Source organism: Pseudoalteromonas sp. Cn5-37 (genome assembly GCF_021532495.1).
Lineage (GTDB): Bacteria > Pseudomonadota > Gammaproteobacteria > Enterobacterales > Alteromonadaceae > Pseudoalteromonas > Pseudoalteromonas simplex.
The window spans coordinates 230,686-401,485 of record NZ_JAKGBA010000002.1 but is presented as its reverse complement, the minus strand read 5'-3'; the positions used below and the strand labels follow the sequence as shown (position 1 = coordinate 401,485).

The window sequence follows — 170,800 nt, the reverse complement described above, 5'->3', positions numbered from 1 at the left end:
CATGCTTTAGAAATTTCAGTAACGAACTGTTCTCTTTATGGCGTGTGCTAGGTAATTGCTTTAACCATTTATAATACCCAGCCGGCGACACAGATAACCAACTGCACAACTTCTTCACTGTGCGTTTAGCGTCTGTGACCTTGTGGATATATTCGAACCTTATTCTTTTAGGCTGTCGAAGTAGACCTTCGCCTTTTTTAAAACGTCATTCTCCAACTGAGCATCTTCGAGTTGCTTCTCAAGCTTACGAATTTGGCGTTCTAAATCTGCGTATGATTTGTCAGGGCCTTGGTTCTTTAGTGGCTTTGCCGTTTTCTTTTTCGAGGTCATGTGACTTCTCCAACTTGATAGCATGTCAGGATGAATACCGTACTTATTAGCGACCATCTTAACTGTATCTGTGGTGTCTAACGACTCTTGAACGACTTTTATTTTAAATTCGAGGGAATATCTACGCTGTGACTTTACTTTCATGATTACTGACTCCAAAAAGGTGTCTACTTTTATGGAGTCAGATCAATCTTCCCTGTAGTTTTTCTCTTGTACAAGAACTTATTATTCTTATTCACGCGAAATAAATTTCACGCCTACGGTACTAACTTTACTCTTTCACCTTGCTAACTCGCTAACTGACTACCTTATATGTTTTATCTGATAGCTGACGGCTGAAAGCTGATAGCTCCTGTGTGTTGGGTTTCGCTCTACTCTAACCAACCTACGAGCTAATGAGTCAAGCACTGTGGGTCGTCATTTATAGCGACACATAATCGTTTAATTGACGGGCTAAAGCCCGACCTACGACTTACCCGTTATTTAAGAAATACCGCGCGAAATAAATTTCACGCCTACGGCACCGGGTTTAGCCATAGCAATGTGCTGGCACAATCTAACTTTACTCTTTCCCCTTTCTAACTCGCTAACTTTTTTGTTCTGAAAGCTGATTGCTCCTGTGCGTTGGGTTTCACTTCACTCTACCCAACACACATGTTTTCAACCTATCGAACCCTACTTAAACCATCCCTGAAAGCGCTCCATTAGTAGGTAATTAACTGGCACTAATAGCAAGGTGATAAGCGTTGCGAAGATAATCCCAAATCCAAGGCTTACCGCCATTGGAATAAGGAATTGTGCTTGCGTTGCTTTTTCAAATAACAGCGGCATTAAACCAATAAAGGTGGTTAAACTGGTTAGCATTACTGGGCGAAAGCGTGCCGCACCGGCGAGCTTAACGGTTTCAAGTAAATCACCGCCCTCTTCACGCTTCTTATTAATAAAATCAACCAGTACCAATGAGTCATTCACTACAACGCCTATCAAGGCTAGCATGCCAAGTAGGCTCATAATGGTTAACTCCATGCCCATTACCCAGTGACCCATTACCGCACCTATCATACCAAACGGAATAACACTCATCACAATTAATGGCTGCATATATGATTTAAACGGTATCGCTAATAACGCATAAATAATAAAGAATACAAACACCAGGCCCCAAGCGAGTGAACCAAATGATTCACGCTGCTCTTTGGCTTCACCTTCGAGCGAGTAATCAACACCAGGGTATTGCACCATTAGCTCATCTAAGTAAGTTTTTAAGTCTGCTTGCAGTACTGTCATATTGGTATTTGATTTTTCAACATCAGCTGTCACATTCAACGTGCGATAGCGATCAATACGATAAATCGACGAAGGGCTTTGCCCCGGTACTAAGGTCGCCACATGCGACAATGGTACTGTGCCACCCGTTGGGGTTTTAATTAAAATATCTGTTAAATCAGCAACTGAGCGGCGCTCTTCAATTGGTAAACGCACCATTACACGCACATCATCGCGGCCACGTTGAATACGTTGAACTTGCGCACCAAAGAACGAATTACGCACTTGTTGCGATACATCAACACGGTTTAAACCAAGTGCCAAACCTTGCTCTGTTAGCTCAATTTGCAGCTCGTCTTTACCATCTGACATGCTATCGGCAATTTCGTAAACAGTTGGGTAAGTAGCTAAACGCTCTTTTACCTTTTCTGCTACAGCTTCAAGGGTGTCGATTGAACTGCCGCTTAGCTGCACATCAATAGGGTCTGAACTGCGACCAAACTCAGCACGGAAAGTTACACTCTCTGCGCCCGGTATAATACCGATAAGGTCACGCCATTCACTGGCAAGCTCTCGAGAGCCAATATCTGATTCACGTTTTTCGGCTGGTGTGATTTCAAAGCGCACACTACCTGTATTTGATGAACCACCACGGCCACCTGTGGTTGCCAAAATATTTAAAATCACGCTTTGACCATCTTCATCGCGATACTTGTCTTGTAGCTCTTTGGCCTTATCTGACATATCGATGATGTATTTGTTGGTCACTTCAAACGGTGTTCCTGCAGGGAATGTTAGCTCTGCGCGAACGGTTTCACTTGGAATACGCGGGAAGAATATAAACTTTGTCCAACCGCTGGTGATCAGGGTCAAAATGATAAAGAAAATACCTACGAACAAGCTGACCGTTGCTAATTTATTCTTTAGCGCAACATTTAGTAGCGGCTGATAGTACTTCATAATGGCGTGTTCAAAGCCATCGGCAAAACGCTGCTGAAACTGCTGCAGTTTTGACGGATTACTTTTTTCACTTCGTAGTTTTAAGTACTTTAAGTGAGCCGGCAGAACAAATTTTGACTCTATTAAAGAGAACAGTAATACCGGAATAACGACAACAGGAATTTGCGCAAATAAGGCACCACGGTTACCTTCGATAAAGGCTAATGGTAAAAATGCTGCAACCGTTGTAAGTACACCAAAGGTAACGGGTGTCGCAACTTCTTGCGTACCACGAATAGCAGCTTGCTCACCACTTTCGGCTGTTTTTAGGTGGGTGTAGACATTTTCACCGGTCACAATGGCATCATCAACAACAATACCAAGTACCAAAATAAAACCAAATAAACTCATTACATTAAGCGTAATACCAAAAATTGGCATCGCTAAAAACGCGCCCATGAATGACACAGGGATACCAATAAACACCCAAAACGCAATGGCAGGACGCAAGAACAAGGTAAGTAATGCAAGAACTAAAATGCCACCCTGAATAGCATTGGTTGTTAGCGTCGCAATACGGCTTTTCACGATTTCAGAGTCGTCATCCCAAAAGCTTAACTCAAACCCTTCAGGCAGCTGACTTTGATGCTCGGTAATGTAATTTTTTACCGCATCTGCAACTTCAATCGCACTTTGCGGACCAATACGATACACATCAATAAATGCCGCTTGCTTACCATTGAAGCGAGTACGGACTGGGGTTTCTTCGAAGTCATCGGTAATACGGGCAATATCACCTAGGCGAATAATGGTACCATCAGCTTGGTACTTCACCACAACTTGGGCAAACTCATCTTTACGATAGGCTTGGCCTTTTGAACGAATGAGTACATCTCCCCCTTCGGTTTTTAAGTTACCAGCAGAAACATCGGTACTTGAATTACTAATTGCTGAAGAAATGTCCGATAAGCGTAAATCATATTGGCGTAATGTATCTTGGCTTACTTCAATGGCAATTTCGTAATCTCGCACCCCACTTAGCTCTACCTGAGTGATTTCTGGCAAGCGTAATAAGTCATCACGTACATGTTCGGCATATTCTAAAGTTTCTTTTTCGCCGTATTCACTCGACACAGTAACCGCTATTACTTCACGAGTGCGCTGCGCGAGGGCTACAACTGGTTTTTCGGCATCAACCGGAAAAGTATTAATGGCATCAACCCGGCTTTTTATATCGGCTAATAGCTCCCGTGGGTCATAGCCGGTATCGACTTCAATTGATACCGAGGCAGAGCCTTCTGATGAGCGGCTAGTTATGCGCTTTACGCCTTCGAGATCTTGCACCGCTTCTTCAATACGGATAGCGACACCTTTTTCAACATCTTCAGGTGTCGAGCCACGTAGGGTCACGCTAACACTAATGCGGTCTGCTTCAAATGACGGGAACACTTCAAGTGGTATTTGCGTCGATACGCTAAATAGCCCCGCTAATAAAATGCTGATCAGCAATAAGTTTGCTGCAACATGATTCTTTGTAAACCAAGCTATCATTATTGCGCTCCTTGCTTACGAGCAGCGCGGCGTTGTTCAATTAATTTTTCAACTGTAATACCTTGCTCTTTTGCTTGCTTTTCAAGCTCTTCACGGCTTGGACGCTGTGCTTTACCACGCGTAGCTTGATACGCTTCGCTTCCCATTACCGTCACTTGGGTACCTGAGCTAACTTGACCAAGCGGCGTAATCACTAAGTGATCTCCTGCTGATAAGCCTTCGGCAACCATAGCTTGAGTCGCGTTTTGCCAAGCCAGTGAGATGTTTTTGCGACGCAACACACCTTGCTCTTCAACATAAACATAGGTGCCTTGGTAAATTGCACTGTTTGGGATCACTATGGCATTTTCAACCGCCTTGCCAGTAATTTGCGCTTTGATGTACTGACCAATTTTAATTGGATATTGATTAGCTGAAGTGGCTTTGTAAGGGTCATTAATTTGTGCAACCACATAAAGCTGCTGCGCGCTTTCATCAATGGCACCTTCGGTGCGAATAACTTGACCTTGCCATTGCTGTTTACCAACAAGATCTGAGCTAAATTTAACGAGTGAACCGGCACTATTTTTAGCACCATCACGAAATTGTTCTGGTAAGTTAATGAACGGCAGATCTTTATTTTTGATTGGTAAGCGAATTTCAACACGATCAATGGCATAAATACTGGCAAGTTCCATGTTATTACTCACCACCTGACCTAAGTCTACGCTGCGGCTTAAAACTCGCCCCGCGTATGGAGCAGTGATTTTTGTACGCTCTAAATCAAGTTTCGCTTTTTCAAGCGTCGCTTGGGCAGACAATACACTTGCTTCGGCAGCTGCAAGTTGTGGCTTACGCAGTACCAGGCTACTTGCTTGTTCACCCTTTCCTAAGCGCTCCCAATCGGTAATTGCTTGACGACCACGAGCTTGCTCTTCAAGTAGACTTTGCTCAGCGGTTAATAAAGCTGCTTGTGCTGATTTTACTTCGGCGCGGTGATCTCTATCATCTAATTGCAACAACACATCGCCTTTTTCGAAAAAGCCACCTTCACGAAATTGCTCACTAATTTCGATAATTTGCCCTGAAGCCTGCGCGACCAGCATACTTTGCGTACGTGGCTTTACGGTGCCAAAACTATCAATCATCACCTGATAGGTTTCTGGTGTCAGGGTCTTAACTGCCACATTTACTTTTGCTTTTGGCGGTGAAGAAAAGCGGTTTGCTTGAGGCGGGTTGCCTTTAATAAACATGACAAGCAGTACCGTCACAACGATCACTACCAATGGAATTAAAATTTTACGTGTCTTGCTATTCATGATTATTGCTCTGCTACTTCGCTGTTTGCTTCACTAAAATCACCACCAAGGGCAATATGTAAGTTGATTCTGTTGATAATTAATTGGTTTTTAAGTTCGATTACCGAACTTTGCGCATTGAACGAACGGTCTTGTGCATCGAGTACCGTGGTGTAGGTAACTAAACCACTTTGATATTGTTCAAACGCTAATGCCTCTGCGGTAATGGCATTTTCTTGCGCTTCTAAGGTTTTTTCGTAGCGTACTTTAAGCGCTTGCTCTTGGCTGATGGCTGTTTCAACATCGTTAAAGGCATCGTAAAGTGTGGCAAGATAAGCCTGCTCTTGGCGCTTAACGTTTAACCTTGCTTGTTCTTCATTGGCTTTTAAGCGACCACCTTCAAAAATTGGCATCGAAATACTACCAATCAACGACCACGCTAAGCTTGAAGGCGAAAATAAGTCGCTCACTCTATCTGTGCTATCACTCATTGATGCAGAAAGATTCAAGCTCGGAAAACGCTGTTTATGCGCATAAGCAAGCCCAGCATCGGTGCTAAGTAATTGATACCAGCTTGCCATTAACTCAGGTTTGCGAGTGATAAGCTCTGAAGGTAAACCAAGTGGAATGGCACTGTCGAGTAGAGGTAAATCTGCACTAACGCTTAACGCGCCAGTTGGGTATTGGCCTGTTAAACGCTCTAAATCACGAATTGATTTAGTTAACGTTGCTTGCTGTGCGGCAATGTTTGAGCGCTCAGTATTTAGCTCATTCCGAGCAAGATAAACATCAAGCGCTTCATTTAAACCTTGACGATAACCTGACTCAATAATATCTAAATTTTTTTCTGCGTTTTGCTCACGCTGCTTGTATAGTTCAAGTAATTTGTGATTCGTAATAACATCAAACCAACCCGCTACCACATCAGCAACTAACTGTTGTTTGCTTTGCTCAAATGTGGCTTTTTCAGCTAGGTATTCAAGATTTGCTTGTCGTTCTGAGGCTGATAATTTACCCCATAAATCAACTTCGTAGCTTAATTCTAATGATGCTGAGCTGGCGTTGTTATAACTAACAGGGCGGTTATCTTTACTACGGCTCGCACGTGTTGATAAATCAAGGCTTGGCCATAAATCAGCCCCAGCAGCAATAAGCTGCTGCTCTTTAATCGCGACATCATAGCCCGCTTGTAAAATCGCTTGGTTATGGGCTAATGCTTGCTCAACTAAAGTAAAAACTTGAGGGTCGTGTAATTGCTGCAACCAGTTATCTTCAACAGCAAGCGCTTTGTCGCTAGAAGGGAGTTGCTGCCATGCACTTGGTACTGTCTCAAGCTCAGCAACTCGTTCATTGTGAGTCGGCTGGCTCGCACATGCACTTAGCAAAATTACACTTAAGGCCAATAAACTCGGCTTATATTGCCAATTCATTCTAAAAACCTGAAAAACATCTATTTATGAGTGTAATTCAAGCACCACGTTAAGTTTTGCTCAACTGACTTTACATAACATTACACTGCCTGACATTTGACGACGATGAATGGTAGGAAAATGGAGGTAAGTTGCAAACTATCAGCTATCAGCTATCAGCTATCAGCTATCAGCTATCAGCTATCAGCTATCAGCTATCAGCTATCAGCTATCAGCTATCAGCTATCAGCTATCAGCTATCGATAATCTTCCATGTAGTTTTTCTTTTATACAAGTACTTATTATTCTTATTCGCGCGAAATAAATTTCACGCCTACGGCACCGGGTTTAGCCATAGTAATGTGCGGGCACAATCTAACTTTACTCTTTCCCCTTTCTAACTCGCTAACTTTTCAATCTGATAGCTGACGGCTGAAAGCTGATAGCTCTTTAAATTTCACGCCTACGGGAAGTAAAATCGTGCTTTGGAGGGGGTAAAACAAAAAAGCCTCGCGATTGCGAGGCTTTAAATTAATGGTGCCCAGAGGCGGAATCGAACCACCGACACGAGGATTTTCAATCCTCTGCTCTACCGACTGAGCTATCTGGGCAATATTTAGTTTTTTATGCAGAATATCCACAAGGATTTTCAATGCAATTCCCGATGGCTCTACCGACTGAGCTATCTGGGCATAACAAAAAGCTAGATGCTTGATGTTTAAATAAATGGTGCCGACTATCCGAGTTGAACGGATGACCTACTGATTACAAGTCAGTTGCTCTACCAACTGAGCTAAGTCGGCACACTGAATTTGTGTGCTATGCACTTAATCACGTTGTGATTATAAATAATGGTGCCCAGAGGCGGAATCGAACCACCGACACGAGGATTTTCAATCCTCTGCTCTACCGACTGAGCTATCTGGGCAATATTTAGTTTTATGCAGAATATCCATAAGGATTTTCAATGCAATTCCCGATGGCTCTACCGAGTGAGCTATCTGGGCAAAAAAATTAGCTAAATGCTAACTATTAAAATAAATGGTGCCGACTATCCGAGTTGAACGGATGACCTACTGATTACAAGTCAGTTGCTCTACCAACTGAGCTAAGTCGGCACACTAAAATTGTGTGCGTTGTGCACTATAATCACTTTAAAAGAGATTATCAAATAATGGTGCCAAGAGGCGGAATCGAACCACCGACACGAGGATTTTCAATCCTCTGCTCTACCGACTGAGCTATCTGGGCAAAATTTAGTTTTATGCAGAAAATCAACAAGGATTTTCAATGCAATTCCCAATGGCTCTACCGAGTGAGCTATCTGGGCATTTTAAACTTTCGTTTAAAAATAAATGGTGCCGACTATCCGAGTTGAACGGATGACCTACTGATTACAAGTCAGTTGCTCTACCAACTGAGCTAAGTCGGCACACTAAATCTGTGTGCTTGGCACGATATTGATGTTTAAATCATAAGTTAAACACCAATATACTAAATAATGGTGCCCAGAGGCGGAATCGAACCACCGACACGAGGATTTTCAATCCTCTGCTCTACCGACTGAGCTATCTGGGCGTGCGGCGTATTAAACGGGTTTTGCCTTCTCAAGTCAACTTTTTTTTGAGGATTCTAACTGTTTGCACAGTTTTCAATCAAGATTGCTGTTTTCAATAGTTTTTAGCTTATTTAACCAACAACTTTTATGCTTTTAAATTGACTCTCATCATAAAAGAGTTACCTCTGTTAAAAACGTGATGAATTTTTCTTCACAGATGGTAGGATTGTCTAAATATCAAGGAAATGTACCTAGCTGTAAAATTGTTGGATAAGAACCATGCCAAGTAAATCGAATTCACCTGTAAAAGGCTTACTACCGCTTTTTATAATTACGAATCTCGTCATCACCCTGTTAGCGGTCGTTGCTTTTTCGTTTTATCCAACTAATGATGAAGCACCAGTAAAAGAGTTGCAGCCAAATTTAACGGCCATTCAAGTTTCAAATCAATTGCGTGCCCCTCTTGTTAGTGCTTTAACAATGCCAGGGCAAGATAAAGTAAAAGAAGTACTGGATTTAAGCTTACTTCTTAATACTGGCTTTGATTACTATTTATATAGATACGAGTTTAACGGTGATGTTTCTTTAGTTTATGCAAACAACAAAGAGCTTATTCAACCCACTAAAGTCAATCAACAACTAGCTGAAAAAACACTAATACATACTGTTCTTGAATTTAATGACCAGCCTGTTGGCGAGTTAATTGTGAAACAACACCCTATTGAGCAGCCTATTACACAATCTTCTGTGCTTTCAATCGGTCTTGCTGGCTTAACGCTTCTAGCTTTAATTATATTATCTGTTGCGCTGAGTATTTTTATCAATAAGCGTTTTAGTAAAAGCAGTTCATCGTTAAATAAAGAGCTAAAAGCTATTACTGATAATGCGGACTACCAAGGGCAAGTAACTGAAACCCTTGACTTTGGCCTAGACTCTGTCGCAAAGCATGTAAATCAATTACTTAAAAAAGTTGAATCAGCAATTACCGAGAACAAAGCAGCACAAGCTGATTTACAAAAATTACAAAACAGCCTAGAGACAGAGGTACAAAATCGTACTCTCGCTCTTGAGCAAGCAACTCTAAAAGCTGAACAAGCAAACGAAACTAAAACCACTTTCTTGGCTACCATGAGCCATGAGATTCGCACACCAATGAACGGTGTTATTGGCACAATTGATTTACTTCGCCAAACAGAGCTTGATGGGGCGCAACATAGACTAAGTACAATTATTCGTGATTCTGCATTTTCGTTATTAGGGATATTAGATGACATTCTCGATTTCTCGAAAATCGAAGCGGGTAAATTAAATATCGATAACATTCCTTTTTCAGTATCTGACACGATTGAAGAAGTTGCCCGTGTTTTATCATCGGTTGCCAAAAAGCGTGACCTTGAGCTAGAGCTCGCTATTGCGCCCGATATCCCAACAAACCTAATTGGCGACACGGTACGAGTTCGCCAAGTACTTTACAATCTATGTAGTAATGCAATTAAGTTCACTAGCACAGACGACAAGCAAAAAGGTCATGTAAAAATTTCGGTGGAGGTTGCACAAAACACCACTGATCACTACACATTACGCTTTAGTGTATTAGATAACGGTAAAGGGATGACGCAAGCGCAGCTTCGCGAAATATTTAATCCATTTATTCAAGCTGAAGGGTCAATAACCCGCGAATACGGTGGCACAGGGTTAGGTTTATCGATTTGTAAAAGCTTAACCGAACTAATGTTGGGTACAATTTCTGTAACCAGTGACTTAGGTATTGGCAGTGAGTTTGTCGTTGAATTACCTTTTAGTACGCAAGGTAAAGTTGATTATGCTCACAAACAAGTCATGAAAGATCAAAGAGTTGTTGTGGTCTCTAATCATGACGGTCGAAAAAAATTACTGACACGTTATTTATCATTTATGGGGGCAACACCAGTTATCGCCCAAAACAATGAGCAAATTGAAGTTGAGCAGGACCGAAAAGAGCTGATTTGGATCCTTGATGGGATCGAAACCATGGAAGATATTAACTATATCTTACGTCGCTTACTTTACACTTTAGAAGATAATAATCAGCAAGTTATCGTCTTAAGTAGATTAGATGAAGCTGCCGTAAATCATAAGAATATTTTTTATCTAAATGCAGTACCATTATGTAAGTCAAACTTTATGATGTCACTTCTCGTGGCAGCTGGATTACATAAGCCTAAACAAATTTCTTCTACCAAATCATTTAACGACTACCTAAGTGTTGATAAGGCTCGTGAAGAAAACAAGTTAGTGCTTCTTGTTGAAGATAACGTGCTAAATCAGCAAGTGCTGACCGATCAGCTACATCTACTAGGCTATGGTGTTGAAATGGCTGAAAATGGTAAGAAAGGTTTAGAAGCATGGCGTGAAGGTAAGCACTCTATTATTTTAACTGATTTACACATGCCAAAAATGTCTGGTTACGATATGGTAGAAAAAATACGCCATGAAGCATCGCAACTTGAAGATATCAACGCCCAGCCTTATGTAATTGCTATAACAGCTAATGCGCTTAAAGGTGAAAAAGAGCGTTGTTTAAGCATAGGCATGAACGATTACATTACAAAACCTGTTGAGCTAAATGTGCTTGAAGGAACACTTCATAAATGTGCTTATAAAGCAAACCCAGAAGCTGCAAAATTGGAAAGTAAAAAACTTACAACACCAATTGATATGGATGTGCTAGGTAAATATGTCAATGATGAAGCGAAGAAGCTACGTTTCTTTAAGATGTATTTAGAACAGAGTAATCAACTCAGTAAAGAGGTAAACGCTGGGGTTATAGAATATGATTTAGATAAAATTATTACTTCTTGCCATCAGCTAAAGTCAATTTCGAAAACCATAGGAGCAATGAAGGTTGCTGAGCTTGCCGCTGGATTTGAACAAACCTGCAAAGAAGGCGAGCCTACAAGCGACGAATTAATTGCACTTAGAGATAGTTTCGAAATTGAATACTCTAAGGTGGCTCAGTTCTTAAAAGAACAAATTAACAAAGCCGAACAAGAAGCTGAATAATACAGATCAAAAAGGGCCATTACGGCCCTTTTTACTTTTGATTATGCGCTTATTTTTCTGGTGGACGGTAGCCTTCTATTTCTACGTCTTTACCTTCAAATAAGAAACCCACCATTTGCTCTTCTAAAAAAGCACGGTGCTCTGGGTCCATCATGTTCAGGTGTTTTTCGTTGATCAGCATTGTTTGCTTGTGTTGCCATTGGCCCCACGCTTCTTTACTGATGTTGTTGAAAATCTTTTCACCAAGCTCACCTGGGTATAGTTGGAAGCCTAAGCCTTCAGCTTCTTTTTGTAACTTTTGACAAAATACTGTACGTGCCATAATTGCTCTCTACTCTTATTGCGTGATGCTATTGTAATCTATTGCGCTTAATTGTTTAACCAGCTTTTTCGTTGGTGCAGCAAGACCAACCTCAACAGACTCATCAAGCGGATACCAAACCAGTTGTCGTTCATTAATGAGATCTGGAATGCTCGGCAAGGTTAAAACATGTGGATTGATGGTTAGCTCAAAATGCGAAAATACATGGGTAAAGGCTTCAAGTGCCTGCGTATTGCTTGATAGACCATGCTGAGCTAAAAATGATTCGAGCTCAGCTTGCTCGCTAAACTCAAAAAAGCCAAATAAACCACCCCATATTCCTGAGCTTGGGCGCTTTTCCATAAGCACTTTATTGTCGCAGGCTAGAATGAGCTGATGGCATGACTTTTTCGGTACAGCTTTCTTAGGCTTTGAATGCGGGAACTCTTTTACTTTACCTTCTTTAAAAGCAAGGCACTTACTATTCAAAGGACAAGGCTCACAATCAAACTTACTACGTGAACAAAGGCTTGCACCTAAATCCATCATTGCCTGATTAAACTCAGTAACCGACTCTTTAGGCGTTAATTGCGATGATAATGACCAAAGTTGATTTTCGACCTTTTTCACTCCGTACCAGCCTTCAACCATAAAAAAGCGTGCTAGCACTCGTTTAACATTGCCATCTAAAATTGGATGATGTTGACCAAGCGATAAAGACAAGATAGCCCCTGCCGTTGAACGACCAATACCCGGCAAGTCCATAACTTCTTCAAGCGTAGTTGGAAACTCACCTTGGTAGTTATCACGGACTATTTTTGCAGTTTTATGTAAGTTACGCGCTCGGGCGTAGTAGCCAAGGCCAGTCCAATGGTGTAACACCTGATCTTCATCGGCATTAGCAAGCGCAATAATGTCAGGAAAGCTTTGCATAAACTTTTCAAAGTATGGAATAACAGTCACCACTTGAGTCTGCTGTAGCATGACCTCAGAGATCCATACCTTATAAGGGGTTTTATTTAACTGCCAAGGGAGAGTTTTACGGCCGTGAAGGTGGTACCAGTCAACCACTTGGTTTGCAAACCAAGTTGACTCCTTATTGCTTAAATTCAAAATAACATCTTTACTTGCTGAAGCTCATTGCGGCCAAGTCTATTGCAGTTGGTTAGGCCAAGCAAGTCGAACTGCCCCTACTTTACCTAAATAGCTAGCATATGGCTGCAATATTAATCTCATAAGATAAACAAGCCCAGACTATTGTACTCAAGGCGCAGGTCAGGGATAATACGCACCCTTTTTCTATCGTCAGTATTTTTATCAGGCCAAAATATATGAGTGACTCAAGTAACCCAAACCTCGAGCAAGCAAAGCAAGAGGGTAAATACATCCGCACGATTCGTAGTTTCGTAAAGCGCGAAGGTCGCCTCACAAAAGGCCAAGCGGCAGCCATCGAGAAGTGTTGGCCAACGATGGGCCTTGAGCATAAAAATGGCATGCTAAACCTAAAAGAAGTGTTTGGTAACGATAACGATGTGGTACTAGAAATCGGTTTTGGTATGGGTAAATCGCTAGTCGAAATGGCTAAAAACGCACCAGAGCTTAACTTCATCGGTATTGAAGTTCACCGCCCAGGTGTAGGTGCCTGTTTAATGGATGCCGACGAAGCAGGTGTAACAAACTTACGCGTATTCGAACACGATGCAGTTGAAGTTCTAGCTGATTGTATTGCCGATGAAAGCTTATCTAAGCTGCAATTATTCTTCCCTGATCCATGGCATAAAAAACGTCACCATAAGCGTCGTATCGTACAACCAGAGTTTGCACAAAAGTTACGTAGCAAATTAAAAATTGGCGGTGTTTTCCATATGGCGACTGACTGGGAAAATTATGCTGAGCATATGCTTGAAGTAATGCAAGTTGCTGAAGGTTACAAAAACCAATCAGAAACTAACGATTACGTTCCTCGCCCAGATTCACGTCCACTGACAAAATTTGAGCAGCGCGGTCACCGTTTAGGTCACGGCGTATGGGATCTAATGTTTGAGCGTACTAAGTAACAAAAGGTAAAGCAGCATGAGTAAGTTAACCAACCCAAGTTTATTATTGCTTCGAAATGAAGACGAACTTGTTGGACAATCGATTTTAGTGGTTAACTTTGAGCAAGATGGCTTCTTACGCGAACTTAAAACGCTAAACCCTGAAGCAAAAATTACTGCGTTCAGTTATAACCACGCAAATGCCATGTATGCTAGCAAAATTGCCGGTGTACATGCTGTGGTTAGCCACACTATTCCAGATAATAACTACGATTTAGTTATCTATTATTACCCAAAAGCTAAGCCCGAAGCACAAATGTGCCTCGATAACATTCGTGCTGTTTGTCATCAAGACGCGCAACTATTTGTGGTAGGTGAAAATAAAAGCGGTGTTAAATCAGCAGAGAAACAACTAAAAGATCACTGTGGTTTTAGTAACAAAATCGATAGTGCCAAGCACTGTATTTTGTATTTATTCTCTGAGCTTACGCTAAACGATAACTTTGCTATCGGTCGTTATCATAAGCAATTTCAAGTGAAAGCCGGCGATATTGAATTTACGGCGATTAGTGTGCCGGGCGTATTTAACCACGGTGCGCTTGATGTAGGTACCGCGGTACTTCTAAATAATGCGCCAAGTATTAGCAAGGGTAAAGTGCTCGACTTTGCATGTGGCGCAGGCATTATTGCTACTTATTTAGGAAAAAAGCAGCCTGAGCTTGAGTTTGTATGTAGCGATGTAAGTGCTCTTGCTACTTACGCCACAGAGCAAACACTTGCATTAAATAACCTTAAAGGCCAAGCGGTATTAAGTGATGGCTTATCTGATATTAATGGTAAATTCGACTTAATCATCAGTAACCCTCCTTTCCACACCGGTATTGCCACTGATTACACCATTGCCGAGGCATTTCTTAGCTCTGCAAAGCAACACTTGAGTAAGCAAGGTAAACTGACCATAGTTGCAAACAGCTTCTTAAAATACCCACCTATTTTAGAAGCGCAATTTGGCCAATACAGTACCGATTTCAAAAATACAAAATTTGCAGTTTACTCAGCTAAATAAAAGTTGAGTAAATAGCTTATTCGTAGCAAAAATATTTTTTAAAATATTTAGTTACTTTTAAATGTCTTTGCTAGACTAAACTCTTACTAATAAAATAAAAATTTAGGCTTTCTATAGCGCATGTCAATTTTATCGGCACAAACGAGTATTCGTAAGGCATTAACTAATGCGGTTATGCTTGTTACTGCGTTGTGCTTGTCTTTGTCTATCTCTATTTCGACCTACCTAGATGTAAAAGAACAAAAAGCCTTAATTGTCGATAAAATAACTATTCTATCTGAAATTATTGCATATAACGCCCAGGTCACAGTGTTATTTGATGATAACGAAACTGAAACAGAGCGCCTAAAATCTTTCGAGACAGTGCCGCTCATTAAAAACATTCACATATACGCAATTGACGAATTATCGAATGAGCCTGTTTTTTTCAGCAGCTTTAACGCCAATAGAACTCCGCCAGTTCCTATCAAAGTAAACAGTATCAGCGAGCTGTCTGAGCCAAAGTTTAAAGATGATGTAATAGAATTAATAAAACCAATCAAATATGAAGGAGAAGTGATTGGCTATGCCTATGTTCGTGGTGGCTTAGATAGGCTCAATCAGTATATTAACCGTAAAATCTTTATTGATATTTTACTAACCCTATTTGTTTTAGTGTTGGTATATTTTGTTGCTCTGCGTATTCAAAAACGTATTGCGAACCCAATTGATGAACTGAGTAACTTGCTTCAAGATGTGTCAAAAAACCATAACTATGACACTCGCGCACAAAAAACTAATGTCGATGAAATTAATCAGCTTTCTAGCAGCTTAAATATCATGCTTGCCCGAACCCAAAAGCAAATCGAGCGCCACGAAAAAGACAAACAAGAAATAAAACAGCTTAACCAAAGCCTTGAAGAGAAAGTAAATCAACGTACTATTGCCTTGCGTGAGGCTAACCAAGAACTACTCAATACACTTGAGCGTATGCATCAATACCAAAATCAAATAGTAGAAAATGAAAAAATGGCCTCTTTAGGGCAAATGGTTGCAGGTGTTGCCCATGAGGTAAATACACCTATCGGCTTAGGTATTACGGGTTCAACTTTGCTCCGTGACAAGCTGGCAGAAATCAACGCGCAGTTTGAGCAAAAAACACTCACCTCAGCACATTTAAAACGCTTTATAACTGATGGCATTGAAAATCTAGATCTTATCTATCGCAACTTAAACCGAGCCGCAGAGCTAGTCTCAAGCTTTAAGAAAGTGGCAGTTAATCAAGATGTCGAAATAACCACTAACGTAAACTTATATAATTTATTAAATGATGTGATTATGTCGATGCGCTCAGAAATACAATATCGCAATCCTAAAATCACGATTAACTGCAATAATGACTTTAGTATTGAGACTAAATCGGGACCATTACAGCAGGTGTTACAGCAGTTATTGAGTAACTCTGTGATCCATGGTTTTAGCGACGAGCTTGATAACGAGATCACCTTTAACGTTGAGCGCAATGAAAGCAGCTTTATTATTCACTATTTCGATAATGGCGTTGGTGTTGAAAAGACGATTCGAAAACGTATTTTCGACCCATTTGTGACAACCAAACGAGGCGAAGGTGGAAGTGGACTAGGTATGCATTTAGTTTATAACCTGGTAACCCAAGCCTTAGGCGGTACAATAATTCACGATGAGTTAAATACCGAGGGTGCTCATTTTATTATTACTCTCCCCTTATCTGAAGGTAATGCATGATGAAAATCATATGTTGCCTTTTTGCTTTTGTTATTTACGCCACCCCGAGTTTTGCAAAATCACCAGAACAAGTAAAATCTGCGTTTTTATATCAAATTGCTAAGTTCACTAAGTTTACTGAAAGCATGGATCCTCCACCTATTTCTTTCTGTTTTTATAATGTAGAAACAGGGCCTGGGTCGTTCCTAAAGGACAAAAGTGAACTGCAAATTAACAAAAAACCTATCAACGTTATTTTAGTGAAAAAAACTCAGCAAATTTCTGAACTTTCTCAGATTTGTGATATCACATACATTGATGAAACATTAGAAAATGATATACTTCCACTTTGGACCGATACAATTTCATTAAATACTTTAACGATAGGTGAAAGTATTCGCTTTTTAGAGAAAGGCGGAATAGCCTCTCTGGTTCAAGAAGGAAATAAAATCCGACTGTATATCAATAAGCAGCACGTATTGCAGCATAACTTTAAAGTGCAATCTCGATTGTTAGCTATGGCTAAGTTTTATCCAAATTGATTTTACTTGTTAACAATTGGATCTAATCCTATAATCTCTAGTATTCGGTTTTGCTTGATAATACCGAATTTTTGTAAATAAAATTTCCGAAAAGGTTAATATACAATGCAAACGCCAGTCATTCTGATCGTAGAGGATGAAGACGTAACTCGACTAAACCTCGTTAGTTTATTTGAAGCCGAAGGTTACAAAGTTATTGAAGCCATTGATGGCGATGATATGCATGACAAGCTTACAAATAATGATGATGTGAACCTTGTAGTTATGGATATCAACCTACCAGGTAAAAACGGGCTTATTTTAGCGCGTGAATTACGTCAAAAACGTAATGTTGGTTTAATTTTCTTAACAGGTCGTGACAACGACGTTGATCGCATTTTAGGTCTTGAAATTGGTGCTGATGATTACATCACAAAACCATTCAACCCTCGCGAATTAACTATTCGTGCTCGTAACCTTATTTCGCGCACAGCATTAGGTGGCGAAGAAGCGAATATCGAAACAAATGGTGTTATTACATTTAACGGTTGGGAACTTGATGAAAACAGCCGTTGTTTAACATCTCCAAGTGGCGACGCTAAGCGTTTACCTAAAGGTGAATACCGCGCACTTCGTTTAATGCTCGATTCACCGGGCCGTATTTTCAGCCGTGAGCAATTAATTAAGCACATGACTGGCCGTGAGCTTCGCGCAAATGACCGCACTGTAGACGTAACCATTCGTCGTATCAGAAAACACTTTGAAAGCGATAACAGCACCTCTGAGCTGATCAGCACCATCCATGGTGAAGGCTATCGTTTCATTGGTAAAATCGACAGCTAATTAGAATTAATCTTCTAACTGTTGTAAGAATAATTGGAGGGCGTCACGCCCTTCATTTATTTTAACTGCAAGTTCATCAAGCCACTGTTGTAACTCTTCACTACTTTCTTCAAGCGCGCCGTGTTCCATCTTCTTAGCATGTAACTGCACATCGTTTAAGCCCACAGAGCCAGCTGCACCTTTCAATTTATGCGCCACCGATTTGTATTCTTCTCTATCATCTTCAGCTAACGCATCTGCTAGCTCAGTTTGATACTGAGGGTTTAACTTATTAAATAACTCACAGCTACGATTAAAAATAACCAGCCCCATTGAGCCTACAAAGTCTTCGATGGTTTCTATATCGAGAAGCTCAACACGTATACCCGATAAGTCTTTTTCCGTCACGGCTTTAATTGGCTCAGGCTGACAATTTTGTTGCTGTTTGATATCAAATAGCTCGCCGAGCATTTTATCGAGTTTTGTGGTGTTGATAGGCTTAGCGAGTGCACCTTGAATATTAATACCCGCAAGTTCTTCTTCGGCACTACGCACGTTGGCAGTCAAGGCAACGATTGGCAGCTTATCAAAGTGCTCATCATCACGAATTTGACGAGCAACTTCATCACCATTGATGTCTGGTAATTGCATATCAAGTAAAACGAGGTCTAAGTCATCTTCTGTGTAGACAAACGACAGCGCATCTTCACCTGTTTCAGCCCAAATAACTTCGTGGCCACGCTGCTCAAGTAGGTTGGTAGCAATCTCAGCATTTAGCGGCACATCTTCAACTAAAAGAATATTTAAGCTGCGTACCGCATAACTTTGCTCAGCTGGCGCAATACAAAGCTTAAGGGGAATTTCGACAACAAAAACACTGCCCTCACCTTCAGTACTGCTGACATTGATTTCACCTTTCATCGCAGTAACAAGTGCTTTAGTTACTGCAAGACCAATCCCTGAACCAATTGCATTGGTGCCTTTGATATCAGGTGCCTTATAGTACATGTCAAAAATACGGTGAAGCTGCTCTTGAGGAATGCCTTGACCGGTGTCGCTTACACGCATCACTAACCAAGGCCCATCAGCGCGATTCTCACGGCGACATTCAAGCTCAACATGACCCTGTTGGGTGAACTTAACCGCATTATTGATGAGATTCCAAACAACTTGACGTAAACGAGTCGGATCAAGTGACGCATAAACGTCTAACGTACCTTTGCGTTTAATATTGAACTCAAGCCCCTTTTGCTCAGCAATTAAGCCTGCAAAGTTCACCACATCATTTATAAAGTCGGCCACATTGACTGAGTCAGCAACAATATCAAGCTGCTCACGATCAATTTTATCCAAGTCGATAATATCGTTAAATATATTGCCAAGGGTTTCGGCACTTGAGAATACCGTGTTACACCAACTACGTTGTTGTTTATCAAGTTCTGTATCTAGCAACATGCGGGTTAAACCCACTATACCGTTAAGCGGTGTTCTTAGTTCATGACTTAGAGTCGCAATGAATTTACCTTTATCTTTGTAAGCCGCTTCAAGGGCCTGAGCCGCCTCTTTACGACTGGTGATATCACGGCCAAAGGCAAGTAAACCAATGTACTCACCTTTTTCATTAATAAAGGGTAACTTACGCATCTCAAACCAACGCTTTTCACCATTAACAGGGTATTCAACGTCAAGTGTAAGAGCTTGGTGAGTTTGAGATACTTTTTTGTCAGTGCGAAGTACCTCCGGTAAATAATCACTTGGATAGATTTCTTCGACACTCTTGCCGATTAACTCATCGCTGCTTTTACCAATCACTTGTTCGAACATTTTATTACAGCCAGCAAACACACCATTGTTGTCGCGGTAATAAAACAAATCGGGAGATGAGTCGACAATAGAGCGTAATAACATGCCTTGTTGAGCTAGTTCTTGTTGAGTTTTCTTACGCTCAGCAATTTCGCGTCTAAGTTCTTCTATTGCTCTGTGCTTAGCATGAAACGCCATTTTACGTTCATCAATCTCTTCGTTTAAGCGACTGATATTGTCTTTTAGCGTTTGATTGAGCAGTTTTTCTTGTTTGGTTGCGCTATCTAGATAACTATAAGATGCTTCTAACTGGCGAATAGAATTGAGCAGCACTGTTATTAATATCGGCGATACTACTGCGGTAAAAAACAACACAGCTAAAACATCAACTAAAGTTACCGTACCGACTGCTACATAATAAAACATGCACGATAAAATCAGCGACATGACCAGTAATAAGGCATAACAGGCAGCGGCAGTTTTAAACTCACCGTACTTAGAAATAAAGCTTGAGAGTGTGCGAGCCCAGGGACTCAAAGAAGAATCAATCATATATTAAAGCTTAGGCACATAATCGAAAAAAAACAGCATAGTTAATTTTATCACTATTCCTTTAGAAATATTCATATTGTGCGATAAACATAGAATTTTTTCATCAACGCCGCTTTTTTATATTTTTTCATGTAAAATACCGCGCTTTAATAATTGCAAAGAATGAGTATTACCATGCAAACCACAATGCCAGATATTGCTGATACGGCTCCCGCCTTACAAACAGGTAAATTAGACTGGGTTGGCATGGGCGAAATTGAACTTCCTTTCATTTTTGAAACTCGCAATATTGCCCCTGTAAACGTAATTGCCAAGGCACGCGCTTTTGTAAACTTGCATAAAGAAGACGCCAAAGGCATTCATATGTCGCGTTTATTTTTAGCCCTTGATACCTTATCAACCGAGCAGCAAGTTAATCCACAAACTCTCAAGCAAGCACTTGATACCTTTATTAGCAGCCATGATGATTTAAGTGACCAAGCACAAATCGAATTTAAGTTTGAGCTACCACTGCGCCGAAAATCTTTATTAAGTGGCAAAGTAGGTTGGAAAAACTACCCGATTCATCTGATCGCTAAGATCAACCAAGGCATTGTAAGCTTTGAGTTAATGGTTGATGTCACTTACTCGTCAACATGCCCATGTTCAGCGGCTCTTGCTCGTCAATTAATTCAAAATGCCTTTAGCGAAAAGTTTGCAGAGCAAAATGTTGATAAGCAAACTGTTTTAGAATGGCTAGGCACAACTGACGGGATTGTAGCTACACCACACTCACAGCGTTCAATCGCCAACGTGAAAGTAAAACTCGACAGCCAAATTGACAGCTTTGATGTGGTTGGCTTAATTGATGCTTTAGAAGCTGAGCTAAAAACGCCAGTACAAGCGGCGGTTAAACGTGAAGATGAGCAAGAGTTTGCCCGCTTAAATGGTCAAAACCTCATGTTCTGCGAAGATGCTGCACGTAAAATTAAAGGCTTACTTGAACAGCATAACTACGCAGATTACTGGCTACAAATAAACCACTACGAATCACTTCATGCCCATGACGCGGTAGCAATCGCAGTTAAAGGGGTTGCTGGCGGATACACGGCTTAAAAATTTCGGGTAGCTCCATACAGTTAGGCACGCTAATTGCTATTAGTTTTCAGTGTCAATTTGTTGTTGTGGAGTTACCGTATGGAATTCGCTTTATTATCAATTTTAGTATTAGTCGTCGTAGCCTCTGTTGTTGCGTCAAAGTTTACCGATGAAGGCGGAAACCCTTACCCTTTCACTCGTAAGCAAACTGTTTTTACGCAAGTTGAGAGTGCTTTTTTACACCTGCTAGAACGTGCGGTAGGTGACCAGTACAAAATCGTCAGCCGTGTTAAACTGATTGATTTAATCGACTGTAAGCAAGGCTTATCTGTCAAAGCTAAACGTGCTGCAATGGCTAAAGCCAAAAACAAACAGTTAGATTACGTGCTTATCGACAAGGACAAACTTAGCATTGTTGCCGCTGTTGATTTAGTAAATAACACCAACCGTGACGGCCATAAAGCACAACGTGACTGGTTTGTCAGTGGCGCGTTAGAAGCGGCAGGCATTCCGCATATTCGTATGAAAGTAAAATCAGGCTATCAACCAAGAGAAGTGCGTGACGCTATCATGTTTAAACTTGGTAAACCTGCAGCAGCACCGGCAAGACCTGCGCGCAATCGAGTAACTAAACCAGCAGTACTATCACCATCACAAGCAAAAGCACACTCAACGGCGCTTGCAGAAATATAGTCCGTCATAATATTGGCAAAAGCAGACTTTAAGGTCTGCTTTTTTGTTTGTTTTAGACATTTTTAGGTATAATCACCCTATTCAACCTAAGGAATCAAATATTATGCACGTTGGTATTATTGGCGCGATGGAGCCAGAAGTAAAAATCTTACGCGAAGCAATGGTAAACCCAAGCATCATGACTAAAGCTGGTTTTACCTTTTACACCGGTGAATTAGCGGGTAACACTGTTACTTTAGTTCAATCTGGTATTGGTAAAGTAGCTTCTGCAGTAGCAACGACACTACTAATCGACAACTTCAGCCCAGATTGTGTGATCAACACAGGTTCTGCAGGTGGTTTTGAGCCATCGCTAAATGTAGGTGATGTCGTTATTTCTTCAGAAGTTCGTCACCACGATGTAGACGTGACTGCATTCGGTTACGAAATCGGCCAAGTACCACAAATGCCAGCGGGCTTTGCTGCGCACCCTAAATTGATTGACGCGGCAGAGCAAAGCGTAAGCCAAATCAGCGATGTTAAAACCATGATTGGCCTAATTTGTACTGGTGATTCATTCATGTGTGACCCGGTAAGAATTGAAAAAACACGCGCAGAATTTCCAACTATGCTTGCAGTAGAAATGGAAGGTGCAGCAATTGCACAAGCTTGTCACGTGCTAGAAACACCATTTGTTGTTATTCGTTCAATGTCTGACATTGCTGGCAAAGAATCGCCGCAATCATTTGAAGAGTATATCGAAACTGCATCTATCAACTCATCTAAAATGGTTGTTGCTCTTTTAGAGAAGCTAACATCGGTGAGTTTATAAGGTGATTGCAAATATTGTTCAAAACCATTTGGACATTATTGTATTTTTTGTAGCGCTCTTAGCTGAGCGCTTCTTTCCTTTGGTTAGTTGGTATCATCCTAATACCTTTTTAAGCGTTATTTTCTCTGCCCTCAACGATCGTTTATACAACCCAACGAATCCTAAAAGCTATCAATATTTAGCCTCAACTTTGGCTTTTACACTCACTATTTTAGTGATAGTGACATTAGTTGTGCTGTTTTTAGAGTTTGCTTTTTATCCTGAGTTATTAAGCGGCTTAATTTTATATTTGTTACTCAGTAGCCGCGCGCAAGAGAAGAAATCATTACGTATTGCCAGATTACTCAAGCTCAACCAAAAAGCGACTGCTAGAGAGCTACTCTCGAGCTTTGTTGCCCGTGATGTATCACGTTTATCGGCTTCTGGAATTTGTAAAGCAACCATGGAGTCACTGGTGTTACAAAGTGCGCGGCATTATTTTGCCGTTATCTTCTTTTATCTACTTGGCGGCGCTATCCTTGCTTTAGTTTATCGCTTACTGACATTAATTCATCAAGCATGGCGAAAAAACCAAAAACCCAACAACCCGTTTTTGGCTCCCATTGCTAAGTTACTATTTGTATTGGAGTGGTTACCCACTCGATTAGTCGCATTAACCATTGCAGCAACCAATGCCAGTAGACAGAGCATTCATTACATTAAGCACTATGGCAGACACTTTTATCAAACCAATACGGGTTGGCTGTTAAGTGTTACATCGGCTGCTCTACAAGTGCAATTAGGTGGCCCTGCCCTTTACCAAGGTGAGCGCTTTAATAAAATGCGTGTTGGTACCGATCGCCTACCAGATGCCGATGATATTCCCGCTTTAGTGAATCGCTTAAATCAAGCGAAAGCATTTTGGTTACTACTTATCATCGCCATTGAAGTGGCTACGCTGTTTATTAACTAAAAAAAGGCACAAAAAAACCAGCCGCAGCTGGTTTTTATTCTGTTAGCTTATTTATTTAAGCTAAGGTGATTTTAGCAAACTTACGTTTACCTACTTGGTAAATCTGTGTAGTGCCTTTAGCAACTTCAAGCTTAGTATCCGTTACTTTTTCTTCACCATTAATCTTTACAGCGCCTTGTTTAATCATACGCATTGCTTCTGACGTACTTGCAACAAGGTTCGCTTCTTTTAATAGATTAGTGATAAACACAGTGTCTTCAGCAATTGTTACTGTTACTTCAGGGATCTCATCTGGTAACGCATTCTTTTGGAAACGCTTGATGAAATCTTGATGAGCACCTTCGGCTGCTTCTTCGCTGTGGAAACGTGCAATCATTTCTTTGGCAAGCTCAATCTTAATGTCGCGCGGGTTTGCACCATCTGCAACACATTGTTTAAGCGCTGCAATCTCTTCGATAGATAATGCACTTAATAAGTCATAGTAACGCCACATTAGCTCATCACTAATAGACATCACTTTACCAAACATGTCGTTAGGCTCATCAGTAATACCAATGTAATTACCTAATGACTTAGACATTTTTTGAACGCCGTCAGTACCTTCAAGCAGTGGCATCATCAATACTGTTTGTGGTTTTTGACCTTCGTCTTTTTGTAATTCACGACCCATTAATAGGTTAAAACGTTGGTCTGTACCGCCAAGTTCAACATCAGCTTCTAATGCAACTGAGTCCCAACCTTGTACCAGTGGATATAAAAATTCGTGGATAGCAATTGATTGACCGCTGGCATAACGCTTTTTAAAGTCATCACGTTCTAGCATACGTGCTACTGTTTGACGCGCAGCCAGTTTAATCATACCTGCTGCACCTAAGTTCTCCATCCAAGTAGAGTTGAATGCAACTGTAGTTTTAGCAGGATCAAGAATCTTAAATACTTGCTCTTTATAGGTTTCAGCATTAGCTAATACATCTTCACGGGTTAACGGTTTACGCGTTACGTTTTTACCCGTCGGATCACCAATCATACCGGTGAAGTCACCGATCAAGAAAATCACTTCATGACCTAGGTCTTGGAAGGTTTTCATTTTGTTGATAAGAACTGTGTGACCTAAATGCAGATCAGGCGCAGTTGGATCGAAACCCGCTTTGATCTTAAGTTTCTTACCAGACTTTAGCTTTTCGACTAATTCGTCTTCAATTAATATCTCTTCTGCACCGCGTTTTATCTCAGCTAGAGCGGTTTGTAAATCCACTGTGTATTACTCCAAAAATTCAGCTACCGGGGCGTGGTGGCCTGTCAGGGTTATAAATATAGAGCTAAAAACTTTAAAATTTAGCTAGTTAGCACCAAAAAGCGACACTAGAAAAAAGCCTAACTTAAATAGTTTAAGAAACAGCCCTGAAGGCAGCGCGCATGATTGTTCTTTATACCGCGTTATTGCAATTTAATGAAGGGACTATAGTTAACTAATGTAGATTTAGTTTAACCATAGACATCTGCTGCAATTTTAAACAAAAAAGTTTAACGCGCAGGCCAATTCTAGCGTAAAATAGCGCCAGTTTAAATCTACAAAACACTGGTATTTGCTCTATTTTAGGTATATCCTGCGATATTAGTATTTAAATTTCTTGACAGCAGAAAAGGCACGATATGGTTCACGTAGTGCACAAACTTCCCAAAAAACACAAACTGCTTATTCTCGGTTTGGTTTCTGCTATTGTCGGCTTGGCGTTATTGCCTTCTGAAAAAGCCACCGCATCAAAGGACAACAGTGCAAACGCACTTGAAATTGGCAAACGCTACGAATTACAAGTTAAAGTTGATGATAACGAAAAACTAACTGAGCTTAATTCGGAGCAAGCAGCAGCAAAACTTCCAGAATACGAGCTTATCGACCATGAAGTACGTAATGGCGATAATTTAGCACTTATCTTTAAACGTGCGGGTTTCTCAGCGCAAACATTACACAAACTAGTTAATACCAACGCTGAAACTCGTAAGTTAACAAAAATTCACCCAGGCGAAATCTTAAGCTTTGCAACCGCTGAAGATGGCTCTTTAGCGCAGCTTCGTTATGTGATCTCAAAAACAGATACCTTATACGTTACATTAAATGACGAAGGTAACTACGACACTTCTATCGATAGCAAAGAAATCGAAACGCTAAGTAAATCTGCTGGCGGCGAGATCTCTAATAGCTTTTGGACATCAGGCATTGCCGCTGGCTTAAGCGAGCGTCAAATTATGAATTTTGCTGACATCTTTGGTTGGGATGTCGACTTTGCTAATGACATTCGTAAAGGTGACCAATTTGGTCTTATTTACGAAGCTCACTATGTTGATGGTGAATACATTGGCGACGGTAAAATTATTGCCGCAGAGTTTATTAACCAAGGCGAGCGTTACACTGCTATTCGCCATACCGATGGTAACTTCTATACGCCTGAAGGCCGCAGCATGAAAAAGGCTTTCTTACGTGCGCCAGTTAACTTTAAGTATATTAGTTCGAGCTTTAACCCGCGTCGCTTACACCCAGTGACCAAAACGGTAAAACCACATAACGGTATCGATTACGCAGCGCGTACCGGTACGCCAGTTGTATCATCGGGTAATGGTAAAGTGATTAGAGCAGGCTACAGTAAATACAATGGTAACTATGTATTTATTAGCCATGGCACACAGTATGTAACTAAGTACTTACACTTAGACAAAAAGATGGTTAGAACTGGTCAGAAAGTGAAGCAAGGCCAAAAGATTGGTACGGTTGGTGCGACAGGTCGTGTAACGGGCCCACACTTACACTATGAATTCTTAGTAAACGGTGTACACCGTAATCCGAAAACGGTCAAACTACCTAAATCAGAGCCTTTACCGCGCGATGAGTTAGCTAAGTTTAAACCGATTGCTGATAACTTCTTAGCGCAATTACAACGTAACCGTGAGTTACAATTGGCGTTAAATAAGTAGTTAAGTAAACATAAAAAAGCCGCTTCAATTGAAGCGGCTTTTTTGTGCCAAATAAACCCGGCTAAAACTATTATAGACTTTACTAAAATGAGTACTGATAGCACTGCGGTTTAATACAACTATTACCTTAAAAGAACATAGATAAGTTGAATAATCAGCGAAATCATCACCAGTGGCCAAATGTACTTTGCATACTTTGTCGCGCCATCAAGCCCCATTCTAGACTGATACTTTTCAAGTAGCGGTATTAGAATAACCAAGGCAACAAAAAGGCATAATAAGATAATAAAAACATTCATGGCGGCTTCCTTACACAACTATCATTTAACTACAATTTCTTTAGGGTGACCCTAGTCTATAGGCAAAAAAAAGCGCAGTAAAATTACTGCGCCAGTCGGTTGGAAGTAAATCGACTTAGCCAACAATCGCTAACAGAATACCTGCTGCAACGGCACTTCCTAATACCCCTGCTACGTTTGGTCCCATGGCATGCATTAACAAGAAGTTATGCGGGTTGCTCTCAAGGCCTACCTTATTAACCACCCGTGCTGCCATTGGTACCGCTGACACACCTGCTGCGCCTACTAATGGGTTGATTGGCGATTTAGAGATCTTATTCAGACCTTTTGCCATAAACACGCCTGACGCTGTACCAATTGCAAAGGCCAATGCACCTAACACCAAAATACCGATTGTTTCTACGGTTAAGAACTTATCTGCAGCAAGCTTTGAGCCTACCGCTAAGCCTAAGAAAATGGTGGTAATGTTGATGATTTCGTTTTGTGCACTATTGCTTAAACGATCAACCACGCCCGATTCACGCATCAAGTTACCTAGGCAGAACATACCTACCAGCGGTGTTGCCGCAGGTAAAAACAAGATAGTTAAACTAAGCACCATTAACGGAAAAACAATTTTCTCTTTTTTCGATACTGTACGAAGTTGCGGCATTTGAATTTCACGTTCTTCTTGCGTTGTTAATGCACGCATAATTGGCGGCTGAATAATTGGCACAAGTGCCATATATGAATAAGCCGCTACTGCTATTGCACCAAGTAAATCAGGTGCCAGCTTAGATGCTAAGAAAATAGCTGTTGGACCATCTGCTCCACCAATAATGGCAATGGCCGATGCATCTTGAAGTGTAAACTCAAAACCAGGAATAAAGTTAAGTAGAATTGCACCAAATAAAGTAGCAAAAATACCAAACTGCGCAGCCGCGCCTAACAGCAACATACGCGGATTTGCTATCAAGGCACTAAAGTCTGTAAGCGCCCCCACGCCCATAAAGATCAAAAGTGGGAACACCCCAGAATCAATCCCGATATCGTACACGTAATAAAGCAAACCACCCGGTTCAGATAACCCGGCTACAGGAATATTAGTTAAAATAGCCCCAAAGCCGATAGGTAATAACAATAATGGCTCAAATTTACGGGCGATTGCGAGATATAATAACCCGCAACCTACCGCAATCATTATTAATGCAGGAAAGGTAAAGTTAGCAATACCTGTCGCATGCCAGAGGTTTAAAACACCATTCATCCTCTGTCTCCTATGCTAGCGCGATTAGCGCATCGCCAGTGGCAACAGAGTCGCCCTCTGCTACTAATACTTCAGCTATTGTACCTGAGTGTGCGGCGCGAACTTCTGTTTCCATTTTCATTGCTTCCATTATGATAACCACATCACCTTCATTTACTGTTTGGCCAGCTTTTACTTTCACTTTGAAAATATTGCCTGCTAACGGCGCGTTTAAGGTTTCGCTAACAGACGCTGAGGCAGATTGAGGAATTAACTCACTGTCTTTTAGAGTTACTTCTTTTAGTTCACCACCTTGCGCTACAACGACATCGTAAACTTTACCGTCAACTTTAACGCTGTATTGCTCTGCTTTTGCAGGACTTGAAGCGGCTGGTTTACTTTCTGACTTAGCAACTTCACCCGTTGGAATTGCTTCAAACGCATCAGGGTTGTTACGGTTTTTAATAAACTTAAGGCCAATTTGAGGGAATAATGCGTAAGTAAGCACATCATCAATCACGTCATCAGCAAGCTCTAAACCTTGCTCTTTAGCTTCACTTAATAACTCTGCTTCAAGCTTCTCAAGTTCAGGCTCAAGCTTATCAGCAGGACGGCAAGTGATTGCTTCAGCGCCATCTAGTACACGTTCTTGCAGCTCTTTATTCATTGGCGCTGGTGTTGCACCATACTCGCCTTTAAGCACACCCGCAGTTTCTTTCGTGATGGTTTTATATCGCTCGCCAGTCAACACATTAAGTACCGCTTGAGTACCAACAATTTGCGAGGTTGGTGTAACGAGTGGAATGTAACCTAAGTCTTCGCGAACACGCGGGATCTCAAGTAATACTTGATCAAGTTTATCAGCAGCACCTTGCTCTTTAAGCTGATTTTCCATATTAGTTAACATGCCGCCCGGCACTTGCGCTAATAAGATACGTCCATCAACGCCTTTAAGGCTGCCTTCAAATGCAGCATATTTCTTGCGTACGTCACGGAAGTAAGCAGCAATTTCTTCTAATTGGTTTAAATCAAGGCCTGTGTCTCGCTCAGTGCCTTCTACAATTGAAACGATGGTTTCTGTGGCGCTATGACCATAGGTCATACTCATTGACGAAATAGCCGTATCAAGCATATCGATACCTGCATCGATCGCTTTTTGGTAAGTTGCAGTGCTTAAACCTGTGGTTGCGTGGCATTGCATCGCAATAGGAATAGACACAGTTTCTTTTAAACCTTTGATCAACTGTTCACAATCATAAGGCTTTAATAAACCTGCCATATCTTTGATACAAATTGAATGACAACCAAGATCTTCTAGTTGTTTTGCAAGCTCAAGCCACATATCAAGCGTATGGACTGGGCTTACTGTGTACGAAATAGTACCTTGGGCATGAGCACCTACTTTAACAGCAGCTTTAATGGCAGTTTCAAGGTTACGCACATCGTTCATCGCATCGAAAATACGGAAAACATCAACACCGTTTTTGTGGGCACGCTCAACAAACTTTTCGACTACATCATCAGCATAATGACGGTAACCTAAAAGGTTTTGCCCACGCAGTAGCATTTGCTGCTTAGTGTTTGGCATTGCCGCTTTTAGCTCGCGAATACGTTGCCAAGGATCTTCACCTAAATAACGGATACACGAGTCAAACGTCGCACCACCCCATGATTCAATTGACCAATAACCCGCATTATCGAGTTTTTCTGCCATGGGTAGCATGTCGTCTAAGCGCATACGCGTTGCCAAAAGAGACTGGTGTGCGTCGCGCAATACTAGTTCGGTTAGTTTTAATTTAGCCATGTTTAAGCTGCCCCGTTATTTTTGTTTATTTCGAAATTGAGCAATTGCAGCGCTGATTGCTGCAATATGTGCCTGTGGCACACCCTGTTGAGGTTGAACTTTTGCTGTACGCGTAGGTTCTGCAGTTGCAGGATCATCAAATCGACCCACCAGCTTTGACATTAAAGTGACTGCTGAAATCAAAATAGTCAGAAAAACAAACACGCCTACCATGCCTGTCACCATCAAACTGGCCGCAGTGGTGAGTAATCCACCTATATCCATACGACTCCCCTCGCTTACTTAAAATAAAAAGTTATTTTTGTTAAATAATTATGCACCAATAATAACAAACAAAATTCATTTGTATAGCACCATTGTAAATTGGTAAAACCAATTAAATTTAAAATAACATGACGTACATATAATTAACACCCTACTATTAGCGCATTTAAAGCCCCGCTATAGATGATATAAATAATCAATATAGCCAGTCGTTATATGCTGAACTATTAATTAATAGCAACAAAATGGCTAAAAACCACACACAACAAGGTGTTATAGGTAGCCAACCCAAATAAAGTTAAATTGGTCTTACCATTTATTGGTGCATTATCTCTTTTTCTCATGCATCTCAATATGAAAAAATATCACTATGAATAAGTTACATGCTTACTCGTAAAAGTTACCAAATGATGAACCCTCTAAAGAACAATAAAAACACACAACCCATTGAAATATATAAAATAAAAGTTCTGGCACAGAACTCGCTTCAGTTACATCGAACTTAAGAAAATTTAAATAGCCAAGGAGACCACTATGTTACGCTGGACAATTACTTTTCTAGTTATCGCGTTAATCGCAGCAGTGTTAGGTTTTGGCGGTATCGCAGGAGCCGCTGCAGGCATCGCTAAGATTATCTTTTTTATATTTTTAGTATTACTTGTTATTTCGCTGGTATCAGGAGCACTTAGAGGCAACGTCCCTAAGTAGTTAAAAGCAGATAACCACTTACTTTATTTTTAAATTTACAAGGAATTTCATTATGAAAAATTCAACTTTAAAAGCCGCAACTATCGCCCTATTTTCAGGTCTTTTCATCATGGGTTGTGAAGACAACTCTGCTGAAGACGCAGGTGAGCGTATTGACGAAGCAATTACTGATACACAAAATGCAGTTGAAGATGCATGTGAAGAAGTAAAAGAAGGTGTTAACGCAGAAGAAACTAACTGCTAATCAGTCACCTTACTTAAGAAAAGCGGCCAAGTGCCGCTTTTTTTGTTTTGTATGCGAGTTAGCGAGTTAGCGAGTTAGCGAGTTAGCGAGTTAGCGAGTTAGCGAGTTAGCGAGTTAGCGAGTTAGCGAGTTAGCGAGTTAGCGAGTTAGCGACTTTAGGCTGCAAGCTGCTTGTGTCAAGAAGCTTGCTAACTTTACTCTTTCCCCTAGAAACTCATTAATTTGTTGGGTTTCGCTCCGCTCTAACCTACGTCACGTAGGTCGTCATTTATGGCGACACATGTTTTATCACTCATACCTGACGGGCTAAAGCCCGACCTACGACTTACACGTAGATTTAAGAAACATCGCGCGAAATAAATTTCACGCCTACGTGAGCCTCAAACTCGATAACTTTACTCTTTCCTCTAGAAATTCGCTAACTTGTTGGGTTTCACTCCGTTCTATCCTACATCATGTAGGTCGTCATTTATGGCGACACATGTTTTATTACTCATACCTGACGGGCTAAAGCCCGACCTACGACTTACACGTAGATTTAAGAAACATCGCGCGAAATAAATTTCACGCCTACGTGAGCCTCAAACTCGATAACTTTACTCTTTCCTCTAGAAATTCGCTAACTTGTTGGGTTTTAATCTGATAGCTGACGGCTCTGAGTGCGTCTCCGTTCTACCCAACGTTATCACTCACATACCTTAGTGAGGGGCACATTTGTCGTTATACTTGCTATATGCCATTGGCCGTCGATAAAACTTACTTTTGCGACATCGCTTACAGCAAAATCTCCGGGGACATTTAAACGCGTTAAGTTGCTCGCTAACTGCTGCTGGCAATATGGGCCGGTATCACCATGCATTACAAGCACAGGCTTCTTTGTGTGCTTTGCGAAGTCGCTGATGGCATCTCGGTATATTTTAAATGCATCACAATTAGAGCGCTGTGATTCACTGCAAGTGGGTTTACTGGTCGGGTGGTAAATATCAGCCTGAAAGCCAAACACATAGGCCTTAGCATCTTGCTGAACAAGCGCTTGTTTTAGCCAAATTAAGTTGTACTTATCACGCTTGTCGGCGGCATCTAGTGCCGCGTTTTTGTCACTTTTTAAAATTTGTGAGCGGCCGTTAAAAGTACCCGGTATATGCAAAGTACGAAATTCAATGTCATCATACTGCCAGCGGGCATTTTCTAGCATTTCAGCTTGGATTGCATAACCTTTTAGTTGCTGTGCTTTTTTTGTATAAGCATCGTCGAACATCAAGCTTTTAACAAAGCTTAGCCGTTCAAGTTCATCAAAACGCACCGATAGCTTTTCTCGGTCGCAATCGGTCCATTCATTATCACCTGGGGTGTAAATAAAAGGCTGTTTGGTCAACGACGTCAATAACGCTTTATTTGTTTGCAAAAGCTTGTTCGTGCAAGCAAGCGCCCCGGATTTCATATCACCAAGATGTATTAAAAAGCCATGAGGTGTTGCTTCGATTGCCTTGGTAATTTTTCCGCCTTTGGCGAGATTAATTTCATCAATCGGGGTGTATGGCATATCGCCCATAACTAAAAAAGTATTTGTGGTCATTGCAAGTGCTAATGACATTGAACTAACAAACATACAACTTACGCCTTTAAAATACACATACCTTAAGCTCTCACAATGACAACTAAATGAAAACCAACTACGGCAGATTTTTTCTATCAATGTTAAACTGCTGTCAGCAAATTAAGTGAGCCCACGAATGACACTAAGTACAACTTACACATTAGATAAACCGTATTATTACGAATGCTTTGATGAGTCTTTGCCTTATTCATCTCAAGCCAAGCCTAAATACCCGCTGTTGATATTGTTAATAACCTTAGGCTTATTGGCGTTTTATCAATTAGAGAATCATTACCTTGGTAGCTTTATGATTATGCTTGCCGTCGTTGAGTGCTTATCGTTTTATTACAAGCGCCCATGGTGGGTCGCAAGACAAATGATGAGCCGTGCATCAGGCAGCGAAGTGACTATCGTATTTGATGATGATGGGGTGAAAGCCGAAAACCCGCATAAAAGCTACCAATTAAGCTGGCAACAGATTAGTGAGATTATTGAAACTGAGCGAGGTTATATTTTAAAGGCACAGCGCGGTATGCAATATATTTCTAAACAAGCGCTAAATGATGAAATGACAGCCGAACTAAATAAAAGAGCCACTCAGTGAGTGGCTCTTAAAATATCTGTCGCTGATTAAACGTTGCCCGGATTTGGGTTAGATTTCTCTGCTTGAATTCGCATGTAGATTTCTTCACGATGTACTGATACATCTTTCGGTGCATTTACACCAATGCGAACTTGATTTCCTTTAACACCAAGAACAGTAACTGTTACTTCGTCACCGATCATTAGGGTTTCACCTACTCTACGAGTTAGTATTAGCATTCTCTTGCTCCCATGTTCCAAAAAATTAAAAGATTCCGCGTCAAAAACATTCTAATGAAATCTAGACTTAAAAGTAAGTAAAAACTCTAGATCTTATTCATTTTCGGTTAAAAAAACTTTGTGTAGCGCACGTACAGCCAGTTCTAAATACTTTTCGTCAATTAAAACTGATATCTTTATTTCTGATGTCGATACAAGCATCACTTTGATGTTTTCATCGGCAAGGGCATTAAAAAATAAACTTGCCACACCAGAGTGAGATTTCATCCCTACACCTACTGCAGACACCTTGGCAACATTGCTGATCCCTTTAATAGACTCTGCGCTGATACCATCTTGGTTACTGGTCAAAATTTCAAGGGCTTGCTCAAAATCATTCGTGTGCACAGTAAAAGCATAGTCTATTTTTTCAAAGTTATGATTAACTTGATTAATCATATCTATTTCGATGCCAAATTCTGCAAAAAGTTTCAAAATTTTTGCAAGGTTTTCCGTTCCTTGGTGTACGCCATTGACGTAAATCAAGCTTTCGTCACGATTAAAGGCGATACCCGACACAATGTTTGCTTGCACATCCGGCTCCTCAAAACTGATCAAGGTCCCTTGATCCGGGTTAAAACTCGATAACACTCTGAGCGGTATATTATATTTTCCTGCCGCTTCGACACTACGAATATGCAGTACCTTAGCCCCAAGACTAGCCATTTCGAGCATTTCTTCGAAGGTGACATGGCTCATACGTCGCGCATTAGGCTCAATACGTGGGTCGGTGGTGTATACCCCATCAACATCGGTGTAAATTTGACATTCATCGGCATTGATAGCGCCTGCAATCTCAACCGCAGAGGTATCAGTACCACCGCGACCAAGCGTGGTGATATTGCCTTCAATATCGCGGCCCTGAAAGCCCGCTATTATAGCAATCCGGTTATGTTCAAGTTCATGCTTTAGACGAGTCGCCGCAATCTCTTCAATCCGCGCTTTACCAAACATGTTATCGGTGCGAATGTTGACCTGATCAGCAAGTAAGCTTACCGCTGAGTGACCACGTTTAATAATAGCCATAGCGAGTAAAGAGACCGACACTTGCTCACCGGTGGTTAGCAATACATCAAGCTCACGAGCACTGGGTCGAGAATCGATTTGTTTAGCGAGTTCAATTAGACGGTTAGTTTCTCCCGACATCGCCGAGAGCACCACCACAACTTGATGGCCTTGTTGTTTGGTTTTTACAACAAGGTCGGCGACGGCCTCAATTCGCTCTATTGAGCCAACTGAGGTACCACCGAATTTTTGGACGATAAGTGCCACTAGTGATTAAGAACGCTCAGTTAACCAAGCCGTTACACTTTCTAAGGCTGCAGCTAGGTTCTCTGGCTGAGTACCACCTGCTTGCGCCATATCAGGACGACCACCGCCCTTACCGCCTACTTGTGCAGCCATGTGATTTACAAGTTCACCGGCTTTCACTTTACCAGTTAGGTCTTTAGTTACACCGGCAATTAGGCTTACTTTATCGCCATTAGCTACGCCAAGGGCAATAACACCTGAACCAATCTTCGTTTTCAGGTCATCAACCATGCCGCGTAGTGCTTTAGACTCAGTACCTGCAACATCAGCAACCAGTAGTTTAATACCGTTCACTTCAACAACAGAGTCAAGTAACGATGCACCTGCCGCACTTGCTAGCTTGTCGTTAAGCTGTGCAATTTGCTTCTCAAGGCCTTTTGATTTCTCAAGTAATGCAGTTACTTTTTCAAGTACTGTGCTGCTATCACCTTTTACTAGTGCTGCAACATCGTTTAGTTGTTGCTCTTGCTCACTTACATAAGCAACCGCTTCAGCACCTGTTACCGCTTCAATACGGCGGATACCGGCTGCGATACCGCTTTCTGATACGATTTTAAATAAACCGATATCACCAGCACGCTTAACGTGAGTACCACCACATAGCTCGATTGAGTAATCACCAATGGTTACTACGCGCACTTCGTCATCGTATTTTTCACCGAATAATGCCATCGCACCTTTTGCTTTTGCATCTTCGATAGCCATTAGCTCAGTTTCAAGCGCAAAGTTACGACGGATTTCATCGTTTACCGCGCGCTCGATTTGACGTAATTCGTCTTTTGTTACCGCTTCAAAGTGTGAGAAGTCAAAACGTAAACGTTCAGGGTCAACTAGTGAACCTTTTTGACTTACGTGCTCACCTAAAATTTGGCGTAATGTTTCATGCAAGATATGCGTTGCAGTGTGGTTTTTCTTGATGCTATCGCGACGTGCTGCATCAATGGTTGCCTCTGCTTTATCGTTTGTACCAATACGACCTTGTACACGACCATGGTGTGCAAATGCATTACCAAGTTTCGTGGTGTTAGTCACTACAAACTCACCGCCAGCAACTTTTAACACACCCGTGTCACCAACCTGACCACCTGATTCAGCGTAGAACGGTGTGCGGTCTAAGATTGCGATACCTTCTTGACCATCTTCAAGTACCGAAACCGATTGACCTTCAGAGAAAAGCTCAACCACAGTACCTGTGTAATGTTCTGCATCGTAACCTTTAAAGTCAGTATGTTTTTCAGACTTAAGTTGTTGGTTGTAATCTGCACCAAACTTACCCGCTTGCTGTGCTTGCTTACGCTGAACAGCCATACACTCTTGGAAGCCGTGCTCATCAATCGTCATAAAACGCTCACGCGCCACGTCTGCCGTTAAGTCTGCTGGGAAACCGTAAGTGTCGTACAGTTTGAATACCAAGTCACCTGGGATCACATCACCTTCGATGTCAGTTAGGCTTTCTTCTAAAATAGCCAGACCACGCTCAAGTGTTTTACCAAACTGCTCTTCTTCAATACGCAGTACTTTTTCAATAATTTCTTGTTGCTTAGCAAGCTCTGGGTACGCTTGACCCATTTGCTCAATTAGCGCAGCAACTAGCTTGTAGAAGAATGCACCTTTCGCACCTAGCTTGTTACCGTGACGAACAGCACGACGAATGATACGACGTAATACATAACCACGGCCTTCGTTTGACGGCATAACGCCGTCAGATACTAAGAACGCACACGAACGAATGTGGTCAGCCACAACGCGTAACGATTTATCATCTAAATCTTGTGCGTTTGTTACTTTAGCCGCTGCTGCAATAAGCGCTTGGAATAAATCGATTTCGTAGTTTGAGTGCACGCCTTGTAAAATTGCAGAGATACGCTCAAGACCCATACCTGTATCAACAGACTGCTTAGGAAGCGGCTCCATTGTACCGTCGGCATGGCGGTTATACTGCATAAATACTAGGTTCCAGATCTCGATGAAACGGTCACCGTCTTCTTCAGGTGAACCTGGAGGACCACCCCAAATTTCTTCACCGTGATCGTAAAAGATTTCAGAACATGGACCACAAGGACCTGTATCACCCATTGACCAGAAGTTATCGCTAGTTGCAATGCGAATAATACGGTCTTCACTTAGACCCACTTCTTTATGCCAAATGTTGAAGGCTTCTTCATCATCGTGATAAATAGTAACAAGGAGCTTTTCTTGCGGTAGTTTTACAACGTCAGTTAAAAACTCCCAAGCAAATTTGATTGCGTCTTGCTTGAAGTAATCGCCAAAGCTGAAGTTACCTAGCATTTCAAAGAATGTATGGTGGCGTGCAGTGTAGCCTACGTTTTCAAGGTCGTTATGTTTACCACCTGCGCGTACACAACGTTGTGAGCTGGTTGCACGTGAATAAGGGCGGCTTTCCGCACCTAAAAATACATCTTTAAATTGCACCATACCGGCGTTATTGAATAATAACGTGGCATCGTTACCCGGGATCAGCGAGCTTGAAGGAACAATTTGGTGTTGTTTAGAGGCAAAAAAGTCTAAGAACTGTTGCCTGATCTGTGCGGTAGTCATATGCTGCATGTGAAAATCTCACCCGTTTATTGCTGTGCTTGCATTGCAAAATCAATTTGTTCGTAATTAAAGCCTCGATACATCAAGTAGCGTACACGTTTCGCTCTTTCTTTCTGGTCGAGTTCTTTACCTGAATTTGAAAACTTCTTTAAATATGCGTCCTTTGCGAGTTCAAACCAATCGATTTCGAACTCCTCGAGCGTCTTGTCTAGTAGTGCTCGATCTATCCCTTTTGCCATTGCTTCGCTCTGAATGCGTTTTACACCATGATACTTAGCTAAATGGCGGCGTACAAACCCTTCGCAATAGCGCTGTTCGTTAATAAAGTTGTGTGATTCACACCAATCTAACAAGCGCTCTGTAAACTCAGGTGTCGCCTCTTTTTGCTGTAACTTTCGCGTTAAATCCCGACGCGAATAATCTTGTCGGGACAATAACCAAAGTACGTAATTCTTTAACTTTTGTTCTTTATCATCCATTACGCGTCAAAGCGTCCTGATTGTGACTGTGCTTCAGGTGCTTTTGTTTGGTCATCACCTTTTGGCACAACTGGCATAAAAATGGCCTGAAAAGACACGAAGAAGCTAATGTAACAAATTGGCATTAAAACCAATAGTGGAATAAACGATAAAGGAATACAGATCACCATTAAAACAGCGCAAATTAGGCCATAAACACCAAGTGGCGCCATATTATGGTAAAACACCATGAATGAGGTTTTTAAAACCTGAAACATATTGCTTTGCTTTTGAAAATAAACCAAAGGCACTGCATAGGCAAAAGCAGTTAAATACACACAGATCGCCAATAGAAATACCGCAACTTGCCCCATTGAAATGGTTGCTAATAAATCGGCAATATGTGTTTGGTTTTGTGGGTCGAAAGTTTGACTCGAAATAACTGCGTAGGCATCTGCAAAAATGAAATTAGACAGTAAGGCTAATAAAATACCTGCCGCCATCTGATACACAGCCACACGCACTAAACCTATACGGTTTCCTTTATTACTAAATGGCTTAAAAATATCAGCTTGGCTGATAGTCCCGCCTTGCTGCTTAGTTAACACAGCTTGATAAAAACCTGCCATCAAAAATGGCGTCACAAACGCACCAACAACTTGCAGTAAAGGTAGCAGCAATGCCAAAAAGCTAATTATCACGATTAGCAGATGCATTAAAATAAAAGTCAAAGGTTGCAGCTTAAAGATTTCCCACCCAGCTTTAAACCATTTAACGCCCGCATCAGCTTTAAAAATACGTACTTCGATCGACATAGTTTCTCATTCAATAACGACAAAACGCACCGAGTATAACTGGGTGCGCCGCTTGTTTATAGTCACCTGTTGTGAAATTTACTCAGGCTTTTTAATTTTTTTAATATCAAGCATGTGCGAGCCATGTTTGATTTTCGTTTCAAGGTAAGCTCGGTTACCTACCACACCCGCTTTAATGTGCGCATGAGTGCCAACCACTGAATCAACTTCAATACCCGCATCACGCAGTGCTTTGAGCTTATTTGGGTTGTTAGTCATTAACTTAACATGCTTTTGATTGAGTGCTTCGAGCATTAATACCGCGTCTGAAAAATCACGTAAATCATCAGCAAAACCCAAATGGTTATTTGCTTCGTACGTATTCATACCTTGCGACTGTAATACGTAAGCATCAATCTTATTGTATAAGCCAATACCACGGCCTTCTTGGCGTAAATACAGTAAAATACCACCCTGCTGGTGCATCATCTCGATACACTCATTTAATTGCTCACCACAATCACAACGTGAAGAGTGAAATACATCGCCCGTTAAACACTCTGAATGCATTCGAATTAAAGGAACATCTTGCTCTGTGTCTGCTTGATTAAACACTAAAGCAACATGTTCTTGGCCATCATTTAAGCCACTGAAAGATACGATTTCTGCAGGGATATCACTGTTTTTGCCAACATTCAGCTGGACTCTTGCTCTTACTTGCGCCACGACAAATCCAAATTAAAAAATAAATGCGATACTGCAAATGTGATTACAACAGCTTGAGGTTGTAAGGATGCAACATACGACGAGTGATAACTAATATTGAGGCAGTTACCAGCAATTCAAGTATTATACACTCAAACCACCCCAAGATACGAGCTTTGCGCCTCGCTTTAATGGCGCTCATCAAACACTTGAAAACTCGCCGTCATACAGCTACCTAATTGAATTGTAATGCGTTTTAAAAAATCACATTCAAAATATTCGAAAAAATAGATTAGTTTAATCTCGATAAACAGTCAGACCTTGTTCAAATTGTTAATAAAAACATACTATGTATCTTAATATTCAACAGTGACACAGCGAGTGTAACTTGCTACCTTGCACCTAATGATGATAATGATTATCATCAACTAGTATTAATTCCCTTCTCTATCTCAGGGCAAAATAATAAGGAATATTATGAAAAAGAGCTCGCTTGCCTTATGCATGGCACTTTTATTTAGCCAGCAAAGCATGGCTAATGAAATGACCACCCAAGAGTTTAACGACACCTACCGCGCTTATGTCGCCGCTGTAAAAAATCAGCAAGACAGTAGTGAGCTTGCAAAAAAAGCGTTTGAACTAGGCAAAAAAGTTTATGGCGAAAGCGCCGACAACACTGCGAACCTTGCTATTAACTATGCAAACAGCCTAGATAAAAGCGAGCAAGAGCAACGCTTTGAGTTATATCGCACAGCCTACGAAATACTCGAAAAAAACCACGGTAAACTCAGTGCACAAGTGTATGACTCATTAATCGGCATGGCAGAATCAACACCTTCAGCTAAGCGTGCAGATACGTATTTAGATGATGTCATTGCCATTGCTGAAAAACAAAACTCCGCCAAGCTTGTTGCAGATGCAAAAATGACCGCCGCTCGTATTCTTGCATATAAAGGCACTGGTGAGCGCTATTACACAGCAAAGAAATATCTTGAAGAAGCCGATGATTACTATCAAGAGAATTTACCCAATAACGCTGTCGATCGTATTAGCGCTGACTTTTTAGTTGCCGCATTTGCAGAAAATCAACGTAAATACAGCACCGCCATTGAGCGTTTAAATCACGTGGTAAGCGTATTTGATCAAGAGCTAGACTTTGATCATCAAACCGAATTAAACGCCCATTCAAAGCTAGTTCACCTATACGAAAAAACAGGTAAAAGTGACGAAGCAACTAAACATTGCTTAGCGATTGCGAAAATGGTGCCGTGGAAAGAAAGCCAAGAACAAGAGCCGTTATACCGCGTACATCCTAAATATCCAAAATCAAAAGTTCAACGTATGGAAGATGGCAGTGTCGTAATGGAGTTTGAAGTAACCCCGTCAGGCTTTGTAGACAACATAACTGTGGTTGGCTCTGAGGGTGGCTCTGCATTTGAAAGAGAAGCTGTTAAAGCAGTAAAACAGTGGCGTTATGCCCCTAAGTTTGAAAATGGGCAAGCTATTGCTGCGACTTCTCGGGTGCAATTAGATTTTAAAATCAACAACTAAATAACAGGGTCGCAGTGCGACCCTATCATATCTTGTTAAGTAGTTTATCTGCTGCGTCCTCAATTAAATCGAGTACTTTTTCGAAGCCTTGATCGCCACCATAGTAGGGATCAGGGATCTCGCTTTCCCCTGCGTCACCATGACTTAAAAATAGCGACAGCTTATATTGTAAGTGCTCTGGACACTGGGCTTTTAAATCAGCAAGATTTTGCTTGTCGGCTGCGAGGATTAAATCAAACTCATAAAAATCAGCTTGAGTCACAGGTCGCGAATAAATTCCTTTAAAACTATAGCCGCGCTTTTCGGCTGCTGCTTTTGAGCGAGGATCTGGTGGATTACCTTGGTGATATCCAATGGTGCCAGCAGAATCAACTTTGACATTGACACCCAGCGCCTTTGCTCGACTACGAAGCACCGCCTCAGCTGTGGGTGAGCGACAAATATTGCCCAAGCAAACAATCAAAATCTTCTTCATTAAAATGAACCACCTTTATTATTTGCTTCAAAAAATTGCTTAAAACTCATAACTCAAGTTGATACCACCATCAACACGTTTATTATCATCGCTTGAGGCTTCACCGTACCCTAATTCAAACCTCAATCGCCAACCGTCTTGGTTTAAGCCACTGAAATTATAGCTGTAACTAAGCCCAATACCATTAGTGGTTTCTTCATCAAACGCTTCAGCGAGAGCACAACCAATTGCGTTGGCAAATGCTGCTGTAAGTTCATCGCTATTTTGAGATTCATCGCACTGAGTATCTACTTCTCTGTTTCCTAATGCGCCAACCAGCAAGCCGATTGCATGTTTATTATTATCACTTATAGCTTGCTCAAAACCCGCAGAAAAACCATCATCAAGGCCTATCTTATAATTGCCATACCAACGCTGGCTTAAGTCAGCACTAGCAACAGATACTTCAGGTATTACAAAGTACGGATAGCCACCACCAATCGAAAAACTAATATCATTAGCGCTAGCAAAAGTGGGGCCTAGTAGCAGCAACGAGACAACTGTATGTGTTATTTTTTTCATTGTTCACAATCTTTAAAATTTTGATGCAACAAAAAATAAAGCAAAATAGGTACAAAGACAACTTTTTAGTATTGATTTAGTATCTTTTCGTCATACTTATCAACATCTAAAGTTAAATTGTACTGCTGCGCAACACTATCAAGCTCAGCCTGCTTAATTGCCAACTCATCCATGGTAATAGTGTTGTCATCAAGCTGCCATAACAAACGTGACCCCGCATAACTGTATTGAATTGCTAATAAAGCATCGGCATTGCCCTCACGCCCTGCTGCTTTTAACTTTGGCATTTTACGGGTGATTTTATTCAGCGCTTTTTTAAGCTCCCACACATAGACAATTTCAGTCATGTAATCATGATTGCGGTACTTATTAAGCACAAAGCCCACCAGCAAACTACACACAACAACCCCTAATAGGTTCCAATGAAAATGGCTACCGCTTGGATCAGGAAATAACGCAATTAATGTTTGTGAAATGGCTAAACTGCCAACGGCTAAAGCAATTACACAAGCAATAATTACTTGGTTTAAATGTTTACGGTAACGGGCTTTATCTATTTGAATAAGTTTCATAACAACCTAAAAAACTTGTGAAAAATAAAAAGTGAAAAAAATTTCACCCCTTTTTTATTTGCCAGCCGTTTTAGCTATGAAAGCAATTATCCAAAGAGGAACGGCTATGCATACTTTACCACTAAACTCAGCAAGCTTGAATAACAGCAATGCTGCTTTAAAGACAACCGCAGCAATTATTGGTGGTGGTGTCATGACCTTTGCAGCATTTGCATTTATGCAGTACTTAATTTCTGCTGAGCAAAGAGCCGATGTAAAAACAGGCCCAGACATCACAGTTGAAATTTATGAAGTACCGGAAGACTCAAAAGTACAAGTAAAGCAAACACTGCCGCCACCGCCAGTTGCAAAAATGCCACCAAAAGTGCCACCGCGGCCAACCATTGATACGACCGAAACAGTTGTGCTAGCTGATTTAACACCAACAATGACATTCGATAACATTGGCGACACACTGAGCAAAACTATTAATCAACCAACAGGAGATGCAACGCCAATTGTGCGTATTAACCCTAAGTACCCTCCGGTAGCAGCTCGCGACGGCATTGAAGGTTGGGTGCAAATTAGCTTTAGTATTTCACCGACTGGTGAAGTGATTGATCCTGTTATTATTGATGCTGAGCCAAAACGGGTATTTGACCGTGAAGCAATTCGCGCGATTAAACGTTGGAAATATCGCCCTAAAGTTGTTGAAGGTGTGGCACAATTGCAAACAAACCAAAGCGTTCAACTTGATTTTAAAATAGATGGATAACTGCCTATGCTAATGAGCATCAAGACATGGTTATTTGACAAGCCAAACACAGATTGTTTGGCGCTGTATGCCAAAACGGGCGACAACCGTTACCTTAACCAACTCGTTGCTCAATACGGGAATGATCTTTATCACTATCTAGTCACTCAAAGTGATAAAGATCTTGCCCTTGATATATGCCAGCAAACCTGGTTAAAAGTTATTGATAAACGCAACTTTTACAATGATCAAAACAACCCAAAAGCGTGGCTTTTTCGATTAGCTCGTAATTTATTAATTGATGAATTTCGTAAGCAGCAAAAGTTCGTTGAATTAGAAGACAACCAACTATTTTCTGAATCTCAGGATGCAAGTTATCACTATGACTACGAAGCCTTTGATAAAGCACTTATGGCGCTTAGCTTTGTACAACGTGAAGCGCTGACCTTACAACAAGAAGGCTTTAGTCTCGAAGACATTGTTGCAATCACACAAAATAACCCAGAGACCATTAAAACTCGGCTGCGATATGCCCGTCAAAACCTGAAACAACAACTAGGAGGCCATCATGAAGCGTAACGACGAGCAATTCGATGCTGATTTAAAAGCACATTTTCAAAAACGTAAGGCAGAGCACAGCTTAAGCAGCGACGAGCTTTCACATATGCAAAAGCCACAGTCGGCAACGCCAAGACCACAACGCTTTTTAGGCCTGCAAATGACCGGTGTTTTTGCTGCTTTAGCGATTCTTGGTTTTGTCATGCTGCAATACAACAACCGTGAATTAACCGATGTTTACGCCGTGGATTTATCGGATTATCAATGGCTTGAAGTACACGAACTCGACGCCAAAGGCAGCTATGTGAGTAATCTTAAACAACAAAAACAAAACCTAGATGCTAACTACCAACAAGCATTAGCCAATCACCAAGCCCGCACCAGCTTCACCGGCCGTCTAGTCAGTGTTGATAACGACTGGTATATCGCCGACTGCGAGCAAAATGTCATAGTACAAATTAAACAATCACTCCTTGAAGAACTACAAAAACACGGCACCCTAGATACTCATATTCACCAAGGTGACCTACTCGCCCTAGACCAGAACAAACAAGGCCAAATCATCGCACTCAAACAGTTAACCCATGAGGCGAAAAAGTGTACGAGTTAGCGAGCTCGTAGGTTGGGTAGAGCGTAGCGAAACCCAACACACTCAGAGCAGTCAGATTTAAAAAAGTTAGCGAGCTACAAGGGGAAAGAGTAAAGGAGTACCGTGGGCGTGAAATTTATTTCGCGCGATTCTCTCAATTTATGCGGCTGTAAGTCGGGCTTTAGCCCGCCACGTATGAGTGATAAAACATGTTTCGCCATAAATGACGACCTACGTGACGTTGGTTAGAACGGAGTGAAAACCAACACACTCAGAGCTTTCAGCTATCAGATTTAAAACAACCTAGCGAGTTACAAGAGTAAAGTCGCAAGTTTTTAGGTAGCAGCTGGTTTACCCCGCGTAGTTAGTCTTCAGATGTCAGATCATTCTTCTGACATCTGATCCCTAATATCAATATCAATCTCACTCCCCTACCTTCGGCAACATGCTTTTACTAATCACTTCAAATGTATCTAAGTCTACCAGCATAGAGTAAACTTCATCGTTGTTGATAAATACAACGAATAAATTGCCCTCAGCGTTGAGGTTAGACTCTACAATGCGGTTGTAACCTGAAATAACTTCACTGTAGTTTGAGCCATCAATCTTGCTTAGCGCGAAGGTGCGCTTATCTTTGCCATCGAGCAGTTTGTCGTTGTTGGTATCGTTTTTGATAACTTCGTAAGAAACGGCCTTAGGAGCATTGGCTTTTTGCTCATTGTAAACTCGAGTATCAAACTCTTCGTAATGGCTTAAAGCACCAAACTCTATGATCAACTGATCCGTTGTTTTAAATAGCCACTTGGCGTGATTGGTTTTGTCATTAAGAAACAAAATGTTCTTTGAGCGCGTAGGTCTGTATTTATAACCACCGCTAAAATTATTGTAAACTGTTACATCAGCTTTCACCTCGATATCCAGTTTTTCTGATTCCAACGGGATAAAGTAAAAATCACTCCCCTCGACCTTACGGGGGTAACCCAGTTTCCACTTTTCTTGCTGCTTTTCATCTTCAGCTAAGTTTAGTGTTTGTTGCTGAACATGGTTATCGGACTTTAGTAAGTAAGCAACAAAATTATACCCTATTGCTGCAGCTCCAATGATTAAGCCCATAAGTAAAATTAGGCCGTTAACATTCCACACCCATTTAAAAAACTTTTCTGACTTCATACGACTGGTTAAATCCTTTTAAGAATAAGAACTCGCTAAGCTAGCAGATTTAAAACAAGTTAGCGAGCTACAAAGGGAAAGAGTAAAGGAGTACCGTAGGCGTGAAATTTATTTCGCGCGATGGTTCAACGAGCCATCAGCTTTCAAACTGACGGCTAATACTCCACTCTTTACCTCGCTTTTCCTACCAATAATCGCACATTGCTCTAATGTTAATAACAATTTAATGCTGAACCAGCTAGGCTAGTAACATCGTGTTTAAATATTATGGAGTTACCATGAAAAGGTCTTTGTTTAACAGTTTAATCATTACCTCAATTAGCTTGTCGAGCTTGCAAGCGTGTGCTCAGCCGGAGCAAAAGATCCCTCTGGATGCTAGCGCTAATGACTACAAGCTAGAATTAGTAAGTGAAGGAATTCAAATTCCGTGGGGTATGGCTTGGCTTAACGAGCGTGACTTACTCGTCACCGACAGACGTGGCGAGCTTAGATTAATTCGTGATGGCAAACTCGTTGAGCAAATAGTTAAAGGCACACCTAAAGTACATGATGAAGGTCAAGGGGGCTTATTAGACATAGAGCTTGATCCGAACTTTGCCGACAATGGCTGGATTTACTTTTCGTACTCGGGCTATGAAGGCGATGGTGAGGGTTATAACACCTCGATTATGCGCGCCCGCTTTAAAGATATGGCTCTTATTGATCAGCAATTATTGTTTGATGGCGAGCCAAATATTAAAACAACAAAACACTATGGTTCGCGTATTGAGTTCGATAAACAAGGTTACTTGTACTTCTCTATTGGCGACCGTGGCAAAAGGGACGTTCACCCACAAAGCCTTAACTATGATGCAGGCAAAATTCACCGTATCAATAGCGATGGCTCTATCCCTAAATCAAACCCGTTTTATAACCATAAAACAACTCATAAAAGCATTTATTCATATGGACACCGTAACCCTCAAGGTATGGCGATGCACCCAGAAACTGGGGTTATATGGAGTCATGAACATGGCCCCCGTGGCGGCGATGAAATCAACATAGTTAAAGCAGGTGCTAACTATGGTTGGCCTGAGATCACTTATGGGATCAACTACATTGGTACAAAAATTACTGACGAAACCAGTCGCGAGGGAATGGAACAACCTGATTGGTATTGGGTGCCTTCCATTGCCCCTTCTGGAATGGAATTTATCACCAGCGATAAATACCCTCAGTGGCAAGGTCAAATTGCCGTAGGTTCGATGAAGTTTGGTCACCTTGTGTTAGTGAAACTTGATGGTGACAAAGTAACAGGCCACAGCAAGGTTTTTGAAGGTGTAGGTCGCGTGCGCAGCCTTGCCACTCACCCTAATGGTGATTTATACCTTGGTGTTGATGGTGTCGGTGTTTATAAGGTTGTACCTAAATCGTAGGTTGGATAGAGCGAAGCGAAACCCAACACACTCAGAGCTATCAGCTTTCAGCCGTCAGCTATCAGATTTAATACAAGGTAGCGAGTTTCAAGGGGAAAGAGTAAAGGAATACCGTAGGCGTGAATTTTATTTCGCGCGATGGCCTCAATCCACACTATTGTAGGTCGGACTTTAGTCCGTCACTTTATAAGTGATTCGACATGTGTCGCCATAAATGACGACTTACGTTACAAGCAATAAAAAACCACAGACTCCTCTGTGGTTTTTTACTTATAACTTAAAGCTTACAGCTTAAAGCTATTACTTATAAAACAATTATGCTCGTCACTAGGTAAGCAATAAAAGTTAGCGCACCGCCGAATAAGGCATATGGCATTTGAGTTTTTACGTGCGTTAATAAATCACACCCTGATGCAATGGCCGATACTGCGCTGGTATCTGAGATTGGCGAGCAGTGATCGCCAAACACACCACCACCTAGAATAGCAGCAATGACCAATGAAGGTGGTAAACCTAATGCTTGAATGAGCGGTACACCAATTGGAATAAGTATTGCGAATGTGCCCCACGAGGTACCTGTGGTAAATGAAATTACTGCACCGGTTAAAAACAGCACTGGCACAACCAAGTAAATAGGTAAGAAATCACCGACTAGTCCGGCTACAAACACACCCGTACCTAGGTCTTTTAAGCTTGCACCTAAAGTGAGTGAAAGTAATACAATAGACACTAATGGAAGTAACTCACCCATTCCTTTAAAGCCAATATCAACCAGCTTATGATGCGTAAATTCACGCGAGCTAATCATTAAAAAGTAAGCCACAACACAAGCTAAAATAGTTGCATACAGCACTGATTTAGAGCCGCTGCCGCTGGCAATATCGCCATCGCCAGTCCAGAACATAAAACCAACCATGCTACCAATTAAAGTGATAAGTGGCACAAGCATGTGACGCGCTTTTGAGCCTTTGACTTCTTCTGTTAGTTCGGTTTCTTGTTGTTCAAAATTTTCTTCTGCTTGCTTTAATGGGCCATGTACCTTGTCGAAAGTAATCGTATAAAACACGATAAGTAGCGCGATAATGGCATAGAAGTTATAACCAATACTGCCCCATAATACCGATACAGCTGACTCTTCCAGTTCGTAGTTGCCAAGCAAGCCCAACACATAAGCGCCCCAGCCATTTAGCAAGATTAAGATACACACAGGTGCACTAGTACTATCGATAATATAAGCAAGGCGCGCTCGGCTCATTTTAAATTTATCAAACAAACCACGCGATAAAATCCCCGAGGTTAATACACTTAAGTTCGATTCAATGAACACCGCAATACCTGAGAACATGGTTAAGTAACCCACTTGGCGCTTACTTTTTGCAACCCCTTTGTTCATCAGTAAATTAACCGTCGCAGCCACACCGCCAGATTCACGAATGTAGGCAAGTAAAGCACCAATTAGAACACTAAAAATAAGGATACGGCTATTACCAGGGGAGCTGGCAACTTCAATGACTCGCTCTATGGTATTGATAAAGGTGAAAAACAAGGTATTACCTTCACCATTCAGAGCAAGTAAAAACTCAGACGACGCAACAGCGACTAATAACGCCATGATCACTTCTTTGCGCCAAAACACAATTAAGATAGCAATCAAGGGTGGTAAAATTGAATACCAAGACATAAAAACCCTTTTAAATTAAGAACAACATTTTATTTTTATTATGCGAAAACTCGCTAAGCTTAATGGCTTTGCCACCAAACTCAACTTAATTCGACTAGTGATTTAATATACTCTCATAAATCAGTGAGATAATAGAGCCATACTTACCTGTTTCAAAACGCTTGCCGACAAACTGGTAATTTTTTTGCGAGCCTTCAATAGGGGTATGACGCGCGTTGGTTAGTAGTACAATAGCAAGGTCGTATTCGGGGTCAATAACGGTTACAGTGCCTGTCCAGCCCGTATGACCAAAAGCCCGCGGGCTAGCATAAGGGCCAAAATGCCATTTGCGCGCTTGATGCCCTGCTCTACGCCACCCTAACCCATAGGTCTCATCGCTTGCTTGGGAGTTTGTGAATTGCTCAAGTACTTGTGGCGTAAAAATTTGTTTGTTGTCGTAACCGCCACCATTGAGTAACACCTGCATAAGTACGGACAAGTCACCAGCGGTACTAAATAGCCCCGCATGCCCCGCTACACCACCTAAAGCATAAAAGGCTTTTTCATCATGTACTTCACCTTGCAGTACATCGGTTCGAATGTTTTCAAACTCAATGCGACCACCTCGGGTGTTGCCGTTAATCTCAGTAGCGGCAATCTGTGAAGCTAAAAAGCCTTTTTGCAATGGATTATAAACCGTATGTGTTAAACCAAGCGGCTGATAAACTTGGCTCTCAACATAGGTATCGAGCGCCATACCGCTGATACGCTCAACTAATACACCAAGCAACATATAATCGATATCAGAATATAGGTGTTTTACGTTACGACCAGCCACAAAAGGCACGCCTGTTAATAACAGGTTTTTAGTACGCAGGCTGTTTTGAGAAAAAAAGCGCTCACCAAATTTATTGTCCTTACGATGAAAATCAACCACTGCTGGGTAACCCGCACTGTGGGTGAGTAAATCTTTTACTAAACGCTGTTCACGACCGCTGCCTCTAAATTCTGGTAGGTAATAGAACAGCGGTTTTTCTACGTCGAGTTTTCCTTCGCTGGCAAGCTTCATCAGTGCAAAGTTAGTGGCAAACATTTTTGAATTTGAAGCTATATCAAACAAGGTATCGTTTTGCATGGCTTGTGGGCTTGCAAGCTCACTGCCATCAGCATGGTACTTTTTAGCCGCGCCATAATGGCTTAGTTTGATCAACTTGCCATCTTTAATAACGGCAAGTACTGCGCCCGGAAAGCCCTCTTTAATCTCATGATTAATTAACTCATCAACGGCACTAAAACGCTTTTGACTGTTGTTTGTATCAAGCGTTGGGTAAGGAAAACGTAAGGTTAAGCTTGCCCCTTCAGGCAACACATTCTCTACCTTATAAGTGTTAATGCCATCGCGGGTGCGCTTAGCTAAACTGTATTGATATATTTTTTCGGCTGTTAATGGTGAGGCAATATTAATTTTTTCACCATTAATGAAAATATCAGCACTGGTTGCATCTTGATTTTCTATGATGATTTCACCGCGACCTTTATAGGCTATAAAAGTGCCTCTGTCGTTCACTAGCGCGCGGCTACTCGGATCAAGCGCCGGAATACGCGCTACAACTTGTGCATTGGCCAGTGTTTTTGGCGCAGACTCAACCGCTTGCTGTTGCTGCTGATATTCTTTAAATAACCGCTCAAGCTTTTTAGGAAAGTACTTATCTAGTAATGCAAATAGCACAGCGGCACTTCTTGCATCACTATTACCGCTTACATGCCAAGGCAAAAAGTGCATTTGAAAAGCACTTAGGGCATCGAGCGTTTGCGAATCAAGCTGACCCGTTGCAATCACCTCATAGCCGTAACTGCGCAATGCTTTTTGCATTAATTCAACAGAAGGTTTTGATGCGCTAAATAACTGCCAATACTTATCAACGGTGTTGCTGTCATACCACGCACCGATACCTGCTTTATACAGTTGATACCAAGGAAAACGCGGACCTGGGTCGTTCTTTCGGCTTGGAGCAATATCAGAATGGCCAATAACTTGAGTTGGGCCGATATCTGGGTTACGAGCAAGAATATCTTTGCTTAGCTTGATTAGTAGCTCTATTTGCTTAGCGTCGTAGTCAGGAAAAATACATAACTTGCTGGCGTCATTTTCCATCGCAAGCTTAGTTTGCTCCGGAATATGGCAGCTTGGTACATTCACTATTTCAATACCAATTGAATGATCATTTAAATCTTCTCGGCCCTGCCAAAAGCTGCGTCCGGCGTGCCATGCTCTATCTTTTTCATCAACTAGCTGAATAATTTCTAAATCATCTTTTGGGTAACTAGGATCGCCTGATTCGGGTAATAAATAATGTGAACTCAATCCCCCTTCATCCACGAGCGCACGCATTGATTTTTCGTAATCAATAGCGGTGTAATGCATCACTAAGAACTTAACACGATGGCTGTAATTAGCTGATTGTGTGTAGGTATATGGATTACTGGCACAGCTTACTAATAATGCCGCACTACTGAGATAACACAGCTGTTTAAGTAATGTTTTCAAAGGGGTAAAACTCATAACAGATTCATACCTGATGATTTAAGCATTGACGATTCTCAGCTATACAGTAGCAACACCCACTTAACATGTAAAATATTTTATTTCACATTTAAAGAATAAAAAGCATACATTATCGCTAAGTTACTAAAAATAGGGCTTTCTCAATAATTAGTGTTGTATCTATTATGGAATAAAACTATATTATTCCATCTAAATTAAGAAAAATATTCCAAACTTAGGTCTGCTAAAACAAAAATAAGTCGTCGTGTTAAGCAAACAATGCGCCCAAGCCCTGTGTTTATAATAGAACCATCGCTTTGCGTTTTGACTAAGTTAAGCAAACAAAGTGAGCCCTATGTCTACTTTTGTAAAAATTAAAGCCTTACGCCAATCTCTATCGAGCAGCGAAGCTAAGCTTGCTGACTTTACGTTAAATTCAGCGAATGCGATTCGTAATTTATCATCGGTTGAACTAGCAAAAGTGGTTGGTGTAAGCCAATCGAGTGTGGTGAAATTTTCGCAAAAGTTAGGTTATAAAGGCTTCCCTGCTTTTAAACTTGCAGTAATTGATGCCCTTAACGATGAAACGAGCGAACCTAAACTACATGGCAAGATCACCCTTAATGACTCGCTAGAGCAAATCGCCGAAAAACTATTAAGCAGTAAATTGGCGGTGTTAACCGAAACAAAAAACCTCAACGAAGCGCCTGCCGTCGAAAAAGCGGTAGAGCTATTAAAATCAGCAAAACGTATTCTGATTTGTGGTTTAGGTGGCTCAGCGCTGGTTGCAAAAGATTTTTCTTATAAATTACAAAAACTCGGTATGCCTGCAATTGCAGAGCCAGATGGGCATGCACAACTTGCGTATGTTGCGACCTTTTCGAAAGGTGATTTGGTCATCGCGATTAGTGAATCAGGTATGACTCGCGAAATTGCCGAAGTTGTTAAGCAAGCCAAGAAAAATTCAAGCTCGGTGATCTCAGTGACAAAATTTGGCAGTAGCCATGTTGCCGACTCAGCTGATGTAAAACTTTACTCGGTTGCTGAGGGTGAGTCTGTACGTTTATCGTCAATTTTAGCGCGAACGGCACAAGATTTTGTCATTGATATTTTGTTTATAGCCCTAACGCAATCAAGCCGTCAAGGCCGTAAGTTACTAGAACATTCTAATGAAGTTGTTGGCGAATTTAAGAATAACTAATTTCTTCATTAAAGTTACTAAAATACTAAAAAGCAGCTTAGGCTGCTTTTTTTGTGTCTATTTTATATTTGTAATTAACAATTCATTTTTACCCTCTAAATCATTTACTCGTTTAGCTAAGGTACTGACCAAAAAGTCATAATTTCTTACAAAGTTTTGCTAACACTAAATTAGCCACTCGCTAAGGCAAGCCATTGCTAAGCTTTACCTAAAATCGGTTATATATTTTATTCCTAAAAACACACCTTAAAACAAAAAAATATTCTTGACCACATTCAATAACACCTGTTTAATATATGGGCAACATAATTTTAAAGTTCATAAGTCTCAATTGGGTAAGTAGTCCAGCAAAGCATATAAATATAAGGACGGGAAACAATGAAACAACATGCATCCACACTCGCAATGAGCTATATAGCAAAAGCGACTAGCAATGCACTTCGCGCAAAGAAAACAGCCTTAACCGGTGTTGTTATGGCCGCGGCACTCGCCAGCGCGCCAGCCTTTGCAAATCTAACCGGGGGGATCAAAGGTAAGGTATCATCACCAGAAGCACAGCAGTCACTGGCGGGGATCACCGTTACAGCAAAAAGTAATGTGATGCCAAAACCACGTACTGTCGTTACACGAGAAGACGGCAGCTACGACTTACCACAATTAAAACCGGGTACTTATGAACTGACTTTCACAGATAAAAACGGTGTAACTCAAACCATGACTGTGGATGTTTTACTTGAACAAACTTCGAGCCTAAACGTCACTATGGGTGGTGCTAACGAAAACGTTGAAGTCATCACGGTTACCGGCAGTAAATTATTCCGCCAAGGTAAGTCTGCACTAACTAACTCATTAGGTGAAGAAGCAATCAACAGCGTGCCTGTTGGTCAAGATTATCGTGACCTATTAAAACTTGTACCAGGTGTTGAGCTTTCGGCAAATACAATTTTAGGTCCGTCAGCGGGTGGCTCTGGGGTTGATAACTCTTATGGATTTGACGGTGTAAATGTTTCAATGCCAATGTTTGGTAACTTAGCATCAGAGCCATCAACTCACGACGTTGCTTACGTTACTATGGACCGCGGTGGTGCAAAAGCGGTTGGTTTTAACCGCTCAGGTGGCTTCTCAATCAACACTGTATCAAAATCAGGTACTGACGAGTTTCACGGCAATGTAGAATACAAAGTACAACCAAAAAGCTTTGTTGCAACACCTGTTGGTGAAGAAAGCTATGAGCTCGATAAAAGCTGGTTAACAGCAAGTTTAGGCGGCCCACTTATTGAGGATACCTTATATTTCTATACCTCTTATTATCGCCCAGAAGAAACTCGCTCGAATAAAGATACTGCCTATGGTGGCGTTAAAGAATATGAAAGTATCCGCGATGAATACTTTGGAAAATTAACTTGGGCGCCAACTGACGATATTTTAATTAATATTTCACAACGTACATCCGACAAAGAAGTTAAAGGTGATTCAATTGGCGCTTACGAAACTGACAGTGTATCTGTCGGTAGTAAAGCTGACCAAGATATTTTTACTTTAGATGGCTCTTGGATTTTAGGCTCTGCAACCACTCTATCATTCCAATACAGTAAGTTTGAATTAGAAACAGGTTCGAAACCAGATACAGAGTTGAGTGTCGTACCTTCATTAAATAGTCAGCTTGATGTTAACAACCTTACTCAGATGGGTTACTTCTCGGTACCAAGCCTTAGAGACTATGATCCTGAAGAAGGCTTCACTGAAGAACAAATTGCTATTTACAATGCTGGAGCTACCGGATTAATTAATACCTACGGTTACACGGAAGATGGAGTGTTAAAAGGCGGTGGTGGAGTTGGCGCTTATTCACAATATGACAATATTAACTTCTATCGTGATTCGTTTGAAATTAGCTTAGAGCATGAATTTGACTGGGGTGACACATACCACACGCTTCATTTTGGTGCTAAGTGGGAAGAAAGTGAAGAGCAACTTACCCGATTATCAAATGGCTGGGGACGCATCTCTTACCTTGGCGGTTTAGTCGATGCTGATGCAGACACTGAAGGCTTTGACCCTGCCGATGCCATTTATCGCGCACATGTACAACAAATGAGTCTGGCAACCGAAGATGGAAGCACAGTCTCAGGTATCGATTCTGAAATGCGCAGCCTCAATTTCGAAATAAACGATACTATTGAGCATGGTGACTGGACTTATAATATCGGTTTACTTGTGAGCCAAGATACTTGGTACGGGCAAGGCTTAAAAGCGAAGTCAGGAACCGTTTCAGGTTATGAGTTGGCTCCAGGAAATAAGTACGAAATGTATAAAACAGATTGGAGTGATATGCTTCAACCTCGTTTAGGTGCAACCTGGACATACTCTGGCGAAGATTCAGTGTTTGCGAACTTTGCTATTTATAACCCTGAAGCAAGCTCTTTGGCTCGTGCAGCTTCATGGGATCGTAATACTCGCGCTGAAATTGAATTACTACTTGATGAATCAGGTAATATTCTTTCTGCATCACCTCGACGCGGCTCGTCAGGTAAAGCATTCCAAGAAGGCATGAAGCCCCGTCGAATTAATGAGTTCACGCTTGGTACCACTAAATACGTGGGTTCTGATTTAGTATTACGTGCTCACGTACGTCACCGTAAAGGTATGCATTTTTGGGAAGATATGCCAAACACGGCACGCTTAACTGACTACTCTGGCGTTGATGCTGATGGCGTACCGCAACATATTGCAGATAAAGGTTTATATGTAGATAACCTAGATGAAATCCGCGATGAAATTGGTGGTTCTTCTTATGTGATTGCTGAAGTCGATGGCGGTGAAACCAAATATTGGGAAGCCAGCATCGAAGCTGAATACTTAGGTGAAAACAGCTACATCAATGCTTCATATGTTTGGAGCCATTACTACGGTAATTTCGACCAAGACAATACCACAACAAGTAATGATGCAAATAACTTTATTGGCTCATCATACTATGGTGATGGGCGCGGTCGTTACTCATGGGATAACCGATACGGGACTCTTTCCGGTGATAAGCCACATAAAGTTAAAGTGTATGGTTACTACACTGTGCCGTGGGAAGCAAACATTGGTGCTTACTTTGTATTCCAATCTGGTCAAGCTTGGGAAAACTGGGATGGTACTATGTATGGTTATCCAACCAGCCATGTTAGCCGCTATGCCGAGCCTGCAGGTTCTCGAAGAACAGCAAGTCACTGGCAACTTGACTTAAACTACACCCAAGACTTTAAGTTCTCAGGTGATATGGAATTACAATTCCGCGCAGATATATTTAATGTCTTTAACCGCCAAACAGGTTACAACAAAAACCCATATGTACTTGATGAAAACTATGGTGAATCACGCAGTTACTATAACCCGCGTAGTTTGCAGCTTTCAGTTAACTTCAAGTTCTAAGTTAATCAATCCTGTTGGGGCCGCTATTGCGGCCCTTTTTTATGCCTCAAAAAAGCTTAAATTGTACAAAATGCTTTTGCAGCATCTATATTAGCCGCTTCTTTCATGAAGTAGTCTAGCTGCACCGTTCGGGTTATCGCTCGCGACTCGCTGTTACTTTTACTTGCCTGCCACAGCCAATGTTTAAGTGACTCTCGCGACACATCGACAAACAGCCCTTCAGGGAAGCTCTCTACAAAACGAATATCAGTGGTATTACCTTGTTTATCAATAGTAATAATAAAGCGCGCACAGCCTGTCTGCTTAGATATTAAAGCAGCTTGAGGATAGTTGGGCTTTGTTGCATGTTTAAGTGTCCACAGCTGCTCTGCTGCGTTTTTATCATCACGAAGGTCGAGCACATCGGTTGAGTTACTTGTTGCACTGTTTGGGAGTTGTGAGCAGCCAGTGAGTAAAGAAAATGCAGCAATTAAATGAACTTTCATGGTATATCCTTATAAACCAAGTCCCTGAACATACCGCAATTAATTTTTAGAAATATAAAAAAACGAGGCAAGCGCCTCGTTGTTATTTATCTAATTATTATTGATACAGCAAATATGGCGTTCGCTTGCGTTTAAAAGCGTTCAAATCCGCTTGCCAGCTTTGCTTGATTTGTTGCTCAGTTTGGCCAGCTTCAATCGCTAAACGCAATTTATCAGTTCCTGCAAGTTTATCCATAAAACCAGCTCGTTCAAAAAACGTTTGATCATTCGCGCTCAACTGTTGATAAGCCGAAATAAACAAACTTAAATCTAGGCCATGAATATCAGCATCTCGTAAGTCTTGACCAAATACTTCAACCCCTTTGAATTTAGGGTGCATTGAAGCGCCTTTAATTGCCCTTGGGGTAAAACTAAATTCGCCGAGTTTAACTGGCGAGTAACCGACAACTTGAAACGGAAAATCAGTGCCACGGCCAATAGTTACAGGCGTTGCTTCAAAGAAACACAATGATGGATAAAGCGCAATTGATTGAGCATTCGGTAAGTTAGGGCTTGGCTTTATTGGTAGCTCATAGGCCATAGTACGGTCATAGTTTGTAACAGGCACGACACTTAGCTCAAGCTTATCAGCGTCATTTATCCAGCCTTCGCCTTTGATCATTTGAGCAAGTTCAGCCACTGTCATACCGTGTAGAACAGGAATTTCGTGCATGCCAACAAATGAGCGAAATTGTGGGTCAAGAATAGGCCCATCAACATAGGCAATATTCGGATTAGGTCTATCGAGTACCACAACCTGTTTACCATTTTCAGCGGCAGCTTCCATTACGTAATGCATTGAGCTGATGTAAGTATAAAAACGCACACCAACATCTTGAATATCAAAAATAATGACATCTAGATCTGCAAGCATCTCAGGGCTTGGCTTTTTATTACTGCCATAAATCGACACAACATCAATGCCGGTTTTAGCATCTACTGTGCTTTTAACGTGAGCACCGGCGTCATGATCGCCGCGAAAACCATGCTCTGGGGCAAATATTTTGCCGATCACTACGCCATTATCAAGTAATGCATCAACCAAATGTTGACCATTCACCACTGACGTTTGATTAACGACCAAGCCAACACGTTTACCTTTTAATGCAGGAACATAAGCTTGAAAATTGGCTGCGCCAACCTGTAAAGGCTGTGCATTTTTAGGCGCTTGTGCAGGTGTTTCTTGGCAACCTAAAAGCGCAAAACAACTAAGAAGTAAAATAACTAAAAAACGCATTATTCTTCAACCGCCTTACGTAAAAAGCCACCTGCTTTTGACAATAACTGTTTTGCTTCAGGAGCTGGTTTTCCGGTCAACACAATTAAAATAGCCAGTTTTGCGCTTTGCCCTGCTTGCTTTAATGCATCAACGGCTTGCTGCTGCGAACAGTCTGTTGCTTGCATCACAATACGAATAGCACGAGCATGTAGCTTTTCGTTACTGGCATTTACATCAACCATCAGGTTTTTATAGACTTTACCTGTGCGGATCATGCTGGCTGTACTTAGCATATTCAACACCAGTTTCTGTGCAGTGCCCGATTTCATACGTGTAGAACCAGTCACAGCTTCTGCACCAACTACAGGGCAAATACCAATTTGTGGTAAACGCATCACAGCTGAGTCTGGGTTACAAGTAACACCCACAGTGACACAACCTAACGATTTAGCGTATTCAATTGCCGAGCAAACATAGGGGGTACGGCCACTGGCAGCTATGCCAACCACGACATCTTTACTGTTTAAACTCACATTTTTTAAATCTTCAACAGCAAGTGTTGTACTATCCTCAGCGCCTTCTACGGCTTTTTTAACCGCGGTGTCACCACCTGCAATAATACCGAGGACTTGCTGATCGCTAACGCTATAGGTAGGCGCACATTCAACTGCATCCAAAATACCTAAGCGACCACTGGTGCCAGCGCCAATGTAGATTAACCTGCCACCTTGTTGAAATGCGTCAACCACATGATCGACAGCTTCACTAATTTGTGGGATCACTTGTTTCACGGCACCCGCTACTTTGTGATCTTCATTATTGATCTTAGTGAGGATCTCAGTGGAGCTGAGCAGATCGATATCCAAAGTGTCTGGGTTTTGCCCTTCGGAGACAATACCGTTTAACTCTTCGAGTAACTCACGTTGTTGCTTAAAGACGTGCTCAGGGCTCATTGGGTTGTCCTTTTTCAATAATGTCATGGTAATGCTTTGCCGCTAAAATGGCGGCACCAGTTAATGAATCTCCTTTACAAGGAGATAATTCGTTTTGTAAGGCTCGTGGCAATAATGGTTGGCTGACTTTCGCTAAACCACCAATTAAAATCACCGGTAACGGCGAGTTACCTCGGCTTTTATTTATTAACCTAACCACCGATTGGGTATGCTCTGTTAATACCGTTTTTGCCGCCTCACAGTCGTTTTGTAAGCTAAACACTAATGGGCTAAATGCTGCATAATCCGCAGGTTTTGCTTGTTTAAGCCAACTACTAATTGTTTGACGAGTGCATCCTAGCTGCTCACTCAAACGAACCGTTAATCGACTTTTTGGTAAATCATAAATATCTATATCGTTTAATAATTGCTGCACTGCCATCAGGCCGATGCGGGCACCACCGCCAAAATCATCAACGGAAAAGCCCCAACCGCTCACCAACTTTGTTTGCTTTTGGGCGTTTAATCGTGCACCGACAGCACCGGTGCCAAGGGCAATAACCACACATGGGTCACCAAGATTAGCACCATATAATGACGTAATTGCATCGCTGGTAATTTGCAAACTGGCAAATTCTATTTCGTAAACTAGCTTGAGCATCACTGTTAATTGTTCAGCAAGACTCTGCGATGAGCCACCAGCAACACCCATAACGGTGACAATTTCACTTGGCTTTGCGCCACTTTGCTGGCAAACATCACGGGTCACTTTAACAATGTTTTCTAACGCTAAATCAAGATCATTCGAAATTGATGCCGAACCCGCTTGGGCACGGAAAGTCGCACCACTTGCCTGCTCTTTTAGCTCAGCTAACACTTTGGTGCCGCCGCCATCGATGGCTAAAATATAGCGTAAGGCCATTTATGCGCTCTTCTCGTGTGCCGCTTTACCTAGGCAACATACAAGTGTTGCGAGCAATGTACCTATGCATAGCTGCCAAGTAAATCCTAAGTAAAAGCGCATTGACTCAGGTAGTAGCCAGTCAATCATGTAGGGCTGCATTAATAAGGTCACCATAAAGCCCGCTATTAGCGCCGCTAACACTGAACCTTCACTACCTCGTTTGGTGAACAAGGTAGTAAAATACACACCTAACAAACCGCTGTACGAGAACACCATGACACTTAGCGCAAATTTTAATAATGGCATATCACTGTATTGCTGCCAGAAATAGCAAAGAATAGCCATAAGCGCTAAAGCAAGGCTTACTAAAGCCATGCCTACACGACCCGCTTTTACAAAGTGATGGTCATTTACTTGTTTATTGTGTTTTTCCAAGTAAGGGCGATAGATATCTTGTACGATGACTGAAGACATCGAACTAAGCCCAGAGTTCAAAGTAGAAATAGCGGCAGCAATAATACCCACGCTGACTAAACCTTTAACCCCGGCTGGTACTTCGTTTAATACGTAGTACATAAAGATAGTAATTTTTTCGCCATTAAATTCTTGTACGACCGTTTGCCCAGCTTCGCTATTCATTAGTGCAGGTTGCTGATAAACAATATACAGCAGCAAACCAATAAAGATAAAAATAGCCATAACTGGGATCACCATCACCACCGATAGTAATAACGCTTTACTGCCTTCTTTTGGACTTTTACAGGTTAATAAGCGCTGCGTCATATCTTGGTCTAAACCAAATGCAGCGATGTTTAATAGCACAAACCCCGTTAACACAGAGGCCATGTTAAACACACCTGACGGGCCAAAATCTAAATCAAATTTAAACAGCGCAAGTTTTGAATCTGCACCAGGACTTGGCTCATTCAAAGTTGCAATAATGGTTGAGAAATCAGCCGGAATAACACTCAACAAGCACCAAATAACCGCAATAGCCGCACTGACATAAACGATACTTTGCAGTACATCAGAATAAATAACGCTGCGAATGCCACCCAAAAAGGTATAAAGCAGACCCGCAAGCGCCAATACTAAAGTCGCGATTACCACACTATCGGCATCGATATTGCCATACAGAATCATCGCCACAGCAATAGCGGCCATGTATAAACGGGCGCCACTGGCAAACACACGGCCAAATAAATACATCATGCCGCTACGGCGCTTGGCCTTTGGCCCGATACGTTTTTCAAGCAACTCGTAAACGGTATATACTTTTTGCTGATAGAACTTCGGAATTAAAAATGCCGATACTATGAAGGCCGCAATAAAGGCACCGATATTAGTCGCAATATAAGAAAAGTCCCCTTGATAGCCTTGATCTGGCCCACCAATAAACGTTGCCGCTGATTGCGAAGTCGCTAAAACAGAAATAGCCACCATCCACGTTGGCATGCTATTTCCGCCTAGAAAAAAATCTTGGCTTGAGTTAGCGCGTTTGCGATTAAACCACCAGCCACTTAGCAATAAAATTGCACCGTAACTTGCGAATACTAGCCAATCGAGAAAAGCGTAATTTGCACTCATTTATTATCCTAACCCAAACCTTGATGGAATATATTATTCCATCATTATGACAAAATTAAAATACTTTTATTTCATTATTTTTATTTAGCTAAGTTAGGTAATTGCCACTGACTTTGCTTTTGTTGATATTGCGCTTTGGTTAAGCTGACTAATAGCGGCTTTTTACGCTCATCTAACCACGCAAGTAACGCATCCATATTGCTTTCTGTCATTGCTGTGCAACCTGCTGTAGGCTTACTTGGCGCCCGCCATAAATGCATAAAGATACAACTGCCCGCGCCATTGATATTGCTTGGGTTATGCTTAACAACAATGCCTTTTTTATAAAGGTTATCTTGGCTGTAAATATCACGACGCATCCATTCTGAAGAGTCTTTTACGGCATCTTCACCTACTTGTGCTTTATCAACCAATTGGTTGTAAAACGGTGAGCCTTTCACATCGATACAATAATCATTTGCTGTCATTGCTTGATAACTAAGGTTCGTTTGTAATGAATCTAAATAGCCAAAAGCAGTACCAAGCTCAAAAATACCTGCCGGCGCTTTACCATCACCTTCTTGTTTTTGCTGACCCGGCTGTGCAGGATGCAGCCCCACTCCCCACGCAAGGCCAGTACGACCCAGTACCACCGCGTGTTGCTGGCCTTGTTGTTGCCAACTACCAGCGGTTTTTTCAAAGCGATACAAGGTAGCATCAATGGCATCACTGTCATTGGCTACCACCACCACGAGCTGTTGATGACTGTTATCAATAACAGGTTTAGGTAACTCTTTACTGGCACAAGCCGATAAACTCATAACTGCAATAAGACTGACTAGTTTTTTCATGCTGGCCATACTCCGTTTGTAATTAGTTCAAGCCCCGTTATTGATTCAATACCTAGACCTGGGGCTTCCGATAAGCGTATTTGTGGGCCGCTAAATTCAACGCCCCCTTGCACAGGGTCATATTGACCAAGGGCTGGACCATCTAAATCGATTTTACTGATTTGCTGCGCTTTGGCAGAGGCTAAATGTGCAGCACCTGCAACGGCAATACTGCCCTCTAGCATACAACCTATCATACACTCTGCTTGGTATTGCGCTGTGATATTAGCAATCTCTATTGCTCGGCTTAAACCGCCCGTTTTCATTAATTTAATATTGATGATATCAACTGCGCCAAGCTCTAAAAGTTGGATCACTTGCTTCGGTGAAAAGGCGCTTTCATCGGCCATAATCGGGGTGTTCACTCGCTCAGTAATATATTTTAGACCTTGAATATCACTGCTTTTTACTGGCTGCTCAACCAACTCTAATACCACGCCGGCTTGCTCAAGTTGCTGCAGTGCAAACACAGTTTGTTTGGCATTCCAACCTTGGTTTACATCTAAACGCAGCTGAGCCTTATCGGCAAAGCCGGCATGAATTGCTTTTACACGTTCAATATCTTGATTAAGGTTATTGCCGATTTTTATTTTTAATACATCAAAGCCTTGCTCAATCGCTCGCTGACAGTCACTGAGCATTTTATCTATGTTATCGACACTAATGGTGATATCGGTTTTTAGCGCTGATTTACCACCACCAAGTAGCTTATATAAAGGCGCTTGATAGAGCTTGCCCCACAAGTCGTAAACCGCCAACTCTAAAGCCGCTTTTGCACTACTGTTACCAACCACCGTTGATTGAATAATGTGGGTAAGCTGATTAATGTTTTCGATTTCTTGCCCCACTAATTTAGGAGCAATAAACTGCTGAATGACCGCTATCATTCCTTGATGGGTATCGCCTGTAATAACCGGAGTTGAGGCCGCAGAGCCATAGCCAATTTGACCACATTCAGTGTCGATTAAAACCACTAAATCCTCGATAAAACTCACTTCTCTCAGTGCGGTTTTAAATGGGGTAACTAATGGCACTTTGAGCTTTGCAAAGCGAACAGCTTTAATTTTCATACTGGCCTCTAACGAATACGCTTAATGTTATAAACACGATCTAAGTAGCTGGTTTCTTGCGATAATCTAAGTGGCAATAATGGCGTGACCGACACCCCATTCAAGGCACTACTATAAAAGCTACCATCACCTTTGTTATAACCTAAGCCTTTAACGTCATGAATAACATAAGGCTCACCGTGATGCTCTCCTAAGTACATCATTACATGACCCGGAATATAAATTAGATCGCCAATCGCCATGTTCTTAACCGTCGGCAACTTATCATCTGCCGCAGTATTTTTATCAAAACGACTATTTTGCCCGTATTCACTACTGCCTTGCTGGCCTGAATTACGCGGCATTAGTAGGCCAAAGCTCTTATAAATTTCACCAACAAACCCAGTGCAGTCGCGACCATTGTAATCATGGCCCCAACCATAACGCTCGCCTAAAAACTTAAAGCCTTGTTTAATCAGATTCTGTTCGTTGTAGTCTAGGTAGCCTAAGTTTACATCGGCAGTTTTACTGATCATCGCCGGTTTAATTACAAGTTTGCCTTGCTCATCGCGGGTTGGTAACTGTACAACATGGCTAGCATAGCTGTTTTGGCCGTTGAGCAAATACGGTACTTGCTCACTATCAACCAATGGTAAGCGTACTCCCATATCGAGCTGCACTTCTGAGAGGGTTTCATCGCTTGGCACATAAGCAGTATTGACCTTTGCCCCGGTTACCACCAAAAAGTTAGCTTGTTCGCGATAAGCTTTTATTTTATCTGCATCAGCAAAGGCAAGATCTTCGGCAGGCGTCCACGCAAGATAGTTGTAAGCACGTACTAACAACCATTTTTTATCTGCGCTTTGATGCAATACAGCAACCGCTTCGCCCGGGAACATTCCGCTTTCTTGAAAGCGATCTAAGTCTTGATCAAGGCCGCTATTTAATACCCGATCCCAGGTTGGAAAAGTGCGTAATGCCGTGCGCTTAACGACCACAGCAAAGCGTACCTCATTGATATCTGCGACTTTGTTGAGGTTTAAGTTAGCCCGATATTTAGCAAAATCTTTCGCTGTGAGTTGTCGGCCATCGGTAAAAAAGCGCGAGCTTTTTGGAATTGAACTTGCTGAATGAATGGCGCTTGTTAGCTCGTCTTTACTGAGCGATTTTTGAAATGACAGAGGATCAACAATGTATTTATTATCTTTAATTAATTTCTCGTTGAAGGCTGCAATTTGCGCCTCTGTCATGATCACTTTTGCCGATGCACCTTGTGCTAGCCAGTAGCTGGGCGAAAGCTGTGACTGCGTGACCCCGATAACATCTGATTGCCAACCCTCAGCATGCATAGGTGCACTAAAAGCAACACCTAAAGTAATTGATAAAGCGATAATTGAACGACGCATAGCTGTACCTTATTGAACGCGTGAATCTAATAATTTTGTAAAAGCATGCTGCAACTTTTGCTGCATTTGCTTACCGACTGTTGGCAAATTGGCTTCGTCGGCCCCCGAAGTTGACTGCTGTACACTAAACGTAAACTCTCGGCCACCTTGGTAATTGCCTAAACACACATGTGCCAACATTACGGTTTCTGTGGTGGAGCGCGTTTCACTTGGCCCCCAACCAATTTTTTGCCAAACACGCCACTGCCCATTCGTTGCGTCATCGAGCACTTCCTTTGCTGAGCGACTATCATTTGGTGCAATAACATTTGCCAATGCATTTGTAACGATATGACTGATACCTACCATCATGCCGCCTACAGGAGCATGTTCATCTGTATGACCTGTGCCGTTAAGTAGCACATCAACATCACTTGCTTGTAAATGAGGCATTTGCGTACTTGGTTCACGCTGATGACTAACCAGACGTTTTAACCATTCCGCTTGAGCAAGTGTGGTCATTGCTTTGTTGCCCGTTAAACCACAACCCTCACAACGATACCCCAAATAGCCAGGATCATCACTGCTTGCTTTGTACCGGCTTATCTTTGCATCAAGCTCATTATTAGCAGGGTTATGCCAGTATTCGTCTGATGGCATAAACTGCTCTGAGCCATATGCGCCGTTAAATAACAAACGCTGATCCTGTAGTTTTAGCCAGCCATCATTAAAAAGCCCACGTAAATACTCGCGCCCTGCTACATTGACAAAATAACTGGCTATCGCATTTGAATTACCATCGGCTTTGCCAAATGCTTCGTAACTATTGATACTGCTGATCAAATCAGCGAGTGCCGTATCACCAGCAAAAGAAGCTGCACCAAGCTCTGGGTGAGTTTGCCTTACTTTTGACAGCGCACCGCTAAACGCTTGAACCTTCGATGAGCTCCAAGGTTCATACAGCTCATTATGGCTGCCGTCACTTAAATACCGGTAAGCTAATTGCCCTGCTTGAACTTGATAATCGATTAGGAGTAGCTTGCCCGGTTGCTCTGGGGCTAAAAAATACTGCCAGTCGGCTGCCACTCTGTTTTGCCAACCCGCCTGCTGGTAATTAACCTCAGCCGCTGATTTATAGCCTTGCAGCTTAGTTTCACTCTCAAGCGATAAACAGCCAGTATTGGTTAAATCGTTTGGCAAAATAGCAGGCGCTAACATTACCTGCTCGAAGTATTGTTGGTCGGTTATCGGGGCTTTTTCAGTGCTTGTTTGACAACCAGCCAAGAGTATCAGGGTGCAACTTATAGCCAGCCTGTTTTGATATGCACCTTTCACATACATAAAATAAAATTCCCACTTGTTATTATTTTTGGAATATTTTATTAAATCTAACACAAATTGACCATGAAGCAAATTAACTCAATTTTTTAAACGTTTCTTGCATCCAATATTAGCAATTACTCGTTTGTTGATTAGCACCTTTCAAATAAGGATCTTTCAAATGAATAAGCTATGTATCAGTGTTGTAACCTTCTGCTGCTCTTTTAACGCGTTTGCTAATATAGAAAAAATAACGGTTTATGGTCACCGTACTGGATTAATTGGTGAGTCTATAAGCGCCTCTAGCGGTATTATTGGTCAGGGTGAAATAGAAAATAGACCCATGCTTCGATCTACTGAATTGCTTGAGTTAATTCCCGGCATGGCTGTCACCCAACACAGCGGCTCTGGAAAAGCGAATCAATATTTTATTCGTGGCTTTAATCTTGATCATGGAACAGACTTTGCCACGAACATTGATGGTATGCCTATCAATATGCGCAGTCATGGTCATGGGCAAGGCTATACTGACTTAAACTTTATAATTCCAGAAACAATTGCCACTGTTAGTTATCAAAAAGGCAGTTATGATGTGCGCCAAGGCGACTTTTCAACGGCTGGCAGTGCTTATTTTCACTTATCTGACAACCCTAAACATGATCAGCTCAGTATCACTGTAGGGGAAGATAACTTCTATAGAGGTGTTGCATTAGGGAGTACCTCAATTGGTAGTGGCAAACTGGTAGGCGCGACAGAGTGGCAAGTTTATGATGGGCCTTGGCAGGATATTAATGAAGACGTTAATAAAAAAAACGCATTGCTACGTTATAGTCGTGATTCAGAACAAGGTAACTTATCAATTACGGCAATGGCTTATGACAACAGTTGGAATTCAGCAGATCAGATCCCGCAAAGGGCTATTGAGCAAGGTATCATTTCAGAGCTTGGCTCACTCGATAAAACACTTGGCGGAGAGTCAAGTCGGTATAGCTTATCGACAAATTGGCAAGGACAAAACTTATCAGTAAGTGCATACCTCATCGACTACGAGCTAAATTTATACTCTAACTTCTCATATTTCCTTAATGATCCAATTAATGGCGATCAGTTTAACCAACGAGATAATCGCACTATCTCAGGTGGAACACTAAGCTATCAATTTACAGCTAATGTAGGTGATATTCCCGTTAATCATACCGTTGGAACAGAGCTTCGGCATGATAATGTGAATAAAGTTGGCCTATACAATACACAAGCCCGAAAGTACCTTTCAACAGTACGACAAGACAGTGTCGAGGAAACAAGCTATACAGCATACTGGCAAACACAACTTCATTTAAGCCAACAGTTAGAGGCAACCCTTGGTGTTAGATATGATTATTTAGATGCTCACGTTGATAGCGACAACAGTTTAAATTCTGGAGATGCAGATGATGATTTACTCGGCTTTAAGGCGAGTCTAACTTACTTATTTACTGATAACCTTGCTGGTTATGCAAACTGGGGGCAGTCTTTTCATTCAAATGATGCTCGTGGCGCAACCATTGCTCAAGACCCAGTAACATTTGAGGCAACAAACACCGTAGACTTACTCGTTAAGAGTAACGGTGCAGAGTTAGGGTTGCGCTACTTCGATGAGCAACAATTTAACTTTTCTGCAGCCCTTTGGTGGCTAGAACTCGACTCAGAATTGTTGTTTGTTGGTGATGCAGGTAACACTGAGGCCAGTGATGCATCACAGCGCTATGGTATAGAACTAAGTGCCTACTACTGGCTTAGTGGCACATTAAGCTTAGATGCAGAAGCGTCATTTACGTATTCTCGTTTAGACATTAGCAATAACAACAACCGTATTGAGGGAGCTGTACCAGTGGTTGCAAGTACCGGGATTAGCTGGCAGTTTGCACAACAGTGGCAAAGCTCATTACGTTTACGCCATATAGGTAAACGTATGTTGAGTGATGATGGCAGCAAACGTTCAGAGCCTTTAACTGTGGTAAATGGTTTAGTGAGTTATCAGCAAACTCATTGGAAAGCAGCACTTGAATTGCTTAACTTGTTTGATAGTAATGACCATGACATTGATTACTACTACTCATCAAGACTAGCGGGCGAACCAACAGAAGGGGTAGAAGATAATCACTTTCACCCCATTGAGCCACGCACAGTTCGATTAAGCATGAGTTTTTTATTTTAAAGAATGATCCTATTCTGTAGGTCGCCATTTATGGCGACAGCATCTAGATGCGCGCGAAACAAGTTTCACGCCTACGGGGTGCATTTTTTGTATTTTGAGTTGGGGATTTAATTTGTGGTGTGGAAGCGTGATGTTCACAACTGAAGTCGCTCCTACAACCACACCTACGCGAATTGCAGGCACAAAAAAACCGACTTTCGTCGGTTTATGTCACTTTAACTCTACATGAGAGAAAGTGGCGGACGCGGGACGTATTTTGAAACAGTGAACCTCCGGCTGCGTGGTTCAAAGTCGCCTAAAGAATAATAAGGTGCAATAAAACGGTATGTTTATTCACGACTGAAGTCGCTCCTACAACCACACCTACGCGAATTGCAGGCACAAAAAAACCGACTTTCGTCGGTTTATTTCACTTTAACTCTACATGAGAGAAAGTGGCGGACGCGGGAGGATTCGAACCTCCGACCGCCTGGTTCGTAGCCAGGTACTCTATCCAGCTGAGCTACGCGTCCGCAGTTGCATTTTATAATCTTGCAATGATTTATCTTTATACTCGATGTGAGCTTTCAAATATGGCGGACGCGGGAGGATTCGAACCTCCGACCGCCTGGTTCGTAGCCAGGTACTCTATCCAGCTGAGCTACGCGTCCACACGCACATTTGAATATTGCTAATTTATTCTCCTAGCAGAGTCAAAGTAAAAAGTGGCGGACGCGGGAGGATTCGAACCTCCGACCGCCTGGTTCGTAGCCAGGTACTCTATCCAGCTGAGCTACGCGTCCACACATATTACTTTCAAGACATGCCATTTTAAAAAAATGGTGGAGAAGGAGGGATTCGAACCCTCGATAGAGCTACAAACCCTATACTCCCTTAGCAGGGGAGCGCCTTCGGCCACTCGGCCACCTCTCCGTCTTGTGGGGCGTATAATAAAGACTTCAGGAAATATGTCAAACACTTTTCAAGGAAAATCGTACAGATGGTTATAGATTATCCACAACGCACAAAAACAACTCGTTTTTGTTTAACCTTTAGTCGTTTTTTCTTTATCACTCAACGGCTCAAGACCCGTCAGTGGGATTAGTTCATCTGTTAATTCGGCTAGGTATTGGTCTTGATAACCCAATTGTTGGAATTCGGCGATGCAGGCACGATAAAAAGCTTCACGTTGATGCTCGCTTGGCGTTGTCTCTACTGAAGACTGCGAAGGCTTTTTTGTCATTATTATTAAGTCCGTTTAAACGTTGAAGAGAATGGCGTAATGATGTCATATCTTGTCTAAAAATAATACTATCGGACTTAGAATTAGTAGAAAAACTTTACAACTTAGTAACTTCGTTTGAAGAATAATTCAGCATTTTCTTTTAGATCAGCTAATTACAATTAAATATAAAAATTGAGAGCAATAAAAATCAGAAAATTCTGATAACAAAAACGCCGCTAAAAAGCGGCGTTTTCAGAACATTTAGCTGATTAGTCAGCTTGAGGACGCATGTGTGGGAATAGGATCACGTCTTTAATTGTTGGTGAGTCAGTAAATAACATCACTAGACGATCGATACCAATACCCTCACCCGCTGTTGGTGGTAAGCCGTACTCTAACGCACGAATGTAATCTTCATCGTAGTGCATTGCTTCATCATCACCTGCGTCTTTCTCTTCAACTTGACGAGCAAAACGCTCAGCTTGATCTTGTGCATCGTTAAGCTCAGAGAAACCATTTGCTAATTCACGGCCACCTACGAAGAATTCAAAACGGTCAGTCACAAATGGGTTTTCATCGTTACGGCGCGCAAGTGGAGACACTTCCCACGGGTAAGCGGTAATGAAAGTTGGTTGAATTAACTTATGCTCAGCAGTCTCTTCGAAGATTTCACACAAGAACTTACCTGGGCCCCATACGCAGTTTTCTGGGATCTTAACGTGTACTTGCTTTGCGTACGCTTTAAGTTCTTCAAAATGGTTTTCAGGGTCATTAAATACCGCAGCATCAAAGTCTGGGTTGTACTTAAGGATAGCCTCGCTCATTGTTAAACGAGCAAAAGGTTGTCCAAAGTCGTACTCTACTGAATCAACAACTTCACCATTTTCATCTTTCGTTGTGTTTACCACAATTGGTGAACCAAGTACGTCTGTCGCAACAGTACGTAACATGTCTTCAGTAATGTTCATCAGGTCAATGTAATCCGCATATGCTTGGTAGAATTCGATCATTGTGAATTCTGGGTTATGACGCGTTGATAAACCTTCGTTACGGAAGTTACGGTTGATTTCGAATACACGCTCAAAGCCACCTACAACTAAACGTTTTAAGTAAAGTTCAGGGGCAATACGTAAGTACATGTCGATATCAAGTGCATTGTGGTGTGTTACGAATGGACGTGCAGACGCACCACCCGGGATCACTTGTAGCATCGGTGTTTCAACTTCCATGAAGTCACGATCAGCTAAGAAACGACGGATACCTTCAACAACTTTTGAGCGAATACGGAAAGTTTCACGTGTCGCATCATTCGTAATTAAATCAACATAACGTTGACGGTATTTAGTTTCTTGGTCAGATAAACCATGGAATTTTTCTGGTAACGGACGTAATGACTTTGTCAGTAACTCGTACTCTGTCATTTCTACGTAAAGGTCACCTTTACCTGATTTATTTAGTGCGCCTTTAACACCGATGATGTCACCGATATCAAGTTGACCGTATTTTGCTTTTAATTCTTTTTGTACGTCTTTTGATGCGTACGCTTGAATTTGGCCTTTCATGTCTTGTAACGCAAGGAAAGGACCACGTTTTGCAAGAATACGACCTGCAACTGATACAACATGTTGCTCAGCAACTAATTCTTCTTTCGATTTATCACCAAACTCAGCTTGCAAATCAGCCGTGTAATGTTCACGACGGAATTGGTTTGGATGACCGTTGGCTGGGCAATTTTCGCGGATTGCGTCTAATTTGCCACGACGCTCAGCGATTAACTTATTTTCGTCTTGGATTTGATCAGTCATTTTTTAGCTCTTTTTTAGCTTGGTGGTTATAGGCCAGATTTAAGGCTGGCTTCAATAAATTTATCTAAGTCGCCGTCAAGAACCGCTTGTGTATTACGGTTTTCAACGCCAGTACGTAAGTCTTTAATGCGCGAGTCATCAAGTACGTATGAACGAATTTGACTACCCCAGCCAATATCAGATTTAGCATCTTCTTGGCTTTGTTTCTCAGCATTTTGCTTTTGAATTTCAAGTTCAAACAATTTCGCTTTTAACTGCTTCATTGCTTGGTCTTTATTCTTGTGCTGTGAACGCTCATTTTGGCACTGTACAACAGTGTTAGTTGGTATGTGAGTAATACGAACCGCTGACTCTGTTGTATTTACGTGCTGACCCCCAGCGCCTGATGCGCGGTAAACGTCAATACGTAAGTCTGCCGGATTAATATCAATTTCGATATTATCGTCGATTTCTGGGTAAACGAATGCCGATGCAAACGAGGTATGGCGACGACCACTTGAGTCGAACGGGCTCTTTCGCACTAAACGGTGAACACCTGTTTCTGTACGTAACCAACCGTATGCATATTCGCCAACAAAGCGCACTGTTGCGCCCTTGATACCAGCCACATCACCATCAGTTGCTTCAACCAGTTCAACTTTAAACCCTTTTGCTTCACCCCAACGTAAATACATACGCAGTAGCATGTTGCACCAGTCTTGGGCTTCAGTGCCGCCAGAGCCTGATTGTAAATCAAGGTAAGCATCGTTTTGGTCATGATCGCCTGAGAACATACGACGGAACTCTAGCTTTTCAAGCTGTGCGTTTAAATCGCCTAATTCAGCTTCAGCTTCAGCGAAGGTTTCTTCATCTTCTGCTTCAACAGCAAGCTCGACTAAACCTTCAACATCTTCGGTACCAGACACTAGATTATCAATGGTCTCAACGATAGCTTCGAGTGCCGACTTTTCACGGCCAAGTGCTTGAGCTCGCTCTGGCTCATTCCACACTGCTGAATCTTCAAGTTCTGCGTTAACTTCTTCTAACCGCTCTTTCTTAAGAGGGTAGTCAAAGGTACCCCCGAAGCAGTTCAGTACGTTCGCGAATTTCCTTGATTTGATTAATCACAGGATTCACTTCAAACATGTACATTACTCCAAAATGGCTGATTTACCGCGCACCGTTATCGACAATAAATACGGTAAATTATCTACAAATATTAAAAACGCCCGATTTTAACAAAAAACCGAGCGTTTTATTAGCCTTTTATGTCGATTATAACGATATTTTTATGTCGCTTTTTGTAGCTCTCGAATAATCAACTGTAACGAGAATTTACCACGGAATTCATTTATATCGAGTTGATAAGCAGCTTTCACATAACGCACTTCGGTATCTGGCCATGCACGCACATCAACACCAAATGCAATACCGTCAACTAATCGTCCAGACTGATGTTTTAAAACTAGTTTTAAGTGTTTTTCACCGACAATGCGCTGCTGTATTACTTCGAATACATGTTCAAACACTGGCTCTGGAAATTGCTGACCCCAGGGGCCGGCATTTTTTAGCTGGTTTGCAAACTCCATCGAAAAGCACTCATTAGGTAATTCACCATCGGTAAGTAAAATACTTTGCTTATGCTCTTCAGTGAGTGTGTCTGTCACCATTTGCTCAAACACGGTTTTAAATTCAGTAAAACACTGCTCATTGATACTCAGCCCCGCTGCCATGGCATGGCCGCCAAATTTACTGATCAAATGCGGGTAGAGTGTATTTACTCGCTCGAGTAAATCACGCATATGCAGCCCTTCAATAGAGCGGCAAGAGCCTTTTATTTCGCCGTTATCACCCGCTGCAAAAATAATCGTCGGGCGGTGATACTTTTCTTTTAAGCGGCCAGCCAAAATACCAATCACGCCTTGGTGCCAATCAGCTTGGTATAAACAAATGGCATCAGGCACTGACTCGGTTTTAAATGCTAAACGATCAAGCACCGCTTGTGCTTCAGTTTGCATACCCTGCTCTATTTCACGGCGCTCATGATTGAGGCTGTCGAGCTCACTGGCAATACGGCGAGCTTGGTTTATATCGCTTGATAACAAACAGGCTATACCTAAACTCATATCATCTAAACGCCCTGCTGCATTTAAGCGTGGTGCCAATGAAAAACCAAAGTCACTGGCGCTTAAACGGGCCGCATTGCGATTTGCCACTTCAATGAGAGCACTAATACCAGGGCGTGTTTTACCACTGCGAATACGTGCTAAACCTTGATGAACTAAGGTTCGGTTATTGGCATCAAGCGCGACCACATCGGCAACGGTACCAAGGGCTACAATATCAAGTAACTCAGCCAAATTTGGCATTGGATTTTGCTGAAAATACCCTTGTTCACGTAAGTGGCTACGTAAAGCAATCAGCAGATAAAAAGCCACCCCAACGCCTGCTATCGATTTCGATGGAAACTGACAGTCATGGCGATTCGGATTCACGATAGCATCTGCATTTGGTAGGGCTTCACCTTGTAAATGATGATCAGTTACCAGCACCTTAATACCTGCTTGCTTTACAATGGCAATGCCATCGATACATGAAATACCGTTATCAACGGTGATCACAAGCTCGGGTTGCATGGTTACTATTTGCTCAGCAAGTGCGGGGCTTAGGCCATAACCTAGGCTGAATCTGTCTGGTACCAAGTAATCAAGGTTCTTTAAGCCGAACATAGCAAGGCCTTGCATTAAGGTTGCTGTGCTGGTTGCACCGTCGGCATCAAAGTCACCGACGATTAACACGCGACTTTGATCAGCTAGCGCTTGTTGCAATAGCACAACAGCTTTGTCGATATCTTTAAACAGCTTAAAGTCATGTAATGTTGCAGCGCTATTATCGAGTTCAGTGGCACTTTGCACCTGTCGAGTCGCATATATTTGCTTAATTACAGGATGTAAATGGTGTGGTAAATGCGAATCATCAACATGAGGACGAGCTTGAATTATTTTTTCCATGTCGGAAATGGTACTTCTTTGCTTAAGACAAATAAAAAAGGCCTACGACAAATAGGCCTTTTCGTTAAAAAATCAGTTATGAAGATGTTTTTGGTAAAGCATCAAGCGCTTGGCTAATTTGCGCAGCTGATTGATAACCTGGGATCATGGTACCATCTTCTAAAATAATTGCCGGTGTGCCCGACATTCCAAAGCTTTGACCTAGCTGGTAGTGCTCTGCAATTGGTGCGTTACAACCAGGCACGGCAGCGACTTCTGCACCCGCTTTTGCTTCTGTTAATGCTTCAGCAGGGTCTTTAGCACACCATACATTCATTAAATCTTGGTAACCTTTACCACGTAAACCACCACGTGGGAAAGCAAGGTATTTAACCGTGATACCCGCGTCTAAGAAGTCATCAAGTTCACGGTGTAATTTACGACAATAACCACAGGTGATATCGGTAAATACTGTGATCGAATGCTTTTCGTCTTTCGCTTTGTAAACGATCATAGAGTCTTCGTACTCAGCAACACCTTCTTTACGAACGTCACTTAGAGCATGCTCTGTTAAATTAACTCGATTATTAAGGTCAATCAGTGTTCCTTGCATTAGAAATTGACCGTCAGGGCTTGCGTACAACACGCCTTTGTCAGTAATTAGTTCTTTAAGACCTGCCACTGGGCTTGGGTTGATTTGCTTAACGGTTACGCCTAATTCAGCAAACTTAGCAATGATAGGGGCATCAGCAGCGTCTGTTGTTGATACGCCATTGGCAAACACATTTAAGCTTGTGCCTAGTAGTGCTGTGGCTAAAACTAACTTTTTCATAAATATCCTATATCCTGATCATTTTTTATATAGACCGGTACATCTTTAAAAATCTTGCACTAAGCACGTGGATGATGTTGCTCGTGTACCGACTTCAATCTTTCATTCGCTACATGGGTATAAATTTGTGTTGTTGATAAGTCACTGTGACCTAACATCATTTGCACGACTCTAAGGTCCGCCCCATGATTAAGCAAATGCGTTGCAAACGCGTGTCTGAGCGTATGCGGTGATAACGGCGATTCAACTGATGCCAAAATAGCATAGTGTTTGATGCGATGCCAAAAAGTTTGTCGTGTCATGCCAATCCCGCGCTTAGATGGGAACACAAAGTCAGTGGCATGTTTAATCATTTGCGAACGGCCCACTTTTAAAAACTGCTCAAGCCAGTACATTGCTTCTTCACCTAGGGGAACTAAGCGCTCCTTATTACCCTTACCTTTTACAAAAACCACCGCTTGACGCAAATTAATTTGCTCCATTCTAAGTCCCACCAGCTCAGTGACACGAAGCCCTGTGGCATATAATAGCTCCAGCATGGCTTTATCACGAAGCCCCATTGCATCTTCTATGTCTGGGGCTGCAAGCAGAGCTTCTACTTCTGCTTCTGACAGTGTTTTTGGTAATGACTGCCCTGCTTTTGGCTGAGCAATACTGACCATCGGCGAATCAGCAATGGCTTTTTCGCGTACAAAATACTGATAAAAACGCTTAAGTGCACTGATGCTTCGCGCTGTACTGCGCGACTTCAGTCCTAAATCAACACGGTATGCTAAATACGCTTCAATATCATCTGAGCGAACGGCTAGCAGGTCTTTATCTTTTAAAAATTGGCAAAACTTTTCAAGGTCACTGCGATAAGCGGCTAATGTGTTTTCGCTGACTCCCTGCTCAAGATACAGCGTATCTAAAAATAACTCTAAATGTTCGGCGTTATTTGCTGTTATTACCCCTTTTTGGGCTTGTGAATTATTATCAGCCACGCGTACTCTCATCCTTATCAAGGTATCAATTGATTATACCTTACGGTAAACTTACGCCTATCATATCAGGCAAATACACAGTGATAAATACGATGCAGATTGGTTTATTTTATGGTTCTACAACCTGCTACACAGAAATAGCGGCAGAGAAAATTCGCGATATTATTGGTCACGACATCGTGAGCCTTCACAATATCAAAGATGAGCCATTAAAAAATGCAGAGCAATTTGATTTCGTGATCTTCGGCATTTCAACTTGGGATTTTGGTGAGTTGCAAGAAGATTGGGAATCAATCTGGGATGACATTAAAGATGTTAACCTAAACGGCAAAACCGTGGCTCTGTTTGGTATGGGCGATCAACAAGGTTATGGTCAGTGGTTCCAAGATGCACTTGGCATGTTACACGATGAAGTTTGTGATCAAAGCATTACCTTGCTAGGAAAATGGCCTAACGATGCAAGTTATGAATTTGAGGCTTCAAAAGCACTCACTGAAGATGGCAAACAATTTGTTGGCTTAGCCCTTGATGAAGACAGCCAATATGAGCTCAGCGATGAACGTATCGCAAGCTGGGTTGAACAAGTCATGACTGAGTACAGTGAAAGCTTGTAAGCCATGAATAAAAAGCCAAGCATTGCTTGGCTTTTTTAATGGTTATTCAACGCGTTGCCAATATTGATTTCGATAGAAAAATGCAATATAGCCGCGTACTTCAAGCACCTTACCTTGTTCTTCTGGCGTCAGTTTAAGGGTATAGGTTTTACCATTGTTCGGGTCAAGAATTTCACCCTCTTGCCAGCTACCATCACCGGCATCTTTAGAACCTTCTATAATTTGTAACCCTAAAATTGGCTGATTTTTCTTATCGCCTTTGCACTCTTCGCAGATTGCGTCTTGCTTGGCTGGGTTAAGGATTTTTTCAACACTACCAACCAATACACCATCTTGCTCACTGATACGTACTAAAGATTTCGCTTCATTCGTTTCTTCGTCAATAGTTTTCCAAAGACCCACTGGCGTCAATGCGGCAAAGCTCAACTGAGAAAATAATAAGGTAGATAAAACAATTGATAAACGGAACATAAAAAACTCGTATAAAACTTAAGACTTTGGCACTATATCAGGGCTTAAGCAAACACACCATTTAGCTTAGCTCTGAAATCGACACAACATTGCGAGGGAACACAATGAGTCAGTTCACATTAATTACCGGTGATATTGTCAGTTACGACAGTAATCAGGTTGCTACAATTAACGCCACGGGCGAAATAAAAATAAATCGCTTTGCTGAGCCATTATTTATTCCTGACAGCGCCAAAGCCGCCATTGAGCTGGGTCGGCTTGATGATAACTTATTTAATTTAAAAAAATTATTACGCTCAGGCTATGCCGATCCCTGCCCTACGACCCGCGTGCTAATTGAAACCACACATCCTTTACCTGACATCGAAGGTCTGCTGATCAAGCGCCGCTTTAGCATTATTGATTTTTGCAGCGCCGAAATAGAAAAGTCGCACAGTAAAGCTGTATTAGATACCCTATTAAAGCTTGAATATGTTCAGCAAATTCAGCTTGATGAAGTCATGCAATTACAACCACCGGTACAATTTAGCAAACAATAAAGGTACAATGACTTTTTGTTTAGCCTAAACAGCTCCTTCATTTGTAAAAGGAATAACAATGAAAAGTGCGCTACCAATAATAGCTGCCGCAAGCATTTTGCTCGCAGGGTGTGATGAATTAGAAGTTGAAGAAACTCATAACTTTGGCGACGAAATGTATGAGAACAATTACACGCTCGTAAATACCACTGATTTAGAAGTGGATTATTACATGGCGAACACTGATTTATTTGGTGATGCTCAAGAGTTTAAAGACTCTAAATACTATGTTGATACGCTTGCATCGCAATCACCTCCCGTTGATGTAACACATGCTCACAATGAACGCAGTCGTATTTCCTTTTATGTAGTCGATCACAGCGACACAAGTAACTCAGCCACACAGATGTATCAGGTAGCTCAAGATCAACCTTATCATTTTATTGCTTGGCAAAATGCTGAAAAGCTCCGTTTAACACTCGTCAAAAAAGCCAATGATAATAAAGATGACTTTTTTGCGATTCGTATTCTCGCAACTGAAAACCTTCGCTTAAAAGTCGAAAAACAACTCGTTAATTTATATCAGAATCAATTAAGTTACTGGTACCACATTGATGACTGCGCTGATGACTTGAAAATATCAAGAATTAACGATGAGGATAAGCGAGTCTATGAACCCGTCTCAATCTGCGACGCATCATATGGGCAGTCATATACCTTGCTCTTAAGTGAAGATGGCCTTGAAGCGAGCATTGCTGAATAACCATTACATCTTTAGGTAAAAAGCTTTACATAGCTCCTTATAATCTTGGCTGTAGCTGCCATCAGCTGCATGTATGGTTAACGACGTTGTTTCGCATTCACCGTTGTTTTGGCTGAATAGCATCAGGCTTCTGCTCGCTTGCTTTTTGTCGGTGGTGCGAACCAAGCAATGGCGGTTTAAGTACCAGCCAGCTTGCTCGGCAACAGCAATGAATTGTTGTGCCTCTACGCAAGGCAAGATCACATTCAAGCGCGTTTTGCCATGACTGAGCCTAGTACATGTCGCTATTAATTCGTTGAAGCTAAGGCCGTCAGTATGGCGGGCAGTGTTTCGAGCATGGTTTTCACCTTTTAGGCTCGCATTAAAATACGGCGGGTTGGTGATGATTGTATCAAAAGGCTCTGCTGCACTAAATGACTGCACAGCTCCTTCGAAAAGGTTTATATCAGGCCAAGGGCTAGCCGCAAAGTTGTCTCGAGCATCATTACAGGCATCAGAATCAATTTCAATGGCACTTACTTTTGCATCAGGCATTCTTTGTTTTGCCATTAACGCCAACAACCCTGTGCCTGTACCAATGTCTAAAATGTGCTTAGCACCACTCACATCAGCCCACGCCCCTAACAAAATACCATCGGTCGATACTTTCATCGCTGCGCGCGTTTGCGTTACCGTAAATTGTTTAAACACAAAGCCTGACATTTTTTCACCTTTTCATTCACCACAGCCGCGTTAACGCGTATAATTAGGCTCAATTGTCCTCTATTTATGTCACTCTATGCAATTTTCTGAATTTGATATCGATAACAAGCTGTTAAATGCCATTAATAAAATGGGTTTTGATACGCCAACCAGTATTCAACAACAAGCGATCCCTGAAGCACTTCAAGGTCGTGATATTTTGGCATCTGCCCCTACTGGTACGGGTAAAACAGCCGCGTTTTTGATCCCTGCAATTCAATACTTGCTTGATTTCCCGCGTCGCGATCCTGGCTTTGCACGCGTATTGATCATGACACCAACCCGTGAGCTTGCTTACCAAATTCATGAGCAATGTGAATTACTCGCAGCACAAACTCATCTTAAAATTGGGGTTGTGACAGGTGGTATAAACTACGGGACACACAGAGAAATTTTCGAAAGCAATAACGATATTCTCATTGCCACACCAGGGCGTTTAATGGAGTACCTCGAAACAGAGAACTTCCATGCTGAAAACGTTGAAATGCTTATTCTTGATGAAGCTGACCGCATGCTAGACATGGGTTTTCGTAAAGAAATGCTACGCATTTGTGATGAAGCACGTAACCGCCGTCAATGTTTCTTATTCTCAGCCACCCTTGAAGGTGACAGCGTTGAGTTATTTGCAGAGCGAATCTTAAACGATCCGGCACTGCTTGAAGCCGAATCTTCACGTAAAGAAAAAGGCAAAATCCATCAATGGGTTCACCTTGCGGATGACTACGACCACAAGCTAAAAATGTTGGTTGAAACGTTAAATGGTGACGACATTCATAAAGCAATTGTGTTTGTTAAAACTCGTGAACGCCTTGAGACACTGGTTGGCGAGCTAAATAACGAAGGTCTTCGTGTTGCTTGGTTACGCGGTGAAATGCCACAAGATAAGCGCATGAAAGCGATGGAAAACTTTCACTCTGGCCGCAACAATATCCTAGTTGCAACAGATGTTGCTGCTCGTGGTATTGATGTTGCTGATATCAGCCATGTTATTAACTTTGATATGCCACGCACCGCAGACGTATATGTACACCGTATAGGACGTACTGGCCGTGCTGGTAAAAAAGGCATTGCGATATCATTTATTGAAGCTCATGATGTGGCAATTGTTGGTAAAGTTGAGCGCTACATTGAGCAAAAGCTTAAACGCCGCGTAATTAAAGGGCTTGAGCCACAGCACAAAGAAGCGAAGATCCCATCTAAGAAGAAAAAAGATCCAGTAAAAATGAAGGCAAAGAAAAAAGCCAAAGCTAAAACGAAGAAGAAAAAGTAGTTTTAACTTTAACATCATAAAAGTAAAAATGCCGAGCTTGCCTCGGCATTTTTGTACCCTACCCTTTTTACTTATTTAGTGTGTAATTAGTTCACACTTTCTTACCCATACAGACCGGCAAAAATAGAAAGTCAATTAAATTCAAAAACTTAAAAAATGGAATAATAATTGTAACTGGTTCAGCAATAGTTCACAGCAGACTAGAACAACGAGGGAATTGTATGAGCCGCTTCAAATTAACCATAGTAATTACTTTATTAAGCTGTATTTTTTTACTTGCTTGCGCAACGAATGTGAGTGCCAATACTAGCGTGCTAACAACCAGCACATCGGCACAACCTCGCCTACAACAAATGGCCCTGAAAAAGTTAACAAATAATCCGAATTTTAAGATTAAGCATCTTCAGGTGATTATCGATGGCAATACTGTTGAATTAAAAGGAATTGCAGAAACAGGATTTCAACGTGCTTTAGCGCAGAAATTTTTGGAGCACAGTCATGGTGTAACCCAGATCAGAAATAACCTTAAAGTGAACGCATTAAACAACCCGACACTTTAAGGTTAATAATTTAACAGAGGTTTATTTACCGCTTGCTTGTAAATTAATGTAGCTAGCTAATTCTTCTGGCTGCCCCATTAACGCCATAATCTGTTGGTTTATCTCCATCATGGTTTTTCCTTCAGGTAAGCTTGCTGACACAGTTAATTCAGACAATCCACTTACGAAGTTTGTGATAGCAGCTGCTAGCTCTTCACTTACTGGCGCCTGTTGTAACTGCATGGCAACTGTCTGTTGGAACTGCTCGTGGCTCATACCTTGTGCTTCTAAAAAACTGTCAACAACTGCTTTAAGCTCACCTTCGTCGGCGATCGACATATTAATGCTACGTGGCTCAAGTTGAGTCATTGCAGCCATCATTTTTGATTGCTGTTGCAGTTGTTGCTCTAAAGTCAGCTCTGCACCTTGCGCTTCATTTTGCATTTTACTTATTGCCATTGATGCTTCCATTAATGGCGTTGAGTTGGCAAGGCCTAAGTTAAAACGCACATCAGCAACTTGGTTTGCAATAACGTTTAAAGCAAAATCACTGCTACCAGTGTCTTTATCATAATCTAGCGATGAATTTACGTCATAGCTTGCAGATGCTAACTTATTGTTCGCATTTTCAGGAAGTTGCGCTAAAAAGTCATCACTAAAACGAAAGCTCTTCATTACAAATCCAGTGTGAGGCGGCACTGCATCGACTTCATATCCTGTCACTTCAATATTGTCGATTGTGGCAATCATCTCATCACCAGTATAGCTTTGTACCTTAATCCCTGAAAGCTGCATGCTGCTAGCAAATACATTTGCTGAAATATCATTGTAAGTAATATCTACACCACTTTGCGCTGATAATGCACTTATTTGCTGATCAACGACCTTTTTTACTTCCTGTGTAGCTGCGTAGTTTGCGTAAAACGCACCGCCAACAGCCGCAGCAACAACCGCTGCTATAATTAACTTTTTCATTTTATTTCCTTTAATTGGTGTAAATTTTTAGCAGTGTATCATTAGTTGATTAACGACAATAGTTCATGCACGGTTTTCACTGGCGTGATCTTAGCGCCAAGCCCTTCCATTGATTTATGGTAATTGCGATGCGGAATAAAAATCTCTGTAAAGCCGTGTTGCGCAGCCTCCTTCACTCGAGGTACGCCGCTGTCGATTGGTCTTACATCACCATTTAAACTAAGTTCGCCCATAATACAGGTAGTGCGTGGTACAACAAATTCGTTCAAGCTGCTTAATAATGCTGCAACCAATGCTAAATCGATACAAGTCTCTGACTCATCGATCTTTAAGCCACCGACAATATTAAAAAAGGTGTCGTGAAAGATTTTTGTCTTTGTGTGTTTACGTAAAATTCCCGTGAGCATCTTAATACGGTTCATGTTCAAACCAACACATACCCGCTGTGGAAACTCAGCTTCGGTTTCTGTAGTTAAACATTGAATTTCGAGTAGTAAGTTACGGTTACCTTTACGTATACAGGTAATGGCTGAGCCTGGGGATTCTGTGCTTGAACCAGATAAAAAGATTTCGCTCGGGTTATCAACGCTCAGCATTCCGCGTTCACACATTCTGAAAATACCCACTGTGTCGATATCACCAAAACGGTTTTTATTGGCACGCAATGTTCTGACTTGCCCATCGTTAGTATCAATATGCAGTAAGGCATCAACTATATGTACCAGTGTTTGCGGCCCAGCAATTTCGTTATTTTTGTTTACATGGGCAATGATGAACATAGTTACATCGTTTTGCTTACAGTATTGCGTTAATGCTTGAGCTGCACTTTTTACCTGTGACGGTGAACCTGGACTACCATTTGCCGTTTCTGTCACCACTGCCTGAATTGAATCGATAACTGCAAATTTAATTTTGTTTTTATCGAGTTCTTCAATGATTGCTTCAACACTGGTTTCAGAAAGCAAATAAAGCTCATCTTCGTTATAATCTAAGCGCAAGCGATTCACTCGGTTTTTAAACTGAGATAAAGACTCTTCCGCTGTACAGTATAAAGACGGCATCAGCTTTGACATACGTGCAACTAAATCAGACAACAAAGTCGTTTTACCGGCACCAGGGTCGCCTGAGATAATGTTGACGGAACCTGTCGTTACACCACCGCTTAATACTCTGTCTAACTCACCGATTTCGGTAAGGCGTTTTTCTGCCTCGGTGGTTGCAACTTCGTTGATTTTCTTTGAGCCACCGCTTGCGATACCGGCATAGCCTGCCACTGCAGCACGACTTGCCGCTTGCTTTGATTGCCCTGCCGATGGTTTAAATTCTGCAAGTGTATTCCATGCACCGCACTTACACTGCCCTTGCCAGCGCTGATAGTTCATGCCGCACTCAGTGCAAACAAATTCGATTTTTGCTGATTTTGCCATTCGGCCTTACCTATTGAATTATTCTATTTTGACTAATTAGTAACTTAAAAAACTGACTAGCTAAATATTTCATGTATAGTAGTTTTATGAGCTGAAGCCTTTGAACTTAAATCTGTTCGGCTTTTTTACACAGCTATAAGCGCAATAAAAAGTGCTTTAAGGCACATTTTTTGCTTATAAATAAAACTTTACAAATCTTGCCATTTATTTGGCAGGTACTTATAACAATAACTAATACAATAAAAAAGTAGCGATTACTCAAGTTTTAATAATGTACTGCCTGCAAGTATACCTACTTTTTTAGATAGACGGTGATGGTTTTATAAATGGCTGAAGACATTTTGCTTAAATATGAGAGCCTAGTTGAAGAGCTAAAGGCGCATTTAGGCACTCCTAAGTTTGACAAACTATTTAAATCAAAGACAGCTAGCTTAACGAAGCCAGAGCAGTTTTTGATTAAAATGGAAATGTCACGCTTATCTCAGCCAGTAGCTCGCTTTATTGATTTACGTGGTCAAGTAACTGGTCAAGTCAAACCCTACGAATATGATGGCAAACAACACTTTATGGACGATACCGCCATTGAAGTGTTCGAAGATGCTATAAAACGCCACGGTGGTTATACTCTTGCTGTTTACGAAGCGGTAATGAACACCGAAAACAATCACCGGGTAATGCAGAAAAAAGCCGCTGAGCAGGCTTTAGCTGACGATAGTGCCGCTACAGAGCAGCCAGCTAAGGTTATTAAGTTTGCATCATACGAGAGTCGCCGCGAAGAGCGGATGAATTACTCAATTAAAATCACCGTTGAACTCGATAAAGACAACAAAGTTGCAGCATCAACGTCTGATATTTCTCTGAGCGGCGCTAAAATAAAACTAGCTCCACGTTATCAAGTTAAAAAAGGTCAGTTAATAGGTCTTCGCTTAGTTGGCTTAGAGCAAGATTTTGAGCTTGGTTTAAAAAACGGTATTCAATATGAGATCGTAGCGGTAGAGAAAGTTTCTCGTGAATATAACCATATACGCCTAAAGCGTACCTTTATTGAAAATAATGAAAAATTTGATGAGTTTCTAGAAAGCTTTATCCATGGCAATAAACGTCGCTATAAGGTTAATCTCGACAACACCTTAGATGCTGTTGTTTCAAAAGGCTACGAGCAATACTATATCCCTCGTGTTACCTCACTTTATACCTTTTTAAGCCTACAGGGTGATAAGCTATATCCTAGCCTTGCGCTAACCACAGAAAATAATATTTTTATTCAACGCTATTTTTGTGATGAGCGTAAGTTGTCTTGCCTGTACAGCATCATCAATCAACAACGATTAGGAGACTTACTAAGCTCTCCAGAAGCTGTTAAAGAAGAGTATTTATATACTTTTACTCATACCGTTGCCGGGAAAATTTATTATTATTCTGCAACTCGATCTGAGCTTGATAGCCAACCAAACTTAAAAAATTTATTTTTAGGATTTGGTAGCCAGAAAGATAGCTGGCAATGCTTTAAGCTTCAGTTGATGCCAAGCCATCCGGAAGATTCGTATATTCCACTGTCGCTACCAAGCAGTGCTGGTAAAAACATCGAAAAACTAAATAAGCCACCGACACCTCGTGTGCAAGGGTTGATCAAAGATGTTAAATATCTACTTATTTTGACCTCAATCGGTACTAAGTTTGAACAACAAACGTACCAACAGCTTGATTACAATAAAGATGCGGTAAACCAACTTAAACAGTTTGGTCACAGTAAGCATAAAACGCCCCCTCATTTAGAGCCTGTGGCGCTTGAGTATGTGAACCTTCGTGCTCATAAACGCTATTTATACAAAACAGCTGTAAGTGTAGAACACCATGAGCAAACTATTACAGGCCATACCCGTGACTTATCTGTGATGGGCTTACAAATTGAGTTCGACCAGCCTGTTGAGTTCAAAAAAGGCGATATCATTAAATTAAACTTGCCTGAATTGCAAAAAATCACCAAAAAGCATGATTTAACAAACCTTGCTTATGAAGTCATGGCGGTGAGTAAGTCACTGACGACCGTGAATTTAAAAGTGCATCGAATTACTGACTTACCGCATATGGCAATTAAGTTTTTCACGGTATTAATTGATAACAACAAAGACAAGCTACGTGTTTGTGAAGAATCCCCTAAAATTCCAGGGCTATCTACTGCACTAAGAAATATGGTGACTAAAAGCGTATGCCAGTTTCCGTTTTATTTACATAAAGAAGCAGCGCATTTTAAAACCGGCGCTATTGGCCAAGGCTTATACCCAAGCCCACTGCATGTTTTATTACAAAATTTTGGATTGTTAAATGAAACAACTAGTATCGATGGTTTCTTATCGACAGATCAAATTACAGAAGTGATCACACCGCTGATCAAAGACCGTAGTCGCCAAGACCCACCGTTACCATTCACTTTATTTGTTCGCTTTGACCCACGTAAAACCGTTATAAGCGATGCCATTACTAGTCGTTGTATTAGTGAAGATGACTATAAACCACAAACCTTGTTTGTAAAAAAAGCACTAAAAAGCGATTTAGTATATATTTTCAGGCTGTACATTTCTCGCACAGGGCGGCCTGATATTGATTATTTGGCGAATGAATTGAAATATATTAGTCAGTACGCATTACATAAAGCAAAAGATCTTGAAGAAGCGCTATGGGCAGTAGCTGGCGTAGGCGATATAATTGATATTACCGACGAAGCGCTTACCCATTTTGATATTGACCAAAGGTTGATCAATGAAATGAGTAAACGCAAAGCAACATGGTTAAAGCGAGTAATCTAATGGTAGGCCAAGCAAGTAGGCAACTTGTAGTAATGAGCCTTCATTAATTGCTGTTTGTGCTTGCTCAACTACTTTCTGTTTACCGTGCACAGCAACACCAAGCCCTGCAGCAGCCATCATTTTTAAGTCGTTTGCTCCATCACCCATGGCAACAGTTTGGCGGTTATTTAAGGTAAGCCTTTGTTCGATTCGTTTAAGTACACGGGCTTTTTCCTCAGCATCAACTATCGTGCCTATGACCTTGCCTGTTAAACGATTATCTTTGAATTCAAGGGTATTCGCATGCACTTCATCTAAATCAAGCAGTGACTGCACTTGCTCTGCAAAAGGCACAAAGCCACCTGATGCAATTGCTAAATGCCAATTATGCGCTTTTAGGTATTGGCATAATTCACTCACCCCCGGCATCAGCGGTAAACGCGCTTTTAAGCCATCAATTAAGTCACCATCAATACCTTCAAGCTTAGCAACACGCTGCTTTAAGCTTTGTGCAAAATCTAGTTGACCAGCCATAGCTTGCGCGGTCACCGCTGCAACTTCGTCATAAACATCGGCTAGGCGCGCAATTTCGTCGATACATTCAATAGTAATAGCTGTTGAGTCCATATCCATCAGCAATAAGCCTGGTTCATTTACCGTTGGCGGATCCGTTAATTGCACCAATTGAATACCCAATTGCTTTGCAAATTCCACTAATGCTAGTGGACTAAGTACTGTTGTTGTTTCGCTATGAAAGCCCCACGCTACAGGCATGTCTGCGACTGGCTGGTAACAACAAAGCGATAAATTACTAAACCCTTGCGCCGCTAAAAAATCACTAATCGCAAGTAATTGCTCAGCATTAAGCTCATTACCAAAAGCAATACTGAACACGCCTTGATTTGCTTTTGGCGTAAAGTCTGTTGTAATAAGGTGTTTATTTTCAATTTTATACCAGCAATTTAGGCTGATTTGTTCAGCTAAATTTGCTGAAGGTGTAGCAGCTAAGCTAAGCTGTGACATAGTGGCTCCACATTAGACTTATGTCTGTCCTTGGAAGTGCTTTTGGCACTCGCACTCAAGGGGCTGTTAAAGTTATCATGTTGTACCATCAAAATTAAATGCTGTCAGTAACGTATACGGTGACTATGAAAAATAACCAACTTAAAATTCCCTTTTCAGCCACTTATCGCCAACGTGTTGTGCGCTTAAGCTTGGCTACAGCCTGTTTTGTGCTGTTAAGTTGGGTTGCCATGAATAGTAGCTTTCAAAGCCACCAATTACTTTATGATAGCGCTGATAGCACAGCGATAAGCTTAACCAAGTTTATGGCACTGAATGCCAAAACGCCGCTACAAGAAAAAAATAAACCTGAATTAAATGCGTTGTGTAATCACATTGCTGAAGATGAGTATGTGTTAGCGGCAACTATTTACGATCAGCAAGGTATTCAAATTGCTGCCAGTGATAATTGGCAAAGCCACCACACCTTTGGTTTATTACCCGATTCAACCCCCGGTATAAGTAAGCTTAAAACCCCATTTGTAGAGCCTGTGATAAGTGATAATGAAAGGCCAATTGGATTTGTATCGATAACCTATTTAACACAGGCTTCGATTGCAACCAGCCACAGTAATTTCCATGACTTAGGGCGACAAGTGTTATTAATGCTGGTGATCACCTGTATATTCACTTGGCAATTAGGTCGAGGCTTGAAGCTTTGGCAAATAAATCGTTATATCAAGAAAAGTTCAGAGCAAGAATCGTAGAGTTCTGCAGCTAGTTGCAGCTTTGCATCGCCTGTCGCGCTTTTAAGCTCACATAAATGAGTAAATACATCGCGCACCTTTAGCGGCGTATTAACCTGCCCTTGAAAACCTGCCAGCGGCATTGATGGCGAGTCGGTTTCAAGCACTAAATGCTGCAGCTCAATTAAGCTGATAACTTTACGAGTTTTAGCAGCACGCGGGTAACTTATCACACCACCAACACCAAGTTTAAATCCTTGTTTTATATAACTCTGAGCTTGTTGTTCTGAGCCAGAAAAGGCATGAATTACCCCGCCAAACTTTGGTTTGCAGCGCTTAAATGAGCGAGCAATTAAATCATGGCTTTGCCTGTGATGCACAATAAGTGGTAAAGCAAGTTGGTTGGCAAGCTCTATCTGTCCTTCAAATAACTGCGTTTGTTTATCGAGGTTATCGATGCTTCGATCAAGGCCGCACTCACCGATGGCAATAAACCGCCCTGAATGGGTTTTCGCTAATTGCTCTAGTTCAGCGAGATGATGAGTTTGGTGATCAGATAAAAAATAAGGATGTAAACCTAAAGCCACTGAAATACTTGGCTCTGATTTAGTAAACGATAATAGTTTTGTCGATTGTGCCAAGCTCACACCCGGCACAATGAAATGCTCGATCCCTACTTGCTTGCATGCTGTGATGAGCTCTGTGCGAATCTCATCAAATTCGCTAAAATCAAGGTGACAGTGGGAATCGATAAAACGCATTTACGGATTTAAGCGACCAAACTGCCAACTACCATCGGCTTGGCGTTGATACATAAAGCGGTCATGTAAGCGGTGTGCTCCGCCTTGCCAAAATTCAATTTTAGTAGGCTCAACACAATAGCCTCCCCAAAAATCAGGCAATGGAATTTCACCCTCAGAAAACTTTTGCTTCATTTTCGCAAATGTTTCCATTAATACCTTACGTGATGACACAGGACGACTTTGCTGAGAAGCCCATGCAGCTAACTGGCTTTCTTTAGGACGCGATAAAAAGTACTTAGCCACAGCAGTTGTTGGTAAGGGTTTAGCCTCGCCGTAGACTATGACTTGTCGCTCCATGTGGTGCCATGGGAAATGCAGAGAAATTTTGTTATTACCTTTTAGCTCCTGCGCTTTGCGCGAGCCGGTATTAGTAAAAAACACAAAGCCATTTTCATCAAGATGCTTTAACAGCACAATACGCTGCGAAGGCTGACCATGCTCATCAACCGTTGCAACGACCATCGCCGTAGGATCAGGCAAATTAGTTGCAACAGCTTGCTCAAGCCATTTCTCAAACTGCTTGATTGGAGATGCATCAAGCATGTCTTCAGATAAACCATCCTGTAAATATTCACGGCGAATATCTTCAAGTTTCATAAAATTCCCTCTATCGCTACTATCAGCTATCAGCTATCAGCTATCAGCTATCAGCTATCAGCTATCAGCTATCAGCTATCAGCTATCAGCTAAAGATTAATCAAGGTTGTTGAGCTGTCAATTTTGTTGGGTTTCGCTGCGCTCTACCCAACCTACGAAGCAGAATTCACCTAAGTAGTTTAGCCTAAGACAAGGCGGAAAACCGACTTATCCCTACGAGTTCTTAAATGTTCTGCAATTGTAGGAGTGCTGACAAGGCGAAGTGCTTTTTTATACCAAGGAGCATACGTGTTTTGTATGTGACTTCGGTTAAAAAAGCACGACAAAGCAGTCAAAGCGAACTACACGAAGCAGATTACATTTGCTCCATTACTTCGATACCTAAAAGATCCAATCCTGATTTCAGTGTCTTCGCAACCAAATTACACAGTACTAAACGGCTGTCACGAACACTTGGCTCTACGCCTTCTTTTAGAACTGGGCATGCTTCGTAGAACGTCATGTATAGGCTTGCTAGTTCGTATAGGTATCCACATAATACGTGCGGTGTCGCTTCGCTGATCATTAGATCGAGTACTTCTTCTAGCTGAAGAAGTTTAAGTGCCAGCGCTTTTTCTTGCGGCTCGTTGATTGCAACGTCTGCTGTTAATGACGCCGCATCAATACCTGATTTACGGAAGATACTGCGAACACGTGTATATGCATATTGTAAGTAAGGCGCTGTCGCACCTTCAAAGCTCAGCATTGTGTCCCAGTTGAAGATATAGTCGCTAGTACGGTGCTTAGAAAGATCCGCATATTTTACTGCGCCAATACCTACTTTACGGGCAATTTCGCTACGCTCTTCGTCGCTTAAGTCTGACTCACGCTCAGCTAGTTTAGCGGCTGCACGAGTGATTGACTCTTCAAGTAAATCAGCAAGCTTAACGGTACCGCCAGTACGTGTTTTGAATGGCTTACCGTCTTCACCCATCATGGTGCCGAATGGGCAGAACTCATAACTTGTTTCATCACGTAATAAACCTGCTTTACGTGCGGTTAGCTCAACTTGATTGAAGTGTAAGCTTTGACGTGCATCTACAAAGATTAAGATGCGATCAGCACCCAGTTTATTTGAGCGGTAATCACAAGCAGCTAAGTCAGTTGTTGCATATAAGAAACCACCACCTGATTTCTGTACGATAAACACTGAAGGCTCGCCGTCTTTGTTAGCAAGCTCATCTAAGAACACGACTTGTGCGCCATCAGACTCAACGGCAATATTTTTGTCTTTCAATAGTGCGATGATGTTTGCAAGTTCACTGTTGTAAGCACTTTCTGCCATGATGTCATCTTGCGTAAGTGTTACGTTTAGACGCTTATAAACTTCTTCAGAATGCTTTACAGAAGTGGCAATGAATAACTTCCACAGCTTTTCGCAGTGTGCGTCGCCGCTTTGTAATTTAACAACGTAATTACGGGCTTTGTCGGCAAACCCTTCTTCATCATCAAAGCGTTTTTTCGCATCACGGTAGAAGGTTTCAAGATCGGCCAGCGCTACAGACTCTAAGTCTACACCTTGGTTGATTTGATCTTCTAAGTGCGCGATTAACATACCAAACTGAGTCCCCCAGTCACCCATGTGGTTTTGACGAACAACTTCATCACCACGGAACTCAAGGGCACGAACAACCGCATCACCAATGATGGTTGAACGTAAATGACCTACGTGCATTTCTTTAGCAAGGTTAGGTGATGAGTAATCAACAACTACTTTTTGTGCTGTTGCATGTGGCGCAACTGCTAGCTTTTCGTCTTCGTTTGCTGCTTTTAAGCTAGCTGATAAAAACTCAGGCTTTAAGTGAATGTTGATAAAACCAGGACCCGCGATTTCTGTTTTTTCTGCGATATCTGCAAGGTCTAGGTTATCAATAATTTTTTGCGCAAGTTCACGCGGGTTTGATTTTAATTTTTTAGCCGCGCCCATTGCGCCATTGATTTGGTAATCACCAAACTGTGGACGTGTGCTTTGTGTTACCGCTGGATTAGTGTCTTCAGGTAACCCTGCTGCAACCATAGCAGCAATTGCTTTGTCGATTAAAAGAGTACGAATATTCATTGTAATTTTTACCTTTATGGCCCGCTGTACGGGCACTTAAATTTGAAGCAGACTTAGCGTATTAGTTTTCGCGCGTGTGGTTAAACTTGATGTCTGGATAGCGTTCCATCGACAAGTTTAGGTTTACACGGCTTGGCGCGATATAAGTAAGGTTATCGCCACCATCAAGCGCTAAGTTGCTTTCGCACTTACGCTTAAACTCTTCAAGCTTTTTGGTATCTTCTGAGCTTACCCAACGTGCAGTGTTAACACTCACACCTTCGTAAATCGCATCAACGTTGTATTCTGCTTTTAAGCGCGCAACAACTACGTCAAACTGTAGTACACCGACCGCACCAACGATTAGGTCGTTATTGATAAGCGGTCTAAATACTTGCACAGCACCTTCTTCAGATAGCTGAACTAAGCCTTTTAATAATTGCTTTTGTTTTAATGGATCTTTTAAGCGAATACGACGGAATAATTCTGGCGCGAAGTTAGGAATACCACCAAACTTCATTTTTTCACCTTGCGTGAAGGTATCACCAATTTGAATTGTACCGTGGTTATGTAAACCAATGATGTCACCTGCGTAAGCATCTTGCGCTCGCTCACGATCACCAGCCATAAAGGTTACCGCATCAGAAATACTCACTTGCTTACCAATACGCACATGGTTCATCTTCATACCTTGGCTATATTTACCAGATACAATACGCATAAAGGCGATACGGTCACGGTGTTTAGGGTCCATGTTCGCTTGGATTTTAAATACGAAACCAGAGAAGTTATCTTCAGTTGCCGCAACTTGGCGGTCTTCTGTTTCGCGTGGTAATGGCGCAGGAGCCCACTCAGTTAAGCCATCAAGAACATGGTCAACACCAAAGTTACCAAGTGCTGTACCAAAGTAGACTGGTGATAGTTCGCCCGCTAAGAACAAATCTAAATCAAACTCGTGTGATGCACCAATTACTAACTCTAGCTCTTCACGAAGCTGCTCAGCAAGTTCGCTACCAATCGCAGTATCAAGCTCAGGATTATCTAAACCTTTGATAACGCGAACTTCTTGAATTGTGTGGCCTTGACCTGTGCTATACAAAATCGTTTCTTCACGGTGGATGTGATACACACCTTTAAACTCTTTACCACAACCAATCGGCCAAGTTACCGGCGCACAGGCAATGTTTAGCTCAGTTTCAACTTCGTCTAATAACTCCATTGGATCACGAATATCACGGTCACACTTATTCATGAAAGTTACGATAGGTGTGGTACGTAAGCGTGTTACTTCCATTAATTTACGAGTACGATCCTCAACACCTTTCGCTGCGTCGATGACCATTAGGCATGAGTCAACCGCAGTCAGTGTACGATAAGTATCTTCAGAGAAGTCTTCGTGTCCCGGAGTATCAAGTAAGTTAACTAGACGCTCATTGTAAGGAAATTGCATAACAGACGTAGTTACCGAGATACCACGTTCTTTTTCCATTTCCATCCAGTCTGATTTTGCGTGCTGGTTTGAGCCACGACCCTTTACGGTACCCGCTTTTTGAATCGCTTGTCCGAATAACAGAACTTTTTCTGTAATCGTGGTTTTACCCGCATCCGGGTGCGAGATGATCGCAAAGGTGCGTCGTTTATTAATTTCGGTAGTTAAATTAGACATGTAAGCTGCTTTTAGTCATAACAAAGCGCACTTAACTGCCTTATAAATTATAAAGCTCGGTGCGCACTGTAAAAATAAAATAGAATTGCCGAGCATTATACCTTGTTTGTCTTAGCCAAAAAAGCAGCGATTGCGAGTAATTACTCCCTTTTAGTTGGGTATTTTCGTTGTTCACTTTTTTGCTAGGCTTGTGTAATCAAGTTGTAACGCATACTATTGATAAATTGCACGGAGGGATGTCAATTTAGGTCATGAAAACCAGTAAGCTCAGTATTCGATTATTGTGGTATATCACACCATTAGTGATCTTACCTTTGTTGTTTTTAGGTGGCTTTACATTAACAAATGTGACCAATTCAACAAAAAAACAAGCTGAACTTATTGTCAGTCGCTTTGTTGAGCAACAGCAACAAAAAATCTTTAATTACATTGACTCATTTCACTCGATTACTAAGCTACTCTCAACCTCTCCTGTATTAGCAGACTTTTTAGCCCGCGAGCCTGACTCAAAAAACCAATACATTGAACGTCTTGGCGAGTTGATGAATGTATTTGCAAGCTATTCAGAAGCTTACCCAGATATTGTTAGCATTAATTATGTTGCCCCAGACGGTAAAAGCGATGCATTTTATTCAAGTCAATTAACTCCAGCACCTAAAAGTTACCCGTTTTTTGAGCAAGTGCTACAATCGAATTTACGCCAGCAACAATTCATGATCCCCAAAGAAGATGGCTCTACTAGCCTCTACTTTGTGCACCCCATTTATAATATTGATTACTACTTAAAACAGCCGCAGCAACTGGGGTTTATTGTTGTGCATGTAGAACCATCAATATTGAATGCTAGTATTCTAGAAGCACCATTTAATAACACGCTAAATTTATTTTTAACGACTAAGGGGCAGATTTTATTTAGCTCCGACTATGACTTACGCGGCAATTATTTAAGTGAATATGAGCTTGAGCAAATTAAACAACTCGCTAACTACGGCAAACTTGCCAATATCGAACTTTCAAGTATTGATAAAGAAGAGCGCATAATTTACGCAGTTGAAATGACTGATGGCGATTATTTGATCTCAACCACCCCTAAAGATTTACTTTACCAGTCAGGTAAAGCCATTAGTTTAATCACAGCACTTATAGTTATTATTTCTGTGATTTCGCTGCCTATTCTTATCTATATTGTGGTACGCAACTTACTGCTGACCCCAGTTGAACTATTAGGTGCGGCAAGTCATCGGGTTGGTGATGGTGATTTATCTGTGTACTTGCCAGCCCACACAAACGATGAAGTAGGCGTGCTTTTCAACGATTTTAATCACATGGTGAACCAAATTCGTCATTACCAAGACGAGCTTGAAGAATATAAACATCACCTAGAAGAAAAAGTAGAGAGCAGAACGAAAGCACTCGAAGCAATGAACAGCAAGCTAGAAGTAGCCATTGCGCAAGCTGAACAAGCAAACCAACTTAAAAGCCGCTTTTTAGCGAATATGAGTCATGAAATTCGTACTCCACTTACCGCAATTATGGGCTTTACAGAGCAACTTCTGCACAACAAAGATGCGGTAAATGATGAACAGCATTTAAGCACTATTTTACGTAACTCTAAGCACTTGCTTGAGCTTATTAACAACATTCTTGATTTATCAAAAATAGAAGCTGAAAAACTCGCCGTTGAACGCGGACCATGTAATGTAGTGCAGCTTATACATGATATTGATTCAATTATTCGCCCACTGGCTAATGAAAAACAACTTACATTTAATATTAACTACCAACTACCAGTACCCAAAACCATTAATAGCGATACCACACGTTTAAAACAAATCTTGATCAATATTGCCAGCAACGCAGTTAAGTTCACTGAGAAAGGCAGCATCTCGATTGATATTAGCTACAACAGCAATAAACAACATTTAGAGTTTGCGATTCAAGACACAGGTATTGGTATGTCAGAGCGTGAGGTTGAAAGGGTATTCAAACCGTTTGAACAAGCCGATGCGACGACAACTCGCCGCTTTGGCGGTACAGGTCTTGGTTTGTGTATTTCAAAGAACTTAGCCCAGTTGCTAGGCGGTGATGTACAGCTTATTAGTGAACCTGGAAACGGCAGTTGTTTTACCGTACAAGTTGCTGCTCACTTAAATGCCGAACAGCTTAAGTACGAGGCCTTTATTCATAGCTATGAGCAACTATCGCCAAGTAAAGACGTTCAGCTTTCATTCGCAGCGAATAGCTTTGATGCCAATATACTAGTGGCCGAAGATAACCCAGATAACCAGTTGCTAATAAAACTGCTGTTACAAACTTGGGGGCTTGAGCCAGACATCGCGAAAAACGGTGCTGAAGCAGTAGAAATGGCATTAGTTAATGATTATCAGCTGATCATCATGGATATGCAGATGCCAGTAATGGGTGGCTTAGAAGCAACGCAAATGCTACGTCACGCAGCCTATGATGGCCCTATCATTGCGCTTACGGCCAATGTAATGAAAACCGATGTTGACACCTACATTGAAGCGGGCTGTGATGAAGCACTCGCCAAACCAATCGACAAAGATGCTCTAGAGCAAGTGCTTGTAAGCTACTTGCATATCGAAAAAGACAGTCAAAACAAGTGGGAAAACTTACTAAAAAGTGAGAAGTTCCAACAAATTAACGACAACTATCGCTCAAAACTACCTGATTATTTAAGCCAAGTCGTGCAGTTGTATCGTGCTAAAGAATGGGAGGCGCTACGTTCATTAGCACACAGCTTAAAAGGCAGTGCGGGATGTTTTAGTTTTGAAGCTATTCACAAGACTGCGGGTCAGCTTGAAAATGCGCTACGCAGTAATCAAACTGATCAGGTAGAGCAATGCTACGATGCACTTATCAATGCCCTTGAAGAAGCATCTTAAAGACTAAAGCTCATCCCCATCAAAATAGCGTCTTCGTTGCCTGTCGCGGTTGGATAGTAGTTCTTGCGCACCGACATATGTGAAAAGCCAGCACTTTCATACAGGCCAATAGCGGGTGCATTAGACTCACGCACTTCTAAAAATAGGTTTTCGGCTTGGTGCTGCTCGCCGTGCTCAATAAAGGCATTTAACAACTTCTTAGCAATGCCCTGCCCTTGGTAATTCGGCGCAACACAAATATCCATTAAAGTGTAATCTGGACCCGCTTGTTCACCAATATAAAAACCTAGCATCTCATCACCTTGAAAAGCGGCCAGGTTAAAATAACGCCCAGCTAAACACGACAGCATGGTTTTCTCTGTCCAAGGGTGACTATGGCAGGCGTTTTCGATAGCCATTAACTGGCTAATATAGGTTGCATCTACAGGTTTAAAGCTTATCAAGTTGTTCACCGATTAAAGACCAAAGTTGTTTTTTCTGTTCGCCATTCAGCTTATCGCTTGGTAAGCCTAAGCAGCCCTCTTGCCAGCTAATATTTGCTGTTTTAACGATTTGAGTAATAACTAACGGCGCAAATGCCTTTTCGAGGTCTTGGTGAAACTGTAACGGTAGCGTCAGAGTTTCTTGTTGAGTGTTTGGTATCTGTTCGCCAGAAGTATCAGGCGCAGTTCGATAGTGTTGATTTAACTCTAAAGATTGTACAGAGAATATCGCAGCGTAACTTGGATTCATAACAACTCAATCATGATTAAGAGCAAGTAATATAGGAAGATTTGCGATTAAAGTAAAGAAGGAAGAAATGGCAGGGGCGGAGAGATTCGAACTCCCAACCGTCGGTTTTGGAGACCGCTGTTCTACCAATTGGAACTACGCCCCTGCAATGACGACGAATTATATAGAGCTTTTTTCAAAGGTAAAGTAAAAAAACACAGTTTTTAGTTTAACTGCTTCTTAAATAAACAAAACGACGAATTAGCAAGCTAATTCGCCGTTTTTGTACCAATTCAGGTCAGAATAATAAAATTATTCCCACTCGATTGTTGCCGGTGGCTTACCTGAAATATCGTAAACAACACGTGAGATCCCATCGATTTCGTTGATGATACGGTTAGAAACCACACCTAAGAACTCATAAGGTAAATGTGACCAACGTGCTGTCATAAAGTCGATTGTTTCTACACAACGTAACGATACAACCCAGTCGTATTTACGCGCATCACCCATTACACCTACCGATTTAACTGGTAAGAATACCGTGAAGGCTTGGCTTACTTTGTGGTAAAGCTCTGCTTTGTGTAGCTCTTCAATGAAGATAGCGTCTGCGCGACGTAGTAAGTCACAGTACTCTTTCTTGATTTCACCAAGAACACGAACACCTAAACCAGGACCCGGGAATGGATGACGGTAAAGCATGTCGTAAGGTAGGCCAAGCTCAAGACCAATTTTACGTACTTCATCTTTGAATAGCTCACGTAAAGGCTCAACAAGACCCATTTCCATATCGTCTGGTAAACCACCTACGTTGTGGTGAGACTTGATTACATGTGCTTTACCTGTTGCTGATGCAGCAGATTCGATTACGTCTGGGTAGATAGTACCTTGACCTAACCATTTAGCACTTTTCAGCTTTTTAGCTTGCTCGTCAAAAACTTTAATGAAGGTATGACCAATCGCTTTACGCTTATCTTCTGGGTCTGACTTACCTGCTAAGTCTGCTAAGAATTGATCTTCAGCATCTACTTTAACAATGTTTAGGCCAAACTTGTTGCCGAACATATCCATAACTTGCTGACCTTCGTTTAAACGAAGAAGACCGTTATCAACGAATACACACGTTAGCTTGTCGCCGATTGCACGGTGAATAAGCATGGCAACAACAGATGAATCAACACCACCTGATAAACCTAAGATAACTTCGTCATCACCTACAGTTTCCTTGATACGCTCAATCGCATCGTCGATGATTTTTGCTGGTGTCCATAGCTTTTCACAGCCACAGATATCAATCGCGAAGCGCTCAAGTAAGCGTAAACCTTGGTGAGTATGAGTTACTTCTGGGTGGAACTGTACGCCGTAAAAACGTTTTTCTTCCCAAGACATTGCCGCATGTGGACATGTTGAAGTTTTAGCCGTTGTTTTGAAAGTCTCTGGTACTTCCATCACTTTATCGCCATGGCTCATCCAAACGTCTAGTACGCCTGCACCGCCGTCAGTAATGTGGTCTTCGATAGCATCGAATAACGCACAGTTACCTACTTTTTCAACTTGCGCATAACCAAACTCTTTCTTATCAGAGCTGTGAACGCTACCACCTAGTTGCGTTGCCATTGTTTGCATGCCGTAACAAATACCAAGTACTGGAACGCCTGCGTTAAATACATACTCAGGAGCACGTGGGCTGTTTTCAAGTGTTGTAGACTCAGGGCCACCCGACAAAATAATACCTTGTGGATTAAATTCGCGGATTTGCTCTTCAGTTACATCCCATGCCCATAGCTCACAGTAAACACCAATCTCACGTATACGACGTGCGATTAACTGTGTGTATTGCGAACCAAAATCTAAAATGAGAATTCGTGAATCGTGAATGTCTTTGCTCATGGAGTATCTCGTTAGTCAGGAACTGCTCTCCCAAAGGGAGATGATCAATAAATTAGGGCTAGCAGATGCTAGCCCATGTAATTTCAATACCTTAAGGTAATTAACCTAAGCGGTAGTTTGGCGCTTCTTTAGTGATTTGCACGTCGTGAACGTGTGACTCACCCATACCCGCTGAAGTAACGCGAACAAATTGAGGTTTAGTATTTAACTCTTCAATTGTTGCACAGCCTGTTAAGCCCATTGCACTGCGTAGACCACCCACTTGTTGGTGGATGATTGTCGCGATAGGACCTTTATAAGCAACACGGCCTTCGATACCTTCAGGAACAAGTTTGTCTGCTTCGTTCGATTTTTGGAAGTAACGGTCTGATGAACCTTCTTTTTGGTCCATCGCACCAAGGCTACCCATACCACGGTATGATTTGTAGTAACGACCTTGGTATAGCTCAACTTCACCCGGTGCTTCTTCAGTACCGGCTAACATTGAACCCACCATTACACATGATGCACCGGCAACAAGTGCTTTTACGATGTCACCAGAGAAACGAATACCACCGTCAGCAATAACAGGAATATCACGGCCTTTTAAGCCTTCAACTGCGTCAGAAATAGCAGTAATTTGTGGAACACCACACCCTGTTACGATACGAGTAGTACAGATAGAACCAGGGCCGATACCAACTTTAACAGCATCAACACCCGCATCAGCAAGGGCAATCGCGCCTTCAGCTGTTGCAACGTTACCTGCTACGATTTGTAGGTCTGGGTATGCTTGACGTGTTTGTGCAACACGGTCGATAACACCTTGTGAGTGGCCATGTGATGTATCGATAAGTAATACGTCAACACCTGCTTCAACTAGGGCTGCGATACGCTCATCAGTACCTGCGCCAACACCAACAGCTGCACCTACACGTAAACGACCTTGCTCGTCTTTACATGCATGCGGCTTATCTTGTGCTTTTTGATAGTCTTTTACAGTGATCATGCCTTTTAGTTTAAATGCATCATCAACTACGAGAATTTTTTCGATACGGTGCTCGTGCATTAGACCTAAGATTTCATCACGGTCTGCACCTTCTTTAACAGTCACTAACGATTCTTTTTTCGTCATTACTGTAGAAACAGGTTGCTCAAGTTTCGTTTCAAAACGCATATCACGGCTTGTTACAATACCAACAAGGTTATTGTCAGCGTCGGTTACAGGGAAACCTGAAAAACCTTTGTCTTCTGAAAGCGCGATAGCATCAGCAATTGTAAGATCCGCAGTCACAGTAACAGGGAAAGAAACAATGCCCGCTTCGTAAGTTTTAACTTTACGAACGTTTTTAGCCTGCTCTTCGATTGTCATGTTTTTGTGGATGAAACCTAAACCGCCTTCTTGCGCTAGAGCAATCGCTAAGCGTGCTTCTGTTACAGTATCCATAGATGCTGAAACTAGCGGCAAGTTAAGATTGATACCACGCGTTAAGCGAGTTGAAATATTTGCCGTGTGTGGCAAAACAGTAGAATGACCTGGTACTAAAAGTACGTCGTCAAAGGTAAGAGCTTCTTTAGCGATTCTTAGCATAGTGCAACTTCTCACATGTGGATCTGAGTATAAGGAATTGCGGCCAAATTTTATCAGCGTTATGAGCATGAGTAAATAAAATTATTCATTTATTTGTGTTAAAGTACGCAGAGAATTTTTTACTGGGGTTTTTAATGGCTTTTACGCACTCAACACAGCCTGTTTACACGGTCTCGCGCCTAAATAAGGAAATTCGCCATGTTCTAGAGCAAGGCTTCTCATCGCTTATCTTAAATGGTGAAATTTCTAACTTTATAGCCCCTGCATCTGGACACTGGTACTTTACGTTAAAAGACGACCGAGCACAGGTAAAAGCAGCAATGTGGCGCGGCAATAATCGCGGCCAAACTTTTCGCCCAAGCAATGGTGCACAAGTAACCGTGCGTGCCCGCGTATCTTTATATGAACCTCGTGGTGATTATCAGCTGATTGTTGAGCATATGGCCCCTGCAGGTGAAGGCTTATTAAAACAAGAATTCGATGCGCTTAAAATGCGTTTAGCTGCCGAAGGCCTATTTAGCTCAGCCCACAAAAAACCATTACCAACCAATATTAATCGCGTTGGGGTGATCACCTCAGCCACAGGTGCGGCTATACGCGATATTCTAACGGTACTTAAACGCCGTGCTCCGCAGCTTGAAGTCGTGATTTACCCAGCGATGGTGCAAGGTGCAGATGCACACAGTCAATTAATAGAAAAAATAAACATCGCCAATCAACGCAACGAAGTAGATGTGCTTATATTAGGTCGCGGTGGTGGCTCACTCGAAGATTTGTGGTGTTTTAACCATGAGCAATTAGCTCGCGCTATTTTTGAAAGTCGCTTACCTATTGTTAGCGCCGTTGGTCACGAGGTCGATACCACAATTAGTGATTATGTTGCCGATATTCGCGCCGCAACACCTTCTGCAGCCGCAGAGCTAGTTAGTCCAAATACCGAAGAGCTATATAACAAAGTTACGCAGTTAGTTAGGCACTTAAATCATGCCTTTAAACACGCTTTAGCTGTAAAACGCAGTACTGCCACTCAATTTGAGCATCGCTTGCAGCTATGCCATCCGCGTAATCAACTCAATCAACAAGCGCAAAAGTTAGATGAGCTTAGTTTGGCCTTACATGGCGCGATGAGTAGTAAAATCCAGCGATATGAGCGAGTACTTGCTAACTTAACACCACGCTTAATGCAACGCTCACCCGAAAAGCAGTTAGCGAAAAGCGAGCATCAACTGGCGCAATTACATGCAAGGCTTACACAGGCGATGCAACAGCAACTTTCAAGTTCTCGAAACCAGCTTTCTTTACAAGCGAACCGTTTAGATTCTGTGAGTCCGCTTAGTGTGTTAGCGCGTGGTTACAGCATTACTAAAAATCAGCAAGGTGGCGTTGTAAAATCAGTTAACGATGTAAGCTCTGGTGAGCTTATAACTACCGAGCTTGCTGATGGTCAACTGCAATCAAAAGTTGTATAAAATTACTCCGTGCTTGCAATAATGGTTAGACTATCGTCACTTGAGGTGGTGGAGGTAAATTTAAATTGCTTCCACCAGCTTTGTTCCATCATCTTATCGGTCATGTTACGCCAATAATGACTTGGCAAGTCATCACTCCCCTCAGGTTGCAATAGCTTAAACTGACACACAGAGCTTTTGCATGTTGAGACACTCAGCTGTGGTTGCACTGGTAAATCTGCCATGATTAAAAAATCGCTCATGGCTGTTTCAACTTGGTAGGCCCAAGCCTCATCCCGAGATTGCTCTTCTAACAAGGTATAAAGTTCATCTAGGTGTGAGTCGATTTGCTGTGGAGGTATCGCACTTGAACGGTAACTGGCAATCACCGCTTGTTGGTTTTCGACTTGTAACTTTAACTCTGCAACTTGCTGCTCAAGCTCAGTTTTGCTAACAGCTGCTGAACTATCTGAATTCACTTCAGCGACTTGTTTGTTAATAACAGGCGCTACAGCAGTGGCTTGCTGCTCTGGTGCTTGAGCTATGCGTTCTTCAACAAATTGTTGCTGATAAGTTTGCGGCTGTTGTTGTGGGTCTGATTGAAAAAGTGACATAGTGACAGCGCCACAAATAAATGACGCTGCAACAGCTAATCCGAAGGATAATTTAGACAATTCCATTGCTCTTTTAAAGTGTAAAACTACAACATAGCACTGGTGTGGGAGGCATTACTAGCGGTAGTGGTACTATCGTCTAAAAAGTTTTGGTTCATGCTTTCGGCAGGACAGGGACAGCTCGGTTTGCCAACCACTTTAGCTGGCACACCAACCACAGTTGTGTGCGCTGGAACCGCACTTAACACGACAGAGTTTGCACCAATACGTGCCCCCTCTCCTACTTCGATGTTACCCAGTACTTTAGCACCCGCACCAATCAATACACCTGCGCGAATTTTCGGATGGCGGTCACCTTGCTCATTACCTGTACCACCTAAGGTTACAGACTGTAAAATAGAGACGTTATCTTCAATAACTGCTGTTTCACCAATTACAATCCCAGTTGCATGGTCAAACATAATACCATGACCAACTTTACAAGCAGGATGGATGTCAACGCCAAATACTTCTGAGGTTCTGCTCTGAATGAAGCGAGCAAGCTCTTTGCGGTTTTGTTGCCATAAACAATTTGCGAGTCGGTGTGCTTGTATTGCATGGAAGCCTTTAAGATTCAGAATTACAGTTAAGTAACTATCGGCCGCAGGGTCACGATCTTTAACTGCTTTTATGTCATGAGCCACATGCGTCAGCATTAGATCACATTTAACAAAGGCTTGGTCAAATAATTCGCGGATAGTAAACGCCGATACTACTGCATCAGCAAGCTTATTTGCCACAATAAAGCTGAGCGCCGAACCTAGGCATTCATGATTTAACACACACGAATAAACGTGACTTGCTAAAAGCGGTTCACGGGAAACGACTTCGTTTGCTTCTTCTCGAAGCTTTTGCCAAATTTCATGACGCATAATATTGCCTTTCTGGTTGTACCTAACTGCTAAGCCTTAAGTTTAACGGATTTGTAGCAAGATGTACTAACCCGTTGTTTATTTGTTCTGGTTATATCTAATAACCAGAGTAACAACACCTATTTTTACTCTTTTTACTGTGCTTTTTTGCCAACCGCATATGACAGTAGCAAATTCTAACTCTAGCCGAGCAAATTAATTAAAGTGCTTATTTTTCAATAACAAGACAGATATGACATCTTGTCTGTCATATGCCAAAATAGGCACTGACATATCGCTGACGGCGTAAAAAACAAAAATAATCATTAAATTTACATCATCAACTTAACAAGGAAACGATGATGAAAAACGACGTACTAAACTCACACAAGCTAGGTTATAAATTTTACTTTCAAGATGGTGACAACCAAATCGCATGCTTTGGTCACATCATGAGCGGTAAAGAAAAAGTATATGTAAACGACGAATTGGTAAGTGAAAAACGCAGCTTCGGTTTTAAAAGTCATCATGACTTTAGCTACCAAGGTAATACTTATGCAGTCAAATTCGAGATGCAAAATATACTTACCGGCAAGCTTGAATGTTCGTTTTATAAAGCTGACAAATTAGTTAAACAGAGCACACAAACCTCACTTACTGATAATCCAAAACAAGTAGCTTTGGTTACCTTAGGCTGTTTTATTGGTGGCGCAATATCGGGTTATGCAGTTGTTACTTTTATTGAACCATTTCTTGGGAAGTAAGTAATGCAGCTGAACCCTAATACAATAAAAGCACTTAGACTTAAATTCGATTGGACGCAGCAGCAATTGGCCGATGCCTGTGATGTAAGCTTACGTACCATTCAACGAGTTGAAAAAGAAGGCGCGGCATCAAAAGAAACTACCATGAGTCTATGTGCAGTGTTTGAAGTACGCCAAGGTGAGCTCATTAAGCTCGATGACGAAGTATCTGAACCAACCACAACACATGCAGTGAGTAAGCAAAATCTCGCTGCAATCGTAGCGGCTTCTTCGTTTGTCAGTTTTGCCCTTGGTATGGCAACAGTATTAGTTATTTTTTAGGAGTGAAAGATGACCAAAGAACAACGCGGCCACACTACACTTATCGGCTTTGTAATAACAACCATACTCTTTGCGCTAGCTGTTAAAGTTAGCTCACTACTTTAGTTGATAATAGGTCAATATAGAGCCCAGCTACATCACGGCTGGGCTGTATTCATGTTACTGCTTTAATTGATAGCGATTAAAGGTTGCAGTAGCTAACGCAACAGGTATATCTGGCGCATCAGATTTATAAACATTCGCAATAACCGTACATAAGGTTCTTCCCTTATGGATCACTTCTGACTCGGCAATAATTTTATCTCCTGGAGAAAGTGGTTTAAAAAACTTTACGTTAAGCTCAACAGTACTGCACATTTGGCCTTTATCCATAATCGTTACCATCGCACAGCCTAAGCTTGAATCGAGAAACCCAGAGACAACACCACCATGAACAGCCCCTGTTGGTGAGACATGATCACGTCTAATTAATAATGATGTAATAACTTTATTTTCTTCCTTTTTGACTGAATCAATTTCAAAACCTAGCCAATCGCCATAGCTATCACTTTGCTGGAAAGAAATACCGATATGTTCAGATAAAAAATCTAGCGTTTTCAACTAACCACTCCCCTACTTCTTTAAGATTTTAAAGGCCTAGTTGCGCATATACATCTATTAGTTCTTCATGTATTTTTGCGTTTGCGTATTCAAGCCCATCGGCGCGCCGAGGGTCATCAATGACCTCTACCCATTTTTGCCCATACTTAACAACCTCGTCTTCACCACAAGCATCTGCATTAAACATGTACAATGGCTGAGAATAATTCATTTTGGCTAAGTTGGCTGTAAGCTGAAATGGTTTTAAAACCTCAGGTACAGTAGCGAACATATGAAAGCCATTGTAATTTTTTGCTTGTCCTCCAGCAGAGCAAATTATTTGTAAGTCTTTGCCTTTAAGCTTGTCTCCTTTACTTCCATATGCAAATTGATATTGTAAAACATCATCAAGCCACTTCTTAAGAAGAGGAGTCATTGACCACCAATAGATAGGAAATTGAATCACGATTCTGTCATGAGACAACAACAACGCTTGTTCTTTTTCGATATCGATTTTAAAGTCAGGATATTCCAAATACATATCTCTACTTGTTGCTACTTTACCTGACTGCTCTAATTGCTTCTTCCAAGTATTATTGACTCGTGATGCGTTGAGATCGGGGTGAAATACTAAGTGTAAGATTTTCATAAAGATCCTTACTTTATTAATTTAAAATGTTTAAGTGCTGCAACAGCAACGGTGTCTCCAAATTCCTGCACAAAATGCCCTGCATTATTTATTTCTAGAGGTTCAGGGCAATTTTTGATTACGCTTTGCATAAAATTCATAACTGTAGGTCCTAACATTTTGTCTTTCATACCTATTGCCATGAATGATTCGCCTTGCCACTCACTTTTCCAAAATTGAAATGCTCGAGTTGAAATTTTTACGCACTGAGGATCTGGCGCAGCAACAATTTTAGGGAACTTTTTGACGCCAGCTTGATAACTTGCATCTGGATATGGAGATGCATATGCACTCGCTTCATCGCTGTCAATTGTTGGCGCATACTTTTTGAAAAAACTAGCGAGATTTAATTCATTTGGCAGAACGATATCGTCATGCCATTTTAAGAATTCAGGACTGCTCACAGGCTCAACCAGCAACCCTGTATTCATGATGATTAATCTTTTAAAACGCTCTGGCATATCTTGAGGCAATGTAAGACCCAAAAGCCCTCCCCAATCTTGGCAAACCAAAGTAATATTATTTAAATCTAACCTCTTAATAAGTTCGATTAAGTAGTTACGATGAAACTCAAACGTATAAACTTTCTCATCAATTGGTTTATCTGACTTACCAAAGCCAAAAAGATCTGGGGCTATCACCCTGCCTCCGACGTTAACAAATTCAGGGATCATTTTTCTGTAAAGGTAACTCCAAGCAGGCTCACCATGCAGACATAAAAAAATTTCTTCAGAGTCAGGATTACCTTCATCAAGGTAGTGACCCCTCAAGCCTTCATATCCATTCAAGTCACTAAAGTAATTAGCTTTAAAAGGATAATCTTTAATATTATCAAAGCTACTTTGTGGTGTGCGTTTACTATTTATCATGCCTATTCCTCAACAATAAAAACAATTAGGTCAAGTGACCTATTTAAAATTTAGGTCAGATGACCTACAATGTCAACATTGAATTTAACTGTTGAGTACTCGTAAAATGATAAGGTTTGATTACTAAGCAGAAATACTTTGAGATTTTAATGAAGAAAAATGCCAAAACAGATTTAATAATAGATACGGCTTTGCATATTCTTAGACACGAAGGTGATTATGGCGTGACAATGAGAAAAGTTGCCAACGAAGCTGGTATGACTTTGAGCAATGTTCAATATTATTTCAAAAATAAAGATGAGCTTTTAAAGGCGATGGCAGATCGCTATTTCAAATCATGTCTTGACGATATGAGACAAATGGATCCAATAAGCAACCTAGAGAACCCAAGCAATGAGCTCCATTCGCTGCTAGAGAGCTTTCTAAGTCATGGTTTGAAATTAACCCAAATGTGCAGAATATTTAGGGAGTATTGGGCTATATCGACACGAAATGAAGTTATCAATCAACATATAAAATTTTACTACGAAGAAATGGCATTGATCTTAGCTGATAAATTGCGACCTATTTCTCACTCAGACTCAAACGTTTCTAGAGCTGTATCTATATTTATCCCATTTGTAGAAGGTTACTCAATCACCGCACAAGCTATGCCCGAACGCATTGATTCAATCTCAAAAATAATGACTGAAGTTATACTTAACTTACTCACTGATGAGCATGAATAAATTAAACTACACATATATCTTCGTAAGTTATCATCTGTAAAATTTATTCAATCACACTCTTTTTTACTTTTAACCATGCAATCTAATAATTTATTGCTACTCTTTAGAAAAGTGTAAAGCAGGAATTGGTGTGCTTGAGTCAAAGGAATTTTTAAGGTTAATACTCGATACTCTCCCTGAGCATATTGTTGTCATCAACGCCGAAGGCGATATCAAATTTGTAAATCGCAGCTGGCAAACATTTGGCGAACAAAATAACTGTGCGTGCAATGAGCAATGGCAACAACAAAATTACCTCGCAATTTGTAGGTCAGCGGCTTGCCAAAACGATGAGTTTGGAGCAAAAGCCTTTAATGGAATAAAACAAGTAATTAACCATCAGTGCGAAGAGTTCTATCTTGAATATCCATGCCATAGCGACATGGAAAAGCGCTGGTTTTTAATGCGAGCAGCTTCTCTTTTTTATGATAATCAGCGTTTTATCGTTATAAGTCACTTAAATATCACCGAAAGAAAGCTTGCTGAACAACAAGTCCAACAACTTGCTAGAATTGATGGCCTAACACAAATAGCTAATAGACGATTTTTTGATAGTTTTATTTTACAAGAATGGAGTCGTTGCTCGAGATTAAATTTACCTGTTTCGTTAGCTATGATTGACCTTGATAATTTTAAAACGCTAAATGATAAATTTGGTCACTTAGTAGGTGATAGCTGTCTAAAAGAAGTTGCAAAACTACTGCCTGAATTTACTCGCAGGCCCGGTGACTTGTGCGCCAGATACGGTGGTGAAGAGTTTGTACTGGTGCTTGGTAATACACAAAGTAAGCAAGCACAAAGTCTAGTAACACGCTTAATAGATATGATCAGTAAATTACAATTAGCTGAACTTACAGGTCATCCATTAACGGTTAGTATTGGTTTAGCTACTATTTACCCTAGTAGCGATAGTGATGCCATGTTACTCATTGAAATGGCTGATAGCGCGCTTTATCAAGCAAAAGAAGCAGGGCGAAATCAACTTGTGGTTGCTGATAACATCGAGCCATTAAACCTAGAAAAATGCCCCTAATTAGGGGCATTGATTAGAGCTTGTTTATCCAGTTATTACTGAAATACTTTTTCGACATCAAGTACTTTAATATTTTTTGCTGGTATTGCGAGCTTATAGTCTGCAATTACTTTATCTTCAGCAACAAGTTCTGCTGGTTTTTCAGCGTTATACACCATAGGTGATGTTTGCTCTGAGGCTAGACGTTTTTGCATGTCTTTGCCATCACCAGTAATAAACACATAGTGGATATTCTCTGTTTGCAGGTTATCGCGAATAACACGGTTAACATCATCAAGGGTTAGCTTTTCAAGCTTGCCACGCACATAGTCAACAAAGCTCTCAGTGTTATAGAACTCACTATCAAGGGCATAACCTAATTGGCGATCTTGGCTGGCAACCATTTGTGGCACAAAGTTAATTAAGAAGTTACGAGTCGCTTCAAAATCTTCTTTGCTGATGCCATTTTTAATTAGCTTATCAAGCTCAAATAATGCCGTTCGCGTAGCGAAGTGGGCATCGTTATTAGAGCGAAGCGGACGCAACCACACTTGGAAAATTTGCTCTGAACGACCTAAGTTAGCATCAGGTTTAGTTTGGAACATACCACGTGGGAAATACTCAATGTATGCATAGTCACCATAGTTCATACCACGGGTTTGACGAATGCGCTGATACAAGAAGCTGTTTGAGCTGCGGTGTTCACCAAAGTAAGAGCGCACTAACCAAAGTGCGGTCCAGTCATCACTGCTACGAATTGTATCGATTGGGAAACCAAATGACACTGCGGTAGATTGCGCTGATTTTTCAACAATCGTTGCATGATGACCTTTAAGTTCTGGCGCATCAGGGATCATTAAGCGGCTTTCTTTACCTTGCGGAAGCGATGTTAAATCTTTCAGCATAGTCGATTTAACATCACTCGGAATCGCACCAATTAGACCCACTGTTAATTTAGATTGAGTAAACTGGTTAGCATAAAACGCTTTTACATCGTCAAGTGTCAGTGCTTCAAGGTCTGATAAATCACCATAGTTATAGCTTTCATACGGATGGCCTTTATAAAGCTGATGATATAGCACCTCTTTGCCTAGCTCTTCGTCATTAGATGCTTTAAGGCCTGCTTTAATGCTATCAATAAGCTCTTTTTTCAAGCGCTTGAAGTCATCTTCTCTAAAGCCTGGGTTTAACATCTGGTCGCTAACAAGTGCATACCACTTAGCTGCATTGTCTTTGTGTACACGACCACGTAAAGAAATCATCTCTTTATCGATTTGATAGCCAAAGCTTCCCGCTAGTGGATATAGCGCTTTTTGAATATCTTTGTAGCTCATCGTTTCTGAGCCACCTTGCGCTAGCATTGCAGCTGTTAATGCCGCTAAGCCTTTTTTGCCTTGGGGATCAGCCGCTGCACCGGTATTGAATAACCAGTTCACATCAACCAATGGTGAGCTATTTGTTTTATCAAGTACTTTAAAGTGACGCTCTGTTGGGGCTTGCTCAATACTGGCAACTGCCGCATTTAAATCAACTTCTTGCTCAAAACCAGCCACTTTATCAAGCGCCGACATTGTCACCGTGGTACGGCTTGAATCAACAAAGTACTTGTTTGCTACCGTTTTGATATCCTCAGGCGTGATGCTATCAGCAGTTGCGTACAGTTGGTTAATAACCTCAGGGTCGCGTTCAAAATGCATGTAGCTTGCAAGCGTTGACGCAATTGACTGCGATGAATCAAGACCATTAATAAAGCTATATTTTAGGTTTGATTTTAAATCAGCTAACTTTTGTGCATCAACAAGCTCAGTACGCGCTTGTGCATAGGTACGGTTAATCGCATCACGGGCTTTAGCAAGGTCCGCTTCGTTCTCTACTTTTACAAAAACATGTAATAAACCTGGATCTTTAGTATCTGGGTTATAGGTAAACATTTGGCTGGCAATTTGTTTATCAACAACAAGTTCTTGATAAAGTGCCGAATTATTAGAGAAATACAGCTGTGAGATCAAATCAAGAGCGGCACGGTCCTTTTGAGTAGGATCCCATGCCGTGCCTTTGTATGACACAAGCAACCAGTGGCCTGGTAAACCATCATTTTTCTCATGTACATATTTTGCTGTTTTTTGCTTTGGCTCAACAGGAATGTCTGCTTGGTAATCGCCTTTTTTCCAGTTACCCCAATGCTTTTTCACCATCGCCATGGTTTCTTGTGGATCAACATCACCAACAATGACTAAAGATACATATTCTGGTTTATAAAATTTAGCGAAAAACTCTTTACCGTACGCCATTTGATCAGGCATTGCTTCAATGTCTTCGAAAAAGCCCATTGTAGTGTGCTTATACGTATGCTTTTCGAATGCTTCGTTACGAACTGCAGAAAGTAACTTACGAATTGGGCTAGCATTATTCTTTAAATACTCACCTTTTACAGTCAGCGCTTCGGTGCGGAACTGCTCTTCGCTGTATGTCAGATTTTGGAAAATATCAGCTTCGATTTCAAGTACTTTATCTAAGTGCTCTTTTGAGAAGTTTAAGTGATAGTTCGTGTAATCGTTGGTCGTATACGCGCGATTATCAACACCCGAGTTCTTTAAAATATCTGAATACACATCTTGCGGGAATTTTTCAGAGCCTTTAAACATCATATGCTCAAAGAAGTGGGCAAAACCGGTTTTACCTGCTTCAACTTCATTACGTGAACCAACCGATACCGGAATTTGCAGTGACACAACATCTGGGTAATCCGTTTTAACGACCATCACGCGAAGGCCGTTTTCAAGCTCTTCTAATAGGTAATCTTGGCTAAATACACGGTTATCACCTTGGCTGACTCGCTGCTCAATTTCGACTTCTTTAACCATAGTTGACTGTGAGTTACTTGCGCAGCCACTCAGCGCCAGTGTTACAGCAACACTGGTTGCTAATAATCTAAATTTCATAATGTTCCCTTGTTAGTTATTTTTCTCATAATCATTGCTGCTTGATTATGCATCAAAGCGCCAGAAAATATGAGGGTCAGCGCAATAATTTATGTAAACAGGTGTGTCAATTTAACTAAACGCTCAGCTTTAAACTTGAGTAAAATTCATAGTCATTGAAAAACTTTCATGAAAAAAATCTATCTAGACGTCTAAATGGCTGCTATATTATTTGTCATAAACATTAGCACGAGCTGGAATGAGGATTATGGCTTTATCATTACAAGAGAAAATTGAAGACACCAACCAAGGCGTCTACCTGATCGGTACCACACCTCCAAAGTCAGGGACTGATAAAGCACAGCTTGAAACCATTGCCCAAAAGCTACTTGGTCGTTTACACGAAATTGAATACGATGGTGTGATTATTTACGACATTCAAGATGAAAGTAGCCGCATTGCAAAGCCTCGTCCTTTCCCATTTAAAGAAACAGTGGATCCACGTGAATACAGTCAATTACTGCGCAGCTTGTCACAACTAGATGTGATCACATACAAAAGCGTAGCGCAACGAGGTGAAGCTGAGTTTACCGAATGGCTAAACGAAACACGTAACGACTTCGAATTAAAAAACTTAGTGTTAGTGGGTAGTCCATCATCTCATGGCGATATCAAACTAAGCCTTCCTGATGCATATAAAACGCTTGTAAAGCAAAGCAGTGATGTGTTTTTAGGTGGCGTTACCATTGCCGAACGTCACGCTAGCAAACGCAATGAACATGAGCGCTTAGTTGAAAAAACAGCACAAGGTTGTAAGTTTTTCATCTCGCAAGCGGTTTATAATGCGCAAGCGACGATTGATTTAATCACTAGCTACGCCCGTAGTTGTAAAACACAAGGCACAGCACCAAAACGCATTATTCTAACGTTTACCCCTTGTGGGGGTGAAAAAACCTTAGACTTTATGGAGTGGTTAGGAATTTCAGTACCAGAAGCAACTAAGTACCGCATGTTAGATTCTGCAAATACATTGAGTGAATCAGTGCGTATTTGCCGTGAGAATCTCGATTTAATTTTACAAAGCTGTGCGCATTTAGATGTACCGCTAGGTTTAAATATTGAGAGCTTAACTAACCGTAAAGAAGAAATTGATGCGTCAATTAACCTTTACCGTTTACTTAAAGCAACCATGGAATTAAACCTAGCTGAAAAGCAAATAGCTTAGCGGGTAAGTTTAGAGGCTTGCTTTTTCTCATACATATCTTCATCAGCCCGCTTTAATAGCTCAGCAAATGTTTCTTTAGGTTGAGCTACAATACCTGAGCCTATACTCAAATTAAGTTCAGGTATTGCCATATGTTTAAGGTTTTCTTTAAACGCTTCATTAAGTTTGTAGCTAATCGCTTCGATACAGTCGTTACTTTTCACTTGCAGAACCGCAATAAATTCATCTCCTCCTAAGCGGCCAATAATATCAGCCTCTCGTAGATATTGCTTCAATGTATCAGCCAGACATATCAGTGCTTTATCTCCTACTTCGTGACCATGCTTATCATTGAGTGGTTTAAAGTTATCTATATCGATAAACAAACAACAGATATTAAAGCCCAACCGGGCGGCAAGATTTAATTTATGTTGGCAAAGTAAATTGAGTGCGCGGCGATTATAAATATTTGTGAGGGGGTCTAGCATCGCAATTTCACGCATTTGGGTGAAATTATCAAGTAGAGCTAAATCATCTTCCACCATATCCCTAAGCTGTTCGATGAGTTCTAAAAGACTATGCTGATAATCAGTTTTCTTAAAATCCATTACACAAAAAGTACCAAACGGTTCCCCGCTCGGCCAAGTTATAGGCACACCTAAATAGGATTCAACGCCATCGACAGTAAGTGGACAATCATCCCATTGATTATCTAGACTAACTTGTGGAATGTATAAAGGAGCCATATCTTTTAATACCTTTTTGCAAAAGATATTGTCGTCAATGGCTAACTCGATTCCAGCATGGTAAGGGTTTTCTCGTTGTTCGCTAGAAACAATTATGCGGTATGCTTCATCTGTCTTATGAACAATAAAGCCTGCAGGCGCTGAGAATAACTCGGTCATTAAATCGACTGTTTTTTGCCATTTTTGCAAAGAAAACTGGTTGTCAGGCTGACAAAATGACCATTTATTAACTTCTAACATACTACACACTTATTTTAGTCAGTGGATAGTATAAATATACGTCACTTTTTACGGTGTCTCATACTTTTTTGACCCAAAATACGCTTTTTATCTCGCGAGCGACGAGCTTTATTAGTGTTTTTTCTTATATTTTTAGGCTCTTTCGTTAAATCTGGCTCATACCCCGGTAACCACTGAGGAGTAAGTCTGGTGCCCAGCAAAATGTCTATTTCATCTAATAACCATTGTTCATCAATGCTAACTAGCGACAACGCTAACCCTTTTTCGCCAGCACGACCTGTACGACCTATTCGATGCACATAATCTTCAGCCACATAAGGTAGCTCATAGTTAATGACATATTTTAAAGAGGCAATATCAAGGCCGCGAGCGGCCACATCAGTCGCGACTAATACCCGAGTTACACCAGATTTAAAGTTTTGTAATGCTTTATCTCGCGCCCCTTGGCTTTTATCACCATGAATTGATTCGGTTTTTAAGCCATCTTTAGACATTTCTTTAGCAAGCACATCAGCAGTTTGTTTAGTTCGGGTAAATATCAGTACTTGCTGCCAATTTTTCATGCCAATCATGTGTGACACCAGCTCACGTTTACGGTCTTCATCAACCGCATAAACTAGCTGCTCAACTTCAACCGCTGCCGAGTTGCGTTTATTCACTTCAACTAGTTTAGGATCATCTAGTAACTGCTTACTAAGCTTAAAGATACTGTCATCAAATGTGGCTGAAAAAAGTAAGGTTTGGCGTTCTTTCGGCACATGACGCAAGATACGTTTTATCTCGTCAATAAACCCCATATCAAGCATGCGATCAGCTTCATCAAATACCAAGGCATTAATACTAGAAAGTTTAATACTGCCTTTGATCACATGATCAAGTAAACGCCCCGGAGTTGCAACAACAACCTGCGCCCCTTTTATGGCTTTAATTTGTGGTCCAATACTAGCGCCGCCATAAGCCAGTGCCGCTTTTATTTCAGTATGCGCAGCATAACGCTCTACACTTGCAAAGACTTGCTGTGCGAGCTCTCGGGTTGGCGTTAAAATTAGGACTTTAACAGCATCAGGGAGTACTTCAGCAGATAACAAATTGTGCAGTAGTGGTAAAACAAAGGCTGCAGTTTTACCCGTACCAGTTTGTGCGCTGCCCATTACATCTGCACCCGCTAAAATAAGTGGGATGGTTTGCGCTTGAATTGCTGTGGGTGTGTGATAATTCTCTTCTTGCAAGGCTGTTAGCAATGCAGGTGCAAGATTTAACTCTGAAAAGGTCGCTACTGACATAGTCTGAAGTATATTTAGCTATAAAAACGCTATTGTACGCGGAACATCAGCAACAAAAAAGGCGCAATAAGCGCTCTTTGTCGTAATTGTAAAGATTACGCCGGTTTAAGTGACTCTTTACGGTGATTATAAAAACTAATTAGGTCATCAACCGTTGTTTGGCAATAATCACGAATGCCAGATACAAGCATGTGCTTTTCACCCGACCCTACTTTTTCGCCATTTTCTAACAGGTTGAAGCGAAGCGTAATTTTTCCGCGTTTGCCAGTAAACTCAAAATCAGGCTCAGCAAACTCTAATTCAGGTGCACTAATATCAAGGCGGTCAAGGTTAATCAACATTGATTCGTAAATCACCATTGGGCGGGCTGGGTTGATCATCACATCTTGCTTGCCCATTAATGGAATGATGACATGTGGGAAGGTAGTACCAGAAAACTCAACATAGTTTTTTATTAAGCTATTTGTTAACTCAGGACATTGGCTAACAGCCCCTTCACGCTTTACTTTTAGCATCACTTTTTCGCCATCGGTGATAGCAAACTCATCAGCACCTTCAGGAAAAGTCAGCTTTGAATTTTCATCAACCATACCGGCAAAAGTGAACTCCATTTTTTCACTAATACCATAGCGGTTTAAAACCAGCGAAAAAAGTAAATCGCCCGGCACACAAAACTTTTTAGCATCTTTATCGTGTAACGGATTGAAATCATCCGCCACTAACTTAGCAAAGCGACAGCCTTGCTCGCGTGAGATAGAAACGTAATCAGCATGCTGCTGATAATAAGGACTTAACATATTTGTTCACTGCTTAAACTACTTATAACCTATCTATACTATCAGAAAAAAAGCAAACAGAGGTCGAATCTGTTGAGTATCATTTTCTATATTAACTTTGTGAAAGACTAATTACTTTCAGAGCGCGCACCAAATTGTATCAATTTGTACGAAACAATTAACAAATAAGCGTGAATAGTAAAAACTAACAGCACATTTATATAGTGAAAAATTATTACATAAAAACAAATATAAATTCACTTTATCTTTTAAAACAACAAGCTAATAAAGATCTGAACGAGGCACTACAAAAAACTCTGAAACACAAGCTTTAATGTAAGGCAATTTGTAGCTAATGAAATAAATGAGGTATGATAAGCGCGCTTTTTTATCATGATAATAACTCATATAGACTGCATAAATAATAATGATAATAAGCGGTAAATAAATGAATACTCACTATGATTTTGAATGGTTTCATCTGTTTTTAATGGTAAATATTGCTTTGAAATTTAGACGACCAATCGCTCAGGGACTTGGTTAAATGATAAACCGATTAAGCTGGGCGGCTCTGCTTTTTTGTTTTTGCTGTTACTCTAAAGCTGAAGATAAAGCTGAACAGGTCTTTTTTAAAGTTTCACCAACAGTCTGTGTGACAGAAGCAAAACAAAAAGCCTGCGAGTTTAATGTGCAAGTTCATTTTCGAGTTGCTCCTTATGAAGAACTTTGTTTAGAAGTAACCCAACGCCCTCATTACACTCAGTGCTACACGCAAACAGGATTAATAGCCAAACAGTTTTTAATCAAAACAGAATACCCTCTTACCGTTAAGTTAATTAACCCTTTGAGCAGCAACGTTGTTAAACAGCAGCGTCTCTCAATAGTTAGCTATGAAGCCAAAGATTACCGTATAAAGCGGCGCTTTGGCTGGAGTTTATGATGCAGCATATTTTTTTAATTGAAGATGATGTGAAACTAGCCAATTTAATTCAAACATTTTTATTAAAACACGGCTATACCATTGATGTATTTAATACAGCTGAAGATTACCGTAGTAGTGAAATTACCTTTATTCCCTCATTGATTATCTGTGATGTGATGTTACCTGATGGCAATGGTTTTGAATTAATTTCACAACTAAAAGAAAAATACACCTGTCCTGTTATTTTTTTAACAGCTTTAGACTCAGTGCAATCACAAATTAAAGGCCTAAACTTAGGTGCTTACGACTACTTAATAAAGCCCATTAAACCTGAGCTATTATTAGCGAAAATTAAAACAATCATCGCCCACACTGTAAACCAAGATAGCTTTTCAGATCACAGCGACTGTTTACGCATAGACAGTAAAAAGCGTGATATCTACTTTCATAATACTGCTCTGAACCTAAACGAGAGTGAATTTGATATTATCGCCTATCTAGCGAAGAATATGCCGCAGCCAGTCTCTCGCGAAGTGCTGTTTAAACATGTCATTGGCCGTGAGTATGACGGACTAGACCGCGCTATAGATTTAAAAGTGAGCCGATTACGTAAAAAACTCAAAGATACGATAAGCAGCCACAAAAATTCGTTGGATATTAAATCGGTGCGAGGCAAAGGCTACAGTTTGGATATTTCAAAACTATGAAGCAGCAATTTTTTAAGCTTTACCTGATTATCACAGTAAGCTTAATTGCTTTAGTTCTTGCGTTTGGTCAGCTTTATAATGAGTTTTTTTCTAAGCATGTGCCGAGTATACAAATTAGTGTTGCTGAACTTACACAAATAGCAGAGCAAAAAGACTCGCGGATCAGTAGCCTAAGCATAAGTGAAATTGCATTGCCTGATTCTTTGCTCAACACGTTTAATCAAGACGGTATTATCAGTGTCACTGAGCATAATCAGCAATTTATATATCTCAAGGGCAGTAATGGTAGCATTCAAAAAGTTGGCCCCATTAACCTGATTTCACACGCAAAAACTGACTGGTTTGCTTTTTTCGCCTTTTATTTTTTGCTTGGTGTGATGATTTTATTGTTTATACGCCCAGTGTTTCGTGATTTGAGCTTATTGCAACGTGCAGCCTACCGCTTCAGCAAAAAACCGCAACGAATAGAGCTCGATATAAAGCCAAATTCATCCATTGCACCGCTTGCAAACACCTTTACTGATATGTCAGAGCGTATCAACAAATTTGTGCAGCTTCATAGCGATTTATCCCGCATTATTTCTCATGAAATTCGTACCCCACTCTCGCGTATGCGATTTGCGTTATCAATCGCAGAACTAGATTCGTTAGAAAGTAGCCAAATAGAGCGTGATATCGATGAGATTGAATTGCGCTTAGAACAATATTTATCGTTTGCTCGTTTAGAGCATCAACAAAGTGTGTTTAACCAGGAGAAAGTTAACTTAACTAAACTGATCAACACGGAAATAGCTAAATTTGATTTATACAAAGAACTCAAATTTATTCCAACTCTTGAGGTTGACGCTGCTTTTTGCGAAACAAGCTTTATGGCAATCGCGGTACAAAACTTACTGATCAACGCCACAAAATACGCAAAACACACTATTTATATAAGCACTGAAGAGAAAGCAGGTAATTACTTGATAAGCGTCACAGATGATGGACCAGGGTTGCCTATAAATGCTGATGCGTTAATTGAACCATTCAAACAAGGTGAAGGAGATAAATTGGCGAGTGGTTATGGATTAGGACTTTATATCGTGCATCGTATTGCTAGCTGGCATGGCGGTAAAATTGGTTTAGCCAATAACCTCGAAACGGGCGGCGCTCAAATCTCAATCAGTTGGCCTAAAAATGGTATGTAATGCCAGTAAAACCTGAGAAATAGCCATTTTTATTAATCATATGTGAGTTAGCTAAATTGCTATCAAGCCAAGTGTGCTTTAGTTTGAAATCAACACTAAAATTATCACTGATCGGATACTCGTAGCTTACTTTTAAATAGTAATTGGTGGCACTTTCTAAATTATAACTTAATAAGCGAGTTTTGCTCTCAGTGGGGCTAACCGTGTAGTAATAGTCAATTAACTCTTCATTTTTGTAGTTTATACCAGCCTCAATGCCAGCAATACCGGAAAACAATGTAAATGCTTGGTAGCCATTGAATAAGATTTCATAGCCATTATGAACATTGGTTATATCGTGCACGTATGCCGCACTCAACCAAATGTCGTCATAAATATTTAAAGCTGATGAAAAGCCAGCCATATAAGAAAGGTTGCGCTCTATCGGTGTTAAGTTAATTGGTGAAGCACTTGGAATTGTAGGTCGACCTGAACTAGAACGTACCACACCTGTCGCGTAGAGTTTATCTACCCCATCTAACTCAAAGAAAAAGCCATCATCATTAAAGCGCCCCAGTAAATCAATATAAAATTTCTCAGATTCAAATAAGCTGTAACCAATAGAAAAATCATCGAAATACCAGCTATCACCATAATAAGCCAAGCTTGGCAGAATTGGCGAAATAACATCATCGGCATCAAGTACTGGGTTCTCAATACCACCGTAGCCTAGCGTAACGCTTGCATGAAAAGTAGACTTTTTAATCAATTGCGGCTGCTTAACATCATCCTGCGCAAATGCAGTTGATGCAGCTAAGCAACACATTGAACCAAACAACCTTTTCATTAACGTAACTCACCTTAATGCCGTAATAAACGACTACTATACTAACTTAATAAACTAAAACTCTTTTAGCCCTTTCTGTGCTGGGGCGATCATAGCGTTTGCATACATTTTTGTATAATTTTTTTGCCACACAACGCAGTAAAATGACTTATTTTATCTACTATCGTCAAACTAACATACTGAAAGAAATATTAAATAGCTTGTACATTTTGCTACATAGGTTTTCAGTTTTAGTTATTAAATTCCATTATTTAATTCACTCAATGACAAAAAAAGGGCCCGAAGGCCCTTTTGCTACATAACACACTTAGGGAGTGTTTAGTCTCGTTTCATACGACGACGAAGACCGGCAAAACCAGCTAATAACACTGTTATCCATGCTAAAGAGCCGCTTGAGCCAGAGCTTGATTGCGCTTCTTCTTCAGGAACGACCGTTGTTTCTTCAGCCGTTACTGTCACAGCAACTCCTAGTTCCATCGCTTCTATTCCATCACTTACCAATACAGTAAACTGATGCTCACCAGCCGTTAGACCTGATACTTCAGTGATTGCTGATGTTGGACTTGCGATAGTACCTGGGCCTTGCCATGAGAAAGTTAACTCATCGTTATCTAAATCATGAGATGCTGAGGCATCTAGGGTAATAACGCTACCTTCAGTGACTTGCTGAGAACTTGCTTCAACAACCACAACAGGTGCGTCGTTTACTGCCTCGACTGTTAACATAAAGGTTGTGCTTGCTGCGTCTGATGGGTATTCAATATCAGACACCATTACAGTTACTTCTGTCTCACCAGAGAAGTTTTCATTTGGTGTAATAGTTACTGTATCGCCATCAACTTCGTAGCTTACATCATCAGAAATTACCGAGATTTCATTCTTCGAGTTCTTTTCATCAATGTGATGAACGTCGAAGCTAATCGGTGTTTCCTCAGTTGTCACCATATCATCAAGTGCAATCACTGTGATGTTACCAGGGATCGCCAGTGTTGCAGTTGAAGTCATGTCATTCAGACCCGAGATTGCTGCTTTAGCTGCAACTTCAAGTGTTTGACCTGTAGCGGTTGGCATAACTTCGGCCCATGCGGTGACTTCAAATTGTGATGACTCTGGACCAACATAGTCCATACATACTACGTATCCATCGCTGATTACTTCATCTAAGTTGTTATAAGCAATCTGAATACCGCGATAGCTTTCAAGAGGACCGTATTGATATTGTGCACCGCGGAAACCTTGTAAACCGATACTTCCAGCAGGACGAGTAGTACCAAAATCTAAATTATCGTATGCATAGTAAATTTCATGCTCGCCTTTACCAAAGCGCGTATTGGCATTAAACAGCACTTGGAAGTCAAATGAGTTATCACGTTTAGTGTAAGTATATTGACCCGTTTCACGATCATAAACAGGGTTGTCGTAATCTGACGCGTTATCCCACTCAATAATACCCCAACCTGTTGTTGTACTTGCAAGTGAGATCCCTTCGTTAGACGATAAACCCACTGACATTACTGAACGTAATAAGCCGCTCTCTGCAAACTCCCAACCACGCCATAATGGACCCATATTCTCATAAGGGAATGTTTCATAAGGAAACGGATTATGCACTGGGAAGAAGTAACGACTACCGCCTGTATTCACTGTCCCCATACCACGAATTTGAATTATCGAGTTTTGGATATTTGTATTATCAGCATTGTTATACAGACTGAATGTGTCAAATGCACCATTGTAAAAGCTTGCTATTGGTAACGAATAACCACTTCGTGAATTATATAGATTACTTTCATCGAAGCCTGAAAGCATAGGCATAATGCCAAACTCAGATAAGTCAACATAACCGCCTGGGTTTGAGTTACCAAAATCAGGTGTACGACACATTTCATCAGTGATGTTATCAGTGACGATGTAATCTGGCTCTACATCTCGGGTATCCGCTTGTGTGCCCGTTACAATCACTTTACCGTCAGCAATTTCAACGTTGATTTCAGATGCTGTTGAAACCATTACATTTTCTGCTTTGATATCAAGACCAGCAGGAATATCAAGTTCTAGTGAGAACTCACGATCTATACCTGAGTTATTCGCTAATACTTCAAATGTGTAAGGCACCATATCGCCCACTTTTGCACCTGTATATGGCGCATCAAGGTGAGCAACATCATTGCCACGGTTAAGCTTAAATGGAATAGAGCCTAGGTTGCCATGATTTACGGCCGATGTGCCCACATCAAGCAAAGAGTAGTAAACGCTGTCTGAATCAAATTCCATATCCCAATTAACAGTCATTTCAACAGTGTTTTGGCCATCACTGCTAGGAAGGTTGGCTGTCATTCCTGACGCCTCTTGGTCAGACACAACGGCTGTGGCAAGTTTAAAGGTTTCTTCTAACGCACCAACCGATGATTCATTTGAGTTGTAAATTACAACCCAGTATTCACCTTCTTCTGGGTTGTTAATATTACAGAAGTTATTGTAAATGATATGGTTAGATACACATAAGATCTCGTCTTGCGGCTGAACAATACCATCACCGTTATAATCTTTACCTACATAGACGATAGCATTACCGACTTTTAAAGTACCTTCTAACTCGGATTCAACACCTACGCTTTCAGCAATAAAACGTTTTGCGTTCGCAGGCACAGTAACAAACTTAGTAAATGTTGCTTCATCTAGAATATCACTAGCATCAACTTCTTCTGTTCGATTCATGGCCCACGGGAAAGTACGCTCATCATCTTTTGGCAAAGTTACTGTAGTGATATCTGCTTTAACCGGCTCATATGCGCGTGCAACAGGTGCTTCAACACTCGGTAATACAATACCTTTAGCAACATAAGTGCCTACATTTGAATGAGCAGTTATTTCTAATGAAGATGGTAAATTACCGCGATCATATTTAAACGCTACTGGCCAATGTGCATCTGGGATACCAGCTTCTTCAGCTTGGAACACAAGGTTGGTATGAAGCTCAACTTCTGAGTTACTAAACCAATCTTGGGTATCCATGATTGATGCTTTAACAATGATTGTTTGCGTTTCACCTTTTTTCAGTGAGAAAGTTTTCGGGAAGATATCAATATTCACACCATTTTGAGCGGTTTGTGAATTAACATCAAATGCCCAGTTTTCAACATCTTCATGGCTTACAGTCCAGGTTCCATCTTCTGTTGCTTTGATAGTTCGAACCCATTGACACTCTGGTGCACAAGAAAAGTTAACCAAATTTGGTAAGTTAAGTTTGTGAGGTGTACCGCCATTATATGGATCAGCCGCTAAGAAGTTGTCGGCTGTTTCGTCCATAACAAAACCAGCTTCAGCTGCTAATGCAACATTGATTCGACCTGCACCAGCACGGTAAATTTTAGCATCAGCAACAACATCATTTTCACTGTTTAAACGATGGTACTTAACTACGTTTTCGGCAGTCATTGATAGTGCAGATTGAATCTCGGCCGCACTCCACTCAGGATGAATCTGACGCAGTAATGCCATTGCACCGGCAACATGAGGTGATGCCATAGACGTGCCGCTAATCGCTGCATAATCTTGACCATGTGGTGCCACAAAAGGATGCTCATCAGAGTATGCCGCATAAATATCAACACCAGGAGCTGCAAGTGTTGGAGCTAGTACTTCAACATTCGAATAAGATGGACCACGCGATGAGAAGGTTGCTAACCAATCAGCATCTTCAGCATCAACACGGCGCTCAATCACTGTTGGCTTAATAGTGATCATATGACCTTTCTCTGATGTACTATCAACCCAATCTTCTAAACCGTCATCGGGCCACACACCATTCCATTGATCATAGGTAAAATGAACGCCTGGTAATGAGTAAGCCTCAGGTACTGTAGCTTGATCACTGTCACGGTTAAACATAATGAAACCATCAGCGCCACCGGCTTTTACATGATCTACTTTTGCGGTACGGGCATTGGCAGCTGTATCTGTAGCTGAGTGACGTTGACAGATTACAATAACATTCGTGCTGCCATCAGCCGCACCAGCTATTTCTGTCCCATCTTTGTAGAAATTAAACGTATTTTCAGGATAATCGGCAGTACAGTATCCATCAGAGTCTTTAAAGCCATTGACGTCTTCATAGTCTTTAGCCCAGACAACAACGCCGGTAATTTCTTCGCTATTAATGGCACCGCCAACTAACCCCATATCTGACCAACTTGGTACTTCAGAACCCATCGTTTCATCAGCAAAGCCCGCATATTCAACTGCAGTTTCAACGACAACAGTACGGCCATGTGTTGTTGCTGCAACTTGCGCAAGCCACGGCGACGAGTTATCTAAATAGCCAAAACATTCAGCTGCGCCACACCCCTGACCGCTGTTACCTGCTGCCGCGGCAACGTTGATGCCCGCTTCACGCGCTGCTAAAAATGCAAGTTGTACTGGATCGGCCCAAACGTTTGAGTCGGCTCCACCAATTGAGAAGTTGATTACATCAACCCCATCAGAAATTGCATCTTCAATACCTGCTACAAGCGCTTCACCAGGACAACCTGCGTATTCTTCACTTGATGGGTAACATACTTGATAAGAAATAATATTTGCATGCGGTGCAACACCTGAGATTTCAGGGAATAAACCCTCTTTCAAGATATTGCCATCAGTATTTTCACCAAAACTAGGTAGCATATATGGAACGTCTTTGACTACGTTACCTGCCGCAGTTGACGCAACATGCGAACCATGACCTTGATAATCTTCACCAATCGCCGGCCAGCCTGGGATCATGGCATCAAACGCATCTGTGATCACATCGTAAGAACGTACACCAATTAGTTTGTTATTACATTGAATCTCTTCTGGCTCTTCAACACAGTCACCAACATAAACGCCCGCACCAAATGGGTTTTCATGCTCATAACCATCAGCACCCACAGCTGCAAATGACGGGTGATCTGAGTTAATACCTGTATCAATAATACCTATGATTTGGCCTTCACCTTTACCTTTGATGCCACTTGGAACACTTGTTCCATCCCAAATTTGATCAGCACCGATGTGCTTAGGGCCTTCATCTGAAAGTAAATCATAATTTTTAGAACGCATTACTGATACAACAGAGCCAAGCGAAGCGACCTGTAATGCCTCTTGCTCTGTCATTTTTACAGAGAAACCATTTAGCGCTTTAGTGAATTGACGGCGCATCTCTGTACGCCCTGTAACTGCCGTTACGTTTTGCATAACAGCACGTTGTTTCGAATAAAGCTTGTTTTGATATTCTGTAACGGCTGAAATTGCAGCCTGACCTTTTTCAAAAACTTTGGTAATACCTTGAGCTTGCATAGATTTTGATAAAGACGAAGTTAAGTCTCTAGCTTCAAGAGCAACAGAGTTATCACGTAAACGAATAATATAAATATGTTCGCCACCCAGACCTTCTTCTTTAAATTTGCTTGCTTGGCTATTTAATTGAACATTTAAACCATCGTTTTGTAGCATGCTTGAAGAGTTACCTTGCTCGAACTCTTTGGAAAATGCTTTCACTTCTTCAAATGTAATATTTGGTGCTTTTAATTGGTGCTTAACTTGATTGTTCTCAACACCGACTGCATGTGCAGCACTAGCACTATAGAGAGCTGCAGCAACAGCGATCGAAAGTGTTTTGACTTTCATAAAGTATCCCCTGGATAGTTAGTTTGAATAGTTATTCAAGCTTTTTGAATTTCCATTTCAACGCTTGTAGTAACAATATAACCACAGGGAGAATCAAAAATGACGTACATTCGTGTAGCGTTTTGTACACACTGTTAACATTAAAGTTACCAAAGGTGGGCTAATATAGCGTTTCTATATACAATATCTCTGAGTACAAAATAGAAGTAGCATATTTTATTTAGGTAAGAAATGAAGATAAAATTTATTTATTAATCAATTAATTATGATTATGCAGTGGTAAATTGCATAATTCTTATGCAACTATTACTTGAGCTGGCTCATGGTTTTCAAATTCGAAGCAGTAAAGGCTTTACCAGCGATGAGCAAAACTGTCATTTTGCAACATTGTGTTCTGGTAAAGCCTATCGTTTTTAGCGGTTTAACGCTTGCTGAGAAATCATTTCAGCAACACTACCCACTTGTACTGACATACTCTCTTGACTAGGCGGAAATGCCTTAAAGGTTTTTACAAACTCTGAAATTTGATTACCTGCAGGGCCTAAAATCCAACTACGGTTTTCAGCCCACTCATCATAACCCCTAGCATCAATGAAACGCTCAAATGGATCCATTTTTAAGTTAATAATGTAAGGTGAAGTAAGAGCTTGCTGTGTAGACCTAAACCAATGATTTTGTTCTGTAAAGATTAACTTCCAGTCACCGTAACGCATTCCATGAAAGGTAGTTTCGGTGAAGTAATAGAACTCTTTACGCTTTGTTTTACCATTGTTCAGTAAGATATCACTTTGATCGAAACCATCTAAATGAACCTTATACTTTTGACCATTGATTTTGGTACCTTTTAATAAATTAGCTTTTAAATCTTTATCGCCAACCCACGACATAATCGTTGGCATCCAATCTTCCATTGTCATGAACTCACCTGTGCTCACACCTTTAGGAATATGGTCCGGCCATTTAACAACCATAGGTACTCTGAAGCCACCTTCCCAGCCACCAACGCCTTTTTCACCATGAAATGGCTGATTACCACCATCTGGCCATGAGTTTGATGCGGCACCGTTGTCGGTAGAAAACATCACTATTGTGTTATCAGCGACTTTAAGTTCATCAAGTAAGTTAAGTAACTCACCTACATCATCATCCATTTCGGCCATACCATCAGCATATAAACCAAAGCCAGTTTTACCGTCATAAGCTTTATTAAGGTTAGTTTGGTAATGCATTCGAGTTGTGTTATGCCACACGAAGAAAGGTTTATTCTGTTTTACTGCATCACGAATAAAGCGTTTTGACTCTACAAGTACTTCTTGGTCTAAATTACGCTGACGCTCTTTCCCAAATGGGCCAAGATCTTTAATCTCTTGTTTGCCATTTCCAAGCGCTTTTGAATGAATGACTCCACGCATTTTTAAGCCTAACTTTTCTTGTGTTTTAGCGTCTTGAGGATAATCTTGCTGCTCTGGATACTCACCCGCATTGAGGTGATATAAGATACCAAAAAATTCATCAAAGCCATGATTTGTAGGTAAGTGTTCATCACGATCACCTAAGTGATTTTTACCGAATTGGCCTGTAACGTAACCTTTTGATTTGAGCATGGTTGCTAAGGTTGGATCTTTCTCTTGCAAACCTTGTGGTGCGCCAGGAAGACCTACGGTACTGAGACCTGTACGCATAGGATACTGACCAGTAATAAATGCAGCGCGGCCAGCAGTGCACGAGGCCTGTGCGTAATGATCCATAAATATCATGCCATCATTCGCAATGCTATCAATGTTAGGTGTACTGCCTCCCATCATACCTCGATGGTAAGCACTAATATTCCACATACCAACATCATCGCCCCAAATAACAAGTACATTGGGTTTTTCTGCAGCGACACTTGGTAAACTTAAGCCTAAAATGGCCACGCAGGCCAGTATGTATTTAAACATCACTTTCTCCTTGAAAACTGACTAAAGCATTTGCCTTAGCTTCAAAAATCCCTCGCTTGCAGTCACCTTATACTGCTTTCTTAAGATATTCATACAAGTGATAAATTGTGCATGTTTAATACTATTAGAGCAGTCCCTATTTACAAGTTAAATCTGGGGTAACTTTGATTTAAATATAAAAAAACCGAGCATAAAGCTCGGTTTATAAAACTAAAGGATGATTAAGCTTGCGGATAATCGCGGTATGCACGCTCAATTTTTTTCGCTTGCTTTTTAGACACACCAAGATGTGCTAAAGCAACACGTAAACGAGCACGCGATAAGTCAGAGCCTAAAATTTCCATCGCATCAAGTACTGATGTTGAAGATGTCTTACCTGTGATAGCCACAAAGATTGGCTCTAGGAAGTCTTTAATCTTCAACTCATGGAAAGTCGCCACTTCTTTTGCGATAGCAAAAATCGCTGGTTTTTCCCAACTACGTAAACCTTCTAATTGCCAGATGAAGAACTGTAATGCTTGACGGATTACATCTTCATCAGCTTTACCTGCTGTTAATAGCGCAGGATCATAACTTGGAATACCACCTACAAAGTGGCCCGCAAGGTCAACCATGTCAGAAAGCGTATTAATACGTGTTTTAGCTTCTGGCAATACTTTAGCGAATAGCTCGGTATTAAATTTCCAATCAACAAAACGCTGCATTAGCTCTGCATCAGATAAGTTTTCACGGATCCACATACCGTTTAACCAACTAAGCTTATCGATATCGAAAATTGGGCCGCCAAGCGACACTCGTTTCATATCAAAGTGTTCAATCATCTCTGCTAAGGTGAACTTTTCACGCTCGTCTGGCATTGACCAACCCATACGGCCTAAATAGTTTAATAGTGCCTCTGGAAGGTAACCCATTTCTTTATAGTAGTTGATTGAAGTTGGGTTTTTACGCTTCGATAATTTTGACTTATCTGGGTTACGCAGTAACGGTAAGTGACCTAATACTGGCGCTTCCCAACCGAAGTCTTCATATAATTTTAATAGCTTAGGCGCTGAATTGATCCACTCTTCACCACGGAAAATGTGGCTAATTTGCATGTGATGATCATCAACAACGTTGGCAAGGAAGTAAGTTGGGAAACCATCTGCTTTAAGTAGCACTTGCATGTCTACATTTTCCCATGGGATCTCAATTTCGCCACGTAGGTAGTCGTTAAACTTAAACGTGCCTTCGCTTGGGATCTTCATACGGATTACGTAAGGCTTACCCGCTTCAAGGTTTGCTTTAATTTCATCTTCAGAAAGATTTAAACCACGACCATCGTATTTAGGGCGTAGACCTTCGGCCATTTGCTCTTCACGCATTTGGTCTAGTTCTTCGCTCGTAGCAAAACAGTAAAAAGCTTTACCCTGTTCAACTAACTGATGCGCGAATTTCTTATATAAATCGCTACGCTCAGATTGACGGTATGGGCCAAACTCACCGCCTACATCTGGACCGTGATCCCAGTTTAAGCCTAACCATTGTAAGCTATCCATAATAGCTTGCTCTGATTCTGGCGTACTACGAACTTGGTCTGTATCTTCAATACGTAACACAAACTCACCGCCTTGCTGCTTAGCAAAACAGTAGTTAAATAATGCGATATATGCAGTACCTAGGTGCGGGTCGCCAGTCGGTGACGGAGCAACACGGGTGCGAATTGTCATGGTTATATCTCTCAAAAGACAATTAAAAAATTTGCCCAAATGCTAGCACAGCACGGGCTATAATCGAAGTGAAAAGCCGCTTTATGCCGCGACTTTATCTAAATAAGCAATGATATCGTTTGATTCATACAACCAAGTCACTTGGCCGTTTTCTTCAATGCGTAAACAAGGCACTTTTACTTTTCCGCCCTGCTCTAATAGCTCCTGGCGAAATTGCTCGTTATCTTTGGCATCACGGGTTTCAACTGAAAGGCCTTGACGTTTAATGGCACGGCGTACTTTCACGCAAAATGGACAGGCTTTAAATTGATATAGTTTAAATTGTGATGTCACTGAATCAAGCGCGGCTTGCTCTGCTGCTGGACGCTTCTTACTACGTGGTGTGAATACAAAATCAAAAAACAAAATGATGCGGCCTAACAACCAACGAACAAACTTCATCTTACCTTCTCAATAGGGCTCTAAAAAATAGTGGGCAATTTTAACACAGCAAAGCGCGCTGCAACACCTTAAAACAGCTCTATTGAATCATCTTGAGGTTGGCTTTGTTGAATATCTAGTTCGGAGTAAGCAGTGACACAATTACGACCGCTGTTTTTAGAATGGTATAAGGCCTGATCGGCTTTTTGCACAAGGCTGGCAACCATTTCAAACTCGTAGATTGGCATAAAACCACTACTCACTGTTAAGTTGCCTACTTGAGGAAATGGGTATTGGGCAACACAGGAGCGAAAACGATTAAGTGCATTTCGTGCATCTAGCTCGTCACTTGCTTGAAATAACACAGAAAACTCTTCGCCGCCGTAGCGAAAAACGTAATCTTCAATACGAAAGTTATTTTTTAAAAGCTGTGCCACAAGTAAAATAACCTCATCACCAATTACATGACCATAGTTATCATTAACACGTTTAAAATGATCAATATCGACCATAGCAAGGAACCAATGACACTGCTTAGAGTCATGCTCGACCGCTGTATTGGCAGCTATCTCAATCACTTTTTTATCAAATGTTTGCCTGTTAAGAAGTTCAGTAAGTGGATCCTGCTGTGATTTATGTAATAAAGAGAGCTGATTCGCATAGATATTCAGCATATAAATAGCTAGCATACTGCAGCGCTCGGTTAACTCTTTATCAGATTCAACAACAAGTATACCGACAACATTGCCAGTGTAATAAATTGGCACATATGTCGATATCACCCCACAATCACGGCTAATCCGAATTTTATTGCGACTGACTTTTGCCAATAAGTCTAGGACTTCTTGCTCGCTAAGCTCCTCAATGGCTGTGTTCTTATTTAACAGCCGTGCGGGAAGACCAATATTAAAGGTTTTATTAATATAGATTGCAAAACGTGTAAACTCACCTAATTCAGCAACAGCATTTATCAGTGCACTGTCTAACTCAGGCTCTTCTTCCTGTTGCGTTATAGTGACTACCCAGTCATGCCCGCAAGCATTAGAAGCCATTTAGAAGCCCCCAAAATAAAACATAACTTTAGTTTAGTTAAGTTTGCTAGAATTACTAAAAAACTATAACAAAATCATATCATCTCGGTGAATGACTTCACTGCTTGGTGCAAATACAAGCAACTCAGTTATTTGCGATGAATGACAGCCTTTAATTTGATCAATTTCTTGATGGTTAAAGTTAACAAGGCCTTTAGCAATACATTGCCCTTGGCAGGTCACCACTTCAATCACATCACCACGCTCAAACTGCCCTTTCACAGTCTTTACGCCTTTTGCCAGTAAGCTTGCGCCACGTTCTCTAAGCGCAAGGCTTGCGCCATCATCAATTACTAATTGCCCCGTACTTTTAGGTCCTGCAAGTAACCACTTTTTGCGGCCATCTTTTGGTGCGGTGAGTTTTAAAAAGCGCGTACCAGGGAGCTTGTCGGCCATGCAATTTAAAATCACATTTTTACCTGCGCCTTTGGCAATAATTACCTCAACACCGGCGCGACGTGCAATATCGGCTGCTTGCAGTTTGGTTGCCATACCACCGGTACCTAGGGTGGTGCCACTGCCACCAGCGAGCTCTCTAAGCTCATCATTAATATGCTCAACTTCATTGATAAGTGTTGCATTGGCATCAGAGCGAGGATCGCCTGTAAATAAGCCTTCTTGGTCAGTTAACAATAACAGCTTTTCAGCATTCGCTAATATTGCGACTAAAGCAGATAAGTTATCGTTATCACCGACTTTAATTTCGGCGGTGGCTACAGCGTCGTTCTCGTTGATAATTGGCACCACATTGTGAGCGAGTAGTGCATTTAAAGTATCGCGAGCATTTAAGTAACGTTCACGGTCTTCTACATCGGCGCGGGTCAGTAGCATTTGCCCTACATTCACACCATACAAAGCAAACAGACTCTGCCAAATATGAATAAGCTGCCCTTGCCCAATTGCGGCAAGCATTTGTTTTTCAATCAAAGAGCGACCACAGGGGGTAATGAGTTGCTCGCGACCTGCAGCAACCGCGCCGCTTGATACTAAAACAACCTGATAACCCTGTTTTTTTAATTCACAACATTGGCGAACAAGTTCAACCATGTGTGCTTTATCTAATTTGTCGGTACCGCCTGTCAGCACGCTTGTGCCCAGCTTTACAACAACGACGTGTGGCCTTTGCATTTGATTCTTATATTCTGTAATTAAAGTAGAAAGATTATACCCAAGCTACCTCAAGATGCAGAATTCAGCGTTTCACAGGTACTTAATATCAAGGCGTTACTTTGCAAGAATGGCAGTCCCTTTTAAGAAGTAACAACGATGAGAGTAAGTGCCTGTGAAGCGCCCAAAGGGTTGGTTTAAAAGCGATTTATACTGCGTTCTTGATTTTAACAATAGAACCACTATTATTTGCAATCAATGCCTTGCCTAAATCGCTTTTAATTCCAACTGAAACTCGCATATTGAGGTAGTTTGGGTATATTTATACCAGCTAACAGTTTTTGAACAAGTTAAAAAAATTCATGCTAGGATCGCGCTCTCGTTTTTTTACTCAATAGCGACACTTATGCCAGCCAGTTTATGCTTAATTATTGCGACCTTTTTATGGGGTAGCTCTTACATTGCTTTAAAGCATGCAATCAATGTTTATGATCCTGTGTTAGTGATTTTTTTAAGAATGCTAACCACCCTATTGATTAGCTTATGTTTATGGCGCTATATAATCCGCTTTGAGTTCAAACCAGGCGACTGGAAGTACTTAATTGGTATGTCACTGGCTGAGCCTTGTTTCTATTATTTATTTGAAGGGCATGCTCTTGAATACACTTCGGCATCGCAAGCTGGGGTGATTGTCTCTTGTTTACCAATTATCGTCGCTATTTTGGCGTTCTTAATTTTAAAAGAGTACATCAGTAAAGCCATTGTCGTTGGTTTTACCTTATGTATTGGCGGCAGTATTTTATTAACGCTATTATCACCAAGTACTGAGCAAGCCCCTAACCCACTACTTGGTAACTTTTTAGAATTGATGGCAATGGTGTGCGCGGCGTTTTATACGGTGAGCGTAAAACACTTAGTCGCACGTTACTCACCGCTGACCTTAATAGCAATACAAGGGTTTAGCGGTAGCTTATTCTTTGCGCCTTTTTTATTATTTATCGAACTACCCAGCGAAAATCAGCACGATTTAAGTGCCCTACTGAGCATTTTATATTTAGGCTCATGTGTCACTTTAGGCGGCTATGGCATGTACAATTACGCCATCAGTAAGGTGTCGGTATTAACCGCTGCTGCTTACTCAAACCTCATTCCAATTTTTGCGTTAATTTTGTCTGCCATTTTACTTGGCGAAGTACTCACACTTTGGCAATGGGTGAGTATTGCGGTGGTATTTGCCGGTGTTATTGTTAGCCAACGTCATCAAGAACTCAAAGTTGACGTAGACGATAATTTATCAGCCGACACCAATAGCCTAAACTCAGTCCCAGAAGCTAACAAGTCAAAAGGGTAACAGGTTAATAAATAAAGGCCTGATTGTGCTAAAAACCCTTGCTCGCTTTGATGAATAACATCAACGCTGCGAACTTGATAGTGCTCAATTTGGCCATTTTGCAATTGCATACTGAATTGCTCACCCACTTTGACATGTTTTAGAAATGCAAAGTGGGTGTCGTTATGACCCGCAATCAACACCCCATTTGTGCTGCCAAGTTCACCGCTTGGCAAAAAATGCCCGGGGGCAAACGCGAGGTTTCGCCCCGATGCACCAGCAAGTACAGTCAATTCTTGCTGCTGGCTTGGCCATTCTATGTGTGCAGTGACATAACCATCGGCGTAAAACCAAGGCCTCACTTGCTGATTAGGACTTTGCAAAGCTTGCTGCCAAGCAGATTCAATCAGAGCCTGAGCCAGCCAAGCTTTCGCCTGCATATAGCCACCATTCACAAACAATGCGATGCCAAGTAAGGCGCTGCAAACTGGCAGCACTTTTTTTAGCGTCGCCATTGCCATAACCACGAAAAAGCGAGTAATAGTAACCCGATTAGCATAAACACGCGGCTTTGTCCGTCGGTTTGCGGTAGCGTCATGCCGTTAGGAAGTTTGTTTCTCACTTGCATTGAACGCTCTGCAATCTCATTATCCGCATAGTTATCAACTGCAATAAAGGCTGTAAAAGGGCTAAGTAAATGATGCTGAAGTGCTAATGTCTCGACTTCTGCGCGTACCGCATCCTTTTCATTATGAAGCAGTAGTGACTTAATTTTTTGTCTGGCCCAGAGTCTAGCGATACCTTCGCCGTTTGCGGCATTGGCCGTTGCTAAATTAATCGTCATTGGCCCTGTGTTTGTTTGCCCCTTTAATGTTAAGTGCTGACTGCCATCAAGCTTCACAGCAACCAAAACCGGCTCTGAAAAATACAAGTCAGGTAATGGCGATGGCCAATACTCAAGGGCTGCTTTGTCGCCTTCAAGTGCAAGTTCTGTAACCGCGGGATGCGCTAATTTATCAAATAGCAGCTGCATTTTGGGCTGTACTTGGCTGGTGCTACTTATAAAAGTGAATGTACCACGGCCAATATCAGCAGCTCTGGTCATAAAAAAGCTATTAGGTGCGCTACCAATACCGACGGTAAAGAGTCGGCTGTCACCTAAATCTGTTTGAATTTGTTTAAATAGCTGCGTTTCGTTACCCACACTGCCATCGGTTAAAAACACCACTTGGCGTACAAAGCCATCATGCTGTTTACCATCAAGTACCTGAGTCAGTGCTTTTGCTATTTCGGTGCCGCCATCGGCTTGTAAGCCATAAATAAAGCGCTCTGCACGGCGAATGTTAAAGTCATTGGCAATCATTGGCGTGTCACTTAATACCGACACTTCATTATCAAAGCCTATGATGTTAAAACTGTCATTTTCATCCAATAATGAAAGGGCATAAAACAAGGCTTGTTTAGCCTGCTCCATTGATTGGCCATGCATTGAGCCAGAGGTATCTACAACAAACACCATTTCGCGAGGCAGACGAGCTTGCGAAGTAAAGTGATCGCTTGGCGGTACTAACATCAGTAAACCATATTCTTGCCCTGCTACTGTTTCGGTAAAAAATGCAGCCTGAGAGTGGGCTTTATCAAGGGGCTTAAATGTCAGCTCAAAGTCTCTATCCATTGGAACATCACGATTAAGTGATAACTGGTACCGACCAAAACTTGGATTATCGATTTGCATGCCCGCTAAATTAGCGTTGATATCACTGAGTTCAAGGCCAATATCCATCGAAATAGCAAGGTTTAGGCTCGCATCAGACTCTTGGCTTTGTGCACGATGAAAAACAGGCTTTAGCCACGCTGATGCCACTTGCGCTGTGTTAGCTGTTGCGTCGTTCTGTTGTTCTGTGTCTTTTGTTTCTAGATTCACTTTTTGCTGCAGTTCTGCCATTAAAGGTTCGTAGCGCGGCGTAATAGTGGTTGGAAAACGCAGTGAAAACACACCATCTCGAAAGCCGATTATCTCTTGGTATTGCAAGGTAATTTCAATCTCTTCCCCTGCTCCAAGGTTTGCTACATCAGTAGAGAAAATATTCGCACGTTGCTGACGTACTAAAGCGGCGCGTTTACCCTGTTTTTGGGCTTGCTCAAATTGCTGTTCAGCCTGCTGCTTAAGGGCAATATTACCGGTGATAATGCGCTCACCAATTTGCATTTGCATGGCATGAACTGCGCTTTCATCTGGTAACGGAAACACATATCGGGCATTAACCGCAAACGGGTGCGGGTTTTGATAACGCTGTTTAACAACAACATGATTAATAAGCCCGGTGAGCGTCATAGTGACATCGTTTTTCACTAATAAGCCCGACGACACTTGGCTATTAGAATCATCATAAAATCGCAGTTCGGCACTAGCATTGGCTGCAAATGCAGGGTTAACTGCATAACCTAATAAGAGGATAAAAAGGCTCCCAAAAAGGAGCCTTTTGGTACGGTTACTCAACATAATATGTCACTCCATCGACCGATGAATTAGTGGTTACTTTGTGCTGTGCGTAAGCTGCTTTGTGAAACAGGGCGTGTCGTTAAAGTTACGCGGCGGTCAAACACGTTGTCTTCGTAGTTATTTGAATCGGCAACACTTTGCTGCTCACCAAAGGCGGTAGCGGTTAAGCGCGTATGAGGCACACCTTGTTTAATTAAGTAGCTTTGCACTGCATTTACACGCTGTTTTGAGAGCATTAAATTAGCCAGTTCATCACCACGCTGATCTGCAAAGCCATTTAAGTCGATAGCCAGATTTGGCTGGGCAATCAGTAACTGCGCGACTTTATTGAGCTGGTTAGCAAAGTGTGGGGCAATTTCGCTAGAGCCGGTTTTAAACTGTACCGTCATCGCCAGTAGAGTGTTTAATTGAGCTTGTAGTAACTGCTCTTTTTCGTCAGTTAATAATTCAAGCTGCTCACTTAGGGCTGCGTTATCAGCAATTACTTGTTGGTAATCAGCGGTTTGCTCTTTCATCACAACTAATGCGTGTGCTTGTTCATCAATGGTGTTGTCTGCCGCTTCTTTTTCGCCAATTAAGCCACCAGCAAACGCGCCAATAAATGCACCCACTGGGCCGCCGACTAGGCCGCCAACAACGGCACCAGCACTTAAGCCAATGGCTGTTTCTTTTGGTGTTTCTTGTTTAGCTTGACTCGCAGCGTCTGCAAAAGGGGCTACAGATACAGCAGACGTGATAACAGCGGCAATAATTAATTTTTTCATGGTTTAATCCTTTTTCTACTTAATTGCTTGGCAACATTGGTTGGTGTTGCGAACTTGGTATGGAGCTATTAAAACAAGTCGAAATGGCAATAAAGGGGATCAAAAAAGGCAAACTGCTGAGCAATTGTGGCAGAAAAATGGCAATCGCGTTTTTGCCAGTACGCAAGGCAAAAAATTAGGTATAGTTCGCTATAGAAAGAATTTAAGTAAGTATTAACAATGAAGAAAATAGCAATCGTTGAAGATGAAACAGCAATCCGCGAAAACTACACAGAAATGCTCAGCGCTCAGGGCTATCAGGTTGTAGGCTTTGCTGACAGATCCAGTGCTGAACTGGCATTTAGTCAATCTTTACCAGATTTAGCCATTGTTGATATTGGCCTTGGCCATGAAGTGGATGGTGGTTTTTTACTTTGCCAAACATTACGCAGTCTTTCTAAAACCTTACCGATTATATTTTTAACCGCCCGCGATAGCGAAATTGATACCGTATGTGGCCTGCGCATGGGAGCAGACGACTACTTAACCAAAGACATCAGTATGGCGCACCTTGCTGCTCGCATTGGTGCCTTGTTTAGACGCCTTGATGCCTTCGATCAACCTGCCGACCAAACCGCTCTTTTGCATCGCGGCCCGTTAAAGTTAGATACTCAGCGCATGCAGGTTTTTTGGCAAGAGCAACTGGTTGATTTAACTGTGACAGAATTTTGGATGGTACATTCGCTTGCACAGCGCCCAGGCCATGTAAAAAGCCGCAACGAATTAATGAGTGATGCGAAAATTTATGTTGATGACAGCACTATTACTTCACACGTAAAACGCATTCGTAAAAAGTTTATTGCTTTAGATGATGCATTTGACTGCATTGATACCGTTTACGGTATGGGTTATCGCTGGGAGCAAGCTTAATGCTGCGTTTGGGGCTTAGAACAAAGTTTATTTTCTTATCCTGCTTTTTATTTTTATTACCTTGGCTTGGCTATGAATATGTTTGGGAAATGGAAAAGTTCTTAAGACAAGGGCAAGAAAAAACCTTAGTGGGCACCACCCGCGCACTCGCAACCGCATTACATGAGCGCCCCGCTTTGTTTGACTCGCAAACCAACTTTTTAGATCAAGTTGTAAAAGGCCGAGATTTATATGCCTATAACCTAAATAACCCGATTCAACTTGATGGTAAGTTGTCGGAATGGCAGCCTTATCAAAACCTATTTTGGCATTACGACAAGCGCTATTTACAGGGGTTAAGTAATGATCATCAAGATAGTGATCTAAGTTTTGATCATATGGTGGGCAAATACGAAAACTACCTCTATGCGGCTTTTAAAGTCACTGACAGCTCACTGGTGTATCGCGCTAAAAATGTGCTTAGCTTTACCCGTAATGATCACTTACAGATCATGTTAAAAACACCAGAAGGTGAATTTAAACGTTATGTGGTGGCCGCCCGCCAAGATGGTTGGGTTAATGCCTTTGATGCTTCGACACAAGAGCCGGTCACTAAAATCCAAGGCTATTTTAAAAGCACCGACACGGGTTACAACATAGAGCTGCGTTTTCCGCTTTCGATGCTAGGTAATAAGCTTGGTTTTGCGATTGAAGATTGGGATGAGGACAAAGTTGAGCCTCAGCTTATGTCGACCTCAAATCTACAAAACCCCAATGATATCGGCTCTGTTTTAGTGCCTTCGCCAGAAATTAACCGTATCTTGAAAGGCATGGGCCACAGTGGCAGCCGAATTTGGGTCGTCGATAACCATCATCGTGTACTTGCACAATCTGGCTCAATTCATCATGCCGATGGCGTTTGGGCAGACGGCCTAAAAGATGCGCCCGCAACAACCTGGTGGCAACGCTTTGAGCAAGATTACTTACACCCACTTTACTATAAAATTTTAACTCGCCCAGAAAATGAGTTTATTGATACCTTACATGATGTCGCAGCGATGCAAGGTACTCACATAGCCAGCGCTTTAAATGGTAAACCCGCATCATCATGGCGCTTAACCCCAGATAACAAAGCCGTTATTTTATCGGCGGCCTACCCTATTTGGATCCAAGACAAAGTAATAGGTGCAGTAATCGCAGAAGAAACCACCAACGGCGTGCGTACTCTGCGTAATAAATCGTTAGAAAAGCTATTTAATGTCATTTTAGCGGTGATGCTTGTTGGTACTGTGACACTGTTCTTTTTTGCTTCAAGAATTTCCAGCCGTATTCGCCGCTTACGTGACAACGCCGAACAAGCCATTGATGCCCAAGGGCGGATCACCGGCAAAATTACTTATGCCGATTCGAATGACGAAATTGGCGATCTTTCTCGCAGCTTTGCCAACATTGTTAGCCGTTTAAGTGGTTATACTGATTACTTAGAAAATATGTCATCACGACTCTCCCATGAACTTCGTACGCCCGTGGCTGTTGTGCGCTCATCGCTTGAAAATTTACAAATGCAGCCGCAATCTGAACTGAGTCAAAAATACCTCGACCGTGCCAGTGAAGGGGTTGAGCGGTTAGGTAAAATTATTACCACCATGAGTGAAGCAACGCGCCTTGAACAAAGTATTCAAAGTGCCGAGGCAGAAGAGTTTGACCTGACCAAGGTGATCACCGGCTGCATGCAAGGCTATCAAATAACCTATGGTGAAAGCCTATTTACCTTGTCGCTTTGTAAAGAGCCGTTAAATGTTAGTGGTGCACCAGAATTTATTGCCCAATTACTCGATAAGCTCATCAACAACGCACTTGAGTTTAAAACCCCGCAAAGCACAATTTCAGTCAGCTTAACCAAGCAAGAGCAGCATGCATTATTAACAATCAGCAACCAAGGGCCTTTGCTCCCTGACGGTTTAGTTGAACACATTTTCGACTCAATGGTCTCGGTGAGAAGTCAACAGCATCAGCAGCAGCCCCACTTGGGTTTAGGTCTTTATATTGTAAGGCTTATTTGCGATTACCATCACGGTAAAGTATTGGCAGAAAATTTAGATGATGGCACAGGTGTTGTGTTTACTGTGGAGCTGCCTATTAAATAAGCATATTTGCGTTACATATGATTACAGTTTAGTGACGCGATGTTCACCGATAATTCAGATTACAGGACGTAATATTTGTAATACAAAAGGCAAATTATTCTTTGGAGGGCATCATGCGATCTGGATTACAACGTGAAGAGATTGAATTCATTATGGGGCTGTTTAGCTATAATGAAGCAACCGATAAACCAGCGGCTCCAAAAAAGCAGCCTGTAAAAGCTGACACAAAAAAAGTTGATACAGCGCAATATAAAGCAAACTACAAAGCAACTTATTTGACCTGAGTAAGCTGAGATCATTACAATGGCGCACCTTTGGAATATAACGCTTTGTAATGAAAAAACACTCACCTAAAAAAGAACTGATTTTACTGCCCGTTTTATTCGTGGCTATTTTACTTTGTGTTGCAGGTCACTTCCTACTCCAGCCCAACTATCAAGACAGCCATACCGTTGAGTATTTACTCGCTGCACTGCCATTTGCCTTGTTTGGATTGGTGATTATCGCCTTTAAAGTTGCCAGTAAAAACGATAACCAAGAATAGATCACAACACGTGATAGCCAAACCAATCGGGCTTCATTGCTTGTGCTTGCCCGCTTGGCGTTAATTTGATTGATAAGTTGCTATCTAACAAGTCAATCGCAAAACAATCGTCTACATCGTGTAAATCATCTTTATGAAGATGAGTCATTCCCGCCAATAAAGACTCTTTAGCGCGTTGCTTTGCTTCTTCACTGCTACGCGCAACGTACAATGCAAAATCATGCTGCTCTGCAAGGCTATCAGCTCGGTAAGCACCCAAATTCACAAAATACAGTTTTTCGGCTTGGTGATGCGCACTATCAACCACTTCGACCTGATAACCATCAATGTGCTGAATTTGCATGTAGCTATCCATGTGTACGTTGCTTTTATCACCCACCCATTGTGCTTTTAGTTTTGAGTAGGTTTGCTCAATGCTATCGCCTACGACAAATCGAACGTCGTGCATTTCAATGTGACAACCTTGAATACGACCGCCCAGATAGACTAAAAAAAGCGCCATGTTTTTCCTTATATTAAGCTTTCAACATTAATGTTGTGCTTTTTGATTAATTTATAAAAATCTGAGCGATTACGTTTCGCAAGCTTTGCGGCTTCGGCAACATTACCCGCTGACATTTTCAGCATATTAATTAAATAATCTCGCTCAAATTCTTTTTTTGCATCATTTAACGAAAGTGGCTCAGCAATACTAACATTACTATTTAATGCACTCTCAACTAACTGAGCAGCAATCACTTTACCAGGTGTAAGGGCTACCACTTGTTCTATTACATTTTGTAATTGACGGATATTACCTGGCCAGTCATAGCGAACCAGCGCATGCATCGCATCATTGGCAAACTGCTTTTGCTCTTGCCCCATACGTTTAGCAATTAGACCTGCAAAATGCTGTGCTAGCAAACTAATATCTTCTCGGCGTTCACAAAGCGGAGGCAGTTTTAAGTTCACCACGTTTAATCGGTAGTATAAATCTTCACGGAACTGCTGATTATTGATTGCCTCTGGGAGGTTCTTATGAGTCGCCGACACCACCCGCACATCAATTGGGATCTCTTCTTGAAAGCCCACAGGGCGAATGGTTTTCTCTTGTAAAACCCTCAGCAGTTTTACTTGTAAATTTAGCGGCATATCACCAATTTCGTCTAGAAAAAGGGTACCACCTTGTGCTTGTTGAAACAAACCTTGATGGTCTTTGACTGCACCTGTAAATGCGCCTTTTTTATGCCCAAACAATTCAGACTCTAAAAGCTCCCCCGGCACAGCGCCGCAGTTAATTGCCACAAATGGCCCGTCACTAACATGGCTATGTTGATGTATTGCTTGTGCAAGCAACTCTTTACCTGTGCCGCTAGCACCGGAGATCAACACATTCACTTGCGTTGGACCAAGCAATTTAACTTGCTCAAGTAAATGCAACATCGCGCCGCTACGGGTGACAATATTTGTTTGTGTCGGTGTTTCATCACCGTGTACACCATGGATCTCAATAGCTTTAGCAAGGCTGTCGAACAGCTCATCTTTATCAACTGGTTTGGTAATAAATGCAAAAATACCTTGCTTCGTCGCTTCCACTGCATCAGGTATCGAACCATGTGCTGTCATCATAATCACCGGCATTGAAGGGTAACGACTTTGTAACTGGCGATGTAGAGCCATGCCGTCCATTTCATCCATTCTTAAGTCAGTGATCACCGCATCATAGGTTTGGTTTTTTAGTGTTTGTAATGCCTCAATGCCACTTTCAACTGTGTTTACCAAATAGCCTTTAGACTCAATTCTAATCGCTAGTAACTTTAATAAACTCGCATCGTCATCTACTAATAAAACCCGTGGTTTTGTTACTTCATTCATGGTTACTGCTCCTTGGTCTCTTCACGTAGCAGAAGTTGTTGTTCGATAGTCGCAAGCGACGATAAGGTTTTTTCCATTTCATCACTCAGTGCTTGCTTAGCTTGTTTTGCCGCTAAATTCTGTTGTAAATATTGCTTTTGTAACCATAGATACTGCTTAATATCATCTGGCCAATAAAAAGCATGGTCACTTTTTTCAAGCTGACTAAGAGCTTTTTCTGGCTCTGAAGCACCGAGTAAACAAATCGACTCAAACAGACGCTTTAGCTCATTTTCGCCAACATAATTTGCTTTATCAGAGCTTGCTTTAAAGCCACCGCACTTGGCAGCATGCCAAGCAATGACTGTACTTGCAGGCGGGTATAACGGCTCACTTTTCGGCCGAGGCTTTGGATTAGGTTGCCCTTGAGATTTCACATCTGCTGTCGGCTCTATTTGCTCTGCCTCAACATGCTTTTGCGTGATCGTGCACCCTGTTATAAAAAGTGTGCCTATAACAAGCATAAAACTGGCTTTATTCGCTAAGCCCATATCAGTTAACTCCTTGGGTTAATTGAATTGGTAAAATGGCTGTAAATACACATCCTTGCGGCTCATTATCAGTAATAGAGAGCTTACCGTTTAATTGTTCAACAGTTTCTTTAACTATGGTTAAACCGAGTCCACTGCCCATTTCAGTATGTTGTTTTGCATTCTTGCCTTGGTAAAAAGCCCCAAACACGGCGGCTTTTTCAGTATCTTCTATGCCTATTCCTAAGTCGCTGACACTCAAAATTAACTGTCCCTGCTTTAAGCTTGCTTTTATTGTCACTGACTCATGTTCTGGCGAAAACTTTAACGCATTTGAGGTAAGCTGAATAAGCACCATTTCAAGTAGCTCAATTGAGATAAACAAAGCTTTATTTGGTAATTCATTCACCCACACAATGGATAAGTCACGCGCTGATAATCGGTGCTCAAAATGACGCTCAATTTTGTTCATCATCAAATTAAAGTTAAGCTCGCTTAGGCTTTGCTTACTGGTGCGAATGGCGTTGTAACTCAATAAGCTTTCAATCATGGCTCTGAGTCGCACCATACTTTGCGTTATTAGCTCAAGAACGGCTTGTTGCTCGCTATTGATAGGACCAACAATTTCATCTGCGAGTAAGTCTGTGCCTTCAACCATCGAAGCTAGGGGCGTTTTTAATTCATGTGTCACATGGCGTAAAAACGTATCTTTTTGCTGCTCAAGCATATGTAACTGCGCTTGAACCCACTCTAATTTATTACCCAATTCAACTAACTCTGACGAGCCTCGAACTTGAATTTTTTGCTGCCAGTGACCTTGTCCAAGTTTATCAATCACATGTGTGAGTTCCCTGAGCCGCCCGCTGATCCGCCAAAGAAACCCGCCCCCGACCAATAACGTGAGTGGAATTAACGCAACTAACCAATTAATAAATGAAGCTTGAAGCGCTTTTAATTGCTGCTGATTTTTTGTGATGCGCAATTCATTTTGCTCTTTGAGCCAATTTGTTTGCTCACTGATAAGCTTACTAGCGGGTGCAAACAGCTCACCATCTTGCTTTTGTTCTATTAATAAATGCTGATGCGCAAATTGTAATACCTCAGCCAATTGCCGCCACTGTGAGACATAATCAGCGGTTGGGCTTAAGAAAATGAGCTCATCGACACTTTGCAATGACGATTGCCACTTGTTGGCAATCAAGCTATCGAGGGATTCACTTTTAAGCACCCAGTTTTGTCGAGTTGCTCGTTCAAGGCTGTTTAAGTCTTGTTTGAGGTTGTTAAATGCTTTAGTTATCTCGTAATTGTCACCAACGATTTCTTGAGTCACCGCAAGCTGCTTATTGAGCGCATTTAAAAATAAAATCACCACCAAAGATAACGGTAGTAAAGACAGCAAAATGCTACAGACGAACTGGCCAATAAGACTAGGTCGCCAATTGAGTAACTGTTTTATTTTTATCGCTACTGTATTTTGCATATTCACTCTCAACATAATTGCAGATGCTGATTATTAGCGAACAAACTTAGACACTCGCTGAATCCGACCTTAAAAAGTACTGATTTCCCCCCAAAAACCGATACAAAGTTGCTATTTGGCAACAAACTAACTCATTGAAATAAAATAGATAAACTTTTAACACCTGAAAATCGTTGCAAAAAAGACACAACACCCTGTAACTATTTCGCATTCAAATCCACACAAAAACCATAACCACCTGATAACTAATAACTTTTAATATTGGCACTGATTTTGATTAGTACTAAGCAAATTAGTTATTTAGGACACAAAATGAAAGTAACGGCCCCGGTAGCCACCCTGCTTATAAGTCTGTTCTCAGTTCATAGTTACGCACTTGATTTGCAGACAACATTTAATGAGCTAGATAAAGACAGCAATGGTTTTTTGAGTGAGGCAGAAGCATCTGAAGATGCCTTGTTGCACGGCAACTTTACGCAAATTGATAGTAATCAAAATGGCCAAATTTCATTTTCTGAGTTTCAGTCGTTTATTCAATAGGAGATTGTAATGAAACAACTTTTAGCTGCATTCTCGCTGATGTTTTTAGTTATCAGCGCCACCGTTTTAGCATCACAAATGGATGTTCGATTTGCTAAATTTGATACAAACGCCGATGGCGAGATTTCATTAACTGAAGCAACCAAACACGATAACTTACTTAAGCAATTTGCCGATCTGGATGAAAACGGCGATCAGGTTTTGTCTGAACAAGAGTTTGAAAAATTCAAACCTTAACGGCTTAAAGTGCTTGCCATAATCCCAGAGGGAATGTGTAAACGGATTTAAATTTTGGGAGTTAAATTATGGCAAGCACTTTTATTTAGGAGGCAATTATGAGAATTTTCTGGCTTGCTCCATGCACCTTAATTACTATAAGCTTCAATAGCTTAGCATTGGACGTAAAACAACGCTTTGATCACCTAGATAAAGATAAAAATGGCTTTTTATCTGAGCAGGAACTGTCATCGCAACCGCACTTGCAAAAACGCATAGCGCAATGGGATACAGATAAAGATCAACAAATCTCGCTCCTTGAGTTTAAACACTATTTAACAAACAAGAGTTAAAGTAATGTCAAAATTAACCTTTGCCAGCCTAGTTTTAAGTTGTGCATTTAGCACAATGAGTTTTGCTGCAGATAGTATTGGTGAAAAATTTAAACAACTTGATCGTAATGACGATGGTTACCTGACTCGCTCAGAGTCTGCGAGAGACCCAGCTCTGTGGTCGCGATTTAAAAATTACGACAGTGATAAAGATAATAAATTATCCCTCAGTGAGTTTAAGATTTATGCGAGCAAATAAAGAGTTATAGTTAATTATTAATCTCTGCTGAGTTGCAGTTTACTGCAACTCTGATACTGTTTTCATAAATCAATAAAAACTATTAGAAGATTATGAAACTCATCATCAGCTTACTCGCAACAGCTTCACTTAGCTGCTTTGCCAACACCACTGTTATTTATAATGTAAATGGCTATACGCCTACCTATAAAGGCGAAACCCAACACTTTTCTGCACTGGTTTTTAAAGACGGTAAAATCGTAAAAACAGGCAATGACTCAATTAAAAATAGCTTCCCTGATGCCACCGCAATTGATGGCAAGCAAGCCACATTGTTACCAGGCTTAGTCGATGCTCATGGCCATGTGATTGGTTTAGGAAATAACCTTTCACAACTTGATGTAAGGAATACGCGCTCGGCAGATGAGGTTGGCAAAATGCTGGCTGAGTTTGCCAAAGATAAACAAAGTTGGATCATTGGTCGCGGTTGGAACCAAGAGCAATGGCCTGGCGGTGAGTTTCCAACTGCAGCTGATTTAGACAAATACGTAAAAGACAAACCTGTGGTGCTTTCTCGCGTTGATGGTCATGCTGTGTGGGTTAACTCAAAAGCCATGGAACTTGCAGGTATTGCCAAACAAACTCCCTCTCCTGCTGGCGGTGAAATTTTAAAGCTAGATTCTGGCTTACCTTCAGGGGTATTCATTGATAAAGCCGAAACGCTTATTACTCAGCATGTACCAAAAGTAAGCCATGCCAGCATAAATACAGCCTTAGATAATGCAGGTAAACATCTACTAAGTTTAGGCATCACATCAACCCATGATGCCGGTATCGATTACGACACGTGGCAAGTATACAAGCAGCGCTCTGAGCAAAGTACTCTTCCTGTCAGAATCGTAGCCATGCTAAGTGCTGCCGATCCTCAATTAGAAACCATGCTCAAAGCGGGTAAATATAAAGACATGAATGACATGCTGTCGATTCGCAGTGTCAAAGTGTATGCGGATGGCGCTTTGGGAAGCCGAGGCGCAGCCCTCATTGAAGAGTACGCTGATCGTAAAAATCATCATGGCTTAATGCTTGAAACTCAAGAAAAGCTTGAGCAGCTATTTAACCTAAGCTTTTCCCACGGCTTTAGTGCAAACACTCATGCAATTGGTGATAAAGCCAATCACGTAGTACTCGATGCCTATGAAAATGTGTTCAAAAAAACCGGTGGTATTTTACTTCGTAACCGAATTGAACATGCACAAATTGTGACTCCTGAAGATATTCCTCGTTTTAAAACATTAAAAATTATTCCATCAATGCAGCCTGTTCATGCAACCTCTGATATGCATATGGCAGAGCAGCGCCTGACTGAAAAACAGCTTGAAGGGGCGTATGCTTGGAAGACCTTTTTAGCACAAGGCTCAGTGATTGCAGCGGGTTCTGACTTTCCAGTGGAGCTTGCTAACCCATTTGATGGTTTATATTCGGCCATCACCCGAATGGATCATAATCAATTACCAGAAGGCGGCTGGCGGCCACAAGAGCTGCTATCGCGTGATGAAGCTTTGCGTGCATTTACTTTAGGTGGTGCTTATGCTGCACATCAAGAGTTTAAGGTAGGCAGTTTAGAGCAAGGTAAATGGGCTGACTTTATTTTGATTGATAAAGACTATTACAAAGCGCCAATCTCAGAGATCCACGATATAAATGTGACGCAAACTTGGATTGCGGGCGAGCTGAAATATAAAAAAGAGGAATAATATTACTCGGCGTCAGCTTTTTGCTGACGCTTTAATTTAACGATGTGGTAAATATTCACAAACGCCAGTAAGCCATTAGTGAAGGCAACGGGCACGGCTCCTATTGCTAATCCGTAGAAGGTAAATGCAATACACCCTGCTAAGTTAAGCCAACGTAGTTTTACTACATCGCTCATTGTCAAAGAAGCAACCAACAGTGCTGACGCTAAATAGCCTAAATATTCCCAACTCAATTGTTCTCTCCTAGGCTTTAGGTTAGCATTGGAGCTTGTCATTTTTTTTGACGCACTCTGTGCTATTTTGACAATAAAATAAAAAAGCTAACTTACTAAAAACCTTGTAAAGCTTAAGAATAACCTTGGCTTTAAAATCATTACACGGGAAATGAAGGTATCAGTAACGTGAAACACCTTACTAGCAAGTTAGCGTAAATTCTTAGAATCTTAATGCTAACGTCATTAAGATGTAATAAATAGGACAATTGTCCGAAGAGCGGCGTTAATGTTTCAATATCATTTTTCAAGCTATCTTGTTGACCAATTACTGACATTTGCTGGCAGCAGTTTTCAACAAGCTAAAAAAGAAGTGCTGATCCACCAAGATCAACCCTTGTCAAAACTCGTATTAGTGAGAAGCGGCACAGTGTCGTTCAGCTATGACGTGGGTAATGGCCGACGCCTTCTTTTAGGCCAGCTTGATTGTAACAACACACTGATAGGTGAAATTGAAGCTCTGAATAACTATCCGTGTATTTATACAGTTACGTGCTTTAGCGATGTAAGCTATAACCTAATAGAGCTCAAGCATTGGCGCGCCCTTCTGTTAGAAAAGCCAGAGTTAAGCTTGTACACAGCGCAAACAATTGCCGCTAAATTCCAAGAAAACCAAAAAATAAACTTAGATAAGCTGCTATTACCTCTTAGCTACAATATAGCTAAAGATTGCTTATTAAGAGCTGAAAACAGCAACCCAACGTTACTGCGTGCCTACCCTACCGTCAATGCTGAAGCTGAGCGCTTTGCTACCACCGAAAGAGCATATAGACGCGTCGTTACAGAGTTAGTTGAAAAAGGCTTAGTGCAGCGAAGTAATCAAGGTTTACAAGTAGTAGATATCGACAAGCTTAGTGATTACGTCGATAGTTTTGCGCAGTTATAAGTGTAGGACACACTCATAACTGCAAGGGTATTCAAACTTACTTTTCTAAAAGTAAATCATGAATATTAGCTAAATCTGACTTACCTTCGATAATTTCGTCTGGCGTTAGGCCTGAAAGCTCATGAGGGAACACTAACCACTCTTCAGACTCATGAATGAAGTAGTCTGGCACCATGTCTACCTTTGAGTTCTTTGGCTTGTAGTATGGGCAAGCAACGCGAATATCACGTGGTAGATTTAAGCGCATTAATTCAGAAAGCTTTTCTTTTAATGCAAAAATACTGCGGCCAGAATCGAACACATCATCAACGATTAGTAATGAATTGTCTGCATTGGCATTTTCAATGATGTAATGCAAACCGTGAACTTTAATCTCTTTAGATTGCTGGTTAATACCGTAATACGAAGAAGTACGCACTGCGATATGGTCAGTTTCTATACCTTTGTAATCGTAATATTCTTGAACTGCGATACCAATTGGAGCACCACCACGCCAAATACCAATGATGAAATCAGGACGGAAACCATCTTCATAAACTTGTGCCGCAACACGAAATGAATCTTCAAGAAGCTGCTGCGCAGTGATATAGCACTTATCTGACATAAATAGAGACCCCAGTGTCAATTGATCATTCAAGTGTAGCTAATTTAATAAAAACTAACCACAGGATGAGAAAATGTGGGGCGGGATTTTATACTAATTTACTCAAAAAAGCTTGTATCAGTTTGTAAAATTCCCCTTTAGATCAAAAAAGCCCCTTAACTTAGATAAAGTTAAGGGGCTTTTAATTAGCTACAGAAAAAGTAAATTGCTTATGCTTTTTCTAGTAAAGTTCTTGCAACGGTACGCATACCTTGTGTTGTTGCGCCTGCAGCCCACTCGCTTGTGCTACCCATGTTAAATGCAGCAGCAAGGTCAATGTGCACCCAACCTTTGCCTTCATTTGGTACAAAGCGTGATAAGAAACCAGCCGCATTAGAAGCACCACCGTAACCACCACCTTTTTGAGGACGGCTATTTGCGGTATCTGCATATGGCGACGGGCAATTTTGTTGATGCCATTTTTCAAGTGGTAATGGCCATGCAGCTTCCATTTCTTGCTCTGCAAAGTCTTGTACGTCACGTACAAGCTCTTTATCAAGACCGAACAATGCATTGTACTCTTGACCAACAGCAACAAGCGCAGCGCCTGTTAGTGTTGCCGCATCAATGATTAATGGCGCGCCAGACTCACCTGCAGCCATTAAGCCATCAGCTAGGACTAAACGGCCTTCAGCATCGGTATTAACGATTTCAACTGTAGTGCCATTTTTATACGTTAAGATATCACCAAGTTTGTAGGCATGACCTGAAATTAAGTTTTCAGCACAACATAAGAACAATTTAATACGTTTGTTGATACCACGGCTAATAGCAAGTGCTAAGCCTGCAGTTACTGTAGCAGCACCGCCCATGTCGCACTTCATGCCTAACATGCCTTCACTTGCTTTGATTGAGTAACCACCTGAGTCAAAGGTAATGCCTTTACCAACTAAAGCGGCCGCAACAGGTGCGTTTTCGTCGCCCGTTGGGTTGTAATCTAATGCCAATAATACCGGTGGACGCTCACTACCACGGCCTACCGCGTGAATACCAATCCATTGTTGTTCTAATAAAGCATCGCCTTTAATGATTTGGTAGCTTACGTGCTCAGGCGCTAATGACTGAATAAATTCAGCAGCTTTACCAGCTAGGCTCTCTGGGAAAATATCATCCGCAGTGCCATTGATCATTTGACGAGCCCACGTCGCAGCTTGCTTTAACGAAGTCAGCTCTTTGCTGTCTGTTTTTGCATTTTCAACAAACTCAATTGCGTCTAAATTCTTTGGTGATACAAAACCTTGATAAAAAGCCCACTGTGTTTCTGTGCACCAAACATCGCCTACTAAGGCAATATTTTTTAAGCCTTGATTAGCTAACGTACGTGCTGCTTTTTGTACGTTTTTAAGTGTATCTTGCTCAGTTAAATGAACAGTTGCGCCTTGTTCAGTAAAAGAAAGAGCGGCTTTTTCGCCCCAATGTGCGGCAGCGCCCTGCTCGCTAAGTTGAACTAGAAATTTTTCTGACATGTTAGAATACTCTTTGCGCTAAAAATGTTGATTGAGTTTACTACAGCCAACGTCAGTTCCCAACAGCTTGCGATAAATAGCGTTATGAAGTGTGGTTTAATCCGCGTAATGAATCACTTACAATAAAGAAAAACCAATCAGATATAGTCATGAAGTTTACTCCTGCATTACAATCAGCCACCTTAATTAAGCGCTACAAGCGCTTTTTAGCCGACTTAAAAACTGCCGATGGCGCAGAGTTTACAGCTCACTGTGCTAATACAGGCAAAATGACGGGCTGCGCAGAGCCTGGGTTTAAGGCTTTTTATTCAACCAGTGATAATGCTAAACGTAAGTACCCTCAATCCTTGCAATTAACTCAGAACCAATTCGACCACTTAATTTGTGTTAATACCGCTATTGCAAACCAGGTTGTGCTAGAAGCTTTAAATACAGGCGCGATTGCTGAATTTGTTGACTATCAAACCATTGCTGCAGAAGTAAAATACGGCCAAGAAAATAGCCGTATCGACTTTTTACTAACAGATGAACATAAACCCCATTGCTATGTAGAAGTAAAATCTGTGACATTACTTTCACAAACAGAACCACACTCCGGACAAGGGTATTTTCCGGATGCAAAAACTGAACGTGGCCAAAAACATGTCAGGGAATTAGTAGAAATGGTACAGCAAGGGCATCGTGCCGTTCTGCTTTTTGCAGTTTTACACGACGGTATCAATCAAGTAAGTGCAGCAGAACATATCGATCCGAAATATGCCCAGCTTTTGACTGAAGCTATAAAAAAAGGGGTTGAAGTGATTGCTTATAAAGCAGAAATTTCAGCCAGCCAGATCAGACTGGCTGAAAAAGTACCTTTTATTGCTTAGTCATTGACAGCTCGACTTCATCAATCAGGTTAAGCTCAATATCTTCATCTTTAAAAAGTAAAGGTCTAAGCTTAGCCGACTGAGAATAATAGCGACTTTGATCATCAAAATGTTCTGAATGTGAGTCTGAACTTTGTGACATAGTTAACAAACCTTTTGCCTCAGGGCCATTTTCTGTAAAGTTCATTACAAACATCCAACTAGAGCCATAATTAACAGGGTATCCCTGCGGCGTTAAGTTTGATGCAAGAGGTTTACCCGTCACAGCATCATTTAGAACAGCATAATCCGTGTAAGGGATTAGTGTTGAACGCGTTAAGTTACTGCGATCATATCTGAACACGTTAAACCCACCTTCCACATGCATAGGACCAGCCCAAGGTAGCTTTTCACCTGAGCCACTGCCACCGGCAAGTGATTTTTCGACAAACTGTAATTCATCTAAGCGACTATCCAGTGCAACATTATTTGCTTGTAAATTATAAACAGCATGTGCCAATGCAGTTAAAGCAACTTTATCTTTGCGTAATGTATTTGGCGTATTAGCAGGGTTAGTCACATCAAAATTGTCATAAAGATGCTCTTTTGCGTTAAATAAGTGCGCAAACTCGCGAAATAAAGCAGCACCTTGCGTATCTAAGTTCATTTTACCATCGGCATTAGCTAATAAATCACATGCTTGGCTGATATCAACTTGCGTACCGTTACTTAATTCAATTGGTAAGTCCCCTTGTGCAAAACATTGTAATGCCAGCTCTTCAAACACTAAACTCTCAAGGTAAAAGTGATTACCAACTAATGCCAGCTCTAACTCATCCAAGGTAAATTTAGCATCTTCGCCTCCTCCTTGCTGAAGAAGCTTCAATCCCATTCTTGTTCTTAGTGATAGGGGTTTATGCACATCACCATATTGAGCCGCAAAGCCGATGAGTGGCTCGTTAAGATTAGTAACCCAATAGCTGTCATTAGAATTTTGTACATAATCTGTGCGTGTTAATTGCGGCGCTTCGTTAAATGGTACTTTGCCTTGGCTTTCAAATAGCTTCATATTGCCAGGAACAATGTCAAAGCCGACGGACTCTCTCAAAGCAACAAGCTCTGGTTGTAATCGAATGGCTAAGTTCGCTTGATCGTCAAGCTTTAAAACCGTGCTATCGTCAACATAAAAGACATTACCTTCTTTGTCTGCTGCCATGGTGTTATTGAAAGACACACCATCAAACTCAGCAAAGGCTGCTTTCATATCTTCAAGGCTTACAGCTTGGTTTAAAGCCGACCACTGAGCAACGACATCCATATTAAATTCGTTAGCATCTTTTATCGTAAATGCTTGAGTATCACTCCAACCTAAGCCATTTTCTACAGGTGTTTCGAGCATTAATCCATGATGGCTATAATAAAAGGGCTTGCTCAACTCAATTGTGCTGCCAGCACCAGTAGCCACTTCAACAGTAACGACTTTTTCAGTAATTGAGTACTGCTCATCTTCAACACTATAACTCATTCTATCATTTTCATTTAAAGCCAATTGATAAATTAAAAAGTGACGCGCAGTCGAAAAAGTATGCGTCCAAGCTACATGCTCATTAAAGCCAATATTAATAACGCCTGGCATTCCCTGAAGGCTCCCCCCCATTACATCCATAGCACCAGGTATGGTCAAATGAGACTGCCAAAACCGCAAATTTCCCTCATAAGGAAAGTGTGGATTAGCGAGTAATCCTCCTTTGCCATTGGCCATCATGTCTTTACCTAAGCCCCAACCGTTTGAACCCAAATGTTTATATTTTTTTTCAAGTTTAAATTGCGCAGCTTGCTGAGCAATGTTGTTAGTGATACTAGAAACAGCTGAAGGAGCACCGCTCATTGGTACAGGTAAATATTCATTGCTATCCCCAGGGTTGGCAAAAAAAGCTAACTCTAAAAAATTAGCTGAACTGGCTAACTGCACGGTAGCCATTGAATAAGCAAGCATATCTTGTGCTGTTAGTTGAGTAACCCAAGGTTGCGATGCACACTCTGGAGCAAGGTTTTCAACACCGGTGTCTGTTACGTATTTATTAAACCCCTGTACAAACCCCTCGTAGTGGGCGCGACTGTCTTCATTGAGTTCATCATAATGTTGCAGTGCGTACTCATTCACTCCTAATGCTTTATAACCAAAGTCTGATATTAAGTGCTGTGAATCTCCACTACCAACAACCTTATCTGGGCCATAGTATTTTGAGCGTTCGCCTCGCACTTTAATAATTTGGTCCATTAATAAGCAAGCATGATCTTTTGCATATGCAAACCCTGCTCCAAACGCCAAACTCTCTAAATTTGCTGCTGTGATATGGGGTACACCATAGGTTGTCCATCGCACATTCGCTTGTAACATATTGTCTTCGGAAAATGCAGGAATATCTACTTTTACAACTGGATCTGGGTCAGGGGTAACAACGGGAGCTGTGGTGTCATTGTTATCTTTATCTGAATTACAGCCGACGAGCAAAGTCGCAGCAATACCGATTAGCAGGGGATTGAGTTTCATTGTGGATCCTTATTATGATTGTATGTCCCCCCCTCAGCTTGCCTTAAATAGTAGGCTAAATCTTGACCTTTCACGCAAAAAATTGACTTTGCGCGCCAACTAATGCAGCGTTACTTCTATTAAAATAATAATAACTATGAATGACCTATGTTTTATATCAGTTGCCAGATAATTCGCTCACTTGTATTTTTTTTAGAACGCCAAGGCATGTGTAGCAAACAAATTGAAGCTTTGCTCGGTGAACGACTGAAAGATTTGGACGATGTAAGCGCCCGCTTTCCTATCGCTGACTATGAGTCACTCATGCACTATGGCGATAAAACTTTACAACAAGAGCATATTGGGCTGGAGTTTGGCAACTCTTTAAAAGCACAAAATTGGGGGCTATTAGGTCATGTTGCATTAGTGAGCAAAAACTTAGAAAAAGCACTGGAGCATGCACAGAGATTAAGCAAAACAATACGAAACATTGGTCACATTGAACTCGTTTCTGAAGACGAGTTTTGTCGTCTAAGCTGGCATGCTCAAAGTAACATACAGCATTACATGGTAGATGAATTATTTAGCAGTTGGCTTTCATTTGCTAAGCACTGTTGTCACAATCATGCCGATGTTAGCCTTGAAAAAGTACAGTTGACTAGACCCACCCCAACCCCAGAAAGTTTAACTGTTTATAAACAGGTTTTTAATTGCCCTATTGAGTTTTCAGCTAACTCAAACTCTCTTATTTTTAGTAAATCGATTCTTAAATGTCGACTGCAATCACCTAACCCCGAGCTTGAAAACATTTTATTATCTCAAGTCGATAAAGCTGTATCACAGCATGATTATGCCTCGCAGTTAGTTACTTTCATTAATACCCAATTGCCTCACATACCCACCCTTGAGCAAGCATCAATTCAACTCAATATTAAAAAACGCACTTTACAACGTCACCTTTCAAATCAGCAACTTAGTTTTTCTAAACTCATTGATCAGCAACGAAAACTGCTTGCAAAAGAGATGCTTCTAAAAGGCCTATCTGCACTGGAAATTAGCAACAAGTTAGGCTTTTCTGAACAAAGCGCTCTACAACGCGCCTTTAAGCGTTGGTACAAAACCACGCCAAAAAAGTTTTTAGCTTTATATACTATTTAAGTTGTATTATTTTTTTTTGCCCATATAACTTAGCAAATTTAAAAAAATGACGAGTAGTTAAGGGCTTACCAAACCGCCCATAATTATTTGAGCAATCATTAGCACAAGGTCAAGAGGATTAATTAAAAATAAATTTGCCTCAGTCTAATGATTCTGCTATTTATAGCCGCCGGCTAATGCTGGGCAAAATATTAAGGATTTAGGAGAAAGTTATGCCAGACCAAAAAAGACTAGGGTTATTGGCTCAGGCCGGGTTGGAACCATACCAAGAACAGCCAGGTGAAGAGTACATGAATGAAGCACAACGTGCTCATTTCAAAACAATTTTAGAAGCTTGGCGTAACGATTTACGTAACGAAGTAGACCGTACTAAATCGCATATGCAAGACGAAGCAGCTAACTTTCCGGATCCAGTAGACCGTGCAGCACAAGAAGAAGAATTCTCATTAGAACTTCGTACTCGTGACCGTGAGCGTAAACTGATCAAGAAAATTGAAAAAACGATTCAATTAATCAAAGAAGATGACTTTGGTTTCTGTGAATCATGTGGTATCGAAATTGGTATCCGCCGCCTAGAAGCGCGTCCTACAGCTGATTTATGTGTAGACTGTAAAACGCTTGCGGAAATTAAAGAAAAGCAATCTGGACGCGGTTAATTACATCCTTTAATTAGCCCATGTCTACCACAGCCGTTAACACGCCAATGCGTGAATATCGTGGCCGCTTTGCGCCATCCCCTTCAGGGCCATTACATTTTGGCTCACTTATAGCGGCTGTGGGTAGCTTCCTTGATGCAAAAGCAAATCAAGGAAAATGGTTAGTACGCATTGAAGATATCGACACAACGCGTGTTGTAAGCGGTGCTAGCGACGATATATTACATACCTTAGAGGCTTACGGTCTTTACTGGGACGAGCCTGTCATATACCAAACCCAGCGTCATGAGCAATACCAAGCCATTGTTGACGAGTTAATTTCGCAAAACCTTGTTTATGCATGTCATTGCACGCGCAAAGAAATTAAAGCAATCGGTGGAATATACCAAGGCCACTGCCGGTATAAAAACCACGCTTTAACTGATTCAGCGCTACGTTTAACCCAGCAATTTGCAACCAGTCACTACCATGATTTAATTCAAGGTGAAGTGTATGTTGATAGCCAACTTGCCAAAGAAGATTACTTAATAAAGCGCAGCGATGGTTTATTTGCTTACCAACTTGTCGTAGTCGCCGATGATATTGCACAAGGTATTACAAGAGTCGTTCGCGGCGCTGATTTACTCGAGCCGACTGCACGACAACTCAGTTTGTTTAAGCAGCTAAATAAACCGGCCCCAGAATACGCCCACCTTCCTTTAGCGGTAGCTAAACCTGGTTTTAAGCTATCAAAGCAAAATTACGCCCCCGCAATAGCAAAATCAAATCCAAAGCCCGCGTTGTTCGATGCCTTGCGTTTTTTAGGTTTAAAGCCAGAAAGTTCACTATTATCGTTAAGTATCGAACAGATGTTAGCTTGGGCTGTTGAAACTTACCGCCTTGAACACATACCAAAGGTGCAAGAAATACAAGTTAGCGAGGATCCTAACTCTCCTTTTTGTAACTTTGTTACTATTGAAAAATAAATTGCCAATTTTAAAGGCCGAGTAACTTAATTTTTCAGCCCTGCTGGTATATGATAGCGACCCAAAGTGTGCGAATCATCAACACCTTAATTTAGCGCCATTTAATACACACTGATTACACGTCAATCTCACATCGGCGAAGTATCAAACAAACGCTATACTTGATGAGTCGCAAAGTCCGCGTCGTAGGAGACAGATTATTATTTCTAAGCTTTTTCAATTTTGTCGGCAGATTATTGGCCCAAATGCCACGACATCAAGTGATGCTTTGCCAACGAGCGAGTTACCTTTGGTGATCGAACGCAGTGAACATGGTATTTCACGCAAACAATTTAGCCCAAATGCAATCAAAGTATTGTACCGCCTTAAAGAAGGTGGTTTTGATGCCTACCTTGTAGGTGGTTGTATTCGAGATATATTGTTAGGCCAACAACCAAAAGACTTCGACGTTGTAACAAACGCAACCCCTGAGCAAATCAAAAAGCTATTTCGTAACTGTCGTCTAATTGGTCGTCGTTTTCGTTTAGCCCATATCGTGTTTGGTCGAGAAATTATTGAAGTGGCGACCATGCGCGGCCATCACGAAGCCGAAGAAAGCAAAAATCAAATTAGCCAATCAAGCGAGCACGGCCAACTCCTGCGCGACAATGTCTATGGCAGCATCGAAGAAGATGCCGAGCGCCGCGACTTTTCGATTAATGCACTTTACTACTCAATTGACGATTTTTGTATTTATGACTATGCCAATGGCATTAGCGCGATAAAAGCAAAACAAATTGAGCTGATTGGCGACCCAGAAACGCGTTACCGTGAAGACCCTGTGCGCATGTTACGCGCAGTGCGTTTTGCCACCAAACTAGGAATGAGCATTGCACCTGGCACCGAAAAGCCAATTAAAGGCCTTGCTAATTTACTCGACCATATTCCGCCAGCTCGTTTGTTTGAAGAATCACTCAAGTTGTTCTTAAACGGCAAAGCAGAAGAAAACTACTTAATGCTACGCCAGTATGGTTTATTCAAAGCATTATTCCCTGCGCTTGATAAGATCTTAGATGCCAACCCTGAAGGCTTTGAACATACATTTATCCTGCAAATGTTTAAAAACACCGATAAACGTATTAATGCTGATAAAAAAGTCACTCCAGCCTTTATTTTTGCAGCCCTTTTGTGGTTCCCATTACTGAGCATTGCTAAAAAGTTACAACAACGCGATCAACTTTCAGAGTACGATGCATTTGCACAAGCGATGAACAAAGTACTGAGTGAAAACGCACAACATGTAGCAGTACCAAAACGCTTCACACTGGGTGCACGCGATATTTGGCATATTCAGCAACGTCTTGATAAACGAGGTGGTCAACGTGCTTATAGGCTGACTCAACAGCCTCGCTTCAAGGCAGCCTATGATTTCTTACTTTTGCGTGTGCAAGCTGGCGAAGAGCAGCAAAAAGAGCTTGCTGATTGGTGGACAACCTACCTAAGCCAAGACATCAACGGCCAAAAAGAGATGGTTAAAAATTTAGGACACCAAGGTGGCCCTAAGCGCCGTCGTCGCCCACGCAAGAAAAAAGTAGACTAAGTATGCATACCGTTTATTTAGGTTTAGGTGCCAATTTAAACGCGCCACGTAAACAAATTCATGCTGCTGTCGCTGCCCTAAAAGCATTAGAAGATGTTGAGTTTGTTTGTGTATCCCATGATTACGCAAGCAAACCCATGGGGCCACAAGATCAACCCGATTATGTAAATGCGGTCGCATGTGTTAAAACTGCACTTATGCCAGAGCAGTTGCTTGATTTAACGCAAGCCATTGAGCTTGAGCATGGCCGTGTTAGAAAAGAACAGCGCTGGGGTCCGCGTACCCTTGATATAGATATTTTATTGTTCGGTAATGACGTAATAGACACCCCTCGCTTAACCGTGCCTCATTATGGCCTAACAGAGCGAGAGTTTGTTGTTTACCCCTTGTTGGAAATTGCACCAACGCTTGTACTACCGAATAATCAATCACTTGCTGATATAACAAAAACGTTGCCTTTAAACGATTTACAACAACTCCCTCAGCAGTAATCAACCAAGGCTAAGCCTTAGAGGAAATTATGTCTAAAATCACCGTTTCAACCTTGAATAAAATGAAACAAGAACAACAAAAAATCACCGCATTAACAGCTTACGATGCCAGTTTTTCTAAATTGTTTCATGATAATGGCGTCGAGGTGATTTTAGTTGGTGACTCTTTAGGTATGGTATTGCAAGGTGCTGATGACACATTAGCAGTAACCAACACAGAGATTGCTTATCATACACGTTGTGTACGAGCAGGTAGCCGCGAATTATTTGTAATTGCTGACTTACCCTTTATGACCTATGCCAACCCAACTGATGCCTGTAAAAATGCTGCAGAGCTGATGCGTGCTGGGGCAAACATGATCAAGCTTGAAGGTGGCGAATGGCTGCACGACAGCATTCGTGCGATGACTCAACAAGGTATTCCAGTATGTGGCCACCTAGGCTTAACACCTCAGTCAGTGCATGTATTTGGCGGTTTTAAAATTCAAGGTCGCGAGCAATCTCAAGCCGATAAAATGGTTAGCGATGCGAAAGCACTTGAGGCGGCAGGTGCGCAGTTACTTGTTTTAGAATGTATTCCAAGTGAACTTGCTAAACGTATTACTGATGAGCTGAACATTCCTACCATTGGTATTGGTGCAGGTAATCAAACTGATGGGCAAATCTTAGTTATGCACGACTTAGTTGGTATTTCAGCAGGCTATATTCCTAAGTTTTCAAAGAATTTCTTATTAGAAACCGGCAATATGCCAGCAGCAGTGCAAAAGTATTGTGAAGATGTAAAAAGTGGTGCTTTCCCAAGTACCGAACACGAGTTTAAATAAATGCAATCAATCACTGAAATCAAATCGTTACGCAGCCAAATCAAAGCTTGGCGTCAAGCAGGCCTGAGCATTGCACTAGTGCCTACTATGGGCAATTTACACCAAGGTCACTTTTCACTGGTTGAAAAAGCCAAAACCTTGGCTGATAAAGTGGTTGTGAGTATCTTTGTGAACCCAATGCAGTTTGGGGCTAACGAAGATCTTGATAGCTACCCACGTACACTTAACGAAGATAAACAAGGTTTAGCTGAACTCGGTACTGATATCGTGTTTACACCATCCGTTGAAACGATTTACCCAAATGGTTTAGGCGAGCAAAGCTTTGTCGATGTGCCGGGTGTTTCTATGGGTTACTGTGGCGGCTCGCGCCCTGGTCACTTCAAAGGCGTCGCAACCGTTGTCACTAAGTTATTTAATTTAGTACAGCCTGATTTTGCCTGTTTTGGCGAAAAAGACTTTCAGCAGCTGCAAGTGATTAAAACCATGACACGCGATTTATCTATCCCTGTAGAGATAATTGGCGTACCTACTTGCCGTGAAATCTCTGGGTTAGCAATGAGCTCTCGTAATGGCTATTTATCTGATGAGCAAAAAGACACTGCAAAAGTACTGTTTGCCACGTTAAATAATACAGCAACAGCACTGAAGCAAGGCAATGCAGACATTGCTACACTTGAGGCTGATGCAAAAGCACAGCTTGAAAGTGCAGGCCTTAAACCTGACTATTATGCGGTAGCAGAGCGCTCAACATTAAAGCCTGCAACAACGGCTGATAAACAACTTGTTATTTTAGCTGCTGCTTATTTGGGCTCAGTACGTTTAATTGACAATTTACAAGTTGAGCTGGATTAAATAGCAATAATCTGGGTAAGATGGATTGCAAAGAAAAGACATAAACTAGGGATAAGCATGAAAAAACTACCTGCAATTGCAGCAACATTATTTGCTATGACATTACTGTCTGCTTGCTCAAATAAAATTGAAAACCCAGAAATGCAACAATGCGCTCAACAAAACTACCAATGCGAGGCAAGCTGTGAACAACAAAGCACTGCTGATGGCTTAGTTCATAAGGTGTGTAGTAACAAGTGCATTGAAGCTTATAATCAATGTAAAGCTAATGCCGAAAAATTAGGTGAAGTTAAATAATACTTACTTTTAGCTCGCTTATTAGGGCACTGAAACCTGTTCGGTGCCTGCACTTCTCTTCTCGATTACAATTTCATTTCCATAATTAAGCCTCTGGTAATTTTGTTCATATTTTTGTTTACCCTTTAATCTATTCATATTAGGGCAAGCTTTCGTTCATTAAACTTCTCTATATTGGTGACGAATAAACAACTGCAACCATGTAATTGTTTCTCACTAATTTCAAAATTTTACTCTTCGCATTTAACTGCACCAACTCAAAGTCATTGAGATTATTAGTTTTTATTTTGGGTTCAGTAATTGCTAAGGGATATGAATGAATTAACGTGATTTACGGCTAAAGGAAAATTGAATGAGACCAGAAACTCGAACCAAGCTCTTCAGTGCTGCTAAAAAGAAGACCTTATTGGGCGTATTATTAGCCATGAGCGCAGGTCATACATACGCAATTGAAGAACAAGAGCAATCAAACGTAACTAAAACAGAACAAACAGCCGTTAAAGTTCAAGCAGCCGAAAATGAAAAACTGGCCTCAAAGGAAAAGGCTGCTGTTGAGCTTAAGCCTGAGATGATCACTATTCCGCAAGAAAAGCTATTTGATGTTATCACTGCGCGTGCTAAAAAACTCGCTTCAGAGCCTTATGTAGCCCCGAAAGATCTTGAACTTGAGGCGCTCACAAGCATCAATTACCAAGACTACCGTGCAATCCGTTTTCGTACTGAGCAAGCGATTTGGAAAGATCAAAGCCTTTATGAAGTGCAGTTGTTCCACCCAGGCTTTTTATATCGTTCACCGGTTGCAATTAATACTCTTGAACAAAACGCTGAAGTAAAAAGTTTACCTTTTAAAACAGATTACTATCGTTATGATGCAACTGCTGCCCCGTTAGAGCAAGAGATCAGTACCGCGATTGCCAATACACAACTTGGCCATGCAGGTTTTCGTTTGCATTTTCCACTGAACAACAACCAGTACAAAGATGAAGTGGCTGTGTTCCAAGGTGCTTCATATTTTCGTTTAGTTGGTCCGCACCAAGTATATGGTCTGTCAGCCCGTGGACTTGCGGTGGATACTGCTCTTAGTTCAGGTGAAGAATTCCCTGTATTCAAAGAGTTCTGGTTAGTAAAACCAGCACCCGAAGATACCACTATCGTGCTCTACGCATTATTAGATAGCCCATCTGTGTCGGGCGCCTATCGTTTTGAATTAACACCTTCGACCAACACTGAAGTGAAAACTCAAATGCAAATTTTCGCCCGCAAAGACATCAAAAAGCTTGGTATTGCCCCGCTAACAAGTATGTTCTACCACGGTGAAAACAGTACAAAGTTCTTCGACGACTACCGCCCTGAAGTACATGACTCTGACGGCCTTCTAATGCAATCAGAACAAGGTCAATGGGTTTGGCGCGCACTCAATAACCCGAAGAAGCTAAGTGTCACTTCGTTTAGCTACGAGAACCCGAAAGGCTTTGGTCTTGCACAGCGAGACCGTGACTTTAATAACTACCTTGATACCGAAGCACATTATCACAACCGTCCGAGTATGTGGATTGAGCCAGAAGGTAATTGGGGTAAAGGGCGCGTTGAGTTAGTAGAGATCCCAACAGATACAGAAACCAACGACAATATTGTTAGCTACTGGGTGCCAGAGCAGCCAATGAAAGCCGGTGACAACTTAAGCTTTAGTTACAAGCTTTCGACTTTCAATGCCACGCTTGCAACTCAAGATAAAGCGAGTGTGTTAAGAACTCGAATTGGTAGTGCAGCATTACCTGGTGAAGACAATCCACCACCAAAAAGCCACCGCCAATTTACCGTTGATTTTAGTGGCGAAACCATTAATCAACTATCAGCTAATTTTGCCATGCAAGCGGATCTTACACTCTCTGCTGGGCAAATAAGCGATAAAACGGTACAGCAGTTACCAAACAATCAAGGATGGCGCGTAGCCTTTAAAGTGGCGCCAGAGGGAGATAAGCCAGTTGATATGCGCTTATCGTTAAAACTACGTGATAAAGAAATCAGCGAGGTATGGAGCTATGTCTGGTATCCAAACGACGTCCAATAGTAAAGCGTTAGAAGCAACAGCAATGCCATTTAAGAAAACCCGCGCTTGGCTTTTTTCGAGCCTAGCGCTCAGCATTACCGCCTATGGCGTGTGGATCATGTTCGATATTTTAAATTCTAACGGCATGACACCGCTTGAGTACGCTTTACTGGCATTATTTACAGTTACCTTCGCGTGGATTGTTACAGCCTTTTGTAGTGGCTGTATGGGCTTTATTTTGCAATTATTTCGTATTGACCCGTTGACCTTAAAACGTCAAAAGCCAATCGAGATTAATCAGCATGCCTTGAGCCAAACGAAAACAGCCATTGTTATGCCTATCTACAACGAAGATACAGAGCGTGTAATTGCCGGTTTTGAGGTTAGCCTTCGCTCGCTGGCCAAAACAGGACAAATGCCACATTACGATTTTTACTTACTTAGTGATACGCAAGACCCTGAAATCGCACGTAATGAACTAAAAGCATGGAATGCTCTCACTAAGCGTTTAGGTGATTTAGCTGCGCATACTTTTTATCGTCGCCGTGAAGACAACAAACACCGTAAAGTAGGTAACTTAACTGATTTTTGTGAACGTTGGGGCAGCCAATACGATCATATGATTGTGCTTGATGCCGATAGCATTATGACGGGTCAATGTATGCTTGAGCTGACTTCTAGCATGATCAGCAATCCAAAATCAGGTTTGATCCAGACGATCCCTATTCCGGTTCGCCAAGACACGTTTTTTGGTCGCTTTTTACAGTTTGCATCAATTTTATATAGCCCAATGTTGGCAACTGGTTCTGCTTTTTGGCAAACAAACCAAGCAAACTACTGGGGTCACAATGCAATTATTCGCGTTGAAGCATTTACAAAATGCTGCGGCCTGCCAGTTTTAAAAGGCAATGCCCCATTTGGCGGTGAAATCTTAAGTCATGACTTTGTTGAAGCCTCACTGCTACACCGTAGTGGTTGGGATGTGTTACTGCTGAGTGATGTTGAAGGTAGCTACGAAGAAGTGCCAAGTAACATTCTCGATTACGCAATTCGAGATAGACGATGGGTGCAAGGAAATATCCAGCATTTAGGTTTATTGCCTAAATCTGGCCTTAAGCTAATGAGTAAAATGCACTTTTTATTTGGTGCCACAGCGTATATTTCATCGTTAATTTGGTTATCTATGCTGGCATTAAGTACCTTAGATGCAGTGACTCGTGCTCTTAATAGCGACGTATACTTTAACCATGCTTATCAGCTTTTCCCAACCTGGCAAATTGCCAAAACGGATCTAATTGATTCGTTGTTATTCATTACTGCCTTATTACTGTTACTACCTAAATTAATGGGTATTATTGTGACTTTAGTACACCGTAATAAAGCCTTTGGTGGCACGATGAAGCTAATTGCAGGTTCACTCATCGAAACGGTTTTTGCCATTGTGATTGCGCCGCTAATGATGGTGTTTCATAGCTATTTTGTCGTGTGCGTATTTTTAGGCAAAAAAGTTAGCTGGGATGCACAGCCTCGTGAAGGTAGAATGGTACCGTGGAAGGAAGCGATTGGTTATACGTTATTTTCGACTATTACCGCGATTATTTGGGGCTCGGTTGCTTACTATTACACACCGACCTTCTTTTGGTGGTTATCACCTATTTTAGTGGGCCTTATTTTAGCAGCGCCAATTGTACGTTACTCAAGCAGCATCGGCTTAGGTGTGAAAATGCGTAAAATGGGCTTATTCTTATGTCCAAGTGAAGTTGAAAACGATGATACCTTAGCGGCACTTCGTGTACATCAACAAGAAATTGGTTTACCTAAGGATGAGCACGCTGACTTTAGTGTACCTGCACTACCTAATGAATATCCAACGGTAATGCCAATTCAAAGCTTTAAGGCTCCCTCGGGTAAAAAGCGTAAGCAAGTACGCCTTGCTCAGCAACGCATTAAGGCAAAATTATTTGCTAAAAGCTAAACGAAAAAAAACCGCTCACTGAGCGGTTTTTTCGTCTATGTCTGTATGGTTGTTACAGAAGGCCTAGCTTTTTAAGTTCAGCCATTGCCATTTTACCTGAAAGTGGCACATAACCATCTTTCTCAACAATTTTTTGACCGTCTACAGAAAGAACCATTTTTAAGAACTCTGCATCGATTGGTGAAAGCGGCTTGTTAGGGTGCTTGTTCACGTAAACGTATAAGAAACGAGATAGTGGGTATTTACCTGTTGCTACGTTTTCTAATGTTGCATCAACAAAGTTGTCACCTTTCTTAGAAAGTGGAACCGTACGTACACCTGATGTTTTATAACCGATACCTGAGTAACCAATCGCGTTCACTGAAGAAGAGATTGACTGTACTACAGATGCAGAACCAGGTTGTTCGTTTACGTTGTTACGGAAGTCACCTTTACAAAGTGCTTTCTTCTTGAAGTAACCGTAAGTACCCGATACTGAGTTACGACCGTAAAGCTGGATATCTTTTGCTGCCCAATCGCCCTCAAGACCTACTTCGCTCCAACGATTAACCTGTGCATCAGCACCACATTTACGTGTTGAAGAGAAAATCGCATCAACTTGGTCAATACGTAAACCTTTGATTGGGTTATCTTTGTGTACGAATACAGCAAGAGCATCGATTGCAACGCGTACTTCAGTTGGCTTGTAGCCGTAACGCTTTTCGAATGCTTCAATTTCTTTTGACTTCATACGACGGCTCATTGGGCCGAAGTTTGCTGTCCCTTCAGTTAATGCTGGAGGAGCAGTTGAAGAACCCGCTGCTTGGATTTGAATGTTTACGTTTGGATAGAAGCGCTTGTACTCTTCTGCCCAGAACGTCATCATGTTTGCAAGCGTGTCAGAACCTACAGATGAGAAGTTACCAGAGATACCACTTACTTTAGTGTACTCAGGCATATCTTTATCAACTGCAGCTGCTTGTGCTGATACAAATGTTGTTACAGCCACACCCATTGCGGCAACGAGATTTTTGAATTTCATAGGGGTTACTCCGATTTGTTCGTCCCATTTCCTAACTGCGGTCTACTCTAATGACACTAGATGACAGTTAGATTACCCTTAAATGACATTTTTATGACTTTGCAGTTTTCTTAATATTATCTGTTAAACGCACGACTTTTTCGCTACCAAATGCAAACGCAAAGGTCGAGCCTTGGCCTAATTTACTGCTGATATCTAAACGACTGTCATGCCTTGTAAGTACATGTTTTGTAATCGCTAAACCTAATCCAGACCCACCTGTAGTGCGGCTACGAGCCTTATCAACACGATAAAAACGTTCCGTTAAACGGTTAATATGTTCAGCAGCAATACCATCACCATTATCGGTCACACTAAACGCGGCTTGGTTATTTTTAAGCTGCCAATCAACCACAATCTTGCCACCGGGCTTGGTGTAATGAATGGCGTTAAACACAAGGTTAGAAAAGGCACTTCGTAATTCATCTTCGGCCCCTTTAATGTCTAAGCTCGCATCAACATTAAAGATAAGCTCATGGCCTTTGTCTTGGTTTAATGACTGTGCTTCGGTTTGAATATAGGTAAGTAACTGCGGCACATTAACCGGCTTATCGTTATCTTGACGACGTGCCCCTTCAATACGCGACAACGACAATAATTGATTAACCAGACTGTCCATGCGCTTACATTGTTCAAGCATGGTAGTTTGCGCTTTTTGCCACATTGCAGGAGGTGGTAAGCTATCTGAATCAAGCATTTCTAAGTAACCGGTTACCACTGTAAGTGGTGTTCTCAGCTCATGAGAAACATTGGCCACAAAATCTTTACGCATCTGCTCAAGTTGCTTTAAGCGAGTAACATCACGCACCACCATCATCAACTGTGAACTTGCATAGGGCATAACACGAAACTCTAAGGTTTGATCGTAGCTGTGGCCACCATCAAGCTCGAGCGGTTCATCGAAACAGGCTTTATTCATGTACTTTGCAAACTTAGGATCGCGAATAAGATTATCTAAGCGTTGCCCATGATCGGTAGGCCACTGTAACCCTAAAACCTTTAGAGCCAATTGGTTACACCAAATGATGCTGAGATCTTTTTGTAAAACCACTACCGCATCAGGCACAGCCTCGGCGCCATCACGAAAGCGGCGTATTAAGTCTGCAAGTTCATTACGTTTTTTACGGTTTCGATGTTGTAAGTGATAGATCCCTTCAAAGACTTGCTCCCACGCTCCCTCCCCTTCGGGTGGGTTGAAACTACGTTGATTAAGAAGCCAATCGCTGAGGCGATATAATTGATGATAATGCCAAATTAGCAGTGCAAAAGAGCCTAAAAATAAAAGCAAAAAAGGCGCACCTACAAGTACGCCAACTAATAACAAGGGTAAGAAATACATAAACAGGCGTTTTGCTAACGCCTGTTTATTCACTACTCGATACATACACTCACTTTACCTTAAGTATGTAAATTAGCTTGTTAAGGTCATTGCTATGACACTTATAATTTACTTGAAAAACGATAGCCTGCACCGCGAACGGTTTGTACTAAACGGTCATGCCCTAATGGTGCAATCGCTTTACGTAGACGACGAATATGTACATCAACTGTACGGTCTTCTACATATACATTTGTTCCCCATACATGATCAAGTAATTGTTCACGGCTGTAAACACGTTCTGGATGTGTCATGAAGAAATGGAGTAATCTAAATTCAGTAGGACCCATATCTAATTCACTCCCTTCTGATGTTACACGGTGTGAGATTGGATCAAGGCGTAAACCATGAACTTCAATGGCTTCTTCTAATGAGGTTGGTGAAACACGGCGAATAACCGCTTTAATGCGCGCCATTAATTCTTTAGGAGAAAATGGTTTTGTTACGTAATCATCAGCACCTACTTCAAGACCGCGTACTTTGTCTTCTTCTTCACCGCGAGCTGTTAGCATGATGATAGGAATTTGACGAGTGTATTCGTTTTGCTTAAATTTTTTCGCAATTTGAATACCGCTACCACCTGGTAACATCCAATCTAATAAAACCATATCTGGGTATGGTTCTACCATAGCTTCAATTGCAGAGTCATAATCTTCTGCTTCAATTGCTTGAAAACCATTTTGCTCTAGAACAAAAACCAGCATCTCTCTGATAGGCGCTTCGTCATCGACGACTAGTACTTTACGTGACATTCCAATTTATCTCTTTCGTTAGCGAACTGGTTTCATTATTATGACTAAGTATGACATTTTTATGAAAGTCTAACGAGTAATTCAAAAAGCGCAAAAAAATCAATGCAAAAATAGCCATTTTTTACGCTTTAATAGTAAATTTCGGATTGAAAGTCATACCTTAAAGTGACTGCCAAGTGATCTTCATCAGCATTATTATCTAGTGAAAACTGCGTATACCACATGTACATACGTGCTTGTTTTGACAGGCTTCGTTCAACGCCAACAGAGGTACCACTCCCCGAATCTTTTAACTTACCGAAGTTACCATCAGTATCTTGGTATTGCGCCAATAACTTATATTTATCTATTTTGTAGGATGCACTTACCAAAAAGCCATCTTCTTTATCAGAACCAGCTATTTTTTCGCTTTGTTGATACATACCACCTAAGGTTAAATCACCTAATTTACCTTGCGCCGTAAACCGTGTTGTATCATAACCGGCTACTTTACTGTCGTGGGCAACACTGACAAAGTAAGGCGCTTTTTTAAATTTACTATCACCATACATAAAGGCCGCAGAAACGCCGGTTTCTTCATCTTGTTTAGAATTATCTTCAGCAATATAGGTGACCACAAATTGCATATTGCCGACAATTGGCGAGCTATAATGAACCACATCACCAAGGCGATTTTCGCCATTAAATAAGGCTTTAACATCACCATTAAAGTCGTTCATTAAATCAATTTTACCCTGCGATACTTTTAACGCTGTATCATGTCGACCAAGTACTACCTGCCCATAACTGCCTTGAAGACCAACATATTGGTTACGAGCGGTAATATTCTCTTCTGTTTTACCATCGCTATCTTGATCAGCCGCATTTACTGCAAATTCAAACTTATATACAGCTTTTAATCCATCACTTATTTCACCACTGCCTTTAATACCCATACGTGAACTGTAGCTCTCAATAGACGTTTCGCTGCCATCGCCAGTGTCGCTATTAGCAACCCCTAAATGGGCCCGACCATACACATCTACAGCTTCGGCAGCACTATGAAAAGAAATAAAGCACATTGCAAAGCTCGACAACATCATGGCAGGTTTGTTCATGGTAGCGATCCTTAATTTAAGCAGTAACTTAAAAATCGAACATAAAGGGCTTTTGGTCAAGGCAAGGTGGCTATATTTCACACAAAAATCACGGATCACTGATCTACTAACTCTATCAGATCAAGATCAGGTTTTTACTAAGTTGATCAGCCCGAGATCAGTATTTTACTTAGAGAGTAAGATAACTTGTTGATTTAATGTTAAGACACTCAGCATTTCGTTTAAAAGCTGAGCAAAGAAAAGCCGATGATCAGTGCGTAACTAGTAAAATAATGATCCGTGAAAGCGAAGGTTAGTAAAACACTGATCCTGAAAAACACGAGTAAGTAAATCGCTGATCCGTCTTGATCAAGGCAATAAAAAACCGGCATGCAAGCCGGCTTTTTCGATTTATTATCAATTACTTGATTTGTGGATCAAGTTCACCCGATAAGTATTTAAGGTGCATATCATCTAAAGAGATAGGCTTGATCTTACCAGCTTGACCTGCCGCACCAAAGGCTTCGTAGCGAGCAACACAGATCTCAGTCATTGCTTTCGTTGCTTCAGCTAAGTATTTACGTGGATCGAAGTTAGCTGGGTTTAAAGCTAAGTGGCGACGAATTGCACCTGTAGATGCTAAACGAAGATCGGTATCGATATTTACTTTACGAACACCGTATTTAATACCTTCGATGATTTGCTCTACTGGCACACCATAGGTTTCAGGGATTTCACCACCGTATTGGTTGATCACTTCTAACCACTCTTGTGGCACTGAAGACGAACCATGCATTACCAAGTGCGTGTTAGGAATTCGCGAGTGGATCTCTTTGATGCGATCAATCGCTAAGATATCGTCTGTTGGTGGACGCGTGAATTTGTACGCACCATGTGATGTACCACAAGCAATAGCAAGTGCATCAACTTTAGTTTTACGAACGAAATCAGCGGCTTCTTCAGGATCTGTTAGCATTTGATCAGTAGATAATTTACCTTCTGCACCCACGCCGTCCTCTTCACCTGCTTCACCTGTTTCAAGTGAACCTAAAACACCTAACTCGCCTTCTACAGACACACCACAAGCATGTGCCATTTCAACAGTTTGACGAGTAACATCAACATTGTATTCATAACTTGAAGGAGTTTTACCATCAGACATTAATGAGCCATCCATCATAACTGATGAAAAGCCTAACTGGATTGAACGCTGACATACACCTGGTGAAGTACCGTGGTCTTGGTGCATTACGACTGGAATATGTGGCCATTCTTCAACGGCAGCTAAAATCATATGACGAATAAAAGGGGCACCAGCATAGGCACGTGCGCCTGCTGAACCTTGTACAATTACCGGGCTGTTTGTTTTGTCAGCCGCTTCCATAATTGCGCGCATTTGCTCTTGGTTATTAACGTTAAAAGCAGGTACGCCGTAACCATTTTCAGCTGCATGATCAAGAAGTTGTCGCATACTGATTAAAGCCATTTGGTATTCTCCAAATTGTATCGACAGTAGTTTCCTACTATCTAGTTTGAACGGATAAGTTATTTTTTGATGCATCACTGCATCACGAAAAGCTCGCGCCTACCGTAACAGCTGTAAATAAAACGAGGGTGAGAGGTATTTTATTAACAGCTAAACCAGCGTAATTACCTAATAACTACGCTGGCATACGCACTAATTACTTAGCACGTTCTTCAAGCATAGCAACTGCTGGTAATTTTTTCCCTTCTAAAAATTCAAGGAAAGCACCACCACCGGTTGAAATGTAAGAAACTTTATCGGCAATGCCGTATTTATCAATCGCTGCAAGCGTATCACCGCCACCAGCAATCGAGAATGCACTTGAGTTAGCAATCGCATCAGCAATAGCACGTGTGCCGTTGCCAAATTGGTCAAATTCAAATACACCTACTGGACCATTCCATACAACGGTGCCTGCATTAGCAATGATTTTTGCTAATTGGTTTGCTGTATCAGGACCAATATCGAAGATCATGTCTTCGTCTGTTACTTCATTCACATCTTTTAGTGTTGCCACTGCAGATTCTGAGAACTCATTACCTACAACAACATCAGTTGGTACCGGGATTTCACCGTTATTAGCTTTTGCTGCCGCACTTAATTTATTTGCTTCATCAGTTAAATCAGCTTCAAATAAAGACTTACCTACTGAGTGACCTGCTGCTGCGATGAAGGTATTAGCGATACCACCACCTGTTACAAGTTGGTCAACCACTTTAGAAAGTGAATCAAGTACAGTTAACTTAGTCGATACTTTAGAGCCACCAACGATAGCAACTAAAGGACGAGCTGGGTTATCAAGCGCTTTACCTAGTGCGTCTAACTCTGCCGCAAGTAGTGGACCTGCACATGCAACATCAGCAAATAAACCCACACCGTGAGTCGATGCTTGTGCACGGTGAGCCGTACCAAATGCGTCCATTACGTAAACATCACATAATGCAGCTAGTTTTTTAGACAATGCTTCGTCGTTTTTCTTTTCGCCAGCGTTAAAACGCACGTTTTCGAAAACAACCACTTCGTTATCAGCAACGTCTACGCCTTCTAGGTAGTCTTTTTCAAGACGAACTGTTTGCTCAAGGGCATCATTTAAATAATTAACCACAGGGGCAAGTGAAAACGCTTCATCATATTCCCCTTCCGTAGGGCGGCCAAGGTGTGACATCACCATTACTTTAGCGCCTTTTTCTAACGCTAATTTGATAGTTGGTAATGCTGCACGAATACGCGCATCAGAGGTCACTTTACCTTCTTTTACAGGCACATTTAAATCTTCACGAATTAACACGCGTTTGCCGTTTAAATCTAAATCTGCCATTTTAATGACCGACATGGACTTCTCCTTAGTTAACGATACTAATATTATATTTATAAATTATTGGCTTACAGCCATCATCGCACGCGCAGTGTCGAGCATACGATTCGCAAAGCCCCACTCATTATCGCACCACACTAACAACTTTATCAGTCGTTTATGACTAACACGTGTCTGAGTGCCATCTATGATACAAGAATGTGGGTCATGATTAAAATCTACCGATACCAATGGCTCTTCAGTGTAACTTAAAATACCGTCAAGGCGGTCTTTTGCAGCTAACTTAAGTGCTTGATTGACAGTCGCTAAATTCACATCAGTATTCACTGTTACACTTAAATCCATCGCCGTCACGTTGATAGTGGGTACCCTAACAGCAATGGCTTCAAAGCGACTATGAAACTTAGGCAATATACGCTCAATACCACGAGCAAGCTTTGTATCTACCGGAATAATAGATTGGCTTGCAGCACGAGTGCGGCGTAAATCATGATGATACGCATCAATCACTTGCTGATCATGCATCGAGGCATGAATCGTTGTAATAGCCCCAGATTCAATCGAAAATGCGTCATCCAGCACTTTAATCACTGGC

At 41.4% G+C, this 170,800-nt stretch carries 148 protein-coding genes, 12 tRNA genes and 1 pseudogene (1 of these 161 cut by a window edge); 62 read left to right on the top strand and 99 right to left on the bottom strand.

The features are described from left to right. The 5 genes and pseudogenes from L1266_RS22485 to L1266_RS06605 form a co-directional block, all read right to left on the bottom strand. Nucleotides 1–118 (bottom strand): annotated as a pseudogene (locus L1266_RS22485) (IS3 family transposase); the annotation flags it as partial. 41 nt (nucleotides 119–159) lie between these two features. Next, a complete protein-coding gene (locus tag L1266_RS06620; protein ID WP_194442986.1) occupies nucleotides 160–474 on the bottom strand; it encodes a transposase in 315 nt (104 codons plus the stop codon). A 531-nt stretch (nucleotides 475–1,005) separates the two neighbouring features. Then, nucleotides 1,006–4,086 (bottom strand): efflux RND transporter permease subunit, encoded by a 3,081-nt coding sequence (locus L1266_RS06615; RefSeq protein WP_187490259.1) that lies wholly within the window; start codon nucleotides 4,084–4,086, stop codon nucleotides 1,006–1,008. Beyond that, entirely contained in the window at nucleotides 4,086–5,384 is a 1,299-nt protein-coding gene (locus tag L1266_RS06610) for an efflux RND transporter periplasmic adaptor subunit (protein WP_235377128.1), read from the bottom strand. The genes L1266_RS06615 and L1266_RS06610 overlap by 1 nt, the downstream gene beginning before the upstream one ends. A gap of 2 nt (nucleotides 5,385–5,386) precedes the next feature. Then, nucleotides 5,387–6,793, bottom strand: coding sequence for an efflux transporter outer membrane subunit (locus L1266_RS06605; RefSeq protein ID WP_235377127.1), 1,407 nt, complete (start codon nucleotides 6,791–6,793; stop codon nucleotides 5,387–5,389). 120 nt (nucleotides 6,794–6,913) lie between these two features. Between L1266_RS06605 and L1266_RS22245 the strand changes: the two genes are divergently transcribed. Further along, entirely contained in the window at nucleotides 6,914–7,039 is a 126-nt protein-coding gene (locus L1266_RS22245; RefSeq protein WP_268842717.1) for a hypothetical protein, read from the top strand. Nucleotides 7,040–7,307: 268 nt separating this feature from the next. On the opposite strand, the gene L1266_RS06600 is transcribed toward L1266_RS22245, so the two are convergent. The 7 genes from L1266_RS06600 to L1266_RS06570 all read right to left on the bottom strand — a co-directional run bounded on the left by L1266_RS06600 (nucleotide 7,308) and on the right by L1266_RS06570 (nucleotide 8,350). Next, nucleotides 7,308–7,383: transfer RNA gene (locus L1266_RS06600), tRNA-Phe, on the bottom strand. 116 nt (nucleotides 7,384–7,499) lie between these two features. After that, nucleotides 7,500–7,575: transfer RNA gene (locus L1266_RS06595), tRNA-Thr, on the bottom strand. Nucleotides 7,576–7,624: 49 nt separating this feature from the next. Continuing rightward, nucleotides 7,625–7,700, bottom strand: a tRNA-Phe gene (locus tag L1266_RS06590). A 114-nt stretch (nucleotides 7,701–7,814) separates the two neighbouring features. Continuing rightward, nucleotides 7,815–7,890: transfer RNA gene (locus L1266_RS06585), tRNA-Thr, on the bottom strand. 57 nt (nucleotides 7,891–7,947) lie between these two features. Continuing rightward, nucleotides 7,948–8,023, bottom strand: a tRNA-Phe gene (locus L1266_RS06580). A gap of 105 nt (nucleotides 8,024–8,128) precedes the next feature. Continuing rightward, nucleotides 8,129–8,204 (bottom strand) — tRNA-Thr (locus L1266_RS06575). Between the two features lie 70 nt (nucleotides 8,205–8,274). Then, nucleotides 8,275–8,350, bottom strand: a tRNA-Phe gene (locus L1266_RS06570). A gap of 259 nt (nucleotides 8,351–8,609) precedes the next feature. Here L1266_RS06570 and L1266_RS06565 point away from each other — a divergent pair. Beyond that, nucleotides 8,610–11,372: an ATP-binding protein gene (locus L1266_RS06565; RefSeq protein WP_235377126.1), complete on the top strand. Its 2,763-nt coding sequence runs from the start codon at nucleotides 8,610–8,612 to the stop codon at nucleotides 11,370–11,372. Between the two features lie 49 nt (nucleotides 11,373–11,421). Here L1266_RS06565 and L1266_RS06560 read toward each other — a convergent pair whose 3' ends face one another. Then, nucleotides 11,422–11,694: an oxidative damage protection protein gene (locus tag L1266_RS06560; protein WP_036970432.1), complete on the bottom strand. Its 273-nt coding sequence runs from the start codon at nucleotides 11,692–11,694 to the stop codon at nucleotides 11,422–11,424. Between the two features lie 15 nt (nucleotides 11,695–11,709). Then, entirely contained in the window at nucleotides 11,710–12,786 is a 1,077-nt protein-coding gene (mutY, locus tag L1266_RS06555; RefSeq protein ID WP_268841514.1) for an A/G-specific adenine glycosylase, read from the bottom strand. A 218-nt stretch (nucleotides 12,787–13,004) separates the two neighbouring features. Here mutY and trmB point away from each other — a divergent pair, with 218 nt between their 5' ends. From trmB to arcA, 5 genes are all read left to right on the top strand, one after another. Next, on the top strand, nucleotides 13,005–13,730 hold the full coding sequence (trmB, locus tag L1266_RS06550; protein WP_054551299.1) for a tRNA (guanosine(46)-N7)-methyltransferase TrmB: 726 nt from the start codon (nucleotides 13,005–13,007) through the stop codon (nucleotides 13,728–13,730). A gap of 16 nt (nucleotides 13,731–13,746) precedes the next feature. Beyond that, a complete protein-coding gene (gene rsmC / locus L1266_RS06545) occupies nucleotides 13,747–14,775 on the top strand; it encodes a 16S rRNA (guanine(1207)-N(2))-methyltransferase RsmC (protein ID WP_166338687.1) in 1,029 nt (342 codons plus the stop codon). Nucleotides 14,776–14,895: 120 nt separating this feature from the next. Continuing rightward, nucleotides 14,896–16,518 carry an ATP-binding protein gene (locus L1266_RS06540; protein ID WP_054551297.1) on the top strand — a complete coding sequence of 541 codons (1,623 nt, stop codon included), beginning with the start codon at nucleotides 14,896–14,898 and terminating at the stop codon, nucleotides 16,516–16,518. Then, nucleotides 16,515–17,039: a YfiR family protein gene (locus L1266_RS06535; RefSeq protein WP_228290684.1), complete on the top strand. Its 525-nt coding sequence runs from the start codon at nucleotides 16,515–16,517 to the stop codon at nucleotides 17,037–17,039. The genes L1266_RS06540 and L1266_RS06535 overlap by 4 nt, the downstream gene beginning before the upstream one ends. Nucleotides 17,040–17,144: 105 nt before the next feature. Further along, nucleotides 17,145–17,861 carry a two-component system response regulator ArcA gene (arcA, locus tag L1266_RS06530; RefSeq protein WP_054551295.1) on the top strand — a complete coding sequence of 239 codons (717 nt, stop codon included), beginning with the start codon at nucleotides 17,145–17,147 and terminating at the stop codon, nucleotides 17,859–17,861. A gap of 6 nt (nucleotides 17,862–17,867) precedes the next feature. On the opposite strand, the gene arcB is transcribed toward arcA, so the two are convergent. Beyond that, nucleotides 17,868–20,195: an aerobic respiration two-component sensor histidine kinase ArcB gene (gene arcB / locus L1266_RS06525; protein ID WP_138602046.1), complete on the bottom strand. Its 2,328-nt coding sequence runs from the start codon at nucleotides 20,193–20,195 to the stop codon at nucleotides 17,868–17,870. A gap of 174 nt (nucleotides 20,196–20,369) precedes the next feature. Here arcB and folE2 point away from each other — a divergent pair, with 174 nt between their 5' ends. The 4 genes from folE2 to L1266_RS06505 all read left to right on the top strand — a co-directional run bounded on the left by folE2 (nucleotide 20,370) and on the right by L1266_RS06505 (nucleotide 23,728). Then, entirely contained in the window at nucleotides 20,370–21,290 is a 921-nt protein-coding gene (gene folE2, locus L1266_RS06520; RefSeq protein WP_235377125.1) for a GTP cyclohydrolase FolE2, read from the top strand. Nucleotides 21,291–21,371: 81 nt separating this feature from the next. Continuing rightward, nucleotides 21,372–21,965 (top strand): DUF2726 domain-containing protein, encoded by a 594-nt coding sequence (locus tag L1266_RS06515; RefSeq protein ID WP_054551292.1) that lies wholly within the window; start codon nucleotides 21,372–21,374, stop codon nucleotides 21,963–21,965. A 103-nt stretch (nucleotides 21,966–22,068) separates the two neighbouring features. Then, nucleotides 22,069–22,776: a 5'-methylthioadenosine/S-adenosylhomocysteine nucleosidase gene (mtnN, locus tag L1266_RS06510; protein WP_235377124.1), complete on the top strand. Its 708-nt coding sequence runs from the start codon at nucleotides 22,069–22,071 to the stop codon at nucleotides 22,774–22,776. A gap of 1 nt (nucleotide 22,777) precedes the next feature. Further along, entirely contained in the window at nucleotides 22,778–23,728 is a 951-nt protein-coding gene (locus L1266_RS06505) for a cobalamin biosynthesis protein CobD/CbiB (protein WP_235377123.1), read from the top strand. Between the two features lie 55 nt (nucleotides 23,729–23,783). On the opposite strand, the gene tyrS is transcribed toward L1266_RS06505, so the two are convergent. Beyond that, nucleotides 23,784–24,983: a tyrosine--tRNA ligase gene (gene tyrS, locus L1266_RS06500; protein WP_235377122.1), complete on the bottom strand. Its 1,200-nt coding sequence runs from the start codon at nucleotides 24,981–24,983 to the stop codon at nucleotides 23,784–23,786. Nucleotides 24,984–25,381: 398 nt separating this feature from the next. Between tyrS and L1266_RS06495 the strand changes: the two genes are divergently transcribed. Further along, nucleotides 25,382–26,698: a peptidoglycan DD-metalloendopeptidase family protein gene (locus L1266_RS06495; RefSeq protein WP_054551288.1), complete on the top strand. Its 1,317-nt coding sequence runs from the start codon at nucleotides 25,382–25,384 to the stop codon at nucleotides 26,696–26,698. A 414-nt stretch (nucleotides 26,699–27,112) separates the two neighbouring features. On the opposite strand, the gene L1266_RS06490 is transcribed toward L1266_RS06495, so the two are convergent. Genes L1266_RS06490 through L1266_RS06480 form a run of 3 tightly spaced genes read right to left on the bottom strand, consistent with a single transcriptional unit; the run spans nucleotide 27,113 to nucleotide 30,290 of the window. Continuing rightward, the gene (locus tag L1266_RS06490; RefSeq protein WP_235377121.1) at nucleotides 27,113–28,243 is read right to left on the bottom strand and encodes a sodium ion-translocating decarboxylase subunit beta; all 1,131 of its coding nucleotides are present in this window, start codon (nucleotides 28,241–28,243) and stop codon (nucleotides 27,113–27,115) included. A 10-nt stretch (nucleotides 28,244–28,253) separates the two neighbouring features. Continuing rightward, a complete protein-coding gene (gene oadA / locus L1266_RS06485; protein ID WP_054551286.1) occupies nucleotides 28,254–30,026 on the bottom strand; it encodes a sodium-extruding oxaloacetate decarboxylase subunit alpha in 1,773 nt (590 codons plus the stop codon). A 15-nt stretch (nucleotides 30,027–30,041) separates the two neighbouring features. Next, the gene (locus L1266_RS06480) at nucleotides 30,042–30,290 is read right to left on the bottom strand and encodes an OadG family protein (protein ID WP_199530053.1); all 249 of its coding nucleotides are present in this window, start codon (nucleotides 30,288–30,290) and stop codon (nucleotides 30,042–30,044) included. 534 nt (nucleotides 30,291–30,824) lie between these two features. Here L1266_RS06480 and L1266_RS06475 point away from each other — a divergent pair. Then, on the top strand, nucleotides 30,825–30,998 hold the full coding sequence (locus L1266_RS06475; RefSeq protein WP_064485886.1) for a DUF1328 domain-containing protein: 174 nt from the start codon (nucleotides 30,825–30,827) through the stop codon (nucleotides 30,996–30,998). Between the two features lie 52 nt (nucleotides 30,999–31,050). After that, nucleotides 31,051–31,242: a hypothetical protein gene (locus L1266_RS06470; protein ID WP_054551284.1), complete on the top strand. Its 192-nt coding sequence runs from the start codon at nucleotides 31,051–31,053 to the stop codon at nucleotides 31,240–31,242. Nucleotides 31,243–31,927: 685 nt separating this feature from the next. On the opposite strand, the gene L1266_RS06465 is transcribed toward L1266_RS06470, so the two are convergent. Next, nucleotides 31,928–32,851 carry a hypothetical protein gene (locus L1266_RS06465; RefSeq protein ID WP_235377120.1) on the bottom strand — a complete coding sequence of 308 codons (924 nt, stop codon included), beginning with the start codon at nucleotides 32,849–32,851 and terminating at the stop codon, nucleotides 31,928–31,930. Between the two features lie 124 nt (nucleotides 32,852–32,975). On the opposite strand from L1266_RS06465, the gene L1266_RS06460 reads away from it, so the two are divergent. After that, nucleotides 32,976–33,443 (top strand): YcxB family protein, encoded by a 468-nt coding sequence (locus L1266_RS06460; RefSeq protein ID WP_054551282.1) that lies wholly within the window; start codon nucleotides 32,976–32,978, stop codon nucleotides 33,441–33,443. 26 nt (nucleotides 33,444–33,469) lie between these two features. On the opposite strand, the gene csrA is transcribed toward L1266_RS06460, so the two are convergent. The 6 genes from csrA to L1266_RS06430 form a co-directional block, all read right to left on the bottom strand. Further along, nucleotides 33,470–33,661, bottom strand: coding sequence for a carbon storage regulator CsrA (gene csrA / locus L1266_RS06455; RefSeq protein ID WP_036970495.1), 192 nt, complete (start codon nucleotides 33,659–33,661; stop codon nucleotides 33,470–33,472). A gap of 93 nt (nucleotides 33,662–33,754) precedes the next feature. Further along, nucleotides 33,755–34,972 carry an aspartate kinase gene (locus L1266_RS06450; protein ID WP_054551281.1) on the bottom strand — a complete coding sequence of 406 codons (1,218 nt, stop codon included), beginning with the start codon at nucleotides 34,970–34,972 and terminating at the stop codon, nucleotides 33,755–33,757. Nucleotides 34,973–34,978: 6 nt separating this feature from the next. Beyond that, nucleotides 34,979–37,579 (bottom strand): alanine--tRNA ligase, encoded by a 2,601-nt coding sequence (gene alaS / locus L1266_RS06445; protein WP_054551280.1) that lies wholly within the window; start codon nucleotides 37,577–37,579, stop codon nucleotides 34,979–34,981. A 17-nt stretch (nucleotides 37,580–37,596) separates the two neighbouring features. Then, a complete protein-coding gene (locus L1266_RS06440; protein ID WP_138601891.1) occupies nucleotides 37,597–38,049 on the bottom strand; it encodes a regulatory protein RecX in 453 nt (150 codons plus the stop codon). After that, nucleotides 38,049–38,843 carry a BPSS1780 family membrane protein gene (locus L1266_RS06435; RefSeq protein ID WP_166339830.1) on the bottom strand — a complete coding sequence of 265 codons (795 nt, stop codon included), beginning with the start codon at nucleotides 38,841–38,843 and terminating at the stop codon, nucleotides 38,049–38,051. The genes L1266_RS06440 and L1266_RS06435 overlap by 1 nt, the downstream gene beginning before the upstream one ends. A gap of 78 nt (nucleotides 38,844–38,921) precedes the next feature. Next, on the bottom strand, nucleotides 38,922–39,548 hold the full coding sequence (locus tag L1266_RS06430) for a GTP cyclohydrolase II (protein WP_054551277.1): 627 nt from the start codon (nucleotides 39,546–39,548) through the stop codon (nucleotides 38,922–38,924). Nucleotides 39,549–40,004: 456 nt separating this feature from the next. Here L1266_RS06430 and L1266_RS06425 point away from each other — a divergent pair, with 456 nt between their 5' ends. After that, nucleotides 40,005–41,078, top strand: a complete 1,074-nt coding sequence (locus L1266_RS06425; protein WP_235377119.1) for an energy transducer TonB — start codon at nucleotides 40,005–40,007, stop codon at nucleotides 41,076–41,078. A gap of 25 nt (nucleotides 41,079–41,103) precedes the next feature. Here the strand turns inward: L1266_RS06425 and L1266_RS06420 are convergent, their stop codons facing one another. The 3 genes from L1266_RS06420 to L1266_RS06410 all read right to left on the bottom strand — a co-directional run bounded on the left by L1266_RS06420 (nucleotide 41,104) and on the right by L1266_RS06410 (nucleotide 42,686). Further along, nucleotides 41,104–41,553, bottom strand: a complete 450-nt coding sequence (locus tag L1266_RS06420) for a low molecular weight protein-tyrosine-phosphatase (protein WP_235377118.1) — start codon at nucleotides 41,551–41,553, stop codon at nucleotides 41,104–41,106. Between the two features lie 39 nt (nucleotides 41,554–41,592). Further along, a complete protein-coding gene (locus L1266_RS06415) occupies nucleotides 41,593–42,114 on the bottom strand; it encodes a hypothetical protein (RefSeq protein ID WP_235377117.1) in 522 nt (173 codons plus the stop codon). 65 nt (nucleotides 42,115–42,179) lie between these two features. Further along, complete coding sequence (locus tag L1266_RS06410; protein ID WP_054551273.1) at nucleotides 42,180–42,686, bottom strand: DUF3087 domain-containing protein; 507 nt, start codon at nucleotides 42,684–42,686, stop codon at nucleotides 42,180–42,182. 106 nt (nucleotides 42,687–42,792) lie between these two features. Between L1266_RS06410 and L1266_RS06405 the strand changes: the two genes are divergently transcribed. The 3 genes from L1266_RS06405 to L1266_RS06395 are packed head-to-tail and all read left to right on the top strand — an operon-like array spanning nucleotide 42,793 to nucleotide 44,587. After that, nucleotides 42,793–43,440 carry an energy transducer TonB gene (locus tag L1266_RS06405; protein WP_235377116.1) on the top strand — a complete coding sequence of 216 codons (648 nt, stop codon included), beginning with the start codon at nucleotides 42,793–42,795 and terminating at the stop codon, nucleotides 43,438–43,440. A gap of 6 nt (nucleotides 43,441–43,446) precedes the next feature. Then, nucleotides 43,447–43,998 carry an RNA polymerase sigma factor gene (locus L1266_RS06400; RefSeq protein WP_199530061.1) on the top strand — a complete coding sequence of 184 codons (552 nt, stop codon included), beginning with the start codon at nucleotides 43,447–43,449 and terminating at the stop codon, nucleotides 43,996–43,998. Next, nucleotides 43,988–44,587 carry a hypothetical protein gene (locus L1266_RS06395; protein ID WP_235377115.1) on the top strand — a complete coding sequence of 200 codons (600 nt, stop codon included), beginning with the start codon at nucleotides 43,988–43,990 and terminating at the stop codon, nucleotides 44,585–44,587. The genes L1266_RS06400 and L1266_RS06395 overlap by 11 nt, the downstream gene beginning before the upstream one ends. Nucleotides 44,588–44,989: 402 nt before the next feature. Here the strand turns inward: L1266_RS06395 and L1266_RS06390 are convergent, their stop codons facing one another. Continuing rightward, nucleotides 44,990–45,736, bottom strand: coding sequence for a hypothetical protein (locus L1266_RS06390; RefSeq protein ID WP_138601875.1), 747 nt, complete (start codon nucleotides 45,734–45,736; stop codon nucleotides 44,990–44,992). A gap of 278 nt (nucleotides 45,737–46,014) precedes the next feature. Between L1266_RS06390 and L1266_RS06385 the strand changes: the two genes are divergently transcribed. Further along, entirely contained in the window at nucleotides 46,015–47,151 is a 1,137-nt protein-coding gene (locus L1266_RS06385; protein WP_235377114.1) for a PQQ-dependent sugar dehydrogenase, read from the top strand. Between the two features lie 304 nt (nucleotides 47,152–47,455). Here L1266_RS06385 and L1266_RS06380 read toward each other — a convergent pair whose 3' ends face one another. Both L1266_RS06380 and pbp4b read right to left on the bottom strand, forming a co-directional pair. Further along, nucleotides 47,456–48,832, bottom strand: coding sequence for a Na+/H+ antiporter NhaC family protein (locus L1266_RS06380; RefSeq protein ID WP_235377113.1), 1,377 nt, complete (start codon nucleotides 48,830–48,832; stop codon nucleotides 47,456–47,458). A 94-nt stretch (nucleotides 48,833–48,926) separates the two neighbouring features. Further along, complete coding sequence (pbp4b, locus tag L1266_RS06375) at nucleotides 48,927–51,374, bottom strand: penicillin binding protein PBP4B (protein ID WP_235377112.1); 2,448 nt, start codon at nucleotides 51,372–51,374, stop codon at nucleotides 48,927–48,929. Between the two features lie 337 nt (nucleotides 51,375–51,711). On the opposite strand from pbp4b, the gene L1266_RS06370 reads away from it, so the two are divergent. Beyond that, nucleotides 51,712–52,557 carry a MurR/RpiR family transcriptional regulator gene (locus L1266_RS06370; RefSeq protein WP_235377111.1) on the top strand — a complete coding sequence of 282 codons (846 nt, stop codon included), beginning with the start codon at nucleotides 51,712–51,714 and terminating at the stop codon, nucleotides 52,555–52,557. Between the two features lie 378 nt (nucleotides 52,558–52,935). Further along, entirely contained in the window at nucleotides 52,936–55,977 is a 3,042-nt protein-coding gene (locus tag L1266_RS06365; RefSeq protein WP_138601976.1) for a carboxypeptidase regulatory-like domain-containing protein, read from the top strand. A gap of 56 nt (nucleotides 55,978–56,033) precedes the next feature. On the opposite strand, the gene L1266_RS06360 is transcribed toward L1266_RS06365, so the two are convergent. From L1266_RS06360 to L1266_RS06320, 9 genes are all read right to left on the bottom strand, one after another. Continuing rightward, on the bottom strand, nucleotides 56,034–56,462 hold the full coding sequence (locus tag L1266_RS06360; RefSeq protein ID WP_235377110.1) for an energy transducer TonB: 429 nt from the start codon (nucleotides 56,460–56,462) through the stop codon (nucleotides 56,034–56,036). 97 nt (nucleotides 56,463–56,559) lie between these two features. Next, a complete protein-coding gene (locus L1266_RS06355) occupies nucleotides 56,560–57,738 on the bottom strand; it encodes an exo-beta-N-acetylmuramidase NamZ family protein (RefSeq protein ID WP_235377109.1) in 1,179 nt (392 codons plus the stop codon). Further along, complete coding sequence (gene murQ / locus L1266_RS06350; RefSeq protein WP_235377108.1) at nucleotides 57,738–58,673, bottom strand: N-acetylmuramic acid 6-phosphate etherase; 936 nt, start codon at nucleotides 58,671–58,673, stop codon at nucleotides 57,738–57,740. Before murQ ends, L1266_RS06355 begins: the two co-directional genes overlap by 1 nt. Beyond that, nucleotides 58,663–59,574, bottom strand: a complete 912-nt coding sequence (locus L1266_RS06345; protein WP_138601984.1) for a BadF/BadG/BcrA/BcrD ATPase family protein — start codon at nucleotides 59,572–59,574, stop codon at nucleotides 58,663–58,665. The genes murQ and L1266_RS06345 overlap by 11 nt, the downstream gene beginning before the upstream one ends. Further along, nucleotides 59,575–61,143 carry a sodium:solute symporter gene (locus tag L1266_RS06340; RefSeq protein ID WP_235377107.1) on the bottom strand — a complete coding sequence of 523 codons (1,569 nt, stop codon included), beginning with the start codon at nucleotides 61,141–61,143 and terminating at the stop codon, nucleotides 59,575–59,577. Nucleotides 61,144–61,223: 80 nt separating this feature from the next. Beyond that, nucleotides 61,224–61,973, bottom strand: coding sequence for a L,D-transpeptidase family protein (locus tag L1266_RS06335; RefSeq protein ID WP_082389162.1), 750 nt, complete (start codon nucleotides 61,971–61,973; stop codon nucleotides 61,224–61,226). After that, entirely contained in the window at nucleotides 61,970–63,082 is a 1,113-nt protein-coding gene (locus tag L1266_RS06330; protein WP_235377106.1) for a dipeptide epimerase, read from the bottom strand. Before L1266_RS06330 ends, L1266_RS06335 begins: the two co-directional genes overlap by 4 nt. An 8-nt stretch (nucleotides 63,083–63,090) precedes the next feature. Continuing rightward, nucleotides 63,091–64,467, bottom strand: a complete 1,377-nt coding sequence (locus L1266_RS06325) for an SH3 domain-containing protein (RefSeq protein WP_235377105.1) — start codon at nucleotides 64,465–64,467, stop codon at nucleotides 63,091–63,093. 9 nt (nucleotides 64,468–64,476) lie between these two features. Then, nucleotides 64,477–65,787 carry a hypothetical protein gene (locus L1266_RS06320; protein ID WP_235377104.1) on the bottom strand — a complete coding sequence of 437 codons (1,311 nt, stop codon included), beginning with the start codon at nucleotides 65,785–65,787 and terminating at the stop codon, nucleotides 64,477–64,479. Between the two features lie 160 nt (nucleotides 65,788–65,947). Here L1266_RS06320 and L1266_RS06315 point away from each other — a divergent pair, with 160 nt between their 5' ends. Further along, a complete protein-coding gene (locus L1266_RS06315) occupies nucleotides 65,948–67,963 on the top strand; it encodes a TonB-dependent receptor (RefSeq protein WP_235377103.1) in 2,016 nt (671 codons plus the stop codon). 435 nt (nucleotides 67,964–68,398) lie between these two features. Here L1266_RS06315 and L1266_RS06310 read toward each other — a convergent pair. The 10 genes from L1266_RS06310 to xerD all read right to left on the bottom strand — a co-directional run bounded on the left by L1266_RS06310 (nucleotide 68,399) and on the right by xerD (nucleotide 75,720). Further along, nucleotides 68,399–68,475, bottom strand: a tRNA-Arg gene (locus tag L1266_RS06310). A 61-nt stretch (nucleotides 68,476–68,536) separates the two neighbouring features. Then, nucleotides 68,537–68,613, bottom strand: a tRNA-Arg gene (locus tag L1266_RS06305). 55 nt (nucleotides 68,614–68,668) lie between these two features. Continuing rightward, nucleotides 68,669–68,745: transfer RNA gene (locus L1266_RS06300), tRNA-Arg, on the bottom strand. Between the two features lie 37 nt (nucleotides 68,746–68,782). Next, nucleotides 68,783–68,875 (bottom strand) — tRNA-Ser (locus tag L1266_RS06295). A gap of 112 nt (nucleotides 68,876–68,987) precedes the next feature. Then, nucleotides 68,988–69,185 carry a hypothetical protein gene (locus tag L1266_RS06290; protein ID WP_054551252.1) on the bottom strand — a complete coding sequence of 66 codons (198 nt, stop codon included), beginning with the start codon at nucleotides 69,183–69,185 and terminating at the stop codon, nucleotides 68,988–68,990. 251 nt (nucleotides 69,186–69,436) lie between these two features. Then, complete coding sequence (gene lysS, locus L1266_RS06285; protein ID WP_054551251.1) at nucleotides 69,437–70,972, bottom strand: lysine--tRNA ligase; 1,536 nt, start codon at nucleotides 70,970–70,972, stop codon at nucleotides 69,437–69,439. Nucleotides 70,973–70,998: 26 nt separating this feature from the next. Continuing rightward, a protein-coding gene (prfB, locus tag L1266_RS06280) for a peptide chain release factor 2 (RefSeq protein ID WP_105181232.1) occupies nucleotides 70,999–72,097 on the bottom strand; the annotation gives its coding sequence in 2 pieces (ribosomal slippage) (nucleotides 70,999–72,021 and nucleotides 72,023–72,097; 1,098 coding nt in all). A 143-nt stretch (nucleotides 72,098–72,240) separates the two neighbouring features. Beyond that, nucleotides 72,241–73,962: a single-stranded-DNA-specific exonuclease RecJ gene (gene recJ, locus L1266_RS06275; protein ID WP_054551250.1), complete on the bottom strand. Its 1,722-nt coding sequence runs from the start codon at nucleotides 73,960–73,962 to the stop codon at nucleotides 72,241–72,243. Between the two features lie 76 nt (nucleotides 73,963–74,038). Beyond that, on the bottom strand, nucleotides 74,039–74,773 hold the full coding sequence (dsbC, locus tag L1266_RS06270) for a bifunctional protein-disulfide isomerase/oxidoreductase DsbC (RefSeq protein WP_138599639.1): 735 nt from the start codon (nucleotides 74,771–74,773) through the stop codon (nucleotides 74,039–74,041). 59 nt (nucleotides 74,774–74,832) lie between these two features. Next, on the bottom strand, nucleotides 74,833–75,720 hold the full coding sequence (gene xerD, locus L1266_RS06265) for a site-specific tyrosine recombinase XerD (protein WP_442960594.1): 888 nt from the start codon (nucleotides 75,718–75,720) through the stop codon (nucleotides 74,833–74,835). Between the two features lie 128 nt (nucleotides 75,721–75,848). On the opposite strand from xerD, the gene fldB reads away from it, so the two are divergent. Beyond that, a complete protein-coding gene (gene fldB, locus L1266_RS06260; protein ID WP_235377102.1) occupies nucleotides 75,849–76,370 on the top strand; it encodes a flavodoxin FldB in 522 nt (173 codons plus the stop codon). A 42-nt stretch (nucleotides 76,371–76,412) separates the two neighbouring features. Here fldB and L1266_RS06255 read toward each other — a convergent pair whose 3' ends face one another. Then, nucleotides 76,413–76,841, bottom strand: a complete 429-nt coding sequence (locus L1266_RS06255; protein WP_235377101.1) for a DUF2147 domain-containing protein — start codon at nucleotides 76,839–76,841, stop codon at nucleotides 76,413–76,415. A 104-nt stretch (nucleotides 76,842–76,945) separates the two neighbouring features. On the opposite strand from L1266_RS06255, the gene L1266_RS06250 reads away from it, so the two are divergent. Both L1266_RS06250 and L1266_RS06245 read left to right on the top strand, forming a co-directional pair. Then, a complete protein-coding gene (locus L1266_RS06250; RefSeq protein ID WP_199530125.1) occupies nucleotides 76,946–77,380 on the top strand; it encodes a hypothetical protein in 435 nt (144 codons plus the stop codon). A gap of 58 nt (nucleotides 77,381–77,438) precedes the next feature. Next, on the top strand, nucleotides 77,439–78,122 hold the full coding sequence (locus tag L1266_RS06245) for a hypothetical protein (protein ID WP_054551244.1): 684 nt from the start codon (nucleotides 77,439–77,441) through the stop codon (nucleotides 78,120–78,122). A 3-nt stretch (nucleotides 78,123–78,125) separates the two neighbouring features. On the opposite strand, the gene L1266_RS06240 is transcribed toward L1266_RS06245, so the two are convergent. After that, nucleotides 78,126–78,824, bottom strand: coding sequence for a tRNA1(Val) (adenine(37)-N6)-methyltransferase (locus L1266_RS06240; protein WP_235377100.1), 699 nt, complete (start codon nucleotides 78,822–78,824; stop codon nucleotides 78,126–78,128). A gap of 76 nt (nucleotides 78,825–78,900) precedes the next feature. On the opposite strand from L1266_RS06240, the gene srmB reads away from it, so the two are divergent. Further along, nucleotides 78,901–80,133 (top strand): ATP-dependent RNA helicase SrmB, encoded by a 1,233-nt coding sequence (gene srmB / locus L1266_RS06235; RefSeq protein ID WP_055198154.1) that lies wholly within the window; start codon nucleotides 78,901–78,903, stop codon nucleotides 80,131–80,133. A gap of 221 nt (nucleotides 80,134–80,354) precedes the next feature. Beyond that, complete coding sequence (locus L1266_RS06230; RefSeq protein WP_054551241.1) at nucleotides 80,355–80,693, top strand: BON domain-containing protein; 339 nt, start codon at nucleotides 80,355–80,357, stop codon at nucleotides 80,691–80,693. A 21-nt stretch (nucleotides 80,694–80,714) separates the two neighbouring features. Here the strand turns inward: L1266_RS06230 and L1266_RS06225 are convergent, their stop codons facing one another. Together L1266_RS06225 and radA are read right to left on the bottom strand one after the other, a co-directional pair. Next, nucleotides 80,715–81,647, bottom strand: coding sequence for a hypothetical protein (locus L1266_RS06225; protein ID WP_138619821.1), 933 nt, complete (start codon nucleotides 81,645–81,647; stop codon nucleotides 80,715–80,717). Nucleotides 81,648–81,688: 41 nt separating this feature from the next. Continuing rightward, entirely contained in the window at nucleotides 81,689–83,074 is a 1,386-nt protein-coding gene (radA, locus tag L1266_RS06220) for a DNA repair protein RadA (RefSeq protein WP_054551239.1), read from the bottom strand. Between the two features lie 326 nt (nucleotides 83,075–83,400). Between radA and L1266_RS06215 the strand changes: the two genes are divergently transcribed. Continuing rightward, on the top strand, nucleotides 83,401–85,881 hold the full coding sequence (locus L1266_RS06215; protein ID WP_138619822.1) for a PilZ domain-containing protein: 2,481 nt from the start codon (nucleotides 83,401–83,403) through the stop codon (nucleotides 85,879–85,881). Here L1266_RS06215 and serB read toward each other — a convergent pair. Then, on the bottom strand, nucleotides 85,864–86,883 hold the full coding sequence (serB, locus tag L1266_RS06210) for a phosphoserine phosphatase SerB (protein WP_235377099.1): 1,020 nt from the start codon (nucleotides 86,881–86,883) through the stop codon (nucleotides 85,864–85,866). The genes L1266_RS06215 and serB overlap by 18 nt on opposite strands. A gap of 125 nt (nucleotides 86,884–87,008) precedes the next feature. On the opposite strand from serB, the gene L1266_RS06205 reads away from it, so the two are divergent. Then, nucleotides 87,009–87,629 (top strand): AhpA/YtjB family protein, encoded by a 621-nt coding sequence (locus L1266_RS06205; RefSeq protein ID WP_054551236.1) that lies wholly within the window; start codon nucleotides 87,009–87,011, stop codon nucleotides 87,627–87,629. Here the strand turns inward: L1266_RS06205 and L1266_RS06200 are convergent. From L1266_RS06200 to prfC, 4 genes are all read right to left on the bottom strand, one after another. After that, entirely contained in the window at nucleotides 87,596–88,369 is a 774-nt protein-coding gene (locus L1266_RS06200) for a TatD family hydrolase (protein WP_235377098.1), read from the bottom strand. The genes L1266_RS06205 and L1266_RS06200 overlap by 34 nt on opposite strands. Continuing rightward, the gene (pdxH, locus tag L1266_RS06195; protein ID WP_055020972.1) at nucleotides 88,370–89,008 is read right to left on the bottom strand and encodes a pyridoxamine 5'-phosphate oxidase; all 639 of its coding nucleotides are present in this window, start codon (nucleotides 89,006–89,008) and stop codon (nucleotides 88,370–88,372) included. A gap of 355 nt (nucleotides 89,009–89,363) precedes the next feature. After that, nucleotides 89,364–91,106, bottom strand: coding sequence for an arginine--tRNA ligase (gene argS, locus L1266_RS06190; RefSeq protein WP_138599630.1), 1,743 nt, complete (start codon nucleotides 91,104–91,106; stop codon nucleotides 89,364–89,366). Nucleotides 91,107–91,167: 61 nt separating this feature from the next. Continuing rightward, nucleotides 91,168–92,751, bottom strand: coding sequence for a peptide chain release factor 3 (gene prfC / locus L1266_RS06185; RefSeq protein WP_235377097.1), 1,584 nt, complete (start codon nucleotides 92,749–92,751; stop codon nucleotides 91,168–91,170). Nucleotides 92,752–93,002: 251 nt separating this feature from the next. Between prfC and L1266_RS06180 the strand changes: the two genes are divergently transcribed. Continuing rightward, complete coding sequence (locus L1266_RS06180; protein ID WP_235377096.1) at nucleotides 93,003–95,657, top strand: hybrid sensor histidine kinase/response regulator; 2,655 nt, start codon at nucleotides 93,003–93,005, stop codon at nucleotides 95,655–95,657. Here L1266_RS06180 and rimI read toward each other — a convergent pair. The 5 genes from rimI to guaB all read right to left on the bottom strand — a co-directional run bounded on the left by rimI (nucleotide 95,654) and on the right by guaB (nucleotide 99,828). Continuing rightward, nucleotides 95,654–96,100: a ribosomal protein S18-alanine N-acetyltransferase gene (gene rimI, locus L1266_RS06175; RefSeq protein ID WP_187490236.1), complete on the bottom strand. Its 447-nt coding sequence runs from the start codon at nucleotides 96,098–96,100 to the stop codon at nucleotides 95,654–95,656. The genes L1266_RS06180 and rimI overlap by 4 nt on opposite strands. Further along, the gene (locus L1266_RS06170) at nucleotides 96,087–96,389 is read right to left on the bottom strand and encodes a hypothetical protein (RefSeq protein WP_175080297.1); all 303 of its coding nucleotides are present in this window, start codon (nucleotides 96,387–96,389) and stop codon (nucleotides 96,087–96,089) included. The genes rimI and L1266_RS06170 overlap by 14 nt, the downstream gene beginning before the upstream one ends. A 68-nt stretch (nucleotides 96,390–96,457) precedes the next feature. Further along, a tRNA-Trp gene (locus L1266_RS06165) sits at nucleotides 96,458–96,534 on the bottom strand. A gap of 146 nt (nucleotides 96,535–96,680) precedes the next feature. After that, nucleotides 96,681–98,258, bottom strand: coding sequence for a glutamine-hydrolyzing GMP synthase (guaA, locus tag L1266_RS06160; protein ID WP_054551226.1), 1,578 nt, complete (start codon nucleotides 98,256–98,258; stop codon nucleotides 96,681–96,683). A 100-nt stretch (nucleotides 98,259–98,358) separates the two neighbouring features. Next, the gene (guaB, locus tag L1266_RS06155) at nucleotides 98,359–99,828 is read right to left on the bottom strand and encodes an IMP dehydrogenase (RefSeq protein WP_054551225.1); all 1,470 of its coding nucleotides are present in this window, start codon (nucleotides 99,826–99,828) and stop codon (nucleotides 98,359–98,361) included. A gap of 134 nt (nucleotides 99,829–99,962) precedes the next feature. Between guaB and xseA the strand changes: the two genes are divergently transcribed. Beyond that, nucleotides 99,963–101,297 (top strand): exodeoxyribonuclease VII large subunit, encoded by a 1,335-nt coding sequence (gene xseA, locus L1266_RS06150; protein ID WP_235377095.1) that lies wholly within the window; start codon nucleotides 99,963–99,965, stop codon nucleotides 101,295–101,297. 2 nt (nucleotides 101,298–101,299) lie between these two features. Here xseA and L1266_RS06145 read toward each other — a convergent pair whose 3' ends face one another. Next, complete coding sequence (locus L1266_RS06145; RefSeq protein WP_235377094.1) at nucleotides 101,300–101,950, bottom strand: hypothetical protein; 651 nt, start codon at nucleotides 101,948–101,950, stop codon at nucleotides 101,300–101,302. A gap of 26 nt (nucleotides 101,951–101,976) precedes the next feature. After that, nucleotides 101,977–102,801: a serine O-acetyltransferase gene (gene cysE / locus L1266_RS06140; protein ID WP_138599624.1), complete on the bottom strand. Its 825-nt coding sequence runs from the start codon at nucleotides 102,799–102,801 to the stop codon at nucleotides 101,977–101,979. Between the two features lie 341 nt (nucleotides 102,802–103,142). Here cysE and L1266_RS06135 point away from each other — a divergent pair, with 341 nt between their 5' ends. Together L1266_RS06135 and L1266_RS06130 are read left to right on the top strand one after the other, a co-directional pair. Beyond that, nucleotides 103,143–103,544, top strand: a complete 402-nt coding sequence (locus L1266_RS06135; protein ID WP_235377093.1) for a hypothetical protein — start codon at nucleotides 103,143–103,145, stop codon at nucleotides 103,542–103,544. A gap of 3 nt (nucleotides 103,545–103,547) precedes the next feature. Beyond that, entirely contained in the window at nucleotides 103,548–103,865 is a 318-nt protein-coding gene (locus L1266_RS06130; RefSeq protein ID WP_209328679.1) for a helix-turn-helix transcriptional regulator, read from the top strand. Nucleotides 103,866–104,024: 159 nt separating this feature from the next. Here L1266_RS06130 and L1266_RS06125 read toward each other — a convergent pair whose 3' ends face one another. From L1266_RS06125 to L1266_RS06115, 3 genes are read right to left on the bottom strand one after another with little or no spacing between them, the layout of a single operon-like run. Then, nucleotides 104,025–104,465 (bottom strand): PaaI family thioesterase, encoded by a 441-nt coding sequence (locus L1266_RS06125; RefSeq protein ID WP_054551219.1) that lies wholly within the window; start codon nucleotides 104,463–104,465, stop codon nucleotides 104,025–104,027. A 28-nt stretch (nucleotides 104,466–104,493) separates the two neighbouring features. Then, entirely contained in the window at nucleotides 104,494–105,093 is a 600-nt protein-coding gene (locus L1266_RS06120) for an NAD(P)H-dependent oxidoreductase (RefSeq protein WP_054551218.1), read from the bottom strand. An 8-nt stretch (nucleotides 105,094–105,101) separates the two neighbouring features. Next, on the bottom strand, nucleotides 105,102–106,001 hold the full coding sequence (locus L1266_RS06115) for a haloalkane dehalogenase (RefSeq protein ID WP_235377092.1): 900 nt from the start codon (nucleotides 105,999–106,001) through the stop codon (nucleotides 105,102–105,104). 149 nt (nucleotides 106,002–106,150) lie between these two features. Between L1266_RS06115 and L1266_RS06110 the strand changes: the two genes are divergently transcribed. Both L1266_RS06110 and L1266_RS06105 read left to right on the top strand, forming a co-directional pair. Then, nucleotides 106,151–106,729, top strand: coding sequence for a TetR/AcrR family transcriptional regulator (locus tag L1266_RS06110; protein WP_138616334.1), 579 nt, complete (start codon nucleotides 106,151–106,153; stop codon nucleotides 106,727–106,729). Nucleotides 106,730–106,859: 130 nt separating this feature from the next. Then, a complete protein-coding gene (locus tag L1266_RS06105; RefSeq protein ID WP_138616336.1) occupies nucleotides 106,860–107,801 on the top strand; it encodes a sensor domain-containing diguanylate cyclase in 942 nt (313 codons plus the stop codon). Nucleotides 107,802–107,836: 35 nt separating this feature from the next. Here the strand turns inward: L1266_RS06105 and L1266_RS06100 are convergent, their stop codons facing one another. Continuing rightward, the gene (locus L1266_RS06100; RefSeq protein WP_235377091.1) at nucleotides 107,837–110,722 is read right to left on the bottom strand and encodes a M16 family metallopeptidase; all 2,886 of its coding nucleotides are present in this window, start codon (nucleotides 110,720–110,722) and stop codon (nucleotides 107,837–107,839) included. Between the two features lie 247 nt (nucleotides 110,723–110,969). Between L1266_RS06100 and L1266_RS06095 the strand changes: the two genes are divergently transcribed. Continuing rightward, nucleotides 110,970–111,926 (top strand): methylenetetrahydrofolate reductase, encoded by a 957-nt coding sequence (locus L1266_RS06095; RefSeq protein WP_235377090.1) that lies wholly within the window; start codon nucleotides 110,970–110,972, stop codon nucleotides 111,924–111,926. On the opposite strand, the gene L1266_RS06090 is transcribed toward L1266_RS06095, so the two are convergent. The 3 genes from L1266_RS06090 to L1266_RS06080 form a co-directional block, all read right to left on the bottom strand. Next, on the bottom strand, nucleotides 111,923–112,891 hold the full coding sequence (locus L1266_RS06090) for a sensor domain-containing diguanylate cyclase (RefSeq protein WP_235377089.1): 969 nt from the start codon (nucleotides 112,889–112,891) through the stop codon (nucleotides 111,923–111,925). The two genes, L1266_RS06095 and L1266_RS06090, sit on opposite strands and share 4 nt — an antisense overlap. Nucleotides 112,892–112,932: 41 nt before the next feature. Further along, nucleotides 112,933–114,174: a DEAD/DEAH box helicase gene (locus tag L1266_RS06085; protein WP_235377088.1), complete on the bottom strand. Its 1,242-nt coding sequence runs from the start codon at nucleotides 114,172–114,174 to the stop codon at nucleotides 112,933–112,935. 95 nt (nucleotides 114,175–114,269) lie between these two features. Beyond that, nucleotides 114,270–114,971, bottom strand: a complete 702-nt coding sequence (locus L1266_RS06080; protein ID WP_054551210.1) for a DUF3581 domain-containing protein — start codon at nucleotides 114,969–114,971, stop codon at nucleotides 114,270–114,272. A 523-nt stretch (nucleotides 114,972–115,494) separates the two neighbouring features. Between L1266_RS06080 and L1266_RS06075 the strand changes: the two genes are divergently transcribed. Genes L1266_RS06075 through L1266_RS06065 form a run of 3 tightly spaced genes read left to right on the top strand, consistent with a single transcriptional unit; the run spans nucleotide 115,495 to nucleotide 117,766 of the window. Next, nucleotides 115,495–115,890, top strand: a complete 396-nt coding sequence (locus tag L1266_RS06075) for a DUF3019 domain-containing protein (protein WP_235377087.1) — start codon at nucleotides 115,495–115,497, stop codon at nucleotides 115,888–115,890. Continuing rightward, nucleotides 115,887–116,579 (top strand): response regulator transcription factor, encoded by a 693-nt coding sequence (locus L1266_RS06070; RefSeq protein WP_138599614.1) that lies wholly within the window; start codon nucleotides 115,887–115,889, stop codon nucleotides 116,577–116,579. The genes L1266_RS06075 and L1266_RS06070 overlap by 4 nt, the downstream gene beginning before the upstream one ends. Further along, the gene (locus tag L1266_RS06065) at nucleotides 116,576–117,766 is read left to right on the top strand and encodes an ATP-binding protein (protein ID WP_194441781.1); all 1,191 of its coding nucleotides are present in this window, start codon (nucleotides 116,576–116,578) and stop codon (nucleotides 117,764–117,766) included. Before L1266_RS06070 ends, L1266_RS06065 begins: the two co-directional genes overlap by 4 nt. Here the strand turns inward: L1266_RS06065 and L1266_RS06060 are convergent. The 7 genes from L1266_RS06060 to proB all read right to left on the bottom strand — a co-directional run bounded on the left by L1266_RS06060 (nucleotide 117,750) and on the right by proB (nucleotide 130,526). Continuing rightward, nucleotides 117,750–118,592 (bottom strand): MipA/OmpV family protein, encoded by an 843-nt coding sequence (locus tag L1266_RS06060; protein WP_138599612.1) that lies wholly within the window; start codon nucleotides 118,590–118,592, stop codon nucleotides 117,750–117,752. The genes L1266_RS06065 and L1266_RS06060 overlap by 17 nt on opposite strands. 318 nt (nucleotides 118,593–118,910) lie before the next feature. Beyond that, the gene (locus tag L1266_RS22240) at nucleotides 118,911–124,241 is read right to left on the bottom strand and encodes a S8 family serine peptidase (protein WP_328259813.1); all 5,331 of its coding nucleotides are present in this window, start codon (nucleotides 124,239–124,241) and stop codon (nucleotides 118,911–118,913) included. A gap of 413 nt (nucleotides 124,242–124,654) precedes the next feature. After that, the gene (locus tag L1266_RS06045; protein WP_235377086.1) at nucleotides 124,655–126,181 is read right to left on the bottom strand and encodes an arylsulfatase; all 1,527 of its coding nucleotides are present in this window, start codon (nucleotides 126,179–126,181) and stop codon (nucleotides 124,655–124,657) included. Nucleotides 126,182–126,402: 221 nt separating this feature from the next. After that, complete coding sequence (gene gltX / locus L1266_RS06040; RefSeq protein WP_054551203.1) at nucleotides 126,403–127,887, bottom strand: glutamate--tRNA ligase; 1,485 nt, start codon at nucleotides 127,885–127,887, stop codon at nucleotides 126,403–126,405. An 81-nt stretch (nucleotides 127,888–127,968) separates the two neighbouring features. Continuing rightward, nucleotides 127,969–128,328, bottom strand: coding sequence for a glutathione S-transferase N-terminal domain-containing protein (locus tag L1266_RS06035; RefSeq protein ID WP_054551202.1), 360 nt, complete (start codon nucleotides 128,326–128,328; stop codon nucleotides 127,969–127,971). Between the two features lie 68 nt (nucleotides 128,329–128,396). Next, nucleotides 128,397–129,359: a GGDEF domain-containing protein gene (locus L1266_RS06030; protein WP_054551201.1), complete on the bottom strand. Its 963-nt coding sequence runs from the start codon at nucleotides 129,357–129,359 to the stop codon at nucleotides 128,397–128,399. A gap of 63 nt (nucleotides 129,360–129,422) precedes the next feature. Further along, a complete protein-coding gene (gene proB, locus L1266_RS06025; RefSeq protein ID WP_054551200.1) occupies nucleotides 129,423–130,526 on the bottom strand; it encodes a glutamate 5-kinase in 1,104 nt (367 codons plus the stop codon). A 385-nt stretch (nucleotides 130,527–130,911) separates the two neighbouring features. Here proB and L1266_RS06020 point away from each other — a divergent pair, with 385 nt between their 5' ends. Then, the gene (locus L1266_RS06020) at nucleotides 130,912–131,856 is read left to right on the top strand and encodes a DMT family transporter (protein ID WP_235377085.1); all 945 of its coding nucleotides are present in this window, start codon (nucleotides 130,912–130,914) and stop codon (nucleotides 131,854–131,856) included. Here L1266_RS06020 and L1266_RS06015 read toward each other — a convergent pair. The 3 genes from L1266_RS06015 to pdsO are packed head-to-tail and all read right to left on the bottom strand — an operon-like array spanning nucleotide 131,766 to nucleotide 135,102. After that, a complete protein-coding gene (locus tag L1266_RS06015) occupies nucleotides 131,766–132,350 on the bottom strand; it encodes a class GN sortase (protein WP_235377084.1) in 585 nt (194 codons plus the stop codon). The genes L1266_RS06020 and L1266_RS06015 overlap by 91 nt on opposite strands. Then, on the bottom strand, nucleotides 132,338–134,338 hold the full coding sequence (locus L1266_RS06010; protein WP_235377083.1) for a marine proteobacterial sortase target protein: 2,001 nt from the start codon (nucleotides 134,336–134,338) through the stop codon (nucleotides 132,338–132,340). The genes L1266_RS06015 and L1266_RS06010 overlap by 13 nt, the downstream gene beginning before the upstream one ends. 26 nt (nucleotides 134,339–134,364) lie before the next feature. Further along, a complete protein-coding gene (gene pdsO / locus L1266_RS06005) occupies nucleotides 134,365–135,102 on the bottom strand; it encodes a sortase-associated OmpA-like protein PdsO (protein WP_235377082.1) in 738 nt (245 codons plus the stop codon). 219 nt (nucleotides 135,103–135,321) lie between these two features. Here pdsO and pdsR point away from each other — a divergent pair, with 219 nt between their 5' ends. The 4 genes from pdsR (at nucleotide 135,322) to L1266_RS05985 (ending at nucleotide 138,681) form a co-directional block, all read left to right on the top strand. Next, nucleotides 135,322–136,011, top strand: a complete 690-nt coding sequence (pdsR, locus tag L1266_RS06000) for a proteobacterial dedicated sortase system response regulator (RefSeq protein WP_062564867.1) — start codon at nucleotides 135,322–135,324, stop codon at nucleotides 136,009–136,011. Further along, nucleotides 136,011–138,137 (top strand): proteobacterial dedicated sortase system histidine kinase, encoded by a 2,127-nt coding sequence (pdsS, locus tag L1266_RS05995; RefSeq protein WP_235377081.1) that lies wholly within the window; start codon nucleotides 136,011–136,013, stop codon nucleotides 138,135–138,137. The genes pdsR and pdsS overlap by 1 nt, the downstream gene beginning before the upstream one ends. 113 nt (nucleotides 138,138–138,250) lie before the next feature. Next, the gene (locus L1266_RS05990) at nucleotides 138,251–138,421 is read left to right on the top strand and encodes a hypothetical protein (protein WP_156426462.1); all 171 of its coding nucleotides are present in this window, start codon (nucleotides 138,251–138,253) and stop codon (nucleotides 138,419–138,421) included. A gap of 50 nt (nucleotides 138,422–138,471) precedes the next feature. Then, nucleotides 138,472–138,681, top strand: coding sequence for a hypothetical protein (locus L1266_RS05985; RefSeq protein WP_054551195.1), 210 nt, complete (start codon nucleotides 138,472–138,474; stop codon nucleotides 138,679–138,681). A gap of 1 nt (nucleotide 138,682) precedes the next feature. On the opposite strand, the gene L1266_RS05980 is transcribed toward L1266_RS05985, so the two are convergent. From L1266_RS05980 to L1266_RS05965, 4 genes are read right to left on the bottom strand one after another with little or no spacing between them, the layout of a single operon-like run. Further along, the gene (locus L1266_RS05980) at nucleotides 138,683–139,183 is read right to left on the bottom strand and encodes a DUF1543 domain-containing protein (protein ID WP_054551194.1); all 501 of its coding nucleotides are present in this window, start codon (nucleotides 139,181–139,183) and stop codon (nucleotides 138,683–138,685) included. Nucleotides 139,184–139,191: 8 nt separating this feature from the next. After that, a complete protein-coding gene (locus tag L1266_RS05975) occupies nucleotides 139,192–140,535 on the bottom strand; it encodes a sigma 54-interacting transcriptional regulator (RefSeq protein ID WP_235377080.1) in 1,344 nt (447 codons plus the stop codon). Nucleotides 140,536–140,537: 2 nt separating this feature from the next. After that, a complete protein-coding gene (locus L1266_RS05970) occupies nucleotides 140,538–141,065 on the bottom strand; it encodes a hypothetical protein (protein WP_054551192.1) in 528 nt (175 codons plus the stop codon). A 1-nt stretch (nucleotide 141,066) separates the two neighbouring features. Then, entirely contained in the window at nucleotides 141,067–142,524 is a 1,458-nt protein-coding gene (locus tag L1266_RS05965; RefSeq protein WP_235377079.1) for a HAMP domain-containing sensor histidine kinase, read from the bottom strand. 312 nt (nucleotides 142,525–142,836) lie between these two features. Between L1266_RS05965 and L1266_RS05960 the strand changes: the two genes are divergently transcribed. The 5 genes from L1266_RS05960 (at nucleotide 142,837) to L1266_RS05940 (ending at nucleotide 145,604) form a co-directional block, all read left to right on the top strand. Beyond that, on the top strand, nucleotides 142,837–143,064 hold the full coding sequence (locus L1266_RS05960; RefSeq protein ID WP_054551190.1) for a cag pathogenicity island protein Cag25: 228 nt from the start codon (nucleotides 142,837–142,839) through the stop codon (nucleotides 143,062–143,064). Between the two features lie 9 nt (nucleotides 143,065–143,073). Beyond that, the gene (locus L1266_RS05955) at nucleotides 143,074–143,301 is read left to right on the top strand and encodes a hypothetical protein (protein WP_054551189.1); all 228 of its coding nucleotides are present in this window, start codon (nucleotides 143,074–143,076) and stop codon (nucleotides 143,299–143,301) included. Nucleotides 143,302–143,399: 98 nt separating this feature from the next. Beyond that, complete coding sequence (locus L1266_RS05950) at nucleotides 143,400–143,633, top strand: EF-hand domain-containing protein (protein WP_054551188.1); 234 nt, start codon at nucleotides 143,400–143,402, stop codon at nucleotides 143,631–143,633. Nucleotides 143,634–143,637: 4 nt separating this feature from the next. Next, nucleotides 143,638–143,871: an EF-hand domain-containing protein gene (locus L1266_RS05945; RefSeq protein WP_054551187.1), complete on the top strand. Its 234-nt coding sequence runs from the start codon at nucleotides 143,638–143,640 to the stop codon at nucleotides 143,869–143,871. A gap of 92 nt (nucleotides 143,872–143,963) precedes the next feature. After that, nucleotides 143,964–145,604 (top strand): amidohydrolase, encoded by a 1,641-nt coding sequence (locus L1266_RS05940; protein WP_166340623.1) that lies wholly within the window; start codon nucleotides 143,964–143,966, stop codon nucleotides 145,602–145,604. 2 nt (nucleotides 145,605–145,606) lie between these two features. On the opposite strand, the gene L1266_RS05935 is transcribed toward L1266_RS05940, so the two are convergent. After that, the gene (locus L1266_RS05935) at nucleotides 145,607–145,837 is read right to left on the bottom strand and encodes a YgjV family protein (protein ID WP_054551185.1); all 231 of its coding nucleotides are present in this window, start codon (nucleotides 145,835–145,837) and stop codon (nucleotides 145,607–145,609) included. A gap of 268 nt (nucleotides 145,838–146,105) precedes the next feature. Here L1266_RS05935 and L1266_RS05930 point away from each other — a divergent pair, with 268 nt between their 5' ends. Further along, the gene (locus tag L1266_RS05930) at nucleotides 146,106–146,762 is read left to right on the top strand and encodes a Crp/Fnr family transcriptional regulator (protein WP_054551184.1); all 657 of its coding nucleotides are present in this window, start codon (nucleotides 146,106–146,108) and stop codon (nucleotides 146,760–146,762) included. 37 nt (nucleotides 146,763–146,799) lie between these two features. Here L1266_RS05930 and L1266_RS05925 read toward each other — a convergent pair whose 3' ends face one another. Beyond that, nucleotides 146,800–147,366: a phosphoribosyltransferase gene (locus L1266_RS05925; protein ID WP_138616378.1), complete on the bottom strand. Its 567-nt coding sequence runs from the start codon at nucleotides 147,364–147,366 to the stop codon at nucleotides 146,800–146,802. 209 nt (nucleotides 147,367–147,575) lie between these two features. Continuing rightward, entirely contained in the window at nucleotides 147,576–148,871 is a 1,296-nt protein-coding gene (pepB, locus tag L1266_RS05920) for an aminopeptidase PepB (RefSeq protein ID WP_054551182.1), read from the bottom strand. A gap of 149 nt (nucleotides 148,872–149,020) precedes the next feature. Here pepB and sfsA point away from each other — a divergent pair, with 149 nt between their 5' ends. Continuing rightward, on the top strand, nucleotides 149,021–149,740 hold the full coding sequence (sfsA, locus tag L1266_RS05915) for a DNA/RNA nuclease SfsA (RefSeq protein ID WP_235377136.1): 720 nt from the start codon (nucleotides 149,021–149,023) through the stop codon (nucleotides 149,738–149,740). Here the strand turns inward: sfsA and L1266_RS05910 are convergent. Then, nucleotides 149,730–152,273, bottom strand: a complete 2,544-nt coding sequence (locus L1266_RS05910) for a penicillin acylase family protein (protein ID WP_235377078.1) — start codon at nucleotides 152,271–152,273, stop codon at nucleotides 149,730–149,732. The two genes, sfsA and L1266_RS05910, sit on opposite strands and share 11 nt — an antisense overlap. A 147-nt stretch (nucleotides 152,274–152,420) precedes the next feature. Between L1266_RS05910 and L1266_RS05905 the strand changes: the two genes are divergently transcribed. The 10 genes from L1266_RS05905 (at nucleotide 152,421) to mdoH (ending at nucleotide 163,099) form a co-directional block, all read left to right on the top strand. After that, a complete protein-coding gene (locus L1266_RS05905) occupies nucleotides 152,421–153,410 on the top strand; it encodes an AraC family transcriptional regulator (protein ID WP_235377077.1) in 990 nt (329 codons plus the stop codon). 212 nt (nucleotides 153,411–153,622) lie between these two features. Continuing rightward, on the top strand, nucleotides 153,623–154,066 hold the full coding sequence (gene dksA, locus L1266_RS05900) for an RNA polymerase-binding protein DksA (RefSeq protein ID WP_054551179.1): 444 nt from the start codon (nucleotides 153,623–153,625) through the stop codon (nucleotides 154,064–154,066). Nucleotides 154,067–154,086: 20 nt separating this feature from the next. Beyond that, complete coding sequence (gene gluQRS, locus L1266_RS05895) at nucleotides 154,087–155,031, top strand: tRNA glutamyl-Q(34) synthetase GluQRS (RefSeq protein WP_199530150.1); 945 nt, start codon at nucleotides 154,087–154,089, stop codon at nucleotides 155,029–155,031. Nucleotides 155,032–155,323: 292 nt separating this feature from the next. Further along, nucleotides 155,324–156,610, top strand: a complete 1,287-nt coding sequence (pcnB, locus tag L1266_RS05890; RefSeq protein ID WP_235377135.1) for a polynucleotide adenylyltransferase PcnB — start codon at nucleotides 155,324–155,326, stop codon at nucleotides 156,608–156,610. 2 nt (nucleotides 156,611–156,612) lie between these two features. Next, nucleotides 156,613–157,101 (top strand): 2-amino-4-hydroxy-6-hydroxymethyldihydropteridine diphosphokinase, encoded by a 489-nt coding sequence (gene folK / locus L1266_RS05885; protein ID WP_054551177.1) that lies wholly within the window; start codon nucleotides 156,613–156,615, stop codon nucleotides 157,099–157,101. A 29-nt stretch (nucleotides 157,102–157,130) separates the two neighbouring features. Beyond that, nucleotides 157,131–157,925 carry a 3-methyl-2-oxobutanoate hydroxymethyltransferase gene (panB, locus tag L1266_RS05880; RefSeq protein WP_235377076.1) on the top strand — a complete coding sequence of 265 codons (795 nt, stop codon included), beginning with the start codon at nucleotides 157,131–157,133 and terminating at the stop codon, nucleotides 157,923–157,925. Beyond that, entirely contained in the window at nucleotides 157,926–158,777 is an 852-nt protein-coding gene (gene panC / locus L1266_RS05875) for a pantoate--beta-alanine ligase (RefSeq protein ID WP_054551175.1), read from the top strand. A gap of 96 nt (nucleotides 158,778–158,873) precedes the next feature. Next, nucleotides 158,874–159,074, top strand: coding sequence for a hypothetical protein (locus L1266_RS05870; protein ID WP_370625252.1), 201 nt, complete (start codon nucleotides 158,874–158,876; stop codon nucleotides 159,072–159,074). Nucleotides 159,075–159,426: 352 nt separating this feature from the next. Then, nucleotides 159,427–161,145 (top strand): glucan biosynthesis protein, encoded by a 1,719-nt coding sequence (locus tag L1266_RS05865; RefSeq protein ID WP_235377075.1) that lies wholly within the window; start codon nucleotides 159,427–159,429, stop codon nucleotides 161,143–161,145. After that, nucleotides 161,117–163,099 carry a glucans biosynthesis glucosyltransferase MdoH gene (gene mdoH / locus L1266_RS05860; RefSeq protein WP_235377074.1) on the top strand — a complete coding sequence of 661 codons (1,983 nt, stop codon included), beginning with the start codon at nucleotides 161,117–161,119 and terminating at the stop codon, nucleotides 163,097–163,099. The genes L1266_RS05865 and mdoH overlap by 29 nt, the downstream gene beginning before the upstream one ends. A gap of 52 nt (nucleotides 163,100–163,151) precedes the next feature. Here mdoH and L1266_RS05855 read toward each other — a convergent pair whose 3' ends face one another. The 7 genes from L1266_RS05855 to epd form a co-directional block, all read right to left on the bottom strand. Continuing rightward, entirely contained in the window at nucleotides 163,152–164,120 is a 969-nt protein-coding gene (locus tag L1266_RS05855) for a PstS family phosphate ABC transporter substrate-binding protein (protein ID WP_054551171.1), read from the bottom strand. 91 nt (nucleotides 164,121–164,211) lie between these two features. Continuing rightward, on the bottom strand, nucleotides 164,212–165,543 hold the full coding sequence (phoR, locus tag L1266_RS05850; protein WP_054551170.1) for a phosphate regulon sensor histidine kinase PhoR: 1,332 nt from the start codon (nucleotides 165,541–165,543) through the stop codon (nucleotides 164,212–164,214). Nucleotides 165,544–165,599: 56 nt separating this feature from the next. Next, nucleotides 165,600–166,289 (bottom strand): phosphate regulon transcriptional regulator PhoB, encoded by a 690-nt coding sequence (gene phoB, locus L1266_RS05845; RefSeq protein ID WP_054551169.1) that lies wholly within the window; start codon nucleotides 166,287–166,289, stop codon nucleotides 165,600–165,602. A gap of 128 nt (nucleotides 166,290–166,417) precedes the next feature. Beyond that, entirely contained in the window at nucleotides 166,418–167,386 is a 969-nt protein-coding gene (locus L1266_RS05840; RefSeq protein ID WP_235377073.1) for a porin, read from the bottom strand. A gap of 400 nt (nucleotides 167,387–167,786) precedes the next feature. Next, nucleotides 167,787–168,851 carry a class II fructose-bisphosphate aldolase gene (fba, locus tag L1266_RS05835; RefSeq protein ID WP_235377072.1) on the bottom strand — a complete coding sequence of 355 codons (1,065 nt, stop codon included), beginning with the start codon at nucleotides 168,849–168,851 and terminating at the stop codon, nucleotides 167,787–167,789. Between the two features lie 196 nt (nucleotides 168,852–169,047). Beyond that, entirely contained in the window at nucleotides 169,048–170,223 is a 1,176-nt protein-coding gene (locus tag L1266_RS05830; RefSeq protein WP_235377071.1) for a phosphoglycerate kinase, read from the bottom strand. 42 nt (nucleotides 170,224–170,265) lie between these two features. Then, nucleotides 170,266–170,800, bottom strand: partial view of an erythrose-4-phosphate dehydrogenase gene (gene epd, locus L1266_RS05825; RefSeq protein WP_054551164.1) — the 3' portion only. It continues 482 nt past the right edge of the window; the window shows 535 of its 1,017 coding nt (coding positions 483–1,017); its start codon lies beyond the right edge, outside the window; its stop codon occupies nucleotides 170,266–170,268.

Coding starts and splice junctions, on each gene's coding strand:
- L1266_RS06620 (WP_194442986.1), bottom strand. CDS start 474: ATGAAAGTAAAGTCACAGCGTAGATATTCCCTCGAATTTAAAATAAAA.
- L1266_RS06615 (WP_187490259.1), bottom strand. CDS start 4,086: ATGATAGCTTGGTTTACAAAGAATCATGTTGCAGCAAACTTATTGCTG.
- L1266_RS06610 (WP_235377128.1), bottom strand. CDS start 5,384: ATGAATAGCAAGACACGTAAAATTTTAATTCCATTGGTAGTGATCGTT.
- L1266_RS06605 (WP_235377127.1), bottom strand. CDS start 6,793: ATGAATTGGCAATATAAGCCGAGTTTATTGGCCTTAAGTGTAATTTTG.
- L1266_RS22245 (WP_268842717.1), top strand. CDS start 6,914: ATGGAGGTAAGTTGCAAACTATCAGCTATCAGCTATCAGCTATCAGCT.
- L1266_RS06565 (WP_235377126.1), top strand. CDS start 8,610: ATGCCAAGTAAATCGAATTCACCTGTAAAAGGCTTACTACCGCTTTTT.
- L1266_RS06560 (WP_036970432.1), bottom strand. CDS start 11,694: ATGGCACGTACAGTATTTTGTCAAAAGTTACAAAAAGAAGCTGAAGGC.
- trmB (WP_054551299.1), top strand. CDS start 13,005: ATGAGTGACTCAAGTAACCCAAACCTCGAGCAAGCAAAGCAAGAGGGT.
- rsmC (WP_166338687.1), top strand. CDS start 13,747: ATGAGTAAGTTAACCAACCCAAGTTTATTATTGCTTCGAAATGAAGAC.
- L1266_RS06540 (WP_054551297.1), top strand. CDS start 14,896: ATGTCAATTTTATCGGCACAAACGAGTATTCGTAAGGCATTAACTAAT.
- L1266_RS06535 (WP_228290684.1), top strand. CDS start 16,515: ATGATGAAAATCATATGTTGCCTTTTTGCTTTTGTTATTTACGCCACC.
- arcA (WP_054551295.1), top strand. CDS start 17,145: ATGCAAACGCCAGTCATTCTGATCGTAGAGGATGAAGACGTAACTCGA.
- arcB (WP_138602046.1), bottom strand. CDS start 20,195: ATGATTGATTCTTCTTTGAGTCCCTGGGCTCGCACACTCTCAAGCTTT.
- folE2 (WP_235377125.1), top strand. CDS start 20,370: ATGCAAACCACAATGCCAGATATTGCTGATACGGCTCCCGCCTTACAA.
- L1266_RS06515 (WP_054551292.1), top strand. CDS start 21,372: ATGGAATTCGCTTTATTATCAATTTTAGTATTAGTCGTCGTAGCCTCT.
- mtnN (WP_235377124.1), top strand. CDS start 22,069: ATGCACGTTGGTATTATTGGCGCGATGGAGCCAGAAGTAAAAATCTTA.
- L1266_RS06495 (WP_054551288.1), top strand. CDS start 25,382: ATGGTTCACGTAGTGCACAAACTTCCCAAAAAACACAAACTGCTTATT.
- L1266_RS06490 (WP_235377121.1), bottom strand. CDS start 28,243: ATGAATGGTGTTTTAAACCTCTGGCATGCGACAGGTATTGCTAACTTT.
- oadA (WP_054551286.1), bottom strand. CDS start 30,026: ATGGCTAAATTAAAACTAACCGAACTAGTATTGCGCGACGCACACCAG.
- L1266_RS06480 (WP_199530053.1), bottom strand. CDS start 30,290: ATGGATATAGGTGGATTACTCACCACTGCGGCCAGTTTGATGGTGACA.
- L1266_RS06475 (WP_064485886.1), top strand. CDS start 30,825: ATGTTACGCTGGACAATTACTTTTCTAGTTATCGCGTTAATCGCAGCA.
- L1266_RS06470 (WP_054551284.1), top strand. CDS start 31,051: ATGAAAAATTCAACTTTAAAAGCCGCAACTATCGCCCTATTTTCAGGT.
- L1266_RS06465 (WP_235377120.1), bottom strand. CDS start 32,851: ATGTTTGTTAGTTCAATGTCATTAGCACTTGCAATGACCACAAATACT.
- L1266_RS06460 (WP_054551282.1), top strand. CDS start 32,976: ATGACACTAAGTACAACTTACACATTAGATAAACCGTATTATTACGAA.
- csrA (WP_036970495.1), bottom strand. CDS start 33,661: ATGCTAATACTAACTCGTAGAGTAGGTGAAACCCTAATGATCGGTGAC.
- alaS (WP_054551280.1), bottom strand. CDS start 37,579: ATGCAGCATATGACTACCGCACAGATCAGGCAACAGTTCTTAGACTTT.
- L1266_RS06440 (WP_138601891.1), bottom strand. CDS start 38,049: ATGGATGATAAAGAACAAAAGTTAAAGAATTACGTACTTTGGTTATTG.
- L1266_RS06435 (WP_166339830.1), bottom strand. CDS start 38,843: ATGTCGATCGAAGTACGTATTTTTAAAGCTGATGCGGGCGTTAAATGG.
- L1266_RS06425 (WP_235377119.1), top strand. CDS start 40,005: ATGAAAAAGAGCTCGCTTGCCTTATGCATGGCACTTTTATTTAGCCAG.
- L1266_RS06420 (WP_235377118.1), bottom strand. CDS start 41,553: ATGAAGAAGATTTTGATTGTTTGCTTGGGCAATATTTGTCGCTCACCC.
- L1266_RS06415 (WP_235377117.1), bottom strand. CDS start 42,114: ATGAAAAAAATAACACATACAGTTGTCTCGTTGCTGCTACTAGGCCCC.
- L1266_RS06410 (WP_054551273.1), bottom strand. CDS start 42,686: ATGAAACTTATTCAAATAGATAAAGCCCGTTACCGTAAACATTTAAAC.
- L1266_RS06405 (WP_235377116.1), top strand. CDS start 42,793: ATGCATACTTTACCACTAAACTCAGCAAGCTTGAATAACAGCAATGCT.
- L1266_RS06400 (WP_199530061.1), top strand. CDS start 43,447: ATGCTAATGAGCATCAAGACATGGTTATTTGACAAGCCAAACACAGAT.
- L1266_RS06395 (WP_235377115.1), top strand. CDS start 43,988: ATGAAGCGTAACGACGAGCAATTCGATGCTGATTTAAAAGCACATTTT.
- L1266_RS06390 (WP_138601875.1), bottom strand. CDS start 45,736: ATGAAGTCAGAAAAGTTTTTTAAATGGGTGTGGAATGTTAACGGCCTA.
- L1266_RS06385 (WP_235377114.1), top strand. CDS start 46,015: ATGAAAAGGTCTTTGTTTAACAGTTTAATCATTACCTCAATTAGCTTG.
- L1266_RS06380 (WP_235377113.1), bottom strand. CDS start 48,832: ATGTCTTGGTATTCAATTTTACCACCCTTGATTGCTATCTTAATTGTG.
- pbp4b (WP_235377112.1), bottom strand. CDS start 51,374: ATGAGTTTTACCCCTTTGAAAACATTACTTAAACAGCTGTGTTATCTC.
- L1266_RS06370 (WP_235377111.1), top strand. CDS start 51,712: ATGTCTACTTTTGTAAAAATTAAAGCCTTACGCCAATCTCTATCGAGC.
- L1266_RS06365 (WP_138601976.1), top strand. CDS start 52,936: ATGAAACAACATGCATCCACACTCGCAATGAGCTATATAGCAAAAGCG.
- L1266_RS06360 (WP_235377110.1), bottom strand. CDS start 56,462: ATGAAAGTTCATTTAATTGCTGCATTTTCTTTACTCACTGGCTGCTCA.
- L1266_RS06355 (WP_235377109.1), bottom strand. CDS start 57,738: ATGCGTTTTTTAGTTATTTTACTTCTTAGTTGTTTTGCGCTTTTAGGT.
- murQ (WP_235377108.1), bottom strand. CDS start 58,673: ATGAGCCCTGAGCACGTCTTTAAGCAACAACGTGAGTTACTCGAAGAG.
- L1266_RS06345 (WP_138601984.1), bottom strand. CDS start 59,574: ATGGCCTTACGCTATATTTTAGCCATCGATGGCGGCGGCACCAAAGTG.
- L1266_RS06340 (WP_235377107.1), bottom strand. CDS start 61,143: ATGAGTGCAAATTACGCTTTTCTCGATTGGCTAGTATTCGCAAGTTAC.
- L1266_RS06335 (WP_082389162.1), bottom strand. CDS start 61,973: ATGAAAAAACTAGTCAGTCTTATTGCAGTTATGAGTTTATCGGCTTGT.
- L1266_RS06330 (WP_235377106.1), bottom strand. CDS start 63,082: ATGAAAATTAAAGCTGTTCGCTTTGCAAAGCTCAAAGTGCCATTAGTT.
- L1266_RS06325 (WP_235377105.1), bottom strand. CDS start 64,467: ATGCGTCGTTCAATTATCGCTTTATCAATTACTTTAGGTGTTGCTTTT.
- L1266_RS06320 (WP_235377104.1), bottom strand. CDS start 65,787: ATGTATGTGAAAGGTGCATATCAAAACAGGCTGGCTATAAGTTGCACC.
- L1266_RS06315 (WP_235377103.1), top strand. CDS start 65,948: ATGAATAAGCTATGTATCAGTGTTGTAACCTTCTGCTGCTCTTTTAAC.
- L1266_RS06290 (WP_054551252.1), bottom strand. CDS start 69,185: ATGACAAAAAAGCCTTCGCAGTCTTCAGTAGAGACAACGCCAAGCGAG.
- lysS (WP_054551251.1), bottom strand. CDS start 70,972: ATGACTGATCAAATCCAAGACGAAAATAAGTTAATCGCTGAGCGTCGT.
- recJ (WP_054551250.1), bottom strand. CDS start 73,962: ATGGAAAAAATAATTCAAGCTCGTCCTCATGTTGATGATTCGCATTTA.
- dsbC (WP_138599639.1), bottom strand. CDS start 74,773: ATGAAAAAGTTAGTTTTAGCCACAGCACTACTAGGCACAAGCTTAAAT.
- fldB (WP_235377102.1), top strand. CDS start 75,849: ATGCAGATTGGTTTATTTTATGGTTCTACAACCTGCTACACAGAAATA.
- L1266_RS06255 (WP_235377101.1), bottom strand. CDS start 76,841: ATGTTCCGTTTATCAATTGTTTTATCTACCTTATTATTTTCTCAGTTG.
- L1266_RS06250 (WP_199530125.1), top strand. CDS start 76,946: ATGAGTCAGTTCACATTAATTACCGGTGATATTGTCAGTTACGACAGT.
- L1266_RS06245 (WP_054551244.1), top strand. CDS start 77,439: ATGAAAAGTGCGCTACCAATAATAGCTGCCGCAAGCATTTTGCTCGCA.
- L1266_RS06240 (WP_235377100.1), bottom strand. CDS start 78,824: ATGTCAGGCTTTGTGTTTAAACAATTTACGGTAACGCAAACGCGCGCA.
- srmB (WP_055198154.1), top strand. CDS start 78,901: ATGCAATTTTCTGAATTTGATATCGATAACAAGCTGTTAAATGCCATT.
- L1266_RS06230 (WP_054551241.1), top strand. CDS start 80,355: ATGAGCCGCTTCAAATTAACCATAGTAATTACTTTATTAAGCTGTATT.
- L1266_RS06225 (WP_138619821.1), bottom strand. CDS start 81,647: ATGAAAAAGTTAATTATAGCAGCGGTTGTTGCTGCGGCTGTTGGCGGT.
- radA (WP_054551239.1), bottom strand. CDS start 83,074: ATGGCAAAATCAGCAAAAATCGAATTTGTTTGCACTGAGTGCGGCATG.
- L1266_RS06215 (WP_138619822.1), top strand. CDS start 83,401: ATGGCTGAAGACATTTTGCTTAAATATGAGAGCCTAGTTGAAGAGCTA.
- serB (WP_235377099.1), bottom strand. CDS start 86,883: ATGTCACAGCTTAGCTTAGCTGCTACACCTTCAGCAAATTTAGCTGAA.
- L1266_RS06205 (WP_054551236.1), top strand. CDS start 87,009: ATGAAAAATAACCAACTTAAAATTCCCTTTTCAGCCACTTATCGCCAA.
- L1266_RS06200 (WP_235377098.1), bottom strand. CDS start 88,369: ATGCGTTTTATCGATTCCCACTGTCACCTTGATTTTAGCGAATTTGAT.
- pdxH (WP_055020972.1), bottom strand. CDS start 89,008: ATGAAACTTGAAGATATTCGCCGTGAATATTTACAGGATGGTTTATCT.
- argS (WP_138599630.1), bottom strand. CDS start 91,106: ATGAATATTCGTACTCTTTTAATCGACAAAGCAATTGCTGCTATGGTT.
- prfC (WP_235377097.1), bottom strand. CDS start 92,751: ATGTCTAATTTAACTACCGAAATTAATAAACGACGCACCTTTGCGATC.
- L1266_RS06180 (WP_235377096.1), top strand. CDS start 93,003: ATGAAAACCAGTAAGCTCAGTATTCGATTATTGTGGTATATCACACCA.
- L1266_RS06170 (WP_175080297.1), bottom strand. CDS start 96,389: ATGAATCCAAGTTACGCTGCGATATTCTCTGTACAATCTTTAGAGTTA.
- guaA (WP_054551226.1), bottom strand. CDS start 98,258: ATGAGCAAAGACATTCACGATTCACGAATTCTCATTTTAGATTTTGGT.
- guaB (WP_054551225.1), bottom strand. CDS start 99,828: ATGCTAAGAATCGCTAAAGAAGCTCTTACCTTTGACGACGTACTTTTA.
- xseA (WP_235377095.1), top strand. CDS start 99,963: ATGGCTTTTACGCACTCAACACAGCCTGTTTACACGGTCTCGCGCCTA.
- cysE (WP_138599624.1), bottom strand. CDS start 102,801: ATGCGTCATGAAATTTGGCAAAAGCTTCGAGAAGAAGCAAACGAAGTC.
- L1266_RS06135 (WP_235377093.1), top strand. CDS start 103,143: ATGAAAAACGACGTACTAAACTCACACAAGCTAGGTTATAAATTTTAC.
- L1266_RS06130 (WP_209328679.1), top strand. CDS start 103,548: ATGCAGCTGAACCCTAATACAATAAAAGCACTTAGACTTAAATTCGAT.
- L1266_RS06120 (WP_054551218.1), bottom strand. CDS start 105,093: ATGAAAATCTTACACTTAGTATTTCACCCCGATCTCAACGCATCACGA.
- L1266_RS06115 (WP_235377092.1), bottom strand. CDS start 106,001: ATGATAAATAGTAAACGCACACCACAAAGTAGCTTTGATAATATTAAA.
- L1266_RS06110 (WP_138616334.1), top strand. CDS start 106,151: ATGAAGAAAAATGCCAAAACAGATTTAATAATAGATACGGCTTTGCAT.
- L1266_RS06100 (WP_235377091.1), bottom strand. CDS start 110,722: ATGAAATTTAGATTATTAGCAACCAGTGTTGCTGTAACACTGGCGCTG.
- L1266_RS06095 (WP_235377090.1), top strand. CDS start 110,970: ATGGCTTTATCATTACAAGAGAAAATTGAAGACACCAACCAAGGCGTC.
- L1266_RS06090 (WP_235377089.1), bottom strand. CDS start 112,891: ATGTTAGAAGTTAATAAATGGTCATTTTGTCAGCCTGACAACCAGTTT.
- L1266_RS06085 (WP_235377088.1), bottom strand. CDS start 114,174: ATGTCAGTAGCGACCTTTTCAGAGTTAAATCTTGCACCTGCATTGCTA.
- L1266_RS06080 (WP_054551210.1), bottom strand. CDS start 114,971: ATGTTAAGTCCTTATTATCAGCAGCATGCTGATTACGTTTCTATCTCA.
- L1266_RS06075 (WP_235377087.1), top strand. CDS start 115,495: ATGATAAACCGATTAAGCTGGGCGGCTCTGCTTTTTTGTTTTTGCTGT.
- L1266_RS06070 (WP_138599614.1), top strand. CDS start 115,887: ATGATGCAGCATATTTTTTTAATTGAAGATGATGTGAAACTAGCCAAT.
- L1266_RS06065 (WP_194441781.1), top strand. CDS start 116,576: ATGAAGCAGCAATTTTTTAAGCTTTACCTGATTATCACAGTAAGCTTA.
- L1266_RS06060 (WP_138599612.1), bottom strand. CDS start 118,592: ATGAAAAGGTTGTTTGGTTCAATGTGTTGCTTAGCTGCATCAACTGCA.
- L1266_RS22240 (WP_328259813.1), bottom strand. CDS start 124,241: ATGAAAGTCAAAACACTTTCGATCGCTGTTGCTGCAGCTCTCTATAGT.
- L1266_RS06045 (WP_235377086.1), bottom strand. CDS start 126,181: ATGTTTAAATACATACTGGCCTGCGTGGCCATTTTAGGCTTAAGTTTA.
- gltX (WP_054551203.1), bottom strand. CDS start 127,887: ATGACAATTCGCACCCGTGTTGCTCCGTCACCGACTGGCGACCCGCAC.
- L1266_RS06035 (WP_054551202.1), bottom strand. CDS start 128,328: ATGAAGTTTGTTCGTTGGTTGTTAGGCCGCATCATTTTGTTTTTTGAT.
- L1266_RS06030 (WP_054551201.1), bottom strand. CDS start 129,359: ATGGCTTCTAATGCTTGCGGGCATGACTGGGTAGTCACTATAACGCAA.
- proB (WP_054551200.1), bottom strand. CDS start 130,526: ATGCAAAGGCCACACGTCGTTGTTGTAAAGCTGGGCACAAGCGTGCTG.
- L1266_RS06020 (WP_235377085.1), top strand. CDS start 130,912: ATGCCAGCCAGTTTATGCTTAATTATTGCGACCTTTTTATGGGGTAGC.
- L1266_RS06015 (WP_235377084.1), bottom strand. CDS start 132,350: ATGGCGACGCTAAAAAAAGTGCTGCCAGTTTGCAGCGCCTTACTTGGC.
- L1266_RS06010 (WP_235377083.1), bottom strand. CDS start 134,338: ATGTTGAGTAACCGTACCAAAAGGCTCCTTTTTGGGAGCCTTTTTATC.
- pdsO (WP_235377082.1), bottom strand. CDS start 135,102: ATGAAAAAATTAATTATTGCCGCTGTTATCACGTCTGCTGTATCTGTA.
- pdsR (WP_062564867.1), top strand. CDS start 135,322: ATGAAGAAAATAGCAATCGTTGAAGATGAAACAGCAATCCGCGAAAAC.
- pdsS (WP_235377081.1), top strand. CDS start 136,011: ATGCTGCGTTTGGGGCTTAGAACAAAGTTTATTTTCTTATCCTGCTTT.
- L1266_RS05990 (WP_156426462.1), top strand. CDS start 138,251: ATGCGATCTGGATTACAACGTGAAGAGATTGAATTCATTATGGGGCTG.
- L1266_RS05985 (WP_054551195.1), top strand. CDS start 138,472: ATGAAAAAACACTCACCTAAAAAAGAACTGATTTTACTGCCCGTTTTA.
- L1266_RS05980 (WP_054551194.1), bottom strand. CDS start 139,183: ATGGCGCTTTTTTTAGTCTATCTGGGCGGTCGTATTCAAGGTTGTCAC.
- L1266_RS05975 (WP_235377080.1), bottom strand. CDS start 140,535: ATGAATGAAGTAACAAAACCACGGGTTTTATTAGTAGATGACGATGCG.
- L1266_RS05970 (WP_054551192.1), bottom strand. CDS start 141,065: ATGGGCTTAGCGAATAAAGCCAGTTTTATGCTTGTTATAGGCACACTT.
- L1266_RS05965 (WP_235377079.1), bottom strand. CDS start 142,524: ATGCAAAATACAGTAGCGATAAAAATAAAACAGTTACTCAATTGGCGA.
- L1266_RS05960 (WP_054551190.1), top strand. CDS start 142,837: ATGAAAGTAACGGCCCCGGTAGCCACCCTGCTTATAAGTCTGTTCTCA.
- L1266_RS05955 (WP_054551189.1), top strand. CDS start 143,074: ATGAAACAACTTTTAGCTGCATTCTCGCTGATGTTTTTAGTTATCAGC.
- L1266_RS05950 (WP_054551188.1), top strand. CDS start 143,400: ATGAGAATTTTCTGGCTTGCTCCATGCACCTTAATTACTATAAGCTTC.
- L1266_RS05945 (WP_054551187.1), top strand. CDS start 143,638: ATGTCAAAATTAACCTTTGCCAGCCTAGTTTTAAGTTGTGCATTTAGC.
- L1266_RS05940 (WP_166340623.1), top strand. CDS start 143,964: ATGAAACTCATCATCAGCTTACTCGCAACAGCTTCACTTAGCTGCTTT.
- L1266_RS05930 (WP_054551184.1), top strand. CDS start 146,106: ATGTTTCAATATCATTTTTCAAGCTATCTTGTTGACCAATTACTGACA.
- L1266_RS05925 (WP_138616378.1), bottom strand. CDS start 147,366: ATGTCAGATAAGTGCTATATCACTGCGCAGCAGCTTCTTGAAGATTCA.
- pepB (WP_054551182.1), bottom strand. CDS start 148,871: ATGTCAGAAAAATTTCTAGTTCAACTTAGCGAGCAGGGCGCTGCCGCA.
- sfsA (WP_235377136.1), top strand. CDS start 149,021: ATGAAGTTTACTCCTGCATTACAATCAGCCACCTTAATTAAGCGCTAC.
- L1266_RS05910 (WP_235377078.1), bottom strand. CDS start 152,273: ATGAAACTCAATCCCCTGCTAATCGGTATTGCTGCGACTTTGCTCGTC.
- L1266_RS05905 (WP_235377077.1), top strand. CDS start 152,421: ATGTTTTATATCAGTTGCCAGATAATTCGCTCACTTGTATTTTTTTTA.
- dksA (WP_054551179.1), top strand. CDS start 153,623: ATGCCAGACCAAAAAAGACTAGGGTTATTGGCTCAGGCCGGGTTGGAA.
- gluQRS (WP_199530150.1), top strand. CDS start 154,087: ATGTCTACCACAGCCGTTAACACGCCAATGCGTGAATATCGTGGCCGC.
- folK (WP_054551177.1), top strand. CDS start 156,613: ATGCATACCGTTTATTTAGGTTTAGGTGCCAATTTAAACGCGCCACGT.
- panB (WP_235377076.1), top strand. CDS start 157,131: ATGTCTAAAATCACCGTTTCAACCTTGAATAAAATGAAACAAGAACAA.
- panC (WP_054551175.1), top strand. CDS start 157,926: ATGCAATCAATCACTGAAATCAAATCGTTACGCAGCCAAATCAAAGCT.
- L1266_RS05870 (WP_370625252.1), top strand. CDS start 158,874: ATGACATTACTGTCTGCTTGCTCAAATAAAATTGAAAACCCAGAAATG.
- L1266_RS05865 (WP_235377075.1), top strand. CDS start 159,427: ATGAGACCAGAAACTCGAACCAAGCTCTTCAGTGCTGCTAAAAAGAAG.
- mdoH (WP_235377074.1), top strand. CDS start 161,117: ATGTCTGGTATCCAAACGACGTCCAATAGTAAAGCGTTAGAAGCAACA.
- L1266_RS05855 (WP_054551171.1), bottom strand. CDS start 164,120: ATGAAATTCAAAAATCTCGTTGCCGCAATGGGTGTGGCTGTAACAACA.
- phoR (WP_054551170.1), bottom strand. CDS start 165,543: ATGTATCGAGTAGTGAATAAACAGGCGTTAGCAAAACGCCTGTTTATG.
- phoB (WP_054551169.1), bottom strand. CDS start 166,289: ATGTCACGTAAAGTACTAGTCGTCGATGACGAAGCGCCTATCAGAGAG.
- L1266_RS05840 (WP_235377073.1), bottom strand. CDS start 167,386: ATGAACAAACCTGCCATGATGTTGTCGAGCTTTGCAATGTGCTTTATT.
- fba (WP_235377072.1), bottom strand. CDS start 168,851: ATGGCTTTAATCAGTATGCGACAACTTCTTGATCATGCAGCTGAAAAT.
- L1266_RS05830 (WP_235377071.1), bottom strand. CDS start 170,223: ATGTCGGTCATTAAAATGGCAGATTTAGATTTAAACGGCAAACGCGTG.